Here is a 230686-nt window from a genome sequence, read left to right on the forward strand (position 1 = left end):
CACCGCCGGACTTCGCGGCGCTTCAGGGTTTGCTGCATTCGCCGGAGCCAAACACGGTATCCGCGCGCTGGCGCAAAGCATGGCGCGGGAACTGGGGCCGATGAACATCCACGTCGCCCATGTGGTGGTCGATGGTGCGATCGACACCGATTTCATTCGCAACAGTTTCCCCGAGAAGTACGCCACCAAAGATCAGGATGGCATCCTCAATCCCGAGCACATTGCCGAAAACTACTGGTATCTACACAGTCAGCCACGGGACGCGTGGACGTTCGAGCTGGATCTGCGCCCCTGGAACGAACGCTGGTAACACCCCGCCATAACAATAACGACAGAGACGCGAAAATGACGAAAACCGTGGAGTTCTATTTCGACCTCGGCAGCCCTGCCACCTATCTGGCCTACACCCAGTTACCGAAGATTTGCGCCGAAACCAACAGTGAACTGATCTACATCCCGATGCTGCTCGGTGGCGTCTTCAAGGCAACCGGCAACGCATCGCCAGCGATGATTCCGGCGAAGGGTCGGTATATGTTCGAGGATCTGGACCGCTACGCGAAACGCTACGGGGTGCCGCTGACATTCAATCCGCACTTCCCGATCAACACACTGATGTTGATGCGTGCCGTCACTGGCATCCAGTTGCGGCAGCCAGAACGCTTTCAGGCGTTTATCGATTGTCTGTTCTCGGCGCTATGGGTTGAAGGACGCAGTCTTGACGAGCCCGCGACTGTCGCCGCCGTGCTGAGCGAACAGGGTTTCGATCCGCTTGAAGTGCTGGCACTGACTAACGACGAGTCCGTCAAAGCCGTACTCAAGGACAACACCGAGACCGCGGTTAAACGCGGTGTGTTCGGGGCACCCAGTATGTTCATCGGCAATCAGCTGTTCTTCGGCCAGGATCGGCTCGACTTTGTTGAAGAGGCTTTGCGCCAAGGCTAAGCGATCATTCAGGCGCTGCTAACAGCGCCTGAATTCCAGCCGATCAGATGGCCGCAGTGCGGGTGTTCAGCCATTCCAGCGCAGCACCCTCAAGCAACGGACTCAAGCGCTCACGCACTTGCGCGTGATAGTCGTTGAACCACTGTTTCTCTTCCTCCGTCAGCAGCGCTGGCAGCAGGCAACGCGTGTCGATCGGGCACAGCGTCAAGGTTTCAAACTTCAGGAATTCACCGAATTCGCTGCTACCCGCCTCGCGGTTCATCGCCAGGTTTTCGATACGCACGCCCCAACGACCCGGACGGTAGGTGCCTGGCTCGATCGAAGTGATCATCCCCGGCTGCATGGCCGTTTGCGGTGCAGGCGCGGCCTGATACGCAATCACCTGTGGACCTTCATGGACGTTGAGGAAATAGCCAACGCCGTGACCGGTGCCGTGACCGTAATCCACGCTGTCGGCCCAGATCGGCGCGCGGGCAATGGCGTCGAGCAGCGGCGAGAGAATGCCTTTCGGGAACTGTGCACGCGACAGCGCAATCACGCCCTTCAACACCCGCGTGCAATCGCGTTTCTGCTCCTCGGTCGGCGTACCGACCGGCACCATTCGCGTGATATCCGTGGTGCCGCCCAGGTATTGGCCGCCCGAGTCGATCAGCAGCAAGCCGTCACCCTCGATCACCGCATGCTCTTCTTCGGTAGCGTGGTAATGCGGCATGGCGCCATTGGCGTTGAACGCGGCAATCGTGTTGAAGCTCAGCGACACATAATCCGGACGACGTTCGCGAGCAGCGGTGAGCTTCTCGTCAATGGTCAGTTCGGTGATACGTTCGCGGCCCCACGCAGATTCCAGCCAAGCGAAGAATTCGCACAGCGCCGCACCGTCCTGCTCCATGGCTTGGCGGATGTGCCGAGCATCGGCTTCACTTTTCTGCGACTTGGCCAACGTGGTCGGATTCAAGCCTTCGACCAGCTTCACGCCGCTGTCGAGATTATCCAGTAAACCGCTGGTCACTCGTGCCGGATCGACCAGCAGGCTCGCGCCACTTGGTACGGCACGCAGGGCATCAGCGACTTCGCTGTAATCACGCAGCGTTACGCCATCCTGTTCCAGCACAGCGCGCAATTCGCCATCAACTTTGCTCAGCGCCACGAACAACGTCGCCTGCTGCTGATCAATCAAGGCAAACGAAACAAACACCGGGTTGAACGAGACATCGCCACCGCGCAGGTTGAACAGCCAGGCAATGTCGTCGAGGGTGGCGATGAAATGCCAGTCGGCACCGCGCTCCTGCAAGGTTTCGCGCAGTTTGGCGAGTTTCTCGCCACGGCTGACGGTCGCTTGCGGTGGCAAATGCTGATAGATCGGTGCATTCGGCAGGCTCGGGCGATCGCTCCAGACTTCCTGCAGCAGATCGATGTCGGTACGCAGACGCGCGCCGCGTGCTTCCAGCTTGCTGCTCAGGGTACGCGCCGAGGCCACGGCCATCACCGCACCGTCAACCGCGACCACGCCACCTTCCGGTGTCTGCTCGGCGAGCCAGTCCAGCGGGCTCGGTTGACCCGGTTGCAACTTGACCAGCTCGATGCCGCTGCCGTTGAGTTCTTTGCTCGCCTGTTCCCAGTAACGACTGTCGGCCCAGACGCCGGCGAAATCAGCGGTGACGATCAACGTCCCGACCGAACCATGGAAGCCCGACAGCCACTGCCGGCCCTGCCAGTAACCCGGCAGGTATTCCGACAAATGCGGGTCGGCGGACGGCACCAGCAATGCGTGAATGCCTTCGCGGCGCATCAGTTCGCGGGTGTGCGCCAGGCGCTGGGGCACCGATCCTTCGGTCGAGGTCTGGGTACTCATCATGTCTCCTGCTAATCACTTCATCGTTATTGTTCGTAGCCGTGAGGTCGGCTCGTTTAAAGCCCTGTCGCCCAGAATGCCGGAGCACTGGTGCAGGAGGTCTTGATCAGTTGAACAGCCTTGTCGATATCTTCGGCAGTGGTGAAACGGCCGAGACTCAGGCGAATGGTGCGCCCGGCCAGATGCGCGTTATGCCCCAACGCCAACAGCACGTGGGACGGCGCGTTACTGGCCGAGTTGCAGGCCGACGTCGCGGAAAAGGCAATCGAATGGCTCAACGCCGCGCTGTTGAATTCGCCTTCGCTGAAGGTCAGGCTCAAGGTGTGCGGAATACGTTGAGTGGCGCAGCCGTTCAAGCGTACGCCCGGCAGGCTCAGCAGTTGTTCGAGCAAGCGTTCGCGCAGTGCGACGATGGTTTTTTTCTCGGCATCGAACGCCTCGGCGGCCAAGGCAAATGCTGCGCCCATGCCGGCAATCTGGTGCGTCGCCAAGGTTCCGGAGCGCAAGCCGCCTTCATGCCCGCCGCCGTGAATCTGCGCCTGCAAACGCTGCTGCGCCCGTGGACCGACGTACAACGCGCCGATGCCTTTCGGGCCGTAGAGTTTGTGCGCCGAAAACGACATCAGATCCACCGGCCATTGCGCCAGATCGATCGCGACTTTGCCGGCGCCCTGTGCCGCATCAACATGGAACAACGCCTCACGACTGCGCACCACTTCGCCAATCGCTTGAACATCATTGACGGTGCCCAGTTCGTTGTTGACCAACATCAGTGACACCAGAAAGGTGTCGTCGCGCATGGCTTCACTGACCGCTTGCGGCGTGATCAGGCCATCGGCGTCTGGCACCAGATAAGTCACGGCGATGCCGGCGTCCTGCAATTGGCGGGCGGTATCGAGGATGGCTTTGTGTTCGATCTGACTGGTAATGATGTGGCCGCCGGACACCCCGCGCGCCTGCGCCACGCCTTTGAGGGCGAGGTTATTGGACTCGGTGGCACCGGAGGTCCAGATAATCTGTTGGGCATTGGCGCCGACCAGTTCGGCGACTTGCCGGCGGGCCTGCTCGACCGTGTGCCGGGCCTGCTGGCCGTAAGCATGGGAGCTGGAAGCCGGGTTACCAAAGTTACCGTGAAACCCCAGACACTCGATCATCACCTGGATGACCCGCTCGTCGACCGGGGTGGTGGCGGCGTAATCGAAATACAACGGACGTGTGTTCATAAAAGACTCGCAGAGCGTGTTCCGGGATCAGGAGGCTCGTGTCTGCAAACGGTACGGCGCAGCCTTGTGAGCTGCGCGTCGGTTCGAGAGCGTCATCAATACCTGATCGGATGCCGTTAAAGAAGAACAACTTCATTCAAAGTGCGTAGGAACGCTCCTGAAGTCGAGCTTAACAGGCATCCGGCCTGCGGTTGAAGCGATGCGTCAGCTAAAGCTTTCGAGAAGTAACGGGTACAGCGAAAGCACCAACAGCGCCGCCATGCCCCAGTTGAACACGCGCAACCAACGCGGATCCTTCAGCACATTGCGCAACAACGTGCCACACGCGGCCCAGACGCCGACGCTCGGCAGGTTGATGATGGCGAACACCGCAGCAATCACCACGACATTGGTGAAATAGCCCTGCATCGGCGTGTAGGTGCTGATGGCCCCGATGGCCATGATCCACGCCTTGGGATTGACCCACTGAAACGCGGCCGCGCCGAGGTAGCTGATCGGCTTCGCCTCGCCTTCGGCGCTGTCGCCGACAGGTCCCGAATGCGCGATTTTCCACGCCAGATACAGCAGATACGCCGCGCCGACGTAGCGCAGAACCGTATAAAGAATTGGATAGGTCTGGAACACCGCGCCAAGGCCAAAGCCCACGGCCACCACCAGAACGAAGAAGCCGCAAGTAATCCCGAGCATGTGCGGGATGGTGCGGTTGAAGCCAAAGTTCACCCCCGAAGCCAGCAACATGGTGTTGTTCGGTCCAGGTGTAATCGAGGTGACAAGGGCAAACAGGGCAAAGCCCAACAGCAGGTCAAGCGAGAGGTTCATGGCAGGCAATCCATCAGGGTCATTCAGGTGTTGACCCTATCCCACGCCGCCCGGCAAGCCCACGGACAGTTGGGTAAAACTTCTACCAGTACAGTTTGTTTTCAGCTCGGACGACCGTGCAGCTGTACGGCACGTTCGGCACTCATTTCAGCTTTCTTGTCGAACCGGGTCTGACCGAGCAATTGCGCTTTTTTCGCGTGGTATTCGTCGAAAGACAAGCCGCTGCGATTGAGTGCTTCCATCGCCAATTCGCGGGATTCTTCATCGGTGTAAGGGCGCAGTTCCGGCGAAACGTGTCCGGCACAACCGGCGAGTACAGAGACAGCGAGCATCAAGGAAACAGTCAGTAAACGATTCATGGGAGCGTCCTGGCGAGCAATGGGGAGTCGATGGACAAAGGCTACGCCCGGGCACGCTCACGCAGAAATCAACGCTCTCAATAGTGGCTATCAGGAATTCGACACAAACTGTCGCATATCTCCTAACGATCTATAAATATCAATTAACGTTCTTTTACGGAATAACAAACAGTCTTTATAACTCCATCCATGCGCTGAGCACTGTTGCTCCAGCAACTGTTGCTCAGCCAACACCGATTCAACAAAGCGCCCCGCTGCTCACAGGGGCGACCGCCACGCTAACGCTCAACGCCTTGTAAACCGGGGCTTGCAAGAATTGGTACAGCGCTTGCTCAGACCCGGTGACTCATTCACTGCTCACTGAGCAACTGTTGAAAAAGGAACTGATCATGTCGCGTCCCCTGAAAGTCGTCGCCCTCTCCGGCGGCACCTGGCGTCCGTCCCGTACCTTGGTGCTGACCCAAGCCTTGCTCGCCGAACTCGCCGGGCACCTGACCATCGAAAGCCATTTGATCGAACTCGGTGATATCGCTCGCCCGCTCGGCGGCGCGCTGTCGCGTCAGGAACTCAATGCCGAGGTTGAAGCCGAGTTGCAGGCCATTGAGCAGGCCGATCTGCTGATCGTTGCCGCGCCGGTTTATCGCGGTTCCTACCCGGGTCTGCTCAAGCACCTGTTCGACCTGATCGACCTCAACGCCCTGATCGACACGCCGGTGCTGCTCGCCGCAACCGGCGGTAGCGAACGCCATGCGCTGGTGCTCGATCACCAGTTGCGCCCGCTGTTCAGCTTCTTCCAGGCCATGACGTTGCCGATCGGCGTGTACGCCACCGAAGCCGACTTCGCCGATTACCAGATCACCAGCGAATTGTTGAAAGCGCGCATCCGCCTGGCCGCTGAACGCGCGGCGCCGCTGTTCGCCACCCAAATCAAACCCTTGCTGAAAATCGCCTGAGGAGCCGTTCATGGATGTTTTCTGGTTCCTGCCGACCCACGGTGATGGCCACTATCTGGGCACCACCCAAGGCGCGCGCCCGGTCACGCTCAATTATCTGAAACAAGTGGCGCAGGCCGCTGACAGCCTGGGCTACCACGGCGTGCTGATTCCCACCGGGCGTTCCTGCGAAGACTCGTGGGTGATCGCCTCGGCACTGGTGCCGTTGACCGAGCGTCTGCGTTATCTGGTGGCGATCCGTCCGGGGATCATCTCGCCGACAGTCTCGGCGCGCATGGCTGCGACCCTCGATCGCCTGTCCAACGGGCGCCTGTTGATCAACGTGGTGACCGGCGGCGATCCGGATGAAAACCGTGGCGACGGCAGTTTCCTCAGCCACGCCGAGCGCTATGAAGTCACCGATGAATTCCTGAAGATCTGGCGTCGCGTGTTGCAAGGTGAAGCGGTGGATTTCGACGGCAAACACCTGAAGGTGCAGAACGCCAAAGCGCTGTATCCGCCGGTGCAGAAACCCTATCCGCCGCTGTACTTCGGCGGCTCCTCCGATGCCGCGCATGATCTGGCCGCCGAACAGGTCGATGTCTATCTGACCTGGGGCGAACCACCGGCCGCAGTTGCGGAAAAACTCGCCGATGTGCGCGAACGTGCGGCGCGACATGGGCGCAAGGTGAAGTTCGGCATCCGCTTGCATGTGATCGTGCGCGAGACCGCCGAAGAGGCCTGGAAAGCCGCGGACAAACTGATCGAACACATCAGCGACGAGACCATTGAAGCGGCGCAGAAGTCGTTCTCGCGTTTCGATTCCGAGGGTCAGCGGCGCATGGCGGCCTTGCACGACGGTCGTCGCGACAACCTAGAGATCGCTCCGAATCTGTGGGCCGGTGTCGGTCTGGTGCGCGGCGGTGCCGGTACGGCGCTGGTTGGCGATCCGCAGCAAGTGGCGGCGCGGATCAAGGAATACGCGGATCTGGGCATCGAGAGTTTCATCTTCTCCGGTTATCCGCATCTGGAAGAGGCTTACCGCTTTGCCGAGCTGGTGTTCCCGCTGCTGCCCGAGCCTTACGCCAGTCTGGCCGGGCGTGGCGTGACCAATCTGACCGGGCCGTTTGGCGAAATGATTGCCAATGATGTGTTGCCGACAAAAGCCAGTGCCTGAACCGGCCCCGCTGTAGGAGCGAGCCTGTTCCGGGCGGCGTTCCGACGAATGCGGTGTGTCAGCCAACGATGATGTCGATTGTGCTGACTTCATCGCGAGCAGGCTCACTCCTACAGGGGGCTGAGTTGATTCTTTGAGGAATACCGTGTGACCGCCAAACCGCAAAGTACTTTGATATCCCCGCTGCAGACCGCCCGCCAACTGGCCGCCGAGTTTGCCCTGACCGCCGTCGAACGTGACGAACGTGGTGGCACGCCGAAAGTCGAGCGCGATGCCCTGCGCGACAGCGGCCTGCTGGCCCTGAGCATTCCCACCCGTTACGGCGGCCTCGGCGCGAGCTGGAGTGAAACCCTGCAAGTCGTTCGCGAGTTCGCCAAAGTCGACAGCTCGATCGCCCACGTGTTCGGTTTTCATCACTTGATGCTCGCCACTGTGCGCCTGTTTTCCCGGCCGGAACAATGGCAGCCGTGGTTCGAACAGACCGCGCGGCAGAACTGGTTCTGGGGCAACGCGCTGAACCCGCTCGACACCCGCACCGTGGTCAAGGATCTCGGCGGCTGGCGCGAATTTTCCGGGAAGAAAAGTTTCTGTTCCGGCGCCAGCGATTCACAGATGCTGATCGCTTCGGCCGTCGATGAAAGTGCTGGCGGCAAGTTGCTGATCGCGGCGATTCCCAGCGGACGCAGTGGCATCACCCTGCACAATGACTGGAACAACATCGGCCAGCGTCAGACTGACAGCGGCAGCGCGACGTTTGAACGGGTGCGCGTCGAAGAGTCGGAACTGCTCCTCGATCCCGGCCCGCTGAGTACACCGTTCGCCTGCTTGCGGCCATTGATCGCGCAGCTGACTTTCACGCATATGTTTCTCGGGATTGCCGAAGGTGCTTTCGAAGAGGCGCGGCAATACACCCTCAGCGAAACCCGGCTCTGGCATAAATCCACGGCGTGCGATGTGCGTGAAGACCCGTACGTGCTCGCGCATTACGGCGAGTTCTGGGTGGCGCTGGAAGGCATTCGTCTGCTGGTCGAACGCGCGGCGGCGTTGCTCGATGAGGCCTGGGCCAAAGGCGCGAACCTCAGCGCTGAAGAGCGCGGCCAAGTCGCGACAGCGATTGCCACCGCGAAGGTTGCCGCCAGCCGTCAGGGCCTGGAGATTTGCAGCCGTTTGTTCGAAGTGACCGGCGCGCGCTCGACCCATGCCTCCCTGCGTCTCGACCGCCACTGGCGCAACCTGCGCACGCAAACCCTGCACGACCCGCTGGATTACAAACTCCATGAGCTAGGCGACTGGGCGCTGAATCAGTCGCTGCCGGTGCCGACTTTCTATTCCTGACCTGCCTGCATTTGAACTAAAAAGAAGGACGAGCCCATGCAACTGCTGACCCTACCGCCCTCCCCCGCGCTCGCCACGTCGATCCGTGCCACCGCGCAGGTCTTCGAAGATCCGAAGTCCCAGGCCCTGCTCGAGCATTTGCAGCAAGTAGCGCCCAGTGAAGCGAGTGTGCTGATCATCGGCGAGACCGGTACCGGCAAAGAGCTGGTGGCGCGGCATATTCATAACCTCAGCAATCGCCGTCATCGGCCGTTTATCGCGGTCAATTGCGGGGCGTTTTCCGAATCGCTGGTGGAAGCGGAATTGTTCGGTCACGAAAAAGGCGCGTTCACCGGCGCGCTCAGCGCCAAGGCCGGGTGGTTCGAGGAAGCGGATGGCGGCACGTTGTTTCTCGATGAGATCGGCGATCTGCCGATGGCGATTCAGGTGAAGTTGTTGCGTGTTTTGCAGGAGCGCGAAGTGGTGCGGTTGGGCTCGCGCAAAAGCATTCCTATCGATGTGCGGGTGCTGGCGGCGACCAATGTGCAGCTGGAAAAAGCCATCAACGCCGGCCATTTCCGCGAGGATCTGTATTACCGACTCAACGTGGTCAATCTGGAATTGAGTCCATTGCGTGAGCGTCCCGGCGACATACTGCCGCTGACCCGCCACTTCATCGAGGCCTACAGCCAACGCCTCGGTTACGGTCGGGTCAGCATCAGCCCGGGCGCCGAGCACAAGCTGCGTGCTTACAGTTGGCCGGGCAATATTCGTGAGCTGGAAAACGTCATCCATCACACCCTGCTGATCTGCCGCAATGGCGTGATCGAACGCGATGACTTGCGCCTGTCGAATCTGCGCATCGATCGCCCGGACGATCATCACAGCAGTGCCGATGATTCACCGGAGGCGTTGCTGGAACAGGCCTTTCAAAAACTCTTCGCGCAACAGGCCGGCGCGTTGCACGAAAAAGTGGAGGACGCCTTGTTGCGCGCGGCGTATCGCTTCTGCCATTACAACCAGGTGCACACCGCCGCGTTGCTCGGTCTGAGCCGCAACGTCACCCGCACGCGGCTGATCAAGATCGGTGAACTGGCGGTGAACAAGCGGCGGCTCACGGAAAATCTGCAAGGCGAGCGCTTGATCCAGCTGTCGATCTAGCCCACCAGGTGGCAGTGCAGCGCATCGTCGTGACTGCGGGCGATGCTGCTCAGCACCTGGAACGAATTGAAGGTGACGGTTTTTGCCTGATGGGTGTGAATCAGTTGCCAGAAATCCTGCTCGCCGCTCTCAAAGCTGCGAAATGCCGCCTCCCCCGCCTCGCGGGTCTGCCATTGGAGGAAACTCAGCACGCGCCGGCCGTCATCGCTGGCCTGCACACTGGCGCTGACAAAACCGTCGTAACGCTGCGCCAGGCGCTCGGTTTGCCTCGACAGTGCGGTGACCAGCGCAGGTTGTTGGCGTGGTTCGATTTCAAATTCGATCAATTGGGTAAAACTGCGGTTGTTCATGGAATGCCCCCACTCAGCGTAAGACGAGCCTTGCGACTCGAAGACCTGCAGGGTAAAACCTCTAGTTAAGTCAAGGTCAAGAGCTGTTTTCAGATGATCAGCAAAGAAAACGTGCACAAACAGTTAACGGTTGGCGAAGTCGCAGCGCGCAGTGGCGTCGCCGTTACCGCTCTGCACTTTTATGAATCCAAAGGCCTGATCAAGAGTCAGCGCAATGCCGGCAATCAGCGGCGCTATCCGCGTGAAGTGCTGCGTCGGGTGGCGTTGATCAAAGTCGCGCAGCGGCTGGGGATTGCGCTGGCGGAGATTGGCGAGGCACTGAAAATCCTCCCGCAGGATCGGGCGCCCAGCGCGGCCGACTGGAAAATCCTCTCGCAGCAATGGCGGCGCGAGCTGGATGAACGGATCGAACAACTGACGCTACTGCGCGATCGGCTCAATGGCTGCATCGGTTGCGGCTGTTTGTCGATGGAGGCCTGCCCGCTGCGCAATCAGGGCGATGTGCTGGGTGAACAGGGACCGGGGCCGCACTTTCCCGAAGACTGACGCTCGTCGGGCAAAAATTTGCACGGCGAAGACGGTTCTATAGTGAATCTTCCACAAATCCGGTGGAGCCACATCTCATAGAACAAAAATCAGGGAGAACGTCATGAGCGTCAAACCCATTCCCGAGGGGTATCACAGCATTACCCCGTATCTCGGCATCCACAAAGCCGCCGAGGCCATCGATTTCTATAAAAAAGCCTTCGGCGCCACCGAAGTCATGCGCCTGGCCATGCCCGACGGCGGCATCGGCCACGCCGAACTGCGCATTGGCGACAGCGCGATCATGCTCGGTTCACCGTGCGATCAAGGGCCGTTGAGTAATCCGGATCAAGCCGTGTCGGTTGGTTTGCATTTGTATGTGACCGATGTCGACAAGTCGTTTCAGCGAGCACTGGATGCCGGGGCGACGACGGTGTCCGAGGTCAAGGATCAGTTTTACGGTGATCGCAGCGGGACGTTGAAGGATCCGTATGGGCATCTGTGGTTTCTGGCCTCGCGCAAGGAGGATCTGACTGAAGAGCAGATCAAGCAGCGGGCGATGGAGATGTTTCAGCAGGGTTGAGCATTGCAGTGTCTGGACTGGCCTCTTCGCGAGCAGGCTCGCTCCCACAGGGTTTCGTTGGGTGGCATAGATAATGGTCACACCGGAAATTACTGTGGGAGCGAGCCTGCTCGCGAAGGGGCCGGCACTGGCAACCCGAGCCTCATGAACACACTTCATGAACCTGCCCACCACGCTTTGCCCCTTGCCGCAAACCCCGGACAATCTCAGGATGCAGCCAACCAGAACCCTGAACAAGGATCAGCCCGATGTTTGCCGGATTCCGCAAAGACCAGCGCCACGTCAACGGTGTCGACATTGCCTACCGCCTCGGCGGCAGCGGCCCGGGCCTGTTGCTGTTGCACGGCCACCCGCAGACCCATGTGATCTGGCACAAGATTGCCGAACAACTGGCCGAACACTTCACCGTGGTCGCCGCCGACCTGCGCGGTTACGGTGACAGCAGCCGCCCGGCTGCCGATGAGTTACACGTTAATTACTCGAAACGCGAAATGGCCCGCGACAATGTCGAGTTGATGCAGTCGCTGGGCTTCGAGCAGTTTTCGATCCTCGCTCACGACCGTGGCGCGCGGGTCGCCCATCGCCTGGCGCTCGACCACCCCACTGCCGTGCAACGGATGATGCTGCTCGACATCGCGCCGACCCTGTCTATGTATGCGCAAACCAACGAAGCCTTTGCCCGCGCCTACTGGCACTGGTTCTTCCTGATCCGCCCGGCGCCACTGCCGGAAACCTTGCTCGAAGCCGATCCCGAAAGCTATCTGCGCAGCGTGATGGGCAGTCGCAGCGCCGGACTCAAGCCGTTTACCGATGCAGCCTTCGGCGAATACCTGCGCTGCCTGCAACAACCTGGCAGCGCGCGCGGTATCTGCGAAGACTATCGCGCCAGCGCCAGCATCGATCTTGAGCACGACCGCGCCGACATCGCCGCCGGGCATCATCTGAATCTGCCATTGCGCGTGTTGTGGGGCGCCGAAGGCACGGTCGGAAGCTGTTTCGATCCACTCAAGGAATGGCAGCAAGTGGCGACCAACGTCAGCGGTCAGGCATTGCCCGCCGGCCACTACATTGCCGAAGAAATCCCCGAACGGTTGCTCGCTGAAGCACTGGCCTTTTTGCGTTGAGCCGAGCCGCCGGATCTCGGTGCTATGCTGGCGGCTTCTGCCGCCAGTGTTCGTTTTGACATGCCCCAAAAGAAAGACACCGTGCCCCTGCCCGAAGACCTGCGTGTGCTGCTCACCGTGATCCGCAAGAACGGCTTTGCCGCCGCCGCGGATGAACTGGGCCTGTCGCCGGCCTATGTCAGCAAACGCATCCAGATTCTTGAAACCACCCTCGGCACTCGCCTGCTGCACCGCACCAGCCGGCGCGTCGCGCTGACCGAGGATGGTGAACGCGTGCAACGCTGGGCGTTGCGCATTCTCGATGATTTCCAGCAACTGCACGACGAATTGTCCGACGCCCACGACAGCCCGCGTGGGCGTTTGCACATTTGCAGCAGTTTCGGTTTCGGTCGCAATCACGTCGCCCCGGCGGTGTCGTTGCTGGCCGAACGTTATCCAGAACTGGAGATTCGCCTCGACCTGTTTGACCGGGTGGTGGACATCATCAATGAAGGCTTCGATCTGGAGATTCGCGTTGGCGATGACCTTCCCGGCCAGCACATCGGTCGACGCCTGGTCAGTAACCGGCGGGTGCTGTGCGCCGCTCCCGGTTATCTGCAACGTCGCGGCACACCGCAGACGCTGGACGAACTGCAACAGCACGATTGCCTGGTGATCAAGGAGCGCGACAACGCCTTTGGTCTCTGGAATCTGGATCGCGATGGCGGACAAGAGAACGTGCGGGTCAGCGGGCCGTTGTCGTCCAACAACGGCGAGATTGTTTTGCAGTGGGCGCTGGACGGGCGCGGGGTGTTGTTGCGCTCGCTGTGGGATGTGAAGCCGCTGCTGGAACAAGGGCGGTTGGTGCAGGTATTGGACGATTACAGCCAGAGCGCCAATGTCTGGGCGGTGTACCCGACGCGGCTGGCGCATTCGGGGAAGTTGCGCGCGTGTGTGGAGTTTTTGCAGGAGCATTTCAAAGGATTGTCGCTGTAACCCGAAACCACACAAAACCCTGTAGGAGTGAGCCTGCTCGCGATAGCGGTGTGTCAGATACAACAATTCTGACTGATCCACCGCTATCGCGAGCAGGCGAAGGCCTACAGGGGATCAGCGGTGGGTCAGGAGAGCCACGGGTTGTTGGCCAGGTGTTCGCGCTCGAAGGCCTTGATCTGTTCGCGCCGTTGCAGGGTGCTGCCGATGGCATCCAGGCCGAGCAGCAATGCAGTTTTACGCAAAGTATCGATCTGGAAATCGATCACCGTGCCATCCGCCAGACTAATCCGCTGAGTCTCCAGATCGATATTGACCCGCGCCGTTTCAGCCTGACCTACAAGCCGTCCGATGCGTTGCACCTGCGCCTCTTCCAGCGTGATCAACAACACCCCGTTACGCTGGCAATTGTCGTAGAAGATCCCGGCGAAACTGCTGCCGATCAACGCGCGAATACCCATTTGCTGCAAGCCCCAGACCGCATGTTCGCGGCTGGAACCGCAGCCAAAATTCGGCCCGACCAGCAGAAAACTTGCGCCCTGCCACGCTGGTTGGTTCAAAACGAAATCGGGGTTGGGGCTGCCATCGCGCAGAAACCGCAAATCGAAAAACAAGCCGCGATCGAGTCCCTGACGATCAATGCCTTTGAGGAACTGCTTGGGCATGATCACGTCCGTGTCGACATTGGCCGCCAATAACGGCGCGGCCTGACCGCTGACTTGAGTGAAGGGCTGCAGGCTCATGGGCGTTCTCCAAAGTGGCGGATATCGGTGAGTCGACCACTGATGGCCGCAGCGGCGACCATCGCTGGGCTCATCAGATGAGTACGGGCGCCGGCGCCCTGACGGCCTTCGAAGTTGCGGTTGGTGCTGGATGCGCAACGGTCACCGGGTGCGAGGACGTCGTCGTTCATCGCCAGGCACATCGAGCAGCCGGACTGTCGCCATTCGAAACCGGCATCGATAAAGATCTGCGCCAGCCCTTCGGCCTCGGCCTGCGCGCGAACTTCGCTGGAACCGGGAACGATCATCGCCCGCACATGCTCTGCCACTTGCTGCCCGCGCACGACGCTGGCGGCATCACGCAGGTCTTCGATTCGCGCATTGGTGCACGAACCGATAAAGGCATGGCTGATGACGATATCGCTGAGCGCCATGCCCGCTTCGAGGCCCATGTAGTTGAGGGCGCGGCGCATGTCCTGACGCAGGATCGGATCGCTGATCGCTTGTGGGTCGGGCACTCGCGCACCGATCGCGGCGGCCTGATCAGGGCTGGTGCCCCAGGTGACCATCGGTTCCAGCACACTGGCGTCGAGGTGAATCTCGCGGTCAAACACCGCGCCCGGATCACTGCGCAATTCGCGCCACTTCTCCACGCCCCGCTCCCACAACTCGCCTTGCGGCGCACGCGGCTTACCCTTGAGATAGGCGAAGACCTTGTCATCCGGGGCCATGAATGCGCCCCGCGCGCCTGCCTCGACCGCCATGTTGCAAATGGTCATGCGCGCTTCAACGCTGAGGGCAGCGATGGTCGAGCCGCAGAATTCGATGGCGTAACCGCTGGCCCCGGAAGCGCCGATACGACCGATCAGGGCCATGATCACGTCTTTGGAAGTCAAGCCTGGCGGCAGGTCGCCATCGACGGTCACGCGCAGACTTTTAAGACGTTTATAGACCAGCGTCTGTGAGGCCAGCAGATGCTCGATCTCGGAGGTGCCGATGCCGAACCCGAAGGCGCCGAGTGCGCCATAGGTGGTGGTATGGCTGTCGCCAGCGGCGATGACCATGCCGGGCAGAATAAAGCCCTGTTCGGGGGCGATCACATGTTCGATGCCCTGACGTTTGTCGAGGATGTCCAGCAACTCGATGCCGAAATCGCGGCAATTTTCCGCCAGATACGACACTTGCCGCGCGCCACCCGCATCAGGCATTGCCGCGATGCGCACAGGCGTGGTCGGGTTGACGTGGTCGACCACCGCCAGCGCCGTGCCCGGCCGCCAGACCTCGCGCCCGGCCGCGCGCAAACCGCTGAAGGCCTGCGGGCTGGTGTATTCGTTGATCACCTGACGATCGATATACAACAGGACATGGTCCTGATCGTCGAGGCGGCACACCGTGTGCGAATCGATGTGTTTGTCGTAGAGGGTTCTGGCGGTCATCAAGGCGCTCACTCAGGGAATCGGGTGATTCCCATCATAGGCAGCGCGGGTCGGCCATCAATTGCCTGACAGTGATGGCGTGGATCATGAATCGTGTTTGATCCCCTGTACGCAGCAAAACCCTGTGGGAGCGAGCCTGCTCGCGAAAGCGGTGGATCAGGCAACGGATGAAGTGACTGAGCCGGCGCTTTCGCGAGCAGGCTCGCTCCCACAAGGGGATTCGTGGTGATCGGGGAATTGGGAAACATTTGCTTTCATATCACCTTTCGGGATTTGTCCCGCTCATTCGTCCTATAGAGATGCAGGCCGTTCGCGTAGGCAAAAGCCACGTTCGGTCTTTCGGGGTCTGCCGTGCTGCGAAGCCCGTAGCCACGCGCCCTTTCACCGCTATCAAGACGCGCAATCATGTCGAAGAAATCCCGCTCCAAACTGTGGTTCCTCGTTCATAGCTGGCTGGCGTTACCGATCTGGTTCTTTGTCCTGATCGTCTGTGTCACCGGCACGCTGGCGGTGGTCAGCCAGGAAATCGTCTGGCTGGCCAACCCGCAGATGCGCGCCAGTCAGCCCGCCGACGATGCACCGCTGCTCAGCTTTGAGCAGGTGCTGGCCGCCATCAAAAAAGCCGAACCGCAAACACTGGTAGAAAGCATCAGCCGACCGGACGAATCACACTTCGCCCTCGACGTCAGCGTCAGTTATCCGGACGGACGCTCGCAGACCGTTTACGTCAACCCGTACACCGGCGTGATACAAGGCAGCGCTCCCGACTTCAACTTCCAGGCTTTTACCCGCGCCCTGCATGGCTGGTGGCTGGTGCCCTTTACCAACGGTTACAGCTGGGGCTGGTATCTGGTGTCGTTCCTCGGTTTGCCGATGCTCGCCTCGCTGGTAACCGGCCTTGTGGTGTACAAGCGTTTCTGGAAAGGCTTTCTGCGCCCGACCTTGCGCATTCGCCACGGCGCCCGGATTTTCTGGGGCGACTTCCACCGCCTCAGCGGGATCTGGTCGATCTGGTTTATCGCGGTGATTTCGATAACCGGTACCTGGTTCCTGATTCAGGCTTTCCTGTTCGACAACCAAGTGTCGATCTCGACCGAGCCCATTATTCCGGCCATGGCGCGTGAAAGCGTGCCAATCTCGGCTGATGCTTCGCCGCCGCCACGGATCAGCCTGGATCGCGCGGTGGAGATCGCCGAACAGAAAATCCCCGGCCTCGAAGTCAGCTTCATCAGCATGCCCGGCAATGCCTACAGCCACATGAGCGTCGGCGGTCGCGGCTGGTATCCGCTGATGTTCCAGACAGCCACGCTGAATCCGTTCAACGGTGACATGGCCGCCTCGCGACTGATCACCGACCGCTCCTCCCTGGAATTTGTCACCGAATCCATGCGGCCGCTGCACACCGGTGATTTCGGTGGACTGTGGATCAAGCTGATCTGGTTCTTCTTCGGCTTGCTGTTGAGCATGATGGTGCTCAGCGGTCTGCTGATCTGGACCAAACGCACCGCTCTGGCCACCGCCAACGCGCTCAAGCGCGAAAGCAAAAAGGCCCGCAGCGCCCCGGCACAACCGGCCTTCGCCCGTGAAACCTCGGAGGCTAACCTGTGAGCCAGTCCAGCACCGCCACCCCACCGTCGCGCCTGAGCCGTTTCTGGCACAAATGGCGCTTCCACATCAATGCGCTGCTGTTGCTGATCCCGTTGGGATTCATGCCCAAGTACTTCGCCGACGTGTCGCTGTTTCGCGGCGACAGCGGCCTGGGCGAGCGCGAAATAGGTGACGTTCAGGTCGGCCCCTGGAGTTTGCGTCTGGCCGAACTGCGCAACGAAGCCCCGCATCTGAGCGGTCCCGCCGGCTATATGAAGGACTTCAACGCGGCGCTGTGCGATGCCTGCGTTGAACAGGTCAAGGCCACTTATCTGCGCATCGGCAAACCGCGCAGCCTGCGTGCCGCCGGGGTGATTTTCTTCGGTACACCGTATCGCATGGGCAGCCAACTGCCGGTTCCGGAAAAAACCAAAGCCGACGCCGAACTGTGGATCACCATGGAAGGCTGGGACGGCAGCATGCATCAGGCTTCGATCCCTCTGAGTCAGGCCTCCCCCGCCACCATTGCCTGGTTGAACAAACAAGGAGCCAAACCATGACTAGCTCGCAACGCTTCTTACGCTTGCGGTTGAATACCGCGCTGCTGGTGCTGTGCGCCGGCTTCAGTGCCGGTGCGCTGGCACACAACCCGATGTGCGAATGCAAAGCCATCGACGCCGAGCAGATCAAATGCACGGGTGGTTTCTCCGACGGCAGCGGTGCACCGGGGGTGACCCTCGATGTGATCGGCTATGACGAAACCGTTCTGGTGCCGGGCAAACTCGGCAGCGATTCGACCCTGACCTTCAAGAAACCCGGCGCCGAGTTCTACGTACTGTTCGACGCAGGTCCGGGCCACGTGGTGGAAATCGACCACGCGGATATCGAAGCCCCATGAGCACGCCAACCAGCCAAATCGTGCGCCCGGCCGGTGCCGGTCATGAAACCCTCAATGTGCTGCTGTTGTGCCTGTTGATCCTGGCGGTCGCCGGCTCAGTCGTCGCCTGGCGCGGGGTTTCCCATGAACCGGAGCCGGTGGCGACAAATCAACTCGACGCGCGCCGCGACCTCAGCGCTTCGGAACAAGGCATCTACGCCGACCTGCGGGTGACCCTCGATGAAATCCGCTTGCTGCGCGAAGAACAGCAAGCCCTGCCGACACCGCAGAATCTGGCCGACGAAGGCTTTGCGCCGTTTGCCCAGGATGCGAGTTCGGTCAGCCGTGGCGGTCATGCCTGGCAGATGCTGGCGGGCAGCGCCTATTTCGGTCATAGCCAGAACACGGCGGTTGCCGGTTCGTTCGTGATGTTGCTGAGCGCCGACGACAAGGCTGCGCCCGATATCTGGCTCAACCGCGACGCCAATCTGACAGCGCCGACCGAACTGACTGAAGCCGCCCTGTCCGCTTCTGGCTGGAAACAGATCGTCGCGCAATACGATGCCGGGGTTACCCGCGAACATCGCCATTGATTCCTCGCCCTCATCCGAGAGAAGACCGTTTGCCCATGTCTATTTCATCGTCTCGCCGTCCATTGTTGCGTCTGTTTCTGCTCGGCCTCTGCGCCTGCCTGCTCAGCCCATTGGCCATTGCCGATCAGGCCAAACGCCTGCGCATCGGCATCACCCTGCACCCCTATTACAGCTATGTGGCGAACATTGTCGGCGACAAGGCCGAGGTGGTTCCGCTGATTCCCGCTGGCTTCAATCCGCATGCCTACGAACCGCGGGCCGAGGACATCAAACGCATCAGCGGGCTGGACGTGATCGTGCTCAACGGTGTCGGCCATGACGACTTTGCCGACCGCATGATCGCCGCCAGCGAAACGCCGGACATCAAAACCATCGAAGCCAACGAAAACGTGCCGCTGCTGGCCGCCACCGGGGTTGCCGCACGCGGTGCCGGTAAAGTGGTGAACCCGCACACGTTCCTGTCGATCAGCGCCTCCATCGCCCAGGTCAACAACATCGCGCGCGAACTGGGCAAACTCGATCCGGACAACGCCAAGACCTACACCCAGAACGCCCGCGCCTACGGCAAACGCCTGCGGCAGATGCGCGCCGACGCGCTGGCCAAACTGACGCAAGCGCCGAACGCAGAACTGCGCGTGGCCACGGTGCACGCCGCTTATGACTATTTGCTGCGTGAGTTCGGCCTGGAAGTGACCGCCGTGGTCGAGCCGGCCCACGGCATCGAGCCGAGCCCAAGCCAATTGAAGAAGACCATCGACCAGTTGCGTGAACTGGACGTGAAGGTGATCTTCTCGGAGATGGATTTCCCCTCCACTTACGTCGAAACAATCCAGCGTGAGTCCGGCGTGAAACTGTATCCGCTGTCGCACATTTCCTACGGCGAATACACCGCCGACAAGTACGAAAAGGAAATGACCGGCAACCTCAACACCGTGGTGCGGGCGATTCAGGAGTCGGGCGCATGACTTCCAGAGAGATCCTTTCCCCCGAAAACACCGAGTCCCCTGTGGGAGCGAGCCTGCTCGCGAAGGCGTCGGTCCAGGCAACATCTTCGTTGGATGACATACCGCTATCGCGAGCAGGCTCACTCCTACAGGTTTCGGGGCCGACTCTGGATTTTGCGGGGATTTGTCTGACGCTGGGGCGCACGACGATTCTGGACAAGGTCACCTTCCAGGTGCAGCCCGGCAGCGTGCATGCGCTGGTAGGCCCCAACGGTGGCGGCAAGAGTTCGCTGATCAAGACCCTGCTCGGGCAAATGCCGCATCAGGGCCAGCTCAGCCTGCAATGGCCCGGCGAACCCGGGACCATCGGTTATGTGCCACAGGCGCTGGAGTTCGATCGCGGTTTGCCTTTGACCGTCGACGATTTCATGGCCGCCATGTGTCAACGTCGCCCGGCGTTTCTCGGTTTGAGCAAGCGTTACGCCGGCGCCATTGGCGATGCGCTGGAACGCGTCGGCATGCAGGACAAACGCAAGCGGCGCATGGGTGCGCTGTCCGGCGGGGAACGGCAGCGGGTGCTGCTCGCACAAGGCTTGATTCCGGCGCCGCAATTGCTGGTGCTGGATGAACCGATGTCCGCCCTTGATGAAGCCGGGATTCAGGTGTTCGAGCGCCTGCTCAATGACTGGCGCGCGGCGGGCATCACCGTGCTGTGGATCGAGCACGATCTGGAAGCGGTCGGGCGTCTGGCCGATCGGGTCACCGGCCTTAACCGTCGTGTGCTGTTCGACGCCACGCCACAACAGGCGCTGACCCCGGAACGCCTGCTGACGCTGTTTTCCACCCATCCACGGAGCGCTGCCTGATGAGTTACGAAGCCTTTCGTTTGATGGTGCAAGGCTGGGCCTCGTCCGGTTATCTGCCGGAAGCACTGGCCTACGGTTTTGTCGTAAATGCTTTGCTCGCTGGCCTGCTGATCGGCCCGGTGCTCGGCGGCCTCGGCACGCTGGTGGTGGTCAAGCGCTTCGCGTTTTTCTCCGAAGCGGTAGGCCACGCGGCGCTGACCGGCGTGGCCATCGGCATCCTGCTCGGCGAACCGTACACCGGGCCCTATGGCAGCCTGTTCGGCTACTGCCTGCTGTTCGGCATCCTGCTCAATTACCTGCGCAACCGTACCGGTCTGGCGCCGGACACCTTGATCGGCGTGTTTCTGTCGGTGTCGCTGGCACTCGGCGCGAGTCTGCTGTTGATCCTGGCGGGCAAGATCAACGTGCACATTCTCGAGAACGTACTGTTCGGCTCAGTGCTGACGGTCAACGGCAACGATCTGGCGGTGTTGGCCATTGTCGGCTCGCTGGTCATGGCGTTGGCCCTGCCGCTGTACAACCGCATCATGCTCGCCAGTTTCAACCCGCAACTGGCGGCCGTGCGCGGGGTGGCGGTGAAAACCCTGGATTATCTGTTCGTGATTCTGGTGACGCTGATCACCGTGGCGGCGGTGAAAGTCATCGGTGCGATTCTGGTTGGCGCACTGCTGGTGATTCCAGCGGCAGCGGCGCGTTTGCTCAGCCAGTCGCTCAAGGGCTTCTTCTGGTGCTCGGTGCTGATCGCCACGGTCAGCACGTTGTGCGGGATCCTGGCGCCGATCGTGTTCGACCTGCCGATTCCATCCGGCGCCGCGATCATTCTGGTCGCCGGCATTGCCTTCGCCCTCGCCGCCATTGCGCGCGGGGTTGTCCCGAGTCTGAAAGGGAATCTTGGATAAATGACTTTTTCACTGCGACAACTGACCTTGGCCATGACCCTGTGCGGTGTGGTCTGCTCGCCGTTGATGGCCGCCGAAAAAGCTAAGCCGCTGCAGGTACTGGCCTCGTTGCCCATCACCTTTGGCTTGGCAGAAGCGCTGCTCAAGGGCACTGATGTCAATCTCGAACGCGCGGCGCCGGCGAACCTGCCGGGCAGTCGTCAGAGTGCCTACTTCACCGGGCGTGGCGCTCCGGCCCTGAGCAAACTGGCAACCGGTGCCGATGCCGTGATTGGTGTGCGCTCGCTGTGGCCAGATGACCAGTTGTACCCGATCGCCCGTCGCAGCAATATCCGCATTGTCGAAGTCGACGCCGCGCGTCCGGTCGACGGCGCCCTGCCGGGCATTGCCGTGCAACCGGATCTGAAGGTTGATGGCTTGAACAGTCAACCGTGGCTGGCGAACAACAACATGGGACGCATGGCGGATGTGATGGCGGCGGATCTGGTGCGCCTGGCACCGAGCGCCAAGCCTGCGATCGAGGCGAATCTGGCGACGTTGAAGCAGCGTCTGTTGAAGCTCAGCGCCGATAGCGAAGCGCGTCTGGCCAACGCCGACAATCTGAGTGTGTTGAGCCTGAGCGATCACTTCGGTTATTTGATCGGCAGCTTGAATCTGGAGCTGATCGGCGAGGATCCACGCCCTGATACCGAGTGGACGCCTGAGGATCTGAAAAAACTGACGGCGACGCTAAAGGACAATGATGTCGCGGTGGTGCTGCATCATCGGCAGCCGTCGGAGCCGGTGAAAGCGGCGATTGCCGAATCGGGTAGTCGTCTGGTGGTGTTGAGCACCGATGCGGCGGATCCGGTGGCGGAGCTGGAAGGCAATGTGGATTTGCTGTTGAAGGGTTTGAGCGGGGCTTAATTTCAGCTGAAACCGCGTTATCGTTCATCGCGAGCAGGCTCACTCCTACAGGGGGAGCGCATTCCAAATGTAGGAGTGAGCCTGCTCGCGATGAGGCCAGCCCGGACTACACAAATCCAAGGCAAGAAAAAACCCGCTGACTGTGACCAGTCCAGCGGGTTTGTTTTTGCCCGGCCGCTTATTGCGCGGCGGCCTGCCCTTCCATCTTCTGGCGCAGGCTCAGCGGACGCATGTCAGTCCAGGTTTCTTCAATGTAGGCCAGGCACTCCTTTTTCAGGCCGCTCTTGCCCACAGTGCGCCAGCCTTCTGGCACGGCTTTGTAGTCCGGCCAGATCGAGTATTGCTCTTCGTGGTTGACCACGACCTGAAAGAGGATGTCCTCGCGGTCGAATACTGACGTCATGCTGGTTCTCCATCGTTATAAGGGTGGGCTGCACGAGGCGTGCAGCCGGGTATGTAGAAAGAACGTTCGGCGCGGCGAAAAATTTACAGCGCCGCGGTGGCAGCGGCCAAAGCGCGACCGAAGATTTGCGCAACACGGTCGATTTCGGCAGCAGTAATCACCAGCGGCGGCAGGAAACGCACCACCGCGCCATGCCGGCCGCCCAGTTCCAGAATCAGCCCACGCTTGAGACATTCGCGCTGGACCAGCGGCGCCAGTCGCGCAAACGCCGGCGGATGACCGAGCGCATCCGCTGGGCCGTTCGGCTCGACCAGCTCTACCCCGAGCATCAGGCCACGCCCCCGAATATCACCCAGTTGCGGGAAGTCGCGTTGCAGGATGCGCAGGTGCTCACTGAGGCGTTCGCCCATGGCAGCAGCGTGTTCGCAGACCTTGTGCTCTACCAGATAACGCATCACCGCAGAACCTGCCGCCATCGCCATCTGATTGCCACGGAAGGTGCCGGCATGCGCGCCCGGCTGCCAGGTGTCGAGCCAGTCGCGGTAGACCACCACAGCCAACGGCAGGCTGCCGCCAATGGCTTTGGACAACACCACCACATCCGGGGTGATGCCAGCGTGTTCGAAGGCAAACATCTTGCCGGTGCGCGCAAAACCGCTCTGGATCTCGTCGACGATCAGCGCCACACCGGCCTTCTCGGTGATCCGACGCAAGCCGCGCAACCACTCGATGTCCGCCGGAATCACGCCGCCCTCGCCCTGCACCGCTTCGACGATCACCGCTGCGGGCAGTTGCACGCCGGCTTCCGGATCGTTGAGGAGGTTTTCCAGGTAACTCAGGTTAGCCTTCACACCTGCTGCGCCACCGAGGCCGAACGGGCAACGGTAGTCATACGGGAACGGCATGAACTGCACGCCATTGCTGAGCAAGGCACCCAACGGCTTTTTCGGCCCCAGGCTACCCATCAGGCTCAACGCACCCTGGCTCATGCCGTGATAACCACCGGAGAACGACAGCACGGTGCTGCGCCCGGTCGCCGTGCGTACCAGCTTCAGCGCCGCTTCCACGGCATCGGTGCCGGTCGGCCCGCAGAACTGGATTTTCGCTTCAGCCGCGAGGGCCGATGGCAGCAGACCGAACAGGTCCTGCACGAACTGATCCTTGACCGGCGTGGTCAGGTCGAGGGTGTGCAGCGGCAATTCATCAGCCAGCACCTGTTGGATCGCTTCGATCACCACCGGGTGGTTATGCCCCAGCGCCAGTGTGCCGGCACCGGCCAGACAGTCGATGAACGTGCGCCCTTCAACGTCTTCGACATACAGGCCTTTGGCGCGCTTCAGAGCCAATGGAATACGTCGTGGATAGCTGCGCGCGTTGGATTCCTGGCGGGCCTGACGGGCCAGCAGTGGCGACTCATTGAACTGGTACAGCGTTTCGGCCGGGGCCGAAGTAACCCGGGCCGACGACTCTTCGATAAGGCTGGTGGCGACTGACATCTCTCGACCCCTCAATTGGCTATGGATAGTGACCAAAACAGCACACCGGACAGGTGCGCATTCCGATCGCGGGGCGCACTTGCAGGTTTTCCTGTTCTGGAAACGCTTAAGGGGCCTGAGGATTTAGCCCGTGATCGAGTTGTCAGCCCGGCGCTGCCATCGGCTTGTGCATGGGCAGGGTCTGCAAGCCTTGGTATTCGAGGGGCGGCGCTGATTTGCGATAGCCCAGACGCCGATAAAATGCCTGGCCGGTGCGCGTGCTGTTGAGATCAGCGTGAGAAACACCGCGAACCCGTAACCAGCCTTCCAGATCCAACATCAGCGCTCGCCCGACGCCCCGGCGAAATGACTCTGGCTGGACGTAACACAGCAAAATGCCGCCGCTGGCCTGCGCCATGCCGACACCGGCCGGTTTGTTCGCCAACAGCGCGATGCAGAGATAGAAGTGCGGATCGGCCAGTCGTGCACTGATGAAATCGGCGGATTGCAGGCCGATCCATTGGCTGACGAGTGATGGATCGTTACGGTGATCGAGCGCACATCCGATGCGGATCGAACGTTCGATGATGCGGCTGATGATACCGGCGTCGGCCAGTGTGGCCGGACGAATACAGATGGGTGCTTCCATGGCGCAGTTCCCTCAATCCATTGAGTCAAAGCTGCGTTGACCTTACGCCCAGACCAAGCGGATAGCGAACGCCGAGAGGTTACATTTGATGTGCCACAACACCTTCCCCTGTGGGAGCGAGCCTGCTCGCGAAAGCGGTTTGGCAGCCACACTGATGTTGAGTGTGCCACCGTCTTCGCGAGCAGGCTCGCTCCCACAGGGGATTTGCGGTGGAATCAGACCGGTTGCAACGGCATGGTCAGTTCGACGCGCAGGCCATCCGGGCGGCTGTCGAAATGCAGCGCGCAGTCACAACGCTGAACAATTGCCTGAACAATCGCCAAGCCGAGGCCGCAACCGGTGCTCTGGCCGTTGCGCCAGAAACGTTGGGTCAGGTGTTGCAGGTCATCCGGCGCAATCCCCGGGCCATGGTCGCGCACGACAAAACGCACGCGGTTGCCAATGGTTTCCAGGCTCAGCTCAACCGCGCAGTCCTCAGGAGTATGGCGCAGGGCGTTGTCGAGCAGATTGCGCAGCGCCGCAATCGACAGCACCGCCGGCATTTGCAGCGGTGCAACGGAAAGTCCGGTCGGCAGTTGCAGTTTGATGCGCAGGCGCTCGCCACCGGTGGCGTCCTGAATGGCCAGGCGTGCCACTTGCTCGGCGCTGCATTGCGAACCGTCATCGAACGACAGACTGCCCTCGACCCGCGCCAGCAACAGCAGTTGCTCAAGGGTTCGATGCAGACGATCGGCGCCTTCCTCGGCCCGCGCCAGCGACTGATCGCGGGCGCTGCCATCGGTCATGCGCGCGACTTGCAGGTGCGTTTTGATCGCCGTCAGCGGGCTGCGCAGTTCATGCGCCGCGTCACCGGTCAGACGGCGCTCACGCTCAATGGTCTTGCCGATGCGTTGAAACAACTGATTTTGCGTTTCCAGCAGCGGCTTCAATTCACTGGGAAAGGTCTGGATCTGCAACGGCTCGAGCGAATCGGCATTGCGTCGCATCAGCGCTTCCCGCAGACGGTTGAGCGGCGCCAGCCCCTGGCCGATGCCCAGCCACAACAGGCACAGGCAACCCAGCAAAGCCACGCCCACCGGCACCGACGCCGCCAACAGGATCGACATGTTCAGGGCTTCGCGCTCGATCTGCCGATCGGCGGTGGTAATCCGCACATCGCCGCGGGCGAGGGTGAAGCTGCGCCAGGGCGCGCCGTCGATCATCTGGTCATGGAAGCCCATATTCTCGGCTTCCAGCGCCTGTTCGGGATTGTTGTGGCTGCGCGCGAGAATTTCCCCACGCAAGGAACTGACCTGACAGGCCATGCCGCCGGGGATATTCAATTGTTCGGCACTGAAATGCGTGCCCTCGCCTTTGCTTGGCAGTGTCGGCAACTGTTCCAGCAGCCCGGCGACCATGCGCGCCGACGCCACCAGACGCTGGTCGAGGGAGAACATCATCTGATTGCGCAGGTCACTGAGCATCCAGGCCGCCGCCAGCGCCCAGATCAGCGCAAACGCAGCGCCGAGGGTCAGGCTCAGGCGCAGTCGCAGGCTCATCACTTGCCTTGATCTCCACCGTCAGCCGGGCCGAGGCGATAGCCCAGACCGCGCACGGTTTCAACGATACCTTTACCCAGTTTGCTGCGCAGGTGATGGATGTGTACGTTCAGCGCGTTGCTTTCCAGCTCATCGTTGAAGCCGTAGACGCTGTCTTTCAACTGTTCGGTGGACAGCACCCGGCCACGATTGTGCAGCAGCGCCTGCAACAGCGATTGCTCACGGCGCGACAAGTCCACCGGTTGCCCGGCCAGCATGGTTTCACGACTGCTCGGGTCGTACGTCAGCGCGCCGTGCTCGATCAGGTTGACGCTGCGCCCGGCAACCCGGCGCAACAGGGTTTGCAGACGGGCGAACAGTTCGCGCAGATCGAATGGTTTGAGTAGGTAATCGTCAGCCCCGGCCTGCAGGCCGTCAACGCGGTCGGTGACCGAGTCGCGCGCGGTCAGGATCAGCACCGGAATTTCCAGGCCGCTCTGACGCAGTTGTTGCAGCAATTTGAGGCCATCTTCGTCGGGCAGGCCGAGATCGAGCACCATCACGTCAAATTCGGCGACCTTGAGCATCGCCCGCGCTTTCGACGCGGTGTTGACGTGCTCAACGGTCAAACCCTGAGCCGTGAGACCGGCAACGATGCCGCTGGCGATCAGCTCATCGTCTTCGCAAACCAGTACGTGCATGGTGAGTCCCGTAGAAAAAAGCCGATTAGGCAGTTGGCCGATTAAGCTGACATTATGCCCCGAACGTCACAGCGACAAGGGCGTGGCGGTTAATCATCGGTTAATCGCCGCCGCCCATTGTGCACCTCACTTGCACAGGGACAAGGCTCCTCCATGCGTCATTTTTTTCTTTTGTTTGCTCTGCTGATTTCCAGCCTGGCCCAGGCCGGGAACAATCCATTTGATACCAAGCCGGAGTTTCTGCCGGTCGACAAGGCGTTCGTGCTCACCTCCGAACGTCTTGAATCCGGTGAAACCCAGCTGTTCTGGCAAATCACCGACGGCTATTACCTGTATCAGAAACGCTTGAAATTCGATGGACTGAGCGCGCAGCAGCAGCCCGCGCTGCCTGAAGGCGAATCCCACAGCGACGAGTTCTTCGGTGAACAACCGGTCTATCGCCAAGGGCTGGAAGTGAAAATCCCGGCAGCGGCCACAGGCCAGATCAAGGTCAGCTACCAAGGTTGTGCCGATGCGGGTCTGTGCTATCCGCCGCAAACCCGGGTCATTGACCTGGGCGGCAAAGCGGCAGTGGCCGCAAGCGCTGAAGCGCCGGATCAGGCCTTGGCCAGCAGCTTGCAACAACGGGCGCTGGGCTGGAGTTTGCTGGTGTTTTTCGGCCTCGGGCTGTTGCTGGCCTTCACGCCTTGCACATTGCCGATGCTGCCGATTTTGGCCGGTATGGTGGTCGGCAGTGGCGCCACCCCGCGTCGAGGTTTCGCGCTGGCCGGCAGTTATGTGATATGCATGGCGCTGGTCTATGCGGCGATGGGTGTGATTGCTGCGCTACTCGGCGCGAACCTGCAGGCGTGGTTGCAGAATCCGTGGCTGCTCGGCACGTTTGCCGCGATCTTCGTGGTGCTGGCCTTGCCGATGTTCGGTTTCTTTGAACTGCAATTGCCGGTGGCCCTGCGCGATCGTCTTGAACACGCCTCGCGCAGTCGCAGCGGTGGCAGTCTGATTGGCGCCGGGGTGCTCGGAGCGTTGTCCGGTCTGCTGGTCGGCCCGTGCATGACCGCGCCGCTGGCAGGCGCCTTGCTGTACATCGCGCAGAGCGGCAATGCGCTGCACGGTGGCTTGATTCTGTTCTCGCTGGGCATCGGCATCGGTGTGCCGTTGTTGTTGCTGGTGACCGTGGGCAATCGCTTCCTGCCCAAACCCGGCGCCTGGATGAACCTGCTCAAGGGCGTATTCGGTTTCCTCTTCCTCGCCACGGCGCTGTTGATGTTGCGTCCGGTGCTCGATGCTTCGTTGTGGCTGGGCCTGTGCGGTGCATTGCTGTTGATCGCAGCGTTCTGTGCCTGGAAACAGTCCGAAGGTTTTGGCCGCGTTGCCCAACTGTTCGGCGCGACCTCGCTGTTGCTCGGCCTGTGGGGCAGTTTGCTGGTGATTGGTGCGGCGGGCGGCAGCGATGATCCGTATCAGCCGTTGCAGGTCTACAGCGCCGGCCGCTCCAGCGCAGCGCTGCCATCGGCTCATGACGCGTTCACCACGATCAAGGAGCCGGCGGCGCTGCAACGCGAACTCGATGCCGCCAAGGCTCAGGGTCAGTGGGTGCTGCTCGACTACTACGCCGACTGGTGTGTGTCGTGCAAAGTCATGGAGAAGCAGGTGTTCGGCAAGGACAAGGTCATGCAGGCGTTGAATGACGTACGCCTGCTGCGCCTCGATGTCACTGCCGACAATGCCGCCAGCCGTGAATTGCTCAGCCGCTACAAAGTGCCGGGGCCACCGAGCTTCGTCTGGATCGGCACGGATGGCGAAGAACGCCGCAGCCAGCGCATCACCGGCGAGGTAGATGCCGAGACGTTTCTGCAACGCTGGGCCACCACCCGGGACGCCAATTAATGCTGACTTTAACCCTCGGCACCTTTGCCATCGCACTTAACCACCTGCTGCTGATCAGTGCCCTGGCGCTGGCGACCTTTGTCGGCTGGCGGGTGGCCAAGCGCGGCGGCGATAACCCCGAGTCGGCATTGTTCAGCCTGTTTCTACTGGGCATGCTCGCGGCGCGGGTGGCCTTTGTGCTGCTGTACTGGTCGCACTATCGCAATGACCCGTGGCAAATCATCGATTTGCGTGACGGTGGTTTCCTCGCCTGGCCGGGTGTGATTGTGTTGCTGCTGGCGGCGCTGTATCGCGGCTGGCGGCGTCCAGGACTGCGTCGCCCGTTGGGTTTTGGCGTGGCCAGCGGTGTGGCGTTCTGGCTGTTGGCGACGTTGTCGTTAAACATCTATGAACAAGGCACCCGACTGCCGGACATCTCCCTGCGCAATGCGGCCGGGGAAACCATCCAGCTCAGCGACTATCAGGGCGGGCCGCTGGTGATCAACCTGTGGGCGACCTGGTGCCCGCCGTGCCGGCGCGAGATGCCGGTGCTGGAAAGCGCTCAGCAACAACGCCCCGACCTGACCTTCCTGTTCGTCAATCAGGCCGAAAGCATGCAGAGCGTGGCGACGTTTCTCGAAACCCAGGGCCTGAGCCTCAATAACGTGCTGTTCGACCGCAGTGGTCGGCTGGGTCAGGCCGTCGGTTCGATGGCATTGCCGACTACGCTGTTCTATAGCCCCGACGGTCGGCTGCTGAGCAGTCACCTGGGCGAGTTATCCAACGCCAGCCTGGCGCGCGCCCTGGAAAATTTTGACACCCCGACCCCGAATTCGAACCCGGCCACTGCTCCGGCCACCTCTGCAAGGAAACTGCCATGCCCCGCCTCCGCCACCTGCTGACGCTGACTCTGGGCACTGCCCTGCTGCACTTGCCGTCGGTGCAGGCTGCTGAAGAGTTGCCTGCGGCGATCAAACAGATCGAAGCCAAAGGCGCGAAAATCGTCGGCCAGTTCGATGCGCCCGATGGCTTGCGTGGTTATGCGGCGCAGTATCAGAACCGTGGCATGGCGCTGTACCTGACCCCGGATGGCAAACACGTTTTGCTCGGTAATCTGTACGACGCCGACGGTAAGGACCTGAGTAGCGAGCCCCTGCAAAAACTGGTCTACGCGCCAATGGCCAAGGAAGTCTGGGCCAAGTTCGAAGCGAGCAACTGGATTCAGGACGGCAACAAGGACGCACCGCGCACCGTGTACCTGTTCAGCGATCCGAACTGCCCGTACTGCAACATGTTCTGGGAACAGGCGCGGCCGTGGGTGAAATCCGGCAAGGTGCAACTGCGGCACATCATGGTCGGCATCATTCGTGAAGACAGCCCGGGCAAATCGGCTGCGTTGCTCGCTGCGAAGGATCCGGCCAAGGCCCTGGAAGATCACGAAAAGGCTGGCAAGGGCAGCTCGCTCAAAGCCTTGAAAGAGATTCCGGTGGCCGTGCAGAGCAAACTGGCGGCGAACATGCAGTTGATGGAAGACCTGGATTTGCAGGCCACGCCGGCGATCTTCTACATGGATGACAAGGGTGAGTTGCAACAGCAGCAAGGCGCGCCTGCGCCGGACAAGTTGGTGAAGATTCTCGGGCCTAAATAATTTTCGGCGCTTGGGCTGGCCCTATCGCGAGCAGGCTCACTCCTACATTTGGAATGCATTCTCCTGTAGGAGTGAGCCTGCTCGCGATTGAAGATTACTCGGTGTGTCGGTTGCGCTCGCTGAGGAAGGTAAACAACACCTCGGTGACAAACTGCGGATTCTCCAGATTGGAGATATGCCCCGCGTCCGACACCAGCACCCACGGGCAACCGATCAGCTCGGCCATTTCCCGCGCTTCCGAGGGTGGTCGTGGTTTGTCCTGATCGCCGCACATGACCAGCGTGGTCGCGGCATTCAGTTCGCTCAGCCGTAGCAACAAATCATCACGACCAAAAGTGATACGCCCCATTGGCACGATGCTTTCGCGTAGCTGATCCGGGGAGTACGCCGCCAGTTTCGCGCGGAAATCCTGATACAGCGCCGACTGCGGATCGATGCCCGGACGGAAGAAGATCGGTACGACGATATCGAGCAGTTGTTCGGAAATCTCGCCGGTGTCTTCTATCTGCTTGAACAGCGAGAAGTAGTATTGCCGGGTGGGTTCAGGTTCGACGCCAACGTAGGTGTCCATCAGCACCAGACCGTTGAGCCGTTGCGGTGCCGACAACGCCAGACGTACGCCCCACATGCCGCCGACCGACAGGCCAATCAGGGTGACGCGGTCGATATCCAGATGATCGAGCAAGGCCTGCGCCTGACGGGCTATGTCATCCAGTGATGCCGTGCCTTCAGGCAACCGCCCTGACTCGCCATGGCCCCACAGATCCAGCGCAATCACCCGATAGTGCGGCGATAATGCGGCGATCTGCGGCGCCCACATGGCCTGGTCCCACAAGTAGCTGCCGGCCAGCAACACCGCCGGGCCTGTGCCTTGATCAATGTAATGCAGCGCTTGTCCGTCAACCGTGAAAAAAGGCATCGACCACCCCCGCGACAAAAAAGAGAACCGGCAGACTGAGCTGCCGGTTCTTTATCGTCAACCCTGCAAATGTACGCGATTGTTCCGCCGCCATTCGCGAGCAGGCTCGCTCCCACACTGGATTATTGGCGTTCACAAAATCCCTTGTGGGAGCGAGCCTGCTCGCGAAAGGGCCGGTACAGGCACTAGAGAACTAAAGGCCCTCCAGCTCCGCCATCAGATCATTCAACCGATCAACCTTCTCCTCGGTAATGTCACTCGCCGCCAGTCCATCAATGTACTCAGCCAGTTCCTCCACCGTGCTGCACTCGAACATCGCCCGCAGCGGCACATCGCGTTGCAGGGTTTTCTGCACGCGCGAGGCGATCTGCGTGGCCAGCAACGAGTGCCCGCCCAGCTCGAAGAAATTGTCGCGTACACCGACCTGCTCGACCTTTAACACTTCGGCCCAAATGTCGGCGAGGGTCCGCTCAAGATCATTGCGCGGCGCCAGATAGTCCTGGCTTTGCAACTGGCCGATCTCCAGCGCCGGAAGGGCTTTGCGATCGAGTTTGCCGTTGGCATTCAGCGGCATCTGCTCAAGCCACAACCAGTGCAGCGGCACCATGTATTCAGGCAACTCGGCGCGCAGGCGCTGTTTGATCCGCTCCAGGCGTTCGCTCGGATTGAGTGCTGAATCAGCCGCAACCAGATAACCGACCAAGTGCTTACCGTTGACGCCTTCCTGCACACCGACCGCGCCATCGCGCACTTCCGGTTGTTCGTGCAGGCGCGCTTCGATCTCACCCAACTCGATGCGGTAACCGCGAATCTTCACTTGATGGTCGACGCGGCCAACATACTCCAGCACTCCGTCGCTACGACGCCGCGCCAGGTCACCGGTGCGATACAGACGCTCGCCCGGCGCACCGAACGGGTTCGGCACAAACACCGGCGCGGTGCGCAGCGGATCGCTGACATAACCGCGACCGACACCCGTGCCCGCCACGCACAACTCACCGACCGCGCCCAACGGCACCAGGTCCAGCGCGCCATCGACCAAGTACAACAAGTTGTTGTCGGTCGGCGTGCCGATCGGCAAGTAACTGCCGCGCGTCGACGCCATGTCGACACGGAAGAACGCCACGTCATCCGAGCATTCCGCCGGGCCGTAAGCATTGACCAGACCGATGTCCGGGTAACGCAGCAGCCATTGGTGCGCCAGTTCCGGCGGCATCGCTTCACCGGTCGGCAACATCCAGCGCAAGCCATCCAGACTCAGACGATCCGCGGCGAGCATGCCCTGAATCAGCGACGGCACGCTCTCCAGCACGGTGATGCCCTGCGCTTGCACATGCACCAGCAACCCTTGCGGATCGTGGGCGATGGTGTTCGGCACGATGTCCACCCGCGCGCCGAACAACGGTGCGGCAAGGAACTGCCAGACCGAAATATCGAAGCTTTGCGAAGCGGTCTGGGCGATCACGTCGGCGTCGCTCAAATTCAAGTACGGCACCTTGCTCAACTGGTTGTTGAGCATGCCGCGCTGCTCGACCATCACGCCCTTCGGCAAGCCGGTGGAGCCCGAGGTGTAGATCACGTAAGCGAGGTTGTCCGGGCCGCTGTAAATACCCAGGTTCTGCGCCGAAGTCGCCGCTGCCTGGATCTCTTCCCACACCAGCAAGCGTGGGCGATTGGCGCAGCTGAATTCATCCAGCAACGTCTGCGCTTGTTCAAAGCATGCTTTGGAGCAGACCAGCACCGGCGTGCGGCTCAGCTCGATGATGCGCTGCAGACGCTGGCTCGGCAGGCCCGGATCCAGTGGCAGGTAACCCGCGCCAGCCTTGAAGCTGCCGATGATCATGCCGAGCAGATCGAGATTACGTTCGCCGAGCAATGCCACCGGTTGATCCCTCTGCACCCCGGCCGCGACCAGTGCATGGCCGAGACGGTTGGCATTCTGGTTCAGCTCGGCGTAGCTCTGTTGCTGATCAAGGCACGTCGCGGCGATGCGCTGCGGATGCGCGGCAACTTGCGCTTCGAACAGCGCAACGTAGCTCTGCTCGAGCGGATAATCGTGTGCACTCTGGTTGCAACCGTGCAGCAGGAAGTCCTGTTCCTCCGCGCCCAGCAGCGGCAGATCGGCCATGTCGCCATGGAAGCCGTCGACCAGCGCCAGCAACAGACGCTTGAACTCGCCGAGCATGCGCTCGATGGTCGATTCGTCGAAGTAACGCTGGTCGTATGACAGATGCAGACCAAGGTCATCGCCCGGGTAGCACACCGCCGTCAGCGGGAAGTTGGTGTGCGTACGGCCGGAGTCCGAAGTCGCATTCAGGCTCTGCGCACGATCCAGTACCGAGACTTCCACCGGGGCGTTTTCGAAGACGAACAGGCTGTCGAACAGCGGCTGGCCTTTCGGCAATTCGCTTTGTTCCTGGATGTTCACCAGCGGCAGGTATTCGTACTCGCGCAGTTGCATGTTGCTGTCGAGCAAACCTCTGAGCCACTGACGCACGCTGCTGCGCTGATCGTCCTCAGGCATTTTCACCCGCAGGGCGATGCTGTTGATGAACAGGCCGACGGTGCGTTGCATCTCCGGCATTTCCACCGGGCGCCCGGCCACGGTGACGCCGAAGAGCACGTCACGATCGCCGCTCATGCGCCGCAGCACCAAGGCCCACGCTGCTTGAGCAAAAGTGTTGATGGTCAGTTGATGGGCCTGCGCCAATTCACGCAGACGCGCACCGTCCTCGACATTGAGGCGGGTGTAGCGGTCACCGACGATCATCCCACCGCTTTCACCGGCGTGTTCACGCAGGAACGGCCGGTCGCTCGGGATCGGCGTGGTGCGCTCGAACCCATGCAGATTCTGCTGCCACCACTGCCGCGCTTCGGCCAGGCTCTGGCGTTGCAGCCAACCGATGTAATCGCGATAACGCGGCGGCACGCTCAATTGCGCTTCGCGACCTTCACCGAGAGCGGTGTAGATCTCGAAGAAGTCGTTCATCAGCAACGAACGGCACCAGGCATCGATGAGGATGTGGTGGTTGCTCATCATGAACCAGTAACGCGCCGCACCGACCTTGATCAGACGCAGGTGGAACGGTGCCTGATTGAGCAGATCGAAACCGGCCTCGCGCTCGCTTTTCAGCAAGGCTTGCAGCTGCGGTTCCTGCTCGGTTTCAGCGATGGCGCTCCAGTCCAGATATTCGATCGGCGTACGGCCCGGCGTGTGAATCACTTGCAGCATGTCTTCGCCGACGTTCCAGCAAAACGACGCGCGCAACGCTTCGTGACGGGCGATCACCGCTTGCCACGCCTGGGCGAAACGCTCGGCGTCGAGTTCGCTGTTGATACGGTAGCGATCCTGCATGTAGTACAGACCGGTGCCCGGTTCGAGCAAGGTGTGCAGCAACATGCCTTCCTGCATCGGCGTCAGCGGATAGACGTCTTCGATGTGCGCGGCTGGCACCGGCAAGGCATCGAGTTGCGCCTGAGTCAGCTTGGCCAGTGGGAAGTCCGACGGCGTCAAGCCACCGGCCTCGTCTTGCAGGCAATGGGTGATCAGGCTTTGCAGCTCGCCGAGGTAGGCATCGGCCAGATCGTTGATGGTTTGCGCCTCGTAACGCTCGGCGCTGAAGGTCCAGCGCAGCAGCAGTTCACCGCCGTAAACCTGACTATCAATGCTCAGCTCGTTCGGCAATGGCGCCTGCGGATCGTGGGCGGCACCGACCGCTTCATCCAGCGGACGGAACAGCGCATCGCTACCGAAGCTCTGGTCGAACTGGCCGAGGTAGTTGAAGGTGACCGGCGCCTGCGGCAACGCGGCCATGCTGCGCTGGCTGAGGTCATCGGCGAGATAACGCAGCACGCCATAACCCAGTCCTTTGTGCGGCATCGCGCGCAGTTGCTCTTTGATTGCTTTGATCGAAGCGCCCTGCCCTGCGGCTTCTTCGATGTTGTGCGGGGTCAGGCGTAATGGATAGGCGCTGGTGAACCAGCCGACAGTGCGGGTCAGGTCGATCTCGTCGAACAGGGTTTCGCGACCGTGGCCTTCCAGTTGAATCAGTGCCGACGGTTGACCGCTCCAGCGGCAGAGTACGCGGGCCAGTGCAGTCAGCAGCAAGTCGTTAACTTGCGTGCGGTACGCGGCTGGCGCCTGTTGCAGCAACTGTTTGGTGTACTCGGCATCGAGGCGCACGCTGACGGTTTGTGCGTGACGATTCTGCTGACCGCCCTGCGGGTTTTCGCACGGCAGATCGGCACTTGGGCCGGCCAGTTGGGTCTGCCACCAGTCGAGTTCTTCGCGCAGGGACTCGCTGCCGGCGTAGGCCTGCAGGCGTGCCGTCCAGTCCTTGAAGGCACTGGTTTTCGCCGGCAGTTTCACCGCTTGGTCGGCCGTCAGTTGGCGATAGACCGTTTGCAGATCGTCGAGCAACACGCGCCACGACACGCCGTCGACCACCAAGTGATGAATCGCGATAAACAGGCGTTGCTGACCTTGCGGGCCATCGACCAGTACGGCGCGCACCAACGGCCCTTGTTCAAGGTCGAGGCTGCGCTGGGCATCGGCGAACAGTGCTTCGCACTGGTCCATCGAGGTCACGCGTACTTGCCACAACACCGCCGCATCGGAGACCGGTTGGTGCGTTGCTTGCCACGCGTTGTTGACTTCGCTGAAGCGCAGACGCAAGGCGTCATGCTGCTCGATCACCGCCAGCAGCGCCTGCTCCAGACGATGCGATTCGAGGGTTGCGGTCGGCTCCAGCAACAACGCCTGGTTCCAGTGCTGACGCTGAGGAATATCGGTGTCGAAGAACCAATGCTGAATCGGCGTCAGGGCCGATTCGCCAACCACCAGACCCTGCTCGGCCGTCACCTGCTCGGTGCGACTGGCCACAGCGGCCAGCGTCTGCACGGTCTGATGCTGGAACAGATCACGCGGGCTGAAATGAATGCCTTGCTGTCTTGCACGACTGACCACTTGGATCGACAGAATCGAATCGCCGCCCAATTCAAAGAAGTTGTCGTTGAGGCCGACCTGTTCGACGTTCAGCACCTCGCACCAGATCTGCGCCAGGGTCTGCTCCAGCTCGTTGCTCGGCGCGACGTAGTCCTGACGATTCAACTCAGGATCCGGCGCCGGCAAGGCGCGGCGGTCGAGTTTGCCGTTGGCGGTCAGCGGCATGCTCGCCAGCAGAATCAGGTGCGTCGGCACCATGTAATCCGGCAGTTGCGCCTTGAGATGCGCCTTGAGGGCATCGCGTAATTCAGCCTGTCTGGCCTCGCTTTGCTCGGCGATTTCGCTGACCAGATAGCCCGCCAGTTGTTTGCCGCTCGGCGCATCGAGTGCAAGCACCACGGCTTCGCGGATCGAATCGTGATCGAGCAGGCGGGTTTCGATTTCGCCCAACTCGATACGGAATCCACGGATTTTTACCTGATGGTCGATCCGGCCCAGGTATTCCACCAAACCGTCGGCACGCTGGCGCACCAGGTCGCCGGTGCGGTACATGCGCCCGCCATCGGCGGCAAATGGGTCAGCGACAAAACGTTCGGCGGTAATGCCCGGACGGTCGTGATAGGCCTGCGCCAGACCGGCGCCGCCGACGAACAATTCACCGGTCGCGCCTTGCGGTACCAGCGCCAGATCGGCGTCGAGAATGTACGCGACACGCGCACCGATCACGCTGCCGATCGGCACACTGCCGGCGCCCTCCTCCAACACTTCCGGCGCCAGACTGGCCAGTGGCATGACCACGGTTTCCGTTGGTCCATAAGCGTTGAAAAACATCGCCGGTTTGAACGCTGCACGAATCCGTTGCAGGTGTTCACCGGTCAACGCTTCGCCACCGGTGATGATCATCCGCACCGGGAGGATTTCGTTTTGCGTCGAGAGGAACTGCGCCAACTGGCTGCCGTAGCTCGGGGTGAAACCGAGCACGTTAATTTTATGCGTGCGGATCAAACCGCAGATTTCTTCCGCGTCCCACTGACCTTGCGCACGCAGCACCACTTGCGCGCCGCTGAGCAACGGCACCAACAAACGCTCAGTTGCCGCATCGAAGTTGATCGAATAGAAGTGCAGTTCGCAGTCGTCCGGGCGCATGCCAAACCGCTCGATCACAGCCTGACAGTGCATGGCGATTTCGCCGTGGGAGACCACCACGCCTTTCGGCTTACCGGTCGAGCCCGAGGTGTAAATCAGGTAAGCCTGATGTTGCGGCAGGCTGATAAACGGCAACTCGCTGGCCGGGTAAGCGGCGAGTGCCGCGCTGTCCTCTTCCAGGCACCAGCGCGCCACGCTCGGCGGCAGATCGCCGAGGGCTTTGAACATTGCGCGATCACTGAGCAGCAAGCCGATGCGGCTGTCTTCGATCATGTAATGCAGACGGTCGAGCGGGTATTCCGGGTCCAGCGGCACGTACGCGCCGCCAGCCTTGAGGATCGCCAGCAGGCCGATGACCATTTCCAGCGAGCGCTCCAGTGCCAGACCAACGCGCACTTGTGGGCCAACGCCGCGCTCACGCAGGGCCCAGGCCAGGCGATTGGCGCGGGCGTCGAGTTCGGCGTAGCTCAGGGTCTGCCCGGCGAAGGTCAGGGCCGGTGCGTCTTTACGCGCCAGCGCTTGTTCGGCAAACAGGTGATGGATGCACTGGTCGAGACGATGCTCGCCCGGCTCGATGCCGAGGCTGTCGAGCAGGTGCTGTTGCTCGGGCTGATCGAGCAGCGGCAATTCGCTGAGGCGCTGTTGCGGATCGGCGATCAGCGCTTCAAGCAGATTGCGCCAATGTCTGGCCATGCGCGCGATGGTCGGCTCGTCGAACAAATCGGTGCTGTAAGTCAGGCAGCAACCGAGGCGATGGTCGAGGTCGGTGACTTCCAGGTTGAGGTCGAACTTGGTCGCCCGCGCATCGTTGGCCAGGTACTCGACGGTCATGCCGGCGAGCATGCGGCTCTGCTGGAACTCCCAGCGCTGCACATTGCACATCACCTGGAACAGCGGGTTGTAGGCGGCGCTGCGCGGTGGCTGCAAGGCTTCAACCAGATGATCGAACGGCAGGTCCTGATGCGACTGGCCTTCGATCACGGTATGACGCACCTGCTCGAACAGTTCGCCGACCGACATCATGCCGTCGAGCTGGCAACGCAGAACCTGGGTGTTGAGGAACGCGCCGATCAGCCCTTCGCTTTCCGGACGGATGCGGTTGGCCACCGGCGCGCCGATGCGCAGATCGGTCTGGCCGCTGTAGCGGTAAAGCAACGTGGCGAGCGCGGCGGTCATGGTCATGAACAGGGTCAGACCGTGTTGCGCATTGAACGCACGAACGCGCGTGGCGAGGTCGTCGCTCAGGTCGAAACGGAACAGTTCGCCCTGATGACTTTGCACCGGCGGGCGCGGACGGTCGCCCGGCAATTCCAGCAGCGGATGCTCACGGCCCAGCTGTGCAGTCCAGTAGTCGAGTTGACGCTGACGCTCGCCGGACTCCAGCCAGTTGCGCTGCCAGACGCTGTAGTCGAGGTATTGCACCGGCAGCGGCTCAAGCGGCGAATCGCGATCATCGACAAACGCTTCGTACAGCGCACTGAGTTCGCGGGCGAAAATATCCATCGCCCAGCCTTCGGTGACGATGTGGTGCAGGGTCAGCACGAAGTAATGCTCGTGTTCGGCGGTCTTCACCAGGCAGGCGCGCAGCAGCGGACCGGTTTCCAGGTCGAACGGCAGATGCGCTTCTTCGTCGGCCAGCTGCTGAACCTTTTGCTCGCGCACATCGGCAGCAAGTTTTGAGAAATCCTTCCAGCCCATGCGCACGCCGGTCTCGGCATGCACCTGCTGACGGGCGACGCCGTCGACGCTCGGGAACGTGGTGCGCAGGGTTTCGTGACGCAGGATCAGCGCTTGCAACGCCGCCTCGAAACGCTCGACGTGCAACACGCCACGCAAGCGCGCCATGCCGCCGACGTTGTACGCCGGGCTGTCCGGCTCCATCTGCCAGAGGAACCACATGCGCTGTTGCGAGTAGGACAGCGGCACCGGTTTGCTGCGATCAACCTTATCGATCGGCGGCTGTTTGTTGGTACTGCCGCTGGCCTGGATCAGGCGGATCTGTTCGGCGAAATCACCGAGCTCGCTGTGCTCGAACAAGGCGCGCAACGGCAGCTCGACGTCACAGGCCTGACGGGTGCGCGAGATGATTTGCGTGGCCAGCAGCGAGTGACCGCCGAGGGCGAAGAAGTCGTCGCGCAGGCCGACTTGGGTAAGGCCAAGGACTTCGCGCCAGATCGCGGCGATCTGCTGTTCCAGTTCAGTCACCGGTTCGACGTGCTCACGCACTTGCCATTGCGGCTCGGGCAAGGCGCGGCGGTCGAGTTTGCCGCTTGGGCTTAGCGGCATTGCAGCCAGACGCATCAGTTGCGCCGGGACCATGTATTCCGGCAGCTCGGCGGCCAGCGCGGTTTTCAGGCGAGCAATTTGCTCATCCTGATCTTCGCCGGCATCAAGGGCGGTGAAGTAGCCGATCAACTGCGCGCCGGCAGCGGTTTCGCGCACCAGCACCACGGCTTGGGCGACGCCGTCCTGTGCGAGCAAGCGTGCTTCGATTTCTTCCGGTTCGACGCGGAAGCCACGCAGTTTGACCTGCTGATCGAGACGGCCGAGGTATTCGATCACGCCATCGGCGGTCCAGCGCGCACGGTCGCCGGTGCGGTACAAACGCGCGCCCTGCTCACCCAGCGGATCGACGACAAAACGCTCTGCGGTCAGCGATGGACGGCCAAGGTAACCGCGAGCCAGACCGATACCGCTGATGCACAGTTCACCCGACACACCGGCCGGCACTGGATTGAGATCGGCGTCGAGCACTCGGCAAATCACGTTGCCCAGTGGACGACCGATCGGCGAACGTTCGCCATCGGCAGAGGTGCAGTGCCAATGGGTGACGTTGATTGCGGTTTCAGTCGGGCCGTAACGGTTGTGCAATTGCACCGCCGGCAGTTGCGCCAGCACGCGGTTACGCAGTTCGGCCGGCAACGCTTCACCGCCCGAGAAGACCCGGCGCAGGCTGGTGCATTCGGCGCTCAGCGGTTCGTCAATGAACAGCGAAAGCAGCGGCGGGACAAAGTGCAACGTGGTCACGCCATGTTCTTGAACCAGTTGGGCGATGCGATGCGGATCGCGGTGTTCACCGGGACCTGCAATCAGCAGGCGTGCGCCGGTGATCAGCGGCCAGAAGCATTCCCACACCGACACGTCGAAACTGATCGGCGCCTTTTGCATCAGCACATCGGTTTCGTTGAGCGCGTAAGCGTTCTGCATCCATTGCAGACGTTCGGCCAGCGCCGCATGAGTGTTGCCGACGCCTTTCGGTTGGCCGGTGGAGCCCGAGGTGTAAATCACATAGGCGAGGTTGTCGCCGTGCAAGTGCAGACCAGGTGCCTGGCTCGGCCAGTTTTCCAGGTGCAGCGCGTCCATGGCGATCACGCTGACGCCGTCGCTGGCCGGCAAGCGCTCAAGCAATTCGGTTTGGGTCAGGAGCAATTCGACACCGCTGTCGCTGAGCATGTAAGCCAGACGATCGGCCGGGTAATCCGGGTCCAGCGGTACATAGGCGCCGCCGGCCTTGATGATCGCCAGCAAGCCGATCAACAGCTGCGGCGAACGCTCGGCGGCGATGGCCACGCAGACATCCGGGCCGACGCCTTTGTCGCGCAGATAGTGCGCGAGACGGTTGGATTGCGCGTGCAGTTCAGCGAAGTCGAGGCTGCCACCGTCCCACACCAGCGCGGTGCGCTCCGGGGTCAGACGCGCCTGTTCATTGAGCAGTTCCGGCAACCACTGTTGCGCCGGAGTGCACGGTGCGACGCTCCAGTTTTTTTGCTGAGCGTGCTCGCTGGTGGTCAGCAATTGCAGGTCGCCGATGGCTTGCTCCGGGCGTTCGCAGACTTCGCGCAACAGGTTGCTGAAGTGCTCGGCCAGACGTTCGATGGTCGCGGCGTCAAACAATTCGCTGGCATAGTCGAAGGACAAGGTCAGGCGACCGTTGCGATCTTCCTCGCTATGCAATTGCAGGTCGAACTTGGCTTCGCGGCTGTGCCACGGCAACTCATCGGCGAGCAGACCCGGCAGGCGCTTGAGCGCACTCAGATCACGTTGCTGGTGGTTGAACATGACCTGGAACAAGCCTTGTTCACGAGCCTGCGGAAAGGCTTCGAGCAGCTGTTCGAACGGCAGATCCTGATTCGCTTGGGCACCGAGTGCGGCTTGGCGTGTCTGGGCTAACAGCTCGACAAACGACTGGCGCGAATCGATTTGCGCACGCAGCACTTGAGTGTTGATGAAGAAGCCGATCAGGCCCTGGGTTTCCAGGCGCGGACGGTTGGCGTTGGGTACGCCGATGCGAATGTCGCGCTGACCGCTGTAGCGATGCAGCAGGCTCTGCAATGCCGAAAGTAACAGCATGAACGGTGTCGATTGGTGAGCCTGCGCCGTGTGGCGGATCGCATCGCTGAGGCTGCCGGCCAGACGCACGGTATGGCGTGCTGCGCTATGAGTTTGCTTAGCGGACCGTGGGTAATCGGTGGCCAATTCCAGCGCTGGATGCTCGTCACCCAACTGCGCTTTCCAGTACGCCAGTTGCCGCTCGCCCTCGCCTTGCGCCAGCCATTGGCGCTGCCAGCTACCGTAGTCGGCGTAATGGGTTGGCAGTGGCGTGAGGCTGGCCGTCGCGCCTTGCGAAGCGGCGGCGTACAGGCGCGAGAACTCGTCGATCAATATGTTCAGCGACCAGCCGTCAGCGATGATGTGGTGCAGCGTCACCAGCAACTGGTGATCTTCGTCGTCGAGACGCACCAGCGTCACCCACAGCAGCGGGCCTTTTTCCAGGTCGAACTGCGTGCGTGCTTCGTCTTCGCGGATTTGTTGCGCACGGGCTTCACGCTCAGCCGCCGGCAAGTCGCTGATGTCGATCAGTTGCAGGTTGAGTTCGGCGGCGGCAGCGACTTGTTGCAGGGCCACGCCGTTGCGTTCGAAGAAGCGTGTGCGCAGGGATTCATGGCGTTCGATCAGTTGCTGGAAACTGGTGCGCAACGCGTCTTCGTCCAGTTCGCCGCGCAGACGAAGGCCGCCGGGAATGTTGTAGGCACTGCTTTGCTGGTCAAGTTGCCAGGTGATCCACAGACGGTTTTGTGCCAGCGATTGCGGCATTGGCTCGCTACGCGACAACGCAGTGATTGCGCCTTGCGCGCTGCCGCCATCCTGTTGCTGTTGTGCCACGGCAGCGGCGAATGCCGACAGCGTGGGTGCTTCGAAAAGCAGACGTAGGTTCAGCTCAAGGCTGAGTTCTTCGCGAATTCGGGCGATCACTTGCGTGGCGGCGATCGAGTTGCCGCCGAGCAGGAAGAAGTGATCGTCGGCGTTGACCTGTTTGACGTTGAGTTGCTCGGCCCAGATGTTCGCGATCAGCGCTTCAAGTTCTGAGGCGCTGGCTGCCGTGTCCTCGGTTGCGGATGTGGTCGACGGGAATACTGCGTAGCTGTCGAGGCTGCCATCGGCCAGACGATTGCGGCACGCCGAACGCTGCAATTTGCCGCTGGAGGTTTTCGGTAGCGCGCCCGGATTGAGCAGCACCACCACGCTTGGCGCCTCCTGATACGCCTCAGCCACGGCCTGACGAATGGCTTTGATCAAGGCTTCCGGCGGCAGGATTTTCTGCACGCTGCGGCTGATTTCCGCGGCGATGCCGATGCCCTCTTCGCCATTCTGACTGACGGCGAATGCAGCGACGCGGCCCTTGCGCACGACCTCCACTTCGTTCTCAACGGTCTTCTCGATGTCCTGCGGATAGAGGTTGTGACCGCGCACGATGAGCATGTCTTTCAAGCGCCCCGTGATGAACAGTTCACCGTCGCGGATAAAGCCCAGATCACCAGTGCGCAACCAGGTACGGCCGGCGTGCTGGACGAAGGTCTTGGCACTGGCTTCGGGGTTGCGCCAGTAGCCGAGAGCGATACTCGGGCCGGCGGCCCAGACTTCGCCCACCGCGTTATCGGCGAGTTCGTCGAGACTGCTCGGCTCGACGATCAGCACAGCGTGTTCCGGCTGGCTGATGCCGCAGCTCATGATCGGACTGCCCTCGCCCGGCTCGGCGCGGTTTTGCGCCAGCGCCTGATCGTCCACACGCAGTGCCGGGATGCCGGTGCCGCGCGGGGTGCCGGCGACGAACAATGTGGCTTCGGCCAGACCGTACGAGGCCATGAAATTGTCTGCGCTGAAACCGCACGCGGTGAACTTCTCGGCGAAGCGTTCGAGGGTGTCGAGACGGATCGGTTCGGAACCGGAATAGGCCACGCGCCAACGGCTCAGATCGAGACGTTCGAGTGCCGATTCGCTGACGCGCTCGCTGCACAATCGATAAGCAAAGTCCGGCCCGCCGCTGATGGTGCCGCCGTATTCGCTGATCGCTTCCAGCCAACGCAACGGCCGGCCGAGGAAGTAGGCCGGTGACATGAGAATGCACGGCACGCCGCTGAAAATCGGCTGCAGCAGACCACCGATCAAACCCATGTCGTGATACAGCGGCAGCCAGCTGACGATCACATCATCCGGATTTACATCGATACCGAAACCGTGACGGATCAACAGTTCGTTGGCGACCAGATTGCCGTGGCTGACCTGCACGCCTTTGGGCAGTGCAGTAGAGCCGGAGGTGTATTGCAGGAACGCGATGTGGTCCTGCGGCAGGACCGGTTCAACCCATCGTTCGGCGAGCGTACGGTCGAGGGTATCGACGCACAACAGCGGCGGCGCGCCGTCGATCTGCTGCAACGCGTCGCGCAGGTCGGCACTGGTCAGCAGCAGACGCGGTTCGGCGTCGGCAATGATCGACAGCAAACGCTCCTGATGGTGACGACGCGCGGATTCCGGCGGATAGGCTGGCACCGCGATGACGCCGGCGTACAGGCAGCCAAAAAACGCCGCGACATAGTCCGGGCCGCTCGGGAACAGCAGCACCGCGCGATCACCGAATTCAGCCTCAGCCTGCAACGCGGCAGCAATCGTACGCGCGCGCTGATCCAGTTCGCGATAACTCAGTATCACAGCCTGCTCTTCGCTTTCGGCAAGAAAACGCAAAGCCAGTCGATCCGGCGTCAGAGCCGCGCGGCGCTGGAGGGCTTGGACCAGGGTGCTGGGGAGTTCGAACGCGTCGGTCATGAGGTTTCCTGCCTGAATTCGGCTTGCTAATGGAATCGGGTTGCTGCGTCACACCCCTCGAAGGGCATGCAGGGCGCGGTCTGTGCCGACCGCGCAAGGCATCGGAATGCTGTCTGGCCGGGGATGTGTACCCGGAACCATTCACCAATGAGAACGGATGACGTCTTGAAATAATTAGTCGGCAGGCTGGATAGCCAATGGGGCTGGGGTGTGGCGGCGTGTCGCAGGTCTCAGAATGCACCGTTGTGGATCATTAGTTCTCTTTCTCAATTGACAATCATTATCATTCAACATAATTTGTCGCTCGATGTGTAGGACGGCCCCGTCCCCCAGGCGTCCCACTAACCTATTTGGCAGCAAGGTGATTTCCATGACGGAACAAGTATCCACAAGCAGGTGCGATTCACCGCTACTTCAGGCATTCGTCGACAATCGACTGATTCTGGTCAAGATTGCAGCCCGTATTACCGGCTGCCGCTCACGTGCCGAAGACGTGGTGCAGGATGCGTTTTTCCGATTGCAGTCGGCGCCACCGATCACGTCGTCGATCAAGGCTCAACTGAGCTATCTGTTCCAGATCGTGCGCAACCTCGCCATCGATCACTACCGCAAACAGGCGCTGGAACAGAAGTACTCCGGCCCTGAAGAGGAAGGGCTGAACGTGGTCATTCAGGGTGCTTCGCCGGAAACCTCGCACATCAATTTCTCGACCCTGGAAAACATCGCCGATGCACTGACCGAGCTGCCTAGCCGCACTCGCTATGCGTTCGAAATGTACCGCCTGCACGGCGTGCCGCAAAAGGACATCGCCAAGGAACTCGGCGTATCGCCAACCCTGGTCAACTTCATGATTCGTGATGCACTGGTGCACTGCCGCAAGGTCTCGGGCAGTCGTCGGGATGCGGTGATTGCCGGTCGTCGCTAAGATTCAGATTTTGCGTCAAGCCATTCGCGAGCAGGCTCGCTCCCACATGGAATTTGTGAGTGCCACAAAACCCATGTGGGAGCGAGCCTGCTCGCGAAGGCGGCCTCAAGATCACATAAATCCTGAAGCCAGATCATCACGCCAGCTTGCACCGTTCAAAAAACCGCTCACGCCCCAGGATCATCAGCGCCGCGCGCTTGTGCGGGAAGTCGAACTCTTTCTCACAGTGAAAGCACTGATTCTGCATATGGCCGATCATCTTCGCATTGTCCGCCCGAGGTTCGGCAACCACGCGCTGAGTGCGCGGATCATCCAGAAACAGGTAATGCACCAGCGCCGATAACCAGCTCGCCACTTTGTGCGGGCCGCGGTGATCTTCCTCACCCACCAGCATGTGAATGCCGCGATCGTAATTGTCGGTATCGTAGAACGGCGCGATGCGATCTTCCTTGGCCCAATAGGCTTCGAAATAGGCAAACGGCTGATCATCGAAACAGCCAATCAGCGTCAGCGTATGCGGGTCAGCATCGAGCTTGCTCAAGTATTCGCGGTGCTTCTCGAGACTGCCCTCTTCCTGCCAGAAACTGGCGACGCGCGGGCTGTTCTGCCAGCGGTTGAAACGCGGCAAATCGTCTTCGATCTCGACTGTACGCAAGGAAATCCATGCACCCAGACGCGCATCGAAACGCCGATACACTTCGCCCCGCGGCTTCACCGGGCGCAGCGGATGACGCTTGCCCTGGCTGATGACCATTTGCTGCGGATAGCTGCCTGCCAGCGAAGTGCCGAGCCACGGTTGTGGCAACTGCCAGAACAGCGTGCGCTCGCAGCGATATTCGCCAGCCACTTCGGTGCTCACCAGCAAGCCACTGAGCAACGCTTCGGTCGGCGGCTGATCCAGTTGCCAGGTCAACTGCTGGCACGCCGGATCCCGCGCGAACAACCAGTAACAGGCCGCCCACAGCGCCTGCCCGGGCGGCAAAGCGAAGCGCTCATCGATCTGGATCGGCCCCTTGGCCTCCCGATCAAGGCGCAAGCGGATCAGCGGTTGCCCGTCCAGGCTCAGGCTCAGACGGCTTTCGGTTGCATCAGCGATCAGTTGACTGCCCGAAGGCAAGGCCAGGGCAGTCAGGTCATTCAGATTGGACATGGGTCGGGCTCACGATAATCGTCGACAGTTCAACGATGTGACGTGAGCCGAGAGGGAAAATTTAGGCTTTGCGGAAAATCAGTGCCTCAGCGATGAGGCACTGGCACCACCGCAATTTTGTAGGGATCGAAAATCTTCAGCATCTCGCCATTGTCGCGCAGGCCTTGCAGCAACTTGCCAAACGCAGCACCGGTAATCGGCGCCGTCGGGCGAAGAATGGCGTAATGGTGATAGACCTGATCAATGCGCTGCGACACCAGCAATTCGTCGCGCACCTTCTCGTTACGCAGCAGGTAATCGAACAGATAGGAACGCGTCACCAGGGCGATATCCGCCCGCGAACGCAGGACCATCAGCAGATTGCTGTCGTGGGAATAGGTCAGCGTGGCGTTGAAATTCTGCGCGAGGAATTTTGGGTCGGCGTTGAAGTTGGCGAACTCGTAGTGGTAACCGCTGAACAGCGCCAGGCGCTTGCCGGTGAGATCGGCAAAATAGTTCTGCTGACGACCGTCTTCGCGTTGCGCGACGAAAATCTCCGCGTCCTCAAGACCCATGTCGACATCCGCGTGGGGAATCTCCTTCCAGCCCCAGTCGGGATTCTCGAAAATCGCCATGTCGATCCGACCCTGCTTGAAATCCCCGAAGCGCCGCGGAATCGAGGTGGGCACAAGGACGAATTGATAGTCGCTTTGCAGGCGATTGAGGGCCTCGACCAGTTGCGGCAAGAGACCTGTGTCAGCGCCGTTTTCCGGGCGAATGGTGTAAGGCGGAAAATGCGCCGCGCCGCCCCGAACCAATTGCGCTGCCTGAGCGGGCAATACCCAGAATGCAGCCAGCGCTGCGAGCATCAACCCCGCGGCCGTCCGAATTGGCAAAGACTTCAAAACACCCCACTCCCCGAAAAAATACCGATCAATGCATTCAAGCTAGGCGGTTTCGCCCAGTTAGCCAGTTTCCCGGCTGGATAGAAAGTGCTTCAACGCGCTTCGAGGACCAGAATCAACGCCTCATCGGCCAACTGATCGAGGCTCAAACTGCCGCCGGCACGGAACCAGGTGGTCGTCCACGACAGTGCACCAGTGAGGAAACGTCGGGTAATAAATACATCGCCACGGATAAATCCAGCGTCCTTGGCTTCACCCAGCACTTGCAGCCAGATGTCCTCGTAGACATCGCGCAGCGCCAGCACTTTGGCCTGACCGTCTTCGGACAGCGAGCGCCACTCATAAACCAACACCGCCATGGCTTCACCGCTGCCGCCCATGATCGACTGCAGTTCGCAGCGGATCAGCGCCAGCACCCGTTCGCGCACATTCGTCGCGTCGGCGAGCGCCGCACGCATCAACGCGGTGTTGTAACGGATGGTTTCTTCCATCACTGCGCGGAGGATTTCATCCTTGCTTTTGAAGTGATGAAAAATGCTTCCCGACTGGATGCCGACGGCGCCGGCCAGGTCACGCACCGTGGTGCGTTCGTAGCCTTTGTTGCGAAACAGGTGAGCGGCCACTTGCAGCAATTTGCCGCGGGCGCTGTCGGGGTCGGTCAATTGGCCTTCATCAACCAAATCGCGCATGACCCTCAGGGCTTTTTGCTCGTCCACCCGTTCTCTCCTACAGTCGATCAGTCTGTTGCCCCCTGAAACCGCAGGGTTGCGCGCAATTTAAGCCGCCAGCGGCAACCAAGCAAGCGCTTGGGCAGAAGATAGTTTCAACTGTTTACAAACCAAGCGCTTGCTTGGTAGCCTCCAGACACTTCTGTCGCAGGTCGCTGAGTCGGAGATAAAAATGCCCACCACCGTTCGCATCGGATGCGCCAGTGCATTCTGGGGAGATACGTCCACCGCCGCCGCGCAGTTGGTGGAGGGCGGCAAGCTCGACTATCTGGTGTTCGATTATCTGGCCGAAATCACTATGTCGATCATGGCCGGCGCCCGCCTGAAGGACCCGCAGGCGGGCTTCGCCAGTGACTTCATCGAAATCCTCACGCCGCTGCTGCCACAGTTGGCCGAGCAGAACATCCGCGTCATCAGCAATGCCGGCGGCGTCAATCCGCAGGCCTGCGCCAACGCCTTGCAAGCGGCCTGTGACAAGGCCGGCATCGACCTGAAAATCGCCGTACTGCTCGGCGATGACCTGCAACCGCAATTCAAACAACTCAACGGCATCAGCGAGATGTTCAGCGGCACCCCGCTGCCGCCGATGTGCGTGTCGACCAACGCCTACCTCGGCGCGCCGGGCATCGTCGAAGCCCTGCGCCTGGGCGCCGACATCGTCATCACCGGGCGAGTAGTCGACAGCGCTGTAGTCAGTGCGGCACTGGTGCATGAATTCGGCTGGTCGTGGCACGACTACGACAAACTCGCCCAGGCCGCGCTGGCCGGGCACATTATCGAATGCGGCGCGCAATGCACCGGCGGCAACTTCACCGATTGGCGCGACGTGCCGGATTACGAACACATCGGCTTTCCGATCGTTGAGGTCAGCGCCGACAGCCAATTCATCGTCAGCAAACCCGAAGGTTCCGGTGGACTGGTCACACCACTGACCGTCGGCGAGCAGATGCTGTATGAAATCGGCGATCCACAGGCCTATCTGTTGCCCGACGTGGTCTGCGACTTCACTCAGGTCAAACTTCAGCAACAAGGCAAAAACGTGGTGCACGTGCACGGCGCCAAAGGCCTGCCCCCCGGCGACAAGTACAAGGTCAGCGCCACGTACCCGGACGGTTTTCGCTGCACCGCCAGTTGTCTGATCGCCGGTATCGATGCGGTGGACAAGGCGCGGCGCGTCAGTCAGGCAATCATCGCCAAAACGGCGGAGATGTTCAGCCAGCGCGGTTGGCCGCCCTACAGCGAAACCGACATCGAATTGCTCGGCAGCGAAGCCACCTATGGCCCCCACGGCCAGCGCCACGACAGCCGTGAAGTGGTGATCAAACTCGCCGTGCGTCACCCGAATAAACAGGCACTGGTGCTGTTCTCCCGGGAAATCGCCCAGGCCGCCACCGGCATGGCACCAGGCCTGACCGGTATCGTCGGCGGGCGGCCGACGGTGTATCCGCTGATTCGTCTGTTTTCATTCCTGATCGATAAAAGCGCCTGCACCTTGCAGATTGATCTGGCCGGCGTTCGCCATCCTTGTGCCCTGCCCTCATTGGCAGCGCTCGACAGCGAAGATTTGCCGATTCCCCAGCAACCGCCGAAACCTCAGGGCCGCGCCGATGCCAGTGTGGCGTTGGTGAAACTGGCCGTGGCGCGCTCCGGTGACAAAGGCAATCACAGCAACATCGGCGTGCTGCCGCGCAACCCCGAATACCTGCCGTGGATCGCCGAAGCGCTGACCCCGGCCGTCATTGTCGACTGGATGAGCCACGTGCTCGACCCGATCCACGGCCGGGTCGAACGCTGGTATCTGCCCGGCACCCACAGCCTGAATTTTCTCTTGGAAAACGCTCTCGGCGGTGGCGGCGTGGCCAGTCTGCGCATCGACCCGCAAGGCAAAGCCTTCGCCCAGCAACTGCTGGAAATCCAGATCCCGGTGCCGCAGAGCATCGCCGAACAGCTCGACTAGAGGATTGTTTGCATGGCTTACGCGTCGATTTTCAACGCCGATCTGTTCAGCGGCCAGACCATCATCGTCACCGGCGGCGGCAGCGGCATCGGCCGTTGCACCGCGCATGAACTGGCAGCGCTCGGCGCGAATGTGCTGCTGGTCGGGCGCAAGCCGGAAAAGCTCGAAAAAGTCGCCGCCGAAATCGCCGAGGACGGTGGCCGCGCGCACTGGAAGGCTTGCGATATCCGTGATGAAGAAGCGGTCAAACAACTGGTCAAGGAGCTGATCGCCGAGCACGGGCCGATTCATGGTCTGGTCAACAATGCCGGCGGCCAGTACCCGTCGCCATTGGCCTCGATCAATCAGAAAGGTTTCGAAACCGTGTTGCGCACCAATCTGGTCGGCGGTTTTCTGATGGCGCGGGAAGTGTTCAATCAGTCGATGAGCAAACACGGTGGCAACATCGTCAACATGCTCGCCGACATGTGGGGCGGCATGCCCGGCATGGGCCACTCGGGCGCGGCGCGGTCGGGCATGGACAACTTCACCAAGACTGCCGCGTTCGAATGGGGTTATGCCGGCGTGCGGGTCAACGCGGTGGCGCCGGGCTGGATCGCCTCCAGCGGCATGGATACTTACGAAGGCGCGTTCAAAGCGGTGATTCCGACCCTGCGTGAACATGTGCCGCTCAAGCGCATCGGCACCGAGTCGGAAGTCAGCGCCGCGATCTTGTTTCTGCTCAGCCCGGCGGCGGCATTCATCAGTGGCAGCACGCTGAAAATCGATGGCGCGGCCAGCCTCGGCAGCCGTGCATGGCCACTGCACAAGGCCACTCACAGTGAGTCGTTCAACGGCTTTCACCGGGCCTACCTGCCCGATGTCCTCAAGGACAAGGAGTAGGCCATGCCGCAGATCCAGTCCCGACTCGACCCGCACAGCGAAGCGTTTGCCCGCAACCGTGCGGCAATGCTCACGGCCATCGAGCAAGTCCGGCAACTCGAACAGAACCTCCTGAATAAGGCTGCCGAAGCCAAAGCGAAATTCGACAAGCGCGGGCAATTGCTGCCGCGCGAACGCCTGAACCTGTTGCTCGATCCCGGCGCGCCGTTTCTCGAACTGGCCAGCCTCGCCGGCTACAAGTTGCACGACGACAAGGACGGCAGCTCGGCCGGTGGCGGGCTGATCGCCGGTATCGGTTACGTCTGCGGCATCCGCGCGATGATCGTGGCGAACAACAGCGCCATCAAGGGCGGCACCATCTCGCCAAGCGGTCTGAAAAAATCCCTGCGCCTGCAACAGATCGCCCAGGAAAATAAACTGCCGGTGATCACCCTCGCCGAAAGCGGTGGCGCCAATCTCAATTACGCGGCGGAGATTTTCGTCGAAGGCGCACGCAGTTTCGCCAATCAGGCGCGGATGTCAGCCATGGGTTTGCCGCAGATCACCGTGGTGCACGGCTCGGCCACGGCGGGCGGCGCTTATCAGCCGGGGTTGTCGGATTACATGGTGGTGGTGCGAGGCAAGGCCAAGCTGTTTCTCGCCGGTCCCCCGCTGCTGAAAGCCGCCACCGGTGAAGTCGCCACCGATGAAGAACTCGGTGGCGCCGAGATGCACGCGCAGGTTGCCGGGACCGCTGAATACCTCGCGGAAAACGATGCCGATGGCGTGCGTCAGGTCCGCGAAATCCTGCGCATGCTGCCTTGGAATGAGCAACTGCCGTGGCTGCCGGAGCCGCAATACAAAGAGCCGCTCTACCCGATCGAAGAGTTGCTCGGGCTGATCCCCGACGATCCGAAAAAAACCTATGACGTGCGCGAAATCATCGCGCGTATTGCCGATGAGTCCTGCTTTGTCGAATTCAAGGGCGAGTTCGATCAACAGACCATTTGTGGCCAGTTGAAGATTCAGGGCCGCGCCTGCGGCTTTATCGGCAACAACGGCCCGATCACCCCGAACGGTGCGAGCAAGGCAGCGCAGTTCATTCAGTTGTGCGATCAGAGCCAGACGCCGCTGCTGTTTTTCCACAACACCACCGGCTTCATGGTCGGCACCGAATCGGAACAGCAAGGCGTGATCAAACACGGCTCGAAGCTGATTCAAGCGGTGGCCAATGCACGGGTGCCTAAACTGACGATGGTCGTCGGCGGTTCCTACGGCGCCGGCAACTACGCGATGTGCGGGCGCGGACTCGATCCGCGCTTCATCTTCGCCTGGCCGAACAGCCGTACGGCGGTGATGGGCGGTGCGCAGGCCGGTAAAGTGCTGCGCATTGTCACCGAAGCCAAACAGCTCAAGGACGGCCTGACACCAGACGCGAAAATGCTCGACATGCTCGAACAGGTCACCGCGCAGAAACTCGACAGCCAGTCCACCGCGCTCTACGCCAGCGCCAATCTGTGGGACGACGGGCTGATCGATCCGCGCGACACGCGCACCCTGCTCGGCTATTTGCTCGATATCTGCCACGAAGCCGACATTCGCACGCTGCAACCCAACAGCTTCGGCGTCAGCCGGTTCTGACCGCCACGGATTTTACGGAGAACAATAACAATGATCTTCACCCCGGAACACGAAGCCCTGCGCCGTACCGTCCGCCAGTTCGTCGAGCACGAGATCAATCCGCACGTCGATGAATGGGAAAAGGCCGGACGCTTCCCGATCCACGAGATTTTCCGCAAGGCCGGCGACCTCGGTTTGCTGGGCATTTCCAAACCGGAAAAATTCGGCGGTATGGGTCTCGATTACAGCTATTCGATTGTCGCTGCCGAAGAATTCGGCACCATTCATTGCGGCGGCATTCCGATGTCGATCGGCGTGCAGACTGATATGTGCACGCCGGCCCTCGCTCGTTTCGGCTCCGATGAATTACGCGAAGAGTTTCTGCGCCCGGCGATCAGCGGCGAGCAGGTCGGCTGCATCGGCGTTTCCGAAGTCGGCGCCGGATCTGATGTGGCCGGGCTGAAAACCACCGCGCGCAAGGACGGCGACGACTATGTGATCAACGGCAGCAAGATGTGGATCACCAACTCGCCGAGTGCCGACTTCATCTGCCTGCTGGCCAACACTTCGGACGACAAACCGCACATCAACAAGTCGCTGATCATGGTGCCGATGAACACGCCGGGGATCAGCCTCAGCTCGCACCTGGACAAGCTCGGCATGCGCAGCTCGGAAACCGCCCAGGTGTTTTTCGACAACGTGCGCGTGCCCCAGCGCAATCGCATCGGTCATGAAGGCGCCGGGTTCATGATGCAGATGTTGCAGTTTCAGGAGGAACGCCTGTTCGGCGCGGCAAACATGATCAAAGGCTTGGAATATTGCGTCGACAGCACCATCGAGTACTGCAAGGAGCGCAAGACCTTCGGAAATGCGCTGATCGACAATCAGGTGATCCACTTCCGCCTCGCCGAGTTGCAGACCGAAATCGAATGCCTGCGCGCATTGGTTTACCAGGCCACCGAGCAATACGTGAAAGGTCAGGATGTGACACGGCTGGCGTCGATGGCCAAGCTCAAGGCCGGGCGTCTCGGTCGCGAAGTCAGCGACAGCTGCCTGCAATATTGGGGCGGCATGGGCTTCATGTGGGACAACCCGGTTGCCCGCGCCTATCGCGATGTGCGGCTGGTGTCGATTGGCGGCGGCGCCGACGAAATCATGCTGGGGATCATCTGCAAACTGATGGGCATCCTCCCGGGGAAAAAGAAATGAGCAACCTGCCGCAATGCCAGACGCTGTTGCTGGAGCTGCATGGCGGCGTGCTGCACATCACCCTCCATCGACCGGACAGCCGCAATGCGATGAGCCTGCAGATGGTCAGCGAATTGCGCGCGGTACTGACGGCCGTGCGCGATGACCGCACAGTGCGGGCGTTGGTGCTCAGCGGCACCGGCGGTCATTTCTGTGCCGGCGGCGATATCAAGGACATGGCCAGCGCGCGCGCTCAGGGCGCTGATGCTTACCGTGATATGAATCGCGCCTTCGGGGCTCTGCTGGAAGAAGCACAGCACGCGCCGCAAGTGCTGATCACGGTGCTGCAAGGCGCGGTGCTTGGCGGCGGTTTCGGTCTGGCCTGTGTCAGCGATATCGCGATTGCCGACCATCAGGCGCAATTCGGTTTGCCGGAAACCAGTCTCGGCTTGCTGCCGGCGCAGATTGCGCCGTTTGTGGTGCAGCGCATCGGCCTGACCGAAACCCGCCGATTGGCGCTGACCGCTGCGCGTTTCGATGGGCATCAGGCACGGCGTCTGGGGCTGGTGCATTTTGTCGAGCAGGATGCGCAGGCGTTGGCCGAGCGGCTCGATGAGGTGCTGCAACATGTGCTGTGTTGCGCGCCGGAGGCGAATGCGATGACCAAGAAATTGCTGTTGGCGAGTGCCGGGCAGCCGTCGAGTGAATTACTTGATGAGGCGGCGCAGTGGTTCAGCGAAGCGGTGACTGGCGACGAAGGAATCGAGGGCACCATGGCATTTGTGCAAAAGCGGAAACCTCGGTGGGCCACTTAAAAGCTTCGCGAGCAGGCTCGCTCCCACAGGTTTTGTGAATGACGCAAACCCCTTGTGGGAGCGAGCCTGCTCGCGAAGAGGCCAGCCAATCCACCGCCAAATACTCAGGAAGATCACCATGCCCGCCATCCACAAAATCCTGATCGCCAACCGCGGTGAAATCGCCTGCCGCATCCAGCGCACCGCCCAGGCGTTGGGCTACCGCACCGTTGCCGTTTACAGCGACGCCGACGCCGAGGCCCTGCACGTCAAAATGGCCGATCAGGCCGTACACATTGGCCCCGCCCCCGTGCAGCAGTCGTACCTGAACATTCCGGCGATCCTCGACGCCGCCCAGCGTAGCGGCGCCGACGCCATCCACCCCGGCTACGGTTTTCTCTCGGAAAACGCCGAATTCGCCCGAGCCTGCGAACAGGCCGGACTGATCTTCATCGGCCCCAGCGTCGAAGCCATCGAGTTGATGGGCAGCAAACGCCGCTCGAAAATCGCCATGCTCGAAGCCGGCGTACCCTGCATCGCCGGTTATCAAGGTGCCGAACAGGACGACGCCACCCTCCTGCGTGAAGCCGAGCGCATCGGCTACCCACTGATGATCAAGGCCAGTGCCGGCGGAGGTGGGCGCGGCATGCGTCTGCTGCACAGCGCCGCTGACTTGCCGGCGCAACTGCGCACCGCGCGCTCCGAAGCACTGAACGGTTTCGGCAGCGACGAATTGATCCTCGAACAAGCGTTGATCGAACCACGGCACGTCGAAGTGCAGTTGTTTGGCGATCAGCACGGCAACCTGATCTACCTCGGCGAACGCGACTGTTCGATCCAGCGTCGCCATCAAAAAGTCATCGAAGAGGCGCCCTGCCCGGTGATGACCGCCGAACTGCGCCAGGCCATGGGTGAAGCCGCGCTGAAAGCCGGGCGTGCGGTGAATTACGTCGGAGCCGGCACCGTGGAGTTTCTGCTCGACGCGCGCGGGCAGTTTTACTTTCTTGAGATGAACACGCGCCTGCAGGTCGAAAACCCGGTGACCGAACTGATCACCGGGCTGGATCTGGTGGCGTGGCAAATATTGGTTGCCGAAGGTCAGCCATTGCCGCTGACTCAGGATCAGGTCCAACTCAACGGGCATGCAATGGAGGTGCGCCTCTACGCCGAAGATCCCGCACAGGATTTCCTCCCGCAAACAGGCCGTGTCGAGGCGTGGGCACCAGCGCTACAGCACGGCGCGCGAATCGATCATGGTCTGCTTGAAGGGCAATCGGTCAGCGCGTTTTACGACCCGATGCTCGGCAAACTGATCGCTTTCGGCGCCACTCGCGAAGAGGCTCGGCGCAAACTGTTGCGCGCAGTACAGGACACGGTGTTATTGGGCGTGCAAAGCAATCAGCGCCTGCTCGCCGGCCTGCTGCAACATCCGCAATTCATCAGTGGTGACTTCAGTACCGCGTTCATTGCCAAGCACTTCAGTGAACACCCTTGCTTGCACCGCTACATTCCCGATGCCGAGGAACTGGCCGTTGCAGCGCTGCTTTTCTATCAGGCCAGCGCCCTCTCCCACCGCGCACCGCTCACCGGCTGGCGCAACAACGCCAGCGTGCCACTGCATTATCGCCTCGGGCTTGATGAACAGAACTGGACAGTGCAACTGCTCGCTCACGCGCAAGGCGCCTTCACCGTTCAGGTTGCCGAACGCACGCTCGAGTTAACACTCATCGATCAGGACGCGCAGTCGCTGACACTGGAAACCGACGGTTTGCGCCAGCGTCACGCGTATCGACTGGATAGCGGGCACCTCTGGCTGTTCACCCGTCCCGGCAGTCTGCGCCTGGAGGATCGAACTCACGCCGTGATCGACAGTCAGACCAGCGTCAGCTCCGGTACCCTGAAAGCGCCGATGGACGGTGCCATTGTCGACGTACTGGTCAGCGAAGGCAGCCCGGTCAGCAAAGGTCAGTTGCTGGTGGTACTGGAGGCAATGAAAATGGAGCACCCGCTGAAGGCCGGCATTGACGGCGTGCTCACGCGGGTGCAGGTCAAGGTTGGCGATCAGGTAAAAAATCGTCAGGTTCTGTTGCAGGTCGAGTAGTCGCCCACACACCCATGCGGGTTTTGACTACGCTCTGAGTTATCAGAACGCGGAAATCAGGAACCCTGCGATGCCTCACTGGCTGGTCATAGATCTGGAAGCCACCACCGATGAGGGTGGCTGGCCGGTCACCGAAATGGAAATTATCGAGATCGGCGCCACCCTGGTCGATCGCGCCGGGCGCGAGCAGGATCACTTCCAGCGCTTCGCCAAACCGACGCGGCGGCCGTTGCTGACGCCTTTCTGTCGTGAACTGACGCACATCACCCAGGCCAATATCGACTCGGCGCAGCCGTTGAGCGAAGTCTGGCCGGCGTTCGAACGCTGGCTCGCGCAGCATCAGACGCGCCTTGAAGGCTGGGCCAGTTGGGGCGATTACGACCGCAAGCAGTTGTTGCAGGAATGGCAGCGTCTGCAAATCGACAGTGGATTGAGCAAGGTGCCGCACATGAACCTCAAACAGCGTTTCGCCAAGGCCCGACGCCTGGAACGACCGCTGGGTCTCAACGGCGCGCTGCAACTGGCCGGCATGCAGTTCAACGGTCAGCAGCATCGGGCGCTGGAGGATGCGCGCAACACTGCGCGGCTGTTGCCACTGGTCTTGCCACTCTAGGGTCAATTCGAGAACTCAGCGGACAGACGCCGGGCAGGTGACGGCGCCAGACGCCTTGTGCATACTGGCCGCCTCCATTTTTCAGCCCTTTTCGAGGAATCGCCCATGTTTAAAGTCAACGAGTACTTCGACGGCACCGTCAAGTCGATCGCCTTTGGTACTGCTGAAGGTCCGGCGACCATCGGCGTCATGGCCCCGGGCGAATACGAATTCGGCACCGCTCAGCGTGAAATCATGCACGTGGTGTCTGGCGCGCTGACCGTCAAACTGCCAGACAGCAGCGACTGGGAAACCTTCGCCGCCGGCAGCCAGTTCAACGTTCCGGCCAACAGCAAGTTTCAGCTGAAGGTCGCCGTCGACACCGCTTACCTGTGCGAATACCGCGGCTAACACCACGGTTTCACTGCGATAAAAAAATGCCCGTGTCCAAGGACACGGGCATTTTCGTTTCAGGCTTGGGTTACTCGAGGATTTCCACCGGCATGCCGACTTCGAGTCGACCATTACTGTCATTCACCAGATTCTGCCCGAACATCGCGCCATCGGCTTCGGCGCGATACTTCTGCAAAGTGGCCAGCGGCTCGCGATCGGCACTGCGCTCGCCGGTCTGCGGGTCAATCGTGGTGAGGATGCAGCGCGAGCATGGCTTGACCACGCGGAACTCGACATCGCCAATGCGAATGCGCTTCCAACTGTCTTCGGCATAGGCCTCGCTGCCTTCGATGACCAGATTGGGTCGAAAGCGCAGCATTTCCAGCGGACGACCGACTCTGTCCGAGAGATCCTGCAGGGACGCCTCGCCGATCAACAGCAGGGGAAATCCGTCGGCGAATGCGACCTGATCATCATCCTTGCCGAAACCTGCCTGAGTCGTGCGGGCACGATCCAGCGGCACCTGCACCAGACGGGTCGGCTTGCCGATGAAATCGCTGACCCAGCGCGCAGCCTCATTACCGGCATCGGGCACGCGCAAGGTGTCACGCCAGATCGTCACACCGCGCAGTTCGGCGTCGCTGCCCGGCAAGGCGATTTCGATGGAGGACTGTTCAGGTGCGCTCAGGGTCAGACCGCCCTGCGCATTCCACAGCGCCGACAACTGACTCATCTTCGCTTCGGCGCGCTGGGTCAGGAAGCGGCCGCTGGCTTCGTCCACGAGCATCCAGCGTCGGTCGCCATCAAGCCCCAGCTTGTCGAGGTCGGCGCTTTTTAGAACGTCGACTTTGCCGGATTTCAACGGGTAACGATAAAGCGCACTCAGACGCAGCATGGCCAGCTCCCTGGAGGATAAAAACGCCACCCTATACGAGCTTGATCAGGAATCAAAGAGCAATAACTGTAGGAGTGAGCCTGCTCGCGAGAGCGGTATGTCAGGTAATGATTCGGGGCTGACACACCGCTATCGCGAGCAGGCTCACTCCTACAATGGGTGTGTGGTCAGGCCGGGACTTCGTCGAGCATCAGGCGCTGGCGCACCACGTCGACCAGTTTGTCCGGCTGGAATTTGGAGAGGAAGTTGTCGCAACCGACCTTCTTCACCATCGAGTCGTTGAAACTGCCGGACAACGAGGTATGCAGCACCACGTACAAGCCACGCAGACGCGGGTCGTTGCGAATTTCGGTAGTCAGGCGATAGCCGTCCATTTCCGGCATTTCCGCATCAGTGAAGATCATCAGCAGCTTGTCGGTCATGTTCACGCCGGTATCAGCCCAGCCCTTGAGCATGTTCAGCGCCTTCAGGCCATCGCTGGCAATGTGCATTTTCACGCCGAGCTGGCCGAGCGTATCGCGCAATTGCGAAAGCGCCACATTGGAGTCGTCGACCAGCAGCACTTCACGGCCACGGGCGCGCTCCAGCACCGGATCATCAAGCTTGTCGCGCGAAACCTTGGCGTTGTACGGAACGATTTCAGCGAGAACTTTCTCGACGTCGATGATTTCCACCAGTTGATCGTCGACCTTGCTGATCGCGGTCAGATAGTGCTGACGCCCGGCGCTGGTCGGCGGCGGCAGAATGGCTTCCCAGTTCATGTTGACGATGCGATCCACGCCACCGACAAGGAAGGCCTGTACCGAGCGGTTGTACTCGGTGACGATGATCGTGCTGTTCGGCCCCGGCACCAATGGACGCATGCCGATCGCCTGCGACAGATCGATCACCGGCAAGGTCTGACCACGCAGGTTGACCACGCCGCAGACAAACGGGTGACGCTGCGGCATCAAGGTCAGCTTCGGCAGTTGCAACACTTCCTGAACCTTGAACACGTTGATTGCGAACAACTGACGCCCGGCCAATCGAAACATGAGAATTTCCAGGCGATTCTCACCCACCAGTTGCGTGCGTTGGTCTACCGTGTCGAGAATGCCGGCCATCAATGACTCCTGGGCTTGTTCTGATGAATTCACTATGTGAGGTTATCGGCGGCAAATGGCAGTTCTTGATTGCCAAGCCAGACCCCGTCAAAAATGCCATGATCGGGCATTGATGTCACATTAACATCATGCTTTACTGGCGCAGTGATTTTCATCTGCTACATTCTCTGCGGCGCGACCTCGGTTTGCACGGTAGGTTCCCGCGCCTAAGGGATTCCCCTAGTAACAATCAGGCCCAACCTGATATTCGCAATATCCAATAGCCATTAATGTGACGCCATTCTCATTGCATGAACGGAGTCAGGCTATTGTGTGCGATCGCAATTCAGCGGAAACAAGCCCTCTGGACCCCCCCAGTCTGTGCACCTGCACGTCTGGGCGCGATCTCCCGACGATTCATGATCGTCGCCACACACGGCATTCCCTCATCAGACATGACGTGGTGGAGATAAGCATGCCAATGGACCGCAAAGAGTGGGTAGAGCGCTTCCCCGAATTCCTTGCCGAGGCCGAAAAACTCCTGGCCAAGTCCGAAGAATGCCTCAGCCATTTGCAACTGATCAGCAATGACAGGGACGCTATCGAGTGCATGCTCGGCACCCTCCTCAAACTTGCACGCAGGGCTGAAGCCCTGGCGCTAGAAGCGATCTCCGAATTCTCGCTGCACATTTACAGCCTGCTCAACCTGCCCCAGGATCGTATCGACCTCCACGAGCAGGCTCTGCAAGCACTGCAGGATTGCTTCACGCTGATGGCGTGGCAGCTTGAACTGATCGACCAGAAGACCGGGCAACTGAGTCTGGATGAAAGTGAGCAGGCCTCGTTGCTCGAAGCATTCGCCTTCCAGGTCGGCCAAAGCCAGCTTCAGCAGCCCCTTGCGAGCAAACGTTTTCCCCAATTGCCCTACTCAGGACAAGCCTGATCACCTCGCTGTATCCGCCCTGGCGTTTGAAACGAATACGTTGAATGTCGTTATTGAATAGCTCATACCTGCCAGCGACAAATCCGAATAAATAATCAGCGACGACAGACACTCATGTTTTCTGCCGGCCTCAGGGTTTGCCTGTGTGTTAAGAAGCACAACTTCAGGCAACACCTACATCTATCGAACTCAATAAATCGACTTTTCCATTATGGAACTTGCGTCCAATACCACGTAATTCCTGACTCATTGGACATATATAGCGAGCGCGACCAACGGTATCTTAAGTGGTATTATGCCGCCCATTAGTTGCTTTCAAATTAATGGCACAGTGACTTCAGCGACAGCTATCCACTGATAGTTGGCGGTCAACACATTCACTGAACCGCGCTGAAATCAATAACATACTTGACAGCATTTTCAGACAGAGACCCGCCAGCCTCAGGCCGGTCTGCCCGCAGCGAACATCCATTGGCTCCATCCGTTATGTACGCCAGCCTCAAGTCAATCACTACATGGCCACCCTCCCGGGAAAATGCACGCCGGTTCACACTCATACTGTGTGTCGCCGCAACGCTCGGCAGCCTGCTGACCTACGGTTTTTCGACACCACTTAGCCTCGGACTGCTACTGCTCGACATCGCCGCTACCGCGTGTGTCTGGGTGCAATATCGGCTGTCACGCAAATCGATCAAGTTTCAGCCGCAGGAACTCGCTGACCGCTTGCTGGAAGTCCAGGAAAACGAGCGTCATCGCCTCAGCCGCGAACTGCACGATGATATCGGCCAGTTACTGACGGCCGCCAAACTGCAGAGCGAATGGCTCAAGCGACGCCTGCCGGATGACTTGCAGGAACACTGCACCGCGCTGTGCGACACCCTGGAAGAAACCCTCAACAAGGTGCGCGACGTTTCGGCCATTCTCAATCCACGGCAGCTGACCAGCCTGGGGCTTGAAGCCAGCCTGCGCGCACATCTGCTCAAGACATTGACCAACACCAGCGTGCACTGGAGCCTCGATTGCCAGCAGCGTCTTAACGGTATTCCTGAAGAAATGGCGGTCGCGGCCTTTCGTATTACCCAGGAGGCTGTTACCAATATCCTGCGTCACGCCCAGGCGAAAAACCTGGTGATACGCGTACAACGTCTACCCAAAGGTCTGACGTTGCTGATCAGCGATGACGGTCTGGGCTTCGCCCCGGCTGTCAATCCGGGTCGTGAAGGACAACGAGGCATGGCCGGGATGGCCGAACGAATCGAGCAACTGGGTGGCACCCTGAACGTCATCAGCGAGCCGGGCAAAGGCACTCAAATCGAAGCACTCTTCCCCTGGGCGCCTCGCGCACTCGAACGGGCCAGTACGAATAAGGTTATGCGTTGACTTGCAACTTACTTCTGGTGGATGACCACTCGCTGATCAGGGCCGGCGTGCGCGCTCTGGTGCTGGATATTCCCGGTTACGCGGTGATTGGCGAAGCCAATGACGGTTCGCAGTTGCTCGAAATGGTCGAGCAACTGAGTCCGGATATCGTGTTGCTGGATATCTCCATGAAAGAGACCAGTGGCCTCGAAGCGCTGCAACGGCTCAAGCGAGTACGCCCGCAGAGCAAGGTGCTGATCCTGTCGATGCACACCGATCCGGCGCTGATCATGCAGGCCCTGGAATCCGGCGCCCATGGCTACCTGCTCAAAGACACCACGGCCACTGAACTCGAACATGCACTGGAAGCCTTGCGCAACAACGAGCGCTACCTGAGCCCGGCCATCGCCCATACCGTGATCAATCAGGCCCTGACCCGCAATCAGAAGCAGCAGCCGGAAATCGCCGACTCGCATAATCTGACCGCCCGCCAACTGGAAATCCTGCGCTTGATCGTGCGGGGCAAATCCACCCGGGAAATCGCCAATGGCCTCGGGCTGAGCATCAAGACTGTCGAAACCCACCGCTCACAGATCATGAAGCGCCTGCAAATCTACGACGTGGCAGGCCTGGTGCTGTTCGCCGTACGCGAACAGATCATCAGTCTGGACGACTGAGCGATCCGGCTCCGCCCAACAATGGAGAGTGCTCCGGCAAATGCACACGCAACGCTGCCGGACGCGCTTCAAATCGCAAGCTGTCACCTTCCAATGGTTCGCCATCCAGATTGATGCAGAGCCCCTCGGCCACTTTGATTTCGACCCATGGCAAACGGGCTCGGACAAACATGTTATCGATGCCGAAACCATCGCTGAGCAGCGTCTTCAGCGTGCCGACCAGTTCCTGTGGCGCCGGCAGGATGCTGATATCCAGCAAACCGTCATCGGCCAGCGCCTCTGGGCAGAGTACGTGCCCGCCACCGGCCTGACGGCCATTGCCGATACCCAGCGCGAGCATTTCGCCACTCCAGTGAAAGTCCGGCCCCTGAAGTTCGCCGTAAGCGGCATGCAGTTCGCTGAACCGTGACAAACCGGTGAACAGATAAGCCGCACCACCGAGTACTTTTTTCAAGTCCTCGGAGGTATTGGCCGTGACCTGACTGCCGAAACCACCGGTGGCCATATTAAGGAAAATCTGCCCGCCCACTTCACCCAGATCGATGTCGCGCGGCGGTACATCAAGTAGTTCCAGTGCCTCGGCGGGCTCCAGTGGCACACCGGCTGCGCGAGAAAAATCGTTGGCGGTGCCCAAAGGTAAAAGCACCAGGCTGGCTTTACCCGGATGCGCCGCGAGCGCTTCGGCAATGTCGCGCAAGGTGCCATCGCCACCGCCGGCAATGATCTTCGTGTAGCCATCCGCCAATGCCTGCTCCACCCAACGCTGAGCGTCCCCTGCCTCCCAGGTCAGCCGCACGGCCAGCTCCCAGCCTTGCTTGCGTTTGTCCTCGACGGCGGTGCGAACCGCCTCGTTGAGTGCCTGCTTGCCATGCAGAATCAATAGCGCCCGGCGCTCACTCATCACGTCACTCCCAAAATCGAATCAGTTGAGACATCTTGACCGCTGCGGCACGCAAAAAAGCCGTCCGCCCCCTTAATTAATTCAACCTTCTGGCGCGAGCGTCCTACACAGCGGTATTTTTTCTTACAAAACATACGGAATCGGCTTAATTGACCCGGTTCGAGCATTGGAGCACCGTGTGCTGGCGGTATCGATCTTCAATCCAATACACAAGGACGTGCATGTAATGAGTGGATACACCCCCAGGGCTTTTGCCACTTTGAAAGCAGGAAAAGGTTGCAATCGAGCTTTTGAAACAACCGGCGGATGCTTCCATGCCAAGTCATGAAGCCAGAATGCCAGTGACTCCGGTTGCCCCCCTCGTCGAAAGTCGCGCGAATCACAAGTCTGATTTCAAAAACAGCGCCAGAACCACTGGAGAAGTTGATATGGAACCCCGAGTGACCGAGCTGGAAACCCATCTCAAATACCTTCGGCGGGACATGGACGAAGTCCGCGGTGATGTCAGAACGATCAAACACCGGCTCGCCTACTCGGCCGGTGCAACAGCAGTAATACTGGGTCTTCTGGGTTGGGTGGCCAATAGCCGATTCGACCAGCTTGTGACATTGATCAGCAATTAAGTGAATGAGTCATTGCAGGCGCCGCCTGATACAGCCGACGCCTGCATTTGCACGACAGTGATCAGCCCAGCAAGTCACTCAGCGGAATGAACACCACGGGGTCTCCCGCGCTCAGCGTGCGACCTTCCAGCACTTCGACCAATCCATCTGCCCACGCCGCGCTACGTAGCACACCTGAGCTCTGGTTGCGGTAAACAGTCGCCTGCCCTTGCTCCAGACGACCTCGCAGGTACTCACGCCGATTGCCTGCCACCGGCCAGTCAAAACCAGCCGGTACGGTGAACTTCAGCGGCTCGACGTCCCGCACGCCCTGCCGGCGCAACAGGTAAGGTCGAGTGAGCAGCGCAAAGGTCACCAACGTCGACGCCGGATTACCCGGCAAGCCAATGACCGGCACGTTGCGGAAATGCCCAAACGTCAGCGGCTTACCGGGTTTTATCGCCAGTTTCCACAGGGCAAGCTCGCCCTCCTCGCGCAGGGCAACGCCGAGAAAATCCGCCTCACCCACTGACACGCCACCCGTGGAAAGAATCAGATCAACATCCTGCAACTCGCCTAGGCGGGCACGAGTCGTGGCCAGATTATCCGGAAGAATACCGGCATCAATCACCTCACAACCCAGACGTTGCAGCCAACTGCACAGCAATACCCGATTACTGTTGTATATCTGACCCGGCCCCAGTGCCTGGCCCGGCTCGACCAATTCATCACCCGTTGAAATCACTGCGACACGAACCTTGCGCACGACCCTCAGCCCGGCACAGCCCAACGATGCCGCCAGCCCCTGCTCGATCGGACCCAGCCGGGTTCCGGCAGGCAGGATCAGTTCACCGACAGTGGTTTCCTGACCTTGCGGGCGAATGTTCTGCCCAACCTTCAGCGGCTCGAGGAAGCGCACCTTTTCATCGATTTGAACCTCCGCGTTTTCCTGCATTTCCACGCAATCGGCGCCTGCCGGTACAGGAGCGCCGGTGAAAATCCGGGCACAGGTGCCCGCTTTCAGAGGCTCCGGGGATTGCCCGGCGAACACCTTCTGACTGACCGGCATGGGGTCGCCGGTCCAGTCGGCCAGGTTCAGTGCATAACCATCCATGGCACTGTTCGGCCAGGGCGGCAGATCCAGCGTCGAAATCAGATCTTCGCTCAGCACCCGCCCCTCAACCTGAGCCAGCGGCAAATATTCATGCTCGACAATGGGCGAGGCTTCGGCCATGTCGAGCAGGCGCGCCAGCGCCACCTCGACCGGCATCAGGGCCCCGCTCTTGCCCGGCTTACCCACGGGATTCACAAGGCGCCGCCTGCTTCAAATGAGTGACGAAATTGCACGGGCGGTGACGAGCATCCAACTGCTCACCCAGAATGCCATCCCAACCGGTGCGTACGGCATTGGTCGAACCCGGCAGGCAGCAAACCAGCGTGCCATTGGCCAGGCCGGCCAGCGCACGGGACTGCACCGTCGAGGTGCCGATATCGGCTACCGATATCTGCCGGAACAACTCACCAAACCCGTCGACCTGCTTGTCGAGCAGGCAGGCAACCGCTTCAGGTGTGCTGTCGCGGCCAGTGAAACCGGTCCCGCCGGTAATCAACACAACCTGCACGACATCGTCGGCAATCCAGGTGGCGACTTGCGCGCGAATTTTGTAGAGGTCATCTTTGAGCAAAACCCGTTGCGCCAAAAAATGGCCCGCAGCGGTCAAGCGGTCGACGAAGACCTGACCTGAGGTATCGGTTTCCAGAGTTCGGGTGTCACTGACTGTCAGCACCGCAATATTGAGCGGCACGAAAGGTACATCAGCCTTGGCTTTCATAGGCTCGTCCAGTTGTAGGAGAAACAGCCCGGTGTTATATCACAGCGCCTCATTTTTTCGCCGCCCCTCTGGAGAGCCGCCATGACCCTCGAAACGCAATTGCCCCCGTGCTCCATTCTGCTCCTGGCAGGCGGACGCGGCCAACGCATGGGCGGTCAGGACAAAGGCTTGATCGAGTGGCTGGGCGAGCCATTGATTGCACATTTACAGCGCAAGGTTCGTGCACTGACTGACGACCTGATCATCTCCTGTAACCGTAATCGCGAGCGTTACGCGCCGTTTGCCGATCAATTGGTGGTCGATGACGAAGGCGATTTTCCGGGGCCATTGGCCGGCATTCGTGCGGGCCTGAAAGCGGCGCGCCATTCGCACCTGCTGGTCTTGCCCTGTGATGTCCCGCGCATTGACGCAACATTGCTGCAAAGCATGCGCGAGACCGCCAATCAGCATCCTGAAAAACCTTTAATGTTGCGCCATGACGGGCATTGGGAACCGCTACTGTGCGTGATTCCGGTAGCCCTTCGACCGGCCTTTGAAGAGGCCTGGAACGCCGGTGAACGCAGCCCCGGCCGGATCATGCGCGAGCTCGGCGCCACTGCCCTGCAATGCCCGGACAACGACCCGCGACTGGCCAACCTGAACACCCCCGAACTGTTAAATGCCCACAACACTGTGTCAGACTGACACCATTCAAGGAACTCTCACGCCTTGTATACGTCTCAAGCTCAGTAACCAAAAGAATTCCCATTCGGAGACACACCCATGACTCAACGGACCCTCGCCACTTTCATGCTCGCACTGGGCCTTGCCACCCTCGCCGGTTGCTCGTCGCCTACAGTGATCACCTTGAATGACGGTCGCGAAATCCAGGCCGTCGACACCCCGAAATACGATGACGATTCGGGCTTCTACGAGTTCAAACAGCTGGACGGCAAAGAAACTCGCATCAACAAGGATCAGGTTCGTACCGTTAAAGAGCTGTAAGCTCTGGGTCGACACCGGATACAGAAAAGCCCGCATTAATGCGGGCTTTTTCATGGGTGCTCGAAAAGTGAGGCGGTGTCACCACTGCAGCGTAATCCGGCTCTCGAATTCGCGAACTTCACCGGTTACCGGGTCGATAAACCGTAGACCTTGCGCCAGCAGCTTCAGCGGATTGGCGTAGTCATCCTCGACGTCTTTCAACACATCCGGATAAAACGGATCGTTGCAGATGCTCGCCCCCAGCGCAGTCATGTGGACACGCAGCTGATGTTTCTTGCCAGTCACCGGAAACAACCCATAGCGCCATAGATCGCCATGCTTTTCCCGGACTTCCACCGCCGTTTCGGTATTGCTGGCACCGGCGCCTTCCTGCATGCGGAAAAACGGCTCGCCATCCACCAGACGGCTTTTGTGCACCAGCGGAAATTTCAGATCTGGCAGCGCCGGGGCGATGGCTTCATAGCGCTTGTCGATCTGCCGGGTCGGGAACAGCGACTGATAGGCCGAACGAGTTTGCGGATTGGCCGAGAAAATCACCAGTCCCGCCGTATGCCGGTCGATACGGTGCAAGGGCACCAGATGGGGATTGTCCAGGCGACGAATCAGCCTGCGCAACAAAGTTTGCTCAACGTATTCGCCGGCGGGCGTCACCGGCAGAAAATGCGGTTTGTCAGCCACCACCAAATGTTCGTCGGCATAGAGAATCGACTCGACCACCGGGATCGGCTTTTCGTCCGGCACTTCGCGAAAATAATGAATCCGCAGACCTTCCTTGTAAGGCAAGTCCACCGAGATCGGCTGGCCATGGCCATCCAGCACGCGTCCCCGAGCGATGCGGTCCAGCCATTGCGCGCGATCGATGGCGCGGAAATGTTCGCACAGGCAATCGAGTACGGTCAGCCATTTACCGGGCGGCAGATAAAGCGTGCTCGCCTGATTCTGCGCAGCAGAGAATGTAGATGTGGACATACGGCAATCAAACCCTCAATACAGGGCGGCATTATCCAGCACTGAGGGAAACGAACCTAGCGCAGAATGCTCAGGCCGGGATCGTTTTGAGCGCTGCAGCCTCAGTGAATTCCTTGAGCCAGCGCAGCACATCGACGGCCTCCCAGCGGCCCGGGTCATACAAGGCGTAAAGCAAACCCTGATAACCAACCACATCCAGTTGCTTGTGATAACCGGCACGCTGAAACAAGGCCTCGATCTCGGCAAAACAGGTGTTGAAATGCAGTTTGTTGAAGGGCGTCTTGCCTTCCGTGACCAGCCCGTCCAGGCGCAATTCGAGAACGGCCTCGCGCACCACGTCAACCGACATCCGGTTCACGCTGTTCTTCAACTGTTCGACATTGACCACGGTTCATCCCTCTGAAGCATTTACTGTATGAACATACAGTAACCGAACAATCCGCAAAATGCCAAGGAATGGATGGCAGCGGCGACCGGCGGGATGACCGGGAAAATACTGATTAACCCAGAAACGCTACGATTTCATCGGAGCTGAATGGCCAGCCTAATTCCGCCCCTGTGTCGACGCGACGCAACACCGGAATCCTTAGGCTGTAAGCCTCAAACCACATTTCGTCGTCAGCAATATCGACCAGTTCAACCAGCAGGCCATGCTCAACGAAAGGCATCAACTCGGCCTCGGCGACTTCACACAAATGGCATCCAAGGGTGCCGAACAACTGACATTCAGGAAGCATGAGCGCTCAACCAGAAAATGAGTGGGCCTATTCTAGGCCGCAGCTGAAAACCCGTCGAGCCACCGCCGCCCAAAGGCTTCAGCGCCCCGACAAAGGCTCACAGGCAAAACCCTGACGCAAATCAGTCCGCAGAAAAGCCAATTACGCGATCCTCCCGGTCTTTTTGCCTCTACGCTTGAAAAGCCTGAATCTGACATCGGAGTGTCCAGTGTTTGCCAACCTGTTGATCATCCTCGCCTCGTCCCTCGTGGTGATTGCCCTGTTCCGTCGCCTGCGCTTGCCGCCGGTGCTGGGCTATCTGTGCGTCGGACTGCTGGTCGGGCCGAGCGCTTTCGACTGGGTCAACGAAAGCGAACACCTGCCTGATGTCGCCGAACTGGGCGTGGTGTTTCTGTTGTTTTCACTGGGATTGGAGTTCTCCCTGTCGAAGATGATCGCCTTGCGCCAGGTGGTGTTCCGTCTCGGTAGTCAGCAGGTGCTGATCAGCACCGCGCTGCTCGGTCTGCTGCTGATGCTGCTGGGCATGCCGACGACACCGGCGCTGTTGCTCGGCGCCGGGCTTTCGCTGTCATCGACGGCAATTGTGACCAAAGAGTTGGGCAGCCTCGGCGAGGTGTTCAGCAGTCACGGGCAAAATGCCGTTGGCGTTCTGCTGTTTCAGGACGTGGTCGCGGTATTGCTGCTGACGTTGGTGCCAGTGTTCGCCGGTAGCAGCGAGCAAGCCTGGTACTGGGCGCTGCCCCTGACACTGGCAAAAACCGTGGTGCTGTTTGTCGGTCTGTTGCTGGCCAGTCGCTGGTTACTGCCGCGGCTGTTTCATGAAGTGGCCGCCTCGCGCTCGGCAGAGTTGTTCGTGCTGCTGGCGCTGGTGATTGTGCTGTTGACCGCGTGGCTGACTCACCTGCTGGGCCTGTCCCCTGCCCTCGGTGCATTTCTGGCCGGCATGTTGCTCGGTGAAAGCCACTATCGGCATCAGATCGAGGCCGACATCCGACCGTTTCGCGACATCCTGCTCGGGGTGTTTTTCGTCAGCATCGGCATGCTCATCGACCTGCAACTGTTCGTCAGTCATAGCCTGCTGATCCTCGGGCTCACCGTCGGTTTGATGGTGATCAAGGGCATCGTTGTGGCCTTGTTGGTGAAGTGGCGCGGCAACGACAGCGAAACGGCGTGGCGCAGCGGCCTGGCGTTGGCTCAGGGTGGCGAGTTCTGCTTTGCACTGATGGCGCAGATGCAGCAACACAGTATGATGCCCGAAGCGTTGAGCGATCTTCTGCTCGCCGCAACGTTCTGCTCGATGCTGCTGACGCCACTGTTGCTGCGCGCAGCACCCCGCATCGCGGCCGCCTTGCACCGCAAGCCCAATCAGGAAGCACAGATCGAGGAAATCAGCGCACTCAACGCCGACCTTAACCAGCATGTGTTGATTTGCGGCTACGGCCGCGTCGGTCAATCCATCGGGCGTTTCCTGCGCAATGCCAAACAGCCTTACATCGCCCTGGACAGTGATCCGGTTCGCGTACAGGAAGCCGCCAGTGGAGAAAGTGACGTGCATTATGGCGACTCGTCACGCGGCGATCTGCTGATCGCCGTTGGCCTGCTGCGCGCCAAATTGCTGGTGGTTGCGGTGGATCAGAGTGACATTGCCCTGCGCATCCTCAAGGAAGCGCGCCGGCTCAACGCCCACGTGCCGATTCTAGTGCGCACCCGCGACGACAGCCAATGGGCCGAATTGAAAGCCGCCGGCGCCACCGAAGTGGTGCCGGAGCTGTTGGAATCGAGCCTGATGCTCGCCTCCCACGCCTTGATCATGCTCGGTCTGCCAGCGCATCAGGTGCAGGAAAAAGTCGATCAGGTGCGCATCGACCGCTATCGTCTGCTCCACGGCTTTTATCCCGGTAGCGACGATGCCGAAACTTAGTCCTGGCTCACCGCGCCGATCTTGTGCAGTGACAGGTCGGCGCCGTAATACTCTTGTTCCTGACTCAGGCGCAGCCCGTGCAGCGCCTTGATCACGCCGTAGACGACGAAGCCACCGATCAGCGCCACCGCGACGCCGAGTGCGGTGCCGATCAACTGGCTGATCAGGCTGACGCCGCCGATCCCGCCAAGCGCAGTCTGGCCGAAGATCCCGCAGGCAATCCCGCCCCACACACCGCACAAACCATGCAGTGGCCAAACACCCAACACATCATCGATGCGCCATTTCACCTGTGCGGCGGTAAAGCACCAGACAAACAGTGCGCCAGCGATCGCGCCAGTCACCAGGGCACCCACCGGATGCATCAGATCGGACCCGGCACAGATCGCCACCAGACCGGCCAATGGGCCGTTGTGCAGGAAGCCCGGGTCATTGCGCCCAACGAGCAGCGCCGCCATCGTGCCGCCGACCATCGCCATCAACGAATTGACCGCCACCAGACCACTGACGCCTTGCAGTGTTTGCGCGCTCATCACGTTGAAGCCGAACCAGCCGACAATCAGAATCCACGAGCCCAGCGCCAGAAAGGGAATGCTCGACGGTGCGAATGCCACCAAGCGACCGTCGCGGTAACGGCCATTGCGCGGCCCCAGCAGCAATACCGCCGCCAGCGCCAGCCAGCCGCCCATGGCATGCACCACCACGGAGCCGGCAAAATCATGAAAAGCGGCACCGAATTGCGCTGTCAGCCACGCTTGCAGACCGTAGTTGCCGTTCCAGATCATGCCTTCGAAAAACGGATAGATGAACGCAACGATCAGCGCCGTGGCACACAACTGCGGAACGAAACGCGCGCGCTCAGCGATGCCACCGGAAATGATTGCCGGGATCGCAGCGGCAAAGGTCAGCAGGAAGAAAAACTTCACCAGTCCATAACCGTGATCGGCGCTCAATACCGCCGCCGGCTGCATGAAGGTCACGCCGTAAGAGATCCAATAGCCTATAAAGAAATAGGCCAGGGTTGAGACAGCGAAATCACTGAGAATCTTCGACAGTGCATTGACCTGGTTTTTCTGGCGGACGGTACCGACTTCCAGGAAGGCGAAACCGGCGTGCATCGCCAGCACCATCACCGCACCGATCAGAATGAACAAGGTATTGGAGCTGTGAACCAGGGTGTCCACAGCGCTTTGCAGATTTTCCATAAGCAGGCAGACCTAAAGGCGAAAAAGGCACCAAAGCGGTTCATGCGCACATTTCATGCACCAAGTTGCGACCCAGCAGTCACGAATCCGGATGTCCGGCGAACTGCTTTGGCGCACAAGGTCGATGTCCTGACACGAACCGGGCTTGTTTGGGATAAGGTTTCTTAATGCGAGCGCCCGGCAACAGCGCACAGCGGTCGGGCGACGCACCACGACACAGCAAAAGTTGTACCAGTCATTTGTACTGAACCTTCGCGCAAGGCTCATACTCGAACGCTTCAGACGTCACTTACGGAGATCCACCCATGGCCAGCATCAAGGCAAAGACTGCTCAAGAAATCCTCATGAACGACTTCCAGACTTTGGTCGCCGACACCGAACGGTTGCTCGAGCACACCGCCACTCTGGCCGGCGATCAGGCTGATGAGCTGCGCGAGCAGATCCACGACAGCCTGCTGCGCGCCCGCGAAACCCTGAAACTGACCGAAGAAACCCTGCGCGATCGCGGTCAGGCGGCTGTTACCGCCACTGAAGACTATGTGTCGGCCAATCCTTGGCAGTCGGTCGGCATTGCTGCCGGTGTCGGCTTTCTGATCGGCCTGCTGGCCACTCGGCGCTGATTATGTCGATCGGTGAATCCGGCCCGACTGCGGGCACCGCCTCTTCCTCGCGACGCCTGGGCGCCGCCGTTCTCGGTCTGCTGCACAGCCATGTCGAATTGTTCGGCATCGAATTGCAGGAACAGAAATCACGTACCGTCAGCCTGTTGCTGTTCGCCGGCCTGGCCCTGGTCTTTGCCCTGTTGTTGCTGGTGGGTTTATCGACCTTGGTGATGATCGTGTTCTGGGACACCTACCGTCTCGCCGCGATCATCGGCCTGTGCGTCTTCTATACCCTGGCCTCGATCTTCTGCGCGCTGCGCCTCAAGGCGGCGATCTTCGATGAGTCCTCGCCTTTCCACGGCACGCTCGAAGAGCTGGCCAACGACCGGGAGCGCCTGTTGCCATGAGCCTGCCTGAACTGCCACACAACAGCTCGCGTCGGGAAATGCGCAAGGCCTTGATCCGCCTGCGCATGGAAATGCATCGCCAGGAAATCCGCCATGAAGCCGGGCAAGTCCTGCAACCCCTGCATCGCATGCGCGGCATGACGCAAAACCTGCAAGGTGGCTTCGGCATCAAACACGCGCCATTGTGGGGCGTGGCCGCCGTTACGCTGCTGGGCTTTATCACCGGCAAAGGCGCGAAAAGCGGCGGCGCTGGCGGGTTAAGCCGTTTAATCCGGCTCGGCACCAGCCTCGGGCCGCTGATCAAACTGGTCATGCAGAGTTCGGCAAAACGCTAAACAGATACATCTGGCTACATTCTTGCACTATCGGCGGGATGAACCTCTTTATCCGGAGGTTCAATCCCGTGCGCCTATCCGGTCGACGGGGTTCACCAGAACAAGAACCACTAAGGAGGCCCCGTGATCGACGGGCAACCGCTCGCCTGCTTTCAGCCTTTCATCGATACCGCCACGGGACGCATTGCCGGCGTTGAAGCGCTGGGTCGCCTGCGCCAGGCTGACGGTCAATTGAATTCGGTCGGGCCATTGTTTGCCGATCCACGAACGCCCGCCATTGCCCTGCGCCGTCTCGACCGGCAGATCCGCGACAACGCCTTGAGCCGCTTGCATGAAGCGCCGGCAGACTGGTTTCTCAGCCTGAACATGTCACCGCGCTGGATCAGTCGCCTGCGCGCCGATCAAGCCCTGCCCAGCCTCAAGCAATTGGCACGCTACAACATCGATCCGCAACGCATCGTCTTCGAGATCACCGAACTGGCTGGCAATGGTCAACGCCTGGCCGAAGTCGTCGCGCGCTATCGCGAGGCGGGAGCGAGAATCGCCATCGACGACTTTGGCGCCGGCTACTCGCAACTGGATCGGGTGCTGGCGTTGCAACCGGACATTCTCAAACTCGATATGCGTCTGTTTCAGGCCGCGGCACTGGGCGGGCCGAGCAGCGACGTGGTCAAGGCACTCGCGCAGATGGCCGAGAAGACCGGCTGCTGGATCATTGCCGAAGGCGTCGAGACCGAAGCACAATTGAATTTCGCCCTCGAATGCGGATCGCGCTATGTACAGGGATTCCTGTTCGCACGGGCGCAAGAAGAGTTCTTCGCCGCCGATGCGTTTGTGCAACGCTTCGCCGAACTGCGCCAGCGCTATGTCCGGCAGAAACTCGCCGAGCGCGGGCGGCTGATGCAAATGCGCCAGCAACTGGCTGAACTGATGTCGATCCTGCAAGCCTGGGCTCAGGCCCATGCACCATTGAGTGCGTTGCCACAACTGGACGCCTTCCCCTGGCTGCTGCGGTTTTATCAATGCGATCGCCACGGCACGCAACTGACCCCCAACCTCGAATGGCGGCAGCACGGTTGGGTCGCCGACAATCGTTATCTGGGGCACAACTGGTCGTGGCGCCCGTATTTCTATCATTTGCTCGCCGAGGGTTGGGAGGAGCGGCGTTTGACGCTTTCCAATACCTACCGCGATGCCACCAGCAATCAGTACTGCCTGACGGCCGGGCAGTTTTTCGACAACGGCGAGCGTTTGCTGTTGATCGACATCGACGCGGCGGGACTGTAGTTCCGCTTGCAGGGGCGGGCGTGAACCGGGAAGCTAGGGGCCAACGCCCCCAGTCACCTGACGGAGAGAATCAGCCTTGGATTGGCACACCCTGCTCAACCGCGAACGCCTCGGCAAGCCACTGCACAGCCCGCAAGAACTTGGCCGCAGCCCTTTCCACAAAGACCATGACCGCATCATTTTCTCCGGCGCCTTCCGCCGCCTCGGACGCAAGACCCAGGTGCACCCGGTCACCAGCAACGATCACATCCACACGCGCCTGACCCACTCGCTGGAAGTCAGTTGCGTCGGCCGTTCTCTGGGCATGCGGGTGGGCGAAACCCTGCGCAGTGCCTTGCCCGAATGGTGTGACCCGGCCGATCTCGGCATGGTCGTGCAGTCGGCGTGTCTGGCCCACGACATCGGCAATCCGCCGTTCGGTCACTCCGGTGAAGATGCCATTCGCCACTGGTTCCAGCAGGCGGCCGGGCGTGGCTGGCTCGATGGCATGAGCGAAGCCGAACGCGCTGACTTCCTCAACTTCGAAGGCAATGCCCAGGGTTTCCGCGTCCTGACTCAGCTGGAGTACCACCAGTTCGATGGCGGCACGCGGCTGACCTACGCGACCCTTGGCACCTATCTGAAATACCCGTGGACCGCGCGCCACGCCGATTCCCTGGGCTACAAGAAACACAAGTTCGGCTGCTATCAGAGCGAGTTGCCGTTGCTTGAACAGATCGCCCATAAACTGGGTCTGCCGCAAATCGAAGACCAGCGCTGGGCACGGCATCCGCTGGTGTACCTGATGGAGGCCGCCGACGACATCTGCTACGCGCTGATCGATCTGGAAGACGGCCTCGAGATGGAGCTGCTGGAATACGCCGAAGTCGAATCGCTGCTGCTCGGGCTGGTGGGCGATGATCTGCCGGAAACCTATCGTCAGCTCGGCCCGCAGGATTCGCGCCGACGCAAACTGGCGATCCTGCGCGGCAAGGCCATCGAGCATTTGACCAACGCCGCCGCACGCGCATTTGTCGAGCAACAGGACGCGCTGCTTGCCGGCACGCTGCACGGCGATCTGGTTGAGCACATGCACGGCCCGGCCAAGCGTTGCGTGTTGAATGCCAAGGACATCGCCCGCAAGAAGATCTTTCAGGACAAACGCAAAACCCTGCATGAAATCGGCGCGTATACCACGCTGGAAATCCTGCTCAATTCGTTCTGCGGCGCCGCGCTGGAACAACACAACGGGCGTACGCCGTCGTTCAAAAGCCGACGTATTCTCGATCTGCTGGGTAGCAATGCGCCGGATCCGCAGGGTTCGTTACACACCTCGTTTTTGCGCATGATCGATTTCATTGCCGGGATGACCGACAGCTACGCCAGCGACATGGCACTGGAAATGACCGGCCGCTCCAGTCACTGACCCAGGCACATGCGGGTGGCCATCACATGGGTCACCCGCATGCACGCCTGCTGTTATTGTCGTTTTTGACGAGTGACTGTTATCACAGGGAACGCCACTGCTCCCAAGCGTTGGATCAGCAACTTTAAACATCTATAAAAACCCATTGACAACCAGCACTTGAAAATCAATGAAGTCAAACTATAAGCCCGTTCAAATCCTGCACTTCCTTACGTCAAACCTAGTTTGAACGTAGTCCGCTTCCTCATTAATTGTAGGAATAATCCGATAACGTGACTGGAGCCATGTCACTCCATGCGAGTGCTCATTCATCTGAGCTAAGGTGCGCGCTTTATTCGTGCTTGCATGGGACTTGATTATGAACTCCGTTTTTATTGTCGACGATCACCCGGTCATCCGTCTCGCCGTTCGAATGCTGCTGGAGCATGAAGGTTACAAGGTCGTTGGTGAGTCCGATAACGGGGTCGATGCCATGCAAATGGTGCGCGAGTGCATGCCCGACCTGGTCATTCTCGATGTGAGCATTCCCAAGCTCGACGGGCTGGAAGTGCTGGCGCGCTTCAATGCCATGGGCTCCCCCCTGAAAATCCTGATTCTGACGGCACAGTGCCCGACACTGTTCGGCATTCGCTGCATGCAATCCGGCGCATCGGGTTATGTCTGTAAGCAGGAGGAACTGAGCGAGCTGGTCAGCGCAATAAAAGCGGTACTTTCCGGTTACAACTATTTCCCCAGCCAAGCATTGAATCCAGTTCGCAGCGACGATATCCGTTTTGCCGAACTGGAACTTTTCAAATCCGTAAATGATCGCGAATTAATGGTCTTGCAACTGTTCGCCCAAGGTCGAACCAACAAGGAAATCGCCAAAGGCATGTTTCTCAGTAACAAGACCGTCAGCACCTACAAAAAACGCCTGATGCAAAAACTCAAGGCCAAATCCCTTGTAGAACTTATCGAGATGGCCAAACGAAACGCACTCGTGTGAGAGCCCGCATGCCCAGCCGTTTAAAGGACTATTTAATTGCGTTGAGCGCAGGTCTTTACCTGAGCAGCAACGTGTTCGCCATGCCCGGCACTTCACCGGACTATGCCTTGCTCAGCCGGTCGGCGAGCGAATCGGTGCCGGTCACCTTCGAACGGTCCCAACGGCAGTGGCTGCTTGAGCGTCACGAACTGGTTCTCGGCACCTCCGCGCCCGACTACCCGCCTTTTGACATGACGGTCAGTGGCAAGGATTACGAAGGCCTGACGGCCGACTACGCCGGACTCCTCGGCCAAGCCACTGGTTTGCTGATCCGGGTGCAACGTTTCCCCTCTCGGGATGCGGCGATTCGCGCGCTCCTCGATGGCCAGGTCGACCTGCTGGGTACTGCGAACGGGTTTGAAGCGAGCAATGCCAACCTGGCGCTGTCGACACCCTATGCCATTGACCAGCCGGTGCTGGTCACCCGCGAAGACGAAACCCGCTCCCTCACCGAAGGCCTCGCCGGGCTGCGGTTGAGCATGGTCTATCACTACTTGCCGTTGCCCGAAGTCAAAGCGCTGTATCCCAAAGCACTCATCACCTGCTACCCCTCCTACCAGAATGCGATCAACGCCGTTGCATTCGACCAGGCCGATGTCTTTCTCGGCGACACCCTGTCCACGCACTACATGATCAACAAGGGCTACCTGAACAACGTGCGCATGGCCAATTTCGGCAAGCAGGAAGCCCAGGGATTCAGCTTCGCCGTGCGCCGCAACAACCCACAGCTGCTAGGCGTCATCGACTCCGTGCTCAAGGCTGTGCCGGCCAGCGAACGCGAGAATATTGCCAAACGCTGGAGCGCTGGCAGCGATCTGTTGCTCACTGACCAGAAACTGCAACTGACCCAACGCGAAGAGTCCTGGCTCAAACAACACCCGGTGGTCAGCGTGGTGGTCAATGAAGCGTTCGCGCCGCTGACGTTTTTTGACAACGACGGCAATTTTCGCGGTATCAGTGCCGACCTGCTCGAGCTGATCCGTCTGCGCACCGGCCTGCGTTTCGAGGTCCGTCGCAGCCGCAACGATGCGGAAATGATCCAGCAGATAGACCGTCATCAGGCCGATCTGATCGCCGCCTTACTGCCGACGGCGGAGCGCGAAAAAGCCCTCAACTTCAGTCGTCCTTACCTGGAAAACTCCTACGTTCTGCTGACCCGCAAAAGCGCCGATGGCCCGACCAATCTTGGCCAGCTCAAAGACAAACAACTGGCGATTGCTCAGGGCAATCCGATGGTCGAGTACCTGCGCCGCGAGTATCCACGCATCCATTTGATCGAAACGGCGGATACCTTCAGCGCGGTGTCGCTGCTCGCGGAAGGCCAGGTCGACGGCGCGGTGAACTCGCTGGTGATTGCCAACTACTTCATTTCTTCGCGGATTTTCAACCAGCCATTGCAAATCACCACCACCATCGGCACCGGCCAGGCTGCGTTTTCCCTGGCGACCGCCCGCGACAGCACGGAACTGGCGTCGATCATCAACAAAGCTTTGTTGAGCATCGCGCCGGATGAATTGGGCGTGATCAATGGCCGCTGGCGCGGTTACTCCACGGCATCGCAGAACATCTGGCACAACTACCAGCGCTTGTTCTATCAAGTAATCATCGGCGCGTGCCTGTTATTACTGTTGCTATTGGCGTGGAACGCCTACATGCGCAACCAGATCAAACAACGCCAGGCTGCCGAACGTGCGCTGAACGACCAGTTCGAATTCATGCGCTCGCTGGTCGACGGCACACCGCATCCGATTTATGTGCGCGACCGCCAGGGTCTCTTGCAAAGTTGCAATGAAAGCTATCTCGAAGCGTTCAATGCCAAACGCGAAGACGTCATCGGCAAAAGCGTTATCGAGGGTGGTTCCCTGAGCAACGCGTTCGAAGCCCAGGCCTTTCAGGCCGATTACCTGCGCGTCATTACCGAAGGCACCCCGATGGTTGTCGACCGGCCATTACACATCGGCAACCGACGCCTGACGATCTATCACTGGATACTTCCATACCGTGATTCCAGAGGCGACGTGAAAGGCATCATTGGTGGCTGGATCGACATCAGCGAGCGCCGCCAGTTATTCGAGGAGTTGCGCACGGCCAAAGAACAGGCCGATGAGGCCAATCGGGCGAAAAGCACCTTTCTCGCGACCATGAGTCACGAAATCCGTACACCGATGAATGCGGTCATCGGCATGCTCGAACTGACGCTCAAACGCATGGACCAACAACACCCGGATCGCTCTTCGATCGACACCGCCTACCATTCGGCCAAGGACTTGCTGGGGCTGATCGGCGATATTCTCGATATCGCCCGCATCGAATCCGGGCGCCTGAGCCTTTGTCCGGAACGGGTCAATCTGGTCGACACCGTAACGTCAGTGGCAAGGATCTTCGACGGCCTCGCCCGGCAGAAAAACCTCAGCCTGCAAGTCATCTTCAATCCGCCGGATCTGGCCGTCGATGTGTACCTGGACCCACTGCGTTTCAAGCAGATACTGTCGAATCTGGTCAGCAATGCCATCAAGTTCACCGAACAAGGCCAGGTACGGATCACCCTGGATCTGATGAACACCGATGTACCTGCCCGCGCCCTGATGCAACTGACCGTACAGGACAGCGGCGTCGGCATCAGTGCCGAGGATCAGCAGCGTTTGTTCGAACCGTTTGCCCAGGCGGAAAACAGCAGCCAGCAAGGCAGAAGCGGCGCTGGCCTGGGGCTGGTGATCAGTCGCAACCTGTGCGAAATGATGGGCGGACAACTGCAATTGAGCAGTCAGCCGGGCATCGGCACGCAGGTCTGCATCTCCCTGGCCCTGGAAACACTGCCGATACAGGTGAGCACGGTCAAAAGTGAACCTGCGATCAAGACCTCACAGGCACCTCTGCGCGTGCTGGTGGTCGATGACCATCCGGCCAATCGCTTGTTGATGTGTCAGCAACTGGAGTTTCTCGGCCATCGCTTCAGCATTGCCGAGAACGGCTGCGATGGCCTGGAGCTATGGAAGCACGGCCACTTCGATCTGGTGATTGTCGACTGCAACATGCCCTTGATGAATGGCTATGAACTGACCCGCGCCATTCGCCAGCATGAACTGCAGTCCCGTTGTCCGCCCTGCACCGTGCTGGGCTTCACGGCCAATGCGCAGCCCGAGGAAATCCAGCGCTGCAAACAGGCCGGCATGAACGATTGCCTGTTCAAACCCCTGAGCCTGAGCCTGCTCAGCCACTGGGTCGATGGCATCACGCCGACATCAGCGCCACCGGTCTTCAACCTGCAAAGCATGAACACGCTGACCGGTGGCAACCCTGCGCAGGCTCGTCGTCTGCTGGCCGAATTGCTCAAAAGCAGCAGGCTGGACCGCCAGGAACTGCTCGCGCTGTCGCCCGAACATGACCGCGGCGCGCTGGCGGTGGTCGCTCACAAGATCAAAGGGGCCGCGCGTATCGCTCAGGCAACGCGCGTGATCGAGTGTTGCGATGCCCTTGAACAGGCTTGCGCCGAGGCCATGTCGACAGACGAGGTCGCCCGCCGTTGCGAGGCGAGCAACCAGGCGATGCTCGATCTCGAACATGCCTTGCAGCAGCAATTGGCCGTGTCGGATCAGAGCACAATGAGCTTGCCTTAACTATGCTTGGCGCTGAGCAGTGAGTTAAACATCATGGAGAGCCAGAAATGCCCAGCCCACTGCGCCCGGAGCAACGCCGGTTGCCGCTGCACGTGCACATCAGCGTCATGTTCACATTCCTCCTGCTGCTCACCGGGGTCGTGTTGGGGCTGTTCAATTACCGCCAGACCACGCAGATCATCCTGTCGAGCAGCGAGAAGCTGTTCGAGCGGATCGAACAGGACGTACGGCTGGACATGTCCGCCACCTATCAGCCGATCCGCCACCTGCTGAGTTTGCTGGCCGAAAACCCCGCCACTCAGGCCGCACGCCTTGAGCAACGCTTGCCCTTGCTCCGACCGTTCAGCCAGTCGCTCGTCGACAATCCCAATCTGGCCTCGCTGTATCTGGGTTATGCCAATGGCGATTTCTTCATGGTGCGTCCGCTGCGCAGTGCTGCGCTGAAGACGCTGCTCAAGGCCCCTGAAGCGGCGGCGTATCAGGTCTGGAGTATCGAACATGACCCGCAGGGCGCGGTGCGCTCGCAATCGCTGTTCTTCGATCAGGCACTGACGCCGATCAGCCGCCAGGACAACCCCGATGACCGCTACGATCCGCGTAGCCGCGCGTGGTTCAACGATGCTCGCCAGCAAAACCAGCAAATCACCACCGAACCCTACGTGTTTTTTTCCACGCACAACGTCGGCACCACGTTGGCCCGCCGCAGTGGCGAGAACGCCGTGATCGGCGCTGACCTGACGCTGGTCGCCCTGTCGGCGGCGCTGAGCAAACATGTTGTCACACCCTCCACCGAGATTGCCCTGTTCGATGCCGACGGCAACGCCGTGGCCTATCCCGACAGCGAGCGCCTGATCGTCGACAGTAGCAGCGCGCACCTGGCCAAAGCGGCGGATCTGAGTCCGGGCTTGCATGCGCTGTTGTCCGGTGCAGCCACGGGCAATCGCCTGGAGGCCGATGGTCGTCAGTGGATCGTCGCCCGCAGCAGCATTCAGGAGGGTGGTCCGAAAGGCTTGCAGTTGGCGCTGCTGGTGCCGGAAGACGAATTGCTCGTCGATGCCTACCGCTTGCGCTGGCAAGGCGCTCTGATCACCTTGGCGACCCTGCTGTTGTGCCTGCCGCTGGGCTGGGTGATTTCGCGGATTCTGGTCAAGCCGCTGCATGCGCTGGTCAAGGAAGCCGACGCGATTCGCAGTTTCGACTTCAATTTTCCCTTGGCCCGGCGCTCGCCGGTGCTTGAAGTCGACCAGTTGAGCGTGTCGATGGCGCGGATGAAGGACACCCTGGCGAGCTTCTTCCGGATCACCGACACCCTCGGCGCCGAAACCCGCTTCGCCCCGCTGCTGCAACGGGTGCTGTTCGAAACAGTGCAGATCGCCCAGGCGCAGGCAGGGCTGATCTATCTGCGTGAAAGCGACAGCAGCCGCATGGAGCCTTACGGGCTGGTGATCGACGGCACGTCTCAGGCCTTGGAAGCGTTCGACATTCAGGGCCACGACCTGCAACAGAACAAAGGACCGGCGTGGTTCGAACAATTGGTCGGCGCCAACAACGTGGTCAGCAACTTCGGCGTCGATCAGGCCGGGGATCTGCAGAAGGTTCTGTTGGCGATGCAATCGCCACGCATCCATCTGATCGGTATCCGCCTGCACAATCGCCACGACGAAACCATCGGTCTGCTGATTCTGCTGGTGAACGACAGCGGCGCCGCAGCCGACCTGGAAAAACTTCGCCCCGACCGTATCGCTTTCCTCCAGGCTGTGTCCGGCGCTGCGGCGGTGAGCATCGAGAGTCAGCGCCTGCAAGCCCGGCAGAAACAACTGCTCGACGCTTTCATTCAATTGCTCGCCGGCGCCATCGACGCCAAAAGCCCTTACACCGGCGGGCATTGTCAGCGCGTGCCAGAGCTGACGCTGATGCTCGCCCAGGCTGCGGCAGCCAGTCAGGCGCCCGCCTTTCGCGCCTACCAGCCGAACGAGGATGAATGGGAAGCCTTGCACATTGCCGCGTGGCTGCACGATTGCGGCAAGGTCACGACACCGGAATACGTGGTCGACAAAGCCACCAAACTGGAAACCATCAACGACCGTATTCATGAAATTCGCACCCGTTTCGAAGTGCTCAAGCGTGATGCCTGGATCAGTTACTGGCAGGCGCGGGCCTTGGGCGGCGACGAGGGCGCACTGGCCGAGCTGCGCGACGCCACACTGACCGCGCTGGACGATGACTTCGCGTTTGTCGCCCGCTGCAATCTGGGCAGTGAAGCGATGGCCGAAGCCGATCTGCAACGCCTCGATGATCTGGCGCGGCGCACCTGGCTGCGCACCCTGGATGATCGACTGGGTGTGTCATGGGAAGAAAACCGGCGTCAGTCGCGCACGCCGGCACCGGGTTTACCGGTCAGTGAAAAGCTTCTGGCAGACAAGCCCGAGCATTTGCTTGAACGGGACCCGAACGAGTTGATCCCCGAAGACAACCCGTGGGGCTTCAAGCTGGATGTGCCGCGCTACAAATACAATCGTGGCGAGCTGTACAACCTGAGTATCAGCCGCGGCACGCTGACCCGCGAAGAGCGTTACGTGATCAATCACCACATGGTGCAGACGATCATGATGCTCAGCCACCTGCCCTTCCCCGGCCATCTCGACAGCATTGCCGAGATCGCCGGCGGTCATCATGAAAAAATGGACGGCACCGGTTACCCGAAACGCCTGAAGCGTGAAGACATGAGCCTGCCGGCGCGGATGATGGCGATTGCCGATATCTTCGAGGCGCTGACCGCCGCCGACCGCCCGTACAAGAAAGCCAAAACCTTGAATGAGGCATTGGCGATCATGGCGACCATGTGCCGCGAGGCGCACATCGATGCCCAGCTGTTTGGCTTGTTCATCAACGAAGGCGTGTACATGCAGTACGCCGTGCGCTTTCTCGATCCCGGGCAAATCGACAACGTGGATCCGGCCAGCCTGTTGCACAAGGCTGGCCTCACCGCGTGATCAGCAGTCGGTCAGACGCAGGAAAATCGCCGCCAGTTGCTCGATGCCGGCCTGATCCTGCGCGGTAAAACGCGACAGTTTCGGGCTGTCGAGGTCGAGGACACCGATCAGGCGCCCGTCCTTGACCAGCGGCACGACCAGCTCACTGTTCGAAGCGCTGTCGCAGGCGATATGCCCCGGGAACGCGTGCACGTCTTCAACGCGCTGGGTTTGCAAAGAGGCCGCCGCCGCACCACACACGCCACGCCCGAACGGAATGCGTACGCAAGCGATCTGCCCCTGGAACGGGCCAAGCACCAGTTCTTCATTGCGATTGAGGTAAAAACCCGCCCAGTTCAGATCATCGAGCTGGTTGAACAGGAACGCCGAAAACTGCGCGGCGTTAGCGATGAAATCGCGCTCATCCGCCAGCAGCGATTCCAGTTGTGCGGCCAACATGCCATAGCCTTCGAGGCCCTGGCCGCTTTGTTGCAAATCAATCATGCCTTGTGCTCCAACAATTTCAGTCCCACCCAGTAACGGGCGAATTGGTACGCGCAACGTCCGTTGCGATTACCGCGGCCGGTGGCCCAACGCACGGCAAGGATGTCCAGCTCTTCGTCGCGCTGCCAGCTCAGGCCGGCCTTGGCAGCCAATTGGCCAACCCAGTGTTCAACGACGTTGAGGAAGTGTTCTTGGGTAAACGGGTAGAACGACAGCCACAGACCGAAACGGTCCGACAGCGCGATCTTGTCTTCCACGGCTTCGCTGGGGTGCAGTTCGCCGTCGACGCGTTTCCAGTTTTCGTTGTCGCTTTCCTTCTCCGGCACCAGGTGGCGACGGTTGGAAGTGGCGTACAGCAAGACGTTGTCCGGGGCCTGCTCAAGCGAGCCGTCGAGCACACTTTTGAGCACGCGGTAATCGCCTTCACCGGATTCGAACGACAAGTCATCGCAAAACAGCACGAAACGCTGCGGCAGTTTGCCGATCTGCTCGACCACTCGTGGCAGATCCGCCAGATGGTCGCGCTCGATCTCGATCAGGCGCAGGCCCGCGGCGGCGTGTTCCGCCAGCAACGCGCGCACCAGCGACGACTTGCCGGTACCGCGCGAGCCCCAGAGCAATGCATGGTTGGCCGGCATGCCATCGAGGAATTGCTGGGTGTTGCGCCCCAGTTGTTCGAGCTGACGGTCGACACCGATCAGGTCGGACAGGCGCATGTCGAGGCTGACTTCCAGCGGCAACAGATAGCCGCTGAGCCCGTCGCGCTGCCAGCGCGCCGCCAGACAAGTGCCCCAGTCGATCACCGGCCGTGGTGCCGGCAACAACGGTTCGATCCGCGCCAGAACCGACTCGGCGCGTTCAAGAAAAGCATTCAATCGGGAATCCACGTCTTCTCCTCGGGCACGTTCACAGTGATGATGGCGATTGCTGCGACGACACACAGATGAAATTCACCCTACCAAGCCTTGTTACAAGGCGATTCGGGAACCTCGGTATCCATACATGATCGACTATGCTTGAGCAGCGAAGGGAAACGGAAGTGGTTCAACACCCCATGGATATCAAATTCACCCACCGGCTGTCTTACAAGCAAGCCAGGCTTACCGTGCTGGTCGGGTTCATTCTGGGCACGCTGCTCAGCCTGCTGCAAATCGGCATCGATTATGCCAGTGAAGACGCCTCCATCAACCGTGAAATCCTGTCTTTGCTGGAAATCAGCCATAACCCGGCCTCACGGATCGCCTACAACATCGACGCCGAACTGGCGCAGGAACTGACCCTGGGCCTGTTGCGCTCACCGGCGATCATTTCGGCGCAACTGATCGACAACAACAGTACGGTGCTGGCCAGCGTCAAACGCCCGGAACTGCAAAGCGGCTATCGGGTGATCAGCGACTTCCTGTTTGGCGCCAAACGCCAGTTCGAGGATCGTCTGTACCTGGATCATCTGCCCAACGAATCGCTCGGGGTGTTGAGCCTTGAGGTCGACACCTATGCCTTTGGCAGCCGTTTTCTGCGCCGGGCCGAGGTGACCCTGCTCAATGGCTTCGCCCGCAGCCTGATTCTCACCGGCATCCTGTTGGCGCTGTTCTACGTGATGCTGACCAAACCGTTGGTGCGGGTGATCCGCGAACTCAGTGGACGCGACCCGCGCAGCGCCGAGCCGACCACACTGGAGTGCCCGTCCGGCCACGGCAACGATGAAATCGGTGTGCTGGTCAAAGTCGCCAATCAGCAATTCGAGAACATTGCCACCGAGATCCAGCAACGGCGCAACGCCGAAAACCGCCTGACCGACTACCTCGGGCAACTGGAAAACATCGTCTCGGCGCGCACCGCCGAACTCAAGGCAATCAACGCGCGGCTCAGCCAGTCCAATCAGGAACTCGAAGTCGCCCGCAGCACCGCGCTGGAAATGGCCGAGGCCCGCTCAGCGTTCCTCGCCAACATGAGCCATGAGATCCGCACGCCGCTCAACGGCCTGCTGGGGATGATCGCGCTGTCACTCGACGGCCCGTTGAATGCCGAACAACAGCAACAACTGTCGATCGCCCACGATTCGGGCAAGGTGCTGGTCGAGTTGCTCAACGATATTCTCGACCTGTCGAAATTCGATGCCGGGCAACTGGAGCTTGAGCACATCCCGTTCGATCTCGGCTCATTGATCGAAGACACCGCCAACCTGCTGTCGCAGAACGCCGCGCCGAGCGTCGAGCTGACCTGCCTGATCGATCCGCACTTCCCGGCACTGGTGCTGGGCGATCCGACCCGCGTGCGGCAGATCGTCAGCAACCTGCTGTCCAACGCGCTGAAATTCACCCGCTTCGGCCGCGTGGATGTGCGCTTGTCGACCGACAAGGATGGCGTGCGCATCGAGGTCTGCGACACCGGCATCGGTATCGCCCAGGATGCGCAGCTGAAAATCTTCCAGCCGTTCACTCAAGCGGGTGCCGGCATCACTCGACAGTACGGCGGCACCGGGCTGGGGCTTGCGCTGACCTACAACCTTTGCGAAGCGATGCAGGGGCGCCTGACCATCAGTTCCGAGACCGGGTTTGGCAGTCAGTTCTGTGCCGAGTTGCCACTGCCCTGCCATACCCGCGCGCTCGCCCCGGCGCCGCTGCACGGTAAAGTCCTCGCCATCACTGCGGCCAGCAGCGGTCTGGCGGAACTGTTGCAGAGTCTGCTGCCGGTCTGGGGCCTGGCGTATGAGCAGCGCACCATCGATGACTCACTGCTGGGTCTGACGCCGGACGTGGTGATTACCGATTGTCCTGAATGCCTGTTCGGATTACGCCCGACCCAAGGTGCGCCGATTTTGCTGGTGACCGCCTACGGCAGCTTCCTGCCGAGCGAAGAAGCGGCCGCGCTCGCCCCTCTGCAACAACAGGCACGGCCGTTGGCGCGCAACGCGCTCTACCAGAACCTGCGGCGCACTCTGCAACCGGACGTGGTCGCCATCAACGATGCACAACTCGAAACGTCGCCCTCGGTGCGCCGCGGGCGGGTGTTGCTGGTCGAGGACAACCCGGTCAATCAGCTGGTGGCCAAAGGCATGCTCGGCAAACTCGGCTGCGAGGTCATCGTCGCCGCCCACGGTGCCGAAGCGCTGGATCAATTGGAGTATCACGAATTCGATCTGGTGCTGATGGACTGCAACATGCCTGTCATGGATGGCTACGAAGCCAGCCGGCAGATTCGTCAGAGCGGGCGCTGGCCGCACCTGCCCATCGTCGCCCTGACTGCCAACGCCATGTCCGAGGAACGTGAGCGCTGTCGCGCCGCCGGCATGAGTGACTATCTGGCCAAGCCGTTCCGCCGAGAAGAACTGGCGGCACTGCTCGATCAATGGATCCCGACTACGACAGCGCTTTGATCTGCCCCAGCAAGTGATCGAGACCGTTGCGCAGGTCATTGAGGCGATCCAGATCCACCCCGCTGTCACACAGCAGACGAGCCTTGAGCGGCCCGACCTGCTCGCGCAAGGCTTGGCCGGCCGGTGTCAGGCTCAGGTGCACTTCCCGTTCGTCACGCGTCGAACGCTGGCGCTGCACCCACTGCAATTGCTGCAGACGCTTGAGCAACGGCGTCAGCGTGCCCGAGTCCAGCGCCAGGCGCTCGCCCAAGGCCTTGACGGTCGGTTGCTCCGGCGCGGCGTCCTGCCATTCCCACAGCACCAGCATCGCCAGGTATTGCGGGTAGGTCAGACCGAGCTGATCGAGCATCGGCTTGTAGGCACGAATCACCGCCCGGGAGGCGGCGTACAACTTGAAGCACAACTGACTGTCGAGCTTCAGCGAATCGACCGGCAGGCTGTTCATTTGAGCAGAGCTTCGATCTCGCGGCTCAGGTCCTGCGGCTTGGTGGCAGGGGCGAAGCGCTTGACCAACTGGCCGTCCTTGCCGATGAGGAACTTGGTGAAGTTCCACTTGATGCCTTGGGAGCCGAGTACGCCCGGGGCGCGTTTCTTCAACTGCACGAACAGTGGATGCGCGCCGGCGCCGTTGACTTCGATCTTCTTGAACAGCGGAAAGCTGACGCCGAAGTTCAGCTCGCAGAATTCGCTGATCGCCCCTTCGTTACCCGGCTCTTGCTTGCCGAACTGATTGCACGGAAAGCCCAAGACCACCAAGCCCTGATCCTTGTAGGTCTGCCACAGCTCCTCAAGGCCTTTGTATTGCGGGGTGAAGCCGCACTTGCTCGCAGTGTTGACCACCAGAACCGCTTTGCCGGCGAAATCAGCCAGGGTCTTTTGCTCACCCTTGATGGTGGTGCACGGAATGTTCAGCAGGTTGTCGCTCATGGCATGGGGCTCCGCAGACAGTCGGGAAAGGCCAAACATAGCGAGCAATTAAATTGTGTGCAATTTAATTATCGAATAACAAGGCGACCCAAAGGTCGCCTTCGATCGTTTATGCGCGCGGTTCGAGGTTCAGGCACACCGAGTTGATGCAATAACGCAGGCCGGTCGGCGGCGGGCCGTCGGGGAATACGTGACCCAGATGCGCATCGCAGCGCGCGCACTTCACTTCCGTGCGGATCATGCCGTGCGTGGTATCACGGATTTCGGTCATCGCGCTTTCGCCAATCGGCGCGTAGAAGCTCGGCCAGCCGCAGCCGGAGTCGAATTTGGTCTTGGAATCGAACAGCGCTTCGTTGCAGCAAACGCAGTGATAGACCCCGTCGGTCTTGGTGTCGTTATATTTGCCGGAGAACGGCCGCTCGGTCGCACTCAGACGACAAACGTTGTATTGCTCGGGGTCGAGCATCGCCCGCCATTCTTCCAGGGTTTTTTCCAACTTTTCCATCATCACACCTCAGCGGCTGAAAAAGCCCGATCTGTACCTTTTCCACGGATCGGGCGGCACGTATGATTGCGCCTCGTCACGCACCAGTCTGGCAGCCAGACCGGGCGCATTCAAACGGATTATGGGAGCCACGGCTCAAGACGTCCGCCTGTGTGAAAACACAGGAATCCCAGCACGGTTGTCCATTCGCCGCCTGGATCGTTCATTTTCGGGATCACATCGCCATGCAGTTCAGCAAATCGAACAAGCTCGCCAACGTCTGCTACGACATTCGCGGCCCGGTGCTCAAGCACGCCAAACGACTGGAAGAGGAAGGCCAGCGCATCCTCAAGCTGAACATCGGCAACCCGGCGCCGTTTGGTTTCGAAGCGCCGGACGAAATTCTTCAGGATGTGATCCGCAACCTGCCGACCGCGCAAGGCTACAGCGACTCCAAAGGCCTGTTCAGCGCGCGCAAAGCGGTGATGCAGTACTACCAGCAGAAGAATGTCGAAGGTGTCGGCATCGAAGACATCTACCTGGGCAACGGCGTGTCCGAGCTGATCGTGATGTCGCTGCAGGCGCTGCTCAACAACGGCGACGAAGTGCTGGTGCCAGCCCCGGACTATCCGCTGTGGACTGCCGCCGTCAGCCTCGCTGGCGGTAATGCCGTGCATTACCTGTGCGACGAAGGCGCCGACTGGTTCCCGGATCTTGCCGACATCAAGGCCAAGATCACCCCGAACACCAAAGCCATGGTGATCATCAACCCGAACAACCCGACCGGCGCGGTGTATTCGAAGGAAGTGTTGCTGGGCATGCTGGAAATTGCTCGCGCGCACAACCTTGTGGTGTTCTCCGACGAAATCTACGACAAGATTCTGTATGACGATGCCGTGCACATCTGCACCGCGTCGCTGGCGCCAGACCTGTTGTGCCTGACCTTCAACGGTCTGTCGAAGTCCTACCGCGTGGCCGGTTTCCGTTCCGGCTGGATCGCCATCTCCGGGCCGAAACACAACGCGCAGAGCTACATCGAAGGCATCGACATGCTGGCCAACATGCGTCTGTGCGCCAACGTGCCGAGCCAGCATGCGATCCAGACCGCTCTGGGCGGCTACCAGAGCATCAACGATCTGGTGCTGCCGCAGGGTCGTCTGCTGGAACAGCGTAATCGCACCTGGGAGTTGCTCAACGACATTCCGGGCGTGAGCTGCGTCAAGCCGATGGGCGCGCTGTACGCGTTCCCGAAAATCGACCCGAAGGTCTGCCCGATCCACAACGACGAGAAGTTCGTCCTCGACCTGCTGCTCTCCGAGAAGCTGCTGGTGGTGCAAGGCACGGCCTTCAACTGGCCGTGGCCGGATCACTTCCGTGTGGTCACCCTGCCTCGCGTCGATGATCTGGAAATGGCCATCGGCCGTATCGGCAACTTCCTCAAGTCCTACCGCCAGTAACTGGCCAGCAGTGCGCAACGGCCAAACGTTGCGCACTGTCTGATTCAGCAACACTTCTGCGTTCCACCTTCGCGCACGCCTTCTACACTTGCGATTCATACCGTTTACCTGCGTCCGGCGTAATGACGACGGGTCGCGGCTGGCCGTCATCCCTATCGTTTTCTGTCGTGGGAAATGTGCCGAGCACCGAAGAATCCGCTGTAGGACACAGTTTGAAATAGTCACTCAGTTGAATAGCCCGGTGCGGCACCTTATATACCCCGCAGTACGCTACATCTTTAGCTTGAGGAGATTTCTACAACCATGATGCGCATCCTGCTGTTTTTGGCCACTAACCTGGCGGTCGTGCTGATAGCCAGCATCACCCTGAGCCTGTTCGGCTTCAACGGGTTCATGGCGGCCAACGGGGTTGATCTCGACCTTAGTCAGCTGCTGGTTTTCTGTGCAGTCTTTGGTTTCGCCGGCTCGCTGTTCTCGCTGTTCATCTCCAAGTGGATGGCGAAGATGAGCACCGGTACCCAGATCATCAGCCAGCCACGCACCCGGCATGAGCAATGGCTGCTGCAAACCGTCGAGCAACTGTCCCGCGAAGCCGGGATCAAGATGCCCGAAGTCGGCATTTTCCCGGCCTACGAAGCAAACGCCTTCGCCACCGGCTGGAACAAGAACGACGCGCTGGTCGCGGTCAGCCAGGGCTTGCTCGAGCGCTTCTCACCCGATGAAGTGAAAGCTGTACTGGCCCACGAAATCGGTCACGTGGCCAACGGCGACATGGTCACCCTGGCGCTGATTCAGGGCGTGGTGAACACTTTCGTGATGTTCTTTGCGCGGATCATCGGCAACTTCGTCGACAAGGTGATTTTCAAGAACGAAGAAGGCCAGGGCATCGCTTACTACGTGGCGACCATCTTCGCCGAACTGGTACTGGGCATTCTCGCCAGTGCGATCGTCATGTGGTTCTCGCGCAAACGCGAATTCCGTGCCGACGAAGCCGGCGCCCGTCTGGCCGGCACCAGCGCGATGATCGGTGCACTGCAACGCCTGCGTGCCGAACAGGGCCTGCCGGTGCACATGCCGGACACCCTGAACGCCTTCGGCATCAACGGTGGCATCAAACAGGGCTTCGCCCGCATGTTCATGAGCCACCCGCCGCTGGAAGAGCGTATCGACGCGCTGCGTCGTCGCGGTTGATCAGATTGGCGTAAAAACAAGAGGCCCGCAGTGATGCGGGCCTTTTTTTGCCTTGATCAATTGGCTGTTCTCACTGGCCTCATCGCGAGCAGGCTCACTCCTACAGGGTTCTGTGGCGGTCACACAATCTGCGATTCAGCACAAATCACTGTAGGAGTGAGCCTGCTCGCGATGAGGCCAGAAAATCCCACGCTATTTATCGGGAAGAAACGCGGTACACCCGCTCCTCCAGCCGCGTCACACCCGCCTGCAGGAACTTCCCGCTCTCAGCCAGCACATCCTGCGCCTCCAGCTCCTGCACCTGCCAGGCATCCCCCAGCAACCGCTGCACTTCATCATCCCCCACCGCAAACGGCGGCCCCGGCATCTGCGCCTGATCGTAATCCAGCGTAATCAACAACCCTTGTACCCCTTGCGGGAGAATCCGCTGAAGATGCGCCGCATACCGCTCACGCATCGGCGCTGGCAAGGCAATCAGTGCGGCACGGTCGTATATCGCCGTGCAATCGGCCACATCGCCCGCCGTCAGCGCAAAAAAATCCCCGCACCACAACTCGATGGCATCGCCACGATAGACCTTGAACGCGCCCTTCTCGCTGATCTGCGGCTGTATCTGATGCTCACTGAAAAAGTCTTCAATAGCCTTCTCCGACAACTCGATACCGAGCACCTGATGACCGCGGCCTGCCAGCCACGCCAGATCCAGACTTTTCCCACACAAAGGCACGAGCACCCGCGCCGATGCCGGGGCCGCCCAGTGCCGCTGCAGATACGGGTTCACCTCGGGCAGATGAAAACCAATCTGCCCCGAAGCCCACTTCTTGTGCCAAAACTCAGGCTGCATGTATCACTCCCAATAATTCGATCAAAAAGCGTTAAAACTTATATTAGATTTAGATCAATGATCTGACTGAAGATGAGGCCATCTTAACGCTCAGGAACCCATCATGTTTCCCAGCCTGTTTATCTCCCACGGTTCGCCCATGCTGGCGCTGGAGCCCGGCGCCAGTGGCCCGGCGCTGGCGCGTCTGGCCGCCGAATTACCGAAACCCAAAGCCATCGTGATCGTCTCCGCCCATTGGGAAAGCCACGAACTGCTCGTCAGCAGCCATGCGCAACCGGAAACCTGGCACGACTTCGGTGGTTTCCCCCGCGCGTTGTTTGAAGTGCAGTACCCGGCGCCGGGCAATCCGCAGTTGGCCGCTGAGGTGGCCGATCTGTTGACTGCCAACAATCTGCCAGCGCGCCTTGATCCGCAACGTCCGTTCGATCACGGTGTCTGGGTACCGCTGTCGTTGATGTACCCGCTGGCGGATATCCCGGTGGTGCAAGTCTCGCTGCCGAGTCGCGCGGGCCCGGCGCTGCAAACCCGGGTCGGCCGAGCGCTGGCGAGCCTGCGTGATCAGGGTATTTTGCTCATTGGTTCCGGCAGCATCACGCACAACCTGCGTGAACTCGACTGGCACGCCGGCCCGGAAAGTGTCGAGCCGTGGGCACGGGATTTCCGTGACTGGGTGATCGACAAGCTCGCGGCCGACGATGAGGCAGCGCTGCATGATTATCGCCAGCAGGCGCCGCATGCGGTGCGCAGTCATCCGAGTGATGAGCATTTGTTGCCGTTGTATTTTGCCCGGGGTGCGGGTGGTGAGTTCAGCGTGGCGCACAAGGGGTTCACGATGGGTGCGCTGGGCATGGATATTTACCGCTTCGGTTGACGCCTTCGCGAGCAGGCTCGCTCCCACAAAGGCAAAAAACAGGCAAAAAAAATCCCCGAACCAGTCGGGGATTTTTTATGTGCGATCAATCAGCCCGGAGGCGGATCAATCTTCGCGATAGCGACGCAGTTTCAGCTGCTTACCGGCAACGCGAGTGTCCTTCAGTTTGGTCAGGAGTTTGTCCAGACCATCTTCCGGCAGCTCGACGAGGCTGAAGCTGTCACGCACCTGGATGCGACCGATCGCTTCACGGGCCAGACCGCCTTCGTTGAGGATGGCGCCCAGCAGGTTCTTCGCAGCGATACCGTCACGCGCACCCAGCGCGGTACGGCAACGAGCACGGCCTTCGCCCAAAGGCATTGGCGCGCGACGCTCGCGGTCACCACGATCAGGACGATCACCGGTGCGCTCAGGACGGTCGCCACGCGGTGCGTTGTTCGGCACCAGTGGGCGTTCCTTCTCGATCGCCGCCAGGTTCAGCGCTTGACCGTTGGTGGCTTTGCGCAGCAGCGCAGCAGCCAGAGCACGCGGAGTGCAACCGATGTCTGCAGTCAGACGATCGAGCAGCTCACCGTGAGTCGATTCGGCATCAGCGACCAGCGGCGACAGGCTGTTGGTCAGTTTCTTGATGCGCGCATCGAGAACGGCTTGAGCGTCCGGCAGGCGTACTTCGGCAACTTTCTGACCGGTTACACGCTCGATCACTTGCAGCATGCGGCGCTCACGTGGAGTCACCAGCAGCAGTGCACGACCTTCGCGACCGGCACGGCCAGTACGGCCGATACGGTGAACGTAAGACTCCGGGTCGTACGGCATGTCAACGTTGAACACGTGAGTGATGCGCGGAACGTCCAGACCACGAGCAGCAACGTCGGTCGCAACAACGATGTCCAGACGGCCATCTTTCAGCGAGTCAATAACGCGCTCACGCTGGTTCTGGGCGATGTCACCGTTCAGCGCTGCGGCTTTGTAGCCTTTGGCGTCGAGGGCGCTGGCCAGATCCAGGGTCGCTTGCTTGGTGCGCACGAACATGATCAGAGCGTCGAAATCTTCCACTTCCAGCAAGCTGAGAACGGCCGAAGTCTTCTGGTCAGCGTGAACCAACAGGTGAGCCTGTTCGATCGCGGTAACGGTCTGGGTCTTGGTCTGGATCTTCACGTGTTGCGGATCGCGCAGGTGGCGTTCGGCAATGGCGCGGATCGACTGCGGCAGGGTAGCCGAGAACAAAACGGTCTGACGGGTCGCTGGCAGAGCCTTGAAGATGACTTCCAGGTCATCCATGAAGCCCAGTTTCAACATTTCGTCAGCTTCGTCGAGAACCAGATGGTTCACGGTCGACAGGACTTTTTCGTCGCGACGCAGGTGGTCGCACAGACGGCCCGGAGTGGCGACAACGATCTGTGCGCCATTACGGATTGCTTTCAGTTGCGGGCCCATCGGCGCGCCGCCGTAAACGGCCACAACGGTAACGCCCGGCATTTGCTTGGCGTAGGTTTCGAAAGCGGTTGCTACTTGCAGCGCCAACTCACGAGTTGGCGCCAGGATCAGGGCTTGCGGTTCGCGCTTGGCAGGATCGATGCGGTGCAGGATAGGCAGTGCGAACGCGGCGGTTTTACCGGTACCGGTTTGCGCCTGGCCAATCATGTCCTGGCCGGCCATGATGATCGGGATCGATTGCTGCTGAATCGCCGAAGGCTCTTCGTAGCCGGTCGCTGCGACGGCTGCAAGAATATTCGGATTAAGATTAAAAGCGGCGAATCCGCCGGTTTCCTGGGTCATGGGTCTGCCTCTAAGTGCATCCGCAAAGACCCATGCTCCAAAGCTGCGCATGCCGTGTTGAGACTCAAGAGTCGCCCTGGCAGCTTTGTCGGCGGGGATTTGCGAAAACGAATGAATGAAAAAAAGAATCGTCCGGGAAGAGCCCGCAATGCGGACGTGCAGCCGAAGCTGACTTCGGGAAATTGCGCTACCTAAACGCGGCCCGGTTAAAGGCCGGCGCGCACTATACCGGATTTTGCCCAAAAAGGGAGCTTTTTTTATCGTCAAAATACCTGTGTCACCGCTGTGTAACGGGGTTTTGCGGATAATCGCGTCAAGGTCTATTTTTCAAAGGCCCGGCCCTGCGGGCGATGACGCTAAAACGATTCACCGACGTGCGGCATACCGTCGCTGCACCCGCCCTTCCCGCTCGAGGATTTCGCCATGAATCAGCCCTGCCCCGGCCGCGTCAGCCGAGAACGCCGTGGTCACGTCCATCTGATTGGCCTCGATCGAGCGGCCAAGCGCAATGCTTTCGACCTCGACCTGCTCAATGACCTGAGCCTGGCCTACGGCGAGTTTGAGGCCGACAGTGAAGCGCGGGTGGCGGTGGTGTTCGGCCATGGCGAACACTTTACCGCCGGTCTGGATCTAGTGAATGCCAGCTCCGCCCTCGCCCAGGGCTGGCAGGTTCCGACCGGCGGTTGCGATCCGTGGGGTGTTTTCGTCGGGCCACGGGTAAGCAAACCGGTGATTGTCGCCGCGCAGGGCTATTGCCTGACCATTGGTATCGAGCTGATGCTAGCGGCGGATATCAACCTGTGTGCGAGCAATACCCGCTTCGCGCAGATGGAAGTGCAGCGTGGGATCTTTCCTTTTGGTGGTGCGACTTTACGTTTTCAGCAGATCGCCGGATGGGGCAATGCGATGCGCTGGCTGCTGACCGGCGATGAGTTCGATGCGCACGAGGCGTTGCATCTGGGCTTGGTGCAGGAAGTCATGGCCAGTGAGGACCTGTTGCCGCGGGCGATTGAATTGGCTGAGCGGATTGCCCGGCAAGCGCCGTTGGGGGTGCAGGCGACGTTGATGTCGGCGCGGCAGGCGCGGTATGAGGGTGAGACGGCGGCGGCGCAAGGGCTGCCGGCGCTGGTGAAGAAGTTGCTGGCGAGTGAGGATGCCAAAGAAGGTGTGCGGTCGCTGGTGGAGCGGCGGCCCGGGATCTTCAAGGGGATCTGAAATATTTGGCGTCTGTCATGACGCCATCGCGAGCAGGCTCACTCCTACAAGGGAACGCATTCCAATGTGGGAGCGAGCCTGCTCGCGAAGGGTCCATCACTGACAACTCAGGTGGCCGGGCGAATACTGTTGATCAACGACTGCAACGAATACCCCAACCGCGGCGCCAGCGCTTCGGCCCGGGCAGTCAGCGCCTGCATGTCCAGCACCTGATCGAGGTCCGCCGGGACAATCAGAATCACATTGCCCTCCTTCACCGGCAGCTCCCAGTAATGGCGGTGATAGAGCCCACGCAACAACGCCGCACCCAATGGTCTGCCATCATCGGTGGCCCACTGATTGATTACCAGCCAACCCCCCGGATTCAGGCGCTTCTGACAGTCGCCGAGAAAACTCCAGGCCAGATGGCCGACACCCGGGCCGACATCGGTATACAGGTCGACAAAGATCAGATCCGCCGGCTCGGCGGTCGGCAGCAGTTCCAGCGCATCGCCGACGCGAATGTACAGCCGTGGATCATCGTCCAGCCCAAGGTATTCAATGGCCAGACGTGGCACATCCGGACGCAGTTCAATGGCTTCGACATCGTCCAGCGGCAGGAACTTGAGACAGGCCTGCGTCAGCGTACCGGCACCCAGCCCGAGAAACAGCGCGCTCTCCGGCTGCTCATGGCACAACGCGCCAATCAGCATCGCCCGGGTGTAGTCGTATTCCAGCCAGCTCGGATCAGCGGTGAAAACACAGCTCTGCTCGATGGCATCGCCGAACTCGAGAAAGCGGTAATCAGCCACTTCCAGCACGCGAATCACGCCGAACTCATCCTGTACTTCGGCGAGCAGATGCTCGACGCGCTCCTCAGTCATTTCGTCTCCTGATGGTCACCGGGCGCGGTGACGCGATGGCACCGCTGTGGCGCCGTGGCAAAGCGGCGATTGTCGGCGATGGGGCGGGAGCAGGTCACGCACTAATTGCTGCTACCATGGGCTTCCCGTGCGTAGAACCAATTAGAGACCGTGATGAGCCAACCGTGGAGCCCTGACAGCTGGCGCGCCCTGCCGATCCAGCAACAACCGCAATACCCCGACGCCGCGCACCTGCGCCAGGTCGAGCAAACCCTGGCCAGTTATCCGCCGCTGGTGTTTGCCGGTGAGGCGCGCGAACTGCGTCGACAGTTTGCCGAGGTCACCCAGGGCCGGGCGTTCTTGCTGCAGGGCGGCGATTGCGCGGAAAGCTTTGCTGAGTTCTCCGCGGCAAAAATTCGCGACACTTTTAAAGTGTTGCTGCAGATGGCGATCGTCATGACCTTCGCCGCCGGTTGCCCGGTGGTCAAGGTCGGGCGCATGGCCGGTCAGTTCGCCAAGCCGCGCTCGGCCAATGACGAGACCATCGACGGCGTGACACTGCCGGCTTATCGCGGCGACATCGTCAACGGCATCGGCTTCGACGAAAAGAGCCGCGTGCCGGATCCAGAACGCCTGCTGCAGTCCTATCACCAGTCCACCGCCACGCTGAACCTGCTGCGCGCATTCGCTCAGGGCGGCTTTGCCGATCTGCATCAGGTGCACAAGTGGAACCTCGACTTCATCGCCAACTCGGCGCTGGCGGAGAAGTACAGCCACCTCGCCGACCGCATCGATGAAACCCTGGCGTTCATGCGCGCCTGTGGCATGGACAGCTCGCCGCAACTGCGCGAAACCAGTTTCTTCACCGCCCACGAAGCGTTGCTGCTGAACTACGAAGAAGCCTTCGTGCGTCGCGACAGCCTGACCAACGATTACTACGATTGCTCGGCACACATGCTGTGGATCGGCGACCGCACCCGTCAGCTCGACGGCGCTCACGTCGAATTCCTGCGTGGCGTGAACAACCCGATCGGCGTGAAGGTCGGCCCGAGCATGGACCCCGACGATCGATCCGCCTGATCGATGTGCTCAACCCGGACAACGATCCGGGGCGCTTGAACCTGATTGCGCGGATGGGCGCGAACAAGGTCGGCGATCATCTGCCAGCGCTGATCCGCGCGGTGCAGCGTGAAGGCAAGCAAGTGCTGTGGAGTTCCGACCCGATGCACGGCAACACCATCAAGGCCAGCAGCGGCTACAAGACCCGCGACTTTGCGCAGATCCTTGGCGAGGTGAAGCAGTTCTTCCAGGTGCACGAGGCGGAAGGCAGTTATGCCGGTGGCATTCACATCGAGATGACCGGACAGAACGTCACCGAATGCATTGGTGGCGCGCGGCCGATTACTGAAGACGGCTTGTCGGATCGCTATCACACCCATTGTGATCCACGGATGAATGCCGATCAGTCGCTTGAGTTGGCGTTTTTGATTGCCGAAACCCTCAAACAGGTTCGCCGCTAGACCGCGTCGCTTCTTTCGCGAGCAGGCTCGCTCCCACACTGGATTTGTGTCGTTCGCATATCCCTGTGGGAGCGTGCCTGCTCGCGAAGGCGTCCGCTCAGACACCCTCAATTTTCGCCAATGCCACCCGCAACCGCGCCGCACTCTCGCGCTGACAATTCAACTGCACCCACGCAAGCCCGAGCCAATCTGCCATCTGCCGCAAATTCACGGCCAGCGCCAACATCCCTTCTTCATCCAGCCCCGGCTCTTCCTCGTGCACCGCATGCACCGCCAACTGCCCAACCGCTCGCTCGGCGCGCAAATCAACCCGCGCAGCAATCCGCTCGTTGTGCAAAAACGGCAACACGTAATAGCCGTAAACCCGCTTGTCCTGCGGCGTATAAATTTCCAGCCGATAGCGAAAATCAAACAACCGCTCAGTCCGGCTGCGCTCCCAGATCAATGAATCGAAGGGCGACAACAACGCACTGGCCAACACCTTGCGCGGGACTTTCGGCTCCGGCAGGCAATAAGCGATCTGTCGCCAACCAGCGACTTCGCACATCTGCAATTGCCCGGTCTCGACCAGTTCCGCCAGTCGCGGCCGTGCATCCGCCGGATTCAGACGGAAGTAATCACGCAGGTCCTTTTCAGTGCCGACGCCCAACGCCTGCGCCGCATGCAACAGCAATCCTCGCTGCGCCTCGGTTTCATCCGGCAACGCTTGCTGCAAAATAGAAGACGGGATCACCCGCTCCGGCAAATCATACAAACGCTCAAAACCACGCCGCCCCGCTACCGTCACTTCGCCCGCCGCAAACAACCATTCCAGTGCATGCTTTTCCGCGCTCCAGTCCCACCACGGTCCGGCCTTGTCTTCGCGAGTCGACAAGCTGCCGGCGCCCAACGCGCCCTGCTCTTCGACCGAACTCAACACCCGGCGAACAACGTCCTGCTGCTCACGACCGAATTTCGCCAGTTGCTGATAAATATCCTCGCCGCGCTTGGCTCGCTGCATCCGCCAAGCCATCAACGGATACATCGACAGCGGCAGCAATGACGCTTCATGCCCCCAGTATTCAAACAGCGTACGACGTCGCCCCGAACTCCAGGCAGCCTGGTCGAGCAAATCAGAAGAATAGGAACCGAGACGGGAAAACAGCGGCAGGTAGTGCGAGCGCACCACGGCGTTGACGGAATCGATTTGCAGCAAGCCCAGCCGTTCGATCAGCCGGTTGACGTGAGCGGCTTTGACCGTCGGCGGCTGGCGCCCGTTGAAGCCTTGGGCTGCCAGCGCCAGTCGTCGCGCCTGTTTGAGGGAAAAGGATACTGTTGCGGGCATGAGCATCTCCTTGTCTGCTCGCAACCTACCTCACTGGAAGTGGGTTTGTGTAGCGCTCTGCTGATCATTTATGCAGCGGTCATTTATGCATCGGGTCATCCCAGAACGGCCGCACGGCTTCGTGTTCAACGTCGGCACGACTGACGCCGATGTCCTTCAACGCTTCGTCGCTCAGACTGGCGAGCAACTCGCGTTCACGGTGCAGTTCGTACCAGCGGCTAAACTTGTGCAGCAGGTCGGAAACGATATGGCCGTGGCCGGAAAATTTTGCTTCGTCTACATACTCTCTTTGACCTTTCATCGTGTTGCCTCCTTTGTGGATGGCTCAAGTCTCGCGCCGGCGCTAAGATCAATCCAACGAATGTTTCTGATGGCATGCATCACGGAGATTCATCAATTGTCGGCCTACCCCAGTATCGATACCGATGTCCTGCGCACCTTCGTCGCCATTGCCGATCAGGGCGGTTTCACCCGCGCCGGCGAAATGGTCAACCGCACGCAATCGGCGGTGAGCATGCAGATGAAGCGTCTGGAAGAAGACGTGTTGCAGCGTCAGTTGTTCGAGCGCGACGGCCGTCAGGTGCGCCTGACCGCTGAGGGCCAGGTGCTGCTCGGTTACGCGCGGCGCATCCTCAAGTTGCACAGTGAAGTGTTCAACACCTTGCGCGAACCACACATGGTCGGCACGGTCCGCATCGGTACGCCGGATGATTACGTGATGCGTTTTCTGCCGGGAATTCTGTCGCGGTTCGCGCAGTTCTATCCGCTGATCCAGATCGAAGTGCATTGCGAGTCGACCAAACAACTGCTGCAGCGCACCGACCTGGACTTGTCGATCGTTACGCGCGAACCGGGCAACGAGATCGGCCAACTGCTGCGCAAGGAGCGCTTTGTCTGGGCCGAGGCGCAGAATTTCAGTGCCCACGAACAAACGCCGTTGCCGCTGGCGATGTTCAACAGTGATTGTTTCTGCCGCTTGTGGGCGTGTAATGCGCTGGATGCGATGGGCCGCGATTACCGCATCGCTTACAACAGCACCAGCCTTTCGGCATTGATGGCGGTGGTGAGCGCCGGTCTGGCAATCACCGCGCAACTGGAAAGCCTGATCACCCCGGACATGCGCATTCTCGGCGCCGACCAAGACCTGCCGTTGTTGCCGGAGGCCAGCATCATGCTGGTGCGCAACCTGAACAATCCGTCACCGATCACCGAGTGCCTGGCCGAGCACATCGTCGAAGGCTTCAAACTTTAAACGCGAGCATCACCGCACACAGCACCAGGAAACCGCAGAACAGCCCGCGCAGGAGTTTTTCCGGCATGGCGTGGGCGACTTTCACCCCCCAACTGATGCTGGCCAGACCACCGATGGCCAGTGGCAGGCCGATCATCCAGTCCACTTCGTGGTGTACCGCGTAAGTCACCAAGGTCACGCCGGTGCTTGGCAACGCCAGCGCCAGCGACAGGCCTTGGGCGACGACCTGCGTGGTGCCGAACAGGCTGGTCAGCACCGGCGTCGCGACCACCGCCCCACCGACACCGAACAATCCGCCCATGGTGCCGGACGCCGCGCCAAGCACGCCAAGCCAAGGCCAGGAATAACGCATTTCGGAAGTCGCAGCGGGTTGCTTGCCGAACATCTTCAGCAGGTTGTACACCGAGAGCACCACGAGGAAAGCGACAAAGCCGATGCGCATGGTTTGCGCATCGATGCCCACCGCCCAGATCGAACCGATCCAGGCAAAGCAGAAGCCCATCACCGCCAAAGGCAACGCATGCCGCAGTTCGATGCGATTGCGCTGGTGATAACGCCACAGCGCCAGCATCACGTTCGGCACCACCATGACCAGCGCGGTGCCTTGGGCGATCTGCTGATCCAAGCCAAACCATACGCCAAGCAACGGAATCGCGATCAAACCACCACCGATACCGAATATTCCGCCGAGTGTGCCGAGGGCGGCGCCAAACAGCAGGTACAACACAAACTCCATCACGGCCAATTCCTCTTACGTCAGGCGATTCATCCTACGCAGTCGCGGCTGGCGGGGAAACGCACAGCAACGCACAATGGCTATGCCGATTTCGCACAAGCGTTGAGCCGATATGAATCCCAATCAATTGACCGATCAACTCGGACTGTTTCTCGATGTGCTGGAGAGTGGCAGTTTTTCCGCCGCTTCGCGCCGTCATCCGCTGACACCGTCGGCCGTGGCGCGCCGGATCGACAGTCTGGAAAGCGCGGTCGGCAGCCAGTTGTTTGTTCGCAGCACCCATGCCGTACGCGCGACGCCAGCCGGTCTGGCGTTCGCCGAACGCGCCCGGCGCATTGTCGCCGAGTTGCAACTGGCGCGGGCCGAAGCCGTATCGCTGAGCAGTGCACCAGAAGGCTTGATTCGCATCGACGCCCCCGCCGCGTTTGGACGCCGGCATCTGGCGCCGGTGATTGCCGACTTTCTCGTGCTCTACCCGGGGCTGGATGTGCAACTGCACCTGATCGACAGTTTCGTCGACATGGGCGGCTCGAACCTGGGCAAAGTCGATCTGGTGCTGCGCGCCGGACAAATGGCTGACACGCGATTGGTGGCCACGCCCTTGGCGAGCATGGTGCGTATTGCCTGCGCCAGCGCCGATTATCTGCAGCGCCGAGGCATGCCAAACACCCCCGCGCAGTTGCATGAACATGATGGCCTGGACTGGGAAGGCCTGGCCCCGCCCTTCGCCTGGCGCTTCGAGCAGGACGGGCAGATGCAATTGCACCGCCCGGCACGCATCCGCATGAGCGCCAACAATGCCGAGGCCTTGGTCTGCGGCGCCTTGGCTGGCTTGGGCATTGCACATCTGCCGACATGGCTGGCCAGCGAATACCTGCTACGCGGCGAATTGCTGCCGCTGTTCTGCGGAAACGGCCTGCCAACCCCGGAGTCCACTGGCATCTACGCGCTGCGCATGGAGCAACAAACCAACTCGCGCAGCCGTTTGCTTCTCGAGTACCTGAAGACCCGCTTCAGTCCAGTGCCGCCATGGGATCTGGCGTTGCAGCGAGATTTGGGACGGCACTAGCACCGGAAAATTATCTGGCGCATTAAAGATTCGAGCGCTAGATTCATGACCATTACCGAACAAGGCTTTTGACATGACTTCCGAACGCGACACCTGCGACGACCTGCTGCTGGACAACCAGGCATGCTTCGCTCTGCATTCCACTTCGCTGATGATGACCAAGGTCTACAAGCCGCTGCTGCAAGCCTTGAACCTGACCTATCCGCAGTATCTGGCGATGATGGTGTTGTGGGAGAAGGATGGTTTGACCGTCGGAGAAATCAGCTCGCGGTTGCTGACCGATCCAGGCTCGCTGACGCCGCTGCTCAAACGGCTGGAGGCTGAAGGCTTACTGAGTCGCACGCGCAGCCGTGAGGATGAGCGCGTGGTGATTGTCGAGCTGACGGAGCAAGGCCGCGCGTTGAAAGAAAAAGCCCAGACGGTCCCGCAATGCATCCTCGGCGCCAGCGGCTTCACCCTCGAACGCCTGCAAAGCCTGCAAGCAGAGCTGCAGGCACTGCGTAGCCATCTACAGAACAGCCTGATCTAAGACCCACCAATCCCTGTAGGAGTGAGCCTGCTCGCGATAGCGGTGGTTCAGTCAACTCACAAGTCGACTGAACCACCGCTATCGCGAGCAGGCTCACTCCTACATATGATCTCGTCGTCTGAAGAATATTTTTCAACGCCTGATCTCCCCGCCATCCCCTCTAAATCGCACTTTTCAGGCTGACAGAGCGATTCGCCGTTTTGTCGAAACGCAGATCTCTCAAAAATTTATCTTGCGTACTAAATATTCGCGCGATACATTCACCTCGCACTTACTTAGCGCGCAAACAATTAGCGCGAACAAACACACCTAATGAGGCTCACACCATGCAAACTCTCTACACCGCAATCGCAACCTCCACTGGCGGCCGTGATGGTCGTGCGATCTCCAGCGACAACGTTCTCGACGTCAAACTCGCCACCCCGAAAGAACTCGGCGGTGCCGGCGGCGCGGCGACCAACCCAGAGCAACTGTTCGCGGCGGGCTACTCGGCCTGCTTCATCGGCGCTCTGAAATTCGTCGCCAGCCAGACCAAACGCAAAATCCCTGACGACGCCTCGATCACCGCTCATGTCGGTATCGGCCAGATCCCCGGCGGCTTCGGTCTCGACATCGATCTGCACATCAGCCTGCCAGGTCTGGAACAGGCCGACGCGCAAGCGCTGGTCGATGCGGCCCACCAGGTCTGCCCGTACTCCAACGCCACCCGTGGCAACGTTGATGTGCGCCTGCACGTCACCGTCTGAATCCCGACATGTACCTACTGTGGGAGCGAGCCTGCTCGCGAAGGCGTCCTGTCAGACAACGCTTCATTGGATGAGACAGCGCATTCGCGAGCAGGCTCGCTCCCACACGGGACAGCTTTGAACGTGAAATCGCAGGCACAAAAAAGCCCGACTCAATGGTCGGGCTTTTTCTTTCCGCAAAAACCGCTGCTTATTTGGCACGGCCTTTGTAGGAACCGCCTTCGCGGGTGTCGATTTCGATCTTGTCACCGATTTCGATGAAGTCAGCAACTTGCAGCTCGGTACCGTTAGCCAGCTTGGCTGGCTTCATGACTTTGCCGGAAGTGTCGCCGCGAGCCGAACCTTCGGTGTAGTCAACTACGCGCACGATGGTGGTCGGCAGCTCTACGGAAACCAGACGCTCTTCGAAGAAGATCGCTTCGCAAACATCGGTCATGCCTTCTTCAACGAAAGGCAGAACAGCTTCGATGTCTTCAGCGTTCAGCTCGTACATGGTGTAGTCAGTGGTGTCCATGAACGTGTAGGTGTCGCCGCTGATGAAGGACAGGGTCGCTTCTTTGCGGTCGAGGATTACGTCGTCCAGTTTGTCGTCAGCGCTGTAAACGATCTCGGTCTTGTAACCGGTCAGCAGGTTTTTCAGCTTGGTCTTCATGATCGCGCTGTTACGGCCCGACTTGGTGAATTCAGCTTTCTGAACCAGCCAAGGATCGTTCTCGAGACGGATCACGGTACCGGGTTTCAGTTCTTTACCAGTTTTCATTGCGAATATCCGAATTTGGATGGGATTTACAAAAATCTAGGCCGCGTATCATATCCAATTTAGGTAAAACTGTACCAGCGCTGCGGCAAGATCGGCCTGCAAGCCTTGTTCCAGACACCACGCTTCGGCGTTTTTCTGCAGTTCTGGCCAATGATTACGGACGGCGAGCCAGTGTTCGCCGATGGGCTGACCGGCGCTCCACGCGCGCCAGAGACCGTTCATCGCCTCGGCAGCGGCCGGTGACAGGCCTTTTGAGTAGAGCGCGAGGAAGGCGTCGAGCTTGTCCAGATGGATGTCTTCGTCCTGCTGATAGATGTGCCAGAGCATCGGCCGCCCCGCCCATTGCGCACGAACGAACGAGTCTTCACCACGCACCGCGTTGAAGTCGCAACACCAGAGTAACTGATCGTATTGATCCTGACGGACGAACGGCAACACCTGCACGGTCAACGACTGACGCACATTGATCTCGCCCACCGCCAGGGCTTCCACCTCGAGCCAGCGCGCCACATCGCCAAGAATCCGCCCTTCCGGTACCAGCAGATGAGTCGGTGCAGCGTCCGCCGCCAAAACGTCCAGCCAACTGGCTAACCCGGCATTCTCGTAGGCAAACAACGAAATCAGCTGCGCCTCAGGCGCGCGATCGATGCCCAGGCCTTGCAGGAATTGTCGCTGCACCTCGGGATCCTGTTGAAACTGCCGACGCTGCTCAAGCAATCCACGCTCACGCAGCAAACCGCCAGTACCGGGCTGGAAGCCGGGGAAAAAGAAGATTTTTTGCACCGATTTGTATTTCACCGACGGCAGACCGTGGCAACCGACAACCCAGTCCTCGGCGCTGAGGTAGTCGAGGTTCATCCACAACGGCGGCTGTTCACGCCCGGCCATCGCGTCCATGTAATCACTGGGTAACTGACAGGCAAACGCGGCGATCACCACATCCGCCGCATCTGTGTGCACCCACGCGGCCGGCCAGTGCCGCACTTCGACACCTTGCTGCCATTGCTGCGCGGCGTTGATATCGATCGCCGGGCAAATGCGTTCGAATGCGCGCAGATCATCGACCCACAATCGCACCGCCAGACCGTGTTCGGCCGCCAATTGTCGGGCCAGACGCCAAGTCACGCCGATGTCGCCAAAGTTGTCGACCACGGTGCAGAAAATATCCCAGCGGGGTTTCAATTGCGGCATCCAAGACTCCCGTTGGCAAAAGCAGCGATTGTCCGCATAAATGACCTCGCGCAGAAGAGCCGACGGCGATTAATCTTCGTGCGACAATCGCCACTTGCCCGCAATCACCCGCCAGGAGGCAGCCATGCCCTACCGCCCCAATCCGCGCCGCCCGTTGCCTGTTCAGCTTAGCGCGCTGCATTTGACCGGCAGCATTGCCTTGGGCCTGTGGCTGGGCTTCCTCGCCATTGCGCTGACCTGCTGGCTGCTCTCGCATTTCGTGTTCAAAGAACAACTGGCACCGGTTGCTCAGGCGGTGCAGCAACTGGCCAATCCGCCGGTCGTGCAGGTGCAACCGGATGTTGCGCCGCAGAGTCCGCTGTTCCAGCAATACGAAGAAAACCTGCGCAAGAACGAACAACAGGCACGTCTGGATCAGGCACGCGGCAGCACGCGTAATCAGTCCAATCCGAAATGCCAGTTCTGGTTGCAACAGGATCAGACGGCTCCAAGCGAAAAATCCCGCGCCAACGTTTTGCAATTCTGCGATTGATCATGAACAAGCACATCGTCCACCAACTGATTCTCGACAAACTGCGCATCGACCTCGACATCGCCGAACGCGCAGCGCAAACCGCTTACGAAACCGCGACCCACGAAGAGAACATCGCCGAAAACAAGTACGACACGCTGGGTCTGGAAGCGTCGTATCTGGCAGCGGGTCAGGCAAAAAGGGTCGAGGAAATCCGTCAGTCACTGGCGCTGTGCCAGAACCTGACGCTGCGGGCCTATGACGAGAATCGCGGTATCGAAGTCGGCGCCCTGCTCGGCCTGGAAGACGAAAAGGGACGAGAGCAATGGCTGTTTCTGGCGCCGGATGCGGCGGGCCTGAAAGTCGATGTGGTCGGTCAACCGATTACCGTCATCACTCCGCGCTCGCCGCTGGGCAAAGGTCTGCTGGGCAAGTGCGAAGGTGATGAGGTGGAGATTCTGGTGGCGGGCACCCGGCAACAGTTTGCTGTCACCGAGGTACTCTGAGGCAACTGATCAGTGAACGGGTAGCTCGACGCCGTCGAACAGTTCTTCCAGTTCCTGCTTGTTGTGGCACTGAATGGCTTTGGCCATGACTTCGCGGGTCAGGTGCGGGGCGAACTTCTCGATGAAGTCGCACATGAAACCACGCAGGAAAGTGCCGCGACGGAAACCGATCTTGGTGATGCTCGATTCGAACAATTCGCTGGCATCCAGCACCACCAGATCGCTATCGAGTTTGGTGTCGACCGCCATTTTAGCGACGATGCCCACGCCCAGGCCCAGACGCACGTAGGTTTTGATCACGTCGGCGTCGGCCGCGGTAAACACCACTTTCGGTGTCAGACCACGATGGCTGAAAGCTTCGTCGAGTTTCGAGCGACCGGTAAAACCAAATACATAAGTCACGATCGGGTATTCGGCCAGTGCTTCCAGCGTCAGCTTCGGCAGCTTGGTCAGAGGATGGCCCTGGGGCACGACCACACAACGGTTCCAGCGATAGCACGGCATCATCACCAGATCGCCGAACAGCTCCAGCGCTTCGGTGGCAATGGCAAAATCGACGGTGCCGTCAGCAGCCATTTCGGCGATCTGCATCGGCGAACCCTGGTGCATGTGTAGCGCCACGTCCGGGTATTGCTTGATGAAATTGCTGATCACCGGCGGCAGTGCGTAACGTGCCTGAGTGTGGGTGGTGGCGATCGACAGGGTACCTTTCTTCTCGTTGGAGAATTCCTGGGCGATCTGCTTGATGCTTTCGACCTTGCGCAGAATCTCACCGGCGGTGGTGATGATGCGCTCGCCGGCCGGGGTCACGCGGGTCAGGTGCTTGCCGCTGCGGGCAAATACTTCGACGCCGAGTTCGTCTTCCAGCAGGCGGATTTGTTTACTGATGCCCGGTTGCGAGGTGTAAAGGCTTTGGGCTGTAGCGGAAACGTTGAGGTCGTGGTGCGCCACTTCCCAGATGTAGCGCAATTGTTGAAGCTTCATATGTATCCCTCAAAGCAGGTAGACGCCACGGGCATCAGCGACGGTATATAACTATATTAATGGTTTGGAGAATAAATCTAGAACTTTTTTATCAAAGCGCCATTATTCCTGCTTCAGCGATCCTCCCGCCGCCGCCGCTCCACTAACGGCACCAGATAAACCGGCACCTTGGCCAATTGCAGGACCCGCGCCGCCGTGCGCCCCAACGGCGTTTCCGCGCCGACCCCGTGACTGTGACTGCCGACGATCAACAGATCGACAGAGAGTTTCTGCACCTGGTCGAGAATCACCTGCGACGGATCGCCCTGCAGCACGCGCACGGCGCGAATGCGCTGCAGATCCTGTTCGCCTTCATCTCCCAGTTCTTCGCGAAAACTGTCGAGCACCTGCTGCTCGATATTGGCAATGACAGTTTTCAGACCCTGGCTATGAAATTCGTTCAATGCCTGCTCGTCGAGATAACTCTGCAATACCGATTCGGCAAACAGCCCCATCGGCTCCACCGCGTGCACCACGTACAGATCGGCATTGAACGTTCGCGCCAACGCCAGGGCATGCTGCATCACTAACGGTGCGTACAGACCGAGGTCAGTGGCATACAGCATCGAACGAATCATATGACCTCCTCGCGTGCCAACATGGCGGAGATTTGATTCAGCTTAGCAGTGCCTTGGCGACTACGACGGGCGACGCAACGTCTTGAACCAAAGGGCTTTAGACCGACGGTTCGTTGCTGATGCCGTGCGGCACGTGGCCGGTGGCAACGACTTCGCGGGCGAGTTCGCAGTGGCCGGCCTGATCGTCGAAAAACACGTCGGCGGCAAACGCTTCGAGGAATGCCGATTTGGTCAGGCCGCCGAGGAACAGTGACTCGTCGAGGCGAATGTCCCACTCACGCAAGGTGCGGATCACCCGCTCATGCGCTGGCGCCGAACGCGCGGTGACCAGCGCCGTACGGATCGGGCAATCATCGTCGGGGAATTCCCGCTGGAGCAAATTGAGCGCCGCCAGAAAGCCTTTGAACGGCCCACCGCGCAAAGGCTCACGAGCTGCTTCGCGCTCTTTGGCCTGAAATGCTTCCAGCCCGCCGGACTGATAAACGCGCTCCGACTCGTCGGAAAAAATCACTGCGTCACCGTCGAAGGCGATGCGCAATTCGTCACTGGCCGCGCGACTGGCGCCACCGGACAGAATCGTTGCGGCGGCGAATCCGGCGTCCAGCGCCGCGCGCACGTCTTCGGCATGGGTCGAAAGAAACAGGTCGCAACCAAACGCTTTCAAATAAGGATACGGACTGCGCCCGCCGACAAACGCCGCGCGGGAAATCGCCAGACCGTAATGGTGAATCGAGTTGAACACGCGCAGGCCGGTGTCGGCGCTGTTGCGCGAGACCAGAATCACCTCGACCCGCGCACGGCCGAGGCGACTGTTCAGGCTGAGGAGTTTTTCCACCAGCGGGAAGGCGTCGCCGGGCGCCAGGATCTCGTCTTCGTGCTCGATCTGATATTGCCGATAGGCTTCGACGCCGCCCGACAGATAGACCTTGTGGCTCTCGCTCAGGTCGAACAAGGCGCGCGACGAAATCGCCAGCACCAGTTTGTCATCGATGTTCTTGGCCATGCCTTCCCCCCAGAGCGACCGGCTTAAACGTTGCGCCGGTCGATAAAACTCAAATTGCGATACAACGCTTCGATTCGCGGTAACTCACAACCCGCGGCTTTCGCTGCCGCCAGCGGCCGAGCGTAGATCGCTTGCAGCTCCAGCGGGCGTTTGTGTAAAAAGTCGTGGTACATGCTCGGCCAGTAGTCGGGCATCTTCTCGGTCATCATGAACAGATAGTCGGCGTATCCCGGCGGCACGTCATGGCCGCACGCCTTGGCGCCCTGCACCACTTCGGCCATCAACGCCTGGATCAACGCGCGGCTGTCCGCATCGGCCATCAGCGGTGTGGTGCTGGCGCCGAGCAGAACCGAAAGTCCGTTATAAGGAATATTCCACACCAGTTTCTGCCAGCGCGCCTGCCGCAGATTGGGCATTGCCTGGGAATCGATCCCGGCAGCGCGGAACAACCCGGAGCCCTCCTCGACAATCGCCATGCGCGCGCCATCATCCATGGCCGGGCCGCTGTGATAGCCAACGTTGACCGCGCCGAGCGCCTGATGGGTGACTTGTCCAGGCCCCTCGCGATGCACACAGATCAGGCACAAACCGCCCAGCAGGTGGAGGGAATCGGGGAGCAGATCACGCAAGCTGTCTTCGACGTCGAGACCGTTTTGCAGGACCAGCACTTTCGCATCGGGTTTGGCCGCTTGAATGATCGACGGGGCCAGGCCGGCGTTGCTGGTGGTTTTTGCCCCCACCAACAGCCAGTCGCATTTGGGCATGTCTTCGGCCGACGAATAGGCCTGCGCCGGATGCAACGTCAGCGGGCCATGCACCGCGCTGTTGATTTGCAGACCGCGCTCGGCCACCGCTGAAAACTCGCTGCGCAACAGAAAGTGCACATCGAAACCGGCACGCGCCAGCATCACACCGTAAAACCCCCCAATTGCGCCGGTACCGATAATCCCTACGACCGGTTTATTCACTGCCCCCATCATGGCAACTCCTCTGCAATTCGATCCAGTGCCTGCGCGAGCGCCGCGTTCAGCGCATCGGCCGTCAGGCGCGTGTGCAATGCCCCAAAGAACTCACCGTCGCGCACCACAAACAGCGCCGGCAAATGAAAGACCTGATAACGCTCGACCAACCCGCCGTTGTCGCCGGCATCGATCCAGCACAGCTGATCGATGGCCAGACCAAGTCCCGGCACCACCTCGCGGGCATAACGGCAACTGGCGCAACCGACGCTGGTGAAAATCACCAGCGAAACGCCGCTCATCGCCAATAGCCGTTGATCGGCGTCGAAATCGGTCAGTTCGGATTCGACCACTATACTGGGGGAAACAATGTCAAATGACCGACACAGGGAGTCTGTGCTCATGGGACGTTTCATTCCTCATCCGGACGAGGTGCCGGTTGAATTAACCTTGCTCAAGCCTGAGTGTATTTCCAGGCAACAGCTGCACACTATCAGCCTCGGCGGCATTGCTTGCAATTACCACCGTGCCTGGCGCCATGGCACAGCCCTGCAGGTGCGCATGCCGTCATTGAATGCCGACATTTGTTACCCGGGCTACGTGGCGTGGTGTCTGCGACGCAAAAAAGGCTATCTGGTGGGCATCGCCTTCACCGATGAGCAGACGCTGTTCAGTGCGCGAATGGGTGAGCAAGTGTGTCAGATAGAGCGCTACTGCCGCATGCACGACACCCACGATGACCTGCAAGAAATTCAGGCGGTGGCCCTGCAATGGGTCGAGCAACACGCCGACGAGTTCTCCCACGACAGCGTGCGCAAGGCTTTCGCCCAGCCAGTGCTGGACTGACCGTCTTCTCTAAACCGTTACATGCCCATTGTCGAGCAGGCGCTTTACGCGCTAAGGTTCCGCTCCCCGACGCGCTTAAATCTGCTGTGCTCCGCCGCGCGGGGATCGCTGGCGGCCGGCACCCGTGACCTGACGAGTAAACGATGGCTGATTTACCGATCAACGACCTAAACGTCGCCTCTAACGAGACCCTGATCACTCCCGATCAGCTCAAGCGTGATATCCCTCTGAGCGATGCTGCCCTGCGCACCGTCACCAAGGGCCGCGAAGTCATTCGCAACATTCTTGATGGCACCGACCACCGTCTGTTCGTAGTGATCGGCCCATGCTCGATCCACGATATCAAGGCTGCCCACGAGTACGCCGATCGCCTGAAGGTGCTGGCGGCAGAAGTCTCCGACACTCTGTATCTGGTCATGCGCGTGTATTTCGAGAAGCCACGGACCACCGTTGGCTGGAAAGGCCTGATCAACGATCCGTACCTGGACGACTCGTTCAAGATCCAGGACGGTCTGCACATCGGTCGTCAGTTGCTGCTGGATCTGGCCGAAAAAGGCCTGCCAACCGCCACCGAAGCCCTCGACCCGATCTCCCCGCAGTATCTGCAGGACCTGATCAGTTGGTCGGCGATCGGCGCACGTACCACCGAATCGCAGACTCACCGGGAAATGGCTTCCGGCCTGTCCTCGGCCGTCGGCTTCAAGAACGGCACTGACGGCGGTCTGACTGTGGCGATCAACGCCTTGCAGTCGGTGTCCAGCCCACACCGTTTCCTCGGTATCAACCAGGAAGGTGGCGTGTCGATCGTCACCACCAAAGGCAACGCCTACGGTCACGTGGTGCTGCGCGGTGGCAACGGCAAGCCGAACTACGATTCGGTCAGCGTGGCCCTGTGCGAACAGGCGCTGGACAAGGCGAAGATCAAGCCGAACATCATGGTCGATTGCAGCCACGCCAACTCCAACAAGGACCCGGCCCTGCAACCGCTGGTGATGGAGAACGTCGCCAACCAGATCCTCGAAGGCAACCAGTCGATCATCGGCCTGATGGTCGAAAGTCACCTGAACTGGGGCTGCCAGGCGATTCCCAAAGACCTCGCCGACCTGCAATACGGCGTGTCGATCACCGATGCCTGCATCGACTGGTCCGCCACCGAGAACACCCTGCGCAGCATGCACGCCAAGCTCAAGGATGTTCTGCCGAAACGCCAGCGCAGCTGATCAGCGTTTTACAGGCATAAAAAAACGCCGGGCAATGCCCGGCGTTTTTGTGTGTGTGCGATTCAGATCTTGGCGGCGCGGCGCTGATGGCGCTCCATGTAGCGCTCGACGTAGGAGCACGACGGGATCACCGTGTAGCCCATTTCTTCGGCGTACTGCAGCGCGCTCTCGGTCAGCGCTGCAGCAATGCCACGGCCACGCAGGGCGTTGGGCACAAACGTGCGATAGATATCCAGGGTCTGTTTTCCCAGATCCATATAGGTCAGGTAGGCACGATGACCGTCCACATTGGTCTCGAACTGATGACCAGCCTGGTCATGGTGGATGGACAACGCCTCGCTCATCACTACTCCTCGCGGGTCTTGGATTCTGACCCCTACCTTACCGATGTTTTTCCGGCGAAGGAACATCTACGCCACCCCGTGCCTGATGGACACCGAGAAGAGCCACACCGATCTCGCGCAACCTGGCACCTGATAAATAGTAGGCACCATTGGCAAAAATGCTCAAGGTACGCTCGTCATCAAGCGGGTTGACGGGGGTTGCTCCGAGGGACGCAGAGGTGACTGGGGAGAAGATCTTCCCGGGCCACTCACCTGAACATTGCCGGATGTTGAGACTTAAGACGTGCAGCCTTTTTTAAAGTCACCTCAACATGCACAAAGATAAGCGAAGCAGCGCGCAAAATCGGAACAAAAGTGTGGACGAATTCATCTAGACAGACTTTAGCCAAGACTGCAAAAACAGCACGTGGCAACGGGAACTTTTTCTCATTAACTCGCTCAGCTCGGGGCTTGCAGCTGGGTATTTTTTAAACAGTGCAGTTAAAAGTTGCTCGAAAAAGAATCAACGCCTACAATTTTTTTTGCTTCTTGCCTTACGTCAGTTTACTTACTACAAGTAATGGGTAGTATGTACGCCGGCTATTTCCTCAATCGTGAGGAGACAGTCACTTAATTTGAAAGTCCTTGAAGGGGAACACGATGAACAACGTTCTGAAATTCTCTGCTCTGGCTCTGGCCGCAGTTCTGGCTACCGGTTGCAGCAGCGCATCGAAAGAAACCGAAGCACGTCTGACCGCTACTGAAGACGCAGCTGCTCGCTCCCAGGCTCGTGCAGACGAAGCTTACCGTAAAGCTGATGAAGCTCTGGCTGCTGCTCAAAAAGCACAACAGACTGCTGACGAAGCTAACGAGCGTGCTCTGCGCATGCTGGACAAAGCTAGCCGCAAGTAATAATCCCTCGGGATTGTTATCAAGCCGATCCGATGTCTGGGTCGGCTTTTTTGTGCCTGAAACTTTTGTCCGGGCAATAAAAAACCCGCCGACGCATCACGCATCGACGGGCTCTTGACCGCTGGCTTATTACTGCAGATCGATCGGTGCACTCGAAACGATCGGCGCCGAAGTACTTGGCGTGCCGATTTCCGTTGGCAGGCCATCTTCGGCCGCGACCACATCACGCACCACATCCCAGTTCACGCGCAGGTTGCTGGTGACGTCTTCACGCTTGAGCATCGCGTTGATCACTGCAGTGTGCTTGTCGACCACCGACGGGTTGCCCTTGTCGTCGATCGGCGTGTGCGCTTCCAGATAAACCTTGCCGCCACTGCTGCCAAACTTGTAGGCATCGTTGAGGATACGCACCGACGTACCGACCGGGACCATGCCGGCCATTTCCAGCACGTTGTTGTTGAACATGCGGAAGCAGCCGTGGCTGGTACGCATACCGATCCCGAACTTCTTATTCGAGCCGTGGATCAGGTAGCCCGGCGTGCCCAGCGTAAACTTGAACGGACCCAGCGGATTGTCCGGGCCGGCCGGCACGACGTTCGGCAGCGGATCACCGTCGGCGGCGTGTTCCGCCTTGATCGACGCTGGAGGCGTCCAGGTCGGGTTTGGCGTTTTGGCGGTGATCGAAGTGTGCGCGATCGGCGAACCCCAACCTTCACGACCGATACCCAGCGGGAACGTGTACACCACGTTCTTGCCTTTCGGGAAGTAGTAGAGGCGGTATTCGGCGAGGTTGATCACGATGCCTTCGCGCGGGCCCGGCGGCAGAATGAAACGGGTCGGCAACACGATTTCGGTGCCGGCGCCCGGCAACCAGGCATCGACGCCCGGGTTGGCCGCGACCATCTCCGAGTAACCCAGATCGTACTTCGTGCCCAGATCGGCAAAGGTGTCTTCGTACTTGGCTTTGATCACCTGCACCTGACCGATGATGTCTTCACCGGGTGGTGGCAGGGGAAACTCCAATGCAGCAACGGGACCGGCCACACACAGGGCGGCAAGTGACAGGCAGCGGGTGACGGCAGGAAAGCGCGGCAACATCCGGAAAATCCTTCGCATGATCAACAAGGGTATAAGAGCGCGATTGTACACCGCACTTTGAATATTCGGGGAGATGACCCCATTGCAGGCGACAAGGTGTTCCAGGTGGGAGCGAGCTTGCTCGCGAAAGCGGTGGGTCAGTCGCCAAAAATGTTAACTGACATGGCTTCTTCGCGAGCAAGCTCGGCTCCCACAGAATCAGAGCTCGAAACGCAACTCCGGCCAGATCGGCGACGTCCCGCGTTTTTGCGACTCCAGAATCGCCCGGCACAGCGAACACAGACGCTGATCCTGAAACACCCGGCGATCCACACTCGACCAGCGCGGCTGCGCCGGCAGCAGGCTGCCACAGAGGGTGCGATCGGCCGAGCCACCGAGTTCGAGTTGACGGGTCACCAGATGCACCCGCACTTCCTGGCAGGCGAACAGATCCAGCTGCTCGTCAGGCTCGATCAGTTGGTAGGCAAACAGGGACCAGGCAGAACGCGACATCGGGGGCTCCAAATAAGGGGGCGCCACATTAGCCGAAAGCCTGCCCTTAGAAAAGCCTCATAACAGCGGTTTTAGCGTCGGCCAGACATTTTCCAGCAACTTGCCCTGAGCCCCGGCCGCCGGGTGCAGACCATCGGCCTGCATCAAGTCCGGATGACCGCCGACGCCGTCGAGGAAAAACGGTACCAGGGGGATTTTTTTATCGTCGGCGAGTTTGCCGTAGACCTCGGCAAAAGCATCGGTGTAACGCTTGCCGTAATTGGGTGGCAGTTGCATGCCGAGCAACAGCACCTTGGCCCCGCTCTGACGCGAGCTGTCGATCATCGAGGCAAGATTTTGTTGCAATTGAGTTGGCGGCATTCCGCGCAAGCCATCGTTGCCGCCGAGTTCAAGGATCACCAGCTCAGGCTTATGCTCTGCAAGCAGCGCGGGCAGCCGCGCCTGGCCTCCGGCACTGGTGTCGCCGCTGATGGAGGCATTGACCACTTTGTCGTCGAAACCCTCCTGTTTGAGCCGTTGTTCGAGCAACGACACCCATCCCAAGCGGGTATCCAGTCCGAAACCGGCGCTGATACTATCGCCAACGATCAGGACAGTACCCGCCGCTGCGTTCTGGGCCATGCACATAACGGCCAGGCCAGCACTCAAAAACCACACACGCATCGGATTCTCCATGGGCGCAAGCATTCTCACCGCGAAGAACCTCAGCAAAGTGGTTCCCAGCGCGGAAGGTGAACTGACTATCCTGCACGAACTCAGCCTGGAACTGAACAAGGGCGATAGCCTGGCCATCGTCGGCGCGTCCGGTTCGGGCAAATCCACCCTCCTCGGCCTGCTCGCCGGCCTCGACCTGCCGAGCAGCGGCGAAGTCATTCTCGCCGGTCAGGGCCTGAGCAATCTTGATGAAGACCAACGCGCACGCATTCGTGCCGAGCATGTCGGTTTCGTCTTCCAGTCCTTTCAGTTGCTCGACAGTCTCAACGCACTGGAAAACGTCATGCTGCCGCTGGAACTCGACGGCCGCAAAGATGCCCGTGAACGTGCGACTGAATTGCTCCAGCGCGTCGGCCTCGGCCAGCGTCTGACTCACTCGCCACGTCAACTCTCCGGTGGTGAGCAACAGCGCGTGGCAATCGCCCGTGCCTTTGCTGCCGAGCCCGACGTGCTGTTCGCCGACGAACCCACCGGCAACCTCGACAGCCACACCGGCGAGCGCATCAGCGATCTGCTTTTCGAATTGAACAAGGAACGCGGCACCACCCTGGTGCTGGTGACCCACGACGAACGCCTGGCCCATCGCTGCCGGCGCCTGATCCGTCTTGAAGCCGGGCTGTTGGTCGCCCCTCTGGAGCCTTGATGGCACGTTTGCCGCTGTTGCGTCTGTTCAGTCTCGCCATACGCCAACTCATGCGCGATGCCCGCGCCGGTGAATTGCGCGTGTTGTTCTTTGCGCTGGTCGTGGCGGTGGCGGCGAGTACCGCCATCGGTTATTTCGGCGCCCGCCTGAACGGCGCCATGATGCTGCGCGCGACCGAATTTCTCGGCGCCGATCTGGTGCTCGAGGGAAGTTCGCCGGCCCGCGAGGAACAGATTCGCAGCGGCACCGAACTGCGCCTGAAGCATGCGCAAGTGGTGGAATTCTCCAGCGTCATCGCCACTGACAACGGCATCCAGCTGTCGAGCATCAAAGCCGTCGACCGCGCCTACCCGTTGCGCGGTGAACTGAAGAGCGCACCTGCTCCGTTCTCCGCCGAAGAAACCGGCGGTGAACCGCAACCCGGCGAAGCCTGGGTCGAGGCACGTCTGCTGACCGCACTGGATCTGAAGATCGGCGACAGCATCGATGTCGGCATGAAGACGTTGAAACTGTCCCGCGTGCTGACGTATGAACCGGATCGCGCCGGCAACTTCTATAGCCTCACGCCCCGAGTGATGATCAACATTGATGACCTCGCTGCCACCGGCGTGGTGCAACCCGGCAGCCGCGTGAGTTACCGCGAACTGTGGCGCGGTGAACCGCAGGCGCTGGAAACCTATCGGCAACTGATCAAGCCTGGGCTCGCCGCGAATCAGCGGATTCAGGATGCCCGCGATGGCAACCGGCAGATTGGCGGCGCGCTGGGCAAAGCCGAGCGTTATCTGAACATGGCCAGTCTGGTCGCGGTGTTGTTGGCCGGGGTCGCGGTGGCGTTGTCGGCTAACCGTTTTGCCAGTCGCCGCTTTGATGCCAGTGCTTTGTTACGTTGCCTCGGTCTTTCGCGCCGGGAAACCATGGTGCTGTTCAGTTTGCAGTTGACCGTGCTTGGTTTGCTCGCCGCTCTTAGCGGTGCCCTGCTCGGCTGGTTGGCGCAACTGGGCCTGTTCGCGCTGCTGCATGATTTGGTGCCAAGCGATGTGCCACCGGGCGGTCTGTTTCCAGCCATCGCCGGGATCGGCACCGGACTGGTGGCCTTGGCCGGTTTCGCCTTGCCGCCGCTGGCCGCATTGGGTCGCGTGCCACCGTTACGTGTATTGCGCCGGGACATGTTGCCGATTCCGTCGAGTACCTGGATGGTTTATGGCGCAGCATTGGGCGCACTGGGCCTGATTATGTGGCGTCTGAGCCTCGATCTGCTGCTGACCTTCGCCTTGCTCGGCGGTGGCGTGGTCGCCGCGCTGGTACTGGGTGGCCTGCTGCTGTTGCTGTTGCAGAGCCTGCGGCGAATGCTCGCCCGTGCTTCGCTGCCATGGCGCTTGGGTCTGGGCCAGTTGCTGCGCCATCCGTTGGCAGCGGCCGGTCAGTCGTTGGCGTTCGGTCTGATTCTGCTGTCGATGGCCTTGATCGCCCTGTTGCGCGGCGAACTGCTCGACACCTGGCAGAACCAGTTGCCGAAAAACGCTCCCAACTATTTTGCCCTGAACATCCTGCCGGCAGACAAACAGGCCTTCACCGATCACCTGATCAAGGTCTCCGCGCAAGCGGCGCCACTGTATCCGGTAGTGCCAGGACGATTGATCAGCATCAACGGCGAAGCGGTGCAGCAAATCGTCAGCAAGGATTCGGCGGGCGACCGCGCTATTCAAAGAGATTTGAGTCTGACCTGGGCCGCTGATTTACCGGCGGGCAACAAGCTCACTTCGGGTAAATGGTGGAAGGATCAGCCAAGCGACGGTGTCCCCGGGGTATCGGTGGAAGGCAAAGTCGCCGAAAGCCTCAAGCTCAAACTCGGCGATCACATGGTGTTCAGTGTCGGTGGGGTCAATCGCGAGGCAAAGGTCACCAGCCTGCGCGAGATCAACTGGGACAACTTCCAGCCGAACTTCTTCATGATCTTCCAGCCCGGCACGTTGAAGGATCTGCCGGCGACTTACCTGACCAGCTTCTATCTGGCGCCAGGTCATGACCAGCAGATCGTCGAACTGTCACGCACGTTCCCGGCGGTGACCATTCTTCAGGTCGAAGCGCTGCTCGAGCAGCTGCGCAGCATCCTCGCCCAAGTCACCCTGGCGGTCGAATATGTGCTGTTGTTTGTTTTGGCTGCGGGCATGGCCGTGCTGTTTTCCGGCTTGCAGTCGACGCTCGATGAACGTATTCGCCAAGGTGCGCTGTTGCGTGCCTTGGGTGCGGAGCGACAGTTGCTGATCAAGGCGCGGCGCATCGAGTTCGGCTTGCTCGGTGCGGTCAGCGGCTTGCTCGCAGCGATCGGCTCGGAAGTGGTGAGTCTGGTGTTGTATCGCTATGCGTTCGACCTGCCGTGGCATCCGCATCCGTGGTTGTTGGTGCTGCCGTTGATTGGCGCGGCGCTGATTGGTGGTGCCGGCGTGTTCGGTACGCGTCGGGCGCTCAACGCAAGTCCACTGACAGTGTTGCGTGAGGGTTGATAGACTCAGGCGGTCTTAATCACAAGAAGTTGCCATGAGCCGTTATCGCCCTCCACGCCCCGCCGGCACCGCGCTGATCACCCCCGAAGGTGAAGCGCGGATGCGCGCCGAATTCCATGAGTTGTGGCATGTGCGCCGCCCGCAGGTGACGCAATCGGTCAGCGAAGCGGCGGCTCAGGGTGATCGTTCGGAGAACGCCGAGTACACCTACGGCAAGAAGATGCTGCGCGAGATCGACAGTCGCGTGCGCTTTCTCACCAAACGTCTGGAAGCGTTGAAAGTCGTCAGTGAAAAACCCAGTGATCCTAACAAAGTCTACTTCGGCGCATGGGTGACCATCGAAGACGAAGACGGCAAGCAATCGCGCTACCGCATCGTCGGTCCGGATGAGCTGGATCTGAAACTGGGCCTGATCAGCATCGACTCGCCACTGGCCCGCGCCTTGATCGGCAAGGCGCTGGATGCAGAAGTCAGGGTGCAGACGCCAACGGGTGAGCAGTTCGTTTACATCGTCGCCATCGACTATCCGTAAAGCGTATCAGCGACGAGTGATCAGGCCCTGCCGCGCAACGCGGACCAGTTGTTTGATCATCTCTGGCGCATCTTCGGCAGTCGGGGCCTGAATCACCGCGAGATCAAAACTGTCAGTGGCGAAACGCGCCAGCGACTCGCCGTCTTCGACAAACTGGATCAGGAACGCGGCAGGACCGCCGCTGCGACGTGGCCAGCCATCGAGATAACGCAACAGCGTCGGCTGATGTTTGCCGCCAAGGAGAATTTTCGGGTTGCGTTGAGTAATATGCGCAGTGATCGGCGCGGGACGTGCTGGAGGGCGTAGTGCATTCATCGTGTCGTGTCTCTGCCTCAAAAGTCTGCATGGCAGGTGAGAGGCAACACCGAACCAGCGCTTTAGCGGTATTTCGAAGCCCTGTTCCGGCTTCTGACGGCAACTGTTGAAGTCACCTGGCGCCCCGCAAGTAGCTGTTTAAATCGGCGCATGGGCAACATCCTAGAGAACGTGACCGATCAGTGTCAAGAATCAGCCGCAACAAAAAAGGCCCGCACAATGCGGGCCTATTCCTTGAGCCAGAGCGCTCAACCGGCGATGGCGCGATCCACCGAGAGCTTGCCCGCGCCTTCGATCAGCACGGCGAGGCTGCCACCGAGCAGGGCCAGGGCGAACTCGTAACCGTTGTTGGCCATAAACAAACCGTTGCTGATGTGTACGGTGAAGATCGCCACCAGCGACAGGAAGGTCAGACCCAATGCTGCCGGACGTACCAGCAGGCCGATGATCAACGCCAGGCCAGCGAAGAACTCAGTACCGCCCGCCAGCGTCGCCATCAGGTAGCCCGGGTGCAGACCGATGCTGTCCATGTACTGTGCGGTGCCTGCCAGACCATAACCACCGAACAGACCGAAAAGCTTTTGCGAACCGTGCGCCGCGAAGATCACGCCGACAGCGATGCGCAGGATGGTCAGACCGTAGCCGGCGCGGGTGAACAGTACTTTGTTGATCAGAGAGCTCATGGGGCATTCCTTGTTTTGCGAGAAGTTGTGTGTGTTGGTTGGCCGCTATATTAATCAGTAAATCTCATGTTAAAAGCGCAAATATTCCGCCATAACAATCGACTTATTAGATCATTTCCGTGAGACGACTTTTTGCGCCCCGGGCTCCAACGACTCCCGCTCCCGGTCGAACGCCAAGTAATACTTGTTCACGCTATTAACATAGCTGACCGGCCCCATTCCTACCTGCTCCATGGCGATGCGCTCGACCTGGAAGAACCACTGATTTGGGTTTAACCCGCGCCGCCGGGCCTCAGCGCGCATGCCCTGCACACGCTCGGGGCCTATGTTGTAGGCCGCCAGCGTAAACGCCATGCGCTCGCGCTCATTGAGCTTGGGGCTGTTGAAGAACTTGCGGCGGATCATCGCCAGATATTTGGCCCCGGCCTGCACATTCGCATCAAGATTCTGAATGTTGCTCACGCCGACTCGCTGAGCGGCGGAAGGCGTGATCTGCATCAGCCCGGTCGGGCCACTGCCGCTGCGGGCATTGGGTTGCAGGCGTGATTCCTTGAACGCCAGTGCGGCCAGATTGAGCCAGTCCATGTTCTGCGCCTGGGCGTGCTTTTGCAGGGTCGGGCGCAGTTTTTCCAAGCGCTGGCGGTCAGCCTTGGCCAATGGATAGTGGACTTGATAGAGACGGCGATAGATGCGCAGAAACGCGGCATCTTCGTTGGACGGTTTCTTGTAACCGCCGAGGAAGCGGTCAATGCTCGCGCGCAACATCGCAGCATCGCGGCGTACGAACCAATACTCTTCGCCCGGCTCGCTGATCATCAGTTGTCGGTCAAAACGCAATTTCGGCAGGATCTTGCCCCAGCGTTCGGCGATGGGTTGCTCGACGATAGTCAGATGGAAAATCCCGCCCTGAACCATCTCCAGCACATCTTCGACCGCCAGCGTCGGATCAACCCATTCGATCTTGATCGGCGCCAGTTTGTGCAACGCCAGTTTCTGATTGAGCTGACTGACCGCCTCCCCCGCCGCACTGCCGGTCGGCAACGCCAGGGTTTTGCCGGAGAGCTGCTCGACCTTGGTGTAGCGGCGCTCACCCTTGATCCCGACCAGCACCAGTGGTATGTGGCTGGCGATCGGTTCGCTGCTGGCCACGGCATAGCCAGATTGCAGATCGAGCAATTCACCCGGTGCGACCAGATCACCTTCGCCACGCTGCAAGGCGCCGAGCAGTTGGTCCTTGGCTTTGGGAATGATCTTGAGGGTGATTTCCTGGCCATCACGGGCGTGGCCATTGAGGTATTGCTCGAACGCGCGCAGGCGATGGTATTCGACGCCGATGGCCTGGCCCTGGACTTCGCCGGAGCTGTTGCGACTCTGGTTGACCAGCACCCGCAACACACGGCTGCTGCGAATCTCCGACAAGTCCCGCACCTTGGCGGCCGGCACGGCTTGCAGTGGCCCGGGCAGGCGCGCGACCGCCGTCATCGGCAGCAGCAACGATCCACACAACAGCAGCAAAACCGAGGGACGAACCATCCACTCTCCGGAAAGAATACGGGGCAATTTCATCCCTGAAAGATCGAAATCACCGACGAAAACAGAGCGCCATGAGCGCTGGCAACGTGCGAGAGACTGGCACAGTAATGGCACTTCTGCCAAACCGGGCTGCGTCGCGGCATCAAAAGACAGCTATAACTCGTTGTAGTTCTTGGCTTTTCTTATGAATCTACAGCTCTGGTATGCTTTCCGGCCTTCGGCCCGAGGTAGCAACCATGCAACTCATCGATATCGGCGTCAACCTGACCAACCCCAGTTTCGCCGACAGACATCAGGCCGTGCTTGATCGCGCCTATGCCGCCGGGGTCTGCCAATTGGTGCTGACCGGCACCAGCGTCGAGGGCAGCGAACAGGCTCTGGAGCTGTGCCAGCAACTGGATGAGAGCGGTCAACGGCTGTTCGCCACCGCCGGTATTCACCCGCATTCGGCCAGTGACTGGAACGCGGACAGCGCCCGTCGTTTGCGTAGCCTGTTGCACGAAAAAAACGTAGTCGCCGTGGGTGAATGCGGGCTGGATTTCAACCGTGATTTCTCGCCGCGCCCACAGCAGGAAAAAGTCCTCGAAGAACACTTGGCGCTGGCCGTTGAACTGCAACTGCCGGTGTTCCTGCACGAGCGCGATGCCAGCCAGCGTTTGCTGGAAATCCTCAAAGGCTTCCGCGATCAACTGCCTGCCGCTGTGGTGCATTGCTTCACCGGCGAGCAAAAGGCGTTGTTCAGCTATCTCGACCTGGATCTGCACATCGGCATCACTGGCTGGATCTGCGACGAACGCCGTGGCACGCATTTGCATCCGCTGGTCAAAGAGATCCAGCGCGGGCGCTTGATGCTGGAAAGTGACGCGCCCTATTTGCTACCGCGCACATTGCGACCGAAACCGAAGAACGGGCGCAATGAACCGGCGTATCTGACTGAAGTGCTGCGTGAGGTGGCGTTGCATCGTGGCGAAACCGAGGAGGATCTGGCGGCACACACCACCGCGTGTGCCCGCGCGTTCTACAACCTCCCCGCCCTCTCCTGACACACTAGAATCCAATGTAGGAGTGAGCCTGCTCGCGATTGCGGTAGATCAGTTGAAATCGTTGTCGACTGGCACGCCGCCATCGCGAGCAGGCTCACTCCTACAAGGGCGGACCGCATCGTCTGTTGACTCACATCAAAATGTCTATATCTGCATAGCGGCACAATGCTGGCACCTTGCCAAAACTGTTTCCGCTATCAGAGAAGACCTCCATGGGTGCCTGGCTTAGCAATATCTCGCTGAAATACAAATTCTGGGCGGTCAATGCGGTCGCCTTCGTCACCACCCTGCTGCTGGTGCTGTACGCCGTGCAGCTCGAACAACAGGCGCGCAGTCACGCCTCACAGGTCTCGGCGCAAGCCCAGGCGCAATTGCTCAAGGCCTGGCCGGCCGGGCAGCCATTGCCGAAAACCGATCAGGTGCTGACCTTCAAGCGCGGTGAAGCACCGCGCCTGAATGATCAACCCTTGCTGGAAATCACTGAAAGCAACGGCTGGAACGAAATCAATCATCTGCCGCTGTTCGGCGAAAACCCGTTGATGGGCGCTGAGGTGTTTGGCCGCGCCGATGGTCAGCAGGTCGCGGTGATTGCCTATGGCCCGAGTCTCAGTCAGGTGTTCAGCGAGCGTTTCGCCAACTATGCCGTGGCGGTGTTCATCCTGATGTTCGCCATGCTCTGTGCCTCGCAATTGCTGATCCGCTTCCTGCTCAGCCAGCTCAACACGCTGAAAGACGTGATGCTGCACGTTGAAAAAAGCGGCGATCTATCGGCCCGAGTACCGCTGGCCGGCAAAGATGAAGTCGGGCAAATGGCCAACGCGTTCAACGCGATGCAGGCCGGTTACCAGCGCGTTGTGACGACCGTCGCCAACACCGCACGGCAACTGGATGTCGGCGCGGCGCGACTGGCATCGAGCATGAACGAAGTGCGCCACGGCATGCTTGGTCAGCAGAGCGAAACTGATCAGGCCGCCACGGCGATCAACGAAATGACCGCCACCGTTTATCACATCGCCCAGCACGCCGGCGCCACCCGCGACTTGTCGCAGACCGCCGATGGCCTCGCTGGCAGCGGTCAGCAAGTGGTCGCGCGGGTGCAGCAGTCGATTGCCGGGTTATCCAGCGGTGTTCAGCAGACGGCCGAGATGATTCAACGGCTGGCCGAAGACAGTCAAAAAATTAATGGCGTGGTCAGCGTGATTCACAGCATTGCCGAGCAGACCAATCTATTGGCGTTGAACGCTGCGATCGAAGCGGCCCGTGCCGGTGAGATGGGCCGCGGTTTTGCAGTGGTCGCCGATGAAGTGCGCAATCTGGCCAAACGAGTACAGACTTCGACTGACGAGATCACCACCATGGTCTCGGCGTTGCAGGCCGGCACCCGCGATGCGGTGGATTTCATGCAAGAGAGTTCGTACAAGGCCGACGATTGCGTGCAGCAGGCGCAAGAGGCCGGCGCGGCGCTGGCGGAAATCACCGGGGCGGTGGCGCAGATGCGTGAAAGCAATACGCAGATTGCCGTGGCGGCGGAGCAGCAAAGCCAGGTCGCCGAAGAGATGAACCGGGCGGTGGTGAGTATTCGTGATGTGACCGAGAACACCGTGCAGCAAACGGTGGATTCGGCGACCACGAGTAATGAGTTGGCGACGTTGGCTGGGGAACTCAACAAGGCTATAGGTCAGCTCAAGCTTTGAGGGACTCATCGCGAGCAGGCTCACTCCTACAGGGGAATGCATTCCAAATGTAGGAGCGAGCCTGCTCGCGAAGGCGTCAGATGGGGCGACATCGAATCCTGCGATGACGCCTATCACTTCAATAGCCAACCTTGATTCGCCGCCCTCCCTGCCCGGGCCTATTCTTCAACCATGAGTTCAACATGGATCGAGGAGTAGAAAACATGGGCAAACGTCACCCCAACCTTCCCGCATGGCAATGGCGCGCGTACCCGGGCAATCACCAGCACCCGACCAATCTGGTGCTGCACCTGATCGCCGTGCCGTTGTTCATCGTCGCGTTTCTGCTGATTGTCTCCGGGGTGTTCAGCCTGAGCCTGGCCAGTGTGGCCATCGGCGTGATCGGCATCATCGCGGCGCTGGGTTTGCAGCGCCACGGTCACAGCCTGGAGGCGCAAGCCTCCGAGCCGTTCAGTGATCGTAAAGATGCGGTGTCGCGGTTACTGGTCGAGCAGTTCCTGACCTTTCCGCGTTTCTTTCTCAGTGGCGGCTGGTGGCGCGCCTGGCGTGAGCGCCACCGTCGGCATTGAGTCAGGCGAAAATCGTGACGGTCTGACGACTCATCGCAATCAATTCACCTTCAGCGCTCCACAACTTGGCGGCGACATGGCCGTAGCCGTCGGCGGCGTACTCGATGTCGGCGAGGTATTGGCACCAATCCAGCGTGCTCAAATCGCGTAACGGCTGAACGAATTCGATGGTCCAGGTCAGCGTGCTGCCCGGCGCAGGCTTCTTCAGATACGGCAACAGCGCCGGCGGCCATGCGTCCACCAGAGCCAACAGATGCGCCTCATTGACCGGCTCTTCTTTGACATCGCCACGCAACCGCACCCAGCCGCCCATCAGCCGCGATTGATTGCCGGTGAACGGCATTCCACCGACACTCCAGCGCATTGCCAGATGACGCATGAATTCCGGGGTCACGCCTTTGATGTAGGGCAACTCCTGGCATTCCTCCCAGTGCTTCATTGACGGAGCCGGATACGCCTCGACGGCAACCTCCGACGGCCGCGAGGCACCAAAGCTGCCTTGGACGATCGTCACCACCTGACCATTCTGCACCGCCCGGCCCATGACCTGACTGACGGCTTTGCCTTCGCGCAGCACCTCCACTTCGAAGCTCACCGGGACTTCAGGCTCAACCGGGCCGACAAAGGTGATCGCCAGCGAACGCACCGGGCGATCCGCCGGGACTTTCGCACGCATGGCTTGGTATTGCAGCGCGGCAACCAGACCACCGAAACTGGCACGGCCCTGACCCCATTCGGCAGGAATCGTCAGTTCCGGTTGGCGGCGGACCGCATCGAGCAGATCGCTAAAGCGCATGGGGCAACCTCAGAAAACGAGAAAGGAATGCAGGGATCTTAACCAGACCTGCACAGCGCCGCAGCGTCTATTCCGGTCAAATGGGCTGACAGAAAGGCCTTAAACCAATATCAGCCACACTGAAATCCCTTGTAGGAGTGAGCCTGCTCGCGATAGCGGTCTGACAGCCAACACAGTTGTTGAATGTCAGACCGCTATCGCGAGCAGGCTCACTCCTACAGGGGATTTGTGGTGATTCAGGATTATTTGAAACAGGCTGAACTGAGTTTTTCCAGCACGCGATCAGCCTTGGTTTCGGCTTTGATCATGGTCGCCTGCCACGTCGCGACACAGGGCTGAAGATCCGCCTCCAGCTCGGCTTTCGCCAGCCACTGCCAGCAATCGTGCCAGTCGCCCAACGCGCCTTGGGCTGACTTCAACCGCTCCAGCGCCGCTTCGGGCAAACGATCCAGCTCGGGATAGGCTTCGATGCCGTAGCGCACGCGCTTGATCAGCAGGCGCAGGCGATGGCGGTCGTGAGCGGGATCGTGCAACGCCTCATCGAGTTTCTGCCATTGCTTGCCCAGGCGTTTTTCGATGCGTTTGTCCAAGCCCTTGAGCAAGCCCTGACGTTGGGAAGCACGCAGGAAACGTGGGAAAGCGTCGAGAATCATCAGTAACGAAGCCACCTCGGCGCTCGCCGCCAGCGCCGGATAGGCCTCGGCCATTTGCGCCATGCGGCGTTGAGCAGCTTCAGGCTGATCATGCTGGAGCAAGTACGCCGCCAACACCTCGCGATCACGCCATGGCGTGGTCAATTGGCCGACCGCCGAAGCGGCGTCTTCCAGTTGTTCGACACCCGGTAAACCGCGCAATGGCCGCAACAGGCTGCGCAAGCGCCGCACCGTGGTGCGCAAATCATGCAGCGCCTCGGGGTCGGTACGTGCCGTCAATCGCGCCTGACAGGCCAGCAGCCGCACCTCCAGACTCAGGACATGAGCCACCAACCGATCAACCAACGCAGACATCACTTGCTCCTGATTCAAATGGCTTGAAGATCATTCTGCTGCCCAGCGAACGCAGCCTCCTTGCCTCACGTCAGCAGCTTAGCGGCCGGCGCGGGATTCGCGAATGTAGAAACGCGCCTTCTCGGCTTTCTTGCTGCAGCCTTCAAACCCCTCGAATTGCTGCTGGGTCTTCGCGGCGGTCAGCAGCGACAACGCTTTGGAGTAGCTGACAGTGCCGGCAAAGCCTTCGGCCTTGGCCAGATCCAGCTCATGCCAAGCCGCGTCGAGCTGGCTGCCGCAGCTGTCGCGGTAAGCGGTTTTACCGGCGCAACCGGCCAATACCAGAGCCATCAACGGCACACAGATCCAGGCTTTCATCACTCACACCTCAAAATAGGTCAACAGTCGTGCAGGTAAGACGGCTTGGCTGCGAAAAAGTGCCTCGCCGGCGGGTGAAACCGCGCAACTGAGAAGGATATAGCCGAAGGGTCATGCAGTATCGAAAAAACGACGTCACTGACGCACTGAACGACTTCGGCGATTGAGCCGACCCGGCGATGGGTGCATTGTGCAACCTTGTCGGGAGGAAGTTTGATGAAAAAGCGTGTCGCACTGGTGCTGGGCTCCGGTGGCGCCCGGGGTTATGCCCATATCGGAGTCATTGAAGAGATCGAACGACGCGGTTACGACATCGCCTGCATTGCCGGGTGTTCGATGGGCGCGGTAGTCGGCGGAATCTACGCCGCCGGCAAACTCGACGTTTACAAAAACTGGATCGAAAGTCTCGACTATCTGGATGTGCTGCGGCTGGTCGACGTGAGTTTCCGCCTCGGTGCGATTCGCGGCGAAAAGGTCTTCGGGCAGATCCGCAAGATCGTCGGCGAGATCAATATCGAAGACTTGCGCATCCCCTACACCGCCGTCGCCGCCGACCTCACCAACCAGCAGGAAATCTGGTTTCAGGAAGGCTGCCTGCATCAGGCGATGCGCGCCTCGGCGGCGATTCCCAGCCTGTTCACGCCGGTCATGCAAGGCAATCGCATGCTGGTCGACGGCGGCATTCTCAACCCGTTGCCGATCGTGCCGGTGGTGTCGAGCCACTGCGATCTGATCATTGCGGTCAATCTCAACTCGACCAACCAGCGCCACTACAAACTGCCGGTGATCCAGCGCCCGGCCGCATTTCGCTCACGCTTTGACAGCCTGATCAGTTCACTGGGATCGAAGATGCCGTTCCGCCGTACACAGGCCGAGCAACTGTTGCGGCTCGAACAGGAAGCGCTGCGCGCCGAAGCGGCAGACATCAACCCTTGGCTGGAAGGCGCCGAGCCGGAAAGCCAGCAACCCGCCGCCGCGCCCGAGCGTGAAGGCGCGCCGAAATCGGCGACCGGTTCGTTCATCATCGATAACGTCGGGCCGGCGTCGTTGCTGGATTTGATCAATCAGAGTTTCGAGGTGATGCAGACCTCGCTGGCGCAGTACAAGATTGCCGGTTATCCGCCGGACATCCTGATCAACGTGCCGAAGCGGGTGTGCCGGTTTTTCGAGTTTTACAAGGCGCCGGAACTGATCGCGTTGGGGCGGGAGATTGCGCGGGATACGCTGGATCGGTATGAGAGTGAGCAGGGTTGATCGACTGAAAAATCTCGATTGAATGCAATGCCCTCATCGCGAGCAGGCTCACTCCTACAAGGGGAATGCATTCCAAATGTAGGAGTGAGCCTGCTCGCGATGAGGCCAGAAAAGACAACACAACTCCCTACAGGCTGTTCTCACTCAACAGTCGATAGCCAACCCCGGCTTCAGTGACGATAAACCGCGGCCGCGTCGGATCATCCGCCAGTTTCTGGCGCAAATGCCCCACCACAATCCGCAGATAATGGCTGTCCTCGGTGTGCGTCGGTCCCCAGATATCCTTGAGCAATTGCTGCTGGGTAATCACTCGCCCCGGATGCCGCGCCAGTTGCGCCAGCACTGCGTATTCCTTACGAGTCAGCGCCACTTCGACGCCATCGAGCAACACGCGCCGATAGGCCAGATCGACCGTCAACGGGCCAAAGCTCAGCGCCGCCTGCTGCGCCTCCCCCGCCGGCGCCTGACGCAACAACGCACGCACCCGCGCGAGAAACTCCTGAATGCCGAACGGCTTGGTCACGTAGTCATTGGCGCCGCCATCCAGCGCCTGGACTTTCTGCCCTTCGCTGGCGCGCACCGACAGCACCAGCACCGGCGCCGTGGCCCACTCGCGAAACTCGCGCAGCACTTGCTGGCCGTCCATGTCCGGCAAGCCTAAATCGAGCACCAGCAAGTCCGGCTTGTTCAGCGCGGCCTGCGCCAACCCTTCCGCACCGGTGCCGGCCTCGAGCACTTTGTAGCCCTGGGAAGCGAGGCTGATGCGCAGGAATTTGCGGATCTGCGGTTCGTCGTCGATGACCAAAATGGTCGCGGTCTGGCTCATGAATTCACATCAAGACAAAAGAGTGGCAAGAGAGTAGCGCAGTCGCAATCAGGCTTCATCGTCCATCCCCGGTTGCGTCTGCAACGGCAAGTGCAAAGTGATGCAGGTGCCGCGTCCGTCGATGCCGTCGGCGACACTGATGCGACCGCCGTGCGCGCCGACCATGCCCTGACAGATCGCCAGGCCAAGGCCGGTGCCCTGCCCCCCGCGATCTCCCCGGGCAGCGGTGTAGAACATGTCGAAAATCTTCGCCCGTTCCTCTTCGGGAATCCCCGGTCCTTCGTCGCTGACCGAGAAGAAAATCTCTTGGTCATTCGCGCCTGCGTTCAGTTGCAGTCGACCGTGAGCTGGCGAAAAGCGCGCCGCGTTTTCCATCACATTGACCAATGCCTGTTCGATCAACGCGGCGTGGACAAACAGCAGCGGCAATTCGCTCGGGACATCGGTGCTGACCTGCAACGGCGCGAGCACCGCGCGCAGGCGATTGAGCGAACTGCCGACGATGTCGGCCGGCGACACCCAGTCCCGCGCCAGCTTAAGCGCACCGTGGCCGAGGCGGGTCATGTCGAGCAGATTCTGAATGTAGCGATCGAGGCGTTCGGCTTCATCGCGGGTGCCTTCGAGCAGTTCGCGACGGTCTTCCAGCGGGATCGCCTCGCCGAGGGCCAACAGGCTGTCGATACTGCCGCGCATGGCGGTCAGCGGCGTGCGCAAGTCGTGGGACACGGAGGCCAGCAAGGCACTGCGCAGTTGTTCGGTTTCACCGTGCAGGCGCGCAGCTTCCAGGTCATCAGCCAACTGCGCGCGCGCCAACGCTTGGGCGAGCGGCTGACTCAACGCGGTAAGCAAACGCCGGCGTTGACCGCTCAAGGTCTGGCCTTCTTTCGCGCAGACACCGAGCAGCGCCAGCGGCCCATCCTCGACCGACAGCGGCCACCACCACCAGCGCCCGAACGGCAGCGTTCCGGTACCCATGCCCGCCGGTTGATCGTGCTGCCAGGCCCAGTCGGCGGCGGCACGCTCGGACTCGGTAAACTCCAACGGCCCGCCGGTTTCGACTTTCCAGCCGCCCTGACCGTCGCGATTAAGCAGGCACAGTTGCAGATCGCTCCAGCCATTGAGGTGTTGCGCGGCGGCGCTGATTACCGCTTGGCGGTCGGTCGCGGCGGTGAGTTTGCGCGACAGGTCGAGCAGTTCGGTGGTCTCTTCCTGGGTGTCGCGCAGGGCCTGCAATTGCCGACGCTGACGTGCCGCCAGGTTGCCCGTCAGTGCCGCCATCAACAGGAAAAACAGCAGGGTCAGCACGTCTTCTTCGCGCTGAATGCTGAAAGAAAAATTCGGCGGGATGAACAAAAAGTCGTAAGTCAGAAACGACAACGCGGCACAGGCCAGCGCCGGGCCGAGACTGCTGCGCACCGCCACCAGCAACACCGCCGCGAGAAACACCAGTGAGATGTTCGGCAGCGGCAACACGCTCGACACCGCCCACGCCAAGGCACTGGCCAACACCGTGGCGACCAGCGCCAGCGCATAGTCGAACCACACCAGGGTCAGCGCATTGCGCGGGCGCGGTTGATGCTGTTGCTGATCGCTGTCGAGGACGTTGATTTCCAGTCCGTGGGCCTGACGCAGAAGGCGCGCTGCGAGTCCGCCGCCGAACAAACGACGGCGCAGACGTGGCCGGGATTGACCGACTAATACCAAGCTCGCGCGGCGTTCGGCGGCATGCTGGATCAGGGTTTTGGCGACCTCACCGGCGCGCAGTAAAACCACCTCGCCGCCAAGACGCTCGGCCAGTTGCTGAGCGCTTTGCAGGCGTAGACGCGATTGCTCGTCACGTACGGTACCGTTGTCGACGTGCACCAGACTCCACGGCAAATGCCGGCGCTGGGCAACGCGACTGGCATGACGCACGAGGCGTTCGGCCTGCGCATCACCATCGACGCCGACCAGCAAGCGCCCACGTACCGCCGGTGCGGCTTGACCGAGTTGGCGATAGCCTTGGGCGAGATCATTGTCGACTTGAGCGGCGGCGGTTTGCATCGCCAGTTCGCGCAACGCGGTGAGGTTGGTCTGGGTGAAAAACGCATCGATCGCCGCGCGCGCCTGCTCCGGCACATAGACTTTGCCTTCGCGCAGTCGCTCGAGCAATTCACGCGGCGGCAGGTCGATCAGCAGCAGTTCGTAGGCTTCTTGCAGCACCCAGTCCGGCAGGGTTTCGCGCACTTGCACACCGGTGATGCCGCGCACCTGATCGTTGAGACTTTCCAGGTGCTGGACGTTGACCGTGGTGAACACGTCGATGCCGGCAGCGAGCAGTTCCTGAATGTCTTGCCATCGCTTGGCGTGGCGGCTGCCGGGCGCGTTGCTGTGAGCCAGTTCATCGACCAGCACAAGCTTGGGCCTGGCGGCGAGAATGCCGTCGAGGTCCATTTCTTCGAGCATCACGCCACGGTATTCCGAGCGCACCAGCGGCTGCTGCGGCAAGCCACCGAGCAGCGCTTCGGTTTCGGCGCGGCCATGGGTTTCGACGACGCCGGCGAGGACTTTCACTCCTTGGCGCAACTGGGTGTGGGCGGCCTGGAGCATGGCGTAGGTCTTGCCGACACCGGGAGCAGCGCCGAGGAATACTTTCAACCGGCCACGGCCGTCACGGGGCAGGTCTGCTAACAGCGCGTCGGCGCGGCCGGAGTCGCTCATGCTTGATGCTCTCTCTCTTGCTGATAGTTATGCAGTGTTCTTTCGGCCCTCTTCGCGAGCAGGCTCGCTCCCACATTTGGAACGCGTATCCCTGTGGGAGCGAGCCTGCTCGCGAATGGCCGCGCCACCGATCTACAATTTTTCCAGTGCCATGTTCAGCGCCAGCACATTCACCACCGGCGGCCCCACCAGCGGCTGTTCGATATGCGCATCGAGCAGTTGCTGAAGAGTCGATACCGGCACATTTCGCGCTGCCGCGACACGCGCCAGTTGATAGGCAATTGCTGCCGGTGGCAAGTGCGGATCGAGGCCGCTACCGGAGGTGGTCAGCAAGGCCAGTGGCACCGGGCCCTGACCCGGAACCTGCAGTTTGTTGGCGTCGTCGATCACCCGCGTGGCGAGTGCCGGATTGCTCGGCGCCAGGTTGCTCGCGCTGCTGGAAACGGTCGCGAAGGCACCGGCGGAGGGACGTGGATGGAACCAGGCATCGCCGACAAAATCCTGGGCGATCAGTGACGAACCACGGACCTTGCCGTCGGCGTCGTGCACCAGGCTGCCGTTGGCTTGCGCGGGGAAGGCGACTTGCGCGACACCTGTTACCACCAGTGGATAGGCGACGCCGGTGACCAGGGTCATCAGCACCAGCAGGCTCAGGGCCGGACGTATCATTGTGGACATTGCAAAATCCTCGAATTCGTTGGGCAAACTTTGGTGGGGTGTCAGGGAGATCTTTTCCCCCTCACCCCAGCCCTCTCCCCCAAGGGGGCGAGGGGGAAAGGGAGCCGATTTATGTGCTTTTCAAAACCTGAGTTCGGCTCGGTATCTCAGGTCGGTGTAGCTCCCGCAAGCACCTCGGTAAGTCCCCTCTCCCACGAAGGTGACAAGGGAAAAGGGAGCCGATCTTTGTGCAGTTCAAAACCTGAGTTCGGCTCGGTATCTCAGGTCGGTGCAGCTCCCGCAAGCACCTCGGTAAGTCCCCTCTCCCACGAAGGTGACAAGGGAAAAGGGAGCCGATCTTTATGCAGTTCAAAACCTGAGTTCGGCTCGGTATCTCAGGTCGGTGTAGCTCCCGCAAGCACCTCGGTCAGTCCCCTCTCCCACGAAGGTGACAAGAGGAAAGGGAGCCGATCTTTGTGCAGTTCAAACCTGAGTTCGGCTCGGTATTTCAGGTCGGTGTAGCTCTCGTAAACACCTCGGTCAGTCCCCTCTCCCACGAAGGTGACAAGAGGAAAGGGAGCCGATCTTTGTGCAGTTCAAACCTGAGTTCGGCTCGGTATTTCAGGTCGGTGTAGCTCTCGTAAACACCTCGGTCAGTCCCCTCTCCCCCCGGGAGAGGGTTAGGGTGAGGGGCTGCGATGTCAGCCTCACACCAGATGCAGCGCCGTGAGCAGCATGTCGATCGCCTTGATCCCCACGAACGGCACCAGAATCCCGCCCAATCCATAGATCAACAGATTGCGCCGCAGCAACGCCGCCGCACTCGCCGCCTGCACGCGCACACCACGCAGCGCCAGCGGAATCAGCACAACGATGATCAAGGCGTTGAACACAATCGCCGAGAGAATCGCGCTCTGCGGACTGGTCAACTGCATGATGTTCAGCACACCCAGTTGCGGATAAATCGAAGCGAACAGCGCCGGCAGAATCGCGAAGTATTTGGCCACGTCGTTGGCGATGGAAAAGGTCGTCAGCGCGCCACGGGTCACCAGCAATTCCTTGCCGATCTGCACCACGTCGAGCAGCTTGGTCGGGTCGCTGTCGAGATCGACCATGTTCGCCGCTTCGCGTGCTGCTTGCGTGCCGTCGTTCATCGCCATGCCAACGTCAGCCTGAGCCAGCGCCGGGGCATCGTTGGCGCCGTCGCCGCACATCGCGACCAGACGACCGTCGTTCTGCTCGTGACGAATACGCGCGAGTTTCTTCTCCGGCGTGGCTTCGGCGAGGACATCATCGACGCCCGCTTCAGCGGCGATGGCAGCGGCAGTCAGCGGGTTGTCGCCGGTGACCATCACCGTGCGGATCCCGAGTTTACGCAGCTCGGCAAAGCGCTCGCGAATGCCCGGTTTGACCACGTCCTTGAGGTGGATCGCGCCGAGCAGTTTGCCGTCGGCACAGACCAGCAATGGCGTGCCGCCGCTCTGCGCAATCTTGTCGATTTCCCGCGACAGCGCCGGGGCCAGATCCGCGCGTTTTTGCCCGAGGAAACTCAGCAGCGAGTTCGCCGCGCCTTTGCGGTAGACACGGCCCTGATAGTCGACGCCGGACAAACGGGTTTCAGCGCTGAACGGCACAGCGGTCAAGGTTTCCAGCGCCGGCTCAGGCTGCGGGTGCAGACCGCGCAGGTATTCGACGATGGATTTACCTTCAGCGGTTTCGTCAGCCAAAGAAGCGAACAGCGCACCTTCGGCCAGCTCGCGACCACTCACACCCGGCGCGGCATACACCGCACTGCAACGACGATTACCGAAGGTGATGGTACCGGTCTTGTCCAGCAGCAGTACATGCACGTCACCCGCTGCTTCCACCGCACGACCGGACTTGGCGATCACGTTGAGGCGAACCAGACGATCCATCCCGGCAATACCGATCGCCGACAGCAAACCGCCAATGGTGGTCGGGATCAGCGTGACCAGCAGCGCTACCAGAAACACCAGCGGCAGGCTGCCGTTGGCGAAATGGGCGAACGGTTGCAGGGTCACCACCACCAGCAGGAAGATCAACGTCAGGCCGATCAGCAGGATATCCAGCGCCACTTCGTTGGGCGTCTTCTGGCGCTTGGCGCCTTCGACCAGCGCGATCATGCGATCCAGAGTCGACTCACCCGGATTGACGGTGATCTGCACCAGCAACCAGTCGGAGACCAGTCGCGTGTTGCCAGTGACCGCCGAACGATCGCCGCCGGACTCACGAATCACCGGCGCTGATTCACCGGTGATCGCCGCTTCGTTGACCGCCGCGATACCTTCGATGACCTCACCGTCACCGGGGATCATCTCCCCGGCTTCGACGCGCACCACATCGCCTTTGCGCAGGCTCGCCGCCGGCACGACCTGAAAGCTGCCGTTGGCCAGTTTGCGTCGCGCGCTGAGGCCTTCGCTGCCGGCCTTGAGGCTATCGGCGCGCGCCTTGCCGCGACCTTCGGCCAAGGCTTCGGCGAAGTTGGCGAACAGCACGGTGAACCACAGCCACAGGGCGATTTGCGCGGCGACGAAGGTCGGCACGTCGGCGTCGGGAATAAAGCACAGCACGGTGGTGAAAATCGCCGTCAGCTCAACCACCAGCATCACCGGCGAACGCTTCAGCTGCCGAGGGTCGAGCTTGACGAAAGCTTGCAGCAGCGCCGGCCGCCACAGGGCCGAGATCGCGGTTTTCGGTGCTTCTGCCGACTTGGTCGGCTCTGCAGGTTTTGCAGGAACGTGCATATTCATGATGGATTCCTTAGAAGCCCATACTTAAATGTTCGGCAATCGGGCCGAGCGCCAGAGTCGGCAGAAAGGTCAGGCCGCCTACCAGCAAAATGGTCACGGTCAACAGGGTCACGAACAGCGGGCCGTGAGTCGGGAAACTGTTCTGGCCGATCGGTGCGGTTTTCTTCATCGCCAGGCTGCCGGCCAAGGCCAGAACCGGGAGGATGTAACCAAAGCGGCCGATCAACATGCCCAGGCCCAGCATCAGGTTATGGAAAGGCGTGTTCGCGCTCAGACCACCGAACGCCGAGCCGTTGTTGGCGCTCGCCGAGGTGTAGGCATAAAGCAACTGGCTGAAACCGTGCGGGCCAGGGTTGCTGATGGTCGCCGCAGCACTGGGAACCGCGGCGGCAATCGCACCGAGCACCAGCACGCCGACCGGCATGACCAGCAGGGTCACCACCAGTAATTGCACCTCTCGCGCCTGGAGTTTCTTGCCGAGGTATTCCGGCGTACGCCCGATCATCAGACCGGCGAGGAACACTGCGATCAACACGTTGAGCAACATACCGTAAAGCCCGGCACCGACGCCGCCGAAGATCACTTCGCCAACCATCATGTTGACCAGTGCAACCATGCCGCTTAGCGGATTGAGGCTGTCGTGCATGCCGTTGACCGAGCCGTTCGAGGCGGCCGTCGTCGTCACCGACCACAGCACGGTGGCGGTGGTGCCGAAGCGCGCTTCTTTACCTTCCAGCGGTGCGGTCTGTTCAACCGCAGCGTTGTTCAGGGTCGAGTTCGGCTGATATTCGGCCCACAGCGAGGTCGCGCCGCCGATCAGGAACAGCGCCAGCATGCAGGCGATGATCGCGCGGCTCTGGCGCAGGTCTTTGACGTAGTGGCCGAAAGTGAACACCAGCGCCACCGGGATCAGAATGATCGAAGCGACTTCAAACAAGTTGCTCCACGCGGTCGGGTTCTCGAACGGATGCGCCGAGTTGACGCCGAAGAAACCACCGCCGTTGGTGCCCAGTTGTTTGATCGCAATCTGACTGGCGGCCGGGCCGAGCGGGATCACTTGATCAACGCCTTGCATCGTCACCGCGTTCACATATTGCGCGAAGGTTTGTGGGACGCCCTGCCAGACCAGATACAGCGCCAGCAACAGGCACAGCGGCAGCAGGCCGTAGAGGGTGGCGCGGGTCATGTCGACCCAGAAGTTGCCAAGGGTTTTCGTCGATTTGCGGCCGATGCCACGGCACAACGCAACCAGCACGGCGAGGCCAGTGGCAGCGCTGACGAAGTTCTGCACGGTGAGGCCTACCATCTGGCTCAGGTAGCTGAGCGTCGCTTCACCGCTGTAGGACTGCCAGTTGGTGTTGGTCATAAAACTGACCGCGGTGTTGAACGCCTGGGTCCATTCCTGGCCCGGCAGATTTTGCGGGTTCAGCGGCAAGTGATCCTGAAACAACAGAATCGCGAACAACAGCAGGAAACCGGCAAGGTTGAACGCCAGCAGTGCCAGCGTGTATTTCTGCCAGCTCTGTTCAGCCTCGGGGTCGACCCCGGCGATGCGGTAGCAACCGCGCTCGACCGGGCCGAGAATCGGCGTCAGCCAGGTGCGCTGACCTTCCATCACTTTGTAGTAGAAGCGCCCGAGGAACGGCGCCGGCAACAGAACCACCGCAAAAAACGCGAGGATCAGCCAATAGTCATAACTGTGCATAGCCGCTCCTAGTTCCGATCCGCGCGCAACAGCGCAACCAACAGATAAATGAACAGCCCCACTGCCAATAGCAGTGACACCCCGTCCAGAACGCTCATGGAAGATCTCCGTGTTACGGCGTATTGCCGTGTGTGCAGGCATTGTCGGAAAGGAGGCTGTAAAGGAACGAGAGCGAGGGGGTTGGCTGGGCATAAAGAAAGCGTAAAGAGTGGGTTTATGCAGGCTTTACAGGTGGGTTTTGCGCTGTATGGGCGGGCCTCTTCGCGAGCAGGCTCGCTCCCACATTTTGAAATGCGCAGGTCCAGACACCGGTGACACCTGTGGGAGCGAGCCTGCTCGCGAAGACGGCATAACCGCCAACATCGCACCCAACTGGCGCACAAAAAACACCCATCCAGCCGCGAACATCCCCGATACGACAGCTTTCAACTCATTACGACTTGTTTCAGCGCACTGGCACGCCCACTGCAAACGCCCTTCCCCGAGCTTTCCAAACCGTTCAGGGAGCAACCGCATGAACACACAACTCAAACCCACACTGGGCACCTTGCACCTGTGGGGCATCGCCGTAGGGCTGGTGATTTCCGGTGAGTATTTCGGCTGGAGTTACGGCTGGGGCGTGGCCGGGACACTGGGTTTCCTGGTGACCTCGTTCATGGTCGCGACCATGTACACCTGCTTCATTTTCAGCTTCACCGAACTCACCACCGCGATTCCCCATGCCGGCGGGCCGTTTGCCTACAGCCGTCGCGCCTTCGGTGAAAAAGGTGGATTGATTGCAGGCCTGGCGACGCTGATCGAATTCGTCTTCGCTCCGCCGGCCATTGCCCTGGCGATTGGCGCGTACCTCAATGTGCAGTTTCCGGCACTCGATCCGAAACACGCAGCAGTCGGCGCCTACATCGTGTTCATGGGCCTGAACATTCTTGGCGTGAAGCTGGCGGCCACGTTCGAGCTGATTGTTTGCGTGCTGGCCGTCGCCGAGTTGCTGGTATTCATGGGCGTAGTTGCGCCCGCGTTCAGCTTCAGCAACTTCGCCCTTAATGGCTGGGCGGGGTCGGATGTATTTGGCGCGCCGGCGATTGCCGGGATGTTTGCCGCGATTCCGTTTGCGATCTGGTTCTTCCTCGCCATCGAAGGCGCGGCAATGGCCGCCGAAGAAGCCAAGGATCCGAAGCGCACGATTCCCAAGGCCTACATCAGCGGCATTCTGACCCTGGTGTTGCTGGCGATGGGGGTGATGTTCTTTGCCGGCGGCGTTGGCGACTGGCGTACCCTGGCCAACATCAACGACCCGCTGCCGCAGGCGATGAAAACCGTGGTCGGCGACAACTCGGGCTGGCTGCACATGCTGGTGTGGATCGGCCTGTTCGGTCTGGTCGCCAGTTTCCACGGGATCATCCTCGGCTACTCGCGGCAGTTCTTCGCTCTGGCCCGCGCCGGGTATCTTCCAGCGTCACTGGCGAAACTCTCGCGCTTCCAGACACCGCATCGCGCAATCATTGTCGGCGGCATCATCGGCATCGCCGCGATTTACAGCGACGGCCTGATCAACCTCGGTGGCATGACCCTCACCGCAGCGATGATCACCATGGCCGTATTCGGCGCCATCGTGATGTACATCATGAGCATGCTCAGCCTGTTCAAACTGCGTAAATCGGAACCCAATCTCGAGCGTACTTTCCGCGCGCCGTGCTATCCGTTGATTCCAATGATTGCATTGGTGCTGGCGGTGGTTTGTCTGGTGGCGATGGCGTGGTTCAACACGCTGATCGGGTTGATCTTCCTCGGATTCATGGCGGTCGGTTTCGGCTACTTTCTGCTCACCGGGCAACTGCGCGCCAACGCACCGGCCGATGCGATGCTGACGGGCAATTGAGGGATTTCGGGTGAACCGGGTGCAAGCGGCCTAGAATGGAACCACTGCGAAGTCACTTCGCTCAAACGTGGTATGCAGCGTTGCACGGCGAAATCCTCGCCCGTCGACCTGCCCTTAAGGAGAGCCGTTATGCCCTGGTATGCCTGGTTGATTCTGGTCGTTGCAATCGGCTCGATCGTCGGCGGATTAATGATGTTGCGCGACACCGCCAACAAGGTCGATCTGACCGATGAAGAACGCCGACGCGTTGCCCAACGCAATGCCGAAGCCGACGCCAAAGACGCCCAAGATCGCTGAACACAACCCCGCCTGATCGGCGGGGTTTGTGCTTTTTATAGCCATTGGAGCTATCTGCACGCTTTTAAGAAGTAGAAGTACAGTCACCATCTAATTTTCCTTGGTTAAGATGGGGACATTGTTGCGGAGAGTTCCAGATGCGTTACTCGCAGGACCATAAAGCCCAGACCCATCAGCGCATTATCAAGGAGGCTTCGGCACGCTTTCGCAAGGACGGAATCGGCGCTACGGGTCTGCAACCCTTGATGAAAGCGCTGGGGCTGACCCATGGCGGTTTCTATTCGCATTTCAAGTCCAAGGACGAGTTGGTCGAGAAGGCCTTGCAAGAGGCCGGCAACCAGGTCGACGGGTTGTGTGCCGAGATTTTTGCCCAGGACAATCCGCTCGATGTCTTTATCGAGACATACCTGTCGGAATGGCATCAAACTTCGCCTCATGAAGGCTGCCCGTTGCTGACCATTTCTTCCGAACTGGGCCTGCGTGGACAACCGAGTCCTACCAGCGACGAGGTCCTCAATGCTCGGCTGGAGCAGATCGAGAACAGCCTCGAAGGTGAGAACAGCGCAGACCGCGCCATCGTCATCATGTCGACCCTGGTCGGCGCGCTGCTGCTGTCACGCAGCGTCGCGGATGCCGAGTTTGCGCAACGCATTCTCGATGTCACCCGCGATCACCTGAAGAACCGCGACTAAGCCTGCCAGCGCTTGAACAGCACGCTGGCATTGACTCCGCCAAACCCGAAACCATTGGACAGTGCATATTCGATCGACATCGGCCGCGCCTGGCCATGGACGATGTCCACCCCTGCGCTCGCCGGATCGGGATTGTCGAAATTCAGCGTCGGCGGAACGACCTGATCACGAATGGCCAACAGTGTGAAAATGGCTTCAAGCCCGCCGGCAGCGCCGAGCAAATGACCGGTGGCTGACTTTGTCGAGGTCACGGCGATTTTATTCTCGGTACCGAACAACGCCTTGATCGCGGCCAACTCACCCAGATCGCCCACTGGCGTCGAGGTAGCATGCGCATTGAGATGCTGCACCTGATCCGGCTCGATACCCGCCTGCGCCAGTGCCAGCGTCATCGCCCGCCGCGCCCCGCTGCCATCTTCAGGCCCGGCCGTCAGGTGATAGGCGTCGGCGCTGGTGCCATAGCCGACCAGCTCCGCCAGCGGCGTCGCGCCACGCGCCAGCGCATGCTCCAAGGATTCGATCACCAACAACCCCGCGCCCTCGCCCATCACGAAACCGTCGCGCCCGCTGTCGAACGGCCGCGAGGCGCGCTGCGGGGTGTCGTTGTAACCGCTCGACAGTGCCCGCGCTGCCGCAAAACCGGCAAGACTGACGCGGTCGATGCAAGCTTCCGCGCCACCGCACACGGCAATATCAGCTTCACCGGCGCGGATCAAGCGCGCCGCATCGCCAATCGCTTGAACACCCGCAGCGCACGCCGTCACCGGCGCCCCCAAAGGTCCCTTGAGGCCGTGTTGAATCGACACGTGCCCTGCCGCGAGATTGACCAGGAACGACGGAATGGTAAACGGTGACAAACGCCGAGGACCGCGACTATCGGTGGTGCGTACAGCGTCGGCAATCGCGCCGAAACCGCCGACACCGGAGCCGATGATCGTAGCTGTACGCTCCTGGCTTTTGCTTTCCGAGGGGTGCCAGCCAGCCTGTTCCAGTGCCTGCCGGGCAGCTTCCATGGCGAACAGAATAAAGCGGTCCATCTTCTTCTGTTCCTTGGGTGGCGTGGCGCGATCCGGATCAAATCCTGCCTCAGCGTCCTCTTCCAGCGTTGGCACCGCGCCGCCGACACGCGTGGGCAAATCAGCGACCGTTGCCTCAGGCAGGTTACGCAAACCAGAACGTCCGGCCAGCAAACGCTGCCAGACGACTTCACGATCGCTGCCCAAGGGTGAAACAAGGCCCATGCCCGTGACGACTATTCGACGCGAATCCATACTGTAGTGACCTCTGATCAATTCAATTGCCGGACTTGTACCGTTGTGCTGCGGCACTGCGGGAAAGGTTCGGTGCCATGACATGGCGAGCCGCAACAAAGGCGTGCCATTCGCCTGCGTCAGGCAGCGAAGGAATGGTGATCAACTCGCCCTGATCCAGACCGGCCAGCGCCGCATCGACCATCTCGCCTGCGTCCATGACCATTTCTGCCGGAATGCCACTGGCATCGATGCCGGAGCGCTCCCAGATTTCGGTGCGAGTCACACCCGGCAGCACGGCCTGGATCTGCACGCCGGTGCCTTCGAGTTCAGTGTTCAGCGACTGGGTCAGGCTCAGTACATAAGCTTTGCTAGCGCTGTAGGTGGCGTTGAAGCGTTCCGGAAACAACGCCACCACCGAGGCGATATTGATGATCGTGCCACGTCCGGCCTTGGCGAAACTCGCGGCCGCGGCCGATGCCAGGCGCGTGACGGCGGTGATGTTCAACTGGATCAAGCGCTCCAACTGGTCCATGTCGGCGTTGGCCAGTAAACCGTCCGACGCCACACCGGCGTTATTGACCAGCAAGCTGATGCTGGAATCGCTGCGCAGACGTTGTTCGAGTTTGAGTACATCGTCCTTTTGCGTCAGGTCTGCTTTCAGCACTTCGACCTGAACACCATGGGCATCGCGCAACTGACTCGCGGCGCTTTCCAGTCGATCCTTGTCACGGGCAACCAGCAGCAGATCAAAACCACGCGCCGCCAGGCGCTGAGCGTAAATCGCACCGATACCGGACGATGCGCCGGTAACGAGAGCAGTACCTTGGGAGTGTGCGGAATTCATGAGAATGCTCCTGAAATGCTTGATGAAGGAAGTTGCCGATGAGACGTGTCGGCTCGACGCCCCGGCAAATTATTATAGGCATAATCTAAAGGAGATATGATAGCCGTAATTTTAAATCGTCCGACGGGTGCCCTCTCCACTCCCACCCGCAGCCAAGCACTGCGCCAAATGAAAAAGGCCGGTCTAAGACCGGCCCCCTTGGCGTTGAACAGTAAGCTTAGTTGACTTCCAGCTTGTCGCGATTGCGATCCAGGATCGCTTTGCCAATCCCCTTCACTTCCAGCAACTCATCTACTGATGAAAACGGCCCGTTTGTTTCACGATAGGCAACAATCGCTTTCGCCTTGGCCTCACCCACTCCAGCCAGTTCCTTTTGCAGCGTCGCCGCGTCGGCATCATTGAGATCGACTTTTGCGCTTTGTGCGGGTGCCGCTGTATCCATGACCAAAGGCGCTTTAGGCGCCTCCGCTGGCGCAACAGGTGCGGCAATAGCGGCGATCGAGGCGCTGGTGAGGAAAGCAAAGATCAGAGAATAGAAGTAACCGGTACGCATTAGTGACGCTCCATCATCGTTTGAGAAAGCAGCTTTTCCGAAGCTGCTCTCCAAACGTAGGCCATGGTGGAGCGATGTCAAAAATGCGTGCGTTACAGGATGTGAAACAATCAGGGCTCAAGCCGACGCTGCTGGTAGATCCAGTCGACGATTTCGCCATCGGGGGTGTAGCCGGAGACGGTTTCGCGCAGGAGTTGGCGGACACGCGAGTAATCATCCTTTTCAACCGCAACCAGCAAATCATGCAACCGGTTCTTGAGCACATCCCAAGGCAAGTGATCTTCACTTGCCGTCATGATCATCGGATGAGGTGTAGCGGCCACGTTGTCGCCGATCAGCAGCTCCTCGTAGAGTTTTTCACCTGGGCGCAGCCCAGTGAACTCGATAGAGATATCACCCTGAGGATTGCGTTCGGAACGAATACTCAAACCGGAAAGATGGATCATTTTCTCTGCAAGCTCGACGATTTTTACCGGTTCTCCCATATCCAGCACGAATACATCTCCCCCCTGCCCCAATGAGCCGGCCTGGATAACCAACTGCGCGGCTTCAGGAATGGTCATAAAGTATCGAGTGATCTTGGGATGAGTAACCGTCAACGGTCCGCCGGATTTTATCTGACTGTGAAACAGCGGGATCACAGAACCGGAGGAGCCGAGCACATTACCGAAACGCACCATGGTGAACCGGGTTTTATTTACTCGCGAAACATTGGATTTATCACCAAACAGCACCGGTGCAATCTCCCGACTCAAAGCTTGCAGCGTCAACTCTGCCAGGCGTTTTGTGCTACCCATGACATTGGTTGGACGAACGGCCTTGTCAGTCGAAATCAGGACAAAGTTCGAAACGCCTGATTGCAAAGCAGCCTGAGCGGTATTGAGCGTACCTATTACGTTGTTCAGAACACCTTCAGCAATGTTGTGCTCAACCATCGGCACATGCTTATAAGCGGCAGCGTGATAAACAGTATCTACCCTCCAGATATTCATTACATCGAGAAGCTTTTCCTGATGACGAATAGATCCAAGAATCGGCAGCAGTCGAACGGGCGCCGATTCCCGGCACCCGCGGCCTTCGAGCTCTGACACAATCGTATAAAGGTTAAACTCGCTGTGTTCGAATAAAATTAGCGTGGTCGGAGCCAAAGCGAAAATCTGCCGACAGAGTTCAGATCCGATTGAACCGCCGGCACCGGTGACCATCACAATCTTGCCCTTGACACAGCGCTCCAGAAGATCCGACTGTGCCGGTACCGCATCACGACCAAGCAGGTCGGCAATATCGACCTCCTGAATATCCTCCACTTTGACCCGCCCACTGGCCAAATCGCTGAAACTGGGGACACTCCGCACGTGAAGCGGGAAACCTTCGAGCAGATTCAATATTTCCCTACGCCTGGCACGCGTAGAGGAAGGTAGAGCCAGAAGAATTTCCTGTGCGCCGGTCTCATCAATCATCTGCTGGATGTGTCTGGGTTTATAGACTTGAAGGCCGGAAATTGATCGCTCGGAAATACTCGCGTCATCGTCGATGAATGCCACCGGACGCATAACACGCCCCATCCGCAGAGCTGCGACCAATTGATTACCCGCGACACCCGCACCGTAAACAGCGACCTTGGTCAGACCGTCTTCGCGGTTGACGAACGGTACGTGTTGAGCGGCAGTGAACCAGTTGCCCATGAAGTATTGGCGCATGCACAGTCGCAATCCGCCGATTATCACCAGACTCAGCCACCAATAGTTGAAGATGATCGAGCGCGGCACGACAGCCTGATGATTGCTGTACCAGAAGACGACAAGCGCAAGAATGAGGGAGGAAAGGCTGACGGCCTTGATGATCGCGATCAGCGCGTCATTCCCGAAATATCGCATGACCGCACGGTACATGCCGAAGCGGATGAACAGGGGAATCGCGACTATCGGGGCACAGATAAACAACCAGAGATGGGTTCTGAGAGGATCCAAGACATCCTCGATCCCCAAGCGAACCACGAAAGAGCCCCACAATGAAATCCAGACCAGAAACACGTCCATCACTACCTGAATCAGACGTTTTCTCTGACGCGGCATTCTAAGGAGGAAAAGTCGCAATTTGTCCATTACACGATGTTCCATTTCAATCTCGGTTGCTCCGACCAGGCAAAGATATCACTCCCGTTTTACATCCTACTCGACATGCAACAGCACAGAGTATTGCCAGACTAGACATGGGCTAACGAGCGCACTCCATTAAAGCGCAAAAGAGTAGAGATTTAACCCTTCGGACAGATAAAATTAGCGTTCAGCGAGTATTATTCATGCAAAACGATATCAAGAAGCCATCAGCGTGCTTTTTTGCAGCAGTCATAACTCAATATTTTCAAGTGTGAGGACGCATGGAGCACCCAACGCCGCAAGCCCTTCAACTGACTCACTCCTTGGAGTCCCCCGCCGATGGGGCGTCTGCTGTTGAAGTGGCCATTCTTCTCTGCACCTACAACGGGCGGCCATTTCTCAAAGAACAAATTGAGTCTTTCATAGCGCAAACCCATAAAAAATGGACGCTTTATGTGTCTGATGATGGATCCAGCGATGGCACACTCGCCGTGTTCGAAGAATACAGGGATCTTATTGCGACAAATCGCATTAAAATATTCGCCGGACCTCGCACCGGGTTTGCCCAAAATTTTATATCGCTTATCAGGAACGATAAAATAATCGCGGATTATTTTGCTTTCAGCGATCAGGATGACATCTGGTTCCAGGACAAGCTGGAGCGAAGTATTGATCAATTAAAGTTATTACCGCAAAACCTGCCGGCCATGTATTGCTCGCGCACTCGATTGATTGATGAGAATCGAAATATTATCGGCTATTCTCCGAAATTCATTCGAAACCCGAACTTTCAGAATGCATTGATTCAGAGCATAGCGGGTGCTAATACAATGCTTATAAACAATTCAACACGAAAGCTTTTGAATTGCATACCTGCAGATATCAACATCATTGCGCATGACTGGCTGACATATCTCTTAACCAGTGGTTGTGGTGGCACGGTAATTTACGACATCCAACCCACACTGGACTATCGACAACATAGCGGCAACGTGATTGGCGCCAATACCGGGATCAAGGAACGCATCATCAGATTCGGAAAAGTAATCGATGGACAGTTCCGCAATTGGAGCGATTCAAACCTCAAGGTACTCGACTGCGTAGAGACTGAACTAACAGCGAGCAGTAGAAAAACGCTTAATGAGTTCAAGCAAGGTCGTGAAAGCAATTTTTTCAAAAGAATTTATCTGTTAAAAAAATCCGGAATCTACCGGCAGACACTAAAAGGGAACATCAGCCTTTGTCTCGCAATTCTTTTTAACAAGATATAGTTCCCAAGCACGCCGACAACTGCCAATTCAACCTTCGCCTACACCAGCCGGCAATGAGGCCCAAATAAAGCCAGACCCACGAGATAACTTAATGTACCTCGCGGGTCTGGAAACCAACTTATCTTGATGAAAGCCTTAAACCTCGCTGAGTCGATGAGGTAAAAACAGTTAGGCGGTCCCAATCAAGATGATGTCAACTCGGCCAATACTTTTTTCGCTGGGTCCCAAGTCCAGTTTTGCACGGTATCGAAGCCGGCCTGCCTCAACTTGTTACGTAGCGAATCATCATCGAGCAAACTCTTGACAGCCTGTCGCGCACCTTGGATATCGCCCTTTCCGATCTTCAAGACGTTCACCCCATCAACTGCATACTCGATACCGCCATTGACATCCATGATGACAACCGTGCAGCCGCAGGCCATGGCTTCAAGTGGAGGATATGCAAAGCTCTCTATCTTGCTCATCTTCAGCAAAATATCACAGGACGAATATATTCTCCGCATGTCTTCCTGTTTCACCTTCTGGAAAAAACGCTCATGTCGCCAATGCGGTTCAGGCATGCCATCACTGCTCACTATCCACAAGTCGCAATCGAGTTCGCTAACGGCTGCATAAGCGTCAGCCATACCTTTGAACGGGACCGAAATAGGTCCTTCAATCAATACGCGCAAACGCGTCGGATTTTTTTCCTGTAAAGGGGTATCCGGGTAAAACAATGCCGGGTCCAGACCATTGGGCAAGTAGACTGGAGAATGACCAAACTCCAATCTTAAAAAATCGACAATCCACTGCGCGATACCGACATACTCAATATCCTTCTTATAAGTCTGTTCTACGCGCTCTTTTAATAAATAATCATCATAAAAAAGACGCTCATCAGACTGCACCAGATACAGCTTCCTCTTGGCTTGAATCTTTTCGAGCCATTCAACTGTCGTCCAGAACGTAGCGAAGAGCATATCGATGTTATCGACACCACACTGGGATATATCATTTATGGTATATACGCGAATTGCCGGGTTCCCAAACCATTGAATATCTCCGTAGCCACCCAAATCTATCACGAACGCATCGTGACCTTCCTCGATGAGCAGACTTACATGCTTCAGGACAACTGCAGCACCACCCGAAATACCAAGCCCAGCGAGTAGAAAGGCTATTTTCTTCGGCACAGGCCCCTTTCTCCGATACTCTTCTTTAAGCAGAGTTTCCCAATGACCGTCATTATCCTTGAAATTCAGTTCATTATTCCCGGCATGCAATCGGAGATCAGTCAATACGTGCGGAACAGATTTGAACTTTGCGCCATTGTAAGCGAGGCGCAACCACAACTCGTGGTCCTCACGGTACTCCATTTTATGCTTCAGGAACCCCGTATTCAGAAGCGTTTCTCTTCTCACCATCACAGTACTTTGGCAAGGAACACAGACTTTTTCCAGCATGCTCAAATCACAATCAGGACTGTAAACCTCCTGACCATTAACGAGTCCATCAATTTCACGGCTACCGTCCAACAGTGCTCGCCAACCGCCATAAACGACATCTACACCCGACTCGAGAATTGGCAGGCATACTTCCAAGCGATCAGGGGCTGCAATATCGTCGCTATCCAGAAATGCAATATATTTACCCCTGGCTTCGAGAATTCCCTTATTTCGGCCACGCACCGCATTTCCGGAACTAGTGGGGAAACTAAAAATTCTTACAAGAGGGTTATTCCGAAATTCCTCCACGACCGCCATGGTCTGAGCAGGCGAACCGTCAGTGACCAATATGACTTCAAATACCTGCTGCGTCTGCGCAAGCGCTGAATTGACAGTGACTCGCAGTACATCGACCCGATCGTAAATAGGTATGACAAATGAAACCAGAGGCGCTGGATTCGCGCCCAAATCATCTATTTCCCGGCTAAACCGCTCCAGCGCTGAAGAGGCGATCTTGCGCTGCCTGCGACGCACTAAAAAACTGACGGTCCGACGAACAAACGCCAACACCCCTTCTTGCCGCAGAACAAACACAGAATTCCTGGCCAACAATTTCAAAGACGCTATTTTCAGCGAAAACTTTGATGCTAGCCGACGAACCGGAGAGGTGATTTTCCAGCTATTGGAGTTCAAAACGGCGTTCAACTCATCACGAGACAACGCCAGAAAACGCTCCAGTTCAGCAAGCCGATCATCAGTACTGCTGGTATCGGACTTACTCGACTGCAGCGACTGCTTTAACTCCTGCCGTAATAGAGAAAGCTCTTGGTTCAATCTTGCAACTTCTGCTTCTCGCTCGGAAAGGACTTTACTGAAAATGGAGATCTGCGACTCCTTTTGAGTAATATAACGATCGAGAATAATCTGGTCAGTGGCCTCCTCCATGGCACCCGACCTTGCAACATTTTTTTCCTTCCGATTTGCGAGGATCATATTTAACGATTCAACATCCATCTCACGACTGCCTAAAACGCTAGTCAATTGCGCGATTTTATCCTCGAAATCCGATAGCGTTGAAGTAACGAGATCAATTTGAGCTTCCCGGTCGGCCAACGCCTTACTAATCTCATTCATCTTTATTTCTTTCTCATGTTCCGATTTGGCGAGGTGGCTCAACCTTAATTCAGAATTCTTAACAACTTCCTGGTAGTTTCTTATAACATTGCGCTGCGAACAAAAGGTTTCTGAGTCCTTGGAAAGAACCTCGAACTCGGTCTCCGAAAGAGTTACGCACATAGGCAGCCGATCAAAAGTCTCAATAAGTTTGGCTACATTATTCTTGAGTGAGTATTTTTCGCTGGCAATATTTTTAAGTACTTCGGACTGCTCCAAAACGGAACGATACCCTAAAATCAATTCATCGACTATTTGTGAAGCCGACTTCTTTACCGGTGTGCATCTACCAGAAAAATTCTTCTCAGAGGCTTGGGCTAAGATAGTTGGCGTGATCCAACCCGGGCCGCTAAACCGATCATAACAATAAACGGGCACGCCTCCGGCCAGGCAATACTGCACTGTTTTACCGATGGTTATAACAGCACTGTAACGGCCTAAAACTTCCGGGGTCACCCGCTTGGGTGTGCCTTGAATACCAATTATGTCGACGTCAACTCCGCGCGCCTCAAGCAAACCGACCAGTTCAAGAACTTCATCAGGTGCGTGATTTGAGACAATGCACACTGACTCAAGCGTGCTGGAGATCGCGCGCCGTGGCATCTGGAAATACCCCTCCGGAGAGGAGTTAGGAAGGATGCTGACTCTTCCGACAAACTGAGGGTATTTCTGGGAAAAGTGTTCAAAATTTTCTTGCGAGTGGACCAGATACTGGGAGAAAAAGATACTGGGGACGGGTGGACTTTCGAGAGGCTCAAAGTGTGACAGCGAAGAATAAAACCCGCTCTTCGCCGATATCCGATCCCGGGCGAATAATTGATAGACGACAACGTAATGCGTTAGCCATACAAAATCAAAACTCGCATTACTCAAGCGAGTGACTGATAAATCAACATAGGAAATCCCGGCGGCGTTTAATTCGGACTCAATGGCGCCACCTACCTCAAGCGCAGCAAGCACAACATCAAAACCAAGATCAGCCAAGGTAGTGGCAATTTCCAAGGCGGCAATCTCTGCACCCGCGAAATCCACCAGCCTTGAACAGGCCACCAGCGCCTTTTTTTTATTCGCTTCAGTCTGACTCATATCAGTTAATCTTTATTGAGTTTTCAAACAACGTGACGCACCACTGGTGCAAATCGCGGCCAAAATCGGATAAATCATGGAGCGCGTGCCCCTTCCGTTTCGACCACTTCTCCCCGTAAGGTATCCAGGGAAAATTTGCACTGTAGTAATCACACGTTGCATCCCAATGCTCATACGAGAGACTCTTGCCATAATGCTGGCAATAAAAGTTGACGTCTGTAACACCTGAAACAACCGGTTCCCTGGCATCCAACCCCTGAAACTTCACAGTGTCGCTGTTCTGCCACAGCATCAAGATATCTCGTCGCTCCACACCGAAGTACCGCCGAAAGTTCAACAGCGGTGTTCCCGGCAAGTAAGGAGCATCATCTCCTGGGGTCATATAAGCGTCGAATAGTTGTATTCTGACCGCTTCCGGCTTCATTTCTGGAGACGTAGTCACATACTCTCGGATGGGACCGATATAGCGTTCATCCGCGTCGCAACACATGCACCATTGAAAATCAAAGTGTAGACGAGCAAAATCCAGAAGCATCCCACGATGCCGGGTTTCAGATAGAAGGCGATTATCAATCCCTGATTGCCAGTGGTTGTTCTCCACAATGAGCACGACTTTCTCGCAAGATTTCAGTATCTCTCGGGTACTATCCGTACTGGCGTCTTCGTATACACAGATATAGTCAGCAAACGTCGAAAGATGGTCGAGCGTATCTTTTAGAATAAGCTCCTCATTACGCACCCTCAGCAATACCAGTAGAGGAACCTTGTCACCAGTCCTGGAGGGTAGACCCGGACGCACCCAGAGGGCCTCACCCTCATTCAGGTTCCAGCCGGCATTATCAATCCATTCATGGTCAGACCTGAGCATGCCATCAACTTTCGCGAGGCCACGCGAACTACGTTCCATATCGACATCGAACTTGAAGCATGTCTCGAGTTTATCGTAAGAAAACATACCCTGCTCATCAGAGACAGAGAGGGTGGCTCTGTATGAACCAGGTATAAAATTATTATTTCTTATGACCAGAGAAACACCGGGTTTAGCCGAGGAGAAAAACAGGTCATCTCTCAGGCTACTGAGAATCGTAACCACTTTCTCGTTTGCATCATAAATGATCAACCCAACGCCGTACGTCGGAACTACATCCGAGAACGCCAGCTTCACGTCAACACGTATGTCCTCTCCCATCTTGTAGGAGGGTTTATCGATAGAGACTGAAACGATAGATATCGTTTTGGCTCTCGGCACGGACGGTGCGGCGATTGGTTGGTTAAGAGCCGCTGTTGGCGTGTTGTTTTCCTTGCGTATTTCCGATTCCATTTCGGTTTGATACAGGTCGCAAACGCTTTGACGCTCACCAATTGACCGCACCACACCTCTGTCGAGCCAAATAGCGCGATCGCAGAAATTTCGAATGGCTGATGTTGAGTGCGACACGAACAGAATCGACGTTCCAGCATCGCGAATTTTCTTCATTCGTGTGAAGGACTTCTCCTGAAAAGCCATGTCGCCGACGCTTAGCGCCTCGTCAACCACTAGAATATCGGGATCCACTTGTACCGCTACCGAAAACGCCAGCCTTGCGACCATACCACTTGAATATGTCTTTACAGGCTGATCGAGGAAATGCCCAATATCAGCAAATGACTCGATATCGTCGAACTTCTCGTCGATTTCTTCTTTCGTGAGACCCAGGATTGCTGCATTCATATAGACGTTTTCACGTCCGGTGAATTCGGGGTTAAATCCAGAACCCAATTCAAGCAATGCAGCAATTCTGCCACGGGTTTCAATTTCTCCACTTGTTGGAGTCAAGGTCCCGCAGATCATTTGTAAAAGTGTAGACTTGCCACTACCGTTACGACCGATAACACCAATGGTTTCGCCGCGTTTTATCTCGAAGGAGACATCCTTCAACGCCCAAAATTCATCAAAGTATTTGCGGCGTTCTCCATTCTGCTCACGAGACCGAACACGAGGCAAAACAAATTGCTTTAGCCGATCCAATGGCGCGCCATAAATCTCATAGCGTTTATTGACATTCGTCACGCGTATTGCAATTTGATCAGAGGACATCGGCAAAACCTTTTCGTGTTTTCTGAAACCAGGCAAAACCTGCCCAAGCAAAAACTGTAGCCGTCAACATATACACAGACAGGCCTGTCCAATCAGGCAGATGGCCCCATATGAGCACCTCCCTCGCCTGTTCAATGATGAACGTCAAGGGGTTTGCCATCATGAATGGGCGGAAAGCCTCTGGAACGGCGGAGACAGGGTAAAAAACCGGAGACAGAAATGTGAGTACCGTGGTGATAATCGCGGTGAACTGTCCTATGTCGCGAGCAAAAACACCGAGCGACGCCAGAAACCACGAAAAGCCCATGATCATGACAATCAACGGAAAGATTACAACTGGCATGAAAATAGCTGTCCAGTGCACCGATCCTTTGAAAATGAAGAGCGCCATTATCAGAACCAGAAAACTTACCAAACTATGGAACAGTGCCGCTCCCAACGTGATTACTGGGAGAATTTCCAAAGGAAAAACAACTTTCTTAACGTAGTTAACATTAGAAATGATCAAACCCGGCGATTTGTTGAAAACCTCTGCAAAAAGTCCTTGTACGATCATCCCGACAAACAGAATCAACGCAAATTGCGCCTTGCTTTCGTCCGCAGCGGTCCCTACCCAGCGGGTTTTAAATATTTCAGAGAAAACATAGGTGTACACAGCGAGCATAACGATCGGATTAAAAAACGACCACGCCAAGCCCATAGCGGAACCTTTATATCGCCCGACGACTTCTCTTTTTGTCATCTGCGAAATCAATCGCTTATTTCGCCACAAACTCCCGAGAAGTCCTCTTAACGTAATTGACCTTCTAGCGTGTGGATTAATAATCTCAACTAAATCCTTCATTAAGAATTCCTGTTCTTACAAATTAAAAAAAGAAAAAAAACACTCATAATAAAGCTGTCACCAGAACTGTATGATTAGTGATATTTTCTTGAGAGATTATGCTCGCGGACGTTGCTGGCACATATGAAAGCTGCAAATGCCAGACGCCAAAGGGCGATGCAAAGATTCGCGAACAATTGATGCGCTGGGAAGGCACGTTCAAAGGCTTTTCGCTACTTGAGCTGAAAGCCTGTAAAGCTGGAAGATATTTTTTTGACACCCCGACACTCGCCTCCGAAGGCGACTCCGGACTGCGAGTGTTGAGCGCTTTGTGCAGGCCCACTATCGTGGAGGTCGATGAAGCCTGATGATGGCTCGCTGTATCCATGTTCATACGATTAAGCCGGAAATTTCCAAACCAATGCGAAGGGATGGCTGAATGCCTTTACGATCACGACCATTTGCACGTCATAGAATGCAATTCCAGCGATCAGCAGAAAACATGTGGTTAAGCTAAATCTTATACTCATACGTTCTGAACCAATTGATATATGCCGCCAAGCCGCTATATGGACAGAACTGAGACAAAATATTTACCTTGAAACAATCACTGACAGGCGGGTGATTCACGACGGAGAAGCGAATTCATCATAAAACTAGACACCCTCCCCTAGGATTAGACCAAGCTTTTCTATCAGAAATACTGAATGCGAGCAGAAAAGGAAGAGATTATCCCAGTAAAAAGCGTTATCTACAATCCGGTTTTACCCAGGCTGACGGTCAAAAAAATCTTGTAATCACTCTCAGAGTGAGCCTCACCAGAACTCAATCAGCTTGGGGCTGCCTGTTTGGTGAGACGGGGCCGAGAGCAAAAGCGGTGCCTCCCCTTCGTAAGACAGCGAGCCGTCGTTGCTACAATAGATCCCTTGTAGACTCGGCGAAGCACCCACGCCGCAAAGACGTCTGCGCGCTGAGCATTAACCGACCTGATCAAAACAGATTTGCCACTCCCAACGTGACAAGACATCGCTACTTAATACCTGCTTTCGCCATATACGCCAGGTACGAGAGGCAGGTATAAGTCACCAATGTTGAGAGCATGCCATCGAACACACCTGTGGCCACCAATGCTGCCACCGGAAGCAAAACACCAATATTCAGGATTGCCACCATCCAGGTTACTCGCTGGTGCCCCCATCGGATAGCGGCTTTTTGATATCCGTGACTACGATGTGCTTGATACAACTTCTCGCCTTGTACCAAGCGCCGGATCAGCGTCCAGGTGGCGTCAACAATAAAAACACCGAGGAGAACGAGCCAACTCCAAAACAACTCGATCGAAATATGCGCTGCCTGTAGCGCTATTCCACCTAGAACTATTCCGATAAACCCACTTCCCGCATCACCCATAAAGATCCGCGCACGTGGAAAGTTCCAGTACATGAACCCTGCCACTGCAGTCGCCAGAATCAAGGGTGCCCAAATCAGTTCAACATGCCCGAGGCACCAATAAATCAGACACATCCCCACGCAGGCACTGATAGCTTCGATACTCGCCAAACCATCAATTCCGTCCATGAAGTTGTATAGATTCAGCATCCAGACAAGATATACCACCGCCAAAGTATTACCGAACCAGCTCAAATCTACCGTAAACCCCAGAAAACCGATCGGCGGCAAACCGCTTAGCCAGTAGAGCATCCATGCAGCGGCAGTGAAATGTCCAAGCAGTCGCCACCTTGCGGCGATATGTCCATGATCATCAGCAAATCCAATGATGGCCACGAACAGGCCTGCGCCAAATACCCCGTAAAAAACAGAGTGGCTCAACAAATCAAGCCCGCTGATAACAGGTAGAGCCAATAGAAAGGAGATCACAATGGCGACTCCCCCTCCACGTGGCGTTGGTATCGTGTGGGAACTGCGCTCGTTGGGAATATCCATCAAACTCTTCGCCAGCGCATAACGACGCAAGAAAAAAGTCAGCCCCCAGGACATTACAAATACCAGGAGTAAAAACCACCAACTTTTCATTTCGTCTGTTTTTCCAAAAAATGGCTAGCGGTCCGACGCATGGCGACATGCATATTCACCGGGGGCACCCATGCCAGTAATTCTCGATTTTTGGCGATATCAAGTTGCAATGAACTACAAAGCCTCTGGACAACCGCTTGTTTGCCCAAGATGAACGCTGCCAGTTTCAATAACTGTTCCGGTATCGGCAGGAGCCGAACGCGTTTACCTAGTGCATTAGATAACTGCTGCAACAATTGTGTCGTCGACAGGTCCTGCCCATCACTGACCAGAAATCTCTGATTAACCGCGCGAGGATGATCAATACAAGTGATGACAAAACTAACCAGATTGCCAATCGCCACAAGACTTCGCTGATTTCGAATTGCGCCCAACGGTAGCGGGATTCCCGTATTTGCCAAACTCAGCAAACTCAAAAAATTGGCTTTTACGCCGGGACCATAAACGAGTGGAGGACGGATGATCACAACCTCCATTCCTGTGCTCTGGCCAATTTGCATTAGGGCCTCTTCCGCTTCGAACTTGGATATTGCGTAAGGATCCAGTGGTCTCGGTTGATCATCGGCCGTGAAAGGCTGCCCAACAATTGTGCTCTCGCCATTAACCTTGATTGAGCTTATGAAAATGAAGCGCTTAACGCCCGATTGCACAGCATGCCTTGCAAGCCTAAGGGTCCCTTCAACGTTGACCTTTCGAAATTCGGTCAAGGCATCCACGCACGTTTCATTCATGACATGAACGCGGGCTGCAGCATGAATAACTACCTGAACGTCGCCAAGATCTGGCAGTACGGTGTGTCTCAAGTCAAAAGTTATCGCTGGACATAATCCGTGCAATCGGCTGGCACCACGAACAGCCGCAATTGGCGAAAACTTCTTATCAACCAACAATCTTAACACCACGGCCTCACCAACAAAGCCGCCCGCCCCTGTCACTAATACCTTGGGGGCAGTCATTTGGTTTTCCGTCCTATCAAGGCAGTCATCCAGCAGACAAAAAAGAAAAAAACTTTATCGCGCAAACGACGCCGACAACGCCAGGCGCTGAAGGAGAGCGTCAACAACTGGAGACGACGAAAGCTCAACCATGTCCTTACAAAGGAATCACTGCCAAGGCCGACTAACCGAGCTATCAATCGAACCTGATTAAACCACCAACCGTCATGAATGGTTCTGTAGCGGGCAATCAACGAGCTCAACCCCTTGTTGGCCCCCACCTGGTTACGCTCATGCTGGCGATAATCCATAGACGGGACTGGGTCTATGTACCAGCGAAAGCCTTTGCTCCGAGCAAACGCATAACAGTACCAATCATGCAGACTCACATTTTGCAATAGCTGCCAATGCGACAGCATCGAAGCCTTCAGGGTATCGACAAGTTTTCTGCTCATTACATAGGTGCAGCCCGGTCCCGCCGCCTCGAACAAAAAATCCCATTCGACCTGAGGCTGTGCCTTGTCCAGCAAGTGAGTACTGCCATCCGGCCAGAAGGCCGTCACGTTACTCGAATAGGCGTCTGCACAATGCGCCTCGATTGCTTGAAGGGCGCGCTGGAGCTTGTTCGAGTGCCAGACATCATCCTGGTCTGCAAAAGCGACGAAGTCAAAACCGTCAAAGTCTACATCACGAATGAGGCGAAAGAAGTTACGAGAAGCACCGCCAAAAACGCCGGCGGCCGGCAGCACAATAACACTTGGGTGTTCAGCACAAATAGCGCAGCACAGAGCTTCAGTGCCATCGGAGGAAGGATCGATACTGATGTAGACCGTCAACTCAACTGCCGACTGGCGAAGGATCGAGGCCAACTGCTCTTCGATCCACTCCTCACCATTGTAGGCCGCCAGTAAAACCGCGACCTTGGGATAATTTACTGGCATGCCATTCCTGCTTGAGCCGATTGAGCGCTACTGTTCGAACGACAGAATATTCAAATCAGTGAGAAGGCGAGTCCAGAAGCTTTTGCAAGTACTGACCGTACCCCGTCTTCTTCAGCGCATCGGCTTGCGCACCCAATTGCTGAGCAGTGATCCAGCGGTTGTGATAGGCAATTTCTTCCAGGCAAGCGACTTTCAAGCCCTGACGATGTTCGATGGTATGCACGAAGTGACTGGCTTCCAGCAGGGAGTCATGTGTACCGGTGTCCAGCCACGCAAAACCACGGCCCAACATCTCAACGTTAAGGGTTTTGCGCTCAAGGTAAGCACGGTTGACGTCGGTGATTTCCAGCTCACCACGTGCAGAAGGCTTGATGTTCTTGGCGATTTCAACGACGTCGTTATCGTAGAAATACAAGCCGGTTACAGCATAGTTCGACTTGGGCTTCAGCGGTTTTTCTTCAATGCTCAACGCCCGGCCATCTTTATCGAACTCGACAACACCAAAACGCTCCGGATCAGACACGTGATATCCAAATACCGTCGCCCCCTGAAGCTGTGAGCTGGCAGAGCGCAAATTATCCGAAAAGTGCTGACCGTAGAAAATGTTATCGCCAAGAATCAGGCAGCAGGGATCATTGCCGATAAACTCTTCGCCGATGATAAACGCCTGAGCCAGACCATCCGGGCTAGGCTGTTCAGCGTAGGTCAGCTTGATACCGTAAAGACTGCCATCACCCAGTAACTTGCGGAACAAGGGCAAGTCTTCCGGCGTTGAAATGATCAGGATTTCACGCATACCGGCTAGCATCAGCACCGACAGCGGATAAAAAATCATCGGCTTGTCGTAGATAGGCAGCATTTGCTTGGAAACGCCAAGCGTTAACGGATGCAGGCGCGTACCCGACCCACCGGCAAGAATGATGCCTTTACGATTTGTCGTGTTCATTTATTCAGAACTTCCCTAAGCATTCGGGTTACACCACTTTGCCAATCCGGCAAGTGTAGAGAAAAATTGTCACGCAGTTTCTGGGTATTCAAGCGTGAATTCAGAGGCCTGCACGCAGGTGTCGGGTACGCGCTCGTATCGATCGGATCAATTGCGCGTACGGCGAGCGGTTCGCCATTGGCCTGAGCAAAGGCAATCACGTGACTTGCGTATCCGTGCCATGACACTTCGCCGCCAGCCGCCAAGTGATATAGCCCAAAAAGCTCTGGATGCTGCAGAGTCTGGCGAATAGCCAACGCTGTGACATCGGCAATCAAGTCCGCACCGGTAGGTGCTCCGACCTGGTCGGCGATCACCCTCAAAGTGTCGCGATCTTTTGCAAGGCGCAGCATGGTCTTGGCGAAGTTGTTGCCACGAGCGCCATAGACCCAGCTTGTGCGGAAAATCAGATGCTTGCAGCCCGATGCCGTAATGAACTGCTCACCGGCAAGTTTGGTTGCACCGTACTGATTGACCGGTGCCACGCTATCCGTTTCCTGCCAAGGTTCGGAGCCTTGGCCACTAAAAACGTAATCGGTAGAGTAGTGAACCAGCAAAGCACCGAGGGTCACTGCCTCTTCAGCCATGACACGACTTGCCTGAGCATTTACGCGCTCAGCCAATTCGACTTCGGACTCGGCCTTGTCGACGGCGGTGTACGCCGCCGCATTTACAATGACATCAGGCTTGATTCGCAGGATCGTCGAGCGAAGGCCATCGAGATCCGAAAGATCGCCACACAAACCATCGACCGAATGACGATCCAGCGCTATTAATTCACCAAGAGGAGCCAGAGAGCGCTGCAGCTCCCACCCAACCTGTCCTGCCTTACCCAACAGAAGGATTTTCATGCTTTACTCGAACGATCCGAGTAGTTCTGGTCAATCCACTGCTGATAGCTACCACTTTTCACATGCTCGACCCAGACAGTGTTACCCAAGTACCACTCGACTGTCTTGCGAATGCCGGTTTCAAACGTTTCTTCGGGCGCCCAACCTAACTCGCGCTGGATTTTGCTGGCATCAATAGCATATCGCTGGTCGTGTCCAGGACGATCCTGCACATAGGTGATCAGACTGGCATGCGGACGGTGCGCCGAGTCAGGACGCAGCTCATCAAGCAGCGCACAAAGGGTATGCACCACTTCAATATTTTGCTTTTCGTTATGACCACCAATGTTGTAGGTCTCGCCGATCACGCCTTCGGTAACGACTTTATACAACGCACGCGCATGATCCTCGACATACAGCCAGTCGCGAACCTGATCGCCTTTTCCATATACCGGCAGCGGCTTGCCTTCCAGCGCGTTGAGGATAATCAGCGGTATCAGCTTTTCAGGGAAGTGGTATGGGCCATAGTTGTTCGAGCAGTTTGTAACCAATGTCGGCAACCCATACGTACGGGCCCAAGCGCGAACCAAATGATCAGAACTGGCCTTGCTGGCGGAGTACGGCGAGCTTGGCTGATAAGGCGTGGTTTCAGTGAACAGATCTTCCGGACCCTCAAGGTCTCCGTAAACCTCGTCAGTCGAAATGTGGTGAAAGCGGAAGTTGTCTTTACGCGTACCATCCAGGGCAGCCCAATAGTGGCGTGCAGCCTCAAGCAAAGTGTAAGTGCCAATGATGTTGGTCTGGATGAACTCCGAAGGCCCGGAGATAGAACGGTCTACGTGGGATTCGGCAGCAAGGTGCATGATTGCGTCCGGCTGATGCTCGCGCAAAACACGATCCACCTGCTCACGGTCACAGATATCAACACGCTCGAACGAGTAACGGGAGTTCTGGCTTACCTGCGCCAAGGATTCCAGGTTACCGGCGTAAGTCAGCTTATCGACGTTAACGACAGAATCGGTGGTGTTTGAGACGATGTGACGGATGACTGCCGAGCCTATGAACCCGGCACCGCCGGTAACTAGAATTTTCACGCGAAACCATACCCTTGAGCTGCGGACGGCACCATCAACGAGCACCGTCTAATCCATGAATGCAGAAGCCATCAAATCCGAGGCCTCCGTCAGAGTCAGTCTGAATCGAACGTGCAATCAAGGCACTGTCGAACAAGGGCTGTATTTTACAGCTTAACGAACGTTTTACTAATGGATAAAGAAAAGCAAAGGGGCAAATTCGACGTATGCCCCGCACCTGTCGTTTTCAGACAAGACGTTTGCGCCCTGCTCTGGACGAGCGCCCCAGAAACCAGCCAACCATCGGCCCAATCAGCATACCGAAGAGCAATGCCAGAACCACAACAAGCGAAACCGGCAATTGCGGCCCGGACAAACCTAGAAACAATAACGATACCGGCTGCTGATTTTCGAGCACAAACGCGAGAATCACCAAAACCAATAAAAGAATAAAAACGCCAAGAAATATGCGCTTGAGGTTACGCATGAATAACACCTTGAGAGATCGTGACTATCAAACCCCCTCCTCCTCTTCCTCATTCACCCGATCACGCAGCTCTTTACCCGGCTTGAAATGCGGAACGAATTTACCGTCAAGGCTGACAGACTGGCCAGTCTTTGGATTGCGGCCAACACGAGGCGCGCGGTAATGCAGGGAGAAGCTGCCAAACCCACGGATCTCGATACGATCACCTGTGGCCAGGCACTGGGACATTTGTTCAAGCATGGTCTTGATGGCCAGCTCTACATCCTTGGATGAGAGCAGCCCTTGATGGGTGACAATTCGTTCGATCAACTCCGACTTCGTCATATTTTTCCCTTCTTTTTCAAGCAGCTAGATCAGCGCTTGAAAGGTTTTAGCACGCCCGGAAGATTTTGAACAGCCCAGGGATTGACATATCTTCCACCGCGTCGAAACGCCCGTTTTCAGGGCATCACAGCAACAAACAGGGCACGACATACTCAACGACATATCACCAGCATGGTACGTGTCACATAGCCCGCAGGGTTGAAGCCAAAAGGAAACTCATCTTCATCCTTGGCATCATCTGATCGCGTGATCACTTTGTACCCCGCGCCCTTGCACTCCTTTGCCGCGCGCTTCTGGCATTTCTCCCAGCCAGAGCCCAACCCGGAGCAATCGACCTCTATACCACTGACACCACGCACAGCATGGGTCTTGGCACTGGTCGTACAGCCAGCCAGAACCAGTACAGCCATGAGGACAATAAACTTGTTCATCCACTTCCTTATGCCAGGCAGCTGCCCGACGACTACACGCTTAAGACCAAGCTTAGTCGTGAATAGGCGATTGATCCGATTAAAGAAACAGACCGCCCGGAAGCAAGATTGGTTTCACCAGAATCCTCACACAAACCACGAAGCACTAAATCGCAGGCACAAAAAAGGGCGACCGAAGTCGCCCTTTTTCATGATCAAGCAGAACTTAGTTCTGTTTGGCCATTGCTTGACGCAGCAGTGCCGCCATAGTGGTGTCAGCTGCTTCGCCTTCCGGAGCTGCTTTCAGGCTCTGGATAGCTTCTTTCTCTTCAGCATCGTCTTTCGATTTGATCGACAGCTGGATTACGCGGCTCTTGCGATCAACGCTGATGATCTTGGCTTCTACTTCCTGGCCTTCTTTCAGAACGTTGCGCGCATCTTCAACGCGGTCACGGCTGATTTCGGAGGCTTTCAGAGTCGCTTCGATATCGTCGGCCAGAACGATGATGGCGCCTTTGGCGTCAACTTCTTTCACGGTGCCAGTAACGATTGCGCCTTTGTCGTTAACCGAGACGTACTCGGAGAACGGATCGCTTTCCAGTTGCTTGATACCCAGGGAGATACGCTCGCGCTCTGGGTCAACCGACAGGATAACGGTGTCCAGCTCGTCGCCCTTCTTGAAACGACGAACAGCTTCTTCGCCCACTTCGTTCCAGGAGATGTCGGACAGGTGAACCAGACCGTCGATGCCGCCGTCCAGACCAATGAAGATACCGAAATCGGTGATCGACTTGATGGTGCCGGAGATTTTATCGCCCTTGTTGAACTGACCAGAGAAATCTTCCCATGGGTTAGATTTGCACTGCTTGATGCCCAGGGAGATACGACGACGCTCTTCGTCGATGTCCAGAACCATAACTTCCACTTCGTCGCCGACTTGTACGACTTTCGAAGGGTGGATGTTCTTGTTGGTCCAGTCCATTTCCGAAACGTGCACCAGACCTTCAACGCCTTCTTCCAGCTCAGCGAAGCAGCCGTAGTCGGTCAGGTTGGTTACACGAGCGGTAACGCGAGTGCTTTCTGGGTAACGGGCTTTGATAGCAACCCATGGATCTTCGCCCAGTTGCTTCAGGCCCAGGGAAACACGGTTGCGTTCGCGATCGTATTTCAGAACCTTGACGTCGATTTCGTCACCAACGTTGACGATCTCGGAAGGATGCTTGATGCGCTTCCAGGCCATGTCGGTGATGTGCAGCAGGCCGTCCACGCCACCCAGATCGACGAATGCGCCGTAATCGGTGAGGTTTTTGACGATACCTTTGACTTGCTGGCCTTCCTGCAGGGATTCCAGCAGAGCTTCACGCTCGGCGGAGTTCTCGGCTTCCAGGACGCTGCGACGGGAAACGACAACGTTGTTGCGCTTCTGGTCCAGCTTGATGACCTTGAATTCCAGCTCTTTGCCTTCCAGGTGCGTGGTGTCGCGCACTGGACGGACGTCAACCAGGGAACCTGGCAGGAACGCACGGATGCCGTTAACGTCGACAGTGAAGCCGCCTTTAACCTTACCGTTGATAACGCCCTTGACCACTTCCTCAGCTGCGAATGCTGCTTCCAGAACGATCCAGCACTCAGCGCGCTTGGCTTTTTCACGGGACAGCTTGGTTTCACCGAAACCGTCTTCAACCGAGTCCAGAGCAACGTGAACTTCGTCACCGACATTGATAGTCAGATCGCCAGCGTCGTTGTAGAACTGCTCAAGCGGGATGAGTGCTTCAGACTTCAGGCCAGCGTGAACGGTTACCCAGCGAGCCTGGTAATCGATATCAACGATAACACCGGTGATGATGGAGCCTGCCTGAAGGTTCAGGGTTTTTAGGCTTTCTTCAAAGAGTTCCGCAAAGCTTTCGCTCATTTTAATTCCTGTAAATGAGGGCGAAGGATACGCCCATCTCCACACCCCAGACGGTGTGGGTTAGTTTCATATAGAAGAAGCGCCGCAGGACTATGACTGGTCCCCTGTGGCCTTCTTGGTCACCCGGCGATATCGCGAATGGCGATCTCGCTCATGATGCGTTCAAGCACCTGATCGATGGACAACTCCGTGGAATCCAGCTGTATGGCGTCAGCCGCCGGCTTAAGCGGGGCTACCGCTCGCTGGGTGTCACGCTCGTCGCGTGCACGGATCTCATCTAGCAGACTCGACAGACTAACACCCTCGACTTTGCCCTTCAACTGCAAATATCGACGGCGCGCCCTCTCCTCGGCACTGGCGGTCAGGAAAATCTTCAGCGGCGCATCCGGAAAAACCACCGTTCCCATGTCGCGACCATCGGCCACCAGGCCCGGCGCTTCCTGGAATGCGCGCTGGCGCTGCAGCAGCGCCTCGCGCACGGCCGGCAGTGCGGCCACTTGCGAAGCGCCGGAGCCGACGCTTTCGGTGCGAATGACATCGCTGACTTCGTCACCTTCCAGAATGATCCGTTGCAACTGACCATCGGTCGCCGCAATGAACTGAACATCCAGATGAGCGGCGAGTTTCTTCAGCAGCTCTTCATTGGTCAGGTCGACACCATGGTTGTGCGCAGCAAACGCCAGCAGGCGATAAAGCGCACCGGAGTCCAGCAGATTCCAGCCCAGACGCTTGGCCAGAATCCCGGCTACGGTGCCCTTGCCCGAGCCGCTTGGCCCATCAATGGTGATGACCGGTGCAATGTTCTTCACGACTGAGCCTCTTGTGCCACACGAATACCGACCTGCCCGCACAGCGCGAGGAAGTTCGGGAACGACGTCGCGACGTTGGCGCAATCATGGATGCGGATCGGTGCGGTGGCGCGCAGGGAGGCCACGCTGAATGCCATTGCAATACGGTGATCGCCATGACCATGCACTTCGCCGCCGCCGATCTGGCCGCCGTCGATGATGATGCCGTCCGGGGTTGGCTGGCATTTCACGCCCAGCGCCAACAGACCGTCCGCCATCACCTGGATACGATCCGATTCCTTGACCCGCAGCTCTTCAGCGCCAGTCAGCACGGTACGCCCTTCGGCACAGGCCGCAGCGACGAACAGCACCGGGAATTCGTCGATGGCCAGCGGAACCAGCTCTTCGGGAATCTCGATACCTTTGAGTTTAGCTGCCCGCACGCGCAGGTCAGCCACAGGCTCGCCGCCGACTTCACGCTGATTTTCCAGAGTGATGTCCGCACCCATCAGGCGCAGGATGTCGATCACGCCGGTACGAGTCGGGTTGATGCCGACGTGCTCGAGCACCAGCTCCGAACCTTCGGCGATCGAGGCCGCTACGAGGAAGAATGCCGAGGAGGAGATATCACCTGGCACTTCAATGTGGGTCGCGGTCAGCTTGCCGCCAGACTCAACCGAAGCCGTGGCGCCATCCACATTTACCGGGTAGCCGAAACCACGCAGCATGCGCTCGGTGTGGTCGCGAGTCGGAGCCGGCTCGGTCACAGTGGTCTTGCCTTCAGCGTACAGACCGGCGAGCAACAGGCAGGATTTCACCTGGGCACTGGCCATCGGCATGGTGTAGGTCAGGCCTTTGAGTTTGTGACCGCCACGAATGGTCATCGGTGGACGACCTTCAGCAGCAGTTTCAATCACCGCGCCCATTTCACGCAGTGGATTGGCTACGCGATTCATCGGGCGCTTCGAAAGCGACGCATCACCCGTCAAAACACTGTCGAAGTTCTGCGCGGCCAGCAAACCGGACAGCAGACGCATCGAGGTACCGGAATTGCCCAGATAGATCGGGCCCGGTGCCGGCTTCAGGCCATGCAGGCCGACACCGTGGATGGTCACGCGGCCGTGATGCGGGCCTTCGATGACCACGCCCATGTCGCGGAATGCCTGCAAGGTCGCCAGGGCGTCTTCGCCTTCAAGGAAGCCTTCGACTTCAGTGACGCCTTCGGCCAGCGAGCCGAGCATGATCGAGCGGTGGGAAATCGATTTGTCACCCGGTACGCGAATCCGACCGGACAGGCGGCCACCAGGTTGAGCCAGGAAGATCAGATCGTTGGAATTCATAGCGTCCACATAGGCCCTGCGGGCCAGGATTTTACTGAAATGCTCGCGGGCAACCCGGGCGCGAGTGAAAACGCCCAACAATTGGTGCCCATCCCCTGCATCGACCGCGTCGCGCAAGGCGTCGAGGTCGCTGCGAAATGTATCGAGAGTGCGCAGGACAGCCTCGCGGTTGGCGAGGAAGATGTCGTGCCACATCACCGGGTCGCTTCCGGCGATTCTTGTGAAATCGCGGAAACCGCCCGCAGCGTAACGGAAGATCTCAAGATTTTCATTGCGCTTGGCCAACGAGTCGACCAGACCAAAGGCCAGCAGGTGCGGCAAATGACTGGTCGCAGCCAGCACTTCATCGTGACGCTCGACCTGCATGTGCTCGACGTCGGCGCCCAATTCGCGCCACAGACGATCAACCACCGCCAACGCGGCCGGGTCGGTTTGCTCAAGCGGCGTGAGGATCACTTTGTGGCGACGGAACAGTTCGGCATTGGAGGCTTCCACCCCGCTCTGCTCGGAGCCGGCAATCGGATGGCCCGGCACGAAACGCGGCGGCATGGCGCCAAACGCTTCGGTGGCTGCGCGCACGACATTGCCTTTGGCGCTGCCGACATCAGTCAGAATCGCCTGCCCCAGATCCATGCCCGCCAGACGCGCGAGCACTTTTTCCATGGCCAGAATCGGCACCGCCAACTGAATTACGTCAGCGCCCTGACAGGCCACCACCAGATCATCTTCACAACGATCGACCACACCCAACTCGACCGCCAGCTTGCGCGATTGCGGATCGAGATCGACCCCGACCACTTCGCGGCAGATGCCACTTTCACGCAAGCCTTTGGCAAACGAACCACCGATCAACCCCAGACCGACCACCACAAGGCGACCGATCATAGGTGCAGCAGATTGCAGTGCAGTGACATCACCCACGAGCCAGAACCTTGCGCAGCGCTTCGAGGAAGCGGCTGTTTTCCGCCGGCAGACCGATGGTCACCCGCAGGTGGTTCGGCATGCCGTAGTTGGCCACCGGACGCACGATCACGCCTTCGCGCAGCAAGCCCTGAAACACCGGGGCCGCGACTTGAGCAAGATCGACGCAGATGAAGTTGCCTTTGGATTCGATCCAGCTCAAGCCCAACTCACGGAAACCGGCCTGCAACTGCTGCATGCCCGCCTCGTTGAGTTGACGGCTTTGCGCCAGATATTCCTCATCCTTCAGCGCCGCACAGGCTGCCGCGAGGGCGAGGCTGTTGACGTTGAATGGCTGGCGAACACGGTTCAGCACATCAGCCACAACCGGGGTCGACAGGCCGTAGCCAACGCGCAATGCCGCCAGACCATAGGCCTTGGAGAAGGTGCGCGAGACCAGCAGATTCGGGTAAGCGGCGAGGAAATCCAGTCCGTCCGGCAGATCGCTGCCTTCGGCGTATTCGATGTACGCCTCGTCGAGCACCACCAACACGTGCTCCGGAACATCCCGCAGGAACTCGTCCAGCGCTTCCGCGCCGAACCAGGTGCCGGTCGGGTTGTTCGGATTGGCGATGAACACCACGCGGGTATTGGCATCGATGGCCGCGAGCATCGCCGGCAGGTCGTGCCCCCAATCCTTGGCCGGCACTACTTTGGCTTGCGCGCCAACTGCCTGAGTGGCGATCGGGTACACAGCGAACGCGTGCTCACTGAACACCGCATTCAGGCCCGGCGCCAGATAGGCGCGCGCAACCAGTTCAAGAATGTCGTTGGAGCCGTTGCCCAGCGTGACCTGGTTCAGGTCGACACGGCATTGCTCGGCCAGCAGCGATTTCAGCGCGAAACCGTTGCCGTCCGGATAACGAGTCAGCTCGGCCAGCTCTTCGCGGATTGCCGCCAAGGCTTTCGGGCTGGCACCCAACGGGTTTTCGTTGCTCGCCAGTTTGACGATTTTTGCCGGATCCAGATCCAGCTCGCGCGCCAGTTCGTCTACAGGCTTGCCCGGAACGTACGGCGAAAGTTGTTGCACGCCCGGCTGTGCCAGAGCGAGGAAGTTGCCACTCATTTGCTACCGCCCCTTAGAGAACTGCTTTCGGGTAGGAACCCAGCACTTTGAGTGCTACTGCTTCCTGACTGATCTTTTCCAGCACACCCTTGATCAACGGATCACGGTGGTGGCCGACAAAGTCGATGAAGAACACGTAGGTCCATTTGCCGCTGCGCGACGGACGCGTTTCGATACGGGTCAGGTCGATCCCGTTGTCGTGGAACGGCACCAGCAGCTCGTGGAGCGCGCCAGGCTTGTTGCTCATCGACACGATGATCGAAGTCTTGTCGTCGCCGGTTGGCGGCACTTCCTGATTACCGATCATCAGGAAGCGCGTCGAGTTGTCCGGACGGTCTTCGATCTTCTCGGCCAGACGGGTCAGGCCGTACAGCCCTGCCGCCATGTCACCGGCGATCGCCGCCGAGTTCCACTCGCCTTTAACCCGCTTGGCCGCTTCGGCATTGCTGGAAACCGCCACGCGCTCGACATTCGGGTAATGCGCGTCCAGCCACTTGCGGCACTGAGCCAGCGACTGCGCGTGGGAGTAGATGCGACTGATGCTGTCGGTCTTGGTGTTTTCACCGACCAACAGGTGATGGTGAATACGCAGCTCGACTTCGCCACAGATCACCATGTCGTGTTCGAGGAAGCTGTCCAGCGTGTGGTTGACCGCGCCTTCGGTGGAGTTTTCCACCGGCACCACACCAAAATTCACCGCACCAGCCGCCACTTCACGGAACACTTCGTCGATCGCCGCCATTGGCTTGCTGATCACCGCATGACCGAAGTGCTTCATGGCCGCCGCTTGAGTGAAGGTGCCTTCAGGGCCGAGGTAAGCCACTTTCAGCGGCTGCTCCAGTGCCAGGCACGACGACATGATTTCGCGGAACAACCGCGCCATCTCTTCGTTGCCCAGCGGCCCCTGATTGCGCTCCATCACGCGTTTGAGCACCTGAGCTTCGCGCTCAGGACGATAGAACACCGGCACTTCGCCTTCGGCCAGCGAGGCCATCTTTACTCGCGCGACTTCCTGGGCGCAACGCGCACGCTCACTGATCAGCTCCATGACTTTGGTGTCCAGAGCGTCAATGCGAACGCGCAGTGCCTTGAGTTCTTGCTCGGACATCAGCCGTGTTCCTTCTCGAATTCAGCCATGTACGCCACCAGCGCATTAACCGCGGTGATGTCGACGGCGTTGTAGATGGAGGCGCGCATGCCGCCCACGGAGCGGTGGCCCTTCAGATTGAGCAGGCCGCGCTCTTCGGCGCCAACGAGGAACGGCTTGTCCAGACGATCGTCAGCCAGACGGAACGGCACGTTCATCCACGAGCGATCCGACTTGTTGATCGGGTTGCTGTAGAGGCCGCTGGCGTCGATGAAGTCGTACAGTGTGCGCTGCTTGACGTCATTCAGTTTGGCGATGGCTTCAACGCCGCCCTGCTCTTTCAGCCACTGGAACACCAGGCCGGACAGATACCAGGCCAGGGTCGGCGGGGTGTTGTACATCGAGCCGTTATCCGCCGCGACTTTATAGTCGAGCATGGTCGGGCACAGCGCGCGCGCCTTGCCCAGCAAGTCTTCGCGGATGATGTTGACGACGATGCCGCTCGGGCCGATGTTTTTCTGCGCGCCGGCGTAGATCATGCCGAAACGCGAGATGTCGACTGGACGCGACAGAATATCCGAAGACATGTCAGCTACCAGCGGCACGTCGCCGGTTTCCGGGATCCACTGGAATTCCAGACCGCCGATGGTTTCGTTCGGCGCGTAGTGAACGTAAGCAGCGTCTTTCGACAGCTTCCACTCGTTCTGGCCCGGGATGGCGAAATAGTCGTAAGGCTTGGCGGTAGCGGCAACGTTGACGTGACCGTAGCGCGAAGCTTCTTCGATGGCCTTCTGCGACCAGATACCGGTATCGATGTAGTCGGCAGAACCGCCTTCAGGCAGCAGGTTCAGTGGGATCTGCGCGAATTGCTGGCTGGCGCCGCCTTGCAGAAACAGCACTTTGTAGTTCGACGGGATATTCAGCAGGTCACGCAGATCCTGCTCGGCCTGAGTGGCAATGGACACGAACTCATCACTGCGATGGCTCATTTCCATGACCGACAGACCCTTGCCGTGCCAATCAAGGAGTTCACCCTGGGCACGTTGCAGGACAGCTTCAGGAAGCGCCGCAGGACCGGCGCAGAAGTTAAAGGCTCGCTTGCTCACATCCAATCTCGCTCTGATTTGATATCACGCATTAAATCGTATCGACCGTCGACACAGGAACAGCGATGAAGCGCTTTCCAGTGTAGGAGTGAACCTGCTCGCGATAGCGGTGTATCAGATAAACATTCGCTGACTGACACACCGCTATCGCGAGCAGGCTCACTCCTACAGGGGAATCTCCTTGCCTGACGAAATTTCACACCGGACAAATAACAAGGGGGCGAATTTTCATCCGCCCCCTCGTTTGTCCGCTTATTCTTGCGGTTCTTCGTCTGCTGCGGCGTCGAGTTGCTGGTCTTCACCGGCATCGTCGTTTACGACAGTGCCTTCGAATTCCTCGCCCTCTTCACCTTCAAGCTCTTCACCTTCGATTTCCGAAGGCTCCTGAACCCGCTCCAGCCCGACCAGGGTTTCATCTTTGGCCAGCTTGATCAGCGTGACACCTTGAGTGTTACGACCCAGGCTCGACACTTCGTCGACACGGGTACGCACCAGAGTGCCCTGATCGGAGATCAGCATGATTTCTTCACCGTCCTGCACCTGAACCGCGCCGACCAGACGACCGTTACGCTCGTTGCTGACCATGGCGATCACGCCCTGACCGCCACGCTTGTATTCAGGGAACTCGGTGATCGCCGTGCGCTTGCCGTAGCCGCGCTCGGAAGCGGTGAGGATTTCGCTGCCTTCTTCCGGAATCAGCATGGAGATCAGCTTCTGCCCTTCCGGCAGACGCATACCACGCACACCGCGGGCGGTACGGCCCATGGCGCGAACTTCGGATTCCTTGAAGCGCGTCACTTTGCCGCCGTCGGAGAACAGCATGATTTCCTGCTCGCCATCGGTGATGGCGGCGGAGATCAGGATGTCGCCTTCGTCCAGTTCCAGCGCGATCAGGCCGACGCTGCGCTGACGGCTGAAGGCCACCAGCGGAGTCTTCTTCACGGTACCGTTGGCGGTCGACATGAAGATGAACGGGGCCTTCTTGCGGTCGGCAGCCTTGATGCGAGCGCGACGCTCTTCATCAGTCTCGTTGCTGTTTTCGATCTCTTCTACATCAGCCTCGGCGCCTTCGGCTTCTTCTTCATCAGCCTGACGCTTCATGGCTTCGAGATCGACCGGCAGCATGGTGGTGATGTATTCGCCTTCGCTCAATGGCAGAAGGTTGACCAGCGGACGACCACGGGCAGCGCGGGACGCTTCCGGGATCTCGTAGGTCTTGAGCCAGTACACCTTGCCCTTGCTGGAGAACAGCAGCAGCGTGGTGTGACTGTTGGCGACCAGCAGGTGAGCGATGTAGTCCTCATCCTTGACGCCGGTGGCCGACTTGCCTTTACCGCCACGACGCTGAGCCTGGTACGCAGCCAATGGCTGAGTCTTGGCATAGCCACCGTGGGAAATGGTCACGACGCGCTCTTCTTCCGGGATCATGTCACCCAGGGTCAGGTCGAGACGGGCATCAAGAATCTCGGTGCGACGCACGTCGCCGTATTCGGCGCGGATCACTTCCAGCTCTTCGCGGATCACTTCCATCAGGCGCACAGCGCTGTTGAGAATGCGGATCAGCTCACCGATCTGGTTGAGGATCTCTTGATACTCGGCCAGCAGTTTTTCGTGTTCCAGGCCGGTCAGACGGTGCAGACGCAGTTCCAGAATGGCTTGTGCCTGTTCTGGCGACAAAAAGTACTTGCCTTCGCGCAGACCGTATTGCGGATCGAGGTTTTCCGGACGGCACGAATCGGCACCGGCACGCTCAACCATCGCCACCACCGCCGAGGATTCCCACGGCGTGCTGATCAGCGCTTCTTTCGCTTCCGACGGGGTCGGCGAGGCTTTGATCAGGGCGATGACCGGGTCGATGTTCGACAGGGCAACGGCCTGGCCTTCGAGAATGTGGCCACGCTCACGCGCCTTGCGCAGTTCGAACACGGTACGGCGGGTGACGACTTCGCGACGGTGACGGACGAAGGCTTCCAGCAGATCCTTGAGGTTCAGGATGCGTGGACGGCCGTCGATCAGCGCAACGATGTTGATGCCGAAAACCGATTGCAGCTGGGTCTGGGCGTAGAGATTGTTGAGGATGACCTCAGGCACTTCGCCGCGACGCAGTTCGATCACGACGCGCATACCGTCCTTGTCGGACTCGTCGCGCAGTTCGGTGATGCCTTCGAGCTTCTTCTCTTTGACCAGCTCGGCGATCTTCTCGATCAGACGCGCCTTGTTCAGCTGGTAAGGGAGTTCGGTGATAACGATCTGCTGACGACCACCGACCTTGTCGATGTCTTCAATGATCGAACGAGCGCGCATGTAAATACGCCCGCGACCGGTGCGGTAGGCTTCGATGATGCCGGCGCGACCATTGATGATCGCGGCGGTCGGGAAGTCCGGACCGGGGATGTACTGCATCAGTTCATCGACGGTCAGCTCAGGGTTGTCGATGAGTGCCAGGCAACCGTCGATGACTTCACCGAGGTTGTGCGGCGGAATGTTGGTCGCCATGCCCACGGCGATACCGCTGGAACCGTTGACCAGCAGGTTGGGAATACGGGTCGGCATGACCGCCGGGATCATTTCGGTGCCGTCGTAGTTCGGCACCCAGTCCACGGTTTCTTTGTGCAGGTCAGCCAACAGTTCGTGCGCCAGCTTGGTCATGCGCACTTCGGTGTATCGCATGGCCGCAGCGTTGTCGCCGTCGACCGAACCGAAGTTGCCCTGACCGTCTACCAGCAGGTAGCGCAGGGAGAAAGGCTGAGCCATACGAACGATGGTGTCGTACACCGCGGTATCACCGTGCGGGTGATACTTACCGATCACGTCGCCGACAACACGGGCAGATTTCTTGTACGGCTTGTTGAAGTCGTTGCCCAGCTCGCTCATCGCGAACAGTACGCGACGGTGCACGGGCTTGAGGCCATCGCGCGCATCCGGCAGTGCACGGCCGACGATCACGCTCATCGCGTAGTCGAGGTAGGACTGTTTCAGCTCGTCTTCGATATTGACCGGGAGGATTTCTTTGGCCAGTTCGCCCATGAGAAGCCTGATTCCTTTTTCTGGTGAAACTTCGTCATATCCATGTGGGAGCAACGAAGCTCGTCGGGGCAGGCCGAGTGCCATGCGCCGACTTACGACAAATCAACATTGGATCGCGGATTTGCGCAGTAAAGACAGCTCCGTGGAGCTGCCTCGGAAAACGCCGGATGTTATCACAAAGGCCGCCACGCACCTATCCCCCTGATGCGCATGGAGCATAGTTAGTTGACCGGTGACAGGCTTAACGGGGACGAGAGAGGCTCAGAGCTTCTTTGAATGCAGAAATGGGGTTCGGTTTAGCGATGTTTATTGACGTTTAGGGCCCTTTCGCGAGCAGGCTCGCTCCCACATTGCTTCGTGGTGATCACAAAACCTGTGGGAGCGAGCCTGCTCGCGAAGAAGACAACGCAGACATCAAGCCAATCAGTGCAGGCGTTTGCGGCACATCAACTGGGCCATTTTCGCGGTATCCGGACGCTCGACGATGCCCTTCTCGGTAACGATCGCGTCGATCAGGTCCGCCGGGGTCACGTCAAACACCGGGTTGAACGCCTCAACGTCCGCGCCGACACGCTTGCCGCCAACTTCCAGCAACTCGGCGCCGTCACGTTCCTCGATCGGGATATCGTCACCGCTGGCCAGATTCATGTCGATGGTCGAACTCGGCGCCACCACCATAAAGCGCACACCGTGGTGCATGGCGTTGACCGCCAGTTGATAGGTGCCGATCTTGTTCGCCACGTCACCGTTGGCGGTGATGCGGTCAGCGCCGACGATCACCCAGGTCACGCCTTTGGTTTTCATGATGTGTGCAGCGGCGGAATCGGCATTCAGCGTCACCGGGATGCCCTCATTGGCCAGCTCCCACGCAGTCAGGCGTGAACCCTGCAACCATGGGCGGGTTTCGTCGGCGTAAACGCGCTCGACCATGCCTTCCAGATAAGCCGCACGAATCACCCCCAGCGCCGTGCCGAAACCGCCAGTGGCCAGCGCGCCAGTATTGCAGTGGGTCAGAATCGCCTGGGCATTGCCCTGATGCTTGCGGATCAGATCAACGCCGAGCTGGGCCATGGTCAGGTTGGCTTCGCGGTCGCTTTCATGAATGGCAATGGCTTCAGCTTCCAGCGCCGCCAGCGGATCGGCGTTTTCCTTCAGGCGGTCGAGGCGATCGTGCATGCGCCCCAGGGCCCAGAACAGATTGACCGCCGTCGGACGAGAATCCGCCAGCAAGGCGAAATCCTCTTCCAGCGCCGCATACCAGTCGCCACCTTCAGCGATTCGCGCACGCGCCGCGAGGACGATGCCATAAGCGGCACTGATGCCGATGGCCGGTGCGCCACGCACCACCATCGAGCGAATCGCTTCAGCCACGCCAGCGGCGCTGGTGTAGGCGATCCAGGTTTCCTCGAACGGCAAAATACGCTGATCCAGCAGGTGCAGCGCGCCGTCTCGCCAATCGATGGCCTTCACTTTCTCCGCAGCCAACAGTCGATCGCGCATCCCACACCCCGCACTCATGAACAAAAGCCGCCGATTATAGCGATCCCCCCGCGAAGACGCTCGGGTATACTTCGCCATCCTTTACAAAAGCACTGGAACCGACCCTCGATGCCGAAACCTGCCATTGCGCTCGACTTATTATTGCTGCCGACCTGGCTGGTACCCGTCGAACCTGCAGGCGTTGTGCTCAAGGAGCACGGCCTGGGCATCCGCGACGGTCGCATCGTGTTTATCGGCCCGCGCGCCGAAGCATTGAAGTGTAACGCCACGGAAATCCGCGAACTGCCGGACGTACTGCTCGCCCCCGGCCTGATCAATGCCCACGGCCACGCGGCGATGACGCTGTTCCGCGGTCTGGCCGATGATCTGCCGCTGATGACCTGGCTGGAAAACCACATCTGGCCGGCCGAAGCGAAATGGGTCGATGAAGAATTCGTCCGCGACGGCACCGATCTAGCCATCGCCGAGCAGATCAAGGGCGGCATCACTTGTTTCTCGGACATGTATTTCTTCCCGAAAGTCGCCAGCGAACGCGTACACAACAGCGGCATTCGCGCGCAAATCGCGATTCCGATCCTTGATTTCCCGATTCCGGGCGCCAGCAACGCCGATGAAGCCATTCGTCAGGGCGTCGAACTGTTCGGCGATCTGAAGCACCACGAACGCATCAAGATCACTTTCGGCCCCCATGCACCGTACACCGTCGGCGACGAAAACCTCGAGAAAATCCGCGTGATTGCCGAGGAACTGGACGCCTCGATCCATATGCACGTGCACGAAACCGCTTTCGAAGTTCAGCAGTCACTGGAGCAGCGCGGCGAACGTCCGCTCGCTCGCCTCGGCCGTCTCGGCCTGCTCGGCCCGCGCTTCCAGGCCGTGCACATGACCCAGATCAGCGAGGATGACCTGGCGTTGCTGGTAGAAAGCAACACCAGCGTGATCCATTGCCCGGAATCCAACCTGAAACTCGCCAGCGGCTTCTGCCCGGTCGAGCGTTTGTGGCAGGCTGGGGTAAATGTCGCGGTCGGCACCGATGGCGCCGCCAGCAATAACGATCTCGATCTGCTCGGCGAAACCCGCACCGCCGCGCTGCTGGCCAAAGCCGTCGCCGGCTCCGCCACCGCGCTGGACGCCCATCGGGCGCTGCGCATGGCCACCCTGAATGGCGCGCGCGCACTGGGCATAGAAGCGCAAGTCGGCTCGCTGGAAATCGGCAAAGCTGCCGACATCGTCGCTTTCGACCTGTCCGGCCTGGCGCAGCAACCGGTGTACGACCCGGTTTCGCAACTTATATATGCCACCGGTCGCGATTGCGTGAAACACCTGTGGGTCGCCGGCAAACAACTGCTCGACGACCGGCGCCTGACCCGACTCGACGAAGAACAGCTAGGCGTCACCGCCCGGGCCTGGGGCCAGCGCATCAGCGGCCACACCGAATCGTAAACACCCCGGCGCGAACGCTAGGGCTACAGCCTTTTTCAAGTTTCAGAGGATTTAACATGAGTAACGTCGACCACGCCGAAATCGCCAAATTCGAAGCCCTGGCCCATCGCTGGTGGGACCGCGAAAGCGAATTCAAACCGCTGCACGACATCAACCCGCTGCGGGTCAACTGGATTGACGAGCGGGTTAATCTGGCCGGCAAGAAAGTCCTCGACGTCGGCTGCGGCGGCGGCATCCTCAGCGAAGCCATGGCCCAGCGTGGCGCCACCGTGATGGGCATCGACATGGGCGAAGCGCCACTGGCGGTCGCGCAATTGCATCAGCTGGAATCCGGCGTCAGCGTCGAATACCGCCAGATCACCGCCGAAGCCCTGGCCGAAGAAATGCCTGAGCAGTTCGACGTGGTCACTTGCCTGGAAATGCTCGAGCACGTGCCTGATCCGTCGTCGGTGATTCGCGCCTGCTTCCGCATGGTCAAGCCCGGTGGCCAGGTGTTCTTCTCGACCATCAACCGCAACCCGAAGGCGTACCTGTTCGCCATCATCGGCGCTGAATACATCATGAAGCTGCTGCCGCGCGGCACCCATGACTTCAAGAAATTCATCCGCCCGTCCGAGCTCGGTGCCTGGAGCCGCATGGCCGGCCTGACCGTCAAGGACATCATCGGCCTGACGTACAACCCGCTGACCAAGCACTACAAGCTGGCCAACGACGTTGACGTCAACTACATGATCCAGACCCTGCGCGAGGAGTAAGCCGATGGCCATCAGAGCAGTTCTCTTCGACATGGACGGCACCCTGCTCGACACGGCGCCGGACTTCATCGCCATCTGCCAGGCGATGCGCGCGGATCGTGGCTTGCCGCCGATCAACGACAAGCACATCCGCGACGAAATCTCCGGCGGCGCCAAGGCCATGGTTGCGGTGACGTTCTCGATGGACCCCGAGTCGCCGGGCTTCGAAGAACTGCGTCTGGAGTTCCTCGAGCGCTATCTGGTCGGTTGCGCCGTACACAGCAAGCTGTTCGACGGCATGGGTGAACTGCTCGCCGATATCGAAAAGGCCAATTTGATCTGGGGCGTGGTCACCAACAAGCCGCTGCGCTTTGCCGAGCCGATCATGCAACAACTGGGGCTGGCCGAGCGTTCGGCACTGCTGATCTGCCCGGATCACGTGAAAAACAGCAAGCCGGATCCGGAGCCGTTGATCCTTGCATGCAAAATGCTTGATCTGGATCCGGCGACGGTTCTGTTTGTCGGCGATGATCTGCGCGATATCGAATCGGGCCGCGACGCCGGTACGAAAACCGCTGCGGTGACGTTTGGCTACATTCACCCGGACGACAACCCACGTCACTGGGGTGCGGACGTGGTGGTGGATCATCCGTCGGAGTTGCGCAAGGTGCTCGATAGCGCGCTTTGCAGCTGCTGAGACCTGACGCAGAGCGTCATTGGTTGCATTCCCACGCAGAGCTTGGGAACGATCTGACTTGATGAGGTTTTTATGTTTGATTACTCCGCTCGTCCCGAATTGCTCAAGGATCGGGTCATTCTGGTCACCGGTGCCGGTCGTGGCATTGGCGCGGCTGCGGCGAAAACCTACGCCGCTCATGGCGCTACGGTATTGCTGCTGGGCAAGACCGAAGCCAATCTGACCCAGGTCTACGACGAAATCGAAGCGGCAGGCCATCCGCAACCGGCGGTGATTCCGTTCAACCTCGAAACCGCCCTGCCTCATCAGTACGATGAACTGGCAGCGATGATCGAAGCCGAATTCGGCCACCTCGACGGTTTGCTGCACAACGCTTCGATCATCGGCCCACGCACGCCGATCGAGCAGTTGTCCGGCGAAAACTTCATGCGCGTCATGCAGGTCAACGTCAACGCCATGTTCATGCTGACCAGCACCCTGCTGCCACTGCTCAAGCTGTCGCAAGATGCCTCGGTGGTGTTCACCTCCAGCAGCGTCGGCCGCAAGGGTCGGGCGTACTGGGGCGCCTATGGCGTGTCGAAGTTCGCCACCGAAGGTCTGATGCAAACCCTGGCCGATGAAGTCGACGGTGTGGCGCCAGTACGCTCGAACAGCATCAACCCGGGCGGCACCCGCACAAGCATGCGTGCGCAAGCCTATCCGGGCGAAAACCCACTGAACAATCCGACACCGGAAGAAATCATGCCGGTCTACCTGTACCTGATGGGCCCGGACAGCACCGGCATCAACGGTCAGGCGTTCAACGCGCAATAACTGCCATACGTCGCATTTGTTGCCGCGGCAGATTCCTGTCGCGGCATGCATTTGCCGCCCGAGAGCGTCACAATCCAGTCAATTTTCCAGCACCAGTCTCTTACCTTTAAAGCCAAGCCATTGATTACAAACGGGTTAAATAAAACCGAACTGAATGGCACGACTTTCGCTCTAATTTCCCTCAAAGCAAGCCGCGTGAAGGCAATGGGGCGAAGCCGATTTCGATAGCTGACTAATCGTTATCCGGCAGACTAGACTTACGCCAAACGTCCTACGGGACTGATGGATCAGTATGACGCGCAGCCCATAGCCGCTCTCACCCAGCCTGTAAGACGGACTTACCGCTAAGGGTTCACGCCATATGAAATCACCCTCCCAGACCAATGCAATTGACTTTGACAGTGCCAAATTGCAACGCCTGGGCTTTGGTCAACTGCCTCCCCTTCTGGAGCGACCGGCCAGCCTGGCGCAACTGCGCCAGCAAATGAGCCTGCAACTGCAGACCAGCCTTGAGCCGCAACGCATCCTCGGTCTGTTCTTCCGCGAAGTTCAGCGCCTCGTGCCGCTGGACGCGCTCAGCTATGTGCACCAAGGCAGCGATTTGCGCCTGGAGTTCGGTACTCGCGGCCACCACTCGATCAGCTATAGCCTCAGCCACGAAGGCGAGCACATGGGTGAACTGATATTCCGCCGCAATCAGCGCTTCAACGAACAGGATCAGGGCAACCTTGAATCGCTGTTGTCGTCGCTGCTGTACCCGATGCGCAATGCCCTGCTCTACCGCGCCGCCACGCAGAGCGCCCTGCGTGACCCGTTGACCGGCGCCGGTAACCGCATCGCCATGGAGCAGACCTTGCAGCGCGAGATCGACATGTCGCGTCGGCATGTGCAGCCGCTCTCGGTGTTGATGCTCGACATCGATCACTTCAAACGGGTCAACGACAGCCATGGCCACAGCGCCGGCGATGACGTACTTAAAGCCATCGCCGCGACCATCAAGGCGCAACTGCGCAACGTCGACATGGTGTTTCGTTACGGTGGCGAAGAGTTTCTGGTGCTGCTGTCCAATACCAGCCGGGATGCGGCCGCAATGGTCGGCGAACGGTTGCGTTATGCGACGCAGGCAGCTGAATACTATGCGGACGGGCAGTTGATCGAATTGACTGTGAGCCTGGGATGTTCGACGTTGTTGCCGGGCGAATCGGCCGACAGCTTGCTGCGCCGTGCCGACAGTGCGCTGTATGTGGCCAAGCGTGAAGGCCGGAATCGGCTGGCCATGGCCGGCTAAGGCTTTCCAACCAACACAAAACAGTGTGGGAGCGAGCCTGCTCGCGAATGCAATCTGACATTCAACCATGAGTTGACTGACGGACCGCTTTCGCGAGCAGGCTCGCTCCCACATTGGTTTTGCGTTAAGCCGAAATCAGCTCTCGACTACCGCCCTGCGCTCTCGGTTGACCAACAAGCGCTCCGACGTTTCCAGTTGCATGCAACGCTCCAGAAACAGATACATGTAGTCGTAGCTCTTGCACACCGCCTGACGCAACTCGGTCTGCAAGGCCTTGCTCGGGTTCATCCCGGCCAGGGTACAGATGATTTCCAGCGCTTCCCAGGGATGGGCATCGTCATACTGGGCATGCATCTTCAGCCACTTCATCGCGCGCTTGCGATCCTCTTCGGGAAACGCTGCGGCGTACACGCCGGTGGAGCAGACCAGCGCCGACCACTCCCCGGTCGCGCCTTCGATGGCATAGTTGGTCGCGGCGATGGCCACAATCAGCGAATCAGCCGAACTGGTGTGCCAGCACCAGTGACTCAGCGCATGCAGTTCCGGCGGCACATGCTGGGCCTGAAGGTCTTCCAGGCTGACGCCATGGGCACGACTCCAATGCACCCAGTAATCGGCGTGATTGAGTTCAACGCGGATATTGCGCATCAGCCAGCGCCGCGCCATGTCTTCGCCCGGGTGACGGGCAAACCTGGTTTTGGTGAGATTCTGCGCCATGTACAACGCAAACTGCTCAACCACCGGCCAGCCCCCGATCAGGTACTGACGCATGGTTCTGGCGCTGAGCTTGTTATCACGCATGCGCAGGTAAAGTTCATGTTCGACAACCCGGCGCTTGCTCTCGCTGCAATCCTGTATGAGCTGTTGCGCCCAGGCTGGATAACTTGCAGCTTCCATGAGTGGTCCGGTTCGGTTGAATGTGTCGATCACTGTTCGGCTCCTTTTGATTTGTGATTGTAAGGATCGGCGAGAGACTTCAACGGAACGTGCCAGGCGCTTTGAATAACAGCGGTTGCGGTCTGGCGGGCCGACTTTGCAAACTGTCACAGGTAAACAACTGTGGGCGTTCTATAACATAACCCTGAGCGTAATCCACACCAATTTCAAGCAATGCCTGCTCGATCTGGGTTGTTTCAACAAACTCGGCAATTGTCTGCTTACCCATGACATGCCCGATGTGATTGATCACTTCGACCATTGCGCGGTTAATCGGGTCGTCCAGCATATCCTTTACGAAACTCCCGTCGATCTTCAGGAAGTCTACAGGCAAATGTTTCAGATAAGCGAATGAAGACATTCCGGCGCAAAAGTCATCTAACGAAAAGTAGCAACCTAAGCCTTTGAGTTCATTAATAAATCTTATTGCACTGCCGAGATTTGCAATTGCACTGGTTTCTGTAATTTCAAAACAAATCATTTCAGGCGGTATTGCGTAGTTAACAAACTGCTCGCGCAGAAAGTGCAAAAACGCGTCATCTCCTATAGTAATGCCTGACAGATTAATCGCACACATTGCTAAAGGCTCTTGATGTTCTTGCGCAATACATTGAGCAATAACCTTGAATACGTTCTGAACTACCCAACGATCCAGTTGACTCATCAAACCATAACGCTCGGCAGCAGGAATGAAACTGTCCGGCAGAATCATCCGCCCGGCTTCATCATGCAGTCGCAGCAGAATCTCGATGTGCCCACCCTTGTTGTCGCCCGGCTTGAGCGGGGCGATTTCCTGGGCGTAGAGACAAAAGCGGTCTTCTTCCAGCGCCATGTGCAGACGTTGCACCCAAGCCATTTCACCAAAGCGCAGCGACAGCTCGGAATCGTCGGCGTGGTAGACCTGCACCCGGTTGCGGCCCTTCTCCTTGGCCATGTAACAGGCCATATCGGCGGCGCGTAATGAGGATTCAAGGGTGGTCGGGGTCTGCGTGATATGCACCAGACCAATGCTCACCGTGGTCAGGAACGGCCGCCCCTTCCAGACAAAATGCAGATTCTGCACAGTCTGGCGCAGCGCCTCGGCAATCTTCTCCGCCGCGTCCGGTGCGCAGTTCTCCAGCAGAATGCCGAACTCATCGCCGCCAAGTCGTGCCAGCGTATCGCCCTCGCGCAGCCCCGATTGCAGCAGCGTACAAATGTGCCGCAACAACTCATCACCGGCGGCGTGACCACAGGTGTCGTTGACCAGTTTGAATTGATCGAGGTCGAGGAACATCAGCGCATGCCGACCGGAATGGCGCGTGAGGTTGTGCAGTGCCTGCTCCAGCCGGTATTCGAACTCGCGACGATTGGCCAGCCCGGTCAGCGCATCATGGGTGGCCTGCCACGACAGATTGGCGATGTATTGCCGCTCCTGAGTCATGTCGTGCAACACCAGCACCGTGCCGCTGACCTTGCCGGCATTGCGGATCGGCGCGCCGACCAGCGTCACCGACAATGTCGTGCCATCCAGGCGCTGGATCAGTTTCGAATGCTCGCTGCCGCCACTGAGCTGGCCGCTGAGAATGTGCTCGATCAGCGTCAGGCCTTCAGCCTGAGCGTTGTCGTCGAGCAAATTGAACAGCGCGGCCAGCGGCAGGCCGGCCGCCTGCTCAGCCTTCCAGTGGGTCATGGCTTCGGCGGCCGGGTTCATGTAATCAATGGCGCCGCTGACATCGGTGGTGATGACGCCATCACCGATCGAATGCAGCGTGACGTGCGCCCGATCCTTCTCCAGTTGCAGCGCCTCGGCAAAAGCGTGGCGCTGCTTGAGCAATTTGTGCGTGCGCCACAAGGCCAGCACGATCAGCCCAAGTGCCGTGGCCAGGTTGGTGAACAGCAGCAGACGCATGATCATCCGCGAACCTTCGCCCAAGGCATCGCTGAAGGCTTTCGCGGCCGGCGTCACACCATCGTTGATAGCGAAAATCCGCGCCTTCCAGCGCTGGACATCGGCACTGTTGGCGGTGTTCTGCGAGATGCTGCGGTGCATCTCCTGCGCCACGTCATCCAGTTCGACCAGATAGGCGTCACCGACCGTCCAACGATCAATGGCAGTTTCCAGATAACTGAAATGGCGGAAGTTGAGGTACAGCCAGATCAGGCTGGAGACGTCATCCGGGTGGTTGCCGCCCTTGAGAATACCTTCACGCGCTGCGGCCAGATCCGGCGGCTGATGATCCAGCGCCAGACGCAACTGATGCCCGCCCTGTGGCACGGCAATCGCGTTGCGGTATTTGAGGAGAATTGCCTCGTCGCGACTGTCGGCGTACAGATTGAGGTAATAGATCGCGTCTTTCTGGCCTTTGGACCAAAGGCTTTCACCAGCGACATAACCGCGAACGGCCGAGAGCACGTAAAGACTCACGCCGCCCAATAACGCTTGAAATAACACGACGGCAATAAATGGCCAGACGATGCCCAACAACCGTGGCGTTCCGAGAGTCCGCTTTTGCTTCATGAGATCCCTTGCGCAAGCACTGCCAGATGAACACCGGAAAATCCCGTTCCTGACAGCTCAGCCTAGGCTAATTTTCGCCAAGTCAAAGGGACAGCTCTGCCGTCCTCTGGGTCGATTGTGCAAATGGCTGGTCTGCTTGAGCGTTCCGGTTGATTTTACTCAATGCAATTCAAGCACTAAGCACAGAAACCGGGACGAAACTCAAGGGCGCTGGATCTGCTGCAGGTGACCATAGAGCTTGGCATACAGACCGCCATCGGCAATCAGCTGCTGGTGATCGCCGTCCTCAGCGACCTGACCGCCATCGAACACCAGCACGCGATCAGCCTGTTTCACCGCCGACAGTCGGTGAGCAATGATCAGCGTGGTGCGGCCATTGAGGAAACGCGCCATGGCCTGATGCAGGTTGTATTCGGTGGCGGCGTCGAGGGCCGAAGTGGCTTCGTCGAGGATGACGACTTTCGGCTCGGCGAGGATCATCCGCGCGATGGCCAGGCGTTGCCGTTGACCGCCCGACAAGCGCACGCCGGAGCGGCCGACGATACTGTCCAGGCCATTGGGCAAGGCGCGGATGGTCGCTTCGAGCTGAGCGATTTCCAGCGCCTGCCAGCAGGCTTCGTCGCTGCGAGTGCGGCCCATGGTCAGGTTGGCGCGCACGGTATCGTTGAACAGTGCCGGGTGTTGCAGCACCACGGCAACGTTTTCCCGCACCGTTTCCAGGCCGATCTCCTGCTGGGTCGAGCCGCCGAAACGGATGGTGCCGGCCAGCGGCGTGTACAGCCCGAGGAGCAATTGCACCAAGGTACTTTTGCCACCGCCGCTGGCGCCGACAATCGCGACTTTTTCACCGGGAGCAATCGACAGATTCAGTTGATCCAGCACCAGTTCATCGCCGTAGCCGAAGCTCAGGCCTTGCACCTGAATGCCGACGGTGTCGCGGCCCTTGAACGGATCGACGCCGCCGGGATATTGCGGCTCATCGGCGCGCGCCAGCAGTTCGTTGATCCGCGTCAACGCCCCGCCCGCCGCGTAATAGGCGTATTGCAGATTGAGCAGTTGTTCGACCGGGCCGATCATGAACCACAGGTAACTGAACACCGCGAGCATCTGGCCGATCGACAGGTCGGAGAACAACACCGTGAGCATTGCCGCCGCGCGGAAGATGTCGATGCCGAACTGAAAGAGCAAACCACTGGCGCGGTTGGAGGCGTCGGTTTTCCACTGCGAGTTGACCGCGTAATTACGCACTTCCTGCGCACGCAGGCCGAGTCGCCCGAGGAAGAAGCCCTGACGGTTGCCGGCGCGGATTTCCTGAATCGCATCGAGGGTTTCGCTCAACGCCTGAGTGAAGCGCGAGGTGCTGTCGTTCTCGAGTTTCTTCAGGTGTTTGACGCGCTTGCCCAACTGCACCGTGGCGTAGATCACCAGCGGGTTGAACAGCAGAATCAGCAGCGCCAGCTTCCAGTGCATCCACATCAGGATGCTCGCGGTGCCAACCAGTGTGAGCATCGCCACCAGAAAGCGGCTAAGAGTTTCGCCAACGAATTTGTCGAGGGTATCGAGGTCAGTCACCAAGTGCGTGGTCACCGTGCCGCTGCCGAGGCTTTCGTATTCGCCGAGGGAAATCCGCTTGAGGCGTTCGATCAGGCGTACGCGAATGCGATAGACGATGTCTTTGGCCAGCCGTGCGAACAGCCGCGACTGCAACACGCCAAAGCACAGCGAGCCACATCGCAACGTCAGGGTGACCAACAACATCAAGCCGATGTAACCCGCCGCCTGCTGCCACATTGTCGGCAGCACATGGTTCATGACTTTCAGCGCTGCATCGCCGTGGCCGAGCAGGACTTCATCGACCAGCAACGGCAGCAGCAATGGGATCGGCACGCTGCACAACGTCGCCAGCACAGCCACACCGTTGGCGATCCACAGGGATTTTTTGTGAGTGAGTGCCAGTCGCCGGACTTCTGCCCAGCTCAGCCGGTCGACACGCTTTACGGCTGGCGTGTCATCGGCCAGATCAGACACAGGCCGCACGCTCCAGCCATCGACCCAGTAACGGCGACAGTTCACTGAGCGGTTGATAGCCGTTGGTCAGCAGTGCCAGTTGGCCGTTGCGTTCGGCGAGCAGGGTCGGGAAACCGGCGATGCCGAGATCCTGCACCCAACTGAAATCGGCCTGAGTGGCTTTATGTTGATCGGCATGATCAAACAATGCAGCGAACTCGATGCGCGGCACGCCGGCCTTTTCTGCCAGCTCAACCAGTACGCTGGCCTGGGTGACATCGCGACCTTCTGCGTAAAACGCCTGCTGGATCAGCCCGACCAGTGTCCACGCGCAATCCGGTGCCAGGCTGCGCGCGGTGACGATTGCGCGGCAGGCCGGCTCGGTGTCGTAGACGAAACCGTCGGGCAGCGCACCGTCGAACCTGAACGCCTGGCCGGTGGCCTCGGTGACCGCTTGCCAGTGCTCAAGAATATAGCGCCGTGTGGTCGGCTCCAGCGCCGAACCGCTGCCAGTGCGCAACCCGCCGACCACCAGATGCAACTCCACCCCGGCTGCTTGCGCCTGCTCGACCAATGCCTTGGCCACCGGAGCAAATCCCCAGCACCACGAACACATCGGATCCATCACATAGAGCAGGCGCGCAGACATGGTTAAGCCTCGGTGGATGCTTGCTTGTAGTTGTAGCCGATCGGGTGCGGCATGTTGCGCGCCTTGGCCAGTTCGATCTGCTTCTGCCGATCGATCGCGCTGCGGCGGGTCTTCTCACTCAGCTTGTCCCAGCAATGCGGGCAGCTGATGCCGGCCACATAATGCTCCGAAGCGCGATCTTCAACACTGACCGGTGTGCGGCAGGCATGACATTGATCGTAGTCGCCTTCGCTGAGGTCGTGACGCACGGTCACGCGGTTGTCGAACACGAAGCAGTCGCCCTGCCACTTGGTTTCCTCCTGCGGCACCTCTTCAAGGTACTTCAGGATGCCACCCTTGAGGTGGTAAACCTCTTCATAGCCTTCGCCGAGCATGTAGCTCGAGGCTTTTTCGCAGCGAATGCCACCGGTGCAGAACATCGCGACCTTTTTGTGCACGGCCGGGTTGAAGTGTTCTTTGATGTAGTCGGGGAATTCGCGAAAACTGGTGGTTTTCGGATCGATGGCGCCTTCGAAGGTGCCGATCGACACTTCGTAATCGTTGCGCGTGTCGATCAACAGCACTTCGGGGTCGCTGATCAACGCGTTCCAGTCTTGCGGATCAACGTAAGTGCCGACTTTTTTGTTCGGGTCGACGCCTTCGACACCGAGGGTGACGATCTCTTTCTTCAGTTTGACCTTGGTGCGATAGAACGGCTGCTCGTCGCAGTACGACTCTTTGTGATCGATGTCGATCATGCGTGGGTCGTTCTTCAGCCAGGCGAGCAGGCCATCAATGCCTTCGCGGCTGCCGGAGACCGTGCCGTTGATGCCTTCTTCGGCGATCAGCAGGGTGCCTTTGATCTGGTTGTCGACCATCGCTTGCAGCAGGGGCTCGCGCAGGTCAACGTAATCTTCGAGGGTGACGAACTTATACAGTGCCGCCACGACAATCGGTTGTGTCATGGGTATTTCTCCAGGTGGCTACCCTCGCAAAGGGTGAACCGGATTCAAAAAAAAACGCGCCGGGTGAGCGGCGCGTTGCGGATTCTAGCAAAAAACCGAAGCTTAATGCTTGCTGCCGCCGGCACAGGTCGGCGACGCCGGGGCGGCGTCGATCTCTGCCCATTCCTGCGGGGTGTAGGTGTGCAGCGCCAACGCATGGAACTCGCCCATCAGCTCGCCGAGCGTGCCGTAGACTTTCTGGTGGCGCTTGACCCGGTTCAGGCCGTCGAACTGCGCGCTGACCACCACTGCCTTGAAGTGCGTCTGTAACCCGCGACTGTGCATATGGCTTTCATCCAGCACTTGCAGGTGCTCAGGCTGAAGCAGGGCCAGCGTCGATTCGATGCGTTGTTGCATGGTCATCACGAACTCCGCTTACTTCTTCTTGGCCGGCGCAGCTGCTGGGGCCAGCTCTTTGGTCATGTCGTCGAGCAGCTTGTTGACGACCGGTACGGCGCTTTCCAGTTTGGCCTGGGTCATCTGGGCCGATTGCTGAGTCAGCTGCGGCATTTTTTCCAGGACTTTCTTGCCCAGTGGCGACTGGTAGAACGCGACCAGATCTTTCAGCTCGGATTCGCTGAAGTTAGTGGTGTAGAGCTTGACCATATCCGGCTTCAGCTTGTTCCAGCCAATGGCCTGGTCCAGCGCGGCGTTGGCCTTGGCCTGGTAGGTTTCCAAAACGGCTTTCTTGGCTTCCGGGGCTTTGGTCTGCTCAAAACGCTGAGCGAACATTTGCTGTACTTGCATGTACACCGGAGTGCCGAGTTTGTCAGCGTGAGCCAGGGTCAGGAAAGCTTCGGCACTGGCGTTGTGGCTGGCGGTATCGGCAAGCACCTGGCCGCTGGCGCAAACCAGTGCAACCGCGGTGCAGATGGCACGAAGACGAGTCATCGAGTTTCCTTTTAAGCAAAGCGAGGTCAAACCCCAAGGGCGACCATTCTGCGCCTAAAAAACCTTGTCGCTCAACCCCCGAGCCTTGCCGCGCTTGATTGGCGGGGTTTTACCGGTCAACAATCGGTTCGAGGGAACCACCACGGCCGATGCCGGCCTAAACTGCGCAAACAGACCAACAGGAGTGTGCACGATGAGCCGTATCGAAACCGACAGCCTGGGCCAGATCGAAGTCCCGGACGACGCTTACTGGGGTGCTCAGACGCAACGCTCGCTGATCAACTTCGCCATTGGTCAGGAACGCATGCCGCTGCCGGTGCTGCACGCCTTGGCCCTGATCAAGAAAGCCGCCGCCCGCGTCAATGACCGCAACGGCGATCTGCCCGCCGATATCGCCCGCCTGATCGAACAGGCCGCCGACGAAGTCCTCGATGGCCAGCACGACGACCAATTCCCGCTGGTGGTCTGGCAGACCGGCAGCGGCACCCAGAGCAACATGAACGTCAACGAAGTGATCGCCGGTCGCGCCAACGAACTGGCCGGCAACCCGCGCGGCGGCAAGACGCCGGTGCACCCCAACGATCACGTCAACCGCTCGCAAAGCTCCAACGACTGCTTCCCCACCGCCATGAGCATCGCCACCGCCCAGGCCGTGCAGGAACAACTGCTGCCGGCGATTGCCGAGCTGTCCGGCGGCCTCGCTGAACTGGCGGCGCGGCACATGAAACTGGTGAAAACCGGACGCACACACATGATGGACGCGACGCCGATTACCTTCGGTCAGGAGCTGTCGGGTTTCATCGCGCAGCTGGATTACGCCGAACGCGCGATCCGCGCCGCACTGCCAGCGGTGTGTGAACTGGCGCAGGGAGGCACCGCGGTCGGCACCGGGCTGAATTCGCCGCACGGCTTTGGTGAAGCGATTGCCGCAGAGCTGGCGGCGCTGTCCGGCCTGCCCTTCGTCACCGCGCCGAACAAGTTCGCCGCCCTCGCCGGCCACGAGCCGCTGACCAGTCTTTCCGGCGCGCTGAAAACCCTCGCCGTGGCGCTGATGAAAATCGCCAACGACCTGCGTCTGCTCGGCTCCGGCCCACGCGCAGGTTTTGCCGAAGTACGCCTGCCGGCGAATGAGCCAGGCAGCTCGATCATGCCGGGCAAGGTCAATCCGACCCAGTGCGAGGCATTGTCGATGCTCGCCTGTCAGGTACTGGGCAACGACGTGACCATCGGCATTGCCGCGAGTCAGGGCCACTTGCAGTTGAACGTGTTCAAACCGGTGATCATCCATAACCTGCTGCAATCGATTCGTCTGCTGGCCGATGGCTGCAGCAACTTCCAGCAGCACTGCATTGCCGGGCTAGAGCCGGATGCCGAGGTCATGGCGCGACATCTTGAGCGTGGGTTGATGCTGGTGACGGCGCTGAACCCGCACATCGGCTATGACAAGTCGGCGGAGATTGCCAAGAAGGCCTACAGCGAAGGGCTGACGTTGCGTGAGGCGGCGTTGGGACTGGGGTATCTGACCGATGAAGAGTTTGATGCGTGGGTGCGGCCGGAGAATATGATCGAGGCTGGAGCCAAGGGCTGAGATTTTTGGCGCCTGAAAGTCCGTCTTCGCGAGCAGGCTCGCTCCCACATTCGATTGCATTCCTCTCATGAGAATCCGGTCAACTGTGGGAGCGAGCCTGCTCGCGAATGGCAGCGGCGCGGTTCAACTGGCCGCCATCTTCAACCGCCGCGCCTTCAACCCGGCAATCAACGATGGCCCCAACGCCACCAGCGCCGAACCCAACACCACCAGCACCGCGCCGCCATAACCCAACCCATTGATCTGCTCGGCATGCACATATTCCGGCCAGACCCCGGCTGCAATCGCCACCGCGCCAAACGTCACCAACGGCGTAATCGCCAACGTCGCGCTGACCCGCGACGCCTCCCAATGCGCCAGCGCCTCGGCGAACGCGCCATAGGCAATCAGCGTGTTCATGCAGCACGCCAGCAGCAGCCAGCCCTGCAGCGGACTGAGTTGCAGCGCTTCGAGCGGATGCACCCACGGCGTCAGCAACAGCGCACAGAACAGATAGATCACCATCATCACCTGCAGCGAATTCCACACCGTCAGCAATTGCTTCTGGCCCAGCGCATAGAAGGTCCACACCGTCGACGCCAACAGCACCAGCAAAACCCCTGCGGTGTAATCCGACAGCGAGGTCAGCAGCTCGGCCAGGCGCTGATTGAAGAACAGCACAAAACCGATCAATAGCACCGCCAGACCAATGCCCTGACCGATACTGAAGCGTTCCTTGAACACAAACAGACTGGCGATCAGCAACATGATCGGACCCATTTGCACCACCAGTTGTGCGGTACCGGGGCTGAGCAAATTGAGACCCATCAGGTACAACACATAGTTGCCGACCAGCCCGAGCACCGCCATCAACACCAGCCAGCCACCCTTGGGCCCAAGCACTTTGCGGCTGGGCAGGCGTTTTACCGCCGCCAGATAGATGAAGAGACAGCCGCCGGACACCAGCAGACGAAACCAGGTCACCGTGATCGGGTCCATCACCAGCAAGACCTGTTTGAGTTTGATCGGCAGGATGCCCCACAGAAACGCGGTCAGCAGCGCCAGGAACAAGCCGTAAACCCAGCGACCGGATGAAATGTGCATGGAAACCCCAAAGCCTGCTGACAAGTGCGCTCATTCTAGGCGCGCCCTGGATCGGCACACAGGGACAGTTAAGGCCAGGACGCGAATGAAACTGTGCAGGTCGCAGCATTAAATTGACGCGCCGCCGTTGATCGGCTGGCCGGGCGAGCCAAGTGCTTCAGGCATAAGCTCATTGGATCCCTTCCAGCACATCAGCCAAGGAGACCGCTCATGTTAGGAATGCGCGCCCGCGACAGCGCCCCCGAAATGCACTTTCGCAGCGACCGGGTGTGCCGGATCAATGGCGAACTGTTTTTCAGCACTCGGGAAAATACCCTTGAAGGGCCGTTTGAGAATGCCGAGAAGGCTGAGCAGGAAATAAAGGCGTATATCGCGCGGATGCAGCTGCCGGATTCCAACCGGACACCCAACTGATGCCATCGCGAGCAGGCTCACTCCTACAGGGGAACGCATTCCAACTGTAGGAGTGAGCCTGCTCGCGATAGCAATCCACCCGTCTACAAAACTCTTCCTGCCTTAACGCACCGCCTCAAACAACCCGGTCGCGCCCATCCCGCCGCCCACACACATCGTTACGATCCCATAACGCAAATTACGCCGCTGCAACTCGCGCACCAGATGCCCGACCTGCCGCGACCCGGTCATGCCGAACGGGTGGCCAATCGAAATCGAGCCACCATTGACGTTGTACTTTTCGTTATCGATCTCCAGCCGATCCCGGCTATAGAGGCACTGCGAAGCGAACGCCTCGTTCAGCTCCCACAAGTCGATATCCGCCACCTGCAAACCCTTGGCCTTGAGCAGTTTCGGCACCGAGAACACCGGGCCGATGCCCATCTCGTCCGGTTCGCAACCGGCCACGGTGAAACCACGGAAAAACGCTTTCGGCTTGAGGCCCAGTTGCAAGGCTTTTTCCAGGCTCATCACCAGTGTCATCGACGCACCGTCGGACAGTTGCGACGAGTTGCCCGCCGTTACCGAACCGTCCTCGGCGAATACCGGTTTTAGTCCTGCGAGACTTTCATAGGTGGTGTCCGGGCGGTTGCAGTCGTCGCGGTCGACGACGCCGTCGAGAATCTGCACTTCACCGGTGTTTTTGTCCTCGACGCGATACTTGACCGCCATCGGCACGATTTCATCGTTGAACAACCCGGCGGCCTGCGCCGCCGCAGTGCGAATCTGACTTTGCAGGGAGTAACGATCCTGCGCTTCACGACTGACGCCATAACGTCGCGCCACCACTTCGGCGGTCTGGCCCATCGTGTAATAAATACCCGGCGACTGCTGCTTGAGCGCAGGGTTGATCAGGTGATCGGTGTTGACACTTTTCATCGTCAGGCTGATCGACTCGACGCCGCCGGCAACGATGATGTCGCTGCAACCCGAGGCAATCTGGTTGGCGGCAATCGCAATCGCCTGCAAGCCCGACGAGCAGAAACGGTTGAGGGTCATGCCGGCGGTGCCAGTGCCCAAACGCGACAGCACCGCGACGTTACGGCCGATGTTGTAGCCCTGCGCGCCTTCGTTGGAGCCGGCGCCGACGATGCAATCCTCGACGCTGGCCGGGTCGATGTCGTTGCGCTCAAGCAGCGCGTTGACGCAATGGGCCGCCATGTCATCGGGACGGGTCTGGTTGAACTTGCCGCGAAAGGATTTGGCCAGGCCAGTCCGCACGCTGTCGACGATCACCACTTCACGCATGGCATACCTCATTGTTGTGGTCAGTTGAGAGTGGACCGAGCATAAGTCCACCGCATCAACCACCGCGACAATCATTCACCCCGCGTATGCGCGTCTATCGCCTCAGTCCTTGTGTTTTTTTGCGTGCTTGTCGGATTTCTCGAAGGCTTCTTCCAAGGCACGGTTGATCGTACGCAGCACTTTAACCCGTGCCCAGCGCTTGTCATTGGCTTCAACCAAGGTCCACGGCGCGATCTCGGAGCTGGTGCGATCGACCATATCGCCGACGGCGGCACGGTATTCATCCCACTTGTCGCGGTTGCGCCAGTCATCTTCGGTGATCTTGAAGCGCTTGAACGGGATCTCCTCGCGCTCCTGGAAACGCTCCATCTGTGTGTCCTTGTCGATGGCCAGCCAGAACTTGACCACGATCACTCCGGCGTCGGCCAGTTGCTCCTCGAAATCATTGATCTCGCCATAGGCGCGCAGCCAGTCGGCCGGCGTGCAGAAACCTTCGACCCGCTCGACCAAGACCCGGCCGTACCAGGAGCGGTCGAACACGGTGAACTTGCCGCGCGCCGGAATGTGCCGCCAGAAACGCCACAAGTACGGCTGCGCACGTTCCTCTTCAGTGGGCGCAGCGATTGGCACGATGTTGTATTGACGTGGATCGAGCGCCGCCGCGACCCGACGGATCGCCCCGCCCTTGCCCGCCGCGTCGTTGCCTTCGAACACCGCCACCAACGCGTGGCGGCGCATGCGTTTGTCGCGCATCAGCCCGGACAGGCGCGCCTGCTCGGTGATCAGTTGCTCTTCGTAGTCTTTCTTCTCAAGGCGCTGGGTCAGGTCGAGACTGTCGAGCAGGTTCAACTGATCGACCGGCGTGCCCAACGGCGCGGCGCTGACATCGTGCGGATGCACGTCCGCACGTTTCAGCGCATTTTGCAAACCTTCGAGGAGAATCTTGCCGACCGCCAGGCTGCGGTAGTTGGCGTCGGCGCCTTCGATCACATGCCACGGCGCGTAATCACGGCTGGTACGGCGCAGCACGCGCTCGCCGTATTTGACGAACTTGTCGTAGGTTTCCGATTGCTGCCAGTCCAGCGGGCTGATGCGCCAGCTGTGCAGCGGATCATCGGCCAGTGCCTTGAGCCGGGCCTTCATCTGTTTCTTCGAGAGATGAAACCAGAATTTGAAAATCAGCGCGCCTTCATCACAGAGCATCTTTTCCAGACGCTCGGCACCGGCAATCGCCTGATCCAGACGCGGATCCTTGAACAAGCCATGCACCCGTCCCTGCAGCATCTGGCTGTACCAGTTACCGAAGAAGATCCCCATACGCCCCTTGGCCGGGAGCATCCGCCAGTAGCGCCACGCCGGTGGCCGCGACAACTCTTCATCAGTCTGCTGATCGAAAGTGCGCACCTCGATCAGGCGCGGGTCCATCCACTCGTTGAGCAATTTGACCGTCTCGCCCTTGCCCGCACCCTCGATGCCGTTGATCAGGATGATCACCGGGAAACGCTTCTGCTGCTGCAATTCGAACTGGGCTTCGAGCAAGGCTTCACGCAATGCCGGGACGGCCGCATCAAAGGTGTCTTTGTCGATGGCGTGACCGATTTCAGCGGATTCAAACATGGGACGGCTCCTTCCAGGATTCAGCAAGACTAGCGGATTGGGCATAGCAGCGGCGCAGAAATTCCCGCAGGTGGCGGATTGTCCGTGAGTCAGTGACCGCAAGCCTTGCCATGGATCAAGCAGCCCCTGCGCGATCGGCTAGAATGGCCGCCTTGTCGTTGCCGAGCCTGCCATGAAACCTGTATTGCCCCACGCCCAACTCGACTGGGATGACCAGGGACGCCCGCGTTCGCGGGTGTTCGACGACGTGTATTTTTCCGACAAATCAGGTCTGGACGAAACCCGTTATGTATTCCTCGAACAAAACCGTCTGGCCGAGCGTTTTGCCGCATTGCCGGCAAGCGGTCGTTTGGTTATTGGTGAAACCGGCTTCGGCACCGGACTGAATTTTCTCTGCGCCTGGCAGTTGTTCGAGCAGCATGCGGTGGCCGGTGCGCGGCTGCATTTCGTCAGCGTCGAAAAATACCCGCTGAGCCCTGCCGATTTGCACCGGGCCCTGGCCTTGTGGCCAGAGCTCAAGCCGTTGGCCGATCAGTTGCTGACGCACTACGTGGCGATCCATCAGGGTTTTCAGCGCATCACGTTGGCCAACGGCCGCGTGACGCTGACGCTGCTGATCGGCGATGCACTGGAACAGCTGCCGCAGCTCGATGCGCAGATCGACGCGTGGTTTCTCGACGGCTTCGCCCCGGCGAAAAACCCCGACATGTGGACCGCCGAACTGTTCGTCGAACTGGCGCGACTGGCAGCGCCCGGTTCGACCATCAGCACCTTCACCAGCACCGGTTGGGTACGGCGTTTGCTGAATGCCGCCGGGTTCAAAATGAAGCGCACGCCGGGCATCGGCCACAAGTGGGAAATCCTCCGTGGCGAGTTTCTCGGCTGGCCAGCGGAAGTTGCGCCGCCAGTGCCGGACAAGCCGTGGTTCGCGCGCCCTGCCCCGATTGTCGGTGAGCGGCGTGCGCTGGTGATCGGCGCCGGTCTGGCCGGATGTGCCACGGCGTCCAGTCTGGCCGCACGCGGCTGGCAGGTCACGTTGCTGGAACGCCATGACGCCGTGGCGCAGGAAGCCTCCGGCAATCCACAAGGTGTGCTGTACCTGAAACTGTCCGCCCACGGCACGGCGTTGTCGCAACTGATCGTCAGCGGTTTCGGTTACACCCGGCGCCTGCTGGAAACCCTGCAACGCGGCACCGATTGGGACGATTGCGGCGTGCTGCAACTGGCGTTCAATGCCAAGGAAGCCGAGCGCCACGCGCAATTGGCGCAAGCCTTTCCCGAAGATCTGTTGCAGTGGCTGGATCAGCCCGAGGCGCAAGCCCGCGCCGGGGTCGGCGTGAGCCATGGCGGTTTGTACTATCCCGAAGCTGGCTGGGTGCATCCGCCGGCGCTGTGTCAGGCACAAGCGGCGCAGCCGAACATCGAACTGCTCAGCCATTGCCAAGCGCTGCAACTGCGCAAGGTCGATGATCAGTGGCAGGCGCTGGACGGTGAGCGTTTGCTCGCCAGCGCGCCGGTCGTGGTGCTGGCCGGTGCTGCCGAGATCAAACGTTTCGCCCAGAGTGCCGAGTTGCCGCTCAAGCGCATTCGCGGGCAAATCACCCGTCTCGCCGAAACCGCAGACAGTCAGGCACTGGCCACCGTGGTATGTGCCGAAGGCTACGTCGCCCCGGCCCGATTGGGCGAGCACACCCTCGGTGCCAGTTTCGATTTCAACAGCAATGACCTGACGCCGACCACCGCCGAGCATGTGGGCAATCTGGCGATGCTCGAAGAGATCTCCAGCGACCTCGTCGCGCGTCTGCACATCCGCGAACAGCCGGTCGACAACCTGCAGGGCCGCGCCGCCTTTCGCTGCACCAGCCCTGACTATTTGCCGATTGTCGGCCCGCTCGCCGATCGCGACGCCTTCCTCGACGCCTATGCCGCCCTGAGCAAGGATGCCCGTCAGGTGCCAGACATCGCCTGCCCTTGGCTCGACGGCTTGTACATCAACAGCGGCCACGGCTCTCGCGGTCTGATCACCGCGCCGCTGTCAGGCGAACTGCTCGCCGCGTGGCTGGACAACGAGCCGCTGCCGCTGCCACGCAGTGTCGCCGAAGCCTGTCACCCTAACCGCTTCGCCCTGCGGCAGTTGATTCGCGGCAAGTGAATCTCACATGTCTGGCATCACGCACAGGCCCAGGTCCATCAGGCGGATAGACTCTTGCGTCAGGCGCTTGAACTCTGCCTCTTGCGCCTGCTCCTTTTGAAGTTTGAGGGCAAGCCCCTTACTCACATAGTCAGCACTGGGCAGTGTGTCCGCCTGCTCATCGAGGGCACTCATCCGCGGCGCGAACGACGCTTCAATCAGCGAGAACTGACGCGTAAACGTACGTTTCAGGTAGTCACGCCAGAACGTCTGCTGCTGCATGAATTCGAGCCATTGGGGGGAGAGTTCATCTGTAGCGATCCGGTGTTGCGCCTTTTCCAGATCAGCGGCGGTCACGCCGCTCTCCGGTCCGAGCAGCATGTTCTGCGGCTGGCCGGGCAGGTCCAGGGTCTTCGCCAGCCCGATGCGATAAGCCAGGTTCACCTCGACTTCATCCAGCTTCCCGACCTTGACCGCATGGTCGTGGGCAATCGCGTTGAGTCGATGCAGCCGGAACAGCCTGCGGCCGAGTTCGAGCAGCGGTTTGGCAGTGACCTTGCCGCCGGCTCCCTTGGTGACATGATCGACGTGAACAGCAACTTCAAGATGACTGAAATTGATCGCCGCTGTGTCATCGCAATTGATCGGGTTGGCGGCCATATCGAGCAACTCATCGCACAGAGGGCCATCAGCCTCTGCTGCCTTCAATACTTCCCAGATCCGTCGCTGCATGTCAGCGCTGCCCTTCGTCCCGTCGGCGGTATCGCCCAGTCGCGCCAGCAACTGGAACAAGCCTTCGGCACGGGGATCGTCGCGAAACGCCTGCCAGATCCGCACCTGCGTCAGCCATTCCTCACCGGTCGTCTTGGTGAGCCATAATGAGCGCGCAGTTTGCTCGTGGAGTCGGGCAATGTCGTCTGCGGTGTAACCCATTCCTGTACCGTAATTATTGCGGTAGTTATCCAGATACGTTTGGCTGGTTTCAGTAAAGGGATTGAGCCCCAGGTTGAGCACCCGGGTAAACCGTCGCGGTTTTTGAAACAGCCAATCGGGCAACTCCTTGATCTTGTTTTTGCTCAGATCCATCCATTCGATATGGGCGAGATTCTGCAGACCTTGAGGCAGTTCGGTAATCCCCGTATCGCGCAGCAACAACAGACGCAGGTTGCTCATTTGACTGACATCCGGGGTGGCGCCCAACGGGTTGTTGTTCAGATTCAGGTACGTCAGCGTGCGCAGCCGGTTCAGCTTCGTCAATGTCTGCTCGGTCAGCTTTAGCTGATTGCCCTCCAGGCTCAATCGCTTGAAGTTGGGCATATGCGACAGCACCTCGGGGAGCCGGGTGATTTTATTGTTGTCGAGTTCCAGCGACTCAAGCTGTTTGAAGGATTTGAGGAAGTACGTGACATCATCATTCTGCGCCATGTCTTTCATCGACAAATGCTGGATATGGTCAAAGCTCAATCCCGCAGGCATGCTCGGCAGCTTGCCGATGCGCATTCGATCGAGATTGAGGGCGCAGACCGATTTGCCCTGTTCACCCTCGGTCCAGTCAAACCGCCGAAAGCCCTCTACGATCAGCTCGGCCACCATCTTGCGGCTTTGCCGCGCTTCGGCCAGTTCCCCACCCATCGCCTCCAGGGCGGTGCCATCTTCACTCCAGATAAAAAGAACGTCACGCAGGGTTTTCAAATCCTGACGCAAGGCTTTGACCCGAATCGCCCGGCTCAGCGGATCGTCGCCCAGCTCATCAAGCAATTGACTGGCCTGCGCGTCATCCAGGCGGGGATAGAGTTTGCGCACTTTGCGCAGCAACTTGCCTGAGTGGTGTGTCGCCGGGGCCTGATCGCCTTGCACGCAGGCCGGCTCGACGCCCGGCGGTTCGTACTTGCCGTTGACCAGTGCGCGCGCGGTGGCTTCGCGCTCTTCGAACCCTGCGTCGAGCAATTTTCTGCGCAAGCGCTGTCTGCTTGGCTGCCCGGCATCGATCAATCCGCTCGCTTCACGCTGACGTGACGGGAGCGCCTTCAGGATGGCGGTGTACAACGCGTCGGGCGCCGACGCCACCTTGCCAAGGGATTTTTTGTTGCCGTCAAATGCTTCATAACCGTCAGCGGATTTCACCAGGTAACAGGTATCGTCGGCGGTCGCGGACGCATCGCCGATGGCTTCCAGCACGGGCCCGGTCAACGCCTTTTCGCGCACCTCCAGGCGCAGTTTTTTATCCCAGCCGCCAAGGCGTGGCAGCAATTGAATGGCCAGTTTGTCGGTATCGGCATTCGCCAGCAGTGGCCAGTGAAATCCCGTCAACCCACGGTCGAGCCGCACCTTGGCGGCAGCGGCCCGGGCGCGCTGCCCCAGCCGCAATGGCACCCGTGCGGTGGCGCGCAGGTGCTGGCGCTCGACACTGGGTGCGCGGTCGATCAGCCGTTGTCCATAGCGTGCCGGGATGTCGGCGAAAACCTTGCGCAAATTCAGCAGCTCATCCGCCTGAATCTCGTCGTAGCGTTGATACAGACGCTCGAACACCGCGCGATAATCGGACCTGAGCGCCGCACCCAGCTTTTTCGCCAGTGCGCTTTCCTCAGTGCTTCTTGCGACTTTGCCGCCAAGCAATGCATCGACCTCGTTTTGGTACAGACCATCGATAACCGTTTGCAACAATTGGCCCCGGGACAATTGGTCCCGGGTAACGACCACACCCAGCGTTTCGTCGATCGTACTGTTCGCCGGATAGGTTGCTTCGACGGCCCCTTCTTCTCCGGCCACCTCGATATAGCGGTCGGTGGGCCAGCCCGGCAGTTTCGGCAAGGCATGCATCAGCGTCTCGCCAGATTGCCCGGAATGGGTTCCGCCGTTTTCCAGCGCCACGGTCAACTCCCGCAACTGGAGCCCGATGCGTACACGCTCGACGGTATCGCGCAGGCGCTCAGGCAGGCTCAGATTGTCGCTGAAGGTGTCGAGCACGGTCTGATGCGAGGTGTCGCTGAGTCGACGCATCATGTCCAGGTCGCTGTCGACGAATTCGCGCAAGTGCGGATCGATGCGTTTGAGTGAGTACGCGGAGCTGCCCCATTCCTCCGGCTCTTCGCCGGGTAGCCGCCAACCGCCTTCGACGTGCCGGACCAGTTCCGGGGTATAGGCTTGCGTTCGTTCGGCGTGCTCCAGACGCCACAGGTTAGCATCGATATCGTAGTTGCCGGCGAACACACGATGGTCAACATTGCCAAGGGTTTTTGCACCAATCTGATAAAACCCCTTCGAGCCGGGATCGATGGTGACCCCTGCCGGAAGAAAATGCTCGTAGGGCGCGAGATCAGGCTTCCACAGGCGCGCTTTACCGGCGTGATTGAGAATGGCAGTGAATTCCCCAAAGAACTGCGGGTGCGTGCGCAGCAGTTTGCGACCCAGTGTCCCCAACACTTTTTGCCCACCGGCGAAGACGCCCATCAACGCGATGTTCTCGACCACGCTGAGCAGATGCGACAGGGCTTGCTGATGATCACCGCGCTGCCAGTCTTCGACACCTTCGTACACTTCGCCAAGCAATTGCCCCACCGCGACGCCCATCATCAATTGTCCGAGCACCGGCACGAAGAGCCCGGCCACCGAGGCAATATTCACTCCGCGCTGAACGAAATCGAGCAGACGCTTGCGGCGCGTCTCTTCATCGATATCAGCAGTAGGCACTGCCAGTTTGCGTGCGTCGATCTGCAACTTGCCGACATGGCTTTGCACCATGAAATCGAAGAGCGGCACGCTGATCGGCCATTGTTTGACCAGACCCAGATCGCCTTTTTCAGCGAGCGTCTGGAAGAAATCCGCCTTGTCATCTTCGTCGAGGCTGCGGGCAAAGTAGTCCCGATAATCCACGCTTTTCAGTTGTTGCACCAGGTAGCGCTTGAATGCATTGAAACTCGGGTATTCGTACACGGCCCGCTCAGGCTCGCCGGCCATGTACACCATGCATCCGTCCTCAGGGTATTGTTCCACGGAGCGTCTGGAAAAAACGACGACGCCCCACACGCAGCTGTCGAGCATCTGGATGCCCTGCATGATCAGCGGTTCTTCGCCGTACCGCAGGGTTGGCGTCAACGCGCCCTCGGCCATCACCAGGTCCTGCAACATGCGCAAGCCTGCCGCTGTGATATCGCCTTTGAGCACGGCCAGGTGCGCATCCAGTTCCAATAGCGACTGTTTCAACGCGGCGATATCACGGGTCATGGCACTGGTCGCCACGATTTTGCCGCTTTCATCACACAGGCCGAACACTTGCTGCAGATGCTCCTGGTATTTCTGGCCCAGATCCAGTTGACGGCAAAACGCGGCAAACGCCGCTGGGGTCAAGCCGCTCACACCCTGCGGCGCGCTTTTCAGGCGCACCTGACTGCCATCGGGAAACGCGTCAGCCTGCTCCTCGTCTTCGGTAAAATTTTGCATGGCAGCCTGCAAGAGCGTTTGCGAGGCGTGTTTGACGAGGTCTATCCCGGCCTGATCGGTCGCGTTCGTTTCGCAGCCACAATCAACACCCGGCAGACTGAGCACATCCGCGCCTGCGTCATAAAGCGCGGGCCATTTTTGGCTCAGTGCCGCGTTGAGTTCGCTGATACAGAAGTCGGCCAACGGTTTTAGCCGGGCCAGATCCTTATTGACCTTGAGTTGCCGGGCGTACAGTTCACGGTTGATTTCATCCAGCCTTGCCAGACTGGCGGCCGACGCCTGGAGCAAATACGCCGGGAGCGTTTTTTCCAGAGTTTCAGCGGTGTCGAGGTCGCCGGTTGCGTCGAATAAAGTGCTCAGGATGGCCCCTTGAGCCTGAGCAGGTTTGTTGTCTTGGGCGAGCATGGCAATAGTCCTTTATTGCGGTTGAGCCTTTGACGTTAGCGGTGACGCGCAGTGATTAACAACTCAAAATCCTGTGGGTAATCCAGGCCAATCAAGCACTTTTTGTCATGAATAAAATAGCCCTGCACCACCCGGCGAGCATTACCGTGCCCCTGACGCGCTGACGCTGAAAAGCGCATCGGCGCGCGCAAAGACCGCGTCTTCCGATCAGCCCTCATAACTGTCGCGCAAAAGGCAGAGTCGCCTCTTTATAACTTATCGATCTAAAACTCCCCCTACCGAGTCTGGTCAGTTTCTGAGTACCCGCTCTTCTGGCGAGGTACGGCTTGACCCCTCCCCAACGGAAAAACCGGTAAGGATTTTATGTGCGGATTAGCTGGCGAGTTACGTTTTGATCAACAACCTGCAGACCTTGCAGCGATCGAGAGAATCACCCATCACCTTGCCCCTCGCGGCCCCGACGCGTGGGGCTTCCATGCCCAAGGGCCGATTGCCCTGGGACATCGCCGCCTGAAAATCATGGACCTGTCGGACGGCTCGGCGCAGCCGATGATCGACAGCCAACTGGGCCTGTCCCTGGCCTTCAACGGCGCGATCTACAACTTCCCGGAACTGCGTGCCGAACTCGAAGCGCTGGGTTATGCCTTCTATTCCGGTGGCGACACCGAAGTGCTGCTCAAGGGCTATCACGCCTGGGGCGAAGCGTTGCTGCCGAAGCTCAATGGCATGTTCGCCTTTGCCATTTGGGAACGCGACGCCCAACGCCTGTTCATCGCCCGCGACCGTCTCGGCGTGAAGCCGTTGTACCTGTCGCGCACGGGTCAGCGTTTGCGCTTTGCCTCGGCGTTGCCGGCGTTGCTCAAGGGCGGCGACATCAACCCGATTCTCGACCCGGTGGCGCTCAATCACTACCTGAATTTCCATGCCGTGGTCCCGGCGCCGCGCACCCTGCTGGCCGGCATTGAAAAACTGCCACCGGCGACCTGGATGCGCGTTGAAGCCGATGGCACCACCGAGCAGAAAACCTGGTGGACCCTGCCCTACGGCCCACAGGAAGACGAGAAAAACCTGAAGCTGGAAGACTGGGTTGACCGCGTCCTCGACAGCACTCGCGAAGCGGTGGCGATCCGTCAACGTGCGGCGGTGGATGTCGGCGTGCTGCTGTCCGGCGGTGTCGATTCGAGCATGCTCGTCGGCCTGTTGCGTGAAGTCGGCGTGGAGAACCTGTCGACCTTCTCCATCGGTTTCCAGGATGCCGGCGGTGAGCGCGGTGACGAGTTTCAGTATTCCGATCTGATCGCCAAACACTACGGCACCCAACACCATCAGTTGCGTATCGACGAGAAAGAGATCATCGAGCAACTGCCCGCCGCGTTCCGTGCGATGAGCGAGCCGATGGTCAGCCATGACTGCATCGCGTTCTATCTGTTGTCGCGCGAAGTGGCCAAGCACTGCAAGGTGGTACAGAGCGGCCAGGGCGCGGATGAGCTGTTCGCCGGTTACCACTGGTACCCGCAAGTCGATGGCGCAGCCGATCCGTATGCGGCCTATCGCAACGCGTTTTTCGACCGCAGTTATGACGACTACGCCGCCACCGTACAACCGCAATGGCTGACTGCGCACGACGCTGCCGGCGACTTCGTCAAAGAACATTTCGCCCAGCCCGGCGCTGATGCTGCCGTCGACAAAGCTCTGCGTCTGGACAGCACGGTGATGCTGGTCGACGACCCGGTCAAACGTGTCGACAACATGACCATGGCTTGGGGTCTGGAGGCGCGCACGCCGTTTCTCGACTATCGACTGGTCGAACTGTCGGCGCGAGTGCCGGGCCAATTCAAGCTGCCCGATGGCGGCAAACAAGTCTTGAAAGAAGCCGCGCGTCGAGTGATTCCAAGTGAAGTGATCGACCGCAAAAAAGGCTACTTCCCGGTGCCGGGTCTCAAGCACTTGCAGGGCGACACCCTGAACTGGGTACGCGAACTGCTGCTCGATCCGAGTCAGGATCGCGGCCTGTTCAACCCGGCCATGCTCGACAAATTGCTGACCGATCCGCAAGGCCAACTGACGCCGTTGCGCGGTTCGAAGCTGTGGCAACTGGCAGCCCTGAACCTGTGGCTCAGTGAACAAGGAATCTGATCGATGAAACCCCACGCCACGGCCATCAACCAACGGCTGCTACGCGGTCAGACACCGTCTTATGAACGCTTGCAGGCACGTCTGGCCGAAGACGGCAGCACGCTGGCCGCCGAGCCGATTGCGCTGCATTGCGGCTGGGGCCGGTTGCTGATCGGCCACACCTTTCCCGATCCTGCGTCTCTGGCGCAGGAGCTGCTCAAAGAGCAGCCCGGCGAGCGCGATATCGCTTTGTACGTTGCAGCACCGCAGCAGATTCTCGGCCTGGAGCCGACGCAATTGTTCCTTGATCCATCCGACACCTTGCGCCTGTGGTTCAGCGATTACCGGCAGGCGACCCGAGTGTTTCGCGGCTTTCGTATCCGCCGCGCGCAAAGTGAGGCGGACTGGCAGGCGATCAATCAGTTGTATCAGGCACGCGGCATGTTGCCGATCGATGCCACGCGGCTGACTCCGCACCATCAGGGCGGCCCGGTGTATTGGCTCGCCGAGGATGAAGACAGCGGCGCGGTGATCGGCAGCGTCATGGGCCTGAACCATCAAAAAGCCTTCAACGACCCGGAAAACGGCAGCAGCCTGTGGTGCCTGGCGGTTGATCCGCAGTGCTCGCGACCGGGTGTCGGCGAAGTGCTGGTGCGGCACCTGATCGAGCACTTCATGAGTCGCGGCCTTAGCTATCTCGACCTGTCGGTATTGCACGACAACCGTCAGGCGAAAAACCTCTACGCCAAGCTCGGTTTCCGCAACCTGTCGACCTTTGCCATCAAGCGCAAGAACGGCATCAATCAGCCGCTGTTTCTCGGCCCGGGGCCGGAGGCGCAGTTCAACCCGTACGCGCGAATCATCGTTGAAGAAGCCCATCGACGCGGCATCGATGTGCAAGTGGATGACGCTGATGCCGGGCTGTTCACCCTCAGCCACGGCGGGCGCCGCGTGCGTTGCCGCGAATCGTTGAGCGACCTGACCAGTGCAATCAGCATGAGCCTGTGTCAGGACAAAAGCCTGACGCACAAAGTGCTCAAAGGCGCCGGGTTGAACCTGCCGTCGCAGCAACTGGCCGGTAATGCCGACGACAATCTGGCCTTCCTCGATGAGCATCAACGAGTGGTGGTCAAGCCGCTCGACGGTGAACAGGGTCAAGGCGTGGCGGTGGATTTGCAGAGCATCGAAGAGGTGCAGCAAGCCATCGAAACAGCGAAGCAATTTGATAGCCGCGTGCTGCTGGAAAGCTTCCATGAAGGCCTTGATCTGCGGATTCTGGTGATTGGCTTTGAAGTGGTCGCGGCGGCGATTCGCAAACCGGCGGAAGTGGTCGGCGATGGTCAGCATTCGGTCGGCGCGTTGATCGAGGCGCAAAGCCGTCGGCGGCAAGCGGCCACCAGCGGCGAAAGCAAGATTCCGCTGGACCACGAAACCCAGCGCACTTTGCATGCCGCGGGTTACGACTACAGCAGCATTTTGCCGGCGGGTGAGCATCTGTTTGTGCGACGTACGGCGAATCTGCACACCGGCGGCACGCTGGAAGATGTCACCGCGATTCTCCATCCGACGCTGGTCGATGCCGCAGTGCGGGCGGCGCGGGCGCTGGATATTCCGATGGTTGGCCTCGACTTGATGGTGCCAGCGGCGGATCAACCGGAGTACGTGTTTATCGAGGCCAACGAACGCGCCGGGCTGGCCAACCACGAGCCGCAGCCGACCGCGGAGCGCTTTGTCGATTTGTTGTTTCCGCACAGTCAGCCGGCTGTCTCTTGAATCTGCTTTGTACGGGCTGACGCCTTCGCGAGCAGGCTCGCTCCCACAGGGGAATGAATTCCAAATGTGGGAGCGACGGTGCGACGATTCGACCTGCTCGCGAAGAGGCCCTTAAATCCACTACCCATATTTCCTCATCGAAACCATCGGTGTGCTCAACCCATCAGGAGTTTCCATGACCACGCAAATCCCCGAACCGGATCTCAACTACCTGCAAAAAGTCCTCCTGGAAATGCTCGCCATTCCCAGCCCCACCGGGTTCACCGACACCATCGTGCGCTACGTCGCCGAGCGTCTGGAAGAACTTGGCATTCCGTTTGAAATGACCCGGCGCGGCACTATTCGCGCCACACTCAAAGGCAAAAAGAACAGTCCTGACCGCGCCGTCTCGGCGCACCTCGATACCATCGGCGCCGCCGTCCGTGCGATCAAAGACAACGGGCGCCTGACCCTCGCCCCGGTCGGCTGCTGGTCGAGCCGTTTCGCCGAGGGCAGCCGCGTCAGCCTGTTTACCGACAACGGTGTGATTCGCGGCAGCGTGTTGCCGCTGATGGCGTCCGGACATGCGTTCAACACTGCCGTCGATGAAATGCCTATCAGCTGGGATCACGTCGAACTGCGTCTGGACGCCTACTGTGCGACCAAGGCCGATTGCGATTCGCTGGGTATCAGCATCGGTGACGTGGTGGCGTTCGATCCGCTGCCGGAATTCACCGAAAGCGGCCACATCAGCGCCCGTCACCTCGATGACAAGGCCGGGGTTGCCGCGCTGCTGGCGGCACTCAAAGCCATCGTCGACAGCGGTCAGGAACTGATGATCGACTGCCATCCGCTGTTCACCATTACCGAAGAAACCGGCAGCGGCGCGGCGGCAGCATTGCCGTGGGACGTAAGCGAATTTGTCGGCATCGACATCGCGCCGGTCGCTCCGGGGCAGCACTCCAGCGAACACGCGGTGAGTGTGGCGATGCAGGATTCCGGCGGCCCGTATGACTATCACCTGTCGCGACATTTGCTGCGTCTGGCCGGTGAAAACGAACTGCCGGTACGCCGCGACCTGTTCCGTTATTACTTCAGCGATGCGCACTCGGCAGTGACGGCCGGCCACGATATCCGCACCGCCCTGCTGGCTTTTGGTTGTGATGCGACGCATGGGTATGAGCGTACGCACATCGACAGCCTGGCGGCGCTGAGCCGACTGCTCGGGGCTTACATTTTGAGCCCACCGGTGTTCGCCAGCGATGCAGCGCCAGCGAATGCTTCGCTGGACCGCTTCAGTCATCAGATTGAGCATGACACGCAGATGGAGAGTGATACGCGGGTGCCGTCGGTGGACAGTCTGGTGGGGCAGCGTTCCGATAGTTAAATCATCGATGTTTGGAGTACCGCTATCGCGAGCAGGCGAAGGCCTACCTTTGGAATGCGTTCCCCTGTAGGAGTGAGCCTGCTCGCGATGACGTCAGTCCAGGCAACACAAAACTGGCAGCCAACCCGCAATCGCCGTAGCATCCCGACATTGATTTGACCGAGGTGCCCATGCTCATTCCCTACGACGCGCTTGAAGTCGACACCCTCACCCGCCTGATCGAAGATTTCGTCACCCGCGACGGCACCGACAACGGCGATAACACGCCGCTGGAAACCCGCGTGCTGCGCGTGCGTCAAGCCTTGACCAAAGGCCAGGCACTGATCGTCTTCGACCCCGAAAGCGAGCAGTGCCAGTTGATGCTCAAGCACGACGTGCCCAAGCATCTGTTCGACTGAAATCCTCAGCGAACTTTCTGCGTGGCCTGCTTGCGCTGAATCCGCTCATAGACCTCCGCGCGGTGCACGTTGACCTTTTGCGGGGCCTCGACGCCAAAGCGCACGCTGGAGCCGTTCACTGACAGAACGCGCAAGGTGATGTCATCACCGATTGAAATCAACTCACCAACGACACGGCTGAGTACAAGCATGAGATTCGTCCTTCAGGGTTAGCGAGCCCTGAAGATGCGCGGCTTGCCGCGGCTCTACAATGCATGGCGGGCAAATCAGTTTTGCCTTACAGCCATGCTCGCATCAAGCCGTCAGACGTTTCCGACAAGCAACCCTCACGCCGCAGAAAATCGCGGCCCGAACAGAATCACGCTGGCGCCGATCACGCACAGTGCCACGCCGATCCAGTCCGAACCCAATGGACGCACCCGCTCGACCACCATCAGCCAGCCAATCGACGCGACGATGTAGATCCCGCCGTACGCGGCGTAGGCGCGCCCGGCATAATTGGCTTCGACGCGAGTCAACAACAACGCGAACAAGGTCAGACTGAGCAGCGCAGGAATCACCCACAGAGCACTTTTGCCCTGGCGCAGCCACATGAAGAAGGCGAAACAACCGGCGATTTCAAACAGCGCCGCGAGGAAGAACCACAAGTAATTGAGCATTGATGCGTCTCGACAGGGTGACCATTGCGGCCACCCTAACGACGCCGTCTGTTACGGGCAAGCTCAGCCGTTGTTCTGTTTGGCCTTGGCGCGCATTTTCTCGGCCATGGAAGTCATTTCGTTATAGAGCAGTTGCGGGTTTTTCTGCTTGATCGCCCAAGCCATGCGCCCTTGTTCGTGGGGCAGGATCATGAACTCGCCGGCTGCCACTTGCTGATAGATGTAGTCGGCGATGTCCGCCGCCGTGATCGGCGAACTTTCCAGCAACTTGCCGACCTGCGCTTTCATCGCCGGGGTCGGGCCACGGAAAGAGTCGAGCAGATTGGTCTGGAAGAATGACGGGCAGACCACGTGCACGCCGACTTCCTGTTGCGCCAGTTCAATCAACAGGCTTTCCGAAAGTGCTACCACGCCAGCCTTGGCCACGTTGTAATTACTCATCGCCGGGCCCTGCATCAATGCGGCCATGGAGGCGATGTTGATGATTTTGCCTTTGCTTTGTTCAAGCAGCGGCAGAAACGCTTTGCAACCCTTGACCACGCCCATCAGGTTGATCGCGATCTGCCAGTCCCAGTCTTCCAGCGACAATTCGCTGAAGAAACCGCCCGAGGCAACACCGGCGTTATTGACGATGATGTCGATGCCACCCAGCTTCTCTTCGCACGCCTGAGCGAACGCGGTGAGCTGGCTGTAATCACGCACATCGCAGCGCTGAATGAAGCCGTCGCCACCCGCCTCGCGGACCATTTTCAGGGTTTCCTGCAGGCCGGGTTCGCTGACGTCCGACAAGGCCAGTTGCCAGCCTTCACGCGCCCAGCGCAGCGCGATTTCGCGACCCAGGCCCGAGCCCGCACCAGTGATCATCATGCGATTTTGCATAGCAGACAGCCTTGTTGTTCCGGGGAAGATGCGCGGAGTGTAGCGAAGGATCGGCGCGCGCCCACGCTCCATCAGATTGCTGAATGGAGGATCAAAAGATCGCAGCCTTCGGCAGCTCCTACATCGAACTCCTGTAGGAGCCGCCGAAGGCTGCGATCTTTTGATCTTGTGCTTCAAAGGAAATAAACGAGCAATCCAAATACATTAAAAAAACATTGAATTTTCTTTCACACACACCGGTCGGAATTTGTAAGCCGTCTGGAATTACTTAGTCTCCAGTCGCCCTTTGAATACCAAGACTTCTCGAACACTATCAACAAGGAAATCGACATGGGCACAATTCTAATCATTATCCTGATCCTGTTGCTGATCGGTGGTCTGCCGGTCTTCCCGCACTCCAGAAGTTGGGGTTATGGTCCTTCGGGCATTATCGGCGTGGTGTTGGTGGTGTTGTTGGTCCTGCTGTTACTCGGTCGGATATAACGATTCAAGCGCAATAAAAAGAGGCCCTGTTCAGGGCCTCTTTTTTATTGCACGGATTTTATGATCGCTGCGCGATCAGTCCGGCTTGCCGTTGATTACACCGGCAGTGTTGTCCATCAGGCTCTTGGTCGCCGTTTGCAGGAACGCCTCGAGTTTGAGTTTCAACTCGGCCGTGCGCGGTGCATTCGGAACGATCTCGGCATGTGGATTGGCACCCAATTGGTATTGCCAGATCTTCGGACCCATTTCCTTGTCTTTCGGCAGGACCAGAATCTGGTCGGCAGTGACGATGGCTGTGGTCTGCTCGCTGCCCGACGGCTTGATCACACCGAAACCGGTGTCGCCTTCCGGCAGGTTGAGCAAGTCACGGCCCCAGCACTGATGGCGCACTTCGCCACCCAGACGACCCATGATGGTCGGCACGATGTCGATCTGCGTGCCCACGGTGTGGTCACGGGTACCGAACTTCTCCTGGATGCCCGGCGCGATCATCAGCATCGGCACGTTGAAGCGACCCAGGTCCATTTCGGTGATCTGGCGCTCGTTGCCGAAACCGTGGTCGCCAACGATGACGAACAGCGTTTCCTTGAAGTACGGCTCTTTGCGCGCCTTCTCGAAGAACTGACCCAGTGCCCAGTCGGCGTAACGCATGGCGGTCAAGTGTTCGTTGAGGCTGCCACGGTCAGTCACACGCTCGACCGGCAATGGCGTCGGCAAGGCGTACGGCGTGTGGTTGGACAGGGTTTGCAGCAGCGCGTAGAACGGCTTGCCGTTTTCGCGCGCCTTGAGCTCCTGCAGGCCACGGTCGAACATGTCCTGGTCGGACACGCCCCAGGTCGGATCGGAGAACACCGGGTTGACGAAGTCGTTACGGCCAACGAAGTTGGTCATACCCTGATTGCTGAAAAAGCCCGACTGGTTGTCCCAGGCGAAATCGCCGTTGTAGACGTACACGTCGTCGTAGTTGCGGGCGCTGAGCAACTGCGGCAGGCCGGACAGTTTGTGGCTGCCTTCCGGGATCTGCATCAGGTATTCGAAACCCGGCAGGTTGGGGAAGCAGGCCATGGTCGCGAACATGCCCTGGTGGGTGTGCGTACCGTTGGAGAAGAAGCGATCGAACAGCAGGCCTTCCTTCGACAGTTTGTCCAGATAAGGCGTGATGTTGCCCGGCGCGCCCAACGCACCGACCGAGTGACCGGCCATGCTTTCCATCAGGATCACGACGACGTTCTTGATCGGCAGGGTCTTGTCGGCCGGCGGCGTGTATTCACGGCGCACGGCGGCGATATCGGCATCGACCAGTTTGTCATCCGGCATCAGCAACATATCGCGCACGACTTTCTGCGCTTGTTCTTGCGGCAGTGTGCCTTTCCAGATGTTGTCGCGGTCTTCGCCCATGCGGTCCTTGGCGGCCGCGATCAGCGACAGCGTGCCGTTGAGGCCGAGCTGGTTGGCGAAGTTGGAATCAGTGGTGTACACGTCACCCCAACGCATCGGCGGGCCTTGACGCAGGGTGCCACGGGCGGCGACCACGCAGATCAGCAGGCAGACCACGAACACCGCCAGACGGGTGTACCACGGCGCGACTTGGCGGCTGCTGACACTACCGCCGCTGAAAGGCCCGCGCGGACGCGTGGCACGATCGGCACCTTTGAACGCAAGGGTCAGAATGACAGTGCCGATGACCCACGCCAGCAGGTAGCGCACCACCGGGAAACCGTACCAGAGCATGCTCATCACGGTTTTCGGGTCTTCTTTCACGTACTGGAACACCAGACCGTTGAGGCGCTGGTGGAACTCGCGGTAGAAGTCCATTTCCATCAAGCCGAGGAACAGCGCGATGCTCGAGGCGATCGTCAGCCACAGACGGAAAAAGCCGCGGGCAGCCATGGCGCGGGCACTGAACAGTGCCAGCACCAGCGGAATGCACAGGTAAACCACCAGGCGCAGGTCGAAACGCAGGCCGTTGGCGAAGGCTTCGAGGAAGGTCGAAGCCGGGGTGTCGAGGATCATCTCGCGGTTGTAGACCAGCAGCGCGAGGCGCAGCACGGAAAACATCACCATCATGACTAGCGCGCAAAGCAGCGTGTAGGCCAGATGCGATTTGACGGTCGGTTGCAGCAGGCGAGCAGAAGATCGCTGCTGATTCAGGGCGTCCGGGTTTGCCATGTCGTTTTAGGACCCATTGGAAGTTGAAGTTGCAAAAATACAGCGGCGCCATGCCCTCTATTGGTCATTCCAGACCCCGGGGCTTGCGCGGTGCGCAAATGTTGCACGATCACCCGCACCATTGCCATTGATTACTGCCCCGCCGCCAGACACTTTCATTTATGGCAGCGGGCAAACAGCGCGGGCGAATTGTCTTGAACACTTTGTGAAAATTTCGTGCAACGCATATCTGGAAACACAATATAGATACAAAACAAAACGCCCCGACTTGTTCGGGGCGTTTCGCTGAACGCGGGCCGATTACTTCTCGGCGCGTTCTTTCAAAGCTTTGAGGGTGTTGAACGGCGCATCGACGACAAATTTGTTGGCAACCATTGCCGGCACGCTGCCACCTGGTTCGGTGTGCACTTGATAAGTGACTTCAACCTGGTCGCCCTTCGGTACGAACTTCCAGAAGCCTTTGACCTGCTGCACGCGGACAAAGCCTTTTTCTTCAGGAACGTACGTCGGCAGACCTTTGAGGTTGCGGGTCAGGCTGCCGTCGGCGCCTTCGACGGTGGTGACTTCGATCACCGAGTCACGCGGAGTTACCGGCCAAGGGGTGTTGAACTGGGTGTAGGTCCAGCTCTTGTCGCCTTCGTGCTTGAGCAGTTTCTGGGTCTTGCACTCGTGAATCCAGGCGCAGGCGCCGGAAACGTCTTCCTGCAGTGCGCGCAGTTTGGCGACGGTGGTCTTCATCAGCGCAACGCCCTGGTAGGACTTGTAGTCCGAACCCGGCACTTCACTGAGGGACACCTTGATGCCGTCCTCGTTCTTGGCGACTTTCCAGTCTTCAGCCTGAGCGACGGACGTGGCCAGCACAGCGGTCAAACCACACAACACAGCGATACGATGCAGCGAACCCATAGTCTTATTCCTTATTGTTGAAGTTCCGTTCGTTTGACACATCACGCCGCCGTCATTTGCTCCCACCAGCCGATCAATCTGATCGCTTCTTCCGAACTGCTGCCACAGACTTCGACATCCGCAGCAAAGCCCGAACAGACTGCCGGGCGCTCCGGGCGGCCGAAAATGCTGCACAGGTTTTCGACCGAGAGTTGCACGCAACGTTCGCCAGCAGGTTTGCCATCAGGCATGCCGGGAATCGGCGAACTGATGGAAGGGGCAATGCAGCAAGCGCCACAGCCTTCACGGCATTTCATGACGAACGTTTCCTCGCGATGGGCGATGTGTAAAAGGGACGCGGACAGAGTAACCGCTAAAACGGCTGTTTTAAATTCCCTGAACCGGGGTTTTTAGCGATAACTGAATGTGACTGACCAGTCTCCGACAAAGCGTCTGGTCTGCGGGTCACAGATGGGCCGGGGTTTACTGCTTGAACTCAAAATCCAGCGCTGCGCCTTCGACTTCACGACGCTCTTCGTTGCGCAGTTGCAACTGCATTTCATTGCTGAGCAAGCGGCCGTTGAGCTGGAATCCGTTGTTTTTCTCGCCAAACATCTGCGGCAGGATCGGCTCGCGCTTGGGCAACTCAACCGTGCCTTTGGGCTTCAGCTCCTGGACCATGTCCTTGGGCAGGCTCAGATCGAGTCTGGCCGGCGGCAATTTGGTTTTCACCACTTCGCTGGCAGGTTTTGATTTCGAGGCGACCGGCTTGCGCTTCTTGATGACTTTTTGCTGGGTTTTCTTCGCCGTAGCGGCCTTCTGCGCGGGTGGATTTTTTTGCGCAGGGCTCGTCGCAGCCGATTTTTCCTGATCCGCAGCGGCCACAGCTCCAGACGCATGACCGATCATCAGCAAACCCAACAAAACCCAAGCGGCAGGAAAAATCGCTTTCATGGACCCAACGACACTAACGGCAGAGGGCCATATGCTCGCTTGTTGGGCGCCACAAGACAAGCATCAGCCAGCGCTCGTTCAGAATCCGCCAGCAGTTTCCTGACACAGTTGCGTCGCCAACATGCCTAAGGTCATCAGCGCGCGCTCCGCCTCGCGGTTCCACGGAATCCCGCAGTTGAGGCGGATACAGTGGTTGAACTGCTCGGTATTACTGAAGATCAGTCCCGGCGCAATGCTGATGCCCTGCTGCAACGCGCGGACATGCAATTCCTGAGTGTTCACCCGCCCCGGCAGGCTCACCCAGAGGATGAAACCGCCGGTGGGCCGGGTCATTTGCGTGCCTTCGGGGAAGTACTGCTGCACCGCCAACTGGAAGGCACTGAGGTTTTTCCGGTATTCCTGGCGGATGTACCGTAAATGCCGGTCATAACCGCCGTTTTCCAGATAAGCGGCAATCGCCATCTGCGTCACGCTGCACGCCGAGTGGGTGCTGAAGGTCTGCAAGCGCTGGATTTCCTGCTGGTACTTGCCGGCGATCATCCAGCCGATGCGCACACCGGGGGACAGGGTCTTGGAGAAACTCGAACAGTAGATCACCCGGTCCAGTCGGTCATAAGCCTTGAGCGCTTTGGTTTTGCCTTGCTCGAACATCAGTTCGCCATAGATATCGTCTTCGACGATCTGGATATCGAAATCCGAGGCCAGACGCAGCAACTGCTTCTGCCGCTCTTCGGGCATGGTGCCTCCCAGCGGATTGCTCAGGCGCGTGGTCAGCACCAGCGCCTTGATCGACCATTGATTGGCGGCCAGTTGCAGAGCCTCGAGGCTCATGCCGGTGGCGGGATCGCTGGGGATCTCGATAACCTTCAGGCCAAGCAAGTCAGCCAGTTGCAGCAAACCGTAATAGGTCGGCGACTCAGCGGCGATCAGATCGCCCGGCCGGGTCAGCACGCGCAACGACATCTGCAAGGCGTCGACACAGCCGTGAGTGATGACCACTTCCGACGGGTCGACCACCACACCAGCATCGCGCATACGGATCGCCACTTGCCGGCGCAGCGGTTCAAAACCGGGGCTGAACATGTAGCTGAAGGCGCGCGGGCTATGGAAACGAGTGACCTTGGCCAGTTGCTGATGCAGTGCGCGTACCGGCAAGTAATCCACGCTGGGCACAGCCGCACCCAGCGGGAACACACCTTCACGGCGTGATTCGACCAGCACCTGTTGAATGATGCTGCTGCGAGTGACCAGCCCCGGCCGCTCGACCCGGGCAATGTCCGGCGTCGGCGCGGTGAGCGCAGGCGTTTGGTGTACGTAATAACCGGACTGTGGCCGTGCGCGAATCAGCCCCTGATCTTCAAGATTGGCGTAAGCCTGCAACACCGTCGCATGGCTGACGTTGAGCTGCGAACTCATCTTGCGCACCGAAGGCACGCGCTCCCCCGGTTGATAGACGCCACGGCGGATGTCTTCGGCCAGTTGCTGAGCAATACGTTGGTAGAGCAAGAGATTGGTCATGACGCAGCACTCGATTTCACGGGCATTTTATTCTTGTGTGAAACAATACCGGAACAGTTTAGAAGTGTACTGGGACAGTTGCCACATTACTCGACCATACAGTGCGGTGTCTGCCCCTGACTGTACTGATTTGCGAGCCATTCGACAGACGTAAAAAAGCCCGGCACTGCATGACAGCCCGGGCTTTCCAGAGACGCAACCCTTAACGGGCGGCGCCGAGCTGGCCTTTTTCATCGGAGAAGACAATCTCAACCCGACGATTCTGTGCTCGTCCGCGCTCGGAAGCGTTGGCGTCCACCGGGTATTCGTCGCCGTAACCTTCGACCTGAATGCGTTTGTCGTCGATGCCCAGATCCATCAACACGTCGGCGACCGATTGCGCGCGGTCACGAGACAGCTTGAGGTTTTCCTGTTTGCCGCCGGTACTGTCGGTGTAGCCCTCGATGCGCACCACGCGTTTCGGGTTCAGTTGCAGGAACTGCACAATCTTCAGCACGACGCGATTGGCCGAGTTTTTCAGCTCCGCTTCACCGGTGTCGAACAGCACATCGCCGAGGGTCATCACCAGTCCACGGTCGGTCTGCGTGGTGGCCAGTGCAACGATCTGTTCTTCCAGCCACTTGCCCTGCTGCTGCACGCTAAGCAACTTGGATTCACGCAGGGCCAGTTGCAGGCGCTGGCGGTCCAGTTCGAGCTTGGCCGCGCGCTCTTCGTTGAGCACTTGATTGGTGTGCTCGCGGGCGATTTCGCTGTAACGCTGGCTCAGGTAGGCGTAATGCACGACGTCGGAACCGCTGCCCCAATAAGTCGACAGACGATCGGCACGGGCCAGCGACTCACCGGCGCGAATCACGTCTTTCGGCGCGATGCGCAGCACGTTGGAGTCTTCCTTGACCTTCTGGAAGTCGGCGCTGGCTTCTTGCAGCGCCGATTCGCTGTGCTGACCGGCGCAGCCGTACAGACTGGCACAAGCGGCGAGGATCAGGCCGCCGACAGCTTTGGACTTGAGGCTCATTGGGCATCTCCCAGTTGCTTGCGCAGACGGACGATGCGGGTGTTAAGCACATTCACCTGTTCTTCACTTTTTTGCGTCAGCACTTTGGCTTCGGCCAGACGCGCATCCAGTTCGGCCTGTTCCGCACGCATGCGCGCGTTGCGGTAGGACTCGTCCGCCATGTTGCCTTTGGCGCGGTTGTACTTGGTTTCGGCCAGTTTCATTTCCGGCACGTCATCAGCGGTGGCACCCACAGCCTTGGCCTGGGTGATGGCCTGTTCGGTCAGGCGCATTTGTTCGATGGGTGCCGGATCGGTTGCGCAACCAGCCAGAGCCAGAACGGCCACAGCCGCGAAAAGAGGTCGAATACTCACTAAGAATCCCTACTGTTTTGGGGCACTGACAGGTTGTTGCGGCTGTTGCTGCTGCGCCTTCCAGCGCTCGATATTGCGTTGCAGCGCGGCTTCCGTCAGTCCGGACGCGGGCAATTCTGTCATCTTTTTGGCTAGCTGTCCGCGCAACCACGGATCGTTGCACGCCGAGTTATGCGAAACCGCGAGAAACAGACCCGGGCGGTCTATGGGCTGCTCGAACGCCAGCAGGTCATTGGCCATGCCCAATGCCTGCGCGGCGGCCATGCCTGAGTAACGGCCGGCGAGTACATATTCCACCTCACCGAGGAGCAGTTTCTGAAAGGCTTGAGTGAGGTTGGCTGTCTTGGTCAGGGTCAGATTCTGCTCGGCGAAAGTGCCGAATGCCTGGGTGATTCGAGACTTTTCTGACAGCGCACCTGCGTGGCCGTGCAAGTCTTTGGCTTCGCCGTAGACCAGGGTCGAGCCTTTGCGCGTCCACACCAGGTAGTCGTTTTGCAGCAGCGGCGGATAGATGTAGTCGAGGTTTTCCAGCTCAGTGAAGGTCAGCGGCGCATCTGCCAGCATGTCCATGCGCCCGCTGCGCACTTCGTCGAGGGCTTGCGAGCGTTTGCCGGCGTAGAGCAACTCGACCTTGATGCCGAGATCCTTGGCCACTTGCTGCAACAGGTCGGCGCTGGCACCGATCAACTGCTTGGGATTCTGCGGGTCCTGCCACAGATACGGCGGTGCATCCGGGCTGCCGGTGACGACAAGGCGCTCGCATTTGCCGGCGGCCATCACCAGCCCCGGCAACAGGGCCAATCCCAACAACCATCTGCAGCGCAGATCCATGGCAACACGCTCCCACTCAAATCCAAGACAAAAAAAAGCCCGACCAAAAGGTCGGGCTCTTTATAAGTGAAGCCGCTGGATTAGACCAGCTTCTCCAGCTCAGGGACGGCTTCGAACAGATCCGCCACGAGACCGTAATCGGCGACCTGGAAGATCGGCGCTTCTTCGTCCTTGTTGATCGCAACGATCACTTTGGAGTCTTTCATACCGGCCAGATGCTGGATCGCGCCGGAGATACCGACGGCGATGTACAGCTGTGGCGCAACGATCTTGCCGGTCTGACCGACCTGCATGTCGTTCGGTACGAAACCTGCGTCGACCGCAGCGCGCGAAGCACCGACAGCAGCGCCGAGCTTGTCGGCCAGGGCGTACAGGTGTTTGAAGTTGTCGCCGTTCTGCATGCCGCGGCCGCCGGAAACGACGATCTTGGCAGCGGTCAGCTCTGGACGATCAGACTTGGCCAGCTCTTCGCCAACGAAGCTCGAAGTGCCCGCGTCGTGTGCAGCGCCGACTGCTTCGACAGCAGCCGAACCACCTTCAGCAGCAACCGGGTCGAAACCGGTGGCACGCACGGTGATCACCTTGATTGCAGCGGTGGACTGCACGGTAGCGATGGCGTTACCGGCGTAGATCGGACGCTTGAAGGTATCAGCGCTTTCGACCGAGATGATCTCGGAGATCTGGTCAACGTCCAGCTGCGCAGCAACGCGCGGCAGGATGTTTTTGCCGTTGGAGGTGGCGGCAGCCAGAATGTGGCTGTAGCCAGCGCCAAGCTCTGCAACCAGCGGAGCAACGTTTTCCGGCAGCTGATGCGCGTAAGCGGCGTTGTCAGCGTTGAGGACTTTGCTCACGCCTGCGATTTTCGCAGCGGCTTCAGCCACGGCGCCAGCGCCTTGGCCAGCAACCAGAACGTGGATGTCGCCGCCGATTTTGGCAGCAGCAGCCACGGTGTTCAGCGTGGCCGGGGCCAGCACCTTGTTGTCGTGTTCGGCGATTACCAAGATAGTCATGATCAGATTACCTTCGCTTCGTTTTTCAGTTTCTCGACCAGTTCAGCCACCGACTTGACCTTGATGCCTGCGCTGCGTGCAGCCGGCGCTTCGACTTTCAGGGTCTTGTTGGTAGAGGCGGTGGAAACGCCCAAAGCGTCCGGAGTCAGCACTTCGAGAGGCTTCTTCTTGGCTTTCATGATGTTTGGCAGGGACGCATAACGCGGCTCGTTCAAACGCAGGTCGGTGGTGACGATCGCTGGGAGTTTCAGGGAAACAGTCTGCGCGCCGCCGTCGATTTCGCGAGTTACGGCAACGCTGTCGCCCGAGACTTCGACTTTCGAGGCGAACGTGCCCTGACCGTAGCCGCTCAGTGCAGCGAGCATCTGGCCGGTCTGGTTGTTGTCGCTGTCGATGGCCTGTTTGCCGAGGATCACCAGCTGTGGCTGTTCCTTGTCGACCACAGCCTTGAGCAGCTTGGCCACGGCGAGCGAGGTCAGATCTTCAGCGGATTCGACGAGGATGGCACGGTCGGCACCCAGAGCCAGTGCGGTACGCAGCTGCTCCTGAGCGGTGGTCGGGCCGATGGAGACGACGACGATTTCAGTCGCAACACCTTTCTCTTTCAGGCGTACGGCTTCTTCCACTGCGATTTCGCAGAACGGGTTCATCGACATCTTGACGTTGGCGAGATCGACGCCGGAATTGTCCGCCTTGACGCGAACCTTGACGTTGTAATCCACAACGCGTTTGACAGCTACAAGAACCTTCATGGATTCCTCGTTACTCTCCGGTGAAAAGAAAGTCGCCTAGGCGAACCTGGCGGTTGATGCTCATCAGGCTAAAAGGGCACCTCTAAAAACGCCGACCGGGGTGCGAAATGATTCCACGATGTGAAGGGGGTGCGACCGTTCGTCAGTGGTGACCGACAAGTCATTGATCCTCACGCTGTGTAAACTGCGCGCCAGACTGCGCTGCGCATCACTCTCAACCGCCTGTGCCCTGTCTTTAGACGTGCTCTTGAAACCGCCAGTCTGCCTACGACGAGCGCAAAACCGCCCGTATCTTGACCGGAACGCCTATTCCGGTCAATACAGCAAAATGACCATTCATAAGCCGCGCTTCTTTGATTTCTCTGGGCTGGAGCCGATTCAAACAAACGTTTGTATTGGACGCTCGGAGTGGTGTAGATATAATGCGCCGCCTAGAGAGAAAGGTCTGTTCTCCAATATTCCCCTTGACGTTAACGTAAAGGAATAGCGGATGCGACATCAAACCTCCAAATTAGAAAAAAAACTGTTGAGCCTTGAGTAGGAGATAGCCTGTGGAACGCGAATACATGGAATTCGACGTGGTCATCGTCGGTGCCGGCCCCGCTGGCCTGTCCGCCGCCTGCCGTCTGAAGCAGAAGGCCGCCGAAGCCGGTAAGGAAATCAGCGTCTGCGTGGTCGAAAAAGGCTCCGAAGTCGGCGCACACATCCTGTCCGGCGCCGTGTTCGAACCACGCGCTCTGAACGAACTGTTCCCGGACTGGAAAGAACTCGGCGCCCCGCTGAACACGCCAGTCACCCGCGACGATATTTTCGTGCTGAAAAACGCCGAAAACGCGCAAAAAATCCCAGACTTCTTTGTGCCCAAGACCATGCACAACGAAGGCAACTACATCATTTCCCTCGGCAACCTGTGCCGCTGGCTCGCTCAGCAGGCCGAGAACCTTGGCGTAGAAATCTACCCAGGCTTCGCCGCTCAGGAAGCGCTGATCGACGAACAAGGCGTGGTGCGCGGGATCATTACTGGTGATCTCGGCGTCGACCGCGAAGGCAACCCGAAAGAAGGCCTGTACACCCCGGGCATGGAACTGCGTGGCAAATACACGCTGTTCGCCGAAGGCTGCCGTGGCCACATCGGCAAGCAACTGATCAAGCGCTACAACCTCGACAGCGATGCCGACGCTCAGCACTACGGCATCGGCCTGAAAGAAATCTGGGAAATCGACCCGGCCAAGCACCAGCCAGGCCTGGTGGTACACACCGCCGGTTGGCCGCTGGACATCATGGGCACCGAGAACACCGGTGGCTCGTTCCTCTATCACCTGGAAAACAACCAGGTGGTGGTCGGTCTGATCGTTGACCTGTCCTACAGCAACACTTACCTGTCGCCGTTCGACGAGTTCCAGCGCCTCAAGCACCACCCGGTGTTGGCTCAGTACCTGGAAGGCGGCAAGCGCATCAGCTACGGCGCCCGCGCGATCTGCAAAGGTGGCCTGAACTCGCTGCCGAAGATGGTTTTCAAGGGCGGCGCACTGATCGGTTGCGACCTCGGCACCCTGAACTTCGCCAAGATCAAAGGCAGCCACACTGCGATGAAGTCCGGCATGCTCGCCGCTGAATCGGTGGCCGACGCGCTGTTCGCTGAAAAGGACGGCACTGAAGAACTGACCACTTACGTCGACGCGTTCAAAAAGAGCTGGCTCTACGACGAACTGTTCGCCAGCCGCAACTTCGGCCCGGCGATCCACAAGTTCGGCGCTATCGTCGGCGGCGGTTTCAACTGGCTCGATCAGAACATCTTCGGCGGCAAACTGCCGTTCACCCTGCACGACACCAAGCCGGATTACGCTTGCCTCAAGCTCGCGGCGGACTGCAAGAAGATCGACTATCCGAAGCCGGACGGCAAACTCAGCTTCGACAAGCTCAGCTCGGTGTTCATCTCCGGTACCAACCATGAAGAAGAACAGCCTTGCCACCTGAAGCTGACCGACCCGAGCATCCCGATCAGCAAGAACCTGCCGCTGTACGACGAACCGGCGCAGCGCTACTGCCCGGCCGGCGTTTACGAAGTGATCACCAAGGAAGACGGCGAGAAGCGCTTCCAGATCAACGCCCAGAACTGCGTGCACTGCAAGACCTGTGACATCAAGGACCCTTCGCAGAACATCACCTGGGTCACGCCGGAAGGCGCTGGCGGCCCGACTTATCCGAATATGTAAGTCGAACCGCTGAACAACAAGGCTCCCGAATCGGGGGCCTTTTTGTTGTCCAAAATTCCTCGAACACCACCGAACCCTGTAGGAGTGAGCCTGCTCGCGATAGCGGTGTGTCAGTTGACGATGATGCTGACTGACACACCGCTATCGCGAGCAGGCTCACTCCTACAGGGGATCTTCGTCGAATCAGGCAGCGCGCTCGTCACCCGGGCTGCGCTCAAAGTAGCGCTTGTACTCGCGGCTGAACTGCGACGTACTCTGATACCCCACCCGATGCGCCACCTGCGCCACACCCAGCCCTTCCGCCACCAGCAACGTCTGCGCCTTCAACAAGCGCAAACGTTTCAGATACTGCACCGGCGACAATAGCGTGCTGCGCTTGAAATGCTCATGAAAGGTCGACACGCTCATGTTCGCGCAACCGGCCAGCGTCTCCACGTTCAATGGCTCGGTGTAATGCGCATGCAGATGACTGATCGACGCCGCCACCCGCGCGAATTGCCCCTGCTGCTCCACCAACGCGCGCAACACATCCGCTTGTGGCCCGCGCAACGCGACAAATAACAACTCGCGCACCCTCGCCGGCCCGAGAATCTGGCATTCCAGCGGATCGTGCAGGCAACTCAACAGCCGCTCGACACAGCCACGCATGCCATCGTCGAGCACCACCGAGGTCATCGACTCCGGCGTCTGCGCCGGAATATGCCGGCCCGGCGCCAGCCCCATGGCCAGCACCAGTTCCCCGAGCAACACCCGATCAATCGCCACCGAAACGCCGAGCAACGGCGCATCCGGCAAGGCGAAGGTCTCACATTCGAACGGCACCGGCAGCGCCTGAATCAGATAATGCCCGGCGCCGTATTCCATAGTGCGTGGCCCGAGAAACGCCAGTTTGCTGCCCTGGGCGATGATCATCAGGCTCGGTTCATAAATGTGCGGGCCACGGGCGACGTCGCAACTGGCGCGCAATACTTGCACACCGGGCAATCCGGTCGGCGAATAACCATCGCGAAGCGCCAGCGGTTCGATCAGCGAAACCAGCCGCGCATTGGCATCAAGATGACGGGTTAATTGCATCGAATTGTTCTTCACAAAAAATCACGGAAACAGGGGATGAAAGCATCATCGCAGATCCCTTTGCCAATGCGACCGATCAAACCCGCATGCCGGAGGATTAGGCATGAGACCCGGAGGAATCGTCATGGCCGACCGGTCAGTCGGCGCCCAAAATGCGCCGCCTCACTTGTTCCTGCTTTTGCGAGGTTTCATATGTACACCGCCATCGGTTATGCCGCCCAATCGGCCACCACCCCCCTCGCCCCGATGAAATTCGAACGTCGCAGCCCGCGCGCCGACGACGTTGCCATCGAGATTCTCTACTGTGGCGTCTGCCACTCCGACATCCACCAGGCGCGCAACGAATGGGGCATTGCCGTTTACCCGTTGATGCCCGGCCACGAGATCGTCGGAAAAGTCACTGCGATCGGTGCGAATGTCACCCAACATAAAGTAGGCGATCTGGTCGGGGTTGGCTGCATGGTCGATTCGTGCCGCACCTGTGAAGCCTGCCAGTCGAACCTTGAGCAATATTGCCTCGAAGGCCCGACCATGACCTACGCCACCCCGGATCGGATCGACGGCAGCAACACCATGGGCGGTTATTCCGACAGCATCGTCGTCAGCGAACACTTCGTCGTGCGTATTCCGGAAAAACTCGCACTGGCCAGCGCCGCGCCGATCCTCTGCGCCGGCATCACCACCTACTCGCCACTCAAGCATTACGGTGTAAAAGCGGGCGACAAAGTCGGGATTCTCGGCATGGGTGGTCTGGGCCACATGGGCATCAAATTCGCCAAGGCCATGGGCGCTGAAGTCACACTGTTCACCCGCTCGGCGAGCAAGGCTGAAGAAGGTCGTCGTCAGGGCGCCGATCACGTGATCGTGTCCACCGACGCCGAGCAGATGAAAGCCGCGGCCGGTTACTTCGACTTCCTGCTCGACACCATTCCGGTGCAGCACGATCTCAACCCGTACCTCGACACTCTGCGTTTCGACGGTGTGCACATTCTGGTCGGTCTGATCGAACCGATTGATCCGCCGGTACACGCCGGCAAACTGGTGATGAGCCGTCGCGTGCTGGCCGGTTCGTTGATCGGCGGCGTCGCCGAAACCCAGGAAGTGCTGGATTTCTGCGCCGAACACAACATCACCTGCGACATCGAAATGCTCGACATCCGCCAGATCAACGAGGCTTACGCCCGGATGATTGCCGGCGACGTGAAGTACCGTTTCGTCATCGACATGGCGACGCTCAAGGTTTAAATCTGCCTTATACCTTCAAGCCGAGCTCCGCCGAAAGCCGGGCTGTGACCCCTTTGATCAGGGGAATCAGCTCGGCCATTTTTTCCAGCGGCATGTATGGCACGGTACTGGCGATACTGATCGCCGCCACGATGCCCTTGCTCGCATCGCGAATCGGCGCCGCCACGCAGCGGATCGACGGTTCGTTGTCCTCCAGATCGAAGGCGTAGCCACCGGCGACGTACTCGGTCATGCGCTGCTCCAGCTGTTCCCACGACTGCTGGGGATGCTGCGGCCAGAACTGACTTTTCCCACCTGCCGGCAGACTGATGTCGTACAGACGTTGCCAATCTTTCGGCGAATCATCGAGCATCAACGCCTTACCAATCCCGGTGCGCGCCAACGGCATGCGATGGCCGACCCGCGAGCGCATTTCCGGGCCATTACGCCCCGGATTCTTCAGCAGATACAGCACTTCATCGCCTTCACGAATGCCCAAGTGCACGGTGTCGCCGGTCAGCGCCGACAACTCGTCCAGATACGGCCCGGCCAAGGTCACCAGCGGCAACTCTTCGCGCGCCTGAAAACCCAGCTCGATCAGCTTCGGCCCGAGCAGGTAACCGACTTGCGGCACCACGCGCAGGTAACGCTCATCAACCAGACAACTGGCCAGACGATGGGTGGTGCTGCGCGTGGTGCCGATCAGCCGGGCAATCTCCTTGAGATCGCGGGCGCCACTGGCCACCGCTTGCACCACACCCAAGCCACGCAACAGCGTCTGCGTGCCGGTGGGCGCGGCGTCCTTGGTTTTTTCCGGGGCGTCTTCCTGCATATCCAGCCTTTTACCGTTTGAGCGAGGGAACGGGCGGCATTATGGTCGCCCGACGCAGACCACTACAACTCGATACGCTCGACCTTGCCGACCAGCAGCACGTAGGACAAAGCACCGATCAAGGCGAGCACCGCGATATAGGTGATCGCTGGCGCGAACGAATCGCCACTGGCGAGGAAGCCGATGACGATCGGCGTGGCAATCGCCGACAGGTTGCCGATGAAGTTGAACACCCCGCCGGTCAGCCCTAGCAAACGCGCCGGCGCCAAGGTCGACACCAGCGACCAGGTGATCGAGGCCAGACCGTTGCCGAAGAACGCCAACGCCAGGAAGGCAATCACCAGCGGCGTCGATTCAACGAAGTTGGCGCCGATGATCGAGGTGGAAATCAGCAGCCCGCCGATGATCGGCAACTTGCGCGCAAAGCCGACGGTGCAACCGCGACGAATCAAAAAGTCGGAAAAGAACCCCGAACACAGCACCCCAACGAACGCTGCGAGAAACGGCAGCGACGCCAAAAGGCCGGACTTGATGAAATCCATCCCGCGATATTTCACCAGGTAGGTCGGGAACCACGTGAGGAAAAACCACAGCGTCGAGTTCAGGCAGAACTGGCCGAGATAGATGCCCCACAACTTACGCTTGGTCAGAACGATGCCCAAATCGGTCCAGCTGAATTTGGCTTTGACCTTGGCCGACTCTTGCTGAATATCGACCAGACCACCGCCCTCGCGGATCAGGTCGATTTCCGCTTCGTTGGCGCCTTTGAAATCCCGCGGCTCGCGATACACCGCGTACCAGATCGCCGCCCAGATGATGCCGACGGCACCGGTGGCGACGAAGACCATGTGCCAGCCGAATTCGTGCTGCAGCCAGGCCAGCACCGGGGTCAGGAATGCCAGACCAACGAACTGCCCGGAGGTGTAGAAACCGATCGCCGTGGCGCGTTCACGTTCGGGAAACCACGTCGTGACCACGCGGCTGTTGATCGGATACGCCGGCGCTTCCAGTGCACCGACCGCCATGCGCAGCACGAACAGCGCAATGAAACTGGCCGCGAAACCGAGCATCACCGTGGCCAGCGACCACAGCAGCAACGCGACGCTGTAAAGAATGCGCGGCGGCACACGATCGACCAGCCAGCCGCCGGGGATCTGCATGGCGGCGTAGGTCCAGCCGAACGCAGAGAAGATCAGGCCGACGTGAATCGGGTCGATGCCCAGCTCACTGGTCAGCGCCGGCGCGGCGATCGACAGGTTGCTGCGGTCGAGGTAGTTGATAACCACGGTGATAAACAGCAACACCATGATAAAAAACCGCTTGCGACTGGGCGTGACTAAAGACGCCTGCCCGGTGAGGGTTTGCGGTTGCATGGGGAGAGCCTCTTTTTATGTTTATTGAGGTCGGCCTGAGGCCTGCACTGCACTGCACTGCACTCTGTGGGAGCGAGCCTGCTCGCGAAGGCGTCGGATCAGTCACATCGATGTCGGATGTGACATAGCATTCGCGAGCAGGCTCGCTCCCACAGGGGGTTGTGGTGTGTCAGAGACAAATCACCACTCGGCAAAACTGCCATCGGCATGACGCCAGATCGGGTTGCGCCAGCGATGCCCGACCGCCGCGCGCTCGATCACGTATTCCTCGTTGATCTCGATGCCCAGGCCCGGCCCGTTCGGAATCTTCACGAAGCCTTTGTCGTAATCGAACACCCGTGGATCCTTCACGTAGTCGAGCAAATCGTTGCTCTCGTTGTAATGGATGCCCAGGCTCTGCTCCTGGATAAACGCGTTGTAACAAACCGCGTCCAATTGCAAACACGCCGCCAGCGCAATCGGCCCCAGCGGGCAGTGCAGCGCCAGTGCCACGTCGTAAGCTTCGGCCATGTTGGCGATCTTGCGGGTTTCGGTGATGCCGCCGGCGTGCGAGGCGTCCGGCTGGATGATGTCGACGTAGCCTTCGCTCAACACCCGTTTAAAGTCCCAACGCGAGAACAGCCGCTCACCGAGGGCAATCGGCGTGCTGGTCAGCGGCGCCAGTTCTTTCAACGCTTCATAGTTTTCGCTGAGCACCGGCTCTTCGATAAACATCAGTTTGTACGGATCGAGTTCCTTCATCAGCACCTTGGCCATCGGCTTGTGCACGCGGCCATGGAAGTCGACACCGATGCCGACGTTCGGCCCGACCGCATCACGCACGGCGGCAACGTTAGCCAGCGCCAGATCGACTTTTTCGAAGGTATCGAGAAATTGCAGCTCTTCGGTGCCGTTCATTTTCACCGCCGTGAAACCACGGCTCACCGCCTCTTGCGCCGCACGCGCGGTGTCGGCCGGACGATCGCCGCCGATCCACGAATACACGCGAATCTTGTCACGTACCTGACCACCGAGCAGATCACTCACCGACACCCCAAGCGCCTTGCCCTTGATGTCCCACAACGCCTGGTCGATACCGGCCAATGCGCTCATGTGAATCGCGCCGCCACGGTAGAAGCCGCCGCGATAGAGCACGGTCCAGATGTCTTCGATATTGCGTGGGTCTTTGCCGATCAGGTAGTCGGACAATTCTTCGACGGCAGCGGCCACGGTGTGCGCGCGGCCCTCGACCACGGGCTCGCCCCAACCGGTCACGCCTTCGTCGGTTTCGACCTTGAGGAAACACCAGCGCGGCGGGACGATGAAGGTCGTGAGTTTGGTGATTTTCATCTCTGCTCTCTTTTGTAAATGCAGCTCTTATTAGATGCAGCGCACGCAGCGCCAGAAAGTCTTAGCGAAGGGCCTTCCACGCGGCCACGTAGGCCTTGGCGTTCACTGCCACCTGCTCCGCCGTCATGCCCGGCTTAAACAGACCGGAACCGAGACCGAAACCTTTCACGCCAGCGTCGATAAACGCCTGCATATTGTCCGGAGTAATGCCACCGACCGGTGCCAAAACCGTGCCGGCCGGCAACACCGCGAGCCAGGCTTTGACGACCGCCGGGCCCATCTGCTCGGCCGGAAACATCTTGAGAATGTCCGCGCCCTCCTCCAGTGCCGCGAACGCTTCGGTCGGTGTGGCAACGCCCGGCGACAGGAACATCCCCGCCGCTTTCGCCGCGCGCAAGACCTTGGCGTCGCTGTGCGGCATGACGATCACTTGGCCGCCGGCTTCTTTCACCAACCCGACCTGTTCCGGGGTCAACACCGTGCCGGCACCGATCAGGCAATCGGCGGGCAAGGTCGTGCGCAGGATGCGGATACTTTCGTACGGCGAAGGGGAATTGAGCGGTACTTCGATGACGCGAAATCCGGCGGCATACAGGACTTCTCCGACAGCGGCAGCTTCCTGCGGATGCAGGCCACGCAGGATCGCGATCAGACCGTTTTGCGCCAATGCTTGCTTGAGCATGTCAGGCCTCCAGTCAGGGTTAACGGGATGAGGAATCGATCAGTCCGGCGGCCAGCGCCAGTTGCCACAGACCACGCTCGGTGGCCTGCTCGGCCAGCGTCACGTTGGCGAAACCGCAGGCATCGAGGGCACGGCTATAGCGCGCGCAGAGTTGCGCGTTGCCGATGAGGATGATCGATGGAAGATTCAGGTTGTTGCGACGACGCCGCTGAACGATGGCGAGCGCGGCCAATTCATGGCCGATCATCAGGCCGGACAGATAATCCGCCTGCGCGGTCGGGCTGAGTTCGCCGGTCAGTCCCAAGGTACGGGCGCTGAATAAGGTCGACAGCACGCCAAGCTCACCGTCCGTCGACTGCGCAACCTGCACACCGCGGTCAAACGCCAGAGCATCGAACGTCGCGCCTTGCTTCAGGGTTCGGCCAAGAATGCTGTGTTCGCTGAGCACGGCGAACACTTCGCCGGTCATGAACGTATCGAAATGGGTGATGCAGCCATCGACCACGTCGACCCATTTCGAGTGGCTGCCCGGCAGGCCGATCAACAGATCAGCACCCGCCTCGACCGGCAGATTCTGCAGGACGCCAAGGACTTGGGTTTCTTCGCCGCGCATCACGTTAGGCAGACGCGAACGCTGAATCACGCCCGGCACGATATGCACCGCGGTGCCGCGCAGACTGATCACTGTTTGTAGGGAGTTTCCGAGATTGGCGACGTTCGCCGGCGTCTCGCAGTAGGCCGCTTCACGCCAGCCCTGCGCACTGCCGACCATGCCGCAGGCAATCACCGGCAGATCCGGCTGCGCATCGAGCCAATCGCCGCACGCCTCATCGAACGCCAGTTCAAAACCATCGGCGCATTCGCGACCGTTGATGACTCGCGGAGTCTTCGGCAGTTGCATGATCCCGGACGACAGCGCGCGCTGCTCCAGCACCACACCGCCCGCCGCGAGTTTGTAAGCACGTAATGAGGTCGTCCCCCAGTCGAGCGCGATCAATTGCGCCAGCATCGCTTCACCTGTTTTGTTTTTGGCAGTGAGTGCGATGGACTATAGCCCTCCCAGACGGGAAATCTCAATATGTAATTTTGCATCCCACATTATGGGACAAAGCAATCATTGCACGCGCTGCTGTTCAATGACGTGTACGAGGTCAGTTGCTGGAATCAGCATTGACTTCGAATAGTATCCCCCGAATGAGTAAGCTGAGGTAAACACTCTGCAAGAGACGGCGTTACGTTCATTTAATAATGCCAGCAGTTCTTCCGCGCTCATGAAAACATTTGAAACGCCCTCATCCTCCTTTCTCACTGCGGACAATCTAGACGTATAAATATGGTCTAAACCAGACTTATCGGCGTCAACCTCAACAAGATTACCAACAAAATAATTGGTCAATTTATCGGAGTTTTCAAATTCAAGCTCTTTATCCAGAGAGCAAAACAATGTTTCACCCAACTGTGTTTCTCCCGTCGCATCCTTAAAAAAATTCAACACATCGGTCTTCGAACTAAAGCGAACATTCCAAGACAAACTATCGCCCCCTGTAGCGACAGAAATGAATTCAATCTCGGTATCAGGAAGAATCGGCCGCTTGGCACAAGAACTACATAGAAGCATCGTAAGCAGAATAAATAGCCGTATCATTTTTTCGATTCCAAATATTGAGTCACTCGCTCATAAACTATATCGCACGCAGACTTTCCACTTTGAAGTTTGGAGGCGAACAGCATACCTGCTTGCCGGTGATTCGCACTGACCGCCTCATTTATATTCGGTCCAGATGTCATGATCCAGCGCTCTCCCAAACTGGCAACAGTATCTGAATCGTCTTTTTCCTTGGGGGATGCCAATATATTTATCCAGTAATCTGCCACGGGCTTTGGCGTCGTAAAATAGATATCAGAGAACATCCATACACCTGTACCACCGCCAACAGGATCGAGTGTTACCAACATCTTGACTGTATAACCTCGTTCTTTCAAAATCGAGGTCAAATGTGCACCATTCCACCCCCCAAGGCTATGACCAACAATCACAAGATAAACCGTCTTATCACCTTTTAACGGGCGTATTACATACTTCTCGATATCCTTCTCACCGCGAACATCCTTATAGCTTATATAAGGCAAATTAACGTCGAGCTTTTGTTCCGGAGACAGTCTGTTCGACAACTGATTCCACGCATTTTGCACGTTATGATGAGGAGGTTCATTCTGATAATACTCCTCTTTATCCCCAGCACCGCCAATAAAGAAAACGGCTACCTTTTTCACTTTGACAGTAACTTGCTTGACGCTCTGGTCAGTCTTGCAGGTCAACTCATGACCAGCCACTTCAGTTTTGCAGTCTCTGAGTGCAGGATTTTCGACTTCCATTTCGATCACTCTACAAACAATTTAATAGTTTCAGCCAAGTGAGAACTCACCATATGGGTAAAGCCCTGCTCATTGGTGATGCCATGTTCTATGCGCCCATCACCTCGCTGGATCGCATACGGATGATCGGGGATAGGCTCGCCAGTCGCCTCGTTAACCACTTGCAACCTGTCCGTAAAATGCACCGGCATCGGCAGCAATCCGCTAAACGCTGCCCCGCCGCCACTCTGGCCGATAATCACCGTCCCCGAGCCACCCACCACGACATTGCCGTGGCCTCCGGTGCTGTCGAGCGTGGCCGCGTTCAGGCCGTTGATGAATACGGTGCCGGAAACGGCGCCGGTAATCGGGCTGCCGCACGCCGATTTATCGGTCATGCGCGCGGCGGCGAGGCCGTCGAAGAAGACGTTCGGCGAGCCGGAGGCAATCGGGTTGGTGCCATGGCCTGGCAATGGGCAAGCGGTCGGGTCGGTGACGCGTGCAGCAGGTTTACCACTCAATTCAAAGCTCCTTGCTTCAGGGGTTCCGGGTGCGGCTGGTGGAGATCGACTTCGGTCGCGGCGAAGCGCCAGCGGTTGTCGACGGGGTCGAACAGGGCGTGGCAGTGTTCACGGCTGTCGGGGGATGTAGCGATCTGCAGATGTTGCCAGGCTTGATCGACATGCCATGCCAGCTCGGCAGGCGTCGCGTCATCCAGCTCGTTGAGCCAGGCGTTGTAGTTGCGCAGGTGATTGCGTTCGTAAGTCGATTGCAGCAAATCGGCCATTTGTGTGCCGAGGTCGAGATGATGCTGGGCCGTCCACTGGCCGATCTCGGAATAGACGTACCAGCCCATCGGCATCAACCCGCCGTCCTTGAGCAGCGAATGCCCGGCAGGGGCGACGAAACCACAACAGATGTGCAGCGTCAGCCAGCCCTGATGGGCGTCGATAAACGCCGTCGGATCGAAGGTGCGCAGCGCTATCACGCGGTACTCGGCGAGCCCGGCGCTGCGGGTCATCAACTCGGCATCGAGGCGTGACACGAACGCACGAATGGCTTTGCCGCCCGTGCTGTTTATCGTGCACAGAATGTCGACCGGTTGGCGCTGGGGGTTGTCGCTCAAGCCTGAGTTTTTCACCAGGCCATACAGACGCATTGTCGCCCGTAGTCCGCTCATCGCCGGTCACTCATTGACGCAGCGAAGGCTCCACAGGCGTGGAGAAGTTGTGCCAGAGGCATTGCAGGTATCGTCCGTGAGCACGCAAAAATGGCGCGTAGAATGCCGGACTAGAGCGCTGGCGACAATCGAATTACTGCCGGATTGCCATCATCGTGTTCAACCCTCGGCAAACTCACGCAAAACCTGGCCATCCATGCGGTAGCGCACCCACTCTTCCTGAGGTTGCGCGCCGAGGGATTTGTAGAATTCGATCGCCGGGGTGTTCCAGTCGAGCACGCTCCATTCGAAGCGGCCGCAGTCGTTGTCGCAGGCGATTTTTGCCAGGTGGCGCAACAGGGTTTTGCCGGCACCGCCGCCGCGTTGTTCGGGGGTGATGTAGAGGTCTTCGAGGTACAGGCAGTTGCTGCCGAGCCAGGTCGAATAGCTGAAGAAGAACACCGCGAAACCGATCGGCAAACCATCGCGCAGGCAGATCAGACCGTGGGCGGTGGCGCCTTCGCCGAACAGGCTGCGTTCGATGTCGGCGACGCTGGCGATGACTTCGTGACGGGCCTTTTCGAAATCGGCGAGTTCAGTGATGAAGGCGAGAATTTGCGGGGCATCGCTGGGGGTCGCCGGGCGGATGTCGATCGTCATGAACGGGCCTTGTCGGAAAAAGGAAAACGCCATACTAAGGTGGTGAGCGGCGCTCGTCACATGGCAAAACACACACTACCCTGCGCAATGTTGCAAACACTGCAGTTCCCTGTGGGAGCGAGCCTGCTCGCGAAGGCGTCCTTTCAGTCACCTGCATTGTTGATTGACAGACAGCATTCGCGAGCAGGCTCGCTCCCACAGGGACTTCGACAACCTGAAAGGATGCTTATGAATCTTGAGTTTTTTACACCCGTGGAGGCACTGGCAGCAGAGTTGCTGCCGCACGCATTGGAGCCGTCCGACGACGGCGCCCACGACCTCGCCCACTTGCAGCGCGTCTGGCACAACGTGCGTACGTTGCATGAAGAAGAAGGTGGAGATCTTGAGGTGCTGCTGGCCGCCGTGCTCTTGCACGATTGCGTGGCCGTCGAGAAGAATTCACCGCTGCGTTCGCAGGCTTCGCGGCTGGCGGCAGATAAAGCTTCGTCAGTGCTGGCCGATCTGAACTGGCCCGAAGAAAAAATCGCCGCCGTCGCCCACGCCATCGAAGCCCATAGTTTTTCCGCC

At 59.1% G+C, this 230686-nt stretch carries 206 protein-coding genes and 1 pseudogene (2 of these 207 only partly in view); 88 read left to right on the forward strand and 119 right to left on the reverse strand.

The window, feature by feature from the left end:
* Both AC5SEM_RS16630 and AC5SEM_RS16635 read left to right on the forward strand, forming a co-directional pair.
* A protein-coding gene (locus AC5SEM_RS16630) for an SDR family oxidoreductase (RefSeq protein WP_137217715.1) crosses the window boundary here: on the forward strand, positions 1 to 310 show its 3' end. Its footprint begins 419 nt before the window's first position; the window shows 310 of its 729 coding nt (coding positions 420-729); its start codon lies off the left edge, out of view; its stop codon occupies positions 308 to 310.
* 35 nt (positions 311 to 345) lie between these two features.
* On the forward strand, positions 346 to 942 hold the full coding sequence (locus tag AC5SEM_RS16635) for a 2-hydroxychromene-2-carboxylate isomerase (protein ID WP_495470854.1): 597 nt from the start codon (positions 346 to 348) through the stop codon (positions 940 to 942).
* Between the two features lie 43 nt (positions 943 to 985).
* Here AC5SEM_RS16635 and AC5SEM_RS16640 read toward each other — a convergent pair whose 3' ends face one another.
* The 4 genes from AC5SEM_RS16640 to AC5SEM_RS16655 all read right to left on the reverse strand — a co-directional run bounded on the left by AC5SEM_RS16640 (position 986) and on the right by AC5SEM_RS16655 (position 5195).
* Complete coding sequence (locus tag AC5SEM_RS16640; RefSeq protein ID WP_495470855.1) at positions 986 to 2794, reverse strand: aminopeptidase P family protein; 1809 nt, start codon at positions 2792 to 2794, stop codon at positions 986 to 988.
* Positions 2795 to 2850: 56 nt separating this feature from the next.
* Positions 2851 to 4017 carry an aminotransferase class V-fold PLP-dependent enzyme gene (locus AC5SEM_RS16645; RefSeq protein ID WP_495470856.1) on the reverse strand — a complete coding sequence of 389 codons (1167 nt, stop codon included), beginning with the start codon at positions 4015 to 4017 and terminating at the stop codon, positions 2851 to 2853.
* Positions 4018 to 4221: 204 nt separating this feature from the next.
* A complete protein-coding gene (locus tag AC5SEM_RS16650) occupies positions 4222 to 4836 on the reverse strand; it encodes a LysE family translocator (protein WP_137217719.1) in 615 nt (204 codons plus the stop codon).
* A gap of 101 nt (positions 4837 to 4937) precedes the next feature.
* On the reverse strand, positions 4938 to 5195 hold the full coding sequence (locus tag AC5SEM_RS16655; protein WP_137217720.1) for a hypothetical protein: 258 nt from the start codon (positions 5193 to 5195) through the stop codon (positions 4938 to 4940).
* 389 nt (positions 5196 to 5584) lie between these two features.
* On the opposite strand from AC5SEM_RS16655, the gene msuE reads away from it, so the two are divergent.
* The 4 genes from msuE (at position 5585) to AC5SEM_RS16675 (ending at position 9779) form a co-directional block, all read left to right on the forward strand.
* Complete coding sequence (gene msuE / locus AC5SEM_RS16660) at positions 5585 to 6148, forward strand: FMN reductase (RefSeq protein WP_495470857.1); 564 nt, start codon at positions 5585 to 5587, stop codon at positions 6146 to 6148.
* A 10-nt stretch (positions 6149 to 6158) separates the two neighbouring features.
* The gene (gene ssuD / locus AC5SEM_RS16665) at positions 6159 to 7304 is read left to right on the forward strand and encodes an FMNH2-dependent alkanesulfonate monooxygenase (RefSeq protein ID WP_007949711.1); all 1146 of its coding nucleotides are present in this window, start codon (positions 6159 to 6161) and stop codon (positions 7302 to 7304) included.
* 147 nt (positions 7305 to 7451) lie between these two features.
* Positions 7452 to 8639, forward strand: a complete 1188-nt coding sequence (locus AC5SEM_RS16670) for an acyl-CoA dehydrogenase family protein (protein ID WP_495470858.1) — start codon at positions 7452 to 7454, stop codon at positions 8637 to 8639.
* A 36-nt stretch (positions 8640 to 8675) separates the two neighbouring features.
* Positions 8676 to 9779: a sigma-54 interaction domain-containing protein gene (locus AC5SEM_RS16675; RefSeq protein ID WP_110720988.1), complete on the forward strand. Its 1104-nt coding sequence runs from the start codon at positions 8676 to 8678 to the stop codon at positions 9777 to 9779.
* Here the strand turns inward: AC5SEM_RS16675 and AC5SEM_RS16680 are convergent.
* A complete protein-coding gene (locus AC5SEM_RS16680) occupies positions 9776 to 10129 on the reverse strand; it encodes an antibiotic biosynthesis monooxygenase (RefSeq protein ID WP_150792939.1) in 354 nt (117 codons plus the stop codon). The genes AC5SEM_RS16675 and AC5SEM_RS16680 overlap by 4 nt on opposite strands.
* A 93-nt stretch (positions 10130 to 10222) precedes the next feature.
* Here AC5SEM_RS16680 and soxR point away from each other — a divergent pair, with 93 nt between their 5' ends.
* From soxR to AC5SEM_RS16700, 4 genes are all read left to right on the forward strand, one after another.
* Positions 10223 to 10675, forward strand: a complete 453-nt coding sequence (soxR, locus tag AC5SEM_RS16685) for a redox-sensitive transcriptional activator SoxR (RefSeq protein ID WP_095120419.1) — start codon at positions 10223 to 10225, stop codon at positions 10673 to 10675.
* Between the two features lie 103 nt (positions 10676 to 10778).
* Positions 10779 to 11237, forward strand: a complete 459-nt coding sequence (locus AC5SEM_RS16690; protein WP_077573872.1) for a VOC family protein — start codon at positions 10779 to 10781, stop codon at positions 11235 to 11237.
* Positions 11238 to 11485: 248 nt separating this feature from the next.
* Positions 11486 to 12361 (forward strand): alpha/beta fold hydrolase, encoded by an 876-nt coding sequence (locus AC5SEM_RS16695; protein WP_495470859.1) that lies wholly within the window; start codon positions 11486 to 11488, stop codon positions 12359 to 12361.
* 24 nt (positions 12362 to 12385) lie between these two features.
* Entirely contained in the window at positions 12386 to 13336 is a 951-nt protein-coding gene (locus tag AC5SEM_RS16700; protein ID WP_495470860.1) for a LysR substrate-binding domain-containing protein, read from the forward strand.
* Between the two features lie 125 nt (positions 13337 to 13461).
* On the opposite strand, the gene leuD is transcribed toward AC5SEM_RS16700, so the two are convergent.
* Entirely contained in the window at positions 13462 to 14076 is a 615-nt protein-coding gene (gene leuD / locus AC5SEM_RS16705; RefSeq protein ID WP_495470861.1) for a 3-isopropylmalate dehydratase small subunit, read from the reverse strand.
* Positions 14073 to 15491 carry a 3-isopropylmalate dehydratase large subunit gene (leuC, locus tag AC5SEM_RS16710; protein WP_495470862.1) on the reverse strand — a complete coding sequence of 473 codons (1419 nt, stop codon included), beginning with the start codon at positions 15489 to 15491 and terminating at the stop codon, positions 14073 to 14075. Before leuC ends, leuD begins: the two co-directional genes overlap by 4 nt.
* Positions 15492 to 15896: 405 nt before the next feature.
* Here leuC and AC5SEM_RS16715 point away from each other — a divergent pair, with 405 nt between their 5' ends.
* The 8 genes from AC5SEM_RS16715 to AC5SEM_RS16750 are packed head-to-tail and all read left to right on the forward strand — an operon-like array spanning position 15897 to position 22163.
* Positions 15897 to 17099 carry a PepSY-associated TM helix domain-containing protein gene (locus AC5SEM_RS16715; protein WP_123595355.1) on the forward strand — a complete coding sequence of 401 codons (1203 nt, stop codon included), beginning with the start codon at positions 15897 to 15899 and terminating at the stop codon, positions 17097 to 17099.
* Positions 17096 to 17638 carry a PA2404 family protein gene (locus AC5SEM_RS16720; protein ID WP_077573878.1) on the forward strand — a complete coding sequence of 181 codons (543 nt, stop codon included), beginning with the start codon at positions 17096 to 17098 and terminating at the stop codon, positions 17636 to 17638. Before AC5SEM_RS16715 ends, AC5SEM_RS16720 begins: the two co-directional genes overlap by 4 nt.
* Positions 17635 to 17976, forward strand: a complete 342-nt coding sequence (locus AC5SEM_RS16725) for a hypothetical protein (protein ID WP_495470863.1) — start codon at positions 17635 to 17637, stop codon at positions 17974 to 17976. The genes AC5SEM_RS16720 and AC5SEM_RS16725 overlap by 4 nt, the downstream gene beginning before the upstream one ends.
* Complete coding sequence (locus AC5SEM_RS16730; RefSeq protein WP_495470864.1) at positions 17973 to 18548, forward strand: DUF6162 family protein; 576 nt, start codon at positions 17973 to 17975, stop codon at positions 18546 to 18548. Before AC5SEM_RS16725 ends, AC5SEM_RS16730 begins: the two co-directional genes overlap by 4 nt.
* A 35-nt stretch (positions 18549 to 18583) precedes the next feature.
* Positions 18584 to 19513, forward strand: a complete 930-nt coding sequence (locus AC5SEM_RS16735; RefSeq protein WP_116030570.1) for a metal ABC transporter substrate-binding protein — start codon at positions 18584 to 18586, stop codon at positions 19511 to 19513.
* A complete protein-coding gene (locus tag AC5SEM_RS16740; RefSeq protein WP_371043786.1) occupies positions 19510 to 20358 on the forward strand; it encodes a metal ABC transporter ATP-binding protein in 849 nt (282 codons plus the stop codon). The genes AC5SEM_RS16735 and AC5SEM_RS16740 overlap by 4 nt, the downstream gene beginning before the upstream one ends.
* Positions 20358 to 21257: a metal ABC transporter permease gene (locus AC5SEM_RS16745; protein ID WP_007917717.1), complete on the forward strand. Its 900-nt coding sequence runs from the start codon at positions 20358 to 20360 to the stop codon at positions 21255 to 21257. Before AC5SEM_RS16740 ends, AC5SEM_RS16745 begins: the two co-directional genes overlap by 1 nt.
* Entirely contained in the window at positions 21258 to 22163 is a 906-nt protein-coding gene (locus AC5SEM_RS16750) for a metal ABC transporter substrate-binding protein (RefSeq protein ID WP_495470865.1), read from the forward strand.
* A gap of 178 nt (positions 22164 to 22341) precedes the next feature.
* Here the strand turns inward: AC5SEM_RS16750 and AC5SEM_RS16755 are convergent, their stop codons facing one another.
* From AC5SEM_RS16755 to AC5SEM_RS16775, 5 genes are all read right to left on the reverse strand, one after another.
* Positions 22342 to 22566, reverse strand: coding sequence for an MbtH family protein (locus tag AC5SEM_RS16755; RefSeq protein WP_064391340.1), 225 nt, complete (start codon positions 22564 to 22566; stop codon positions 22342 to 22344).
* Positions 22567 to 22649: 83 nt separating this feature from the next.
* On the reverse strand, positions 22650 to 24062 hold the full coding sequence (locus tag AC5SEM_RS16760) for an aspartate aminotransferase family protein (RefSeq protein WP_495470866.1): 1413 nt from the start codon (positions 24060 to 24062) through the stop codon (positions 22650 to 22652).
* Positions 24063 to 24204: 142 nt separating this feature from the next.
* Positions 24205 to 24690, reverse strand: a complete 486-nt coding sequence (locus AC5SEM_RS16765) for a GNAT family N-acetyltransferase (RefSeq protein WP_495470867.1) — start codon at positions 24688 to 24690, stop codon at positions 24205 to 24207.
* Between the two features lie 215 nt (positions 24691 to 24905).
* Entirely contained in the window at positions 24906 to 26228 is a 1323-nt protein-coding gene (locus tag AC5SEM_RS16770) for an ATP-binding protein (protein WP_495470868.1), read from the reverse strand.
* A complete protein-coding gene (locus tag AC5SEM_RS16775; protein WP_053122214.1) occupies positions 26228 to 26908 on the reverse strand; it encodes a response regulator in 681 nt (226 codons plus the stop codon). Before AC5SEM_RS16775 ends, AC5SEM_RS16770 begins: the two co-directional genes overlap by 1 nt.
* 153 nt (positions 26909 to 27061) lie before the next feature.
* Here AC5SEM_RS16775 and dsbD point away from each other — a divergent pair, with 153 nt between their 5' ends.
* Genes dsbD through dsbG form a run of 3 tightly spaced genes read left to right on the forward strand, consistent with a single transcriptional unit; the run spans position 27062 to position 30422 of the window.
* The gene (gene dsbD, locus AC5SEM_RS16780) at positions 27062 to 28795 is read left to right on the forward strand and encodes a protein-disulfide reductase DsbD (RefSeq protein WP_077573887.1); all 1734 of its coding nucleotides are present in this window, start codon (positions 27062 to 27064) and stop codon (positions 28793 to 28795) included.
* On the forward strand, positions 28795 to 29676 hold the full coding sequence (locus AC5SEM_RS16785) for a TlpA disulfide reductase family protein (protein WP_077573888.1): 882 nt from the start codon (positions 28795 to 28797) through the stop codon (positions 29674 to 29676). Before dsbD ends, AC5SEM_RS16785 begins: the two co-directional genes overlap by 1 nt.
* Positions 29652 to 30422 (forward strand): thiol:disulfide interchange protein DsbG, encoded by a 771-nt coding sequence (dsbG, locus tag AC5SEM_RS16790; RefSeq protein WP_495470869.1) that lies wholly within the window; start codon positions 29652 to 29654, stop codon positions 30420 to 30422. The genes AC5SEM_RS16785 and dsbG overlap by 25 nt, the downstream gene beginning before the upstream one ends.
* 94 nt (positions 30423 to 30516) lie before the next feature.
* On the opposite strand, the gene AC5SEM_RS16795 is transcribed toward dsbG, so the two are convergent.
* Complete coding sequence (locus tag AC5SEM_RS16795) at positions 30517 to 31341, reverse strand: alpha/beta fold hydrolase (protein ID WP_495470870.1); 825 nt, start codon at positions 31339 to 31341, stop codon at positions 30517 to 30519.
* A 193-nt stretch (positions 31342 to 31534) separates the two neighbouring features.
* Positions 31535 to 44533 carry a non-ribosomal peptide synthetase gene (locus tag AC5SEM_RS16800; RefSeq protein ID WP_495470871.1) on the reverse strand — a complete coding sequence of 4333 codons (12999 nt, stop codon included), beginning with the start codon at positions 44531 to 44533 and terminating at the stop codon, positions 31535 to 31537.
* A gap of 370 nt (positions 44534 to 44903) precedes the next feature.
* On the opposite strand from AC5SEM_RS16800, the gene AC5SEM_RS16805 reads away from it, so the two are divergent.
* A complete protein-coding gene (locus AC5SEM_RS16805) occupies positions 44904 to 45458 on the forward strand; it encodes an RNA polymerase factor sigma-70 (RefSeq protein ID WP_016985448.1) in 555 nt (184 codons plus the stop codon).
* Between the two features lie 136 nt (positions 45459 to 45594).
* Here the strand turns inward: AC5SEM_RS16805 and AC5SEM_RS16810 are convergent, their stop codons facing one another.
* The 3 genes from AC5SEM_RS16810 to AC5SEM_RS16820 all read right to left on the reverse strand — a co-directional run bounded on the left by AC5SEM_RS16810 (position 45595) and on the right by AC5SEM_RS16820 (position 48208).
* Positions 45595 to 46608 carry a GNAT family N-acetyltransferase gene (locus AC5SEM_RS16810; protein WP_495470872.1) on the reverse strand — a complete coding sequence of 338 codons (1014 nt, stop codon included), beginning with the start codon at positions 46606 to 46608 and terminating at the stop codon, positions 45595 to 45597.
* Positions 46609 to 46694: 86 nt separating this feature from the next.
* Positions 46695 to 47492, reverse strand: a complete 798-nt coding sequence (locus AC5SEM_RS16815; RefSeq protein WP_495470873.1) for a substrate-binding periplasmic protein — start codon at positions 47490 to 47492, stop codon at positions 46695 to 46697.
* Positions 47493 to 47584: 92 nt separating this feature from the next.
* Positions 47585 to 48208: a TetR/AcrR family transcriptional regulator gene (locus AC5SEM_RS16820; protein WP_116030558.1), complete on the reverse strand. Its 624-nt coding sequence runs from the start codon at positions 48206 to 48208 to the stop codon at positions 47585 to 47587.
* Positions 48209 to 48392: 184 nt separating this feature from the next.
* On the opposite strand from AC5SEM_RS16820, the gene AC5SEM_RS16825 reads away from it, so the two are divergent.
* The 8 genes from AC5SEM_RS16825 to ppnP all read left to right on the forward strand — a co-directional run bounded on the left by AC5SEM_RS16825 (position 48393) and on the right by ppnP (position 57744).
* Complete coding sequence (locus tag AC5SEM_RS16825; RefSeq protein ID WP_495470874.1) at positions 48393 to 50177, forward strand: acyclic terpene utilization AtuA family protein; 1785 nt, start codon at positions 48393 to 48395, stop codon at positions 50175 to 50177.
* Between the two features lie 12 nt (positions 50178 to 50189).
* Positions 50190 to 51059, forward strand: a complete 870-nt coding sequence (locus AC5SEM_RS16830; protein WP_495470875.1) for an SDR family oxidoreductase — start codon at positions 50190 to 50192, stop codon at positions 51057 to 51059.
* Between the two features lie 3 nt (positions 51060 to 51062).
* The gene (locus AC5SEM_RS16835; RefSeq protein WP_495470876.1) at positions 51063 to 52679 is read left to right on the forward strand and encodes an acyl-CoA carboxylase subunit beta; all 1617 of its coding nucleotides are present in this window, start codon (positions 51063 to 51065) and stop codon (positions 52677 to 52679) included.
* Positions 52680 to 52709: 30 nt separating this feature from the next.
* Entirely contained in the window at positions 52710 to 53867 is a 1158-nt protein-coding gene (atuD, locus tag AC5SEM_RS16840; protein WP_064120215.1) for a citronellyl-CoA dehydrogenase, read from the forward strand.
* Complete coding sequence (locus tag AC5SEM_RS16845; protein ID WP_495470877.1) at positions 53864 to 54661, forward strand: enoyl-CoA hydratase/isomerase family protein; 798 nt, start codon at positions 53864 to 53866, stop codon at positions 54659 to 54661. The genes atuD and AC5SEM_RS16845 overlap by 4 nt, the downstream gene beginning before the upstream one ends.
* A gap of 118 nt (positions 54662 to 54779) precedes the next feature.
* On the forward strand, positions 54780 to 56741 hold the full coding sequence (locus tag AC5SEM_RS16850) for an acetyl/propionyl/methylcrotonyl-CoA carboxylase subunit alpha (protein WP_495470878.1): 1962 nt from the start codon (positions 54780 to 54782) through the stop codon (positions 56739 to 56741).
* Positions 56742 to 56811: 70 nt separating this feature from the next.
* A complete protein-coding gene (locus AC5SEM_RS16855; protein ID WP_495470879.1) occupies positions 56812 to 57354 on the forward strand; it encodes a 3'-5' exonuclease in 543 nt (180 codons plus the stop codon).
* 105 nt (positions 57355 to 57459) lie between these two features.
* Positions 57460 to 57744, forward strand: coding sequence for a pyrimidine/purine nucleoside phosphorylase (ppnP, locus tag AC5SEM_RS16860; protein ID WP_003226701.1), 285 nt, complete (start codon positions 57460 to 57462; stop codon positions 57742 to 57744).
* A 70-nt stretch (positions 57745 to 57814) separates the two neighbouring features.
* Here ppnP and AC5SEM_RS16865 read toward each other — a convergent pair whose 3' ends face one another.
* Both AC5SEM_RS16865 and AC5SEM_RS16870 read right to left on the reverse strand, forming a co-directional pair.
* A complete protein-coding gene (locus AC5SEM_RS16865) occupies positions 57815 to 58621 on the reverse strand; it encodes an MOSC domain-containing protein (RefSeq protein WP_495470880.1) in 807 nt (268 codons plus the stop codon).
* A 167-nt stretch (positions 58622 to 58788) separates the two neighbouring features.
* On the reverse strand, positions 58789 to 59724 hold the full coding sequence (locus AC5SEM_RS16870; protein WP_038364198.1) for a chemotaxis protein CheV: 936 nt from the start codon (positions 59722 to 59724) through the stop codon (positions 58789 to 58791).
* A 454-nt stretch (positions 59725 to 60178) separates the two neighbouring features.
* Between AC5SEM_RS16870 and AC5SEM_RS16875 the strand changes: the two genes are divergently transcribed.
* The 3 genes from AC5SEM_RS16875 (at position 60179) to AC5SEM_RS16885 (ending at position 62682) form a co-directional block, all read left to right on the forward strand.
* The gene (locus AC5SEM_RS16875) at positions 60179 to 60646 is read left to right on the forward strand and encodes a hypothetical protein (protein ID WP_495470881.1); all 468 of its coding nucleotides are present in this window, start codon (positions 60179 to 60181) and stop codon (positions 60644 to 60646) included.
* A gap of 486 nt (positions 60647 to 61132) precedes the next feature.
* Complete coding sequence (locus AC5SEM_RS16880) at positions 61133 to 62026, forward strand: sensor histidine kinase (RefSeq protein WP_331695884.1); 894 nt, start codon at positions 61133 to 61135, stop codon at positions 62024 to 62026.
* A complete protein-coding gene (locus AC5SEM_RS16885; protein ID WP_116030550.1) occupies positions 62023 to 62682 on the forward strand; it encodes a response regulator transcription factor in 660 nt (219 codons plus the stop codon). Before AC5SEM_RS16880 ends, AC5SEM_RS16885 begins: the two co-directional genes overlap by 4 nt.
* Here the strand turns inward: AC5SEM_RS16885 and yegS are convergent.
* Positions 62666 to 63583 (reverse strand): lipid kinase YegS, encoded by a 918-nt coding sequence (gene yegS, locus AC5SEM_RS16890; protein ID WP_123595303.1) that lies wholly within the window; start codon positions 63581 to 63583, stop codon positions 62666 to 62668. The two genes, AC5SEM_RS16885 and yegS, sit on opposite strands and share 17 nt — an antisense overlap.
* Positions 63584 to 63897: 314 nt before the next feature.
* On the opposite strand from yegS, the gene AC5SEM_RS16895 reads away from it, so the two are divergent.
* A complete protein-coding gene (locus AC5SEM_RS16895) occupies positions 63898 to 64206 on the forward strand; it encodes a hypothetical protein (RefSeq protein WP_176091754.1) in 309 nt (102 codons plus the stop codon).
* 61 nt (positions 64207 to 64267) lie between these two features.
* Here the strand turns inward: AC5SEM_RS16895 and AC5SEM_RS16900 are convergent, their stop codons facing one another.
* Both AC5SEM_RS16900 and moaB read right to left on the reverse strand, forming a co-directional pair.
* Positions 64268 to 65494: a molybdopterin molybdotransferase MoeA gene (locus tag AC5SEM_RS16900; protein WP_495470882.1), complete on the reverse strand. Its 1227-nt coding sequence runs from the start codon at positions 65492 to 65494 to the stop codon at positions 64268 to 64270.
* Positions 65478 to 66017: a molybdenum cofactor biosynthesis protein B gene (moaB, locus tag AC5SEM_RS16905; RefSeq protein WP_007908664.1), complete on the reverse strand. Its 540-nt coding sequence runs from the start codon at positions 66015 to 66017 to the stop codon at positions 65478 to 65480. Before moaB ends, AC5SEM_RS16900 begins: the two co-directional genes overlap by 17 nt.
* Before the next feature lie 81 nt (positions 66018 to 66098).
* On the opposite strand from moaB, the gene mobA reads away from it, so the two are divergent.
* Together mobA and AC5SEM_RS16915 are read left to right on the forward strand one after the other, a co-directional pair.
* Positions 66099 to 66701, forward strand: a complete 603-nt coding sequence (mobA, locus tag AC5SEM_RS16910) for a molybdenum cofactor guanylyltransferase MobA (RefSeq protein ID WP_495470883.1) — start codon at positions 66099 to 66101, stop codon at positions 66699 to 66701.
* 78 nt (positions 66702 to 66779) lie between these two features.
* Positions 66780 to 67001: a YgdI/YgdR family lipoprotein gene (locus tag AC5SEM_RS16915; RefSeq protein WP_007908660.1), complete on the forward strand. Its 222-nt coding sequence runs from the start codon at positions 66780 to 66782 to the stop codon at positions 66999 to 67001.
* Between the two features lie 78 nt (positions 67002 to 67079).
* On the opposite strand, the gene AC5SEM_RS16920 is transcribed toward AC5SEM_RS16915, so the two are convergent.
* From AC5SEM_RS16920 to AC5SEM_RS16930, 3 genes are all read right to left on the reverse strand, one after another.
* Entirely contained in the window at positions 67080 to 67970 is an 891-nt protein-coding gene (locus AC5SEM_RS16920) for a pseudouridine synthase (protein WP_137217750.1), read from the reverse strand.
* Positions 67971 to 68040: 70 nt separating this feature from the next.
* On the reverse strand, positions 68041 to 68358 hold the full coding sequence (locus tag AC5SEM_RS16925) for a transcriptional regulator (RefSeq protein ID WP_123466484.1): 318 nt from the start codon (positions 68356 to 68358) through the stop codon (positions 68041 to 68043).
* Between the two features lie 112 nt (positions 68359 to 68470).
* On the reverse strand, positions 68471 to 68707 hold the full coding sequence (locus tag AC5SEM_RS16930) for a glutaredoxin family protein (protein ID WP_116030546.1): 237 nt from the start codon (positions 68705 to 68707) through the stop codon (positions 68471 to 68473).
* A gap of 208 nt (positions 68708 to 68915) precedes the next feature.
* On the opposite strand from AC5SEM_RS16930, the gene AC5SEM_RS16935 reads away from it, so the two are divergent.
* On the forward strand, positions 68916 to 70628 hold the full coding sequence (locus tag AC5SEM_RS16935; RefSeq protein WP_137217751.1) for a cation:proton antiporter: 1713 nt from the start codon (positions 68916 to 68918) through the stop codon (positions 70626 to 70628).
* Here the strand turns inward: AC5SEM_RS16935 and AC5SEM_RS16940 are convergent.
* Positions 70625 to 71833 carry an ammonium transporter gene (locus AC5SEM_RS16940; protein WP_016985472.1) on the reverse strand — a complete coding sequence of 403 codons (1209 nt, stop codon included), beginning with the start codon at positions 71831 to 71833 and terminating at the stop codon, positions 70625 to 70627. The genes AC5SEM_RS16935 and AC5SEM_RS16940 overlap by 4 nt on opposite strands.
* Before the next feature lie 305 nt (positions 71834 to 72138).
* Between AC5SEM_RS16940 and AC5SEM_RS16945 the strand changes: the two genes are divergently transcribed.
* From AC5SEM_RS16945 to AC5SEM_RS16980, 8 genes are all read left to right on the forward strand, one after another.
* Positions 72139 to 72453: an ElaB/YgaM/YqjD family protein gene (locus AC5SEM_RS16945; protein WP_007908653.1), complete on the forward strand. Its 315-nt coding sequence runs from the start codon at positions 72139 to 72141 to the stop codon at positions 72451 to 72453.
* 2 nt (positions 72454 to 72455) lie between these two features.
* Positions 72456 to 72842, forward strand: coding sequence for a phage holin family protein (locus AC5SEM_RS16950; RefSeq protein ID WP_077573916.1), 387 nt, complete (start codon positions 72456 to 72458; stop codon positions 72840 to 72842).
* Entirely contained in the window at positions 72839 to 73177 is a 339-nt protein-coding gene (locus AC5SEM_RS16955; RefSeq protein ID WP_007908651.1) for a hypothetical protein, read from the forward strand. Before AC5SEM_RS16950 ends, AC5SEM_RS16955 begins: the two co-directional genes overlap by 4 nt.
* A 123-nt stretch (positions 73178 to 73300) precedes the next feature.
* Positions 73301 to 74464: an EAL domain-containing protein gene (locus AC5SEM_RS16960; protein ID WP_077573917.1), complete on the forward strand. Its 1164-nt coding sequence runs from the start codon at positions 73301 to 73303 to the stop codon at positions 74462 to 74464.
* A 76-nt stretch (positions 74465 to 74540) separates the two neighbouring features.
* On the forward strand, positions 74541 to 75869 hold the full coding sequence (locus tag AC5SEM_RS16965) for a deoxyguanosinetriphosphate triphosphohydrolase (RefSeq protein ID WP_077573918.1): 1329 nt from the start codon (positions 74541 to 74543) through the stop codon (positions 75867 to 75869).
* A 358-nt stretch (positions 75870 to 76227) separates the two neighbouring features.
* A complete protein-coding gene (locus AC5SEM_RS16970) occupies positions 76228 to 76854 on the forward strand; it encodes a response regulator transcription factor (RefSeq protein ID WP_122608539.1) in 627 nt (208 codons plus the stop codon).
* 8 nt (positions 76855 to 76862) lie between these two features.
* Positions 76863 to 80510, forward strand: coding sequence for a transporter substrate-binding domain-containing protein (locus AC5SEM_RS16975; RefSeq protein WP_495470884.1), 3648 nt, complete (start codon positions 76863 to 76865; stop codon positions 80508 to 80510).
* Positions 80511 to 80557: 47 nt separating this feature from the next.
* Positions 80558 to 83503, forward strand: a complete 2946-nt coding sequence (locus tag AC5SEM_RS16980; RefSeq protein WP_495470885.1) for an HD domain-containing phosphohydrolase — start codon at positions 80558 to 80560, stop codon at positions 83501 to 83503.
* Here the strand turns inward: AC5SEM_RS16980 and AC5SEM_RS16985 are convergent, their stop codons facing one another.
* Positions 83504 to 83986, reverse strand: a complete 483-nt coding sequence (locus tag AC5SEM_RS16985; RefSeq protein WP_495470886.1) for a GAF domain-containing protein — start codon at positions 83984 to 83986, stop codon at positions 83504 to 83506.
* Positions 83983 to 84873 carry an ATP-binding protein gene (locus AC5SEM_RS16990; protein WP_495470887.1) on the reverse strand — a complete coding sequence of 297 codons (891 nt, stop codon included), beginning with the start codon at positions 84871 to 84873 and terminating at the stop codon, positions 83983 to 83985. Before AC5SEM_RS16990 ends, AC5SEM_RS16985 begins: the two co-directional genes overlap by 4 nt.
* Before the next feature lie 167 nt (positions 84874 to 85040).
* Between AC5SEM_RS16990 and AC5SEM_RS16995 the strand changes: the two genes are divergently transcribed.
* Complete coding sequence (locus tag AC5SEM_RS16995) at positions 85041 to 87362, forward strand: hybrid sensor histidine kinase/response regulator (protein ID WP_116030540.1); 2322 nt, start codon at positions 85041 to 85043, stop codon at positions 87360 to 87362.
* Here AC5SEM_RS16995 and AC5SEM_RS17000 read toward each other — a convergent pair.
* The 3 genes from AC5SEM_RS17000 to msrB all read right to left on the reverse strand — a co-directional run bounded on the left by AC5SEM_RS17000 (position 87346) and on the right by msrB (position 88794).
* Entirely contained in the window at positions 87346 to 87807 is a 462-nt protein-coding gene (locus tag AC5SEM_RS17000) for a MarR family winged helix-turn-helix transcriptional regulator (RefSeq protein ID WP_495470888.1), read from the reverse strand. The two genes, AC5SEM_RS16995 and AC5SEM_RS17000, sit on opposite strands and share 17 nt — an antisense overlap.
* Complete coding sequence (locus AC5SEM_RS17005; RefSeq protein ID WP_034155230.1) at positions 87804 to 88289, reverse strand: glutathione peroxidase; 486 nt, start codon at positions 88287 to 88289, stop codon at positions 87804 to 87806. The genes AC5SEM_RS17000 and AC5SEM_RS17005 overlap by 4 nt, the downstream gene beginning before the upstream one ends.
* 109 nt (positions 88290 to 88398) lie before the next feature.
* On the reverse strand, positions 88399 to 88794 hold the full coding sequence (gene msrB / locus AC5SEM_RS17010; RefSeq protein WP_095120468.1) for a peptide-methionine (R)-S-oxide reductase MsrB: 396 nt from the start codon (positions 88792 to 88794) through the stop codon (positions 88399 to 88401).
* A 224-nt stretch (positions 88795 to 89018) separates the two neighbouring features.
* On the opposite strand from msrB, the gene AC5SEM_RS17015 reads away from it, so the two are divergent.
* Together AC5SEM_RS17015 and htpX are read left to right on the forward strand one after the other, a co-directional pair.
* Positions 89019 to 90230, forward strand: coding sequence for a pyridoxal phosphate-dependent aminotransferase (locus AC5SEM_RS17015; RefSeq protein ID WP_007908620.1), 1212 nt, complete (start codon positions 89019 to 89021; stop codon positions 90228 to 90230).
* A 303-nt stretch (positions 90231 to 90533) separates the two neighbouring features.
* A complete protein-coding gene (gene htpX / locus AC5SEM_RS17020) occupies positions 90534 to 91421 on the forward strand; it encodes a protease HtpX (RefSeq protein ID WP_007908619.1) in 888 nt (295 codons plus the stop codon).
* A gap of 196 nt (positions 91422 to 91617) precedes the next feature.
* Here htpX and AC5SEM_RS17025 read toward each other — a convergent pair whose 3' ends face one another.
* Positions 91618 to 92265 (reverse strand): thiopurine S-methyltransferase, encoded by a 648-nt coding sequence (locus tag AC5SEM_RS17025; RefSeq protein WP_495470889.1) that lies wholly within the window; start codon positions 92263 to 92265, stop codon positions 91618 to 91620.
* A 103-nt stretch (positions 92266 to 92368) separates the two neighbouring features.
* Between AC5SEM_RS17025 and AC5SEM_RS17030 the strand changes: the two genes are divergently transcribed.
* Complete coding sequence (locus tag AC5SEM_RS17030; RefSeq protein ID WP_495470890.1) at positions 92369 to 93136, forward strand: DODA-type extradiol aromatic ring-opening family dioxygenase; 768 nt, start codon at positions 92369 to 92371, stop codon at positions 93134 to 93136.
* Positions 93137 to 93241: 105 nt separating this feature from the next.
* Here the strand turns inward: AC5SEM_RS17030 and AC5SEM_RS17035 are convergent, their stop codons facing one another.
* Positions 93242 to 94915 carry a DEAD/DEAH box helicase gene (locus tag AC5SEM_RS17035; protein WP_008088238.1) on the reverse strand — a complete coding sequence of 558 codons (1674 nt, stop codon included), beginning with the start codon at positions 94913 to 94915 and terminating at the stop codon, positions 93242 to 93244.
* Positions 94916 to 95338: 423 nt separating this feature from the next.
* Between AC5SEM_RS17035 and AC5SEM_RS17040 the strand changes: the two genes are divergently transcribed.
* The gene (locus AC5SEM_RS17040; protein WP_108225858.1) at positions 95339 to 96130 is read left to right on the forward strand and encodes a crotonase/enoyl-CoA hydratase family protein; all 792 of its coding nucleotides are present in this window, start codon (positions 95339 to 95341) and stop codon (positions 96128 to 96130) included.
* Positions 96131 to 96237: 107 nt separating this feature from the next.
* On the opposite strand, the gene AC5SEM_RS17045 is transcribed toward AC5SEM_RS17040, so the two are convergent.
* Entirely contained in the window at positions 96238 to 96993 is a 756-nt protein-coding gene (locus tag AC5SEM_RS17045; RefSeq protein WP_116030533.1) for a spermidine synthase, read from the reverse strand.
* A 153-nt stretch (positions 96994 to 97146) separates the two neighbouring features.
* Here AC5SEM_RS17045 and AC5SEM_RS17050 point away from each other — a divergent pair.
* A pseudogene (locus tag AC5SEM_RS17050) lies at positions 97147 to 98492 on the forward strand (class II 3-deoxy-7-phosphoheptulonate synthase).
* A 97-nt stretch (positions 98493 to 98589) separates the two neighbouring features.
* Here the strand turns inward: AC5SEM_RS17050 and AC5SEM_RS17055 are convergent.
* Both AC5SEM_RS17055 and AC5SEM_RS17060 read right to left on the reverse strand, forming a co-directional pair.
* Entirely contained in the window at positions 98590 to 99816 is a 1227-nt protein-coding gene (locus AC5SEM_RS17055; protein ID WP_495470891.1) for a winged helix-turn-helix domain-containing protein, read from the reverse strand.
* Positions 99817 to 99895: 79 nt separating this feature from the next.
* A complete protein-coding gene (locus AC5SEM_RS17060) occupies positions 99896 to 100117 on the reverse strand; it encodes a DUF1127 domain-containing protein (RefSeq protein ID WP_016985493.1) in 222 nt (73 codons plus the stop codon).
* Between the two features lie 96 nt (positions 100118 to 100213).
* Here AC5SEM_RS17060 and AC5SEM_RS17065 point away from each other — a divergent pair, with 96 nt between their 5' ends.
* The gene (locus AC5SEM_RS17065; RefSeq protein ID WP_172680137.1) at positions 100214 to 101068 is read left to right on the forward strand and encodes a LysR substrate-binding domain-containing protein; all 855 of its coding nucleotides are present in this window, start codon (positions 100214 to 100216) and stop codon (positions 101066 to 101068) included.
* Here the strand turns inward: AC5SEM_RS17065 and AC5SEM_RS17070 are convergent.
* Positions 101058 to 101807, reverse strand: coding sequence for a sulfite exporter TauE/SafE family protein (locus AC5SEM_RS17070; protein ID WP_185057890.1), 750 nt, complete (start codon positions 101805 to 101807; stop codon positions 101058 to 101060). The genes AC5SEM_RS17065 and AC5SEM_RS17070 overlap by 11 nt on opposite strands.
* Positions 101808 to 101916: 109 nt before the next feature.
* On the opposite strand from AC5SEM_RS17070, the gene AC5SEM_RS17075 reads away from it, so the two are divergent.
* From AC5SEM_RS17075 to AC5SEM_RS17085, 3 genes are all read left to right on the forward strand, one after another.
* Positions 101917 to 102873, forward strand: coding sequence for a LysR family transcriptional regulator (locus tag AC5SEM_RS17075; protein ID WP_495470892.1), 957 nt, complete (start codon positions 101917 to 101919; stop codon positions 102871 to 102873).
* A 73-nt stretch (positions 102874 to 102946) separates the two neighbouring features.
* Positions 102947 to 103402 carry a MarR family winged helix-turn-helix transcriptional regulator gene (locus tag AC5SEM_RS17080; protein WP_495470893.1) on the forward strand — a complete coding sequence of 152 codons (456 nt, stop codon included), beginning with the start codon at positions 102947 to 102949 and terminating at the stop codon, positions 103400 to 103402.
* Between the two features lie 326 nt (positions 103403 to 103728).
* Complete coding sequence (locus AC5SEM_RS17085) at positions 103729 to 104148, forward strand: organic hydroperoxide resistance protein (protein WP_077573935.1); 420 nt, start codon at positions 103729 to 103731, stop codon at positions 104146 to 104148.
* A gap of 190 nt (positions 104149 to 104338) precedes the next feature.
* Here AC5SEM_RS17085 and AC5SEM_RS17090 read toward each other — a convergent pair whose 3' ends face one another.
* The gene (locus AC5SEM_RS17090; protein WP_007908599.1) at positions 104339 to 104908 is read right to left on the reverse strand and encodes an elongation factor P; all 570 of its coding nucleotides are present in this window, start codon (positions 104906 to 104908) and stop codon (positions 104339 to 104341) included.
* Between the two features lie 48 nt (positions 104909 to 104956).
* Positions 104957 to 106099: an elongation factor P maturation arginine rhamnosyltransferase EarP gene (earP, locus tag AC5SEM_RS17095; RefSeq protein ID WP_495470894.1), complete on the reverse strand. Its 1143-nt coding sequence runs from the start codon at positions 106097 to 106099 to the stop codon at positions 104957 to 104959.
* Positions 106100 to 106223: 124 nt separating this feature from the next.
* Between earP and AC5SEM_RS17100 the strand changes: the two genes are divergently transcribed.
* Positions 106224 to 106631: a hypothetical protein gene (locus AC5SEM_RS17100; protein WP_495470895.1), complete on the forward strand. Its 408-nt coding sequence runs from the start codon at positions 106224 to 106226 to the stop codon at positions 106629 to 106631.
* 2 nt (positions 106632 to 106633) lie between these two features.
* Positions 106634 to 107116: a GreA/GreB family elongation factor gene (locus AC5SEM_RS17105; protein WP_034155245.1), complete on the forward strand. Its 483-nt coding sequence runs from the start codon at positions 106634 to 106636 to the stop codon at positions 107114 to 107116.
* 9 nt (positions 107117 to 107125) lie between these two features.
* Here the strand turns inward: AC5SEM_RS17105 and cysB are convergent, their stop codons facing one another.
* The 5 genes from cysB to AC5SEM_RS17130 all read right to left on the reverse strand — a co-directional run bounded on the left by cysB (position 107126) and on the right by AC5SEM_RS17130 (position 111083).
* Entirely contained in the window at positions 107126 to 108100 is a 975-nt protein-coding gene (gene cysB / locus AC5SEM_RS17110; RefSeq protein ID WP_008079948.1) for an HTH-type transcriptional regulator CysB, read from the reverse strand.
* 113 nt (positions 108101 to 108213) lie between these two features.
* A complete protein-coding gene (locus AC5SEM_RS17115) occupies positions 108214 to 108717 on the reverse strand; it encodes a universal stress protein (RefSeq protein ID WP_495470896.1) in 504 nt (167 codons plus the stop codon).
* A gap of 97 nt (positions 108718 to 108814) precedes the next feature.
* Positions 108815 to 109720 carry a 5'-nucleotidase gene (locus AC5SEM_RS17120; RefSeq protein WP_077573939.1) on the reverse strand — a complete coding sequence of 302 codons (906 nt, stop codon included), beginning with the start codon at positions 109718 to 109720 and terminating at the stop codon, positions 108815 to 108817.
* Positions 109721 to 109743: 23 nt separating this feature from the next.
* Positions 109744 to 110700 (reverse strand): putative 2-dehydropantoate 2-reductase, encoded by a 957-nt coding sequence (locus AC5SEM_RS17125; RefSeq protein ID WP_116030525.1) that lies wholly within the window; start codon positions 110698 to 110700, stop codon positions 109744 to 109746.
* Positions 110697 to 111083 carry a YbbN family protein gene (locus tag AC5SEM_RS17130; RefSeq protein ID WP_371043839.1) on the reverse strand — a complete coding sequence of 129 codons (387 nt, stop codon included), beginning with the start codon at positions 111081 to 111083 and terminating at the stop codon, positions 110697 to 110699. The genes AC5SEM_RS17125 and AC5SEM_RS17130 overlap by 4 nt, the downstream gene beginning before the upstream one ends.
* On the opposite strand from AC5SEM_RS17130, the gene AC5SEM_RS17135 reads away from it, so the two are divergent.
* Together AC5SEM_RS17135 and AC5SEM_RS17140 are read left to right on the forward strand one after the other, a co-directional pair.
* Positions 111082 to 111525 (forward strand): PilZ domain-containing protein, encoded by a 444-nt coding sequence (locus AC5SEM_RS17135; RefSeq protein WP_034155250.1) that lies wholly within the window; start codon positions 111082 to 111084, stop codon positions 111523 to 111525. The two genes, AC5SEM_RS17130 and AC5SEM_RS17135, sit on opposite strands and share 2 nt — an antisense overlap.
* 143 nt (positions 111526 to 111668) lie before the next feature.
* Complete coding sequence (locus AC5SEM_RS17140) at positions 111669 to 112745, forward strand: 3-deoxy-7-phosphoheptulonate synthase (RefSeq protein ID WP_016985505.1); 1077 nt, start codon at positions 111669 to 111671, stop codon at positions 112743 to 112745.
* Between the two features lie 62 nt (positions 112746 to 112807).
* On the opposite strand, the gene AC5SEM_RS17145 is transcribed toward AC5SEM_RS17140, so the two are convergent.
* A complete protein-coding gene (locus AC5SEM_RS17145; RefSeq protein WP_003226804.1) occupies positions 112808 to 113089 on the reverse strand; it encodes a GNAT family N-acetyltransferase in 282 nt (93 codons plus the stop codon).
* A gap of 639 nt (positions 113090 to 113728) precedes the next feature.
* On the opposite strand from AC5SEM_RS17145, the gene oprI reads away from it, so the two are divergent.
* Positions 113729 to 113980 (forward strand): outer membrane lipoprotei OprI, encoded by a 252-nt coding sequence (oprI, locus tag AC5SEM_RS17150; protein ID WP_003199355.1) that lies wholly within the window; start codon positions 113729 to 113731, stop codon positions 113978 to 113980.
* A gap of 129 nt (positions 113981 to 114109) precedes the next feature.
* Here oprI and AC5SEM_RS17155 read toward each other — a convergent pair whose 3' ends face one another.
* The 3 genes from AC5SEM_RS17155 to AC5SEM_RS17165 form a co-directional block, all read right to left on the reverse strand.
* Positions 114110 to 115078, reverse strand: coding sequence for a L,D-transpeptidase family protein (locus AC5SEM_RS17155; protein WP_495470897.1), 969 nt, complete (start codon positions 115076 to 115078; stop codon positions 114110 to 114112).
* Between the two features lie 198 nt (positions 115079 to 115276).
* On the reverse strand, positions 115277 to 115570 hold the full coding sequence (locus tag AC5SEM_RS17160) for a hypothetical protein (RefSeq protein WP_007908575.1): 294 nt from the start codon (positions 115568 to 115570) through the stop codon (positions 115277 to 115279).
* Between the two features lie 57 nt (positions 115571 to 115627).
* A complete protein-coding gene (locus AC5SEM_RS17165) occupies positions 115628 to 116233 on the reverse strand; it encodes an arylesterase (RefSeq protein ID WP_163004692.1) in 606 nt (201 codons plus the stop codon).
* 10 nt (positions 116234 to 116243) lie between these two features.
* Here AC5SEM_RS17165 and AC5SEM_RS17170 point away from each other — a divergent pair, with 10 nt between their 5' ends.
* The 3 genes from AC5SEM_RS17170 to greB are packed head-to-tail and all read left to right on the forward strand — an operon-like array spanning position 116244 to position 119963.
* Positions 116244 to 116927, forward strand: a complete 684-nt coding sequence (locus tag AC5SEM_RS17170; RefSeq protein WP_007908572.1) for an ABC transporter ATP-binding protein — start codon at positions 116244 to 116246, stop codon at positions 116925 to 116927.
* Positions 116927 to 119431, forward strand: coding sequence for an ABC transporter permease (locus AC5SEM_RS17175; RefSeq protein WP_495470898.1), 2505 nt, complete (start codon positions 116927 to 116929; stop codon positions 119429 to 119431). The genes AC5SEM_RS17170 and AC5SEM_RS17175 overlap by 1 nt, the downstream gene beginning before the upstream one ends.
* A gap of 34 nt (positions 119432 to 119465) precedes the next feature.
* Positions 119466 to 119963 carry a transcription elongation factor GreB gene (greB, locus tag AC5SEM_RS17180; RefSeq protein ID WP_016985509.1) on the forward strand — a complete coding sequence of 166 codons (498 nt, stop codon included), beginning with the start codon at positions 119466 to 119468 and terminating at the stop codon, positions 119961 to 119963.
* Positions 119964 to 119969: 6 nt separating this feature from the next.
* Here the strand turns inward: greB and AC5SEM_RS17185 are convergent, their stop codons facing one another.
* From AC5SEM_RS17185 to AC5SEM_RS17195, 3 genes are all read right to left on the reverse strand, one after another.
* On the reverse strand, positions 119970 to 120278 hold the full coding sequence (locus AC5SEM_RS17185; RefSeq protein WP_077573983.1) for a hypothetical protein: 309 nt from the start codon (positions 120276 to 120278) through the stop codon (positions 119970 to 119972).
* A gap of 248 nt (positions 120279 to 120526) precedes the next feature.
* Entirely contained in the window at positions 120527 to 120961 is a 435-nt protein-coding gene (locus tag AC5SEM_RS17190; protein WP_007908568.1) for a DoxX family protein, read from the reverse strand.
* A gap of 111 nt (positions 120962 to 121072) precedes the next feature.
* On the reverse strand, positions 121073 to 122494 hold the full coding sequence (locus tag AC5SEM_RS17195) for a transglycosylase SLT domain-containing protein (RefSeq protein WP_116030520.1): 1422 nt from the start codon (positions 122492 to 122494) through the stop codon (positions 121073 to 121075).
* 236 nt (positions 122495 to 122730) lie between these two features.
* On the opposite strand from AC5SEM_RS17195, the gene AC5SEM_RS17200 reads away from it, so the two are divergent.
* The 3 genes from AC5SEM_RS17200 (at position 122731) to AC5SEM_RS17210 (ending at position 125800) form a co-directional block, all read left to right on the forward strand.
* Positions 122731 to 123537, forward strand: coding sequence for a TatD family hydrolase (locus AC5SEM_RS17200; RefSeq protein ID WP_495470899.1), 807 nt, complete (start codon positions 122731 to 122733; stop codon positions 123535 to 123537).
* 212 nt (positions 123538 to 123749) lie between these two features.
* The gene (locus AC5SEM_RS17205) at positions 123750 to 125231 is read left to right on the forward strand and encodes a methyl-accepting chemotaxis protein (protein ID WP_495470900.1); all 1482 of its coding nucleotides are present in this window, start codon (positions 123750 to 123752) and stop codon (positions 125229 to 125231) included.
* 203 nt (positions 125232 to 125434) lie between these two features.
* Positions 125435 to 125800 carry a DUF962 domain-containing protein gene (locus tag AC5SEM_RS17210; RefSeq protein ID WP_034155260.1) on the forward strand — a complete coding sequence of 122 codons (366 nt, stop codon included), beginning with the start codon at positions 125435 to 125437 and terminating at the stop codon, positions 125798 to 125800.
* 1 nt (position 125801) lies between these two features.
* On the opposite strand, the gene AC5SEM_RS17215 is transcribed toward AC5SEM_RS17210, so the two are convergent.
* The 3 genes from AC5SEM_RS17215 to AC5SEM_RS17225 form a co-directional block, all read right to left on the reverse strand.
* Complete coding sequence (locus tag AC5SEM_RS17215) at positions 125802 to 126596, reverse strand: acyl-CoA thioesterase (protein WP_495470901.1); 795 nt, start codon at positions 126594 to 126596, stop codon at positions 125802 to 125804.
* Between the two features lie 242 nt (positions 126597 to 126838).
* Positions 126839 to 127603 carry a CHAD domain-containing protein gene (locus tag AC5SEM_RS17220; RefSeq protein ID WP_495470902.1) on the reverse strand — a complete coding sequence of 255 codons (765 nt, stop codon included), beginning with the start codon at positions 127601 to 127603 and terminating at the stop codon, positions 126839 to 126841.
* 78 nt (positions 127604 to 127681) lie between these two features.
* Positions 127682 to 127960 carry a hypothetical protein gene (locus AC5SEM_RS17225; protein ID WP_016770894.1) on the reverse strand — a complete coding sequence of 93 codons (279 nt, stop codon included), beginning with the start codon at positions 127958 to 127960 and terminating at the stop codon, positions 127682 to 127684.
* 216 nt (positions 127961 to 128176) lie between these two features.
* Between AC5SEM_RS17225 and AC5SEM_RS17230 the strand changes: the two genes are divergently transcribed.
* On the forward strand, positions 128177 to 129214 hold the full coding sequence (locus AC5SEM_RS17230) for a patatin-like phospholipase family protein (protein WP_077573989.1): 1038 nt from the start codon (positions 128177 to 128179) through the stop codon (positions 129212 to 129214).
* Positions 129215 to 129341: 127 nt separating this feature from the next.
* Here AC5SEM_RS17230 and AC5SEM_RS17235 read toward each other — a convergent pair whose 3' ends face one another.
* The 6 genes from AC5SEM_RS17235 to kdpF form a co-directional block, all read right to left on the reverse strand.
* Positions 129342 to 130040: a response regulator gene (locus AC5SEM_RS17235; protein ID WP_110720402.1), complete on the reverse strand. Its 699-nt coding sequence runs from the start codon at positions 130038 to 130040 to the stop codon at positions 129342 to 129344.
* Positions 130041 to 130088: 48 nt separating this feature from the next.
* On the reverse strand, positions 130089 to 132740 hold the full coding sequence (locus AC5SEM_RS17240) for a DUF4118 domain-containing protein (RefSeq protein WP_495470903.1): 2652 nt from the start codon (positions 132738 to 132740) through the stop codon (positions 130089 to 130091).
* 132 nt (positions 132741 to 132872) lie between these two features.
* On the reverse strand, positions 132873 to 133418 hold the full coding sequence (gene kdpC / locus AC5SEM_RS17245) for a potassium-transporting ATPase subunit KdpC (protein WP_495470904.1): 546 nt from the start codon (positions 133416 to 133418) through the stop codon (positions 132873 to 132875).
* Between the two features lie 686 nt (positions 133419 to 134104).
* Positions 134105 to 136168, reverse strand: a complete 2064-nt coding sequence (gene kdpB / locus AC5SEM_RS17250; RefSeq protein WP_495470905.1) for a potassium-transporting ATPase subunit KdpB — start codon at positions 136166 to 136168, stop codon at positions 134105 to 134107.
* Between the two features lie 10 nt (positions 136169 to 136178).
* On the reverse strand, positions 136179 to 137873 hold the full coding sequence (gene kdpA, locus AC5SEM_RS17255; protein WP_495470906.1) for a potassium-transporting ATPase subunit KdpA: 1695 nt from the start codon (positions 137871 to 137873) through the stop codon (positions 136179 to 136181).
* A gap of 8 nt (positions 137874 to 137881) precedes the next feature.
* Positions 137882 to 137971, reverse strand: coding sequence for a K(+)-transporting ATPase subunit F (gene kdpF / locus AC5SEM_RS17260; protein WP_007899818.1), 90 nt, complete (start codon positions 137969 to 137971; stop codon positions 137882 to 137884).
* Between the two features lie 416 nt (positions 137972 to 138387).
* On the opposite strand from kdpF, the gene eat reads away from it, so the two are divergent.
* From eat to AC5SEM_RS17275, 3 genes are all read left to right on the forward strand, one after another.
* Positions 138388 to 139752, forward strand: a complete 1365-nt coding sequence (eat, locus tag AC5SEM_RS17265; RefSeq protein ID WP_495470907.1) for an ethanolamine permease — start codon at positions 138388 to 138390, stop codon at positions 139750 to 139752.
* Between the two features lie 129 nt (positions 139753 to 139881).
* Positions 139882 to 140049, forward strand: a complete 168-nt coding sequence (locus AC5SEM_RS17270; RefSeq protein WP_007908505.1) for a DUF2897 family protein — start codon at positions 139882 to 139884, stop codon at positions 140047 to 140049.
* Positions 140050 to 140186: 137 nt separating this feature from the next.
* The gene (locus AC5SEM_RS17275) at positions 140187 to 140741 is read left to right on the forward strand and encodes a TetR/AcrR family transcriptional regulator (RefSeq protein WP_495470908.1); all 555 of its coding nucleotides are present in this window, start codon (positions 140187 to 140189) and stop codon (positions 140739 to 140741) included.
* On the opposite strand, the gene fabF is transcribed toward AC5SEM_RS17275, so the two are convergent.
* The 4 genes from fabF to AC5SEM_RS17295 all read right to left on the reverse strand — a co-directional run bounded on the left by fabF (position 140738) and on the right by AC5SEM_RS17295 (position 145511).
* Positions 140738 to 142012: a beta-ketoacyl-ACP synthase II gene (gene fabF, locus AC5SEM_RS17280; protein WP_495470909.1), complete on the reverse strand. Its 1275-nt coding sequence runs from the start codon at positions 142010 to 142012 to the stop codon at positions 140738 to 140740. The genes AC5SEM_RS17275 and fabF overlap by 4 nt on opposite strands.
* A 22-nt stretch (positions 142013 to 142034) precedes the next feature.
* Entirely contained in the window at positions 142035 to 142838 is an 804-nt protein-coding gene (locus AC5SEM_RS17285) for an SDR family NAD(P)-dependent oxidoreductase (RefSeq protein ID WP_495470910.1), read from the reverse strand.
* Between the two features lie 217 nt (positions 142839 to 143055).
* Complete coding sequence (locus tag AC5SEM_RS17290; protein WP_116030505.1) at positions 143056 to 143391, reverse strand: helix-hairpin-helix domain-containing protein; 336 nt, start codon at positions 143389 to 143391, stop codon at positions 143056 to 143058.
* Positions 143392 to 143501: 110 nt separating this feature from the next.
* Positions 143502 to 145511 (reverse strand): nucleoside-diphosphate sugar epimerase/dehydratase, encoded by a 2010-nt coding sequence (locus tag AC5SEM_RS17295; protein WP_177412576.1) that lies wholly within the window; start codon positions 145509 to 145511, stop codon positions 143502 to 143504.
* Positions 145512 to 145771: 260 nt separating this feature from the next.
* Here AC5SEM_RS17295 and AC5SEM_RS17300 point away from each other — a divergent pair, with 260 nt between their 5' ends.
* On the forward strand, positions 145772 to 146761 hold the full coding sequence (locus AC5SEM_RS17300) for a glycosyltransferase family 2 protein (protein WP_495470911.1): 990 nt from the start codon (positions 145772 to 145774) through the stop codon (positions 146759 to 146761).
* 182 nt (positions 146762 to 146943) lie between these two features.
* On the opposite strand, the gene AC5SEM_RS17305 is transcribed toward AC5SEM_RS17300, so the two are convergent.
* Genes AC5SEM_RS17305 through AC5SEM_RS17315 form a run of 3 tightly spaced genes read right to left on the reverse strand, consistent with a single transcriptional unit; the run spans position 146944 to position 153344 of the window.
* Positions 146944 to 150444 carry a glycosyltransferase gene (locus AC5SEM_RS17305; RefSeq protein ID WP_495470912.1) on the reverse strand — a complete coding sequence of 1167 codons (3501 nt, stop codon included), beginning with the start codon at positions 150442 to 150444 and terminating at the stop codon, positions 146944 to 146946.
* A gap of 1 nt (position 150445) precedes the next feature.
* Positions 150446 to 152521, reverse strand: coding sequence for an ATP-binding cassette domain-containing protein (locus AC5SEM_RS17310; RefSeq protein ID WP_116030502.1), 2076 nt, complete (start codon positions 152519 to 152521; stop codon positions 150446 to 150448).
* A complete protein-coding gene (locus tag AC5SEM_RS17315; protein ID WP_437180382.1) occupies positions 152511 to 153344 on the reverse strand; it encodes an ABC transporter permease in 834 nt (277 codons plus the stop codon). The genes AC5SEM_RS17310 and AC5SEM_RS17315 overlap by 11 nt, the downstream gene beginning before the upstream one ends.
* 119 nt (positions 153345 to 153463) lie before the next feature.
* Between AC5SEM_RS17315 and AC5SEM_RS17320 the strand changes: the two genes are divergently transcribed.
* On the forward strand, positions 153464 to 153712 hold the full coding sequence (locus AC5SEM_RS17320; RefSeq protein WP_116030500.1) for a hypothetical protein: 249 nt from the start codon (positions 153464 to 153466) through the stop codon (positions 153710 to 153712).
* Between the two features lie 661 nt (positions 153713 to 154373).
* On the opposite strand, the gene AC5SEM_RS17325 is transcribed toward AC5SEM_RS17320, so the two are convergent.
* The 17 genes from AC5SEM_RS17325 to mtnA form a co-directional block, all read right to left on the reverse strand.
* Positions 154374 to 155378: an MraY family glycosyltransferase gene (locus AC5SEM_RS17325; RefSeq protein WP_495470913.1), complete on the reverse strand. Its 1005-nt coding sequence runs from the start codon at positions 155376 to 155378 to the stop codon at positions 154374 to 154376.
* A complete protein-coding gene (locus AC5SEM_RS17330; protein ID WP_495470914.1) occupies positions 155375 to 156334 on the reverse strand; it encodes a UDP-glucose 4-epimerase family protein in 960 nt (319 codons plus the stop codon). Before AC5SEM_RS17330 ends, AC5SEM_RS17325 begins: the two co-directional genes overlap by 4 nt.
* On the reverse strand, positions 156331 to 157254 hold the full coding sequence (locus tag AC5SEM_RS17335; protein ID WP_495470915.1) for a glycosyltransferase: 924 nt from the start codon (positions 157252 to 157254) through the stop codon (positions 156331 to 156333). Before AC5SEM_RS17335 ends, AC5SEM_RS17330 begins: the two co-directional genes overlap by 4 nt.
* A gap of 55 nt (positions 157255 to 157309) precedes the next feature.
* Positions 157310 to 158200, reverse strand: coding sequence for a glucose-1-phosphate thymidylyltransferase RfbA (gene rfbA, locus AC5SEM_RS17340; protein ID WP_116030496.1), 891 nt, complete (start codon positions 158198 to 158200; stop codon positions 157310 to 157312).
* Positions 158197 to 159090: a dTDP-4-dehydrorhamnose reductase gene (gene rfbD / locus AC5SEM_RS17345; protein WP_116030495.1), complete on the reverse strand. Its 894-nt coding sequence runs from the start codon at positions 159088 to 159090 to the stop codon at positions 158197 to 158199. Before rfbD ends, rfbA begins: the two co-directional genes overlap by 4 nt.
* Positions 159087 to 160163, reverse strand: a complete 1077-nt coding sequence (gene rfbB / locus AC5SEM_RS17350; RefSeq protein WP_177412575.1) for a dTDP-glucose 4,6-dehydratase — start codon at positions 160161 to 160163, stop codon at positions 159087 to 159089. The genes rfbD and rfbB overlap by 4 nt, the downstream gene beginning before the upstream one ends.
* A 226-nt stretch (positions 160164 to 160389) precedes the next feature.
* Complete coding sequence (locus AC5SEM_RS17355) at positions 160390 to 160629, reverse strand: lipopolysaccharide assembly protein LapA domain-containing protein (protein WP_116030493.1); 240 nt, start codon at positions 160627 to 160629, stop codon at positions 160390 to 160392.
* Between the two features lie 27 nt (positions 160630 to 160656).
* Entirely contained in the window at positions 160657 to 160953 is a 297-nt protein-coding gene (gene ihfB, locus AC5SEM_RS17360) for an integration host factor subunit beta (protein WP_003189779.1), read from the reverse strand.
* 152 nt (positions 160954 to 161105) lie between these two features.
* Positions 161106 to 161384 carry a hypothetical protein gene (locus AC5SEM_RS17365; RefSeq protein WP_007908433.1) on the reverse strand — a complete coding sequence of 93 codons (279 nt, stop codon included), beginning with the start codon at positions 161382 to 161384 and terminating at the stop codon, positions 161106 to 161108.
* A 205-nt stretch (positions 161385 to 161589) separates the two neighbouring features.
* On the reverse strand, positions 161590 to 163275 hold the full coding sequence (gene rpsA, locus AC5SEM_RS17370) for a 30S ribosomal protein S1 (protein WP_007963626.1): 1686 nt from the start codon (positions 163273 to 163275) through the stop codon (positions 161590 to 161592).
* Positions 163276 to 163394: 119 nt separating this feature from the next.
* The gene (gene cmk / locus AC5SEM_RS17375; RefSeq protein ID WP_015093983.1) at positions 163395 to 164084 is read right to left on the reverse strand and encodes a (d)CMP kinase; all 690 of its coding nucleotides are present in this window, start codon (positions 164082 to 164084) and stop codon (positions 163395 to 163397) included.
* Positions 164081 to 166288: a bifunctional prephenate dehydrogenase/3-phosphoshikimate 1-carboxyvinyltransferase gene (locus AC5SEM_RS17380; RefSeq protein WP_495473476.1), complete on the reverse strand. Its 2208-nt coding sequence runs from the start codon at positions 166286 to 166288 to the stop codon at positions 164081 to 164083. The genes cmk and AC5SEM_RS17380 overlap by 4 nt, the downstream gene beginning before the upstream one ends.
* 28 nt (positions 166289 to 166316) lie before the next feature.
* Complete coding sequence (hisC, locus tag AC5SEM_RS17385; RefSeq protein WP_495470916.1) at positions 166317 to 167429, reverse strand: histidinol-phosphate transaminase; 1113 nt, start codon at positions 167427 to 167429, stop codon at positions 166317 to 166319.
* Between the two features lie 13 nt (positions 167430 to 167442).
* Positions 167443 to 168537 (reverse strand): prephenate dehydratase, encoded by a 1095-nt coding sequence (pheA, locus tag AC5SEM_RS17390; protein ID WP_007908404.1) that lies wholly within the window; start codon positions 168535 to 168537, stop codon positions 167443 to 167445.
* Positions 168537 to 169622: a 3-phosphoserine/phosphohydroxythreonine transaminase gene (serC, locus tag AC5SEM_RS17395; protein ID WP_116030491.1), complete on the reverse strand. Its 1086-nt coding sequence runs from the start codon at positions 169620 to 169622 to the stop codon at positions 168537 to 168539. Before serC ends, pheA begins: the two co-directional genes overlap by 1 nt.
* Before the next feature lie 252 nt (positions 169623 to 169874).
* On the reverse strand, positions 169875 to 172649 hold the full coding sequence (gene gyrA / locus AC5SEM_RS17400; protein ID WP_212621332.1) for a DNA gyrase subunit A: 2775 nt from the start codon (positions 172647 to 172649) through the stop codon (positions 169875 to 169877).
* A 423-nt stretch (positions 172650 to 173072) separates the two neighbouring features.
* Complete coding sequence (mtnA, locus tag AC5SEM_RS17405) at positions 173073 to 174149, reverse strand: S-methyl-5-thioribose-1-phosphate isomerase (RefSeq protein WP_025113083.1); 1077 nt, start codon at positions 174147 to 174149, stop codon at positions 173073 to 173075.
* 108 nt (positions 174150 to 174257) lie between these two features.
* On the opposite strand from mtnA, the gene AC5SEM_RS17410 reads away from it, so the two are divergent.
* The 5 genes from AC5SEM_RS17410 to AC5SEM_RS17430 all read left to right on the forward strand — a co-directional run bounded on the left by AC5SEM_RS17410 (position 174258) and on the right by AC5SEM_RS17430 (position 179124).
* Positions 174258 to 175592: a TRZ/ATZ family hydrolase gene (locus AC5SEM_RS17410; RefSeq protein WP_495470917.1), complete on the forward strand. Its 1335-nt coding sequence runs from the start codon at positions 174258 to 174260 to the stop codon at positions 175590 to 175592.
* Positions 175593 to 175648: 56 nt separating this feature from the next.
* Entirely contained in the window at positions 175649 to 176347 is a 699-nt protein-coding gene (gene ubiG / locus AC5SEM_RS17415) for a bifunctional 2-polyprenyl-6-hydroxyphenol methylase/3-demethylubiquinol 3-O-methyltransferase UbiG (RefSeq protein ID WP_007908399.1), read from the forward strand.
* Between the two features lie 4 nt (positions 176348 to 176351).
* The gene (gene mupP, locus AC5SEM_RS17420; protein ID WP_016986964.1) at positions 176352 to 177023 is read left to right on the forward strand and encodes an N-acetylmuramic acid 6-phosphate phosphatase MupP; all 672 of its coding nucleotides are present in this window, start codon (positions 176352 to 176354) and stop codon (positions 177021 to 177023) included.
* 72 nt (positions 177024 to 177095) lie between these two features.
* Positions 177096 to 177836: a YciK family oxidoreductase gene (locus AC5SEM_RS17425; RefSeq protein WP_007908397.1), complete on the forward strand. Its 741-nt coding sequence runs from the start codon at positions 177096 to 177098 to the stop codon at positions 177834 to 177836.
* A 361-nt stretch (positions 177837 to 178197) separates the two neighbouring features.
* Complete coding sequence (locus AC5SEM_RS17430; RefSeq protein WP_077574025.1) at positions 178198 to 179124, forward strand: GGDEF domain-containing protein; 927 nt, start codon at positions 178198 to 178200, stop codon at positions 179122 to 179124.
* Between the two features lie 135 nt (positions 179125 to 179259).
* On the opposite strand, the gene AC5SEM_RS17435 is transcribed toward AC5SEM_RS17430, so the two are convergent.
* The 7 genes from AC5SEM_RS17435 to AC5SEM_RS17465 form a co-directional block, all read right to left on the reverse strand.
* Positions 179260 to 180021 carry an iron-containing redox enzyme family protein gene (locus tag AC5SEM_RS17435; RefSeq protein ID WP_371042511.1) on the reverse strand — a complete coding sequence of 254 codons (762 nt, stop codon included), beginning with the start codon at positions 180019 to 180021 and terminating at the stop codon, positions 179260 to 179262.
* 79 nt (positions 180022 to 180100) lie between these two features.
* Complete coding sequence (locus AC5SEM_RS17440; protein ID WP_116030486.1) at positions 180101 to 182560, reverse strand: EAL domain-containing protein; 2460 nt, start codon at positions 182558 to 182560, stop codon at positions 180101 to 180103.
* Positions 182561 to 182761: 201 nt separating this feature from the next.
* Complete coding sequence (locus tag AC5SEM_RS17445) at positions 182762 to 184588, reverse strand: ABC transporter ATP-binding protein (RefSeq protein ID WP_116030485.1); 1827 nt, start codon at positions 184586 to 184588, stop codon at positions 182762 to 182764.
* On the reverse strand, positions 184581 to 185183 hold the full coding sequence (locus tag AC5SEM_RS17450; protein WP_495473477.1) for a DsbA family protein: 603 nt from the start codon (positions 185181 to 185183) through the stop codon (positions 184581 to 184583). The genes AC5SEM_RS17445 and AC5SEM_RS17450 overlap by 8 nt, the downstream gene beginning before the upstream one ends.
* Positions 185184 to 185218: 35 nt before the next feature.
* Positions 185219 to 186160: an oxygen-dependent tRNA uridine(34) hydroxylase TrhO gene (gene trhO, locus AC5SEM_RS17455; RefSeq protein ID WP_116030484.1), complete on the reverse strand. Its 942-nt coding sequence runs from the start codon at positions 186158 to 186160 to the stop codon at positions 185219 to 185221.
* Positions 186161 to 186262: 102 nt separating this feature from the next.
* Positions 186263 to 186562, reverse strand: a complete 300-nt coding sequence (locus tag AC5SEM_RS17460) for a BolA family protein (protein ID WP_064120325.1) — start codon at positions 186560 to 186562, stop codon at positions 186263 to 186265.
* Between the two features lie 12 nt (positions 186563 to 186574).
* The gene (locus tag AC5SEM_RS17465; RefSeq protein WP_064391456.1) at positions 186575 to 187090 is read right to left on the reverse strand and encodes a DUF2059 domain-containing protein; all 516 of its coding nucleotides are present in this window, start codon (positions 187088 to 187090) and stop codon (positions 186575 to 186577) included.
* A gap of 193 nt (positions 187091 to 187283) precedes the next feature.
* Here AC5SEM_RS17465 and AC5SEM_RS17470 point away from each other — a divergent pair, with 193 nt between their 5' ends.
* Positions 187284 to 188678: a class II fumarate hydratase gene (locus tag AC5SEM_RS17470; RefSeq protein ID WP_495470918.1), complete on the forward strand. Its 1395-nt coding sequence runs from the start codon at positions 187284 to 187286 to the stop codon at positions 188676 to 188678.
* 123 nt (positions 188679 to 188801) lie between these two features.
* On the opposite strand, the gene AC5SEM_RS17475 is transcribed toward AC5SEM_RS17470, so the two are convergent.
* The gene (locus AC5SEM_RS17475; RefSeq protein WP_495470919.1) at positions 188802 to 189761 is read right to left on the reverse strand and encodes a DMT family transporter; all 960 of its coding nucleotides are present in this window, start codon (positions 189759 to 189761) and stop codon (positions 188802 to 188804) included.
* Positions 189762 to 189971: 210 nt separating this feature from the next.
* Between AC5SEM_RS17475 and AC5SEM_RS17480 the strand changes: the two genes are divergently transcribed.
* Positions 189972 to 190175, forward strand: a complete 204-nt coding sequence (locus AC5SEM_RS17480) for a DUF6316 family protein (RefSeq protein WP_495470920.1) — start codon at positions 189972 to 189974, stop codon at positions 190173 to 190175.
* Positions 190176 to 190277: 102 nt separating this feature from the next.
* Here AC5SEM_RS17480 and AC5SEM_RS17485 read toward each other — a convergent pair whose 3' ends face one another.
* Both AC5SEM_RS17485 and pap read right to left on the reverse strand, forming a co-directional pair.
* Positions 190278 to 191462, reverse strand: a complete 1185-nt coding sequence (locus AC5SEM_RS17485; RefSeq protein WP_495470921.1) for a thiolase family protein — start codon at positions 191460 to 191462, stop codon at positions 190278 to 190280.
* Positions 191463 to 191564: 102 nt separating this feature from the next.
* A complete protein-coding gene (pap, locus tag AC5SEM_RS17490) occupies positions 191565 to 193079 on the reverse strand; it encodes a polyphosphate:AMP phosphotransferase (protein WP_160058972.1) in 1515 nt (504 codons plus the stop codon).
* Between the two features lie 172 nt (positions 193080 to 193251).
* Between pap and mnmC the strand changes: the two genes are divergently transcribed.
* Positions 193252 to 195231: a bifunctional tRNA (5-methylaminomethyl-2-thiouridine)(34)-methyltransferase MnmC2/FAD-dependent 5-carboxymethylaminomethyl-2-thiouridine(34) oxidoreductase MnmC1 gene (mnmC, locus tag AC5SEM_RS17495; RefSeq protein ID WP_495470922.1), complete on the forward strand. Its 1980-nt coding sequence runs from the start codon at positions 193252 to 193254 to the stop codon at positions 195229 to 195231.
* Positions 195232 to 195234: 3 nt separating this feature from the next.
* On the opposite strand, the gene AC5SEM_RS17500 is transcribed toward mnmC, so the two are convergent.
* Positions 195235 to 200055 (reverse strand): NEL-type E3 ubiquitin ligase domain-containing protein, encoded by a 4821-nt coding sequence (locus AC5SEM_RS17500; protein ID WP_495470923.1) that lies wholly within the window; start codon positions 200053 to 200055, stop codon positions 195235 to 195237.
* A 363-nt stretch (positions 200056 to 200418) separates the two neighbouring features.
* Between AC5SEM_RS17500 and AC5SEM_RS17505 the strand changes: the two genes are divergently transcribed.
* The 4 genes from AC5SEM_RS17505 to AC5SEM_RS17520 all read left to right on the forward strand — a co-directional run bounded on the left by AC5SEM_RS17505 (position 200419) and on the right by AC5SEM_RS17520 (position 205707).
* On the forward strand, positions 200419 to 202191 hold the full coding sequence (locus AC5SEM_RS17505) for an N-acetylglutaminylglutamine amidotransferase (RefSeq protein WP_495470924.1): 1773 nt from the start codon (positions 200419 to 200421) through the stop codon (positions 202189 to 202191).
* 3 nt (positions 202192 to 202194) lie between these two features.
* Positions 202195 to 203943, forward strand: a complete 1749-nt coding sequence (ngg, locus tag AC5SEM_RS17510) for an N-acetylglutaminylglutamine synthetase (RefSeq protein WP_495470925.1) — start codon at positions 202195 to 202197, stop codon at positions 203941 to 203943.
* A 175-nt stretch (positions 203944 to 204118) separates the two neighbouring features.
* Positions 204119 to 205309 (forward strand): osmoprotectant NAGGN system M42 family peptidase, encoded by a 1191-nt coding sequence (locus AC5SEM_RS17515; protein ID WP_077574040.1) that lies wholly within the window; start codon positions 204119 to 204121, stop codon positions 205307 to 205309.
* Positions 205310 to 205479: 170 nt separating this feature from the next.
* Complete coding sequence (locus AC5SEM_RS17520) at positions 205480 to 205707, forward strand: YheU family protein (protein ID WP_153871035.1); 228 nt, start codon at positions 205480 to 205482, stop codon at positions 205705 to 205707.
* Between the two features lie 5 nt (positions 205708 to 205712).
* On the opposite strand, the gene csrA is transcribed toward AC5SEM_RS17520, so the two are convergent.
* From csrA to AC5SEM_RS17535, 3 genes are all read right to left on the reverse strand, one after another.
* The gene (csrA, locus tag AC5SEM_RS17525; RefSeq protein WP_077574041.1) at positions 205713 to 205898 is read right to left on the reverse strand and encodes a carbon storage regulator CsrA; all 186 of its coding nucleotides are present in this window, start codon (positions 205896 to 205898) and stop codon (positions 205713 to 205715) included.
* A gap of 135 nt (positions 205899 to 206033) precedes the next feature.
* Positions 206034 to 206366, reverse strand: coding sequence for a YnfA family protein (locus AC5SEM_RS17530; protein ID WP_008088571.1), 333 nt, complete (start codon positions 206364 to 206366; stop codon positions 206034 to 206036).
* Positions 206367 to 206429: 63 nt separating this feature from the next.
* Complete coding sequence (locus tag AC5SEM_RS17535; RefSeq protein WP_331691703.1) at positions 206430 to 207245, reverse strand: SDR family oxidoreductase; 816 nt, start codon at positions 207243 to 207245, stop codon at positions 206430 to 206432.
* A 324-nt stretch (positions 207246 to 207569) separates the two neighbouring features.
* On the opposite strand from AC5SEM_RS17535, the gene AC5SEM_RS17540 reads away from it, so the two are divergent.
* Positions 207570 to 207728, forward strand: coding sequence for a DUF3309 family protein (locus AC5SEM_RS17540; protein ID WP_169432680.1), 159 nt, complete (start codon positions 207570 to 207572; stop codon positions 207726 to 207728).
* Positions 207729 to 207803: 75 nt separating this feature from the next.
* On the opposite strand, the gene AC5SEM_RS17545 is transcribed toward AC5SEM_RS17540, so the two are convergent.
* The 10 genes from AC5SEM_RS17545 to AC5SEM_RS17590 all read right to left on the reverse strand — a co-directional run bounded on the left by AC5SEM_RS17545 (position 207804) and on the right by AC5SEM_RS17590 (position 217215).
* Entirely contained in the window at positions 207804 to 209897 is a 2094-nt protein-coding gene (locus tag AC5SEM_RS17545; RefSeq protein WP_495470926.1) for an LTA synthase family protein, read from the reverse strand.
* A gap of 300 nt (positions 209898 to 210197) precedes the next feature.
* Positions 210198 to 210803, reverse strand: coding sequence for an START domain-containing protein (locus tag AC5SEM_RS17550; RefSeq protein ID WP_236427518.1), 606 nt, complete (start codon positions 210801 to 210803; stop codon positions 210198 to 210200).
* 41 nt (positions 210804 to 210844) lie between these two features.
* Complete coding sequence (locus AC5SEM_RS17555; protein WP_007908349.1) at positions 210845 to 211099, reverse strand: YkgJ family cysteine cluster protein; 255 nt, start codon at positions 211097 to 211099, stop codon at positions 210845 to 210847.
* 166 nt (positions 211100 to 211265) lie between these two features.
* Positions 211266 to 211736 carry a translation initiation factor 2 gene (locus AC5SEM_RS17560; RefSeq protein WP_495470927.1) on the reverse strand — a complete coding sequence of 157 codons (471 nt, stop codon included), beginning with the start codon at positions 211734 to 211736 and terminating at the stop codon, positions 211266 to 211268.
* 78 nt (positions 211737 to 211814) lie between these two features.
* Positions 211815 to 213254 (reverse strand): aminotransferase-like domain-containing protein, encoded by a 1440-nt coding sequence (locus AC5SEM_RS17565; protein WP_007908347.1) that lies wholly within the window; start codon positions 213252 to 213254, stop codon positions 211815 to 211817.
* A gap of 202 nt (positions 213255 to 213456) precedes the next feature.
* Positions 213457 to 214269 carry an OmpA family protein gene (locus AC5SEM_RS17570; RefSeq protein WP_116030472.1) on the reverse strand — a complete coding sequence of 271 codons (813 nt, stop codon included), beginning with the start codon at positions 214267 to 214269 and terminating at the stop codon, positions 213457 to 213459.
* Positions 214266 to 214622: a DUF4398 domain-containing protein gene (locus AC5SEM_RS17575; protein ID WP_077574046.1), complete on the reverse strand. Its 357-nt coding sequence runs from the start codon at positions 214620 to 214622 to the stop codon at positions 214266 to 214268. Before AC5SEM_RS17575 ends, AC5SEM_RS17570 begins: the two co-directional genes overlap by 4 nt.
* A 9-nt stretch (positions 214623 to 214631) precedes the next feature.
* Positions 214632 to 215453, reverse strand: a complete 822-nt coding sequence (locus AC5SEM_RS17580; RefSeq protein WP_137217810.1) for a substrate-binding periplasmic protein — start codon at positions 215451 to 215453, stop codon at positions 214632 to 214634.
* Between the two features lie 80 nt (positions 215454 to 215533).
* Positions 215534 to 216463, reverse strand: coding sequence for an electron transfer flavoprotein subunit alpha/FixB family protein (locus AC5SEM_RS17585; protein ID WP_007908340.1), 930 nt, complete (start codon positions 216461 to 216463; stop codon positions 215534 to 215536).
* Positions 216464 to 216465: 2 nt separating this feature from the next.
* Positions 216466 to 217215, reverse strand: a complete 750-nt coding sequence (locus AC5SEM_RS17590; RefSeq protein WP_007908338.1) for an electron transfer flavoprotein subunit beta/FixA family protein — start codon at positions 217213 to 217215, stop codon at positions 216466 to 216468.
* Between the two features lie 551 nt (positions 217216 to 217766).
* Between AC5SEM_RS17590 and AC5SEM_RS17595 the strand changes: the two genes are divergently transcribed.
* Positions 217767 to 219431, forward strand: coding sequence for an electron transfer flavoprotein-ubiquinone oxidoreductase (locus tag AC5SEM_RS17595; RefSeq protein WP_016985998.1), 1665 nt, complete (start codon positions 217767 to 217769; stop codon positions 219429 to 219431).
* Between the two features lie 183 nt (positions 219432 to 219614).
* Here AC5SEM_RS17595 and AC5SEM_RS17600 read toward each other — a convergent pair whose 3' ends face one another.
* Entirely contained in the window at positions 219615 to 220505 is an 891-nt protein-coding gene (locus AC5SEM_RS17600; protein WP_123595172.1) for an AraC family transcriptional regulator, read from the reverse strand.
* Positions 220506 to 220697: 192 nt separating this feature from the next.
* On the opposite strand from AC5SEM_RS17600, the gene AC5SEM_RS17605 reads away from it, so the two are divergent.
* Positions 220698 to 221750, forward strand: a complete 1053-nt coding sequence (locus AC5SEM_RS17605; protein ID WP_123595170.1) for an NAD(P)-dependent alcohol dehydrogenase — start codon at positions 220698 to 220700, stop codon at positions 221748 to 221750.
* A gap of 7 nt (positions 221751 to 221757) precedes the next feature.
* Here AC5SEM_RS17605 and AC5SEM_RS17610 read toward each other — a convergent pair whose 3' ends face one another.
* From AC5SEM_RS17610 to AC5SEM_RS17655, 10 genes are all read right to left on the reverse strand, one after another.
* The gene (locus tag AC5SEM_RS17610; RefSeq protein WP_034155326.1) at positions 221758 to 222561 is read right to left on the reverse strand and encodes an IclR family transcriptional regulator; all 804 of its coding nucleotides are present in this window, start codon (positions 222559 to 222561) and stop codon (positions 221758 to 221760) included.
* A gap of 62 nt (positions 222562 to 222623) precedes the next feature.
* Positions 222624 to 223934 carry an MFS transporter gene (locus tag AC5SEM_RS17615; RefSeq protein ID WP_495470928.1) on the reverse strand — a complete coding sequence of 437 codons (1311 nt, stop codon included), beginning with the start codon at positions 223932 to 223934 and terminating at the stop codon, positions 222624 to 222626.
* A gap of 180 nt (positions 223935 to 224114) precedes the next feature.
* Positions 224115 to 225263 carry a galactonate dehydratase gene (gene dgoD, locus AC5SEM_RS17620; protein ID WP_064391479.1) on the reverse strand — a complete coding sequence of 383 codons (1149 nt, stop codon included), beginning with the start codon at positions 225261 to 225263 and terminating at the stop codon, positions 224115 to 224117.
* A gap of 61 nt (positions 225264 to 225324) precedes the next feature.
* The gene (locus tag AC5SEM_RS17625) at positions 225325 to 225945 is read right to left on the reverse strand and encodes a 2-dehydro-3-deoxy-6-phosphogalactonate aldolase (protein ID WP_495470929.1); all 621 of its coding nucleotides are present in this window, start codon (positions 225943 to 225945) and stop codon (positions 225325 to 225327) included.
* Between the two features lie 19 nt (positions 225946 to 225964).
* The gene (locus tag AC5SEM_RS17630) at positions 225965 to 226954 is read right to left on the reverse strand and encodes a 2-dehydro-3-deoxygalactonokinase (protein WP_495470930.1); all 990 of its coding nucleotides are present in this window, start codon (positions 226952 to 226954) and stop codon (positions 225965 to 225967) included.
* Positions 226955 to 227059: 105 nt separating this feature from the next.
* Entirely contained in the window at positions 227060 to 227590 is a 531-nt protein-coding gene (locus AC5SEM_RS17635) for a hypothetical protein (RefSeq protein ID WP_077574054.1), read from the reverse strand.
* On the reverse strand, positions 227587 to 228321 hold the full coding sequence (locus AC5SEM_RS17640; RefSeq protein WP_077574055.1) for an alpha/beta hydrolase family protein: 735 nt from the start codon (positions 228319 to 228321) through the stop codon (positions 227587 to 227589). The genes AC5SEM_RS17635 and AC5SEM_RS17640 overlap by 4 nt, the downstream gene beginning before the upstream one ends.
* Before the next feature lie 5 nt (positions 228322 to 228326).
* A complete protein-coding gene (locus tag AC5SEM_RS17645; RefSeq protein WP_016986005.1) occupies positions 228327 to 228821 on the reverse strand; it encodes a PAAR domain-containing protein in 495 nt (164 codons plus the stop codon).
* A complete protein-coding gene (locus AC5SEM_RS17650; RefSeq protein WP_495470931.1) occupies positions 228818 to 229480 on the reverse strand; it encodes a hypothetical protein in 663 nt (220 codons plus the stop codon). The genes AC5SEM_RS17645 and AC5SEM_RS17650 overlap by 4 nt, the downstream gene beginning before the upstream one ends.
* Before the next feature lie 159 nt (positions 229481 to 229639).
* Positions 229640 to 230119: a GNAT family N-acetyltransferase gene (locus tag AC5SEM_RS17655; RefSeq protein ID WP_038364457.1), complete on the reverse strand. Its 480-nt coding sequence runs from the start codon at positions 230117 to 230119 to the stop codon at positions 229640 to 229642.
* Positions 230120 to 230347: 228 nt separating this feature from the next.
* On the opposite strand from AC5SEM_RS17655, the gene AC5SEM_RS17660 reads away from it, so the two are divergent.
* Positions 230348 to 230686: the 5' portion of an HD domain-containing protein gene (locus tag AC5SEM_RS17660; protein ID WP_495470932.1), read on the forward strand. Its footprint extends 315 nt past the window's final position; only the first 339 of its 654 coding nucleotides appear in the window; its start codon is at positions 230348 to 230350; the stop codon falls past the right edge of the window.

The organism is Pseudomonas sp. CH61 (assembly GCF_059429415.1).

Bases quoted from the DNA above. Each gene is read 5' to 3' on its own strand.
- AC5SEM_RS16975 (WP_495470884.1), top strand. From the start codon at position 76,863: ATGCCCAGCCGTTTAAAGGACTATTTAATTGCGTTGAGCGCAGGTCTT.
- pap (WP_160058972.1), bottom strand. From the start codon at position 193,079: ATGTTTGAATCCGCTGAAATCGGTCACGCCATCGACAAAGACACCTTT.
- msrB (WP_095120468.1), bottom strand. From the start codon at position 88,794: ATGGAAAAGTTGGAAAAAACCCTGGAAGAATGGCGGGCGATGCTCGAC.
- AC5SEM_RS17460 (WP_064120325.1), bottom strand. From the start codon at position 186,562: ATGACCATGCAACAACGCATCGAATCGACGCTGGCCCTGCTTCAGCCT.
- AC5SEM_RS16950 (WP_077573916.1), top strand. From the start codon at position 72,456: ATGTCGATCGGTGAATCCGGCCCGACTGCGGGCACCGCCTCTTCCTCG.
- AC5SEM_RS17055 (WP_495470891.1), bottom strand. From the start codon at position 99,816: ATGCCCGCAACAGTATCCTTTTCCCTCAAACAGGCGCGACGACTGGCG.
- AC5SEM_RS17190 (WP_007908568.1), bottom strand. From the start codon at position 120,961: ATGAGCTCTCTGATCAACAAAGTACTGTTCACCCGCGCCGGCTACGGT.
- AC5SEM_RS17485 (WP_495470921.1), bottom strand. From the start codon at position 191,462: ATGCGTGAAGTGGTGATCGTCGACAGCGTGCGGACTGGCCTGGCCAAA.
- mnmC (WP_495470922.1), top strand. From the start codon at position 193,252: ATGAAACCTGTATTGCCCCACGCCCAACTCGACTGGGATGACCAGGGA.
- AC5SEM_RS17135 (WP_034155250.1), top strand. From the start codon at position 111,082: ATGGGACGTTTCATTCCTCATCCGGACGAGGTGCCGGTTGAATTAACC.
- AC5SEM_RS17215 (WP_495470901.1), bottom strand. From the start codon at position 126,596: ATGCGCTTTAGCGATCTGCTCGATGCGGTCCGCCGCCAACCGGAACTG.
- moaB (WP_007908664.1), bottom strand. From the start codon at position 66,017: ATGAAAGCCAAGGCTGATGTACCTTTCGTGCCGCTCAATATTGCGGTG.
- AC5SEM_RS16930 (WP_116030546.1), bottom strand. From the start codon at position 68,707: ATGCTTCCTGAATGTCAGTTGTTCGGCACCCTTGGATGCCATTTGTGT.
- AC5SEM_RS17655 (WP_038364457.1), bottom strand. From the start codon at position 230,119: ATGACGATCGACATCCGCCCGGCGACCCCCAGCGATGCCCCGCAAATT.
- AC5SEM_RS17120 (WP_077573939.1), bottom strand. From the start codon at position 109,720: ATGGCCAAGAACATCGATGACAAACTGGTGCTGGCGATTTCGTCGCGC.
- AC5SEM_RS17090 (WP_007908599.1), bottom strand. From the start codon at position 104,908: ATGAAAACTGGTAAAGAACTGAAACCCGGTACCGTGATCCGTCTCGAG.
- kdpC (WP_495470904.1), bottom strand. From the start codon at position 133,418: ATGTCCACAATGATACGTCCGGCCCTGAGCCTGCTGGTGCTGATGACC.
- AC5SEM_RS17115 (WP_495470896.1), bottom strand. From the start codon at position 108,717: ATGATTCGTTCGATGCTGTATGCCACTGACCTCGGTCTGTACGCACCG.
- AC5SEM_RS17035 (WP_008088238.1), bottom strand. From the start codon at position 94,915: ATGACCCAGGAAACCGGCGGATTCGCCGCTTTTAATCTTAATCCGAAT.
- atuD (WP_064120215.1), top strand. From the start codon at position 52,710: ATGATCTTCACCCCGGAACACGAAGCCCTGCGCCGTACCGTCCGCCAG.
- AC5SEM_RS17220 (WP_495470902.1), bottom strand. From the start codon at position 127,603: ATGTCTGCGTTGGTTGATCGGTTGGTGGCTCATGTCCTGAGTCTGGAG.
- AC5SEM_RS16830 (WP_495470875.1), top strand. From the start codon at position 50,190: ATGGCTTACGCGTCGATTTTCAACGCCGATCTGTTCAGCGGCCAGACC.
- AC5SEM_RS17550 (WP_236427518.1), bottom strand. From the start codon at position 210,803: ATGGGTTCGCTGCATCGTATCGCTGTGTTGTGTGGTTTGACCGCTGTG.
- AC5SEM_RS17505 (WP_495470924.1), top strand. From the start codon at position 200,419: ATGTGCGGATTAGCTGGCGAGTTACGTTTTGATCAACAACCTGCAGAC.
- AC5SEM_RS17270 (WP_007908505.1), top strand. From the start codon at position 139,882: ATGCCCTGGTATGCCTGGTTGATTCTGGTCGTTGCAATCGGCTCGATC.
- AC5SEM_RS16795 (WP_495470870.1), bottom strand. From the start codon at position 31,341: ATGCCTTTTTTCACGGTTGACGGACAAGCGCTGCATTACATTGATCAA.
- AC5SEM_RS17470 (WP_495470918.1), top strand. From the start codon at position 187,284: ATGAGCCGTATCGAAACCGACAGCCTGGGCCAGATCGAAGTCCCGGAC.
- AC5SEM_RS16945 (WP_007908653.1), top strand. From the start codon at position 72,139: ATGGCCAGCATCAAGGCAAAGACTGCTCAAGAAATCCTCATGAACGAC.
- AC5SEM_RS17210 (WP_034155260.1), top strand. From the start codon at position 125,435: ATGGGCAAACGTCACCCCAACCTTCCCGCATGGCAATGGCGCGCGTAC.
- AC5SEM_RS17435 (WP_371042511.1), bottom strand. From the start codon at position 180,021: ATGGAAGCTGCAAGTTATCCAGCCTGGGCGCAACAGCTCATACAGGAT.
- AC5SEM_RS17040 (WP_108225858.1), top strand. From the start codon at position 95,339: ATGAATCAGCCCTGCCCCGGCCGCGTCAGCCGAGAACGCCGTGGTCAC.
- AC5SEM_RS17555 (WP_007908349.1), bottom strand. From the start codon at position 211,099: ATGAAATGCCGTGAAGGCTGTGGCGCTTGCTGCATTGCCCCTTCCATC.
- dsbD (WP_077573887.1), top strand. From the start codon at position 27,062: ATGCGTCATTTTTTTCTTTTGTTTGCTCTGCTGATTTCCAGCCTGGCC.
- AC5SEM_RS16785 (WP_077573888.1), top strand. From the start codon at position 28,795: ATGCTGACTTTAACCCTCGGCACCTTTGCCATCGCACTTAACCACCTG.
- AC5SEM_RS16645 (WP_495470856.1), bottom strand. From the start codon at position 4,017: ATGAACACACGTCCGTTGTATTTCGATTACGCCGCCACCACCCCGGTC.
- AC5SEM_RS17330 (WP_495470914.1), bottom strand. From the start codon at position 156,334: ATGACTGCCCCCAAGGTATTAGTGACAGGGGCGGGCGGCTTTGTTGGT.
- AC5SEM_RS17440 (WP_116030486.1), bottom strand. From the start codon at position 182,560: ATGAAGCAAAAGCGGACTCTCGGAACGCCACGGTTGTTGGGCATCGTC.
- AC5SEM_RS16760 (WP_495470866.1), bottom strand. From the start codon at position 24,062: ATGTCAGTCGCCACCAGCCTTATCGAAGAGTCGTCGGCCCGGGTTACT.
- AC5SEM_RS17170 (WP_007908572.1), top strand. From the start codon at position 116,244: ATGGGCGCAAGCATTCTCACCGCGAAGAACCTCAGCAAAGTGGTTCCC.
- ihfB (WP_003189779.1), bottom strand. From the start codon at position 160,953: ATGACGAAGTCGGAGTTGATCGAACGAATTGTCACCCATCAAGGGCTG.
- AC5SEM_RS17175 (WP_495470898.1), top strand. From the start codon at position 116,927: ATGGCACGTTTGCCGCTGTTGCGTCTGTTCAGTCTCGCCATACGCCAA.
- AC5SEM_RS16650 (WP_137217719.1), bottom strand. From the start codon at position 4,836: ATGAACCTCTCGCTTGACCTGCTGTTGGGCTTTGCCCTGTTTGCCCTT.
- AC5SEM_RS17430 (WP_077574025.1), top strand. From the start codon at position 178,198: ATGAAATCACCCTCCCAGACCAATGCAATTGACTTTGACAGTGCCAAA.
- AC5SEM_RS16995 (WP_116030540.1), top strand. From the start codon at position 85,041: ATGGATATCAAATTCACCCACCGGCTGTCTTACAAGCAAGCCAGGCTT.
- AC5SEM_RS17305 (WP_495470912.1), bottom strand. From the start codon at position 150,444: ATGAGTCAGACTGAAGCGAATAAAAAAAAGGCGCTGGTGGCCTGTTCA.
- AC5SEM_RS16940 (WP_016985472.1), bottom strand. From the start codon at position 71,833: ATGGAAAATCTGCAAAGCGCTGTGGACACCCTGGTTCACAGCTCCAAT.
- AC5SEM_RS16985 (WP_495470886.1), bottom strand. From the start codon at position 83,986: ATGATTGATTTGCAACAAAGCGGCCAGGGCCTCGAAGGCTATGGCATG.
- AC5SEM_RS17530 (WP_008088571.1), bottom strand. From the start codon at position 206,366: ATGCTCAATTACTTGTGGTTCTTCCTCGCGGCGCTGTTTGAAATCGCC.
- AC5SEM_RS17615 (WP_495470928.1), bottom strand. From the start codon at position 223,934: ATGCAACCGCAAACCCTCACCGGGCAGGCGTCTTTAGTCACGCCCAGT.
- AC5SEM_RS17165 (WP_163004692.1), bottom strand. From the start codon at position 116,233: ATGCGTGTGTGGTTTTTGAGTGCTGGCCTGGCCGTTATGTGCATGGCC.
- AC5SEM_RS16855 (WP_495470879.1), top strand. From the start codon at position 56,812: ATGCCTCACTGGCTGGTCATAGATCTGGAAGCCACCACCGATGAGGGT.
- AC5SEM_RS17290 (WP_116030505.1), bottom strand. From the start codon at position 143,391: ATGCGTACCGGTTACTTCTATTCTCTGATCTTTGCTTTCCTCACCAGC.
- AC5SEM_RS16980 (WP_495470885.1), top strand. From the start codon at position 80,558: ATGCCCAGCCCACTGCGCCCGGAGCAACGCCGGTTGCCGCTGCACGTG.
- AC5SEM_RS17015 (WP_007908620.1), top strand. From the start codon at position 89,019: ATGCAGTTCAGCAAATCGAACAAGCTCGCCAACGTCTGCTACGACATT.
- AC5SEM_RS17465 (WP_064391456.1), bottom strand. From the start codon at position 187,090: ATGACTCGTCTTCGTGCCATCTGCACCGCGGTTGCACTGGTTTGCGCC.
- msuE (WP_495470857.1), top strand. From the start codon at position 5,585: ATGTCGCGTCCCCTGAAAGTCGTCGCCCTCTCCGGCGGCACCTGGCGT.
- AC5SEM_RS17230 (WP_077573989.1), top strand. From the start codon at position 128,177: ATGAAAAAGCGTGTCGCACTGGTGCTGGGCTCCGGTGGCGCCCGGGGT.
- AC5SEM_RS16740 (WP_371043786.1), top strand. From the start codon at position 19,510: ATGACTTCCAGAGAGATCCTTTCCCCCGAAAACACCGAGTCCCCTGTG.
- AC5SEM_RS17625 (WP_495470929.1), bottom strand. From the start codon at position 225,945: ATGCTCAAGCAAGCATTGGCGCAAAACGGTCTGATCGCGATCCTGCGT.
- AC5SEM_RS17130 (WP_371043839.1), bottom strand. From the start codon at position 111,083: ATGAGCACAGACTCCCTGTGTCGGTCATTTGACATTGTTTCCCCCAGT.
- AC5SEM_RS17590 (WP_007908338.1), bottom strand. From the start codon at position 217,215: ATGAAGGTTCTTGTAGCTGTCAAACGCGTTGTGGATTACAACGTCAAG.
- mtnA (WP_025113083.1), bottom strand. From the start codon at position 174,149: ATGCGCGATCGACTGTTGGCTGCGGAGAAAGTGAAGGCCATCGATTGG.
- AC5SEM_RS17565 (WP_007908347.1), bottom strand. From the start codon at position 213,254: ATGACCAATCTCTTGCTCTACCAACGTATTGCTCAGCAACTGGCCGAA.
- AC5SEM_RS17080 (WP_495470893.1), top strand. From the start codon at position 102,947: ATGACTTCCGAACGCGACACCTGCGACGACCTGCTGCTGGACAACCAG.
- AC5SEM_RS16700 (WP_495470860.1), top strand. From the start codon at position 12,386: ATGCTGGCGGCTTCTGCCGCCAGTGTTCGTTTTGACATGCCCCAAAAG.
- AC5SEM_RS17195 (WP_116030520.1), bottom strand. From the start codon at position 122,494: ATGGTTCGTCCCTCGGTTTTGCTGCTGTTGTGTGGATCGTTGCTGCTG.
- ubiG (WP_007908399.1), top strand. From the start codon at position 175,649: ATGAGTAACGTCGACCACGCCGAAATCGCCAAATTCGAAGCCCTGGCC.
- AC5SEM_RS17185 (WP_077573983.1), bottom strand. From the start codon at position 120,278: ATGAATGCACTACGCCCTCCAGCACGTCCCGCGCCGATCACTGCGCAT.
- AC5SEM_RS16875 (WP_495470881.1), top strand. From the start codon at position 60,179: ATGCCAATGGACCGCAAAGAGTGGGTAGAGCGCTTCCCCGAATTCCTT.
- AC5SEM_RS16745 (WP_007917717.1), top strand. From the start codon at position 20,358: ATGAGTTACGAAGCCTTTCGTTTGATGGTGCAAGGCTGGGCCTCGTCC.
- AC5SEM_RS16845 (WP_495470877.1), top strand. From the start codon at position 53,864: ATGAGCAACCTGCCGCAATGCCAGACGCTGTTGCTGGAGCTGCATGGC.
- AC5SEM_RS16800 (WP_495470871.1), bottom strand. From the start codon at position 44,533: ATGACCGACGCGTTCGAACTCCCCAGCACCCTGGTCCAAGCCCTCCAG.
- AC5SEM_RS17160 (WP_007908575.1), bottom strand. From the start codon at position 115,570: ATGTCGCGTTCTGCCTGGTCCCTGTTTGCCTACCAACTGATCGAGCCT.
- AC5SEM_RS17300 (WP_495470911.1), top strand. From the start codon at position 145,772: ATGGAGCACCCAACGCCGCAAGCCCTTCAACTGACTCACTCCTTGGAG.
- AC5SEM_RS17205 (WP_495470900.1), top strand. From the start codon at position 123,750: ATGGGTGCCTGGCTTAGCAATATCTCGCTGAAATACAAATTCTGGGCG.
- AC5SEM_RS16730 (WP_495470864.1), top strand. From the start codon at position 17,973: ATGAGCACGCCAACCAGCCAAATCGTGCGCCCGGCCGGTGCCGGTCAT.
- csrA (WP_077574041.1), bottom strand. From the start codon at position 205,898: ATGCTTGTACTCAGCCGTGTCGTTGGTGAGTTGATTTCAATCGGTGAT.
- kdpA (WP_495470906.1), bottom strand. From the start codon at position 137,873: ATGCACAGTTATGACTATTGGCTGATCCTCGCGTTTTTTGCGGTGGTT.
- AC5SEM_RS17155 (WP_495470897.1), bottom strand. From the start codon at position 115,078: ATGTTGCCGCGCTTTCCTGCCGTCACCCGCTGCCTGTCACTTGCCGCC.
- AC5SEM_RS17570 (WP_116030472.1), bottom strand. From the start codon at position 214,269: ATGAGCCTCAAGTCCAAAGCTGTCGGCGGCCTGATCCTCGCCGCTTGT.
- AC5SEM_RS17640 (WP_077574055.1), bottom strand. From the start codon at position 228,321: ATGGAAGTCGAAAATCCTGCACTCAGAGACTGCAAAACTGAAGTGGCT.
- gyrA (WP_212621332.1), bottom strand. From the start codon at position 172,649: ATGGGCGAACTGGCCAAAGAAATCCTCCCGGTCAATATCGAAGACGAG.
- AC5SEM_RS17630 (WP_495470930.1), bottom strand. From the start codon at position 226,954: ATGCTGGCGCAATTGATCGCGCTCGACTGGGGGACGACCTCATTACGT.
- AC5SEM_RS16970 (WP_122608539.1), top strand. From the start codon at position 76,228: ATGAACTCCGTTTTTATTGTCGACGATCACCCGGTCATCCGTCTCGCC.
- leuD (WP_495470861.1), bottom strand. From the start codon at position 14,076: ATGAGCCTGCAGCCCTTCACTCAAGTCAGCGGTCAGGCCGCGCCGTTA.
- AC5SEM_RS17240 (WP_495470903.1), bottom strand. From the start codon at position 132,740: ATGAGCGACTCCGGCCGCGCCGACGCGCTGTTAGCAGACCTGCCCCGT.
- AC5SEM_RS16865 (WP_495470880.1), bottom strand. From the start codon at position 58,621: ATGCTGCGTCTGAGTGCGCTTTATCGTTACCCGTTGAAATCCGGCAAA.
- AC5SEM_RS16805 (WP_016985448.1), top strand. From the start codon at position 44,904: ATGACGGAACAAGTATCCACAAGCAGGTGCGATTCACCGCTACTTCAG.
- cysB (WP_008079948.1), bottom strand. From the start codon at position 108,100: ATGAAGCTTCAACAATTGCGCTACATCTGGGAAGTGGCGCACCACGAC.
- trhO (WP_116030484.1), bottom strand. From the start codon at position 186,160: ATGACACAACCGATTGTCGTGGCGGCACTGTATAAGTTCGTCACCCTC.
- greB (WP_016985509.1), top strand. From the start codon at position 119,466: ATGAGCCGTTATCGCCCTCCACGCCCCGCCGGCACCGCGCTGATCACC.
- ngg (WP_495470925.1), top strand. From the start codon at position 202,195: ATGAAACCCCACGCCACGGCCATCAACCAACGGCTGCTACGCGGTCAG.
- earP (WP_495470894.1), bottom strand. From the start codon at position 106,099: ATGCCGCAATTGAAACCCCGCTGGGATATTTTCTGCACCGTGGTCGAC.
- fabF (WP_495470909.1), bottom strand. From the start codon at position 142,012: ATGGATTCGCGTCGAATAGTCGTCACGGGCATGGGCCTTGTTTCACCC.
- AC5SEM_RS17275 (WP_495470908.1), top strand. From the start codon at position 140,187: ATGCGTTACTCGCAGGACCATAAAGCCCAGACCCATCAGCGCATTATC.
- AC5SEM_RS17140 (WP_016985505.1), top strand. From the start codon at position 111,669: ATGGCTGATTTACCGATCAACGACCTAAACGTCGCCTCTAACGAGACC.
- soxR (WP_095120419.1), top strand. From the start codon at position 10,223: ATGATCAGCAAAGAAAACGTGCACAAACAGTTAACGGTTGGCGAAGTC.
- AC5SEM_RS17480 (WP_495470920.1), top strand. From the start codon at position 189,972: ATGTTAGGAATGCGCGCCCGCGACAGCGCCCCCGAAATGCACTTTCGC.
- AC5SEM_RS16810 (WP_495470872.1), bottom strand. From the start codon at position 46,608: ATGTCCAATCTGAATGACCTGACTGCCCTGGCCTTGCCTTCGGGCAGT.
- AC5SEM_RS16635 (WP_495470854.1), top strand. From the start codon at position 346: ATGACGAAAACCGTGGAGTTCTATTTCGACCTCGGCAGCCCTGCCACC.
- AC5SEM_RS17000 (WP_495470888.1), bottom strand. From the start codon at position 87,807: ATGAACAGCCTGCCGGTCGATTCGCTGAAGCTCGACAGTCAGTTGTGC.
- AC5SEM_RS17515 (WP_077574040.1), top strand. From the start codon at position 204,119: ATGACCACGCAAATCCCCGAACCGGATCTCAACTACCTGCAAAAAGTC.
- AC5SEM_RS17650 (WP_495470931.1), bottom strand. From the start codon at position 229,480: ATGAGCGGACTACGGGCGACAATGCGTCTGTATGGCCTGGTGAAAAAC.
- AC5SEM_RS17100 (WP_495470895.1), top strand. From the start codon at position 106,224: ATGCCCTACCGCCCCAATCCGCGCCGCCCGTTGCCTGTTCAGCTTAGC.
- AC5SEM_RS17635 (WP_077574054.1), bottom strand. From the start codon at position 227,590: ATGATACGGCTATTTATTCTGCTTACGATGCTTCTATGTAGTTCTTGT.
- AC5SEM_RS16895 (WP_176091754.1), top strand. From the start codon at position 63,898: ATGCCAAGTCATGAAGCCAGAATGCCAGTGACTCCGGTTGCCCCCCTC.
- AC5SEM_RS17075 (WP_495470892.1), top strand. From the start codon at position 101,917: ATGAATCCCAATCAATTGACCGATCAACTCGGACTGTTTCTCGATGTG.
- AC5SEM_RS16755 (WP_064391340.1), bottom strand. From the start codon at position 22,566: ATGACGTCAGTATTCGACCGCGAGGACATCCTCTTTCAGGTCGTGGTC.
- AC5SEM_RS16655 (WP_137217720.1), bottom strand. From the start codon at position 5,195: ATGAATCGTTTACTGACTGTTTCCTTGATGCTCGCTGTCTCTGTACTC.
- AC5SEM_RS17285 (WP_495470910.1), bottom strand. From the start codon at position 142,838: ATGAATTCCGCACACTCCCAAGGTACTGCTCTCGTTACCGGCGCATCG.
- AC5SEM_RS17105 (WP_034155245.1), top strand. From the start codon at position 106,634: ATGAACAAGCACATCGTCCACCAACTGATTCTCGACAAACTGCGCATC.
- AC5SEM_RS17025 (WP_495470889.1), bottom strand. From the start codon at position 92,265: ATGCAGCCTGAGTTTTGGCACAAGAAGTGGGCTTCGGGGCAGATTGGT.
- AC5SEM_RS17295 (WP_177412576.1), bottom strand. From the start codon at position 145,511: ATGGAACATCGTGTAATGGACAAATTGCGACTTTTCCTCCTTAGAATG.
- yegS (WP_123595303.1), bottom strand. From the start codon at position 63,583: ATGAGTGAGCGCCGGGCGCTATTGATTCTGCATGGCAAGCAGGCACTC.
- AC5SEM_RS17585 (WP_007908340.1), bottom strand. From the start codon at position 216,463: ATGACTATCTTGGTAATCGCCGAACACGACAACAAGGTGCTGGCCCCG.
- kdpF (WP_007899818.1), bottom strand. From the start codon at position 137,971: ATGAGCGTTCTGGACGGGGTGTCACTGCTATTGGCAGTGGGGCTGTTC.
- AC5SEM_RS16725 (WP_495470863.1), top strand. From the start codon at position 17,635: ATGACTAGCTCGCAACGCTTCTTACGCTTGCGGTTGAATACCGCGCTG.
- AC5SEM_RS16825 (WP_495470874.1), top strand. From the start codon at position 48,393: ATGCCCACCACCGTTCGCATCGGATGCGCCAGTGCATTCTGGGGAGAT.
- AC5SEM_RS17325 (WP_495470913.1), bottom strand. From the start codon at position 155,378: ATGAAAAGTTGGTGGTTTTTACTCCTGGTATTTGTAATGTCCTGGGGG.
- AC5SEM_RS16765 (WP_495470867.1), bottom strand. From the start codon at position 24,690: ATGGAAGCACCCATCTGTATTCGTCCGGCCACACTGGCCGACGCCGGT.
- htpX (WP_007908619.1), top strand. From the start codon at position 90,534: ATGATGCGCATCCTGCTGTTTTTGGCCACTAACCTGGCGGTCGTGCTG.
- AC5SEM_RS16920 (WP_137217750.1), bottom strand. From the start codon at position 67,970: ATGTCCACATCTACATTCTCTGCTGCGCAGAATCAGGCGAGCACGCTT.
- AC5SEM_RS16690 (WP_077573872.1), top strand. From the start codon at position 10,779: ATGAGCGTCAAACCCATTCCCGAGGGGTATCACAGCATTACCCCGTAT.
- leuC (WP_495470862.1), bottom strand. From the start codon at position 15,491: ATGACCGCCAGAACCCTCTACGACAAACACATCGATTCGCACACGGTG.
- AC5SEM_RS17335 (WP_495470915.1), bottom strand. From the start codon at position 157,254: ATGCCAGTAAATTATCCCAAGGTCGCGGTTTTACTGGCGGCCTACAAT.
- AC5SEM_RS17520 (WP_153871035.1), top strand. From the start codon at position 205,480: ATGCTCATTCCCTACGACGCGCTTGAAGTCGACACCCTCACCCGCCTG.
- AC5SEM_RS17060 (WP_016985493.1), bottom strand. From the start codon at position 100,117: ATGAAAGGTCAAAGAGAGTATGTAGACGAAGCAAAATTTTCCGGCCAC.
- ppnP (WP_003226701.1), top strand. From the start codon at position 57,460: ATGTTTAAAGTCAACGAGTACTTCGACGGCACCGTCAAGTCGATCGCC.
- AC5SEM_RS17030 (WP_495470890.1), top strand. From the start codon at position 92,369: ATGTTTCCCAGCCTGTTTATCTCCCACGGTTCGCCCATGCTGGCGCTG.
- AC5SEM_RS17235 (WP_110720402.1), bottom strand. From the start codon at position 130,040: ATGAGCCAGACCGCGACCATTTTGGTCATCGACGACGAACCGCAGATC.
- AC5SEM_RS16735 (WP_116030570.1), top strand. From the start codon at position 18,584: ATGTCTATTTCATCGTCTCGCCGTCCATTGTTGCGTCTGTTTCTGCTC.
- AC5SEM_RS17380 (WP_495473476.1), bottom strand. From the start codon at position 166,288: ATGATCGGTCGCCTTGTGGTGGTCGGTCTGGGGTTGATCGGTGGTTCG.
- rfbA (WP_116030496.1), bottom strand. From the start codon at position 158,200: ATGAACACGACAAATCGTAAAGGCATCATTCTTGCCGGTGGGTCGGGT.
- AC5SEM_RS17225 (WP_016770894.1), bottom strand. From the start codon at position 127,960: ATGAAAGCCTGGATCTGTGTGCCGTTGATGGCTCTGGTATTGGCCGGT.
- AC5SEM_RS16750 (WP_495470865.1), top strand. From the start codon at position 21,258: ATGACTTTTTCACTGCGACAACTGACCTTGGCCATGACCCTGTGCGGT.
- AC5SEM_RS16835 (WP_495470876.1), top strand. From the start codon at position 51,063: ATGCCGCAGATCCAGTCCCGACTCGACCCGCACAGCGAAGCGTTTGCC.
- AC5SEM_RS16955 (WP_007908651.1), top strand. From the start codon at position 72,839: ATGAGCCTGCCTGAACTGCCACACAACAGCTCGCGTCGGGAAATGCGC.
- AC5SEM_RS17355 (WP_116030493.1), bottom strand. From the start codon at position 160,629: ATGCGTAACCTCAAGCGCATATTTCTTGGCGTTTTTATTCTTTTATTG.
- rfbD (WP_116030495.1), bottom strand. From the start codon at position 159,090: ATGAAAATCCTTCTGTTGGGTAAGGCAGGACAGGTTGGGTGGGAGCTG.
- AC5SEM_RS17450 (WP_495473477.1), bottom strand. From the start codon at position 185,183: ATGTGTTCGTGGTGCTGGGGATTTGCTCCGGTGGCCAAGGCATTGGTC.
- AC5SEM_RS17500 (WP_495470923.1), bottom strand. From the start codon at position 200,055: ATGCTCGCCCAAGACAACAAACCTGCTCAGGCTCAAGGGGCCATCCTG.
- AC5SEM_RS17085 (WP_077573935.1), top strand. From the start codon at position 103,729: ATGCAAACTCTCTACACCGCAATCGCAACCTCCACTGGCGGCCGTGAT.
- kdpB (WP_495470905.1), bottom strand. From the start codon at position 136,168: ATGAATATGCACGTTCCTGCAAAACCTGCAGAGCCGACCAAGTCGGCA.
- dgoD (WP_064391479.1), bottom strand. From the start codon at position 225,263: ATGAAAATCACCAAACTCACGACCTTCATCGTCCCGCCGCGCTGGTGT.
- pheA (WP_007908404.1), bottom strand. From the start codon at position 168,537: ATGTCCGAGCAAGAACTCAAGGCACTGCGCGTTCGCATTGACGCTCTG.
- AC5SEM_RS16680 (WP_150792939.1), bottom strand. From the start codon at position 10,129: ATGAACAACCGCAGTTTTACCCAATTGATCGAATTTGAAATCGAACCA.
- AC5SEM_RS17545 (WP_495470926.1), bottom strand. From the start codon at position 209,897: ATGGCAAACCCGGACGCCCTGAATCAGCAGCGATCTTCTGCTCGCCTG.
- AC5SEM_RS17600 (WP_123595172.1), bottom strand. From the start codon at position 220,505: ATGCAATTAACCCGTCATCTTGATGCCAATGCGCGGCTGGTTTCGCTG.
- AC5SEM_RS16775 (WP_053122214.1), bottom strand. From the start codon at position 26,908: ATGCACGTACTGGTTTGCGAAGACGATGAGCTGATCGCCAGCGGCATC.
- mupP (WP_016986964.1), top strand. From the start codon at position 176,352: ATGGCCATCAGAGCAGTTCTCTTCGACATGGACGGCACCCTGCTCGAC.
- AC5SEM_RS17425 (WP_007908397.1), top strand. From the start codon at position 177,096: ATGTTTGATTACTCCGCTCGTCCCGAATTGCTCAAGGATCGGGTCATT.
- AC5SEM_RS17200 (WP_495470899.1), top strand. From the start codon at position 122,731: ATGCAACTCATCGATATCGGCGTCAACCTGACCAACCCCAGTTTCGCC.
- hisC (WP_495470916.1), bottom strand. From the start codon at position 167,429: ATGAGTGGCAACTTCCTCGCTCTGGCACAGCCGGGCGTGCAACAACTT.
- AC5SEM_RS16640 (WP_495470855.1), bottom strand. From the start codon at position 2,794: ATGAGTACCCAGACCTCGACCGAAGGATCGGTGCCCCAGCGCCTGGCG.
- AC5SEM_RS17560 (WP_495470927.1), bottom strand. From the start codon at position 211,736: ATGAAAGCGATTTTTCCTGCCGCTTGGGTTTTGTTGGGTTTGCTGATG.
- AC5SEM_RS17045 (WP_116030533.1), bottom strand. From the start codon at position 96,993: ATGACTGAGGAGCGCGTCGAGCATCTGCTCGCCGAAGTACAGGATGAG.
- AC5SEM_RS17580 (WP_137217810.1), bottom strand. From the start codon at position 215,453: ATGGATCTGCGCTGCAGATGGTTGTTGGGATTGGCCCTGTTGCCGGGG.
- AC5SEM_RS17365 (WP_007908433.1), bottom strand. From the start codon at position 161,384: ATGAACAAGTTTATTGTCCTCATGGCTGTACTGGTTCTGGCTGGCTGT.
- AC5SEM_RS17125 (WP_116030525.1), bottom strand. From the start codon at position 110,700: ATGATGGGGGCAGTGAATAAACCGGTCGTAGGGATTATCGGTACCGGC.
- AC5SEM_RS16770 (WP_495470868.1), bottom strand. From the start codon at position 26,228: ATGAGCCTGCGACTGCGCCTGAGCCTGACCCTCGGCGCTGCGTTTGCG.
- ssuD (WP_007949711.1), top strand. From the start codon at position 6,159: ATGGATGTTTTCTGGTTCCTGCCGACCCACGGTGATGGCCACTATCTG.
- oprI (WP_003199355.1), top strand. From the start codon at position 113,729: ATGAACAACGTTCTGAAATTCTCTGCTCTGGCTCTGGCCGCAGTTCTG.
- mobA (WP_495470883.1), top strand. From the start codon at position 66,099: ATGACCCTCGAAACGCAATTGCCCCCGTGCTCCATTCTGCTCCTGGCA.
- AC5SEM_RS16850 (WP_495470878.1), top strand. From the start codon at position 54,780: ATGCCCGCCATCCACAAAATCCTGATCGCCAACCGCGGTGAAATCGCC.
- AC5SEM_RS17320 (WP_116030500.1), top strand. From the start codon at position 153,464: ATGCTCGCGGACGTTGCTGGCACATATGAAAGCTGCAAATGCCAGACG.
- AC5SEM_RS17605 (WP_123595170.1), top strand. From the start codon at position 220,698: ATGTACACCGCCATCGGTTATGCCGCCCAATCGGCCACCACCCCCCTC.
- AC5SEM_RS17535 (WP_331691703.1), bottom strand. From the start codon at position 207,245: ATGCAAAATCGCATGATGATCACTGGTGCGGGCTCGGGCCTGGGTCGC.
- AC5SEM_RS17005 (WP_034155230.1), bottom strand. From the start codon at position 88,289: ATGAGCGACAACCTGCTGAACATTCCGTGCACCACCATCAAGGGTGAG.
- AC5SEM_RS16715 (WP_123595355.1), top strand. From the start codon at position 15,897: ATGTCGAAGAAATCCCGCTCCAAACTGTGGTTCCTCGTTCATAGCTGG.
- AC5SEM_RS16695 (WP_495470859.1), top strand. From the start codon at position 11,486: ATGTTTGCCGGATTCCGCAAAGACCAGCGCCACGTCAACGGTGTCGAC.
- eat (WP_495470907.1), top strand. From the start codon at position 138,388: ATGAACACACAACTCAAACCCACACTGGGCACCTTGCACCTGTGGGGC.
- AC5SEM_RS17310 (WP_116030502.1), bottom strand. From the start codon at position 152,521: ATGTCCTCTGATCAAATTGCAATACGCGTGACGAATGTCAATAAACGC.
- AC5SEM_RS17610 (WP_034155326.1), bottom strand. From the start codon at position 222,561: ATGCAGGAAGACGCCCCGGAAAAAACCAAGGACGCCGCGCCCACCGGC.
- AC5SEM_RS16915 (WP_007908660.1), top strand. From the start codon at position 66,780: ATGACTCAACGGACCCTCGCCACTTTCATGCTCGCACTGGGCCTTGCC.
- AC5SEM_RS17475 (WP_495470919.1), bottom strand. From the start codon at position 189,761: ATGCACATTTCATCCGGTCGCTGGGTTTACGGCTTGTTCCTGGCGCTG.
- rpsA (WP_007963626.1), bottom strand. From the start codon at position 163,275: ATGAGCGAAAGCTTTGCGGAACTCTTTGAAGAAAGCCTAAAAACCCTG.
- AC5SEM_RS17145 (WP_003226804.1), bottom strand. From the start codon at position 113,089: ATGAGCGAGGCGTTGTCCATCCACCATGACCAGGCTGGTCATCAGTTC.
- AC5SEM_RS16880 (WP_331695884.1), top strand. From the start codon at position 61,133: ATGTACGCCAGCCTCAAGTCAATCACTACATGGCCACCCTCCCGGGAA.
- AC5SEM_RS17410 (WP_495470917.1), top strand. From the start codon at position 174,258: ATGCCGAAACCTGCCATTGCGCTCGACTTATTATTGCTGCCGACCTGG.
- dsbG (WP_495470869.1), top strand. From the start codon at position 29,652: ATGCCCCGCCTCCGCCACCTGCTGACGCTGACTCTGGGCACTGCCCTG.
- AC5SEM_RS16870 (WP_038364198.1), bottom strand. From the start codon at position 59,724: ATGGCCGGCATTCTCGACACGGTAGACCAACGCACGCAACTGGTGGGT.
- AC5SEM_RS16675 (WP_110720988.1), top strand. From the start codon at position 8,676: ATGCAACTGCTGACCCTACCGCCCTCCCCCGCGCTCGCCACGTCGATC.